At 72.2% G+C, this 165,435-nt stretch carries 162 protein-coding genes (1 of these 162 running past the window's edge); 82 read left to right on the top strand and 80 right to left on the bottom strand.

All coding sequences use genetic code 11. The features are described 5' to 3' along the window. Together AB0J55_RS29650 and AB0J55_RS29645 are read right to left on the bottom strand one after the other, a co-directional pair. A partial coding sequence (locus tag AB0J55_RS29650; RefSeq protein ID WP_364255549.1) for an aspartate/glutamate racemase family protein occupies positions 1–331 on the bottom strand: 331 nt, incomplete at its 3' end. After that, on the bottom strand, positions 328–1,749 hold the full coding sequence (locus tag AB0J55_RS29645; protein WP_364255546.1) for an NCS1 family nucleobase:cation symporter-1: 1,422 nt from the start codon (positions 1,747–1,749) through the stop codon (positions 328–330). The genes AB0J55_RS29645 and AB0J55_RS29650, both read right to left, overlap by 4 nt. A 147-nt stretch (positions 1,750–1,896) precedes the next feature. Here AB0J55_RS29645 and AB0J55_RS29640 point away from each other — a divergent pair, with 147 nt between their 5' ends. The 5 genes from AB0J55_RS29640 (at position 1,897) to AB0J55_RS29620 (ending at position 7,726) form a co-directional block, all read left to right on the top strand. After that, on the top strand, positions 1,897–2,565 hold the full coding sequence (locus AB0J55_RS29640) for a GntR family transcriptional regulator (protein WP_364255543.1): 669 nt from the start codon (positions 1,897–1,899) through the stop codon (positions 2,563–2,565). A gap of 162 nt (positions 2,566–2,727) precedes the next feature. Beyond that, positions 2,728–3,918, top strand: a complete 1,191-nt coding sequence (locus AB0J55_RS29635) for a peptidase S8 (protein ID WP_364255541.1) — start codon at positions 2,728–2,730, stop codon at positions 3,916–3,918. Positions 3,919–4,152: 234 nt separating this feature from the next. Continuing rightward, a complete protein-coding gene (locus AB0J55_RS29630; protein WP_364255538.1) occupies positions 4,153–5,310 on the top strand; it encodes an acyltransferase in 1,158 nt (385 codons plus the stop codon). A gap of 89 nt (positions 5,311–5,399) precedes the next feature. Beyond that, entirely contained in the window at positions 5,400–7,100 is a 1,701-nt protein-coding gene (locus AB0J55_RS29625; protein ID WP_364255535.1) for a CTP synthase, read from the top strand. Continuing rightward, complete coding sequence (locus AB0J55_RS29620; RefSeq protein ID WP_364255532.1) at positions 7,097–7,726, top strand: NUDIX hydrolase; 630 nt, start codon at positions 7,097–7,099, stop codon at positions 7,724–7,726. Before AB0J55_RS29625 ends, AB0J55_RS29620 begins: the two co-directional genes overlap by 4 nt. 25 nt (positions 7,727–7,751) lie before the next feature. On the opposite strand, the gene AB0J55_RS29615 is transcribed toward AB0J55_RS29620, so the two are convergent. Beyond that, positions 7,752–8,258, bottom strand: a complete 507-nt coding sequence (locus AB0J55_RS29615) for a DUF1707 domain-containing protein (protein WP_364255529.1) — start codon at positions 8,256–8,258, stop codon at positions 7,752–7,754. Positions 8,259–8,362: 104 nt separating this feature from the next. On the opposite strand from AB0J55_RS29615, the gene xerD reads away from it, so the two are divergent. The 6 genes from xerD (at position 8,363) to AB0J55_RS29585 (ending at position 13,337) form a co-directional block, all read left to right on the top strand. Further along, on the top strand, positions 8,363–9,265 hold the full coding sequence (gene xerD / locus AB0J55_RS29610; protein ID WP_364255582.1) for a site-specific tyrosine recombinase XerD: 903 nt from the start codon (positions 8,363–8,365) through the stop codon (positions 9,263–9,265). Positions 9,266–9,412: 147 nt separating this feature from the next. Beyond that, positions 9,413–10,384, top strand: coding sequence for a ParA family protein (locus AB0J55_RS29605; RefSeq protein WP_364255526.1), 972 nt, complete (start codon positions 9,413–9,415; stop codon positions 10,382–10,384). Beyond that, positions 10,381–10,791: a cobyrinic acid a,c-diamide synthase gene (locus AB0J55_RS29600; RefSeq protein WP_364255523.1), complete on the top strand. Its 411-nt coding sequence runs from the start codon at positions 10,381–10,383 to the stop codon at positions 10,789–10,791. The genes AB0J55_RS29605 and AB0J55_RS29600 overlap by 4 nt, the downstream gene beginning before the upstream one ends. Further along, positions 10,791–11,687, top strand: a complete 897-nt coding sequence (locus AB0J55_RS29595; protein WP_364255520.1) for a segregation/condensation protein A — start codon at positions 10,791–10,793, stop codon at positions 11,685–11,687. The genes AB0J55_RS29600 and AB0J55_RS29595 overlap by 1 nt, the downstream gene beginning before the upstream one ends. Continuing rightward, a complete protein-coding gene (gene scpB, locus AB0J55_RS29590) occupies positions 11,684–12,598 on the top strand; it encodes an SMC-Scp complex subunit ScpB (protein WP_364255517.1) in 915 nt (304 codons plus the stop codon). The genes AB0J55_RS29595 and scpB overlap by 4 nt, the downstream gene beginning before the upstream one ends. Continuing rightward, positions 12,585–13,337 (top strand): pseudouridine synthase, encoded by a 753-nt coding sequence (locus AB0J55_RS29585; protein ID WP_285450088.1) that lies wholly within the window; start codon positions 12,585–12,587, stop codon positions 13,335–13,337. Before scpB ends, AB0J55_RS29585 begins: the two co-directional genes overlap by 14 nt. A gap of 12 nt (positions 13,338–13,349) precedes the next feature. Here AB0J55_RS29585 and AB0J55_RS29580 read toward each other — a convergent pair whose 3' ends face one another. Beyond that, a complete protein-coding gene (locus AB0J55_RS29580) occupies positions 13,350–14,168 on the bottom strand; it encodes an SAM-dependent methyltransferase (RefSeq protein WP_364255514.1) in 819 nt (272 codons plus the stop codon). 66 nt (positions 14,169–14,234) lie between these two features. Between AB0J55_RS29580 and AB0J55_RS29575 the strand changes: the two genes are divergently transcribed. Next, positions 14,235–16,076: a Xaa-Pro dipeptidyl-peptidase gene (locus AB0J55_RS29575; protein WP_364255511.1), complete on the top strand. Its 1,842-nt coding sequence runs from the start codon at positions 14,235–14,237 to the stop codon at positions 16,074–16,076. Here the strand turns inward: AB0J55_RS29575 and AB0J55_RS29570 are convergent. From AB0J55_RS29570 to AB0J55_RS29555, 4 genes are read right to left on the bottom strand one after another with little or no spacing between them, the layout of a single operon-like run. Then, positions 16,073–16,798, bottom strand: a complete 726-nt coding sequence (locus tag AB0J55_RS29570; RefSeq protein ID WP_364255508.1) for a hypothetical protein — start codon at positions 16,796–16,798, stop codon at positions 16,073–16,075. The two genes, AB0J55_RS29575 and AB0J55_RS29570, sit on opposite strands and share 4 nt — an antisense overlap. Before the next feature lie 4 nt (positions 16,799–16,802). Then, a complete protein-coding gene (locus tag AB0J55_RS29565) occupies positions 16,803–17,996 on the bottom strand; it encodes a cation:proton antiporter (protein WP_364255505.1) in 1,194 nt (397 codons plus the stop codon). Between the two features lie 7 nt (positions 17,997–18,003). Further along, positions 18,004–18,486: a cation:proton antiporter regulatory subunit gene (locus AB0J55_RS29560; RefSeq protein ID WP_364255502.1), complete on the bottom strand. Its 483-nt coding sequence runs from the start codon at positions 18,484–18,486 to the stop codon at positions 18,004–18,006. Positions 18,487–18,522: 36 nt separating this feature from the next. Further along, the gene (locus AB0J55_RS29555) at positions 18,523–18,891 is read right to left on the bottom strand and encodes a DUF4267 domain-containing protein (protein ID WP_364255499.1); all 369 of its coding nucleotides are present in this window, start codon (positions 18,889–18,891) and stop codon (positions 18,523–18,525) included. Positions 18,892–18,984: 93 nt separating this feature from the next. On the opposite strand from AB0J55_RS29555, the gene AB0J55_RS29550 reads away from it, so the two are divergent. From AB0J55_RS29550 to AB0J55_RS29525, 6 genes are all read left to right on the top strand, one after another. Continuing rightward, the gene (locus AB0J55_RS29550) at positions 18,985–19,551 is read left to right on the top strand and encodes a TetR/AcrR family transcriptional regulator (RefSeq protein WP_364255496.1); all 567 of its coding nucleotides are present in this window, start codon (positions 18,985–18,987) and stop codon (positions 19,549–19,551) included. A 90-nt stretch (positions 19,552–19,641) separates the two neighbouring features. Then, the gene (cmk, locus tag AB0J55_RS29545) at positions 19,642–20,346 is read left to right on the top strand and encodes a (d)CMP kinase (protein WP_364255579.1); all 705 of its coding nucleotides are present in this window, start codon (positions 19,642–19,644) and stop codon (positions 20,344–20,346) included. Beyond that, positions 20,343–21,002: a lysophospholipid acyltransferase family protein gene (locus AB0J55_RS29540; protein ID WP_364255493.1), complete on the top strand. Its 660-nt coding sequence runs from the start codon at positions 20,343–20,345 to the stop codon at positions 21,000–21,002. The genes cmk and AB0J55_RS29540 overlap by 4 nt, the downstream gene beginning before the upstream one ends. Before the next feature lie 16 nt (positions 21,003–21,018). Further along, entirely contained in the window at positions 21,019–22,479 is a 1,461-nt protein-coding gene (gene der, locus AB0J55_RS29535) for a ribosome biogenesis GTPase Der (RefSeq protein WP_364255490.1), read from the top strand. 335 nt (positions 22,480–22,814) lie between these two features. After that, positions 22,815–26,696: a Pls/PosA family non-ribosomal peptide synthetase gene (locus tag AB0J55_RS29530; protein ID WP_364255487.1), complete on the top strand. Its 3,882-nt coding sequence runs from the start codon at positions 22,815–22,817 to the stop codon at positions 26,694–26,696. A gap of 80 nt (positions 26,697–26,776) precedes the next feature. Continuing rightward, positions 26,777–28,192, top strand: coding sequence for a M1 family metallopeptidase (locus tag AB0J55_RS29525; protein ID WP_364255484.1), 1,416 nt, complete (start codon positions 26,777–26,779; stop codon positions 28,190–28,192). A 13-nt stretch (positions 28,193–28,205) separates the two neighbouring features. Here the strand turns inward: AB0J55_RS29525 and AB0J55_RS29520 are convergent, their stop codons facing one another. Beyond that, on the bottom strand, positions 28,206–29,042 hold the full coding sequence (locus AB0J55_RS29520) for a class I SAM-dependent methyltransferase (RefSeq protein WP_364255481.1): 837 nt from the start codon (positions 29,040–29,042) through the stop codon (positions 28,206–28,208). 56 nt (positions 29,043–29,098) lie between these two features. Between AB0J55_RS29520 and AB0J55_RS29515 the strand changes: the two genes are divergently transcribed. The 4 genes from AB0J55_RS29515 (at position 29,099) to AB0J55_RS29500 (ending at position 35,432) form a co-directional block, all read left to right on the top strand. Beyond that, positions 29,099–29,740, top strand: coding sequence for a helix-turn-helix domain-containing protein (locus tag AB0J55_RS29515; RefSeq protein ID WP_364255478.1), 642 nt, complete (start codon positions 29,099–29,101; stop codon positions 29,738–29,740). A 131-nt stretch (positions 29,741–29,871) separates the two neighbouring features. After that, positions 29,872–32,166, top strand: a complete 2,295-nt coding sequence (locus AB0J55_RS29510) for a glycoside hydrolase family 95-like protein (RefSeq protein WP_364255475.1) — start codon at positions 29,872–29,874, stop codon at positions 32,164–32,166. A 25-nt stretch (positions 32,167–32,191) separates the two neighbouring features. Then, complete coding sequence (locus AB0J55_RS29505; RefSeq protein WP_364255472.1) at positions 32,192–34,465, top strand: Tat pathway signal sequence domain protein; 2,274 nt, start codon at positions 32,192–32,194, stop codon at positions 34,463–34,465. 79 nt (positions 34,466–34,544) lie between these two features. Continuing rightward, positions 34,545–35,432 carry a peptidylprolyl isomerase gene (locus tag AB0J55_RS29500; protein WP_364255469.1) on the top strand — a complete coding sequence of 296 codons (888 nt, stop codon included), beginning with the start codon at positions 34,545–34,547 and terminating at the stop codon, positions 35,430–35,432. Between the two features lie 132 nt (positions 35,433–35,564). Here the strand turns inward: AB0J55_RS29500 and AB0J55_RS29495 are convergent, their stop codons facing one another. The 5 genes from AB0J55_RS29495 to AB0J55_RS29475 form a co-directional block, all read right to left on the bottom strand. Continuing rightward, a complete protein-coding gene (locus AB0J55_RS29495) occupies positions 35,565–37,307 on the bottom strand; it encodes an FAD-dependent monooxygenase (RefSeq protein WP_364255466.1) in 1,743 nt (580 codons plus the stop codon). Further along, on the bottom strand, positions 37,304–39,046 hold the full coding sequence (locus AB0J55_RS29490) for a maleylacetate reductase and hydroxyquinol 1,2-dioxygenase domain-containing protein (RefSeq protein ID WP_364255463.1): 1,743 nt from the start codon (positions 39,044–39,046) through the stop codon (positions 37,304–37,306). Before AB0J55_RS29490 ends, AB0J55_RS29495 begins: the two co-directional genes overlap by 4 nt. A gap of 76 nt (positions 39,047–39,122) precedes the next feature. Then, positions 39,123–39,992 carry an AraC family transcriptional regulator gene (locus AB0J55_RS29485; RefSeq protein WP_364255460.1) on the bottom strand — a complete coding sequence of 290 codons (870 nt, stop codon included), beginning with the start codon at positions 39,990–39,992 and terminating at the stop codon, positions 39,123–39,125. A 118-nt stretch (positions 39,993–40,110) separates the two neighbouring features. Next, complete coding sequence (locus AB0J55_RS29480) at positions 40,111–40,977, bottom strand: PDR/VanB family oxidoreductase (protein ID WP_364255457.1); 867 nt, start codon at positions 40,975–40,977, stop codon at positions 40,111–40,113. Position 40,978: 1 nt separating this feature from the next. Continuing rightward, the gene (locus AB0J55_RS29475; RefSeq protein ID WP_364255454.1) at positions 40,979–41,599 is read right to left on the bottom strand and encodes an MSMEG_1061 family FMN-dependent PPOX-type flavoprotein; all 621 of its coding nucleotides are present in this window, start codon (positions 41,597–41,599) and stop codon (positions 40,979–40,981) included. Between the two features lie 56 nt (positions 41,600–41,655). Here AB0J55_RS29475 and AB0J55_RS29470 point away from each other — a divergent pair, with 56 nt between their 5' ends. Continuing rightward, positions 41,656–42,273 carry a TetR/AcrR family transcriptional regulator gene (locus AB0J55_RS29470; protein ID WP_364255451.1) on the top strand — a complete coding sequence of 206 codons (618 nt, stop codon included), beginning with the start codon at positions 41,656–41,658 and terminating at the stop codon, positions 42,271–42,273. A gap of 12 nt (positions 42,274–42,285) precedes the next feature. On the opposite strand, the gene AB0J55_RS29465 is transcribed toward AB0J55_RS29470, so the two are convergent. The 3 genes from AB0J55_RS29465 to AB0J55_RS29455 all read right to left on the bottom strand — a co-directional run bounded on the left by AB0J55_RS29465 (position 42,286) and on the right by AB0J55_RS29455 (position 44,051). Continuing rightward, complete coding sequence (locus AB0J55_RS29465; protein WP_364255448.1) at positions 42,286–42,957, bottom strand: hypothetical protein; 672 nt, start codon at positions 42,955–42,957, stop codon at positions 42,286–42,288. Positions 42,958–43,057: 100 nt separating this feature from the next. Then, on the bottom strand, positions 43,058–43,264 hold the full coding sequence (locus tag AB0J55_RS29460) for a hypothetical protein (RefSeq protein WP_364255445.1): 207 nt from the start codon (positions 43,262–43,264) through the stop codon (positions 43,058–43,060). Between the two features lie 103 nt (positions 43,265–43,367). Continuing rightward, on the bottom strand, positions 43,368–44,051 hold the full coding sequence (locus AB0J55_RS29455; RefSeq protein WP_364255442.1) for a helix-turn-helix domain-containing protein: 684 nt from the start codon (positions 44,049–44,051) through the stop codon (positions 43,368–43,370). 96 nt (positions 44,052–44,147) lie between these two features. On the opposite strand from AB0J55_RS29455, the gene AB0J55_RS29450 reads away from it, so the two are divergent. Further along, positions 44,148–45,251, top strand: a complete 1,104-nt coding sequence (locus AB0J55_RS29450; protein ID WP_364255439.1) for a serine hydrolase domain-containing protein — start codon at positions 44,148–44,150, stop codon at positions 45,249–45,251. A gap of 77 nt (positions 45,252–45,328) precedes the next feature. Here the strand turns inward: AB0J55_RS29450 and AB0J55_RS29445 are convergent, their stop codons facing one another. Beyond that, positions 45,329–46,135 (bottom strand): NAD(P)-dependent oxidoreductase, encoded by an 807-nt coding sequence (locus tag AB0J55_RS29445; RefSeq protein ID WP_364255436.1) that lies wholly within the window; start codon positions 46,133–46,135, stop codon positions 45,329–45,331. A gap of 26 nt (positions 46,136–46,161) precedes the next feature. Then, positions 46,162–46,965, bottom strand: a complete 804-nt coding sequence (locus tag AB0J55_RS29440; protein WP_364255433.1) for an IclR family transcriptional regulator — start codon at positions 46,963–46,965, stop codon at positions 46,162–46,164. A 153-nt stretch (positions 46,966–47,118) separates the two neighbouring features. Between AB0J55_RS29440 and AB0J55_RS29435 the strand changes: the two genes are divergently transcribed. The 7 genes from AB0J55_RS29435 to AB0J55_RS29405 all read left to right on the top strand — a co-directional run bounded on the left by AB0J55_RS29435 (position 47,119) and on the right by AB0J55_RS29405 (position 57,852). Beyond that, on the top strand, positions 47,119–48,624 hold the full coding sequence (locus tag AB0J55_RS29435) for a sodium:solute symporter family protein (RefSeq protein ID WP_364255430.1): 1,506 nt from the start codon (positions 47,119–47,121) through the stop codon (positions 48,622–48,624). A 48-nt stretch (positions 48,625–48,672) separates the two neighbouring features. Next, positions 48,673–49,608 carry a 5-dehydro-4-deoxyglucarate dehydratase gene (locus AB0J55_RS29430; protein ID WP_364255427.1) on the top strand — a complete coding sequence of 312 codons (936 nt, stop codon included), beginning with the start codon at positions 48,673–48,675 and terminating at the stop codon, positions 49,606–49,608. After that, entirely contained in the window at positions 49,608–50,864 is a 1,257-nt protein-coding gene (locus AB0J55_RS29425) for a glucarate dehydratase family protein (protein WP_364255424.1), read from the top strand. Before AB0J55_RS29430 ends, AB0J55_RS29425 begins: the two co-directional genes overlap by 1 nt. Positions 50,865–50,868: 4 nt before the next feature. Then, positions 50,869–51,996 (top strand): hypothetical protein, encoded by a 1,128-nt coding sequence (locus AB0J55_RS29420; RefSeq protein ID WP_364255421.1) that lies wholly within the window; start codon positions 50,869–50,871, stop codon positions 51,994–51,996. A 15-nt stretch (positions 51,997–52,011) separates the two neighbouring features. Beyond that, positions 52,012–53,466, top strand: coding sequence for an aldehyde dehydrogenase (NADP(+)) (locus AB0J55_RS29415; protein WP_364255419.1), 1,455 nt, complete (start codon positions 52,012–52,014; stop codon positions 53,464–53,466). 472 nt (positions 53,467–53,938) lie between these two features. Continuing rightward, positions 53,939–56,311, top strand: a complete 2,373-nt coding sequence (locus AB0J55_RS29410; RefSeq protein ID WP_364255416.1) for a polysaccharide lyase 8 family protein — start codon at positions 53,939–53,941, stop codon at positions 56,309–56,311. A 71-nt stretch (positions 56,312–56,382) separates the two neighbouring features. Then, a complete protein-coding gene (locus AB0J55_RS29405) occupies positions 56,383–57,852 on the top strand; it encodes an NAD(P)/FAD-dependent oxidoreductase (protein ID WP_364255414.1) in 1,470 nt (489 codons plus the stop codon). 8 nt (positions 57,853–57,860) lie between these two features. Here AB0J55_RS29405 and AB0J55_RS29400 read toward each other — a convergent pair whose 3' ends face one another. Beyond that, entirely contained in the window at positions 57,861–58,490 is a 630-nt protein-coding gene (locus AB0J55_RS29400; RefSeq protein WP_364255411.1) for a winged helix-turn-helix transcriptional regulator, read from the bottom strand. 87 nt (positions 58,491–58,577) lie between these two features. On the opposite strand from AB0J55_RS29400, the gene AB0J55_RS29395 reads away from it, so the two are divergent. Continuing rightward, complete coding sequence (locus AB0J55_RS29395; protein WP_364255408.1) at positions 58,578–58,946, top strand: VOC family protein; 369 nt, start codon at positions 58,578–58,580, stop codon at positions 58,944–58,946. Positions 58,947–59,156: 210 nt separating this feature from the next. Here the strand turns inward: AB0J55_RS29395 and rpmJ are convergent, their stop codons facing one another. The 6 genes from rpmJ to AB0J55_RS29365 all read right to left on the bottom strand — a co-directional run bounded on the left by rpmJ (position 59,157) and on the right by AB0J55_RS29365 (position 66,631). Beyond that, on the bottom strand, positions 59,157–59,279 hold the full coding sequence (rpmJ, locus tag AB0J55_RS29390) for a 50S ribosomal protein L36 (RefSeq protein ID WP_043775060.1): 123 nt from the start codon (positions 59,277–59,279) through the stop codon (positions 59,157–59,159). 73 nt (positions 59,280–59,352) lie between these two features. Further along, positions 59,353–60,522: a VWA domain-containing protein gene (locus AB0J55_RS29385; protein WP_364255405.1), complete on the bottom strand. Its 1,170-nt coding sequence runs from the start codon at positions 60,520–60,522 to the stop codon at positions 59,353–59,355. Then, on the bottom strand, positions 60,519–62,702 hold the full coding sequence (locus AB0J55_RS29380) for a DUF5682 family protein (RefSeq protein WP_364255402.1): 2,184 nt from the start codon (positions 62,700–62,702) through the stop codon (positions 60,519–60,521). The genes AB0J55_RS29385 and AB0J55_RS29380 overlap by 4 nt, the downstream gene beginning before the upstream one ends. Beyond that, positions 62,699–63,784: an AAA family ATPase gene (locus AB0J55_RS29375; RefSeq protein WP_364255399.1), complete on the bottom strand. Its 1,086-nt coding sequence runs from the start codon at positions 63,782–63,784 to the stop codon at positions 62,699–62,701. Before AB0J55_RS29375 ends, AB0J55_RS29380 begins: the two co-directional genes overlap by 4 nt. Continuing rightward, positions 63,781–65,166, bottom strand: a complete 1,386-nt coding sequence (locus tag AB0J55_RS29370) for a DUF5691 domain-containing protein (protein WP_364255396.1) — start codon at positions 65,164–65,166, stop codon at positions 63,781–63,783. The genes AB0J55_RS29375 and AB0J55_RS29370 overlap by 4 nt, the downstream gene beginning before the upstream one ends. 157 nt (positions 65,167–65,323) lie before the next feature. After that, positions 65,324–66,631: an SWIM zinc finger family protein gene (locus tag AB0J55_RS29365; protein ID WP_364255576.1), complete on the bottom strand. Its 1,308-nt coding sequence runs from the start codon at positions 66,629–66,631 to the stop codon at positions 65,324–65,326. A 165-nt stretch (positions 66,632–66,796) separates the two neighbouring features. On the opposite strand from AB0J55_RS29365, the gene AB0J55_RS29360 reads away from it, so the two are divergent. Together AB0J55_RS29360 and AB0J55_RS29355 are read left to right on the top strand one after the other, a co-directional pair. Continuing rightward, positions 66,797–67,306 (top strand): PadR family transcriptional regulator, encoded by a 510-nt coding sequence (locus tag AB0J55_RS29360; RefSeq protein ID WP_364255393.1) that lies wholly within the window; start codon positions 66,797–66,799, stop codon positions 67,304–67,306. Beyond that, positions 67,306–67,905 carry a GyrI-like domain-containing protein gene (locus AB0J55_RS29355; RefSeq protein ID WP_364255390.1) on the top strand — a complete coding sequence of 200 codons (600 nt, stop codon included), beginning with the start codon at positions 67,306–67,308 and terminating at the stop codon, positions 67,903–67,905. Before AB0J55_RS29360 ends, AB0J55_RS29355 begins: the two co-directional genes overlap by 1 nt. Here the strand turns inward: AB0J55_RS29355 and AB0J55_RS29350 are convergent. The 3 genes from AB0J55_RS29350 to AB0J55_RS29340 form a co-directional block, all read right to left on the bottom strand. Then, entirely contained in the window at positions 67,890–68,153 is a 264-nt protein-coding gene (locus AB0J55_RS29350) for a hypothetical protein (protein ID WP_364255387.1), read from the bottom strand. The two genes, AB0J55_RS29355 and AB0J55_RS29350, sit on opposite strands and share 16 nt — an antisense overlap. Beyond that, positions 68,153–70,219 carry an AMP-binding protein gene (locus AB0J55_RS29345; protein WP_364255384.1) on the bottom strand — a complete coding sequence of 689 codons (2,067 nt, stop codon included), beginning with the start codon at positions 70,217–70,219 and terminating at the stop codon, positions 68,153–68,155. Before AB0J55_RS29345 ends, AB0J55_RS29350 begins: the two co-directional genes overlap by 1 nt. A 165-nt stretch (positions 70,220–70,384) precedes the next feature. Next, positions 70,385–71,323 carry a WYL domain-containing protein gene (locus AB0J55_RS29340; RefSeq protein WP_364255381.1) on the bottom strand — a complete coding sequence of 313 codons (939 nt, stop codon included), beginning with the start codon at positions 71,321–71,323 and terminating at the stop codon, positions 70,385–70,387. 87 nt (positions 71,324–71,410) lie between these two features. Here AB0J55_RS29340 and AB0J55_RS29335 point away from each other — a divergent pair, with 87 nt between their 5' ends. After that, entirely contained in the window at positions 71,411–71,803 is a 393-nt protein-coding gene (locus AB0J55_RS29335) for a VOC family protein (protein WP_364255378.1), read from the top strand. Here AB0J55_RS29335 and AB0J55_RS29330 read toward each other — a convergent pair. Next, positions 71,757–72,197, bottom strand: a complete 441-nt coding sequence (locus AB0J55_RS29330) for a hypothetical protein (protein WP_364255375.1) — start codon at positions 72,195–72,197, stop codon at positions 71,757–71,759. The two genes, AB0J55_RS29335 and AB0J55_RS29330, sit on opposite strands and share 47 nt — an antisense overlap. Before the next feature lie 87 nt (positions 72,198–72,284). On the opposite strand from AB0J55_RS29330, the gene AB0J55_RS29325 reads away from it, so the two are divergent. From AB0J55_RS29325 to AB0J55_RS29295, 7 genes are all read left to right on the top strand, one after another. After that, positions 72,285–73,139 carry a helix-turn-helix transcriptional regulator gene (locus AB0J55_RS29325; RefSeq protein WP_364255372.1) on the top strand — a complete coding sequence of 285 codons (855 nt, stop codon included), beginning with the start codon at positions 72,285–72,287 and terminating at the stop codon, positions 73,137–73,139. Continuing rightward, positions 73,132–73,320: a DUF397 domain-containing protein gene (locus AB0J55_RS29320; RefSeq protein ID WP_364255369.1), complete on the top strand. Its 189-nt coding sequence runs from the start codon at positions 73,132–73,134 to the stop codon at positions 73,318–73,320. The genes AB0J55_RS29325 and AB0J55_RS29320 overlap by 8 nt, the downstream gene beginning before the upstream one ends. A gap of 49 nt (positions 73,321–73,369) precedes the next feature. Further along, entirely contained in the window at positions 73,370–74,119 is a 750-nt protein-coding gene (locus tag AB0J55_RS29315) for a 3-hydroxybutyrate dehydrogenase (protein WP_364255366.1), read from the top strand. Between the two features lie 34 nt (positions 74,120–74,153). Further along, positions 74,154–75,479: an MFS transporter gene (locus tag AB0J55_RS29310; RefSeq protein WP_364255363.1), complete on the top strand. Its 1,326-nt coding sequence runs from the start codon at positions 74,154–74,156 to the stop codon at positions 75,477–75,479. 1 nt (position 75,480) lies between these two features. Continuing rightward, positions 75,481–77,334: a GAF domain-containing protein gene (locus AB0J55_RS29305; protein ID WP_364255360.1), complete on the top strand. Its 1,854-nt coding sequence runs from the start codon at positions 75,481–75,483 to the stop codon at positions 77,332–77,334. A gap of 145 nt (positions 77,335–77,479) precedes the next feature. Further along, positions 77,480–77,935, top strand: a complete 456-nt coding sequence (locus AB0J55_RS29300) for a hypothetical protein (RefSeq protein ID WP_364255357.1) — start codon at positions 77,480–77,482, stop codon at positions 77,933–77,935. Next, on the top strand, positions 77,932–80,127 hold the full coding sequence (locus tag AB0J55_RS29295; RefSeq protein WP_364255354.1) for a TOMM precursor leader peptide-binding protein: 2,196 nt from the start codon (positions 77,932–77,934) through the stop codon (positions 80,125–80,127). Before AB0J55_RS29300 ends, AB0J55_RS29295 begins: the two co-directional genes overlap by 4 nt. Here the strand turns inward: AB0J55_RS29295 and AB0J55_RS29290 are convergent. Then, on the bottom strand, positions 80,124–81,320 hold the full coding sequence (locus AB0J55_RS29290) for a PHB depolymerase family esterase (protein WP_364255351.1): 1,197 nt from the start codon (positions 81,318–81,320) through the stop codon (positions 80,124–80,126). The genes AB0J55_RS29295 and AB0J55_RS29290 overlap by 4 nt on opposite strands. A gap of 185 nt (positions 81,321–81,505) precedes the next feature. Between AB0J55_RS29290 and AB0J55_RS29285 the strand changes: the two genes are divergently transcribed. Then, a complete protein-coding gene (locus tag AB0J55_RS29285; RefSeq protein ID WP_364255573.1) occupies positions 81,506–82,846 on the top strand; it encodes a tannase/feruloyl esterase family alpha/beta hydrolase in 1,341 nt (446 codons plus the stop codon). Between the two features lie 332 nt (positions 82,847–83,178). Continuing rightward, positions 83,179–83,586: a hypothetical protein gene (locus AB0J55_RS29280; RefSeq protein WP_364255348.1), complete on the top strand. Its 408-nt coding sequence runs from the start codon at positions 83,179–83,181 to the stop codon at positions 83,584–83,586. Positions 83,587–83,588: 2 nt separating this feature from the next. Here the strand turns inward: AB0J55_RS29280 and AB0J55_RS29275 are convergent, their stop codons facing one another. From AB0J55_RS29275 to AB0J55_RS29265, 3 genes are read right to left on the bottom strand one after another with little or no spacing between them, the layout of a single operon-like run. Further along, positions 83,589–84,569: a hypothetical protein gene (locus AB0J55_RS29275; RefSeq protein ID WP_364255345.1), complete on the bottom strand. Its 981-nt coding sequence runs from the start codon at positions 84,567–84,569 to the stop codon at positions 83,589–83,591. Beyond that, positions 84,566–85,777: an MFS transporter gene (locus tag AB0J55_RS29270; protein WP_364255342.1), complete on the bottom strand. Its 1,212-nt coding sequence runs from the start codon at positions 85,775–85,777 to the stop codon at positions 84,566–84,568. The genes AB0J55_RS29275 and AB0J55_RS29270 overlap by 4 nt, the downstream gene beginning before the upstream one ends. A gap of 46 nt (positions 85,778–85,823) precedes the next feature. Beyond that, complete coding sequence (locus AB0J55_RS29265) at positions 85,824–86,699, bottom strand: alkaline phosphatase family protein (protein WP_364255339.1); 876 nt, start codon at positions 86,697–86,699, stop codon at positions 85,824–85,826. Between the two features lie 235 nt (positions 86,700–86,934). On the opposite strand from AB0J55_RS29265, the gene AB0J55_RS29260 reads away from it, so the two are divergent. The 8 genes from AB0J55_RS29260 to AB0J55_RS29225 are packed head-to-tail and all read left to right on the top strand — an operon-like array spanning position 86,935 to position 92,032. Then, positions 86,935–87,189: a hypothetical protein gene (locus AB0J55_RS29260; protein WP_364255336.1), complete on the top strand. Its 255-nt coding sequence runs from the start codon at positions 86,935–86,937 to the stop codon at positions 87,187–87,189. Further along, positions 87,186–88,289: an FAD:protein FMN transferase gene (locus tag AB0J55_RS29255; protein ID WP_364255334.1), complete on the top strand. Its 1,104-nt coding sequence runs from the start codon at positions 87,186–87,188 to the stop codon at positions 88,287–88,289. The genes AB0J55_RS29260 and AB0J55_RS29255 overlap by 4 nt, the downstream gene beginning before the upstream one ends. After that, positions 88,286–88,837, top strand: coding sequence for a ferric reductase-like transmembrane domain-containing protein (locus AB0J55_RS29250; protein WP_364255331.1), 552 nt, complete (start codon positions 88,286–88,288; stop codon positions 88,835–88,837). Before AB0J55_RS29255 ends, AB0J55_RS29250 begins: the two co-directional genes overlap by 4 nt. Then, a complete protein-coding gene (locus AB0J55_RS29245) occupies positions 88,834–89,964 on the top strand; it encodes an NADH-ubiquinone oxidoreductase-F iron-sulfur binding region domain-containing protein (RefSeq protein WP_364255328.1) in 1,131 nt (376 codons plus the stop codon). Before AB0J55_RS29250 ends, AB0J55_RS29245 begins: the two co-directional genes overlap by 4 nt. Then, positions 89,961–90,155 (top strand): ferredoxin, encoded by a 195-nt coding sequence (locus tag AB0J55_RS29240; protein WP_364255325.1) that lies wholly within the window; start codon positions 89,961–89,963, stop codon positions 90,153–90,155. Before AB0J55_RS29245 ends, AB0J55_RS29240 begins: the two co-directional genes overlap by 4 nt. Before the next feature lie 16 nt (positions 90,156–90,171). Next, entirely contained in the window at positions 90,172–90,753 is a 582-nt protein-coding gene (locus AB0J55_RS29235) for a suppressor of fused domain protein (RefSeq protein WP_364255322.1), read from the top strand. Between the two features lie 41 nt (positions 90,754–90,794). Continuing rightward, the gene (locus AB0J55_RS29230; protein WP_364255319.1) at positions 90,795–91,550 is read left to right on the top strand and encodes a Sir2 family NAD-dependent protein deacetylase; all 756 of its coding nucleotides are present in this window, start codon (positions 90,795–90,797) and stop codon (positions 91,548–91,550) included. Further along, entirely contained in the window at positions 91,547–92,032 is a 486-nt protein-coding gene (locus AB0J55_RS29225) for a GNAT family N-acetyltransferase (RefSeq protein ID WP_364255317.1), read from the top strand. Before AB0J55_RS29230 ends, AB0J55_RS29225 begins: the two co-directional genes overlap by 4 nt. A 7-nt stretch (positions 92,033–92,039) precedes the next feature. Here AB0J55_RS29225 and AB0J55_RS29220 read toward each other — a convergent pair whose 3' ends face one another. The 4 genes from AB0J55_RS29220 to AB0J55_RS29205 all read right to left on the bottom strand — a co-directional run bounded on the left by AB0J55_RS29220 (position 92,040) and on the right by AB0J55_RS29205 (position 96,026). Continuing rightward, a complete protein-coding gene (locus tag AB0J55_RS29220; protein ID WP_364255314.1) occupies positions 92,040–92,573 on the bottom strand; it encodes a YciI family protein in 534 nt (177 codons plus the stop codon). Positions 92,574–92,591: 18 nt separating this feature from the next. Beyond that, on the bottom strand, positions 92,592–92,858 hold the full coding sequence (locus AB0J55_RS29215; protein WP_364255311.1) for a hypothetical protein: 267 nt from the start codon (positions 92,856–92,858) through the stop codon (positions 92,592–92,594). 212 nt (positions 92,859–93,070) lie between these two features. After that, entirely contained in the window at positions 93,071–95,023 is a 1,953-nt protein-coding gene (locus AB0J55_RS29210) for a protein kinase (protein WP_364255308.1), read from the bottom strand. Positions 95,024–95,060: 37 nt separating this feature from the next. After that, the gene (locus tag AB0J55_RS29205; RefSeq protein WP_364255305.1) at positions 95,061–96,026 is read right to left on the bottom strand and encodes an SDR family NAD(P)-dependent oxidoreductase; all 966 of its coding nucleotides are present in this window, start codon (positions 96,024–96,026) and stop codon (positions 95,061–95,063) included. A gap of 104 nt (positions 96,027–96,130) precedes the next feature. Between AB0J55_RS29205 and AB0J55_RS29200 the strand changes: the two genes are divergently transcribed. From AB0J55_RS29200 to AB0J55_RS29190, 3 genes are read left to right on the top strand one after another with little or no spacing between them, the layout of a single operon-like run. Next, positions 96,131–96,673: a DUF6069 family protein gene (locus AB0J55_RS29200; RefSeq protein ID WP_364255302.1), complete on the top strand. Its 543-nt coding sequence runs from the start codon at positions 96,131–96,133 to the stop codon at positions 96,671–96,673. A 29-nt stretch (positions 96,674–96,702) separates the two neighbouring features. Then, positions 96,703–97,092, top strand: a complete 390-nt coding sequence (locus AB0J55_RS29195; RefSeq protein ID WP_364255299.1) for a nitroreductase/quinone reductase family protein — start codon at positions 96,703–96,705, stop codon at positions 97,090–97,092. Between the two features lie 40 nt (positions 97,093–97,132). Next, positions 97,133–98,659, top strand: a complete 1,527-nt coding sequence (locus tag AB0J55_RS29190) for a hypothetical protein (RefSeq protein ID WP_364255296.1) — start codon at positions 97,133–97,135, stop codon at positions 98,657–98,659. Positions 98,660–98,679: 20 nt separating this feature from the next. On the opposite strand, the gene AB0J55_RS29185 is transcribed toward AB0J55_RS29190, so the two are convergent. The 5 genes from AB0J55_RS29185 to msrA form a co-directional block, all read right to left on the bottom strand. Beyond that, positions 98,680–99,483, bottom strand: a complete 804-nt coding sequence (locus tag AB0J55_RS29185) for an ABC transporter permease (protein WP_364255293.1) — start codon at positions 99,481–99,483, stop codon at positions 98,680–98,682. Continuing rightward, a complete protein-coding gene (locus AB0J55_RS29180) occupies positions 99,480–100,457 on the bottom strand; it encodes an ATP-binding cassette domain-containing protein (RefSeq protein ID WP_364255290.1) in 978 nt (325 codons plus the stop codon). The genes AB0J55_RS29185 and AB0J55_RS29180 overlap by 4 nt, the downstream gene beginning before the upstream one ends. A gap of 64 nt (positions 100,458–100,521) precedes the next feature. Then, the gene (locus AB0J55_RS29175; RefSeq protein WP_364255287.1) at positions 100,522–101,037 is read right to left on the bottom strand and encodes an OsmC family protein; all 516 of its coding nucleotides are present in this window, start codon (positions 101,035–101,037) and stop codon (positions 100,522–100,524) included. Positions 101,038–101,111: 74 nt separating this feature from the next. Beyond that, positions 101,112–103,388 (bottom strand): M4 family metallopeptidase, encoded by a 2,277-nt coding sequence (locus AB0J55_RS29170; RefSeq protein WP_364255285.1) that lies wholly within the window; start codon positions 103,386–103,388, stop codon positions 101,112–101,114. 319 nt (positions 103,389–103,707) lie between these two features. Further along, entirely contained in the window at positions 103,708–104,223 is a 516-nt protein-coding gene (msrA, locus tag AB0J55_RS29165) for a peptide-methionine (S)-S-oxide reductase MsrA (RefSeq protein ID WP_364255283.1), read from the bottom strand. 138 nt (positions 104,224–104,361) lie between these two features. Here msrA and AB0J55_RS29160 point away from each other — a divergent pair, with 138 nt between their 5' ends. Further along, positions 104,362–104,739 (top strand): STAS domain-containing protein, encoded by a 378-nt coding sequence (locus AB0J55_RS29160; protein WP_364255280.1) that lies wholly within the window; start codon positions 104,362–104,364, stop codon positions 104,737–104,739. Positions 104,740–104,841: 102 nt separating this feature from the next. Here AB0J55_RS29160 and AB0J55_RS29155 read toward each other — a convergent pair whose 3' ends face one another. Then, positions 104,842–105,141 carry a hypothetical protein gene (locus AB0J55_RS29155; RefSeq protein WP_364255277.1) on the bottom strand — a complete coding sequence of 100 codons (300 nt, stop codon included), beginning with the start codon at positions 105,139–105,141 and terminating at the stop codon, positions 104,842–104,844. Positions 105,142–105,263: 122 nt separating this feature from the next. Between AB0J55_RS29155 and AB0J55_RS29150 the strand changes: the two genes are divergently transcribed. Together AB0J55_RS29150 and AB0J55_RS29145 are read left to right on the top strand one after the other, a co-directional pair. Further along, entirely contained in the window at positions 105,264–106,172 is a 909-nt protein-coding gene (locus AB0J55_RS29150) for a hypothetical protein (RefSeq protein ID WP_364255274.1), read from the top strand. Between the two features lie 77 nt (positions 106,173–106,249). Then, on the top strand, positions 106,250–106,687 hold the full coding sequence (locus AB0J55_RS29145) for a L,D-transpeptidase (RefSeq protein ID WP_364255271.1): 438 nt from the start codon (positions 106,250–106,252) through the stop codon (positions 106,685–106,687). Here AB0J55_RS29145 and AB0J55_RS29140 read toward each other — a convergent pair. Continuing rightward, the gene (locus AB0J55_RS29140; protein WP_364255269.1) at positions 106,642–107,085 is read right to left on the bottom strand and encodes a hypothetical protein; all 444 of its coding nucleotides are present in this window, start codon (positions 107,083–107,085) and stop codon (positions 106,642–106,644) included. The two genes, AB0J55_RS29145 and AB0J55_RS29140, sit on opposite strands and share 46 nt — an antisense overlap. Next, positions 107,082–107,507, bottom strand: coding sequence for a hypothetical protein (locus AB0J55_RS29135; protein WP_364255266.1), 426 nt, complete (start codon positions 107,505–107,507; stop codon positions 107,082–107,084). Before AB0J55_RS29135 ends, AB0J55_RS29140 begins: the two co-directional genes overlap by 4 nt. Positions 107,508–107,612: 105 nt before the next feature. On the opposite strand from AB0J55_RS29135, the gene AB0J55_RS29130 reads away from it, so the two are divergent. After that, positions 107,613–108,974 carry an NAD-dependent succinate-semialdehyde dehydrogenase gene (locus AB0J55_RS29130; RefSeq protein ID WP_364255263.1) on the top strand — a complete coding sequence of 454 codons (1,362 nt, stop codon included), beginning with the start codon at positions 107,613–107,615 and terminating at the stop codon, positions 108,972–108,974. Between the two features lie 9 nt (positions 108,975–108,983). On the opposite strand, the gene AB0J55_RS29125 is transcribed toward AB0J55_RS29130, so the two are convergent. Then, complete coding sequence (locus AB0J55_RS29125; protein WP_364255260.1) at positions 108,984–111,752, bottom strand: BTAD domain-containing putative transcriptional regulator; 2,769 nt, start codon at positions 111,750–111,752, stop codon at positions 108,984–108,986. 120 nt (positions 111,753–111,872) lie between these two features. Between AB0J55_RS29125 and AB0J55_RS29120 the strand changes: the two genes are divergently transcribed. Together AB0J55_RS29120 and AB0J55_RS29115 are read left to right on the top strand one after the other, a co-directional pair. Next, positions 111,873–112,016, top strand: a complete 144-nt coding sequence (locus AB0J55_RS29120; protein WP_364255257.1) for a hypothetical protein — start codon at positions 111,873–111,875, stop codon at positions 112,014–112,016. Positions 112,017–112,177: 161 nt separating this feature from the next. Next, positions 112,178–112,549, top strand: coding sequence for a DUF742 domain-containing protein (locus AB0J55_RS29115; RefSeq protein ID WP_364255254.1), 372 nt, complete (start codon positions 112,178–112,180; stop codon positions 112,547–112,549). On the opposite strand, the gene AB0J55_RS29110 is transcribed toward AB0J55_RS29115, so the two are convergent. The 7 genes from AB0J55_RS29110 to AB0J55_RS29080 all read right to left on the bottom strand — a co-directional run bounded on the left by AB0J55_RS29110 (position 112,536) and on the right by AB0J55_RS29080 (position 120,710). After that, positions 112,536–113,366, bottom strand: a complete 831-nt coding sequence (locus AB0J55_RS29110; protein WP_364255251.1) for an alpha/beta hydrolase — start codon at positions 113,364–113,366, stop codon at positions 112,536–112,538. The genes AB0J55_RS29115 and AB0J55_RS29110 overlap by 14 nt on opposite strands. Before the next feature lie 62 nt (positions 113,367–113,428). After that, a complete protein-coding gene (locus AB0J55_RS29105; RefSeq protein ID WP_364255248.1) occupies positions 113,429–114,052 on the bottom strand; it encodes a TetR/AcrR family transcriptional regulator in 624 nt (207 codons plus the stop codon). A gap of 397 nt (positions 114,053–114,449) precedes the next feature. Then, on the bottom strand, positions 114,450–115,916 hold the full coding sequence (locus AB0J55_RS29100; RefSeq protein WP_364255245.1) for a hypothetical protein: 1,467 nt from the start codon (positions 115,914–115,916) through the stop codon (positions 114,450–114,452). After that, positions 115,916–116,227 (bottom strand): hypothetical protein, encoded by a 312-nt coding sequence (locus AB0J55_RS29095; RefSeq protein WP_364255242.1) that lies wholly within the window; start codon positions 116,225–116,227, stop codon positions 115,916–115,918. The genes AB0J55_RS29100 and AB0J55_RS29095 overlap by 1 nt, the downstream gene beginning before the upstream one ends. Next, positions 116,224–116,658, bottom strand: coding sequence for a YbaB/EbfC family nucleoid-associated protein (locus tag AB0J55_RS29090; protein WP_364255239.1), 435 nt, complete (start codon positions 116,656–116,658; stop codon positions 116,224–116,226). Before AB0J55_RS29090 ends, AB0J55_RS29095 begins: the two co-directional genes overlap by 4 nt. A gap of 206 nt (positions 116,659–116,864) precedes the next feature. Beyond that, complete coding sequence (locus AB0J55_RS29085) at positions 116,865–117,437, bottom strand: DinB family protein (RefSeq protein ID WP_364255237.1); 573 nt, start codon at positions 117,435–117,437, stop codon at positions 116,865–116,867. Positions 117,438–117,449: 12 nt separating this feature from the next. After that, the gene (locus tag AB0J55_RS29080; RefSeq protein WP_364255235.1) at positions 117,450–120,710 is read right to left on the bottom strand and encodes a glucodextranase DOMON-like domain-containing protein; all 3,261 of its coding nucleotides are present in this window, start codon (positions 120,708–120,710) and stop codon (positions 117,450–117,452) included. Positions 120,711–120,834: 124 nt separating this feature from the next. Between AB0J55_RS29080 and AB0J55_RS29075 the strand changes: the two genes are divergently transcribed. After that, entirely contained in the window at positions 120,835–121,245 is a 411-nt protein-coding gene (locus tag AB0J55_RS29075; protein WP_354815439.1) for an ATP-binding protein, read from the top strand. Between the two features lie 5 nt (positions 121,246–121,250). On the opposite strand, the gene AB0J55_RS29070 is transcribed toward AB0J55_RS29075, so the two are convergent. From AB0J55_RS29070 to AB0J55_RS29045, 6 genes are all read right to left on the bottom strand, one after another. Next, positions 121,251–121,985 carry a GAF and ANTAR domain-containing protein gene (locus AB0J55_RS29070; RefSeq protein WP_364255232.1) on the bottom strand — a complete coding sequence of 245 codons (735 nt, stop codon included), beginning with the start codon at positions 121,983–121,985 and terminating at the stop codon, positions 121,251–121,253. Between the two features lie 255 nt (positions 121,986–122,240). Then, positions 122,241–122,543, bottom strand: a complete 303-nt coding sequence (locus AB0J55_RS29065) for an STAS domain-containing protein (RefSeq protein ID WP_364255229.1) — start codon at positions 122,541–122,543, stop codon at positions 122,241–122,243. Further along, positions 122,540–126,619, bottom strand: a complete 4,080-nt coding sequence (locus tag AB0J55_RS29060; protein WP_364255226.1) for a SpoIIE family protein phosphatase — start codon at positions 126,617–126,619, stop codon at positions 122,540–122,542. Before AB0J55_RS29060 ends, AB0J55_RS29065 begins: the two co-directional genes overlap by 4 nt. An 87-nt stretch (positions 126,620–126,706) precedes the next feature. Beyond that, positions 126,707–127,138, bottom strand: coding sequence for an ATP-binding protein (locus AB0J55_RS29055; RefSeq protein ID WP_364255223.1), 432 nt, complete (start codon positions 127,136–127,138; stop codon positions 126,707–126,709). Beyond that, positions 127,135–128,715 carry a GAF domain-containing SpoIIE family protein phosphatase gene (locus tag AB0J55_RS29050; protein ID WP_364255220.1) on the bottom strand — a complete coding sequence of 527 codons (1,581 nt, stop codon included), beginning with the start codon at positions 128,713–128,715 and terminating at the stop codon, positions 127,135–127,137. Before AB0J55_RS29050 ends, AB0J55_RS29055 begins: the two co-directional genes overlap by 4 nt. Continuing rightward, positions 128,715–129,095: an STAS domain-containing protein gene (locus tag AB0J55_RS29045; protein WP_364255217.1), complete on the bottom strand. Its 381-nt coding sequence runs from the start codon at positions 129,093–129,095 to the stop codon at positions 128,715–128,717. The genes AB0J55_RS29050 and AB0J55_RS29045 overlap by 1 nt, the downstream gene beginning before the upstream one ends. Before the next feature lie 168 nt (positions 129,096–129,263). On the opposite strand from AB0J55_RS29045, the gene AB0J55_RS29040 reads away from it, so the two are divergent. Continuing rightward, on the top strand, positions 129,264–129,647 hold the full coding sequence (locus AB0J55_RS29040; protein ID WP_364255214.1) for an STAS domain-containing protein: 384 nt from the start codon (positions 129,264–129,266) through the stop codon (positions 129,645–129,647). Positions 129,648–129,666: 19 nt separating this feature from the next. Here AB0J55_RS29040 and AB0J55_RS29035 read toward each other — a convergent pair whose 3' ends face one another. Next, entirely contained in the window at positions 129,667–130,890 is a 1,224-nt protein-coding gene (locus tag AB0J55_RS29035; protein ID WP_364255211.1) for a GAF domain-containing SpoIIE family protein phosphatase, read from the bottom strand. A gap of 82 nt (positions 130,891–130,972) precedes the next feature. On the opposite strand from AB0J55_RS29035, the gene AB0J55_RS29030 reads away from it, so the two are divergent. Together AB0J55_RS29030 and AB0J55_RS29025 are read left to right on the top strand one after the other, a co-directional pair. After that, positions 130,973–131,692, top strand: a complete 720-nt coding sequence (locus tag AB0J55_RS29030) for a histidine phosphatase family protein (protein WP_364255208.1) — start codon at positions 130,973–130,975, stop codon at positions 131,690–131,692. Then, on the top strand, positions 131,670–132,533 hold the full coding sequence (locus AB0J55_RS29025; RefSeq protein WP_364255205.1) for an NAD(P)H-hydrate dehydratase: 864 nt from the start codon (positions 131,670–131,672) through the stop codon (positions 132,531–132,533). The genes AB0J55_RS29030 and AB0J55_RS29025 overlap by 23 nt, the downstream gene beginning before the upstream one ends. Before the next feature lie 4 nt (positions 132,534–132,537). Here the strand turns inward: AB0J55_RS29025 and AB0J55_RS29020 are convergent, their stop codons facing one another. From AB0J55_RS29020 to AB0J55_RS29005, 4 genes are read right to left on the bottom strand one after another with little or no spacing between them, the layout of a single operon-like run. Continuing rightward, complete coding sequence (locus AB0J55_RS29020; protein ID WP_364255202.1) at positions 132,538–133,257, bottom strand: SDR family oxidoreductase; 720 nt, start codon at positions 133,255–133,257, stop codon at positions 132,538–132,540. Next, positions 133,254–134,105: an oxidoreductase gene (locus AB0J55_RS29015; protein WP_364255199.1), complete on the bottom strand. Its 852-nt coding sequence runs from the start codon at positions 134,103–134,105 to the stop codon at positions 133,254–133,256. Before AB0J55_RS29015 ends, AB0J55_RS29020 begins: the two co-directional genes overlap by 4 nt. Positions 134,106–134,143: 38 nt before the next feature. Beyond that, positions 134,144–134,965, bottom strand: coding sequence for a helix-turn-helix transcriptional regulator (locus AB0J55_RS29010; protein WP_364255196.1), 822 nt, complete (start codon positions 134,963–134,965; stop codon positions 134,144–134,146). A 54-nt stretch (positions 134,966–135,019) separates the two neighbouring features. Further along, entirely contained in the window at positions 135,020–136,591 is a 1,572-nt protein-coding gene (locus AB0J55_RS29005) for an alkaline phosphatase D family protein (RefSeq protein WP_364255193.1), read from the bottom strand. Between the two features lie 148 nt (positions 136,592–136,739). Between AB0J55_RS29005 and AB0J55_RS29000 the strand changes: the two genes are divergently transcribed. Together AB0J55_RS29000 and AB0J55_RS28995 are read left to right on the top strand one after the other, a co-directional pair. Continuing rightward, a complete protein-coding gene (locus tag AB0J55_RS29000; RefSeq protein ID WP_364255190.1) occupies positions 136,740–138,962 on the top strand; it encodes a PHB depolymerase family esterase in 2,223 nt (740 codons plus the stop codon). 54 nt (positions 138,963–139,016) lie between these two features. Continuing rightward, complete coding sequence (locus tag AB0J55_RS28995; protein ID WP_364255187.1) at positions 139,017–139,229, top strand: hypothetical protein; 213 nt, start codon at positions 139,017–139,019, stop codon at positions 139,227–139,229. A 342-nt stretch (positions 139,230–139,571) separates the two neighbouring features. On the opposite strand, the gene AB0J55_RS28990 is transcribed toward AB0J55_RS28995, so the two are convergent. Beyond that, positions 139,572–140,093 carry an ATP-binding protein gene (locus AB0J55_RS28990; protein ID WP_364255184.1) on the bottom strand — a complete coding sequence of 174 codons (522 nt, stop codon included), beginning with the start codon at positions 140,091–140,093 and terminating at the stop codon, positions 139,572–139,574. 247 nt (positions 140,094–140,340) lie between these two features. Here AB0J55_RS28990 and rho point away from each other — a divergent pair, with 247 nt between their 5' ends. Next, complete coding sequence (rho, locus tag AB0J55_RS28985) at positions 140,341–141,402, top strand: transcription termination factor Rho (RefSeq protein WP_364255181.1); 1,062 nt, start codon at positions 140,341–140,343, stop codon at positions 141,400–141,402. Positions 141,403–141,406: 4 nt separating this feature from the next. Here rho and AB0J55_RS28980 read toward each other — a convergent pair whose 3' ends face one another. From AB0J55_RS28980 to AB0J55_RS28960, 5 genes are all read right to left on the bottom strand, one after another. Then, the gene (locus AB0J55_RS28980) at positions 141,407–141,583 is read right to left on the bottom strand and encodes a hypothetical protein (protein ID WP_364255178.1); all 177 of its coding nucleotides are present in this window, start codon (positions 141,581–141,583) and stop codon (positions 141,407–141,409) included. A gap of 11 nt (positions 141,584–141,594) precedes the next feature. Beyond that, positions 141,595–141,873 (bottom strand): hypothetical protein, encoded by a 279-nt coding sequence (locus tag AB0J55_RS28975; RefSeq protein WP_364255175.1) that lies wholly within the window; start codon positions 141,871–141,873, stop codon positions 141,595–141,597. Positions 141,874–142,087: 214 nt separating this feature from the next. After that, on the bottom strand, positions 142,088–142,288 hold the full coding sequence (locus AB0J55_RS28970) for a DUF3072 domain-containing protein (RefSeq protein WP_310971519.1): 201 nt from the start codon (positions 142,286–142,288) through the stop codon (positions 142,088–142,090). A gap of 81 nt (positions 142,289–142,369) precedes the next feature. Further along, positions 142,370–142,792, bottom strand: coding sequence for a hypothetical protein (locus AB0J55_RS28965; RefSeq protein WP_364255172.1), 423 nt, complete (start codon positions 142,790–142,792; stop codon positions 142,370–142,372). A 61-nt stretch (positions 142,793–142,853) separates the two neighbouring features. Further along, positions 142,854–143,903 (bottom strand): C40 family peptidase, encoded by a 1,050-nt coding sequence (locus AB0J55_RS28960; RefSeq protein ID WP_364255169.1) that lies wholly within the window; start codon positions 143,901–143,903, stop codon positions 142,854–142,856. A 414-nt stretch (positions 143,904–144,317) separates the two neighbouring features. Between AB0J55_RS28960 and AB0J55_RS28955 the strand changes: the two genes are divergently transcribed. Beyond that, complete coding sequence (locus AB0J55_RS28955; RefSeq protein ID WP_364255166.1) at positions 144,318–145,148, top strand: peptidoglycan-binding protein; 831 nt, start codon at positions 144,318–144,320, stop codon at positions 145,146–145,148. An 83-nt stretch (positions 145,149–145,231) separates the two neighbouring features. Then, positions 145,232–146,050, top strand: coding sequence for an LLM class flavin-dependent oxidoreductase (locus tag AB0J55_RS28950; protein ID WP_364255163.1), 819 nt, complete (start codon positions 145,232–145,234; stop codon positions 146,048–146,050). Here AB0J55_RS28950 and AB0J55_RS28945 read toward each other — a convergent pair. Continuing rightward, positions 145,992–146,942: a threonine/serine dehydratase gene (locus AB0J55_RS28945; RefSeq protein WP_364255160.1), complete on the bottom strand. Its 951-nt coding sequence runs from the start codon at positions 146,940–146,942 to the stop codon at positions 145,992–145,994. The two genes, AB0J55_RS28950 and AB0J55_RS28945, sit on opposite strands and share 59 nt — an antisense overlap. 84 nt (positions 146,943–147,026) lie before the next feature. Here AB0J55_RS28945 and AB0J55_RS28940 point away from each other — a divergent pair, with 84 nt between their 5' ends. Then, on the top strand, positions 147,027–147,908 hold the full coding sequence (locus tag AB0J55_RS28940) for a LysR substrate-binding domain-containing protein (protein ID WP_364255157.1): 882 nt from the start codon (positions 147,027–147,029) through the stop codon (positions 147,906–147,908). On the opposite strand, the gene AB0J55_RS28935 is transcribed toward AB0J55_RS28940, so the two are convergent. Further along, on the bottom strand, positions 147,892–148,437 hold the full coding sequence (locus tag AB0J55_RS28935) for a helix-turn-helix domain-containing protein (protein ID WP_364255154.1): 546 nt from the start codon (positions 148,435–148,437) through the stop codon (positions 147,892–147,894). The genes AB0J55_RS28940 and AB0J55_RS28935 overlap by 17 nt on opposite strands. A gap of 61 nt (positions 148,438–148,498) precedes the next feature. Here AB0J55_RS28935 and AB0J55_RS28930 point away from each other — a divergent pair, with 61 nt between their 5' ends. Further along, a complete protein-coding gene (locus tag AB0J55_RS28930; protein WP_364255151.1) occupies positions 148,499–149,377 on the top strand; it encodes an alpha/beta hydrolase in 879 nt (292 codons plus the stop codon). Here AB0J55_RS28930 and AB0J55_RS28925 read toward each other — a convergent pair. Beyond that, positions 149,370–150,290 carry a LysR family transcriptional regulator gene (locus AB0J55_RS28925; RefSeq protein WP_364255148.1) on the bottom strand — a complete coding sequence of 307 codons (921 nt, stop codon included), beginning with the start codon at positions 150,288–150,290 and terminating at the stop codon, positions 149,370–149,372. The genes AB0J55_RS28930 and AB0J55_RS28925 overlap by 8 nt on opposite strands. A 73-nt stretch (positions 150,291–150,363) precedes the next feature. Between AB0J55_RS28925 and AB0J55_RS28920 the strand changes: the two genes are divergently transcribed. The 3 genes from AB0J55_RS28920 to AB0J55_RS28910 are packed head-to-tail and all read left to right on the top strand — an operon-like array spanning position 150,364 to position 152,772. Beyond that, positions 150,364–151,287: a DMT family transporter gene (locus AB0J55_RS28920; RefSeq protein ID WP_364255145.1), complete on the top strand. Its 924-nt coding sequence runs from the start codon at positions 150,364–150,366 to the stop codon at positions 151,285–151,287. A gap of 10 nt (positions 151,288–151,297) precedes the next feature. Next, entirely contained in the window at positions 151,298–152,194 is an 897-nt protein-coding gene (locus AB0J55_RS28915) for an NAD(P)H-binding protein (RefSeq protein ID WP_364255142.1), read from the top strand. Next, positions 152,191–152,772 carry a CPBP family intramembrane glutamic endopeptidase gene (locus AB0J55_RS28910; RefSeq protein ID WP_364255139.1) on the top strand — a complete coding sequence of 194 codons (582 nt, stop codon included), beginning with the start codon at positions 152,191–152,193 and terminating at the stop codon, positions 152,770–152,772. The genes AB0J55_RS28915 and AB0J55_RS28910 overlap by 4 nt, the downstream gene beginning before the upstream one ends. Before the next feature lie 13 nt (positions 152,773–152,785). Here the strand turns inward: AB0J55_RS28910 and AB0J55_RS28905 are convergent, their stop codons facing one another. Then, the gene (locus tag AB0J55_RS28905) at positions 152,786–152,947 is read right to left on the bottom strand and encodes a hypothetical protein (protein ID WP_364255136.1); all 162 of its coding nucleotides are present in this window, start codon (positions 152,945–152,947) and stop codon (positions 152,786–152,788) included. Positions 152,948–153,234: 287 nt separating this feature from the next. On the opposite strand from AB0J55_RS28905, the gene AB0J55_RS28900 reads away from it, so the two are divergent. Further along, the gene (locus AB0J55_RS28900; protein WP_364255133.1) at positions 153,235–154,035 is read left to right on the top strand and encodes a helix-turn-helix domain-containing protein; all 801 of its coding nucleotides are present in this window, start codon (positions 153,235–153,237) and stop codon (positions 154,033–154,035) included. A gap of 108 nt (positions 154,036–154,143) precedes the next feature. Continuing rightward, a complete protein-coding gene (locus AB0J55_RS28895; RefSeq protein ID WP_364255130.1) occupies positions 154,144–155,895 on the top strand; it encodes a glycoside hydrolase family 76 protein in 1,752 nt (583 codons plus the stop codon). Here AB0J55_RS28895 and AB0J55_RS28890 read toward each other — a convergent pair. Further along, a complete protein-coding gene (locus AB0J55_RS28890; RefSeq protein WP_364255127.1) occupies positions 155,892–156,362 on the bottom strand; it encodes a MarR family winged helix-turn-helix transcriptional regulator in 471 nt (156 codons plus the stop codon). The genes AB0J55_RS28895 and AB0J55_RS28890 overlap by 4 nt on opposite strands. Positions 156,363–156,444: 82 nt before the next feature. On the opposite strand from AB0J55_RS28890, the gene AB0J55_RS28885 reads away from it, so the two are divergent. Beyond that, complete coding sequence (locus AB0J55_RS28885; RefSeq protein WP_364255124.1) at positions 156,445–157,086, top strand: NAD(P)H-dependent oxidoreductase; 642 nt, start codon at positions 156,445–156,447, stop codon at positions 157,084–157,086. Between the two features lie 4 nt (positions 157,087–157,090). On the opposite strand, the gene AB0J55_RS28880 is transcribed toward AB0J55_RS28885, so the two are convergent. Further along, positions 157,091–157,807: a M24 family metallopeptidase gene (locus AB0J55_RS28880; RefSeq protein WP_364255121.1), complete on the bottom strand. Its 717-nt coding sequence runs from the start codon at positions 157,805–157,807 to the stop codon at positions 157,091–157,093. A 100-nt stretch (positions 157,808–157,907) separates the two neighbouring features. Between AB0J55_RS28880 and AB0J55_RS28875 the strand changes: the two genes are divergently transcribed. Both AB0J55_RS28875 and AB0J55_RS28870 read left to right on the top strand, forming a co-directional pair. Further along, entirely contained in the window at positions 157,908–158,414 is a 507-nt protein-coding gene (locus tag AB0J55_RS28875; RefSeq protein ID WP_364255118.1) for an ATP-binding protein, read from the top strand. 65 nt (positions 158,415–158,479) lie between these two features. Further along, on the top strand, positions 158,480–159,100 hold the full coding sequence (locus AB0J55_RS28870; RefSeq protein WP_364255115.1) for a response regulator: 621 nt from the start codon (positions 158,480–158,482) through the stop codon (positions 159,098–159,100). Here the strand turns inward: AB0J55_RS28870 and AB0J55_RS28865 are convergent. Next, the gene (locus AB0J55_RS28865; protein WP_364255112.1) at positions 159,081–162,437 is read right to left on the bottom strand and encodes an indolepyruvate ferredoxin oxidoreductase family protein; all 3,357 of its coding nucleotides are present in this window, start codon (positions 162,435–162,437) and stop codon (positions 159,081–159,083) included. The genes AB0J55_RS28870 and AB0J55_RS28865 overlap by 20 nt on opposite strands. A gap of 152 nt (positions 162,438–162,589) precedes the next feature. Here AB0J55_RS28865 and AB0J55_RS28860 point away from each other — a divergent pair, with 152 nt between their 5' ends. Beyond that, the gene (locus tag AB0J55_RS28860) at positions 162,590–163,030 is read left to right on the top strand and encodes an Lrp/AsnC family transcriptional regulator (RefSeq protein ID WP_364255109.1); all 441 of its coding nucleotides are present in this window, start codon (positions 162,590–162,592) and stop codon (positions 163,028–163,030) included. An 11-nt stretch (positions 163,031–163,041) separates the two neighbouring features. Next, on the top strand, positions 163,042–163,764 hold the full coding sequence (locus AB0J55_RS28855; RefSeq protein ID WP_364255106.1) for a hypothetical protein: 723 nt from the start codon (positions 163,042–163,044) through the stop codon (positions 163,762–163,764). Here AB0J55_RS28855 and AB0J55_RS28850 read toward each other — a convergent pair. Then, positions 163,761–164,747, bottom strand: a complete 987-nt coding sequence (locus AB0J55_RS28850; protein WP_364255103.1) for a hypothetical protein — start codon at positions 164,745–164,747, stop codon at positions 163,761–163,763. The genes AB0J55_RS28855 and AB0J55_RS28850 overlap by 4 nt on opposite strands. An 81-nt stretch (positions 164,748–164,828) precedes the next feature. Then, positions 164,829–165,435, bottom strand: the 3' end of a protein-coding gene (locus AB0J55_RS28845) for a thiamine pyrophosphate-binding protein (protein ID WP_364255100.1). Its footprint extends 1,013 nt past the window's final position; only the last 607 of its 1,620 coding nucleotides appear in the window; the start codon falls outside the window, past its right edge — the gene reads right to left on this strand; the stop codon is at positions 164,829–164,831.

Genomic DNA, 165,435 nt, shown 5'->3' with positions numbered 1-165,435 from the left:
GTTTGGGGCGCCGGCGGCGCCACGCGTGGGGCGCGCCCGCCTGGTTTTTCCCCCCGCCGGGCCCCCCCCGCCGCCCCCCCGCCCCCCCGCCCCCCCCCCCCCCCCCCCCCCCCCCCACGACGGCGTCGAACGGTTCGTCCAGGCCCCGCAACAGGTCCAGCACCGCCGCGGCGGAGAGGAAACTGTCCAGCCAGCCCTCGGCGGACTCGGGTCCCCAGCGGGGCGTCCGCGCCAGGATCTCCGTGCCGGGGCTCGCGGCCGCGCGGGCCCCGGCTTCGATCTCCTTCGTCATCGCCTCGGTGGTGTTGCAGTTGGTGACGACGATCCTCATCGGTGCTTCCTCGACACCACGTAGTAGAGGGCGGCGGACGACGCCGTCCCGATGAACCACGAGTACGGCGCGGCCGGCGCGAAGAACGGCACCAGCGCGATGACGGCGGACAACGCGGCGGTCGGGAAGAACGTCACCAGCGCACGGGGGTTCACGCGCGGGTAGATGCCGCCGTCGACGAACAGCTGCGCGACGTCGACCTTGCCGCGCCGGATCAGGTAGTAGTCGACGATCATGATCCCGAACAGCGGGCCGAGGAACGCGCCGAGCCCGCCGAGGAAGTAGTTGACCACCGCGGGCGAGGAGTACAGCTTCCACGGCAGCACGCACAGCGCGGCGACCGCGCTGATCATCCCGCCGATGGTGAACGTGATCCGCTTCGGCCAGATGTTGGCCAGGTCGTAGGCGGGGGAGACGAAGTTGGCGACGATGTTGACGCCCATGGTCGCGATCGCGAAGGTGAGCGCGCCGATGACGAGCACCGGCGTGTTGTGCACCTTGGCCAGCAGCTCGGCCGGGTCGGTGATGGCCTCGCCGAACACCTGCATGCTGCCCGCGGTGACGATCACCGACAGCAGCGCGAACGCCGTCGAGTTGATCGGCAGGCCCCAGAAGTTGCCGCGCTTCACCGTCTTCTGGTCCGGGGCGAACCGCGAGAAGTCGCAGAAGTTGAGCATGAGCGTGCCGTAGGTGGCCAGGATGAGCCCGGCCGCGCCGAACCACTGCCGGATCTGCTCCCCGGTGGACAGCTGCTTCGGGCTGCTGGTGAAGGAGATGTTCCAGTGCCCGGCGGCGAGGATCCAGACGGCGAGCGCGATCATCACGACCCAGATCGCCGGGCCGCACCAGTCCTGGAACTTGCGCACCGACTCCATGCCGCGGGTCAGGATCAGCGCCTGGACCGCCCACAGCGCGACGAAGCAGATCCAGCCGAGCGCGTGCAGGCCGAGGAACCCGTGTTCGGTCAGCGGTTTCAGGCCCGGGTCGATGGCGAGCACGAGCAGCGTGATGGCGACGCTGGCGAGGTAGGTCTGGATGCCGTACCAGAAGATCGCGATGATCGCGCGGATCAGCGCGGGCAGGTTGGCGCCGAAGGTGCCGAAGCTGATCCGCGCCACGACCGGGAACGGCACGCCGGTGCGCTGGCCGATCCGGCCCATCAGGTTCATGCCGGCGTAGATGATGATGAACCCGAACAGCAGGGCGGTGAACACCTGCCACGCCGACAGCCCGAGCACGAACAGGCCGGCCGCGAAGGTGTAGTTGCCGAGGTTGTGCACGTCGGACATCCACAGCGCGAAGATGTCGTAGACCTTCCACCGGCGTTCCTTCGCGGGGGCGAGGTCTTCGTTCCACAGCCGGGGATCGGGTGGCGTGGTCGTCTCCGGGGAAGGTTCGGTGAGCGGGGCGGCGGTCATGGGGCCCTCCGATCGACGTGCGAGGACGACGATTTGGGATACCAAACTTTGGAATCCCAAATATCACCCCGGGGTCCCCGCGAGTCAACCCTCCGGCCGATAAACTCGTGTAACGGCCGGTTACGGCGGTGTTGAAGGAGGGGCGCGGTGAACGAGCGGCAACCCCTCGCGGCCACCCGGCAGCGGGTGCGCGAGGAGCTGCGCGAACGGATCCTGACCGGGCGGCTCCGCCCGGGCGACCGGCTGGTCGAGCGCGAGCTGGCCGAGGACCTCGGCGTCTCGCGGGTGCCGGTCCGCGAGGCCATCCGCAGTCTGGAGGCCGAGGGGTTCCTCGTCGTCCAGTCGCCGCGCCGGGTCGTCGTCCGGCAGCTCGCGCGGGTCGACGTCGAGGAGCTGTTCGACGTCCGGGAGGCCCTGGAAGGCCTGGCCGCCGGGCTGGCGGCGGCCCGCGCGGGAGCGGCGGAGCTCAAGCGCCTCGAGCGCGTGCTGGCCGACGCCGCCCGCGCCACGGCCCGCGGCGACGCGGCCCGGATCACCGTGCTGAACTCGCGCTTCCACGACGAGATCGTCGCCATCGCGGGCAACGCGCTGCTCTCCACCATGCTCCAGCCCCTCGAAGGCCGGCTCCGCTGGCTCACGAGCCAGAACGAGCACTGGGCCGAACTGCTCGACGAGCACCGGCGGCTCCACGAGGCGATCGCGTCGGGGGACGCGGACCGGGCGAAGGCCTCGGCGGTCGAACACGTGCGCGTCAACCGGGAAGTCACGCTGCGTTCCCTGTTCGGCGAAGAACCCGGTGAGCGGCCCGCGGGCTGAGACCCGCCGCTTTGGTGCGGATTGCGGCCGAACGCCCGCTTTTTCAGCCATTGGCACCAGCGGTGACGCGACTTTGGTCTGTGTCACACGGCCGAACGGCGGCTTACGGTCTTCGCTCACCGGTCTCACCGACCGGTGTCCCCGCCGTTCCGGAGGTTCACTGTGCGTAGTGCGACAGTCTTCGCCGCCGCCTTCACCCTCGCTCTCACCGTCACCGGCGTCGCCGAGGCCGCCCCCGCCGGCCACGGCCACGCCCAGCGCGTCTGCTCGGTCGCACCCGCCGGGTTCGCGGCCTGCAACGCCTGGATCGACACCGACACCACCGCCACCCTGGCGGCCACGCCGTCCGGGCTGGGCCCGGCCGACCTGCTCTCCGCGTACAACCTCGGCTCGCTCGCGGGCAGCGCCGGGGCGGGCCGCACGATCGCCATCGTCGACGCCTACGACGCCCCGACCGCCTTCGCCGACGTCAACGTGTACCGCGCCCAGTACGGCATCCCCGCGCTGGCGTCCTGCACGCCGTCGTCGGTCGACGCCAGCACCACCCCGTGCTTCGCCAAGGCCGACCAGAGCGGCGGGACCAGCTACCCGCGCAAGGACGGCGGCTGGGCCCAGGAGATCTCCCTCGACCTGGACATGGCGTCGGCGATCTGCCCGAAGTGCAACATCCTGCTGGTCGAGGGCACCTCGTCGAGCTTCGCCAACCTCGGCACGGCCGTGAACACCGCCGTGCGGCTGGGCGCCGAAGTGGTCAGCAACAGCTACGGCGGCAGCGAGTTCTCCGGCGAGGCGAGCTCCGAAGGCCAGTACTTCAACCACCCCGGCGTCGCGATCACGGTCAGTTCCGGTGACTCCGGGTACGGCGTCGAGTTCCCGGCCGCGTCGCGGTACGTCACCGCGGTCGGCGGCACCAGCCTGAAGAAGGCGTCGAACACCCGCGGCTGGAGCGAGACGGCCTGGAGCGGCGCGGGCAGCGGCTGCTCGGCGTACATCACCAAGCCGTCCTGGCAGACCGACAGCGGCTGCGGCAAGCGGTCGGTGGCCGACGTCAGCGCCGTCGCCGACCCGGCCACCGGGGTCGCCGTCTACGACAGCACGGCCTACCAGGGCCGGTCCGGCTGGATGGTGTTCGGCGGCACGAGCGTCGCGGCCCCGGTCGTCGGCGGGGTCTACGCGCTCGGCGGTGTCAGCGGCGTCACGGGGGCGAACACGGTGTACTCGCACACAGGTTCGCTCTACGACGTGAGCGGCGGCAGCAACGGCTCGTGCGGCGGCAGCTACCTCTGCACCGCGGTCACCGGTTATGACGGCCCGACCGGCCTCGGTACCCCGAACGGGGCCGCTGCCTTCTGATTTCCGTTACCAGGGGCCACCACCCGCGCGTCGACACGCCCGGGTGGTGGCCCCTCACGCTGAGCATTAACATGATCACCGTAGTCGTGCATCCCCAGCGGGAGTGGCATATCCGACAGGCCCCGGTAGCCCGGCCAACAGGCGCTTCCCAGTGGCTTCATGGGAAATTCACAGAATGGGTGGCAAGTCTGAGAACGTGAACCACGCCGACGACGGTGCCGGACCGGCGGCACGATGACGACTGCCCAGGCCACGCTCGAAGCCCCCGCCCGCACGAGACCGGGCGGCAAAGCACCCTACCTGCACCAGATCGACCTGTTCCGGTTGGTCACGTTCGCCTGCGTCATCCTCATCCACGTGGTGGGCGCGACGAACTTCGCGCAGGACGTCGGCGCCAACGCGGTGGAGACGCCGCTGCACTTCACCCGGGAGGCGTTCTTCGCGCTCACCGGGTTCGTGCTGGTGTTCCAGAACCGCCGCCGCGAGTTCACCGCGGGCGACTTCTGGCGACGGCGGCTCTCGCTGGTCGCGACGCCCTACCTGGCCTGGTCGATGTTCTTCTGGGCCTACGGCCTGGTGACCGGGGAGCAGCAGCCGGGCTCGCTCGAAGCGTCGATGCGCCTGCTGCTCAAGGACCTCGTCACCGGCGGCGCCTGGTACCACCTGTACTTCCTGCTCGTGACGATGCAGGTCTACCTGCTCTTCCCGGTGCTGATGAAGGTGCTGCGCGCGACCGAGGGCAAGCACCGGTGGCTGCTGCTCGGCAGCGGCCTGGTGCAGGTCGGCGTCACGCTGTTCATGACCTACCAGCCGCTGGGCGTGAGCTACGAGACGATCACCCACCTGTACGGCACGATCCTGCCGTACCAGTTCTACACGCTGTTCGGTGCCGTGGTGGCCATGCACTTCGAGACCGTGCACGCCTGGGCGGGCCGGCACCGGCTGCTGCTCGGCGGCGCGCTCGTCGCCGTGCTGGCCGGCACCGAGTGGTACTACCTCCGTACTGTCCACAGTGGAACGTTCCCGCAGGTGGCCAGCGACCCGTTCCAGCCGTACCTGATCCCGTGGTTCCTCACCGTCATCGCGGCGATCTACGCCTTCAGCACGTGGTGGGCGGCGCGCCGGCGGGAAGGCAGCCGCGGGGCCCGGCTGGTTTCGTGGGCGGCGAACCGGTCGTTCAGCATCTTCCTCGTGCACCCGCTCGCCTTGGCCCTGCTCGGCCCGGCGATCCCGCACGTGGCGGAGCGGTTCGGCGCGCCGTGGCTGAGCGTGATCATCTACCTGGCGACGATCCTGTTGACCGTCCTGATCGTCGAGGTCCTGCGGCGGCTGCCCGGCAGCCGGGCGCTCACCGGCCGGCCGCGGCTGGCGTCGGCGAAGGGTGCGGCTTAGGTCACCCGGGTGGGTGGCGGGCGTCATATCCGGAGGCTCGGGCATGTCACAGCGCGCGGATCCGCAGGAGTGGGATATGCTGGCGGCCCGTGGGACTTCAGTCACGGGCAACCAAGTACGTCTTTGTCACCGGAGGCGTCGCCTCCTCTCTGGGTAAGGGACTCACGGCTTCCAGCCTGGGTCAGCTCCTTACCGCGCGCGGGCTTCGCGTCACGATGCAGAAGCTCGACCCCTACCTCAACGTCGACCCCGGGACGATGAACCCGTTCCAGCACGGCGAGGTGTTCGTCACCGACGACGGCGCCGAGACCGACCTCGACATCGGCCACTACGAGCGGTTCCTCGACCGCGACCTCGACGGCAAGGCCAACGTCACCACCGGCCAGGTCTACTCCGAGGTGATCGCCAAGGAGCGCCGCGGCGAGTACCTCGGCGACACCGTGCAGGTCATCCCGCACATCACCGACGAGATCAAGGCCCGGATCACCGCGGCCGCCGGGCCCGACGAGACCGGCCAGTCGCCGGACGTCGTGATCACCGAGGTCGGCGGCACGGTCGGCGACATCGAGTCCCTGCCGTTCCTGGAGGCCTGCCGCCAGGTCCGCCACGACGTCGGCCGCGACCACTGCTTCTTCCTGCACGTCTCGCTGGTGCCGTACCTGGCGCCGTCGGGCGAGCTGAAGACCAAGCCGACCCAGCACTCGGTCGCCGCGCTGCGCAACATCGGTATCCAGCCGGACGCGCTGGTCTGCCGGGCCGACCGGGAGATCCCGGAGGACCTCAAGCGCAAGATCGGCCTGATGTGCGACGTCGACACCGAGGCCGTCATCGCCTGCCCGGACGCGCGGTCCATCTACGACATCCCGAAGGTGCTGCACGGCGAGGCGCTCGACGCCTACGTCGTCCGCCGCCTCGGCCTGCCGTTCCGCGACGTCGACTGGACGGTGTGGGGCGACCTGCTCGACCGCGTGCACAACCCCAGCGAGATCGTCCGGATCGCCGTCGTCGGCAAGTACATCGACCTGCCGGACGCCTACCTCTCGGTCACCGAGGCCCTGCGGGCGGGCGGGTTCGCCCACCGCGCCAAGGTCGAGATCGTCTGGGTGGCCTCCGACGACGCGCAGACCGCGTCCGGCGCGGCCTCCGTGCTGTCCGATGTGGACGGTGTGCTGATCCCGGGCGGGTTCGGCATCCGCGGCATCGAGGGCAAGGTCGGCGCGATCGAGTACGCCCGCACCCGCGGCGTCCCGCTGCTCGGCCTGTGCCTCGGCCTGCAGTGCATGGTCATCGAGGCCGCCCGGCACCTGGCCGGCATCGAGGACGCGGGCTCGTCGGAGTTCGACGAGAACACCAAGCACCCGGTGATCTCGACCATGGCCGACCAGCGCGACGTCGTCGCGGGGGAGCGGGACATGGGCGGCACCATGCGCCTGGGCGCGTACCCGGCGAAGCTGAAGGCGGGTTCGCAGGTCGCGAAGGCGTACGGCACCACCGAGGTGTCCGAGCGGCACCGGCACCGCTACGAGGTCAACAACGCCTACCGCAAGCAGCTCACCGACGCCGGCCTGGTGTTCTCCGGCACCTCGCCGGACGACCACCTGGTCGAGTTCGTCGAGCTGCCCGCCGACAAGCACCCGTTCTTCGTCGGCACCCAGGCCCACCCCGAGCTCAAGAGCCGCCCGACCCGGCCGCACCCGCTGTTCAGCGCGTTCGTCAAGGCCGTCGTGGACCGCAAGGTCGCCGAGCGGCTGCCGGTCGAGCTGCCCGAGGCCCCGGTGGCGGCCCGATGACCGCGCCGGGCGAGCACGAGTTCAGCGTCGCGTCCAGCCGGGACGTCCACATCGGACGCGTCGTCGGCCTCCGGATCGACGAGGTCGTGATGCCGGGCGGCGACACCGCGACCCGCGAGGTGATCGAGCACCTGGGCGCGGTCGCGATCGTCGCGCTGGACGACGAGCAGCAGGTCACGCTGATCCACCAGTACCGGCACCCGATCGGGCACCGGCTGTGGGAGCTGCCCGCCGGCCTGATCGACCACCTCGGCGAGGACCCGGTGGCCACGGCCAAGCGCGAGCTCGTCGAAGAGGTCGGCCTGGCCGCGGACGACTGGGTGACCCTGGTCGACGTGGCCGCGTCGCCCGGGTTCACCGACGAGGTCGTGCGGGTCTTCCTGGCCCGCGGACTGTCCGAAGTGGACCGCGAGGTGCTCGGCGAGGAGGAGGCGGACCTGGTCATCCGCAAGTTCCCGCTCGCCGAGGCGGTCCGGATGGCCCTGGCGGGCGAGCTGCTCAACGGCGCCACGGTGTCGGGGGTGCTGGCCACCCACGCGGTCCTCACCGGCGCCGGGTCGGCCCGCCCGGCGGACGCGCCGTGGGACGACCGCCCCACGGCGTTCGCCAAGCGCAAGGAAGCGTGAGCCGCTCCGCTGCGCCCCGGCTCGGTCAGGGGCGCAGCGGGCGGCCTTCGGCGTCGAGGCCGCCGTTGGCCAGCAGGACGATGCCGTCGATGATCGGCCAGATCGCGCCGGCGCCGACGGTGATCACGCAGACGAACAGCTGCAGCAGGCCGAGGCCGATCTGGCCGGTGTAGAACCGGCCGACGCCGAAGGGCAGCACGATCTGCAGCACCCCGGCCACCGTCTTCGACCGGTACGAGTACGGCACCGGCAGTTGCGGCGCGTACGGCATCGGCGCGGGCATCGGCGGCGGTGCGTACAGCGGCATCGGCATGGTCATCGGCGCCGGCGGCGCCCCGAAGAAGCCCGGGTGCGGCTGGGGCAGGTCGCAGAACAGCGGCCGCAGGTCGCCCAGGGTGGCCGCCGCGTAGGCGTCCGTCACCCGGGTCTCGTACTCGTCCGGGGTGATGCGGCCCATGCCGAAGTGGTCGGCGAGCAGTCTCGCCGCTTCCTCGCGCTCGGCGGTGCCGATGCGGAGCTCGTCGGACTCCATGAATCCACGGTAACCGCGTGGAGCTGAGAACGGGGTTTCTGCCGGGTCACGAGCCCCGGGCGGCCTAAGGTGGCGGCGTGGCAGCCGGGGGCAGCACCGACGGCGTGATCGCCGCGTACCTCGACCACCTGGTCGTCGAACGCGGGACCGCGCGTAACACCTTGGACAGCTATGCCCGCGACCTGCGCCGGTACGCCGCGCACCTGGACGGCCTGGGTGTCGCGAAGGTCGCCGACGTCACGTCCGCGCACGTCACGGCGTTCGGCGCCGCGCTGCGGGAGGGCGACGACGAGCACCAGCCGCTCGCCGCGTCCTCGGCCGCCCGCGCGCTGGTGGCCGTGCGGGGCCTGCACAAGTTCGCGCACGCCGAGGGCCTCACCGAACACAACCCGGCCCGCGAAGTCCGGCCGCCGACACCGGCAAAGCGGCTGCCCAAGGCCCTGCCGGTCGACGACGTGCTGCGGCTGCTGGAGACCCCGCCCCCGGACGGCGAGCGCGCGCTGCGCGACCGGGCCCTGCTGGAGGTGCTCTACTCCACCGGGGCCCGGATCTCCGAGGCCGTCGGCCTGGACGTCGACGACGTCGACGCCACCGAGCGCACGGTGCTGCTCGACGGCAAGGGCGGCAAGCAGCGCCTGGTGCCGATCGGCCGTCCGGCGCTCGCCGCGCTGCACGCCTACACCGTCCGCGCCCGGCCTGCGCTCGCCGCGCACGGCCGGGGCACGGCGGCGCTGTTCCTCAACGCCCGCGGCAGCCGGCTGTCGCGGCAGAGCGCGTGGCAGGTCCTCAAGGACACCGCCGGCCGGGCGGGGATTTCCGCCGCCGTGTCGCCGCACACGCTCCGCCACTCCTTCGCCACGCACCTGCTGGAAGGCGGCGCGGATGTCCGCGTCGTCCAAGAACTGCTCGGGCACGCCTCGGTGACGACGACCCAGGTGTACACGCTGGTCACGGTCAACACGCTTCGCGAGGTGTACGCGACGGCGCACCCGCGCGCACTGGGCTAGACGGCCCTATAAAGCGTCAACAGCCTTGCCAGCCTGCACCGACGGTCGAGTGACATTGCCCCGTCGAGTCCGGCGCGTTGCTTTGCCGGGGCTCCGACTCCGGACATAGGCTGCGGCGGACGCTGACGAACAAGGAGCTTTCGCGCCATGTCGACACCGAACCAGCCGGCCGTACCGGCCGAGTCCGCCGGGTCGGCGGCGGCGAACCTCAGCCAGGTCACCATCGCGACGCCGATCGACCACGACGGTGACGATTCAGCCGAGCGCAACGGCAAGAAGGTGAAGCTCGAGGGCATCGGGCCGACCGGCCGCCCGATCCGCGAGCACCCCGATCCGGCGCCGCTGGACAAGCACGGCCCGGCCAAGATCATGGCGATGTGCAACCAGAAGGGCGGCGTCGGCAAGACGACGTCGACCATCAACCTGGGTGCCGCCCTCGCCGAGTACGGCCGCAAGGTGCTGCTGGTCGACTTCGACCCGCAGGGCGCGCTCGCCGTCGGCCTCGGCATCCAGCCGCACGAGCTGGACCAGACGGTCTACAACGCCATCATGGAGCGGTCGGTCAGCGCCACCGACGTGCTGATGAAGACCCGCGTCGACGGCGTTGACCTGCTGCCGAGCAACATCGACCTGTCCGCGGCGGAGGTCCAGCTCGTCGCCGAGGTAGGGCGCGAGCACACGTTGTTACGGGTCCTTCGTCCGGTCATGAACGACTACGACTATGTTCTTGTCGACTGCCAGCCCTCGCTCGGCCTGCTCACGGTGAACGCGCTGACCGCCGCGGACGGCGTGATCATCCCGCTGGAGTGCGAGTTCTTCAGTCTGCGAGGCGTCGCCCTCCTGATCGACACCATCGAGAAGGTCCAGGAACGCCTCAACCCCAAACTGGACATAGTCGGGATTCTCGCCACCATGTACGACCCGAGAACCCTGCATTCGAAGGAGGTCATGGCTCGCGTGGTGGAGGCATTCGGCGAGACCGTGTTCGACACGGTCATCAACCGCACCGTGCGGTTCCCCGAGACGACGGTCGCGGGTGAGCCGATCACGACCTGGGCGCCCAAGTCGGCCGGCGCGGCGGCGTACCGCCAGCTGGCCCGTGAGGTGATCGCTCGGTGAGCAGGCGCGCTTCCCTGCCCGGAGCGTCGGAACTCTTCAGGATCACCTCCAGTCCCGCCCTCGATCTCCCTCCTCAGGCCCCGCCCGAGCCCGTCGAAGAACGGCAGCCGAAGCCCGAAGGCAACGGCCGCTCCGACCAGCTCGCCCGCAGCGCGGCCCCGCACGGGTCCGGCCGGACGAAGCACGACGCGAAGATCACGGTGTACGTCTCCGGCGACGAGCTCCTGGCCATGGAGCAGGCCCGGCTGACGCTGCGCGCGAAGCACGACCTGGTCGTCGACCGCGGCCGGCTGGTCCGCGAGGCGGTGGCGGTGCTGCTGGCCGACTTCGACCAGCACGGCGACGAATCGGTGCTGGTCCAGCGGCTGCGGGTGGTCGGATCAGACGGCGGCGAAACCGAGGGCTGATGGACGAGCCGGAACCGGCTCCGGAGGTCCCCGAAGAGCACCAGACCGTGCACGGCGGGATGATCCCCGAAGGCGTCAACACCGAAGAACTGAGCACGTCGAAGTTCAAGGTGCGGCTGGCCAACTTCGAGGGGCCGTTCGACCTGCTGCTGCAGCTGATCTCGCAGCACCAGCTCGACGTCACCGAGGTGGCGTTGCACCGGGTCACCGACGACTTCATCGCCTACACGCGCGCGCTGGGCACCGACTGGAACCTCGACGAGACGACGGAGTTCCTGGTCATCGCGGCGACCCTGCTGGACCTCAAGGCGGCGCGGCTGCTGCCGTCGGCCGAGGTCGAGAGCGAAGACGACCTCGCGCTGCTCGAGGCCCGCGACCTGCTGTTCGCGCGGATCCTGCAGTACCGCGCGTACAAGCAGGTGGCGGCGCTGTTCGGCGAGCTGGAACAGAACGCGCTGCGGCGCTACCCGCGGTCGGTGGCGCTGGAGGAGCGGTTCGTCGGGCTGCTGCCCGAGGTGATGCTGGGCGTGACGCCGGAGCGGTTCGCCGACATCGCGGTGGCGGTGTTCCGCCCGAAGCCGCCGCCGACGGTGTCGATCGCGCACATCCACATGGGCCGCATCTCGGTCCGCGAACACGCGGCGGTGCTGCGGGTGATGCTGGCCGAACGCGGCCAGGCGACGTTCGGCGAGCTGGTCGACGACTGCGAGCACACGGTGGAGATCGTGGCGCGCTTCCTGGCGCTGCTGGAGCTCTACCGCGAGGCGACGGTCCAGTTCGAGCAGAGCGAGGCACTGGCCGAGCTGCACGTCCGCTGGACGGGCGGCTCGAAGGAAGAAGCCTCCGCGGCGGCCGAGCTGGACCGCGCCGCCGGAGACGAAGAGGAGTACGGGTGAGCCCGGAGAACAACGAAGTCGCCGAGGCCCCGGTGCCGCCGGCGGGCGAACCGGAGGAGGCCGCGGCGGAGCTGGCGCTGGACGAGGCGCTGTCCGGCGAGCCGGTGACCGAGGACGGCGAGCCGGTCGAGCCGCTGGCCGAGGAGGCCGCTGCCGGCGAGCCGGAAGCGCCGGCCGGGGACGCGGCCGCCCCACCCGAGGCCGCCGAGCCCGAGCAGGCCGAGGCTGCCGAGCCCGAGCCGGTCGAAGCCGCCGAATCCGAGCCCGAGCTGGAACCCGAGCCGGCCGAACCCGAACCCGAGCCCGGCCCCGAGGATCCCGAGTCCGACCTCGTCGCCGCCGGTGACGCCGACTCCATGCCGGACGTCACCTCCGATGAAACCCTCGAAGCCGCCCTCGAGGCGCTTCTCCTCATCGTCGACTCCCCGGCCGGCGAAGAACTCCTCGCCGACACCCTCGGCCAACCCAAGGCGCGGATCGTCGTCGCCCTCCGCACCATGGCGCAGAAGTTCACCGACCGGGCCTCCGGGATCGACCTGCGGCGCGTCGGCGAAGGGTGGCGGTTCTACACTAGGGACGTCTATGCCCCGTTCGTGGAGAAGCTCCTGCTGGACGGCCAGCGGTCGAAGCTGACCAGGGCCGCGCTGGAGAGCCTCGCCGTGATCGCGTACCGGCAGCCGGTGACCCGTGCGCGGGTCGCCGCGGTGCGCGGCGTGAACGTGGACGGCGTGATCCGGACGCTGCTCGCGCGCGGCCTCATCGAAGAGATGGGGACCGATCCCGAGACGACCGGCACGCTGTACGTGACGACCGAGCTGTTCCTGGAGCGACTGGGGCTTTCGTCACTGAACGACCTGCCGCCCATCGCTCCGTTGCTACCCGAAGTGGACACCATCGATGACATCCAGTGAACACCCCGACGGCGTCCGGCTGCAGAAGGTGCTGTCGCAGGCCGGGGTCGCCTCCCGGCGCGCGGCGGAGGACCTGATCGTCGCCGGCCGGGTCGAGGTGGACGGCGAGGTCGTCACCGAGCTGGGCCGCCGCGTCGACCCGGACAACGCGATCATCCACGTCGACGGCACCCGGGTGAACCTGCGCGACGACCTCATCTACCTCGCCCTGAACAAGCCCAAGGGCGTGCACTCGACGATGTCGGACGACCGCGGCCGCCCCTGCGTCGGCGACTACCTGCGCGGCCGCTACGAGGAGACGCCCGGCGTCGTGCACGTCGGCCGGCTCGACGAGAACACCGAGGGCCTGCTGCTGCTGACCAACGACGGCGACCTCGGGCACCGCCTGATGCACCCGTCGTACCGGGTGCTCAAGACCTACCTCGCCGAGGTCGATGGCCTGGTGCCGCGCGGGCTCGGCAAGGAGCTGCGCAAGGGCTGGGAGCTGCCGGACGGGATCGTCAAGGTCGACCAGTTCCGGGTCAAGGACATGCACTCCGGCAAGTCGCTGGTCGAGCTGGTGATCCACGAGGGCAAGAAGCACATCGTGCGCCGCCTGCTCAAGGACACCGGCCACCCGGTGCTCAAGCTGGTCCGCACCGCGGTCGGCGACGTCCAGCTCGGCAACCAGCGCGTCGGCTCGATCCGGCGGCTCACGAAGACCGAGGTCGGTGCGCTCTACCGCAACGTCGAGCTCTGAGTCCTTCCGGGGTCATCGCACGGCGGTGACGAAGCCGCCGGCGGCCGCGTCGTCTTCCGACGGCCGGCCGTAGCCGGCGGCGACGTCCGCGCGGGTGACCGTCGACGGCTGCCAGCCGTGGGCGGCCAGCCACTCCGGCCCGGTGTCCCGGAGGCCGCCGAGCCACAGGCCGGTGACGTGCTCACCGCCTTCGGTTTCGCGGGCGCGGGAGAAAAGGCTGCTCGCGGAGTCTGCCGGGCGGTGCTCGAACGACACCCGGCTGCCCGGCGCCGACAGCTCGCCGACGGTGGTCAGGAGCCGTTCGGCGTCCTCGTACGACAAGTAGATCAGCAGGCCTTCGGCCAGCCACGCGGTCGGCGCGGCCGGGTCGAACCCCGCGCCGCGCAGCGCGGTGGCCCAGTCCTCCCGCAGGTCCGCGCGCACGACGGCCCGTTCGCACGCCGGTGTCGCGCGCTGTTCGGCGAGAACGCCGTCCTTGAACGCCAGGACTTCCGGCAGGTCGAGCTCGAACAGCCGGGTGCCCGGCGGCCAGGCGAGCCGGAACGCCCGCGTGTCGAGCCCGGCCGCGAGCAGCACGACCTGCCCGCAGCCGGCGCCGAGCAGGTAGTCGTCGAAGAACCGGGTGCGGATCACGATCTGCGCGTAGAAGAGCGAGCCGAGCCCGGCCTGCGCGCCGCCGCGGCCCGCGTCGGGCAGCACCGACCGGCCCGCTTCGACGAACGCGGCCGCGTACGGGTCGTCGAACAGGCGGTCCGGGCGGGAACTCTCGTAGGCGCGCAGTGCAGCGACACCGACGGCGGTGCGGCTCACCGCGGGCAGGGACTCGGTCACGATCCCAACGTACGCCCGACTTTCCGCCGTAGTGGGCGCGATCCCCGGCTCGCTAGCGTGACGGGCATGCGACTCGGAGTGGTGAGCGGGATCCTCGCGGTGCTCCTGTCCGCTGCGGTGGCCCCGGCCGCCGCGGCGCCCACGGGAAGCGAACCGGTCTACGACTACGCGAAGGCGGTCCGCGAAACCGTCTGGGTCGACATCGGCCGCGACGGCGACGGCGACGGCCGCCCCGACCGCGTCGCCGCCGACATCGTGCGACCGGCCGAAGCCACCTCGGGCGTGCCGGTGATCATGGACGCCAGCCCGTACTACTCGTGCTGCGGACGCGGCAACGAAAGCGAGCTCAAGACCTACGACAGTGCCGGGAAACCGGTGAAGTTCCCGCTGTTCTACGACAACTACTTCGTGCCGCGCGGCTACGCCGTGGTGCAGGTCGACCTGGCCGGGACGAACCGCTCGGCCGGCTGCGCGGACGTCGGCGGCCCGTCGGACGTCGACTCGGCCCGCAAGGTGATCGACTGGCTGAACGGCCGCGCGGCCGGCTACAGCGCCAAGACCGGCGGCAGCGCGGTGGCCGCGAGCTGGACCAGCGGCAACGTCGGGATGATCGGCAAGTCCTACGACGGCACGATCGCCAACGGCGTCGCGGCGACCGGGGTCGCCGGGTTGAAGACTATCGTGCCGATCTCGGCCATCAGCTCCTGGTACGACTACTACCGCTCCGACGGCGCGACCTTCGGCTTCAACCCGGACGGGCTCGCGCGCACGGTCGAAGCGCGCAACAGCGGCCAGAACTGCTCGGCGCAGAACCAGGTCCTGGCTTCCGGCGCGACGGCGAACGGCGACTACGGGCCGCTGTGGGCGGCGCGGGACTACGTCACGAACGCGCGGAACGTGCGCGCCAGCGTGCTGCTGTCCCACGGCGTCAACGACCTGAACGTCAAGACCATCCACTTCGGACAGTGGTGGGACGCGCTGAACGTCGAGAAGAAGATCTGGCTGTCGCAGACCGGGCACGTCGACCCGTTCGACTACCGGCGCGCGGACTGGGTCGACCTGCTGCACCGGTGGTTCGACCACTACCTGCTCGGCGTCGACAACGGCGTCCAGAACGGCCCGCAGGCCAGCGTCGAACGGCAGCCGGACCAGTGGGCCGACCAGGCCCGCTACCCGGCGGCGAACGCGGTCGCGACGACGCTGCGCCCGCACCCCGGCGGCTCACTCGGCACCGCGGCGGCCGCCGGGACGGCGTCGTTCACCGACAACCCGAACGTCGGCGAAGACACCTGGGTGACCAGCCCGGGCAGCGCCGCGCTGACCTACTCGACCGGGGCCCTGACGTCCGACCTGCAGGTCTCGGGGACTTCGTCGATCACGGTGACGGCGACGCCGAGCACGTCGTCGGCCCGGCTCTCGGCCCTGCTGGTGGACCTGGGCGCGGCGACGATCCGCAACTTCGCCGGCAGCGGCGAGGGGATCAAGACCGGCATCACGGAGACCTGCTGGGGTTCGTCGACGTCCGGCGACGACGCTTGTTACCGCGTGGCGACGGCGGACGTGCAGAAGGTGAACTACACGATCATCAGCCGCGGCTGGGCGGACCTGGCCAACTACGCGTCCCTCTCGCAGGAACGCCCGTTGACCCCGGGGACGGCGTACACGATGACGTTCCGGCTGGCGTCGACCGACCACATCGTGCCGCGCGGCCACGCGCTGGCGCTGATCGTCGGCGGCACGGACGGCAGCTTCATCCGCGGGCCCGCCCAGCCGGGCCGGGTGACGCTGGACCTGGCCCGGACGTCGCTGTCGGTGCCGCTGCTGGGCATCCCGCCCGCGGCGACGACCCACCCGGCGGCCGCCGGCGGCGAGCACGTGCCGTCGGCGGGCCGGACCGGCCTGGGTTAGCCGTACTCGCGGGAGAGCACGTCGACGCGGCCGGAGGCGTGGTCGGCCCGCACGGTGTCCAGGCCCATCCCGTCGAGCTCGGTGATGGTGGCCGCGTGTTCCTTCGTGTTCAGCGCGAGCAGGCCCACCTGGGGGCGGTCCTCGTCCGGGAGCATGGCCGCCATCAGCCGGTCCGCCGACGCCGACGGCAGTTCCTCGTCGACCGCCATGTGCACCATCAGGTGTTCCACGCCGGTGTCGAGCCACCGCGCCTGCGAGACCCACACCGTGCGGACCGCCGGGAACTCCCGGATCCGCCCGGCCGCCGCGTCGCGCAACGCGACGGCCGCCGGGTGGCGGGACCAGGTCAGCTTCATCCGTTCGCCGGCGGCGTCGCGGCCGCGCTCCTGCAGCGCCCGCCGCAGCAGCGGGACCGGGACGCGGGCCCAGCCGCCCGCCGAGAACAGCGCCAGGACCTCCACACCCGTCTGCGCGGCGATGTCCAGCAGCCGCAGCACGTCGCACTGCACGGCGCCGTCGGCCGAGGGCAGCAGTTCCGCGCAGCACTCCTCGCTGACGTAGCCCGGCAGGGCGGGACTGCCGTCTTCGCTCCGCAGGAACACCACCGAGCCGTTCGCGGCCACCGGGACGTGCACGCCGTGATCGGCCAGGGCCGCGAGCAGGGCGTCGTGGTCCGAGGAGGAGCCGTCCAGCAGTTCGGCCAGGGCCGCGTTCGTGGTCACCGCGTCAGTTTGCCTCGACCGGGGCCGTCTTGGTGGCGGATTTCCGGTGCAGCGCGCGGGCGATCGGCTCCACCACCCGGGCCGCCGTCGGGCCGAGGATCGCCATCAGCAGCACGTACGCCGTGGCCAAGGCCGCCAGCTCGCCGGTCACCGCGCCCGCCGTCACCGCCAGGCCCGCGATGACGATCGAGAACTCGCCCCGGGCCACCAGCGCGGCCCCGGCCCGGGCCCGGCCCAGTTTCCCGATGCCCTGGCGGCGAGCCGCCCACCAGCCCGTGCCGACCTTGGTCAGGGTCGTCACGACCGCGAGCACCACGGCCCAGCCGAGGACCGGCGGGATCGAGGCCGGGTTCGTGTTGAGCCCGAAGACCACGAAGAACACCGCCGCGAACAGGTCCCGCAGCGGCTCCAGCAGGTGCGTCGCGTTCTCCGCCGTCGAGCCCGAGATCGCGATGCCGAGCAGGAACGCCCCGACCGCCGCCGACACCTGCATCGCCGAGGCCAGCCCGGCCACCAGCAGGGCCGCGCCGAGGACCTTGAGCAGGAACACCTCGCGGTCCGGGCTGTCCACCGCCGCGGAGACGTACCGGCCGAACTTCAGCGCCACCACCAGCACCACGGTGATCACCAGCAGCGAGATGCCGACGGCTTCCAGGCCGCCGAGCAGGGAGACGCCACCCAGCACCGCGGTGAGGATCGGCAGGTAGAGCGCCATCGCGAGGTCTTCGAACACGAGGATCGACAGCACCACCGGCGTCTCGCGGTTGCCGAGCCGGCCCAGGTCGCCGAGGACCTTCGCGACGATCCCGGACGACGAGATGTACGTGACGCCCGCCATCACCATCGCGCCGACCGGGCCCCAGCCCAGCAGCAGCGCGACGGCCGCGCCGGGGGCGGCGTTGAGGACGATGTCGAGCAGGCCGGCCGTCCACGAGCGGCGCAGCCCAGTGAACAGCTCGGCCGCGGAGTACTCGAGGCCGAGCAGGAGGAGCAGCAGCACGACGCCGATCTCGCCGGCCAGGTGCGTGAAGCCGCCGATGTCGGTCAGCGGGATGAGGCCACCGGAGCCGAAGCAGAGGCCGCCGAGCAGGTAGAGCGGGATGGGGGAGAGGCCGATCTTGCCGGCCAGGCGCCCGAGCACGCCCAGCCCGAAGAAGACCGCCCCCAGTTCGATCAGGGACAGCGCGGTGTGGTCCATCGGTCGCTCAGCCGTACTTGAGGATCTTGGCGGCGGCTTCGAGGCCCTCGCTCGTGCCGACCGCGACCAGCAGATCGCCCCCGGTGAGCGTGAAGTCCGGCGCCGGCGACGGGTGCACCTGCCCGGCCCGGGCCACCGCGACCACCGAGACGCCGGTGCGGGTGCGCATCGCGGTGTCGCCGAGCGTCCGGCCGTCGAACGGGCCGGACGGCTTGATCGGCAGCTGCCGGGTGCTGATCCCCGGCAGGTCGCGGTGCTCCTCCGTCAGCTGCGCGACCAGCTGCGGGGCGCCGAGCAGGTTGGCCAGTGCGCCCGCCTCGTCCGCGGTGAGCGGGATCGAGGCGGCGCAGGCATCGGGATCGTCCGATTTGGACACGATGAGTTCGATGTGGCCGTCCCGCTGCGTGACGACGCCGATGCGGCGGCCGGTTCGGGTGGCGAAGTCCTTGCGGACCCCGATGCCGGGCAGGGGAGTTACTTCGACGTTCACCCAGCCACCGTAACCCACGTGTCCGTTTCGCGACGTTCAGCCGAGCAGCAGGAGCAGGGCCGCGACGACCATCACGGCGGCGGTCACGCCGTGGACGCCGAAGGCGATGGCCTTCTTCCCGCGGTGGCGCAGGATGAGCAGCATGTCGAAGACCGGCCAGACGGCCGCGGTGAGCATCACCCAGCCGAGGGCGTGCGCGTCGCCGTAGATCATCAGGGCCAGCGGGATCAGGCCGGCTCCGATGTCGCGGCCGCCCTTGACGTTGAGGAAGGTCTCGGCGTTCTCGGGAACGTCGTTGAAGCCGAAGCCCGCGGCGATCTTCTTGGGCGCGAAGAGGTAGTTGAGGCCGATGTAGATGATCCCGAGCGCGACGATCGCGGTGAGGACGTAACCGGTGATGACCATGATGTTCCCTCCAGTGGTTTCTAGCATCGCTAGGATTGCTAGCAACGCTAATCTAGCGGCGCTAGTTTGTCTAGCAGTGCTAGCATGTGACGTATGACCCAGCGACAGCGGCGAGTGCGCGACCGGACCGAGCGAGCGCGGCGGATCGTCTCCGCGGCCCGCGAACTGGCCGAGGCGGAAGGCTGGGACGCGGTCACGACCCGGAAGCTCGCGGCGCTGATCGAGTACAGCCAGCCGGTGCTCTACAGCCACTTCCCGGGCGGCAAGGACGCGATCATGGCCGCGGCCGCGCTGGAGGGCTTCGCCGAGCTGGCCTCGGTGCTGGAGACCGCCCGCGCGGGCGGCCTGGCGGGGGTCGCGGAGGCGTACGTGACGTTCGCCGAGGCGAAGCCGGCGTTGTACGACGCCATGTTCACGCTGGCTTCGGAGCTCCCGTTCGCCCAGGACGACACCCCGGAGGTGATGAAGGCGAACTTCGCCGAGCTCCTGGCGGTCATCGAGCCGGTGGCCGGGAAGCAGAACGCCGGGCCGCTGACCGAGGTGTTCTGGAGCACCCTGCACGGCCTGGTGACGCTGGATCGCGGCCACCGACTGTCCCGGGCCCACCGTGACGAGCGCCTCAAGCTCGTGGTGGCGCGCTTCGGGGCGCGGGCCGACTGATCTCCTCCGCACCCCGACCGGCAGAATGGACACCGGACAGGACGGGACGAGAACGCGAGGAGAGTGCCGGTGACGGGAGCCCTACGTGGTGTGGTCGCGCTGGACGGCCCGTCGGGGACCGGGAAGACCACCGTCGCCCGCAAGCTCGCCCAGCGCCTCGGCGCCGGGTACCTCGACACCGGGGCGATGTACCGGATGGTCACCCTCGCCGTGCTGCGCGCCGGCGTCGACCCGGCCGACGCGGCCGCGGTCGCCGAGGTCGCGGACCGCGCCGAGTTCACCATCGGCACCAGCCCCGACCGGCCGGAGATCCGCCTGGCCGGCGACGACGTGGCCGCCCACATCCGCGGGCCCGAGGTCACCAAGGCGGTTTCGCCGGTCTCGGCCGTGCCGCACGTGCGTGAGCTGCTGGTCGCGCGGCAGCGGCGGATCATCGAGGACGTCGTCTCCCACCGCGGCGGGATCGTCGTCGAGGGCCGGGACATCGGCACGGTCGTCGCGCCGGACTCGCCGCTCAAGGTCTACCTGACCGCTTCGGCCGACGTCCGCGCGTCGCGCCGCAGCACCCAGGACACCGCGGCCGGGCGGCAGTCGTCGGTCGCCGACGCGCTGGCTTCGGTCGAGCGCCGCGATCGGCTCGACTCCACCCGTGCCGCCTCGCCGCTGCGCGCGGCCGACGACGCCGTGCACGTCGACACCTCGGAACTGTCGATCGACCAGGTGATCGTCGCCCTCAGCGAGCTGGCCAGCCACCGCGGCATCCTCGAAGGCTGCAACGCCGAGGTCGCGCGATGAAAGCTGACGGACTCCCCGAGGGATCCGTCGGCAGGCTCCACGACGCCGGGCGGGTCTTCGCCCGGTACTATCTGCGCTCGGCCTTCCGCATCCGGGTGCACGGCCGCGAGCGCGTCCCCGCCACCGGGCCGCTGCTCGTGATCGCCAACCACAGCTCCATGATCGAGCCGCAGCTGATCTTCGGAATGCTTCCGCGGCGTTCGGCGTTCCTGGTCAAAGCCGAGATGTTCGGCGGGATCGTCGGCAGGTTCCTGCTGGCGATCGGGCAGATCCCGCTCAAGCGCGGCGAGATCGACCGCAAGCCGCTGATGACCGCCGTCGGCGTCTTGAAGGACGGGGGAGTCGTCGGGATCTTCCCCGAGGGCACCCGCGGTGCCGGGGACGTCGGCGCGGCCGAACGCGGCGCGGCCTGGCTGGTCCGGGCCTCCGGCGCGACCGTGCTCCCGGTCGCGACGCGGGGCACGCTCAAGCCGGCCGACGGCAGGCGGCGGTTCCGGCCGCGGGTGGACATCCTCGTGGGCGAGCCGTTTTCGCCGAAGGTGGGGCCCGGGAAGACCGGGCTCGACCAGGGCACCGAAGAGCTGCGCGGTGAGCTCGCAGCGCTCGTGAAGACTTTGGACGACTGGCGTGCCGAACACGGATTCGGCGCGGTATAAGGGAAATTGGGTAGTAATGGAAGAGTTTGACGGCGTCGGCGAAGTCGACGGCACCTGGTCGGAAGAGACCGAGTTCGCCGCGCTCGACGCGCAGATCGAGGCGGCGGAAGCGGCCGAGGAGGCTGCGCTCGCGCAGCCGGTGCTCGCCGTCGTCGGCCGGCCCAACGTGGGCAAGTCGACGCTGGTCAACCGCATCCTCGGCCGGCGCGAAGCCGTCGTGCAGGACGTCCCCGGCGTGACTCGCGACCGCGTCGCCTACGACGCCTACTGGGGCGGGCGCAAGTTCACCCTGGTCGACACCGGCGGCTGGGAGCCGGACGCGACCGGGCTGCAGGCCTCCGTCGCCGCCCAGGCCGAGCTGGCCATGCAGACCGCGGACGCGGTGCTGCTGGTCATCGACGCCACCGTCGGCGCGACGGCGACCGACGAAGCCGTCTCGAAGGTGCTGCGCCGGTCGAAGAAGCCGGTGCTGCTGGCCGCGAACAAGGTCGACGACGACCGGCTGCTCGCCGACACCGCGTCGCTCTGGTCGCTCGGCCTCGGCGAGCCGCACCCGGTCAGCGCGCTGCACGGCCGCAGCTCCGGCGACCTGCTCGACGCGATCCTCAAGGCCCTGCCCGAGTCGCCGCGCGAGGGCGGCCCGGTGACGTCGGGTCCGCGGCGCGTCGCGCTGGTCGGGAAGCCGAACGTCGGCAAGTCGAGCCTGCTGAACAAGCTGTCGGGCGAGGAGCGCTCGGTCGTCGACTCGGTCGCCGGCACCACGGTCGACCCGGTCGACTCGCTGGTCGAGCTGGACGGCGAGACCTGGCGGTTCGTGGACACGGCGGGCCTGCGCAAGCGCGTCAACTTCGCCGCCGGCGCCGAGTACTACGCCTCGCTGCGCACCAAGACCGCGATCGACGCGGCCGAGGTCGCGATCGTGCTGCTGGACGCGGCCGAGCCGCTGTCGGAGCAGGACCTGCGGGTGCTGACCATGGTCGTCGAGGCCGGGCGCGCCTGCGTGCTGGCGTTCAACAAGTGGGACCTGGTCGACGAGGACCGCCGGCACGCGATGGTCCGCGAGCTCGACCGCGGCCTGGTCCGCGTGCCGTGGGCGGAGAAGGTCAACATCTCCGCGCTGACCGGCCGCTCGGTGCGCAAGCTGGCGCCGGCCCTGCGGACCGCGCTGAAGTCGTGGGACCAGCGGGTGCCGACCGGCCAGCTCAACGCGTGGCTGTCCGACCTGATCGCGGCCACCCCGCCGCCGGTCCGCTCGGGCAAGCAGCCGAAGGTCCTGTTCGCGACCCAGGCCGGCATCCGCCCGCCGACGCTGGTGCTGTTCACCACCGGCTTCCTCGAGGCGGGCTACCGCCGCTTCATCGAACGCAAGTTCCGTGAGCAGTTCGGCTTCACCGGCAGCCCCGTCCGGGTGAATGTCCGCGTCCGCGAAAAGAAGGCGAAGCCGAAGGTCGGCGGAAAAGCCGCCCGAACCCGGTGATTTCCTGACCCGTTTCGGTCGACACGCGTGACTGGAGGGTCGACACGCGTGATCAAAGGGTCGACACGGCAGCTGTCCGGCCGGACGCCGTGTCGACCTTCCAATCACGCGTGTCGCCCCTTCAGTCACGGTGGTTCGTCCGGTGCGGGGTGAGGTCCGACACTCCGTCGTGATCCTGTGGACACCTTTTCTTCATCCGCGGGTATGGTGAAAGGTCGTTGCGGGCGCCTCAATGGGAGAGCAAGCCCGGTTGAGGCTCCCGGAAGGTGAGTGGTGGGCTTGCGCGCCCATGGTTTGTCCCTGCACGTCTGCGTCACGGTCGAGGTGCACGCCCGATGACCGTCACGATCGAACCCGCCGAATCCGCCGAAGCGACCTTCGCCCCGGTCGCCGACCGGGCGCTCTTCTGGTCCGGCCTCGGTGCCGGTGAGCGCACCCTGCTCGACGTCCTCGCCGCCACGGCCGAGCGGCACCCGAACGCCGCCGCGATCGACGACGGCACCACCACCCTGACCTACCGCCGGCTCCTCGACGAGATCGACGCCTACGGGCGCCGCCTCAAGGGATACGGCGTCGGCCTCGGCGACCGCGTCGGCATCCGGATCTCCTCCGGCACCGCCGAGCTGTACATCGCCATCCTCGCCACCCTGTCCGTCGGCGCCGCCTACGTGCCGGTCGACGCGGACGACCCGGACGAGCGCGCCGAGCTGGTCTTCGAGGAAGCTCAGGTCGCCGCGGTCGCCACCGACGGCAAGATCAACGTTCACAGCACCCCGGGTGGCCGCGAAGGCCGTCCCGGTCCCGCCGACGACGCGTGGATCATCTTCACCTCCGGCTCCACCGGCAAGCCCAAGGGTGTGGCGGTCACCCACGCGAGTGCCGCCGCCTTCGTCGACGCCGAGGCCGAGCTCTTCCTCACCGACGAGCCGATCGGCCCCGGCGACCGCGTCCTGGCCGGCCTGAGCGTCGCCTTCGACGCCTCCTGCGAAGAGATGTGGCTGGCCTGGCGGCACGGCGCCTGCCTGGTCCCGGCGCCCCGCGCGCTGGTCCGCACCGGTGTCGACCTCGGCCCGTGGCTGGTCGCGCAGCGGATCACCGTCGTCTCGACCGTGCCGACGCTGGCCGCCCTGTGGCCCGCGGACGCGCTCGAGGACGTCCGCCTGCTCATCTTCGGCGGCGAGGCGTGCCCGCCGGAGCTGGCCGAACGCGTCGCCGTCGAAGGCCGCGAAGTCTGGAACACCTACGGCCCGACCGAGGCCACCGTCGTCGCCTGCGCCGCGCAGCTGACCGGCGAAGGCCCGGTCCGCATCGGCCTGCCGCTCGCCGGCTGGCAGCTCGCCGTCGTGAACGAAGAGGGTGAGCCGGTCGCCATGGGCGAGACCGGTGAGCTCGTCATCGGCGGCGTCGGCCTGGCCCGCTACCTCGACGCGGCCAAGGACGCCGAGAAGTTCGCGCCGCTGCCGTCCCTGGGCTGGCAGCGTGCGTACCGCTCCGGCGACATGGTCCGCGCCGAAGAGGAGGGCCTGCTGTTCCTCGGCCGGCTCGACGAGCAGGTCAAGCTCGGCGGCCGCCGCATCGAGCTGGGCGAGGTCGACGCCGCGCTGCAGGCCCTGCCGGGTGTGCAGGGCGCGGCCGCCGCGATCCGCCGCACCAAGGCCGGCAACCAGGTCCTCGTCGGGTACGTCGTCCCCGCCGGCGAGACCTTCGACCACGACCAGGCCGCCACGCGCCTGCGTGAGCACCTGCCCGCCGCGCTGGTCCCGCTGCTCGCCGTCGTCGACGACCTGCCGACCCGCACCTCCGGCAAGGTCGACCGCAACGCCCTCCCGTGGCCGCTGTCCACTGTGGAGGCTTCCGGGCTGACCCCGACCGAGACGTGGCTCGCCGAAGGCTGGGCCGAGATCCTCGGCGTGTCGGTCGACAGCCCGAAGGCGGACTTCTTCACCCACGGCGGCGGCAGCCTGACCGCCGCGCAGGTGGTCGCGCGCATCCGCACCCGGCACCCGCAGGTGTCGGTCGCCGACATCTACGCCCACCCCAAGCTGGGCGCGCTGGCCGCGATGCTGGACGCGCTGAGCGGCCAGGCCACCGAACGCCGGGACATCGCGCCGACGAAACGCCGTGCCGGGGTCATCCAGACGCTGCTGATGGTCCCGCTGATGGGCCTGGTCGGGCTGCGCTGGGCGACGCTGGCCGCCGCGCTGTCGAACGTCCTGTACCTGCTCGGGTTCGCCTGGGCGCCGACGCTCGGCTGGGCGTGGATCGGCCTGGCGTGGGTCGTGCTGTTCAGCCCCGCGGGCCGGATCGCCATCGCCGCGGGCGGCGCGCGCGTGCTGCTGTCGGGCGTGCAGCCCGGCACGTACCCGCGCGGCGGCAGTGTCCACTTGCGACTGTGGACGGCCGAGAAGCTGGCCGAGTTCTCCGGTGCCGACAGCGTCGCGGGCGCGTCCTGGATGACGACGTACGCGAAGGCGCTCGGCGCGCGGATCGGCAAGGACGTCGACCTGCACTCGCCGCCGCCGGTCACCGGCTTCCTCAAGCTGGGCCGCGGCGCCGCGATCGAGCCTGAGGTCGACCTCACCGGCCACTGGGTCGACGGCGACGTCGTGCACATCGGCAAGGTCCGCGTGGGCGCCGAAGCCCGCGTCGGCGCGCGCAGCACGCTGTTCCCCGGCGTCCGGATCGGCAAGGGCGCGGAGATCGCGGCCGGCTCGACCGTCCGCGGCGCCGTCCCGGCCGGGCAGCGCTGGGCCGGTTCGCCCGCGGCCCGCGTCGCCAAGGACGAGCGCGACGCGCTGAAGTGGCCGTCCAGCCGCCCGCCGCGCTCGTACTTCTGGGCCGCCGTCTACGGCGCGACCTCGCTGCTCCTCGGCTTCCTGCCCGGCATCGCCGCGCTCGCGGGCGTCGCCGTGCTCGGCTACGGCATCGCCGGTGCCCCGACACTGCTGGACGCCTTCACCCGCGCGATGATCTTCGTGCCGGTCGCGACCGTGGCCTACTTCGGCGCGTACATGCTGCTGGTGCTGATCGGCGTCCGGGCGCTGAGCATCGGCATGGTCGAGGGCTACCACCCGGTGCACGGCCGCGTCGCCTGGCAGGTCTGGGCCACCGAACGGCTGATGAGCATGGCCCGCGAAGGCCTGTTCCCGCTGTACGCCAGCCTGTTCACGCCGGTGTGGCTGCGGCTGCTCGGCGCGAAGGTCGGCCGCAACGTCGAGGCGTCGACCGTCCTCGCCCTGCCGAAGATGACCAAGGTCGACAGCGGCGCGTTCCTGGCCGACGACACCATGGTCGCCACCTACGAGCTCGGCCACGGCTGGCTGCACGTCGCCCCGGCCCGGATCGGCAAGCAGGCGTTCCTGGGCAACTCGGGGATGACCGCGCCAGGCCGCTCGGTGCCGAAGCGCGGCCTGGTCGGCGTCCTGTCCTCGACGCCGCTGAAGGCCAAGAAGGGCTCGTCGTACCTCGGCATGCCGCCGCTGCCGGTGCGCCGCGCGGTCGGCGAGGCCGACACCAGCCGCACCTACACCCCGGCGCTGCACCTCAAGGCCGCGCGGGCGCTGGTCGAGCTGTGCCGGATCGTCCCGGTCATGTGCGGGGTCGCGCTGACCGTCGTGGTCGCCTTCGGCCTGCTGTGGACGGCGTCGGCGTTCGGCTTCGGCGTCGCCGCGCTGCTGGCCGGGCCCGCCCTGCTGGCCGCCGGGATCGTCGCCGCGCTGACCGCGACGGTGATGAAGTGGCTGCTCGTCGGCAAGTTCCGCGAGATCGACCACCCGCTGTGGAGCTCCTTCGTCTGGCGCAACGAGCTGGCCGACACCTTCGTCGAGGCCCTCGCGGTGCCGTGGCTGATCGGCTCGGTCGGCGGCACCCCGCTACTGGCCGCGTGGCTGCGCACGATGGGCGTCAAGATCGGCCGCGGTGTCTGGCTGGAGACGTACTGGCTGCCCGAGGCCGACCTCGTCGAGCTGGGTGACGGCGCGACGATCAACCGCGGCTGCGTCGTCCAGACGCACCTGTTCCACGACCGGATCATGAGCATGTCCCGGGTGACCCTCGGCGAGGGCGCGACGCTCGGCCCGCACGGCATCGTGCTGCCGGGCGCGGGCATCGGCGCCCGCACCACGGTGGGCCCGGGCTCGCTGGTGACCCGCGGCGACGAGGTGCCCGCCGACACCCGCTGGCTGGGCAACCCGATCTCCGCCTGGCCGGGTAAGTAACGAATGCAGGACCGGGCGCGCCGGACTCACCCCTCCGTGCGAGCCTGGTTCCAGCACGCACGAAGAAAGGTTCGCCACGGGTGATTTCGAAGGCTCCCGCTCCCGGCGCGGACACCTCCGGCGACCCCTACCTGCCCGCGCACGGCAACGGCGGCTACCGGACCCGGCACTACGACCTGAACCTCGACTACAAGGTCGCGCCGAACCGGCTGTCGGCGTCCGCGGTGATCACCGCGGAGGCGACGCAGGCGCTGTCCCGCGTCAGCTTCGACTTCGGCGAGTTCCGGATCAACCGGGTCCTCGTCGACGGGAAGGCCGCGAAGTACCTCAAGCGCGGCGCGAAGCTGCACGTCAAGCCGGCGAGGTCGATCCCGGCGGGTACCGCGTTCACCGTCGAGGTCCACTACGTCGGCAACCCGCGGCCGGTGCGCAGCCGCTGGGGTGACGTCGGCTGGGACGAGCTGACCGACGGCGCGCTGGTGGCGAGCCAGCCGGTCGGGGCGCCGTCGTGGTTCCCGTGCAACGACCACCCGTCGGACAAGGCGAGCTACCGGGTGAGCGTGACGACGGCGTCGCCGTACCTGGTCGCGGTCACCGGCACCCTGGTCGAGCGGACGACGTTGGCGAGCACGACGAAGTGGGTCTACGAGCGGCGCGAGCCGACGGCGACCTACCTGATGAGCGTGCAGATCGGCCGGTACGACGAGGTCGAGCTGACCGGCCGCAACTGGTTCCCCCACTCGGGGGTCGGGCTGCGCCGGCTGAGCCTCGGCATCGGGCGCGCGACCGGCCAGGTGGAGTCGATCTTCGAGACGGTGCCGCAGCGGGCCGCCGTGCCCCCGCGGCTGCGCCGCGCGTTCGACCGCGACTTCGGGCGCCAGGGCCGGATGATGGAGTTCCTGCAGCGGCTGTTCGGCGCGTACCCGTTCGCCGAGTACGTCATCGTGATCACCGACGACGCCCTCGACGACCCGATCGAGGCCCAGGGCATGGCGATCTTCGGCGCCAACCACGTCGACGGCCGCCGCACCCACGAGCGGCTCGTGCTGCACGAGCTGGCCCACCAGTGGTTCGGCAACAGCCTGACGGTGGCCGACTGGCGCCACATCTGGCTGAACGAGGGCTTCGCGACGTACGCGGAGTGGCTGTGGTCGGAGGAGTCCGGCGGCCCGTCGGCGGCGGCGCTGGCCCGCGACTGGCACACGCGGATCAAGGTGAAGCCGGCGGACGTCCGCATCGCCGACCCGGGTGTGGCGCGGATGTTCGACGAGCGGGTGTACAAGCGCGGCGGGTTGACGCTGCACGCCCTGCGGGCGGAGATCGGGGATCCGGCGTTCTTCGCGTTGCTGAAGTCTTGGGCCGAGGAGCACCGGCACGGCCTGGTCACGACCGAGGCCTTCGTGGCCGCGGCGGAGACGCACGCGGGCCGCTCGCTGAGCGCGTTCTTCACCCGCTGGCTGTTCACGCCGGCGTTGCCGCCGCTGCCGGGAGCCTGAAGGGTCCCGCCGATCAGCGCCGGGTCGCGCTGACCACCCACACCGCGCCGGGAATGCGGACGCCTTCGGGGGTTTCGTACGCTTCGAGCCCTTCTCGCAGCTGTCCGCGCGTCCGTTCGACGACGTCCGGGGCGAGGCCGGCCAGGTTCACGCGCACCGGACCCTGGCCGAGGATGAACTCGGCCGCGTCGGCGGCGTCCCGCCCGTAGTCCATCGGTGCGGTGACCGGTTCGACCTCGACCTCGCCGAACCCGGCCGCTGCCAGCACCTCGCGGATCCGCCCCGGGTCGACCAGGGAGCCCATACCTCGTGATGCGGGCGACGGTGTGCGCAGCAGCGGCTTGAGCGCCGCGGTGGCGCGGGCGTAGTCGCTGTCGGGGCCGCCGCCCTGCGGGCCCAGGAACACCAGCCGGCCGCCGGGCCGCAGCGCCCGCCGGATGTTGGCGAACGCGGCCACCGGGTCGCCGAAGAACATCACCCCGCCCCGGCTGATCGCGACGTCGAAGCCGGCGTCGGGGAAGGGGTGGACCTGCGCGTCACCCTGGTCGAACCGGACGTTGCCGATGCCCGCGGCGGCCGCGTCGGCGCGGGCGCGTTCCAGCATCGGAGCCGAGAGGTCGACACCGGCGACGTGCCCGCGGGCGGCCCGCCGCGCCGCCAGCAGCGTGACGTGGCCCGTACCGCAGCCGACGTCGAGGACGTGGTCGTCCGGGGCGATCGCGGCGGTGCGGAAGAGGCTGTCGTTGAAGGCGCCGACCACGGCGTTGTACCGGGCGCGGTGGCGTGCCCAATGCACGCCTTCCCAGCCGTTCCAGGCTTCGGCGGCTTCGGCGTTGGCTACGGCGTGCATGAGCGCCTCCCGGGATCGACGTTACTAGAGTCAAGCTCTAGAGTTACACTCTAGCCATGGAACAGCGCAAGGACGGGCCGAAACGGACGCGCAACGCCACGCAGACCCGGGCGCGGATGCTGGCCGCGGCGCGCGAGCTGTTCGTGCGCCAGGGCTACGGCGCGACGACGCTCAAAGAGATCGCCGAACGGGCCGGCGTGGCCGTGCAGACGATCTATTTCACCTTCGGCAACAAGCGGGTCCTGCTCAAGGAACTGGTCGATGTGGCGATCGCCGGCGATGCCGAGCCGGTGGCGACGATGGACCGGCCGTGGTTCCGGGACGCACTCGCCGCGCCACTCGCCGAATCCCAGCTGCGGCTGCACGTCCGGGGCACGCGGGAGATCCTCGAGCGCGTCGCCTCGATCGTCGAGATGCTGCGCGCCGCCGCGGCGGCCGACCCGGCGCTCGCCGGGCAGTGGGACGACGGCGACCCGCGCTTCACGGTGCACCTCGAGGCCGCGCGGGCACTGGTCGCCAAGCCCGGTGCGCGCGCCGGGGTGACCGCCGAGCAGGCGGCCGACCTCCTGTTCGGGCTGCTCAGCCCGGAGCTCTACCAGGTGTTCGTCCGCGACCGCGGCTGGTCTCCCGACCGGTGGGAGAAGTGGGCGGGCGACACCCTGGTGGCCCAGCTCTGCCACCGGGACGGCGAGAACTGACCGTCATTCATCGGATGTATCTGCCGCTTTCCGAGTGAACTCCTCTGGCCTTTTGGGCACCTCTCTGTAAGTATGGCCGGACGCCGCCGCATGATCTCGCCGAAACGTAGTATGAATTCGGAGGATGCTTCATGGACTCTGTGTCCAGGCGGACGGTGCTCCGGTCGGCCTCGGTCCTCGCCGGGGCGGCGGCCTTCGGGGGTCTGTGGGCCCGCGCGGCCCCGCCCGCGCTCGCCGCCGGAGGGAACCCCCACCGGGACGTCGCCGAAGATGCGCGGATGATCTGGCGGCGGCTGCCGAAGAACTGGCAGGAAGGCCCCTTCCTCGCCAACGGCTACCTCGGCGTCCAGGTCTACGCCGGGAAGACGCCGCAGGTCCTCAAGTTCATGCTCAGCCACACCCAGGTGCAGGACCAGCGCATCCAGTGGGAAGCCGGGATCGGGCTCTCGCGGCTGCCCATCGGCTACCTCACGCTCACCCTGACCGGCGCGATCACCGCCGTCGACTGGACGCTCGACCTCTACAACGCCGAGCTCGGCGGCACCATCACCACCACGCAGGGCTCGATCGCGTTCTCCGCCGTCGTGCACAACGACCTGAGCGTGCTGCTCGTTTCGCTGACCCCGAGCGCGGGGGAGGCGAACGCCGCCTGGGCGTTCCAGCCCCTCGAATCCGCGACCACCCGGACCGTCCGCAAGCCACCCGAGTACGTCGCCAACCCGGCGCCCGAGCAGGCTGACGGCTACTGCGCCCAGCCCCTGCTCGCCGGCGGCGGGTACACCACGGCGTGGCAGGAACGCGCGATCGGCACGCGACGGCTGCTCGCCGCCGCCGTCGCCTACAGCTTCCCGGGCACGACACACACCGCGGACGCCCGCAACGCCGTCCGGAAAGCGCTTGCCGACCGGCCGGACGTCCTGCTCGCCCGCCACCGCCGCTGGTGGAACGACTACCACCGGCGCAGCTTCGTTTCGGTGCCCGACAAGCAGGTGCAGCGGTTCTACTGGATCCAGCTGTACAAGATCGCGGCCGCCACCCGCGCGGACGGCCCGGTCGTCTCCGAATGGGGGCCGTGGTTCCCCGAAGTCGGCAACAGCTGGACCGCCGTCTGGTGGAACCTCAACGTCCAGGTCACCTACCCGATCGTCAACAGCACCAACCACCCCGAGCTCGACGCCGTCACCGAGACGTTCCGGCGCGACCACGCCAACCTCGAGGTGTCCGTCCCGCCCGCGTACCGCGACGGCGACACCTACGCCCTCTCGCACCCCGGTGACTGGCGGCTGCGGCCCGGCGGCACGCGCTCGGTGGGCGTCCCCGGCACGACGTCCAAGACCGACCAGACCGGGAACCTGCTGTGGGGCCTGCACAACGTCTGGCTGGCCTACCGGCACCACATGGACAAGCGCGTGCTGCGAGACGTCCTGTACCCGACGCTGGCGAAGGCGCTGAACTTCTACCGCCACTTCCTGTTCACCGGCCCGGACGGGTCGCTGCACCTGCCGCTGACCCGGTCGCCGGAGTACGCCGACGCACCCGACTGCACCTACGACCTGTCGCTGATCCGGTGGGCGGCCCGCACCCTCGTCGACGCCGCGCGGATCCTGTGCCTGGACGAGCCGCGGGTGCCGATCTGGCGGGAAATCAGTGCGAAACTCGTGCCCTACCAAGAAGATCCCGCCACCGGCGTGCTGATCGGCGACGGTGTTCCGCTGGCTGCGTCGCACCGGCACTTCTCGCACCTGCTGTGGCTGTACCCGCTGCGGGAGAAGGTCTGGGAGACCCCGGGCGACCGGGACGTCATGACGCGGACCTTCGACCACTGGGCCGCCGACCAGTCCGCCTGGCACGGCTACAGCTACGCGGCCGCGTCGTCGATGAAGTCGGTGATGGACGCCCCCGAAGAAGCGTTGCGGTACCTGAAGTTCTTCCTGGACCGCAACATCGTGGCCGACACCGAGCTGACCGCGAACACGATGTACCGCGAGGGCTCCAACTTCGCCATCGAGAGCCCGATCATCGCCGCGCAGTCCGTTGTGGACATGGTGATGCAGGGATCCGGTGGGGTGCTCAAGGTCTTCCCGTCGGTGTCGGCGACCTGGCGCGACGCCTCGATCGCCGGGCTGCGCGCGGAAGGCGCGTTCCTGGTGGACGCCTCCCGTCGCGACGGCAAGACGGAATACGTCCGCGTGCACAGCGAAGCCGGCGAGCCCCTGGTGCTGCAGCACAGTGTGCTCGGCGACGTCGACGTCCGCGACGAGCACGGCAGGCGGCTGCCGTGGCGCCCGGCGGGCCCCGGGCGGATCGCGATCGGGCTGCGCCGCGGCGGCACCGCCGTCGTCACCCCGCGGGGCGGGCGGCCGGACTTCGCGCCCCGGGACGTCCCCGCGCTCGGCCCGGCGCCGGCGTGGGGCCTGCCGAGCTGAACTGTGTTTTCGACGAGGAGGTCGAATGGACATCACCCGCAGAACCGTGCTCGGCGGCGCGCTCGCCGGGCTGGCCGTCGCCGGCTTGGCCCCCGGAACCGCCGAGGCGGCACCCGGCACTGACGACTTCGGCTGGGCCGGGTTCCTGGGCACCGCCGACCTGTACTGGCGGCGGCTGCCCAAGACGTGGTACGAAGGCCCGTTCCTGGGCAACGGGTTCCTCGGGTCCGGCATCTACGCCGAGCCCGGGCAGAACGCGATCCGGTTCAACGTCCAGCACAGCCAGGTGCAGGACCACCGCCCGGAGTTCGGCTCGCTCTTCGGCCTGGCCCGGCTCCCGATCGGGTACTTCACCCTCGAACCGGTCGGCGCGATCACCGCGATCGACTGGCGGATGGACCTGTGGAACGCCGAACTGACCGGCGCGATCACGACGGCCGCGGGCAGCCTGAGCCTGCGCGCGATCGTCCACACCGGACAGTCCTTGCTCGCCGTCGAAATCCGGCCGTCCGCAGGGGAACGCGGGTTCAGGTGGGTGTTCCACCCGGCGGTGGCCGTCAGCCCCCGTGCCGACCCGGTGTGGAACAAGCCGCCGCCCGCCGGGTACACCGCGAACCCGCCGGTGCAGCTGTCGGCCGGCGGTGACGCGCAGCTGGCCGTCCAGCCGCTGCTGGCCGGCGGCGAGCACGTGACGGCCTGGCGCGAGGTCTCGCGCGGCGGCGCCCGGACGCTGTACACGTCGGTGGCCTGGTCACACCCCGAGAAGACGTCGGTGGCACGGGCGCTGGGCACGGTCCGCCGGGCGGGGGAGTTCGGCGCGCTGACCCAGGACCACCGGCGCTGGTGGCACGACTACTACCGGCGGAGCTTCCTGTCCATTCCGGACACCCGGTTGCAGAGCTTCTACTGGATCCAGCTGTACAAGGTCGCCTCGGCCGCCCGCCGCGAGGCGCCGGTGATGGCGACCTCCGGGCCGTGGCTGGAGAACACGCCGTGGCCGGCGACCTGGTGGAACCTCAACGTCCAGCTCGAGTACTGGCTGATCCACGGCTCGAACCACCTGGAGCTGGACGCCGTCAGCCACGCGCTGGACAAGTACCGCGCGAATCTGTCCAGCCAGGTCGCTTCGCCCTACCAGGCCGACTCTGCGGGCATCCCGCGGACGACCGACATGACGCTGCTCAACGGCGTCTCGAACACGACCAGCGGGTTCCCCGTCGGGATCCCGGGGCAGGACACGCCGACGCCGGAGGTCGGCAACCTGACCTGGGCCCTGCACAACGTGTGGCTGTCCTACCGGCACACGATGGACCGCGCACTGCTGCGGAACACGCTGTTCCCGTTGCTGCGCAAGGCGATCAACTACTACCTGCACTTCCTCGCGCCGGGGGCGGACGGGAAGCTGCACCTGCCGCCGACGTTCTCACCCGAGTACGGCGTCAACGCGCCCGACTGCAACTACGACCTGTCGCTGATCCGGTGGGGCTGCAAGACTCTGCTGCAGACGTCGCCCGGCGATCCGCTGGCGCCTCGCTGGCAGGACGTGCTCGCGAACCTCGTCGACTACCCCGCCGACGTCAACGGCTACATGATCGGTGCCGGGGTGCCGTTCGCGAAGTCGCACCGGCACTACTCGCACCTGCTGCAGATCTACCCCCTCTACGACGTCACCTGGGAGCAGCCGGAGCACCGGGCGATCATCGAGACGTCGCTGAACCACTGGGTCGGCTTCGAAGGCGCCCTGCAGGGCTACACCTTCACCGGGGCCGCGTCGATCTCGGCGCAGATGCTCCGCGGTGACCAGGCCGCGTTCTACCTCGGCGAACTGCAGCGGCGGTACATCCAGCCGAACACGATGTACAAGGAGTCCGGGCCGGTCATCGAGACGCCGCTCTCGGCGGCGAAGTCCCTGCAGGACATGCTGGTGCAGAGCTGGGGCGGCGTCGTCCGGCTGTTCCCGGCGGTGCCCGCGGCCTGGGGTGACGTCGCGCTGCGGGACTTCCGCACCGAAGGCGCGTTCCTGCTCAGCGCGTCCCGCGCCGGCGGGAAGACGCGCTGGCTGAAAGTGCACAGCGAGGCCGGGGCGCCGTGCGTGCTGCGGCCGGGCATCGACGGCGACCTCGCGGTGACCGACGCGCGCGGGCGGGCGCGCCGCTGGCGGCGGCTGGCCAACGGGGACGTCCAGGTGGACCTCGGCTGCGGTGAGGACGCGTTCGTGTACCGGAAGGGCGATCGGCCGGACTTCGGCGTCCGGCCGGTGGCGCCGGGCGGCCCGAGCGCGCCCTGGGGCCTGCCGTGAGCTGAGCCGGCTTCCCGGGTTCGGGCCCGGGAAGCCGGCTCGCACGGCAGAATGGTGCTCTCCGACGAGGGGAGCGTTGATGAGCCAGCCGGACGGCAGACCTGGCCGGTACCCGCCGTGGCAGCCGCCCGTGCCGCCGAAGCAGTCGTCGACGACGGCGATCGTGCTGGTCACCGGGTCGGTCGCGGTCGTCGTGGCGATGGTGCTGGCGTTTCTGGCCTGGGGTTCCCCGGGGTTCCTGCGCAAACCGGACGCGGAGGCCGACGGCGCCTTCCGGTCGCCGCCGACGTCGTCGAGCCCGGCGTCGATCCCGCCCGGCACCCTGGCCGGGATCCCCGGCGAGCGGGCGCCGATGCCGAAGCGGCCGAGGCCGCTGGCCGACCCGGTGACGTGCGCGTTCACCCCCGACCCGAGCTCACCGGCGCCGAAGAAGGTCGCGTTGCCGCCCGACGGCCCGACGCCGTCTACCGGAACGGCCGGCGTGCGGCTCGCGACGACGGCGGGGGACATCGGGCTGACGCTCGACCGGGCGCTGGCGCCGTGCACCGTGGTCAACTTCCTGAGCCTGGCCCGGCAGGGTTTCTACGACGGCACGTCGTGCCACCGGCTGTCGGTGATCAGCGGGCTGCAGATGCTCCAGTGCGGCGACCCCGCCGGCGACGGCACCGGCGGCCCGGGCTACACGATCCGCGACGAGGTGTTCCCCGAGCTGACGTACGGCCGCGGCATCCTCGCGATGGCGAAGACGACCGCCCCGGACTCCGGCGGCTCCCAGTTCTTCCTGGTCTTCGGCGAGACGAACATCCCACCGGAGTACACGGTCTTCGGCAGCATCGACGACCCGGGCCTGGCGACCCTCGACGCGATCGCCCGCCGCGGAATCGACCCGTCGAAACCCGGCATCGGCGACGGCAGCGGCCCCCCTGAGGTCCCAGTGGTCATCACCCACGTCACCGCCACCCCGTGACGGAACCGCCGACACGCGTGATTGGGAGGTCGACACGCGTGATTGGAGGGTCGACACGAGCTGCCGCGGCCGGTTCGCCGTGTCGACCCTCCAATCACGTGAGTTGACCCTCTGATCACGCGTGTCGGCCGTTCAGGCACGGTCCAGGAGGGACCGCAGGGCGGTAAGGAGGGTTGCGGCGGGGGTGGGGGAGAGGGTGACTTGGCGGAAAGCGACGTAGGCGTCGGGGCGGATGAGGAGGCAGCCGTCCTCGGCGATGCCGCTGAGGCGGGACCAGTCGCCGTAGGCGTCGCGGGCGGCCGGGTCGCCGATGCAGACCGTTCTCAGGTCCAGGCCCAGCTCGGCGCCCACCTTGGCCGCCGCGTCGCGCCACGGGGTGCCGGTCAGGCCGGTCAGGAGCGTCCAGCGGCCGCCTCCCACCAGGTCCAAAGTGGACACGCGGCGGCCGTGCGGCCCGACCAGCCACGCGTGCGGCAGCTTCGCCCCGGGCTCGGTGCTCGGCCGGTGGAACAGCTCGGGATCGCGCTCCGGAGGAGCCGGTACGCCGTCGGGCAGCACCGCCCCGGAGACGTACCGCTGGTCCAGTTCGACGCCGTGGGCGTTGAACTCGTAGTGCTTGAGCGCGATCGCCTGCTCCAGTTCACGCCGCTTCCGCGCCCCCTCGGCCGTCGGCGCGAGGCAGGTTTCCAGCCCGGCCGTGATGCCGTCGGCGTCGGTGTCGCCGTCGATGCCGAGGGCGGCGAAGATCGGCCCGAACTGGTCGCGGCTGAGGTTCGCGCGGTCGACGATCTGCTTGCCCACCGGCGCCCGTTCGGCCGAGTAGCTGTCCAGCAGCCCCTCGCCCGCCTCGCCGCGCAGCACCATCGCGAGCTTCCACGCCAGGTTGTACGAGTCCTGAATGGACGTGTTCGAGCCGAGCCCGTTCGACGGCGGGTGCCGGTGCACGGCGTCCCCGGCGCAGAACACCCGGCCGCTGCGGTACTCCGTCGCGTAGTTGTGGTTCACCGTCCACAGCGACGTCGACGTGATCTCGACGTCCAGCGCCGGATCCCCGACGAGGTCGCGCACCAGCCGCGTCGCTTCCGCGGCGTCCACCGACGGTGGCGGCTGGGCGATGTCGTACCCCCAGGTGAGCAGCCATTCGTTCCACGGCCGCACCATCCGGACCAGGCCCATCCCGATGCCGCCCAGGTGCGCGCCCGGCCGCATCACCCAGTACAGCACGCTCGGCCGGTGCGCCACGTACCGCGCGAGGTCGGCGGTGAACGTGATGTTCATGCTGCCCGCCTTGCCGGTCTGCCCGGCGATGGGCAGCCCGGCCTGCTCGGCGACGCGGCTGCGGGCGCCGTCCGCGCCGACGAGGTACTTGGCGCGCAACGTGAACTCGTCGCCGCGCACCCGGTCGCGGAACCGCGCGGTGACACCGGCATCGTCCTGGGCGAAGGACAGGAACTCCGTGTCCAGCCGCAGTTTCGCGCCGCGCGCGGCCGCTTCGCTCACCAGGATCGGCTCCAGGTACGTCTGCGGCAGGTCGATCATGTGGCACGGGCTGGCGGCCGCGTACTCCGACGCCGACCGGTCGCCGGTGCCCCAGCTGGCGATCCGGCCGATCTCCGGCCCGGTCAGCGACGTGCAGAGCACGGTGTCGCCCATCAGCTCCGGCGGGGTCCCGGCGGCGAGGGCCTTGTCCTCGACGCCGAGGTCGCGCAGCACCTCCATGGTCCGCTGGTTCGTGATGTGGGCGCGGGGCGTGTTCGCCGTCCAGCCGTACTTGGTGGCCAGCACGGTCGGCACGCCGTAGGTGGCCAGCAGCAGCGCCGCGGAGCCGCCGGCCGGGCCGCTGCCGACCACGATGACGTCGGTGTCGTAACTCATGCGCCGCTCCCTGAGATCCGGAAGGTGAAGTCGAGCCCGCCGGTGAAATCGACGATCAGGCCGTCCTTGACACCGAACACGGTGTCCGAGCCGAGGTAGTCGCCGCCGGCGACGAACAGCTGCGTGATCAGCGTCCGGTAGCCCGGCTTGGCGATCATGAAGTGCACGTGCGGCGCCCGGTAGGGGTGTCGCCCGACGGCGTCCAGCATCTGCCCGACCGGGCCGTCGGCGGGGATGGGGTACGCGCTCGGCACGATCGTCCGGAAGCGCAGCCGCCCGTCGGCGTCGGTGCGGAAGCGGGCGCGCAGCACCGGACCGTCCACTTCGGGCAGCTGGACGTCGTAGAAGCCGTCCTCATTGGACTGCCAGACGTCCACGACCGCGTCCGCGACCGGCCGGTCGCCGGTGTCCACCACCCGGATGTCCACCGGCAGCGGAGTTCCGGGCAGACCTTCCGCGAGATCGGCGCCCTGCGGGGTTTCCGGCGGGCCGTCGACGTAGAACGGCCCGAGGACGGCCGACGGGGTCGTGTCCGGCGTCCGCGAATTGGTCAGGACGTCGACGACGCTCGACACGCCGAGAGTGTCCGACAGCAGGATGAACTCCTGCCGCGTGTCGGTGGTGATGTGCCCGGCGCGGGTCAGGAAATCGATTGCGTACTCCCACTCGGCCTGCGTGAGATCGGTGCGGATCACGTAGCCGTGCAGGGTCTCGACGAGGTCGGCCAGCAGGAACCGCACCCGCTCCGGTGCCCCGGCGAAGCTGTCGACGACCTGCTTGGTGAGCGCCGTCAGGCTCGGGCGCGCGGCCGGGCGGGTGCCGTGCAACGCGGCGCGCAGCAAGTCCGGCTCGCCGTCGAGGTCGGCTTCGGTGAGGCCCAGCTCGGCCAGCGAATGCGGGACCGGGAGCGACGCGGCCAGCTCGAACACCTCCGAAGCGTCGTCGAGACCCTGGTGCGCCATGACGTACGGGAGGAGGACGGCGTGGGTTTCGGCGTGCGGCAGGCCGAACTTGCCGCCGAGGTGGTGGCAGAGCCGGTGGTGCAGGCCCATCTGCACGGCGTCGAGGCACGTGCCCGCGAGCCAGGCGCCGCGCAGGGCGTCGGTGCGGGCGTCCACATCGGACGGATCCGCCGCGATCCGCGGCAGGGCACTCGTGAGCAGCCTGATCGCTTCGGCGGCGAGCAGGTCGGTCATCGGGTTGGCGTCCGGGGCGTAGCGCGCTTCGACGGCGTGGGCGAGCGCGTTCAGCCCGCTCGCCGCCGACACGGGGACCGGTAACGAGAGCGTGAGCGACACGTCGTAGAGGACCGTCTCGGGCCGGACCGCCGGGTTCCGCCGGGTGGTTTTGCGGCCGTCGGCCGTCTCGCCGAGGACGGACGTCAGTTCGGAACCCGCGTACGTCGTCGGGACGATCAGCTGCGGCAGGCCCGTCCGCAGGGCAAGCGCCTTCGTCAGCCCGGTCGCCGAGCCGCCGCCGATCGCGACGACGCCGTCGGCGTCGTGCTCGGCGACGACCTTGAGCGCGCGCTCGGTGACGTCGGCGGGCGTGTGCATGGCGGCGTCTTCGAACCGTGCCGCCAGCCGGTCGCCGAGTGCGGCCGCGGCCCGGTCGCCGTGGCGCGGGCGGCCGATCAGCAGGACGCGGCCGAGCCCGAGGCGGTCAGCCTCCGCACCCAGCGTGTCGAGCGAGCCGAAGACCACCCGGACGGGGTTCGCGGCGTAGCTGAACGAGGTCATGGCAGGCAGTATCGAGCCGCAGAACCAGCCCGGTCCTGCACGTTCGTGCTGCCCGGCAGCACGAAACGCGCGTTGTTCAGCCCGAGCGGCGCAGCGCGGCCGGCGTGGTGCCGAGCTGGGCGCGCAGCACGCGCGTCAGGTGCTCCTGGTGGGAAAACCCGCAGCGGACGGCGATCTCGGCGATCGGGTCCTCGCCCGTGCGCAGCAGCAGCCCGGCCTGTTCGACGCGCAGCCGCAGCAGGTACCGGTGGGGCGGCAGGCCGGTGCGGGCCTTGAACCGGCGGGAGAACTGGCTGACGCTCAGCCCGGCGAGCGCGGCCAGATCCGCCAGCGGCACCGGCTCGGCCAGCCGCTCGGCCATCAGGTCGCGGACCCGCGCGAACTGGCGGTCGGACAGGCCGCGGGCCGGCTCCGGGCCGGGGACGTGCCCGGCCCGGTGGTGGCGCACGAGCTGGGCGGCCACGAGCGCGCCGAGCTGGTCGGCGTAGGTGCGGGCGCCCGGTTCCCAGTCGCGGACGAGCCGGTCGAGGCCGAGCACGAGCTGTTCGAGCAGGGGATCGCGGCTGCCGAGCTCCTCGGCGAGCCGCACGGGCCCGCCGGCGGCGTCCTGCACGGCGTCGTCGGCGAGGTAGACGTGCACGGTGTCGAGCACCCCGCCGAGCTCCACGGACAGCTCGGCGTGCGACGGCTGCAGGAAGAGCCCGCCGGCGGGCATCCGCCGGCTCTGCTCGCGGGCGGTCCCGACGCCGCGCCGGACGGTGACCGGGCCGTCGAGGTGCAGGATCAGCTGGTGGCTGCGGGCGGCGCCGAACTCGGCGCGGTAGGGCCGTTCCCGCTGGCGGGAGACGTAGACCCGGTCCCAGCCGAGGCCGGCGCTGGTCCGGTCCGGGCGGACCCAGGGCAGCGCCAGGATGCCGTTGGTGTCGGCCAGCCCGAGTTCGCCCACGCTGCCTCCTCGCCGTCGAGGCTGACCGCGATGGTACGCGTACCCGGACGGTCGGCCTGCGTACCTGGAGGGTCGGTTCGCGAGCCGACCCTCGGGGTACGCGAGCCGGCCGTTCCGGTCAGAGGTCCAGCACCAGCCGGGGCGACCGGGCGCGGGAGACGCACGGGTACATGCGGCCGGGGGCCGCGCCGATGTCGTCGCGGTGCTCGGGTTCGCCGTCCACGACCAGCACCTCGCAACTGCCGCACACGCCTTCGCGGCACGCCGACGGCACCGGGCGTCCCGCGTGGTTCAGCGCGTCCAGCAGGGACTCGTCCGCCGGGACCTGGATCGTGTCACCCGAGCGGGCGCAGACCACCTCGAACGGGGTGTCCGGCCCGAAGGTCCGGCGGGTGGGCTCGAAGCGTTCGGTGTGCACCGCGGGGAACGCCGCTTCGGCCGCGTCCACCATGGACGCCGGGCCGCAGCAGTAGACCTCCGCCGCCGGGAACTCCCGCGCCAGCGCCGTGCAGTCCGGCCGTCCGAGCCGCACGCGTTCTCCGTACTCCGCAGCGAGTTCCGCGGCGAACGGACGGCCCGCGTACACCAGCGTCACCGCCGCACCGGCCGCGACGGCGGCACGCAGCATCGGCATGATCGGCGTGATCCCGATCCCGCCCGCCACGAACAGGTACTCCGGCGCCGGGAGCAGCGGGAAGTGGTTGCGGGGCAGCGAAACCGGCAACGTCCGGCCCGGCTGCAGGAACAGGTGGACGTACTCGGAGCCGCCGCGGCTCAGCGGGTCGTGGCGGACCGCGATCCGGTAGGCCGAGAGGTCGCCGGGGTCGCCGCACAGCGAATACTGCCGCGTCAGCCAGTTCGGCAGCTCCAGGTCGATGTGCGCGCCCGGCTCCCACGGCGCGAGCGGGCCTTCGTCGCCGCGCAGGACCAGCGAGACGACGTCGTCGGTCACCCGGTCGATGCGCTCCAGGATCGTCTTCTGCATGTCAGTACAGCTTCCGGTAGCCGGCTTCGAGGAGCTGGTCGAGCAGAGCCGGGTCGAGGTTCATCTTTTCGGCGGCGATCTCGCCGGGCGACGGCAGTTCGGCGGCCAGCGCCTGGCTCGCCGGGTCCCACAGGCGCGACCGGATCAGCGCCCGGCCGCAGTGGAAGAACACCTGCTCGACGTCGACGACGATGGCGAACATCGGCGCCTTCGCCTCGGTGCGCATCCGGGCGAGCACGTCCGGGTCGTCGGTGACGTACGCGCTTCCGTTGACCCGCAGGGTTTCCCGCATGCCGGGGACGAAGAACAGCAGGCCCACGCCGTCGTTCTCGGCGATGTTGCGGAAGGAGTCGGCGAGCTTGTTGCCGGGCCGGTCGGGCAGGGCGAGGGTGCGCTCGTCGAGGACCTTGACGAAGCCGGGGTAGTCCCCGCGGGGCGAGCAGTCGGCGCGGCCGGCCGCGTCCGCCGTCGCGAGCGTGAGGAACGGCGAATGCGCGATGAAGCGGCGGGCATGGGGGTCGATGCGGTCGCCGATCTTGGCCTCGATCATCGCCTCGGGCTCGCCCACCCGCGCCCGCACCTCGGCCGCGGAGACGCGGCGCAGCGTGTTTGTGCTGGTCATGGCACAATTATGAGCAAATACTCAGATCTTGACTACTCGCTTTCCCGGAGGGTTCCGTGTCGTCGGACCAGCGCCGCATCCAGCCACGTAAACAGCCGCGGCAGGTACGCGCCGAGCTGACCCGGCAGCGGATCCTGACTGCGGCTGCTCACGTTTTCGCCGACCACGGCTACGCCGCCGGCACCACCAACCGCATCGCCGAACGCGCCGGGATCTCGATCGGCTCGCTGTACCAGTACTTCCCGAACAAGGACGCGATCCTCGCCGAACTGCTGACCCGCCACCTCGACGACGGCACGGCGGCCGCGGCGAAGCTCCTGGCCGGCCCACTGCCCGAGTCGATCGAGGAGCTCCTCCGCGTCTTCGTCCGGCTCGCCGTCGAAGCCCACCTCGACGACCCCCACCTGCTGCGCATGCTGCTGGAGCAGGCCCCGCGGTCGGACGAGCTGCTGGAGCGGATCGGCCGGGTGAAGCGGGACATGGTCGGCCACACCCGCGACCTCCTGGCCGGCCACCCCGAGGTCCGCGTCGCCGACCTCGACACCGCGGCCCGCCTGGTCATCGCGACGGTCGAGCTGGCGGTGCACGACCTGCTGGCCGAACCCGACCCGATCGACGCCCGGCGGCTCGAGGACGAGATGGTCGCGATGCTGACCCGGTACGTCAAGGGGTGAACGGGCCGCCGGTCAGCCGAGCCGGTTCATGATCGCTTCCGCTTCGGCCGGGCTCAAGGCGAGCTCGTTGTCGTAGCTGCGGCCACGCCAGATGTCGTCCAGGTCGCGGGTTTCTTCCCACCGGCCTTGCCCGGCGTAGCGCTCGCCGAACCAGGAATCGCCCACCCCGGTCCTGACGAGCAGGCGCGTGGCGGCGAGGTCGAACGTCTCGCGGTACGTGCCGTAGATGCCGAAGTACCAGGCATTGCCGTCCCATTCGTGGCGTTGCTTGAACCGGCGGATCTGCCGCGCCAGGTGGTAGGCCTGGATGAGTTCCTGATCCGGGGCGGCCGCCTTGACGGTCCGGTGCGGGTAGCCCGCCACCTCCTCGCGGACACTGCCCGTCCGCCACTCGAGGTCGCGCCCGAAGATCCGCTCGGTTTCGCCGTCGAGGTGCACCACCGCGCGCGGGGTGCTCCGCCCGTCTTCCACGAGGAAGCAGCGCGAGCGGGGGAGCCGCGCGATGACCTGCCCGGCCTCCTCGGCGCTGAGCGGCAGGCAGTGGTCGAAGTCTTGGAGGAGCCGATCCGACCGGGCCCACAACCCGTCGCGCACGAAGATCTCTTCGACGCCGTTCTCGCGCCGGATCACCGAGCCGACGGTTCCGGACATGAAATCCTGCACGCCGAAGTACTCGGTGCTCACCGGCCGACCGCCCGGCCAGCCGCCCGTCTCGAGCTTCCGGAGCCGTCGCGGATGACGGAACAGGTCATAGCGGATCCCTCCCCGTCCCGAGGTTAGCCGATCAGGCGCCCGCCCGGTGGAGCCGTTCGGCGGCTTGCTCGCGGACCGCGCCACCGTAGACCGGTCGGTCGCCGGGCAAGGCTTTCCAGCGGGCGTTGTGCAGCGCCGGCCACAGGCTCGCCGCCCACGCGATTTCCCGCTCCTCCTCGGTGAACCGGCGGCCCCGAAGGTCCTGATAGGACGTTAGGAGCGCCGCCGCGTACCGCACGGTGACGTCCGGGGAGCCGCCGCGCAGCAGCGGCCGGGCTCGCGGAGCAGGCCGCGGCGGCCGGGGAGCGGTGACACACGGCCGGCGGGACGGCGAGTGGTGGTCAGCCTCGCGCTGCCGGGCGTGCGGGTCTCGTCCTGATCGCGGCCTCCACGTCGGCGAGCTGGGCGGCGATGAGTTCCTCGAACGCCGCCCGGCGGTCCGCCCCGAGCGGCCGGACCTCGCGGGCGAAGTGGGCCAGGGCGGGGAAGCGTTCGGGATCGGCGCCCAGCACCGCGACGCGGAACAGCTCCATGCCCTGCTCGTGTTCCTCGGGGGTGACGGTGCTGACGCCGGCCTCGGAAGCGATCAGCGCGGCGAAGAGGATCGCGATCCGGTGGTAGCGCGCCGGGATTTCCTCCTCCGCCAGGCCTGACGCACGCAGGGCCTGCAGCACCTCCTCCATCACCAGCCGGGATCCCGCGCCGCTGGAGGCGTAGCGCCCCCAGACCACGGCGATCTGCGGCTGCTCGCCGAACGCCTCCCGCAGGCGCAGGGCCAGCGCCGTCAGCCGCTGCTTCCAGTCGCCTTCGGGGCGGTAGCCCTCCATCGCGCCCACGAGGATCCGGTCGGCGAGGGCGCGCAGCAGCTCGGTCTTGGTGCGGAAGTGCCGGTAGAGGCTCGAGGAGTCGGTCCCCAGCTCCGCGGCGAGCTTGCGCACGCTGAACGACTCGGCGTCGCTCCGGCGCAGCAGATCCGCCGCCGTGTCCAGGATTTCTTCGGTCGTCCAACGCCTTCGGTTCGCCATCTCGTCCCTTCGCCGACCGTCAGCATAGCTTATGCACTTGCTGTTGCACGCAGTGCGTGCATAATGAGGACACTTCCCTTCCCGAAAGGAGTCCCCATGGATCACGCGCAGCTGGACGCCACTCTCGACGCCGTGCACCGGGCCGGCGTCCCGGGCGTGTTCGCCGAGGTGCGGGCCGGCGAGGAGGTCTGGCGCGGCGCGGCGGGGGTTGCCGACACCGGCACCGGCCGGCCCGCCGACGCCGGGATGCGGCACCGCGTCGGCAGCGTCACGAAGACGTTCACCGCCGCCGCGGTGCTGCGGCAGGTCGAGCAGGGCCGGATCGGGCTGGACACCCCGATCGGCCACTACCTGCCGAAGCTGGTGCCCGGCGAGCGCGGGCGGGCGATCACCGTCCGGATGCTGATCGACCACACGAGCGGGCTCGCCGAATACCTCCCGTACGCCTACCCGAGCCTCAAGGCGTTCCCGGACCTGGCGAACACCCGGCCGGACAGCCTCGACGACCACCGGTGCACGCGGTTCGACCCGGCCGAGCTGATCGCGATGGGGGTCGGCGCGCCGCCGGTCGGCCCGCCCGGGGTGTACTCGAACACCAATTACCTGCTGCTCGGCCAGCTCTTGGAGCATGTGAGCGGTGGCAGCGCGGAGGAGTGCATCACCCGCGACGTCATCGACCGCGCCGGGCTCCGCGACACCGCCTTCCCGGCCGGGACGCACGTCGAGGGGCCGCACTCGAAGCTGTACGAATCGTGGTTCGGGATGATCGACCCGCCGCGCGACTACAGCGTCTTCGACATGTCGTGGGTGGGGCCGTCGGCTTCGCTGATCTCGACGGTCTCGGACCTCAACCGCTTCTACGGGCTGTTGCTGGCGGGCGAGATCGTCTCACCGGCTTCGCTGGCGGAAATGCGGCGGACGGTCCGGATCGTTTCCCAGGAGGGCAAGCTGATCGACTACGGCCTCGGCGTGCATCCGGTCGAGTCGACGGAGTTCTGGGGCCACGGCGGCACGGTCTGGGGTGGCGGAACCCTGGCGGCGGCCCGTCCGGACGGCACGCGGCAGTTCGCGATAGCGGTGAACGCGCAGCGCTGGAACCGGCTCGACGAGTCGGGCCGCCCCCAGCCGCACCCGATCGACGGCGCGCTCGCCGCGCTTTACCGGGTGGCGATGAGCTGTGACACGGTCGCGAACCGGTAGCCCCGCTCCTCGAACCGAGGACCCGGGAACGGCGGAAGCCGCGAAGGTACCAGTACCTCCGCGGCTTCCGGGAACCGTCAGAGGGGGTTGAACACGCCCAGCGGAGCGGTGCAGAACGGCCCCCCGACGTACTCGGCCGCCGCCCCCGTCGGGGCGGGCTTCGAAGCCAGCTGGTCCGCGTACACCTCCGCGTCGTCCAGCGACTTGTAGCCCAGCGCCTCCGCCTCTTCCAGCGAGTAGATCCGGCGCGTGTTGTCCGAGACGCCCCAGATCAGCCGGTACCCCGGCGAAGGCGCCGACAGGCACGCCTCGAACAGCCGGGCGCCGTCGTCGGGGGAGAGCCACGTCGTCAGGCCGCGGGGGCCCAGCGGCAACGGTGTCTCGAAGCACGAGCCGATGCGGATCACGATGACGTCCATTCCGAAGCGGGAGTGGTACAGGCTCCCCAGCGCCTCGATCGCCGCCTTCGAGACGCCGTAGTAGGTGTCCGGGCGCGGGGACGAGTCCGCCGGCAGGTCGGAATCGACCCGGCGGAAGCCCACCGCGTGGTTGCTCGACGCCAGGATCACCCGCCGGATCCCCGCGGCCTGCGCCGCCTCCAGGACCGTCTGCGTCCCGTTGATGTTGACGTCGAGGGTCGCCTCCCACGAGTTCTCGCGGCTGTGCCCGCCCAGGTGGATCAGCGCGTCGACGCCTTCGCACGCCGCCGCCATCGCCGCCCGGTCGGTCACCGACGCGGTCACGATCTCTTCGGAGGCGTCCGACGCCGTCTGCGGGGCGACGTCGAGCAGGCGCAGCACCCGGCCTTCGCGCTTCAGGCGGGGGCGCATCAGGGTGCCGACGACACCCGCCGACCCGGTGATGAGCACACGCTGGTCCGTCATGGGGTTCCTTTCACTGGGGGCGGCGGCTAGCGGATGCCGGCCCGGCGCAGCTGCTGCCCGAGCTCGGCGGTGGTTTCGGCGAGCAGCTCGCCGACGCGGCGGGCGTCGTCGTCGCTCACCTGGGCGATCGGCATCGAGCAGCTGATCGCGTCGGTGCCCGGGATGCGGTACGGGATCACCGCGGCGACGCACCGGACGCCGAGCGTGCCTTCCTCGATCTCCGCGGCGTACCCGCGCTCGCGCGTCGCGGCGCACTCGGCGTGCAGGCCTTCGAGGGTGGTGATGGTGTTCGGCGTCAGCGCGGTCAGCGACGCCGGCATCAGCGCCTCGATCTCGTCGTGCGTCAGCTCGGCCAGCAGCGCCTTGCCCAGCGCCGTCGCGTGCGCGGGCAGCGTGCGCCCGACGCGGGAGACGAGGTGTGTCGAACGCTGCGACTCCCGGGTCTCCAGGTAGACGACCTCGGTGCCGTTGCGGCGCGCGAAGTGCGCGGTGAAGCCGGTCTTCTCCCGGATGCGTTCGAGGGCTTCGGTGGCGAACGGGACGACGGCGTCGCGGTCGAGGTACGCCGTGCCGCAGATCAGCGCGCGGACGCCGAGGCGGTAGCGGGCGGTGTTGGTGTCCGCCTCCAGCCAGCCAGCCTCCAGCAGCGTCCGCAGCAAGCCGTGCAGCGAGGAGCGCGGGAAGCCGGTGCGCGCGTGCAGGTCGGACAGCGAGAGCCAGACGTCGTTCGCCGCGAAGGTTTCGATGAGGTCGACGGCCCGCCGCGCGGACTTGACGCCCGAGGACTCGGCCGGGGCGCTCTCGGCCGCGTTGTCCACCTTTTGCGGCATTTGTGTGCCTCCGTCCGGCCGTTGACTTGTGACTCCGGCCATATTAGCGTCCCGAACAACGTTCTTATGGATGAACATAATCACTATAACAGACTCCGTTCATAGATGTGAACAGCTGGACCGCATCGACGTGGACGCGGAAAGGAGCCTGCGGTGCACGCACTCGACTGGACGATGGTCTGCGCGTACTTCGCGCTGATGATCGTGATCGGCTGGTGGTCGCACAAACGGGTGAGCGACGTGAAGGACTTCTTCACGGCCGGTGGCAAGATGCCGTGGTGGCTGGCCGGCATCTCGCACCACATGTCCGGTTACAGCGCCGTGCTCTTCGTCGCGTACGCGGGCGTGGCCTACACCTCCGGCGTCACCGTGTACTTCTGGGGCTTCGCCAGCATCGGCATCGGCGTGGGCATCGGCAGCTGGCTGTTCGCCGCCCGCTGGAACCGGTTGCGCTCGAAGCTCGGCGTCGCCTCGCCGCTGGAGTACCTGGCCAAGCGGTACAACGTGCCGACGCAGCAGGCGCTGGCCTGGAGCGGCAGCCTGCTGAAGATCTTCGACATCGCGGCCAAGTGGTTCGCCGTCGCCACCCTGCTGCACGTCTTCGCCGGCCTGGACTACAACCTCGGCATCCTCATCACCGGCGCGGTCACCCTGGTCTACTGCACCATCGGCGGCCTGTGGGCCGACGCGCTCACCGACTTCGGCCAGTTCGTCATCCAGGCCATCGCCGCGATCGTGATGATCGTCGTGGTGCTGGGCAAGCTGGGCGGGATCTCCGCGCTCTGGACGATGTGGGACAAGCTGCCCGAAGGGCACGTGAACCCGGTGACGTCCAAGTACACCACCATCTTCCTGCTCGTCTACGTGCTGGTGAAGACGCTGGAGTACAACGGAGGCATGTGGAACCTGGCGCAGCGGTACATGGCCGCGCCGAACACCCACGAGGCGAAGCGGGGTGCCCGGCTTTCCTCGGCGCTGTACCTGTTGTGGCCCCTGGTGCTGATGTTCCCGATGTTCGCGGCGCCACTGCTGATCCCCGGCGTCAAGGACCCGACGCAGTCCTACGCGATCATGACGACGACGTTCCTGCCGCCGGGCCTGATCGGCCTGGTGCTGGCCGGCATCTTCTCGCACACGATGGCGATGGTTTCCTCCGACGCCAACGCGATCTCCGCGGTGATCACCCGCGACATGATCCCGGCGATGTTCCGCCGCACCCGGCAGTGGACCGACGTCCAGGGCCTCAAGGCCGCGCGGATCACCACGGTGATCTTCGTCGCGCTCACCATGCTGGTGGCCACCCAGGCGCAGAACCTCGGCGGCGTGCTGCAGATCGTCGTCAACTGGGTCGCGGCGCTGATGGGCCCGATCTCGATCCCGCTGCTGCTGGGCATGCTGCCGTGGTTCCGCAAGTGCGGCCCGCGCGCGGCGCTGATCTCCTGGGCGGGCGGCCTGATCGACTACGCACTGGTGTACTACGTGTTCAAGGCGAACCAGACCGTCCTGATCGCGACGCCGATCCTGGTGTCGCTCGCGCTCTACGTCGGCCTCGGGCTGCTCGCCCCCGAGCGCAGCGCGGCCGCCGATGAGATCGTCGACACCGTGAACGCCGACGACGACGTCGACCGCACGCAGGAAGGCACGACCGTGCCCGCCTGACCCGGCCACACCGGCCGCAACCGAAGAAGGACGAGAGAGCGGAAACTGATGGCACAGAACGAGATCGAGCTGGACGGCCTGCTGGCGTTCCCCCTCACCCCGTTCACCGAGGACCTCGAGGTCAACCTCGACGCGCTCGCGGAGAACGTGGAGAGCCACATCGCGGCGGGCGCCGGTGCGCTGTTCGTCGCGTGCGGCACCGGCGAGTTCAGCTCGCTCTCGCCTGCCGAGGTCGCCTCGGTGCTCGCCCGGGCCCGGGAGGTGGCCGCCGGCCGCGTCCCGGTCTGGGTGGGCGCCGGGGGCGGCGCGGCGGCCGCGCGGGCCGGGATCGCGGCGGCCGGGGAGGGGGGCGCGGACGGCGTCCTGCTGCTGCCGCCGTACCTGGTCACCGGGCCGTCGGCGGGGCTGGTGGACTTCGTCCGGTACGCCGTCGGCGACTCGTCGGTGCCGGTGATCGTCTACCACCGCGGCACCGGGGTGTTCACCGCGCCGGCCGCGGCTTCGCTGCTGGACATCCCGTCGGTCGTCGGGCTCAAGGACGGCTACGGCGACGTCGAATGCATGACCCGGATCGTCACCACGATCCGGTCGCTGGACACCGAGCGGGCGCGGAACTTCCTGTTCTTCAACGGCTTGCCGACCGCGGAGGTCTCGGCCAAGGCGTACGCGGCGATCGGCGTCGCCCGGTACTCCTCGGCGGTGCACTGCTTCGCGCCGGAGATCGCCCACCGGTTCCACCGCGCGCTCGGCGAAGGCGACACCCGCGTGATGGACGCGCTGCTGAACGGCTTCTACCTGCCTCTGGTGGCGCTGCGCGACGAGACGCCCGGGTTCGCCGTGTCCCTGGTGAAGGCCGCCGCGCGGCTGCGCGGGGACAAGGTCGGCCCGGTCCGGCCGCCGCTGATCGAGCCGACGCCGGAGCAGATCCGCCGGCTGGAGAAGGTCGTGGAGGACGGCTTCGTGACGCTGAAGGCGCTGGGCTGATGAAGATCCTCGATGTGGTGCTGACCCCGGTCGCGTTCGCCGACCCGCCGCTGCTCAACGTCATGGGCGTGCACGAGCCGTTCGCGCTCCGGAGCATCGTGCAGGTCAGGTGCGAGGACGGGATCGTCGGGCTCGGCGAGTCCTACGGCGATTCCGCGTTCCTCGGCGAGGTGCGCAAGGTGCTGCCGCAGCTGCGCGGCCACGACGTGTTCGACCTGCCGGGCCTGCAGCGGCTGGTCGCGCAGGCGCTGTCGGACACCGTGCTGACCGACGCGCACGGCCTGATCGGCGGGTTCTCCATCCGCAAGACCGTGGCCAGCGTGTACTCGCTGTTCGAGGTGGCCTGCCTGGACGCGCAGGGACACTACCTGGGCCGTCCGGTGACCGACCTGCTCGGCGGCAAGGCCCGCGACGCCGTCGAGTTCTCCGCCTACCTGTTCTACAAGTACGGCAAGCACGTCGACGGCCGGGAGGACTCCTGGGGCGAGATCACCACGCCGGAAACCCTGGTGGGGTCGGCGAAGCGGATGATCGACGAGTACGGCTTCCGCTCGATCAAGCTCAAGGGCGGCGTCTACGAGCCGGCGCAGGAGGTCGACGGCGTCCGCGCGCTGGCCGAGGCGTTCCCCGGGCACCCGCTGCGGATCGACCCGAACGGCGCGTGGACGGTGGAAACCGGCATCCGGGTGGCCGGCGAGCTCGACGGCGTCCTGGAGTACCTCGAAGACCCGACACCGGGCATCGAGGGCATGGCGCAGGTCGCCGCCGAAGCGTCGATGCCGCTGGCCACCAACATGTGCGTGGTGAACTTCGGCGACGTCGAGCCGGGCTTCCGGGCGCGGGCGATCGGCGTGCTGCTGTCGGACCACCACTTCTGGGGCGGCCTGCGCGCGACGCAGGCGCTGTCGGTGACGTGTGAAAGCTTCGGCGTCGGGCTGTCGATGCACTCCAACAGCCACCTCGGGATCAGCCTGGCCGCGATGGTGCAGGTCGCGGCGGCGACGCCGCACCTGACCTACGCGTGCGACACGCACTGGCCGTGGAAGGTCGAGGACGTCATCGAGCCCGGGGTGCTGGAATTCCGGGAGGGTGCCGTCGCGGTGCCCACGACGCCGGGGCTCGGCATCACGCTCGACGAGGACGCGCTGGGCCGCCTGCACGAGAACTACGTCCGATGTGGACTGACCAAACGGGACGATGTGACGTACATGCGCCAGTACGTCTCCGGGTTCGAGCCGAACACGGCGAGGTGGTGATCCGGTGAAGGTGACGGGATACGCCTACCCCTGGGACGTCCTGGAATCCGGGTTCGCCTCGCGGGTCCAGGCGCTCGGCGTCGACGAGGTGGCCGTGGCGCTGTCCTACCACAGCGCCCGCGCGGCGACGCCGTGGTCGCCGTCGCGGACGGCCGTCGTGGCGCGGCACGCGGCGTTCTACCGGCCGGTTTCCGGCGAGTGGGGCGAACTGCGGCCGTCCACTCCGGACTGGGTGCCTTCGGCGGACTCCGGCGGGGACGCCGTCCGGCTGCTCAACGAGGCCGGGATTCCCGCCGCCGCCTGGATTGTGCTGACCCACAACTCACAGCTGGGTTACGAGCACCCGGACGTCGTGGTGCGCAACTGCTTCGGGGAGAGCTACCCGTGGGCGTTGTGCCCGTCGCGGCCTGAGGTGCGCGAGTATGCGGCGAAGGTGACCGCGAATTCCGTCGCCGGGCTCGAACTGTCGTCGGTGATCCTCGAAGCGTGCGGCCCGCTCGGCGCGGTGCACCAGCACCAGCACGAAAAGACCGACGGCGTGTGGGCACCCGCGGTGGCCCGCCTGCTGTCCATCTGCTGCTGCGATGCCTGCGCCGCGGCGTGGGACGTCGACGCGGACACCGTTCGGGCCCAGCTCGTCGAGGAGGTCCGGCGGCTGATCGCCACCGGCGACCTCGGCGTCACCGGCGACCGGCTGCCGCCGGAGGTGACCCAGATGCTGCTCCGAGGCCGGCAGCAGGCCACCGACGAGCTGCGGGCCGCGGTGCTGGCGACGCTGCCTTCGGGGGTGCGGGTCGTGCTGCACGGCGCGCTCGACCCGTGGGTCACCGGCGCGCTGCCCGGGCTGACGCCGTCCGCGCCGGACGACGTCGACGCGGTCGTATTGTTCGGGTGGGTCCCCGCCACGGGCGCCGAGGCCGTCGCGGCGGCCCGGGAGGCCCTGCCCGAACGCGTGGCGATCGCCAGTTACATCACCGCGGTGGCCGCCGCGCCGGTGCCGGACATCGCCGCGTACGTCGGCGAGCTGGCCAAGGCGGGGGCCGCCGAACTGCACCTGTACCACCTCGGACTGGCCGGTCCGGGTCGCTGGGGCGACCTGGGCACGGCCACCGCCGCCGCCCACGAGAACTGAGGAGCTGTACCCCCCATGAGCCAGGCCACCGACGCCGCCACGCTCGAGAAGATCCTTGCCGGAGCAGCCTCGGCCGCCCGTCCCGCCGCCGAGGCCACCCCGGCCGAACGCGCCCGCTGGCTGACCGCGGCCGCCGACGCGCTCGACGCCGCCGCGGGCGAACTGGTCCCGCAGGCGCACGCCGAGACGCACCTGCCGGAGACCCCGCGGCTGGCGGGCGAGCTGAAGCGCACGACGTTCCAGCTGCGCCTGTTCGGCGAGGTCCTCGCCGACGGCGAGTACCTCGGCGCCACCGTCGACCACGCCGACCCGGAGTGGCCGATGGGCCCGCGGCCGGACATCCGCCGGGTGAAGACCGCGATCGGGCCGGTGCTGGTGTTCGCGGCCAGCAACTTCCCGTTCGCGTTCAGCGTCGCCGGCGGCGACACGGCGTCCGCGCTGGCCGCGGGCTGCCCGGTGATCGTCAAGGCGCACTCCGGGCACCCGGAGCTGTCCGCGCTGACCGGCCGGATCGTGCGGGAGGCCCTGATCGGCGCCGGTGCGCCCGAGGGCATCTTCGACGTCGTCTTCGGCCAGGACCAGGGGGTCACGGCCCTGAAGGACCCGCGGATCGCGGCGGCGTCCTTCACCGGATCGATCCCGGGCGGCCGGGCCCTGTTCGACATCGCGAACGCCCGGCCGCGGCCGATCCCGTTCTACGGCGAGCTCGGCAGCGTCAACCCGGTCGTGGTCACCGAGGCCGCGATCGCCGCGCGCGGCGAGGCGGTGGCCAAGGGGTACGCCGGGTCGTTCACCCTGGGGGCCGGCCAGTTCTGCACCAAGCCGGGCCTGCTGTTCCTGCCGGAGGACCACGGCCTGACCGACGTGCTGCGCGCGGCCCTGGACGGCGCCGCGGCCCAGCCGATGCTCAACGACCGGATCGCGTCCGGGTACGCCTCCCGGCTGTCGGAGCTGCGGGAGGCCCCGGGTGTCGAGGTCGTGTCGTCGTCGGATTCTTCCTCGCCCGCGTTCACCCCGACGCTGCTGGCCACGACCGGCAAGCAGTTCCTCGAGGGCGGCGACACCGTGCACGAGGAGTGCTTCGGGCCGGCGTCGCTGATCGTGACGTACGCCGACCAGGCCGAGCTGCTGCGCCTGCTCGACGTGCTCGAACCGGGGCTCACCGCCACGATCCACGGCGAGGAGTCCGATGTGGACTGGCTCCGGCCGGTGCTGCCCCCGCTGGCCCGCATCGCCGGCCGCCTGCTGTGGAACGACTGGCCCACCGGAGTGACGGTGAGCTGGGCCCAGCAGCACGGCGGCCCGTACCCGGCCACGACGGCCCCGACGACGACCTCGGTGGGGACGGCGGCGATCGAGCGGTTCCTGCGCCCGATCGCCTGGCAGGGCTTCCCGGACGCGCTGCTGCCGGAACCGCTGAAGGAGGACAACCCGTGGCAGCTGCCCCGCCGCACCGACGGCTCCCGCTGATCCGCTGACCCCGCGGGGGCGCCCCCCGGTTTCCACGCTACCGGTTGGCACCGACAGTTTCGGGGCCACCGACCCGGTCCGACCGACAGACGCCACCGGCCCCGGCCCGGCTGGCAGATGCCACCGGCCCCGGCCCGGCTGGCAGATGCCACCGGCCCGGCCCGATTGGCAGACGTCACCGGCCCGGCCCGACTGGCAGATGCCACCGGCCCGCGGGGGCGCCCCCCGTTTCCACTCTATCGCCCGGCACCGACAGTTTCCGGCGCCGAGCCCGCTGAACCGGCGCTTCCGAGCGCCACCCCGGCCCGGCGCTTGCCGCGGCCGCCGACCAACCGAAAACCGGCGCTTCCCCCGGGAAACGCCACCCCGGCCCGGTGCCTTTCCCGCAAGGCGCCGGGCCGGGACCTCCGCCGCCGCACAACCGAATCCCCGTTCCCCGTAAGCCGAGGATGTCTTCCTGGGAGGCATTGCCATGCCCGTGAACCGGAGAAATGCCCTGCGCGGCGGTGCCCTGGCGGCCGCTTCCACCGTGCTCCTGACCCGGCCCGCCTTCGCGAGCGCCGCGGCCGGGCGCGTGGCGAAAGCCGCGAGCCCGGTGCCCGCCGCGACCGCGCCGATCGTCGCCGCCTACCGGCAGCTGCAGACCGGAATCAACCGGCCGTCGCCCGAACGCACCGAGGCCCTCGCCAACCTCGGCCGCGTCGCCAAGGCCTACAACGCCAGCCTGTCCGTCGCCGGCGGTGGCGCTCCACTGTGGACAGACTTGCCGCTCGGCCCCGGCAGCGACTACACCACGTCGATGTACGCGCGGCTGCGCGCGATCGCCGTCGACTGGGGCACCCCGGGCGGCGCGCTGTCCGGTGACCCCGTCGTGCTCGACCGCATCAAGGCCGCGCTCGAACTGATCTACGCCAGCCAGTACAACGAGAACGTCGGCGAGATCGGCAACTGGTACACCTACGAAATCGGCATCCCGTACTACCTGCTGCACACCCTGTCGGTGGTCGCCGACCAGCTCACCGCCGAGCAGCTCGCGCGCTACCTCAAGCCGGTCAAGCGGTTCGTCGGCAATCCGAACCTGCGCGCGAACAACGCGTCGGTGATCGAAACCGGCGCCAACCGCGCCGACAAGGGGCTCATCTCGATCGTGGCCGGCGCGATGCTCGGCGACACCGCGTGGATCAGGACCGGCATCGACGCGCTCACCGACGTGGCCGGCGGTGGCGCGGCGAGCGTCGTCGCGAAGCTGGACCGCGCGGCCGGCGACGGCTTCCACGTCGACGGCTCGTTCATCCAGCACGACACCATCCCGTACCCCGGCCACTACGGCATCGTGCTGCTGACCGCGCTCGCCGGCGCCATCCACGTCACGCAGGGCACCGAGTACGCGCTGCCGCAGGCGTTGAAGGACAAGATCTACGCGCTCGTCGCGGACAGTTTCGCGCCCTTCGTCTACGCAGGCGCGCTGATGGAGCCGGTGCGCGGGCGGATGCTGTCGCGGCAGGGGGAGACCGGGCACGACATCGGCCACCAGCTGACCGTCGCGACGCTCGTGCTGGCCCGGACGGCGTCCGGCAAGACGAAGACCGACCTCAACTCACTCGCCGCCAAGTGGATCAAGGAAGGCACGTACGCGCCGTTCCTGAAGATCCCGGACCCGGAGCGGTTCGCGCCCGGCCCGGACCTGGTGGCCACGCCGGGCATCGAGTTCGCGCAGGACATGCTGGCGTCGGGGGCGCGCCCGGCGCGGGTCGTGGCGACGCACCGGACCTTCGGCCAGCAGGACCGGCTGGTGCACGTCACCGACGACTGGTCGGCGTCGCTGGGCGTCAGCTCGACGCGGATCTCGCGCTACGAGGCCATCAACGGCCAGAACCTCAAGGGCTACCACGTCGGCGACGGCGTGCTGTACACCTTCCTGCCGAACGCCAAGGGCCACTACACCGACGCCTACTGGCCGACGGTCGACCCGCTGCTGCTGCCGGGCACCACCGAGCACGACGGCCCGGTCGACCCCAAGTTCGGCGGCGTGCCGGTGGGTCCGAACCCGCACACCGGCGGCGTCCGCTGGGACGCGCGGCACGGCGCGTACGCGTTCGACTTCAAGAACTGGGACGGGTCGCTGGTCGCGAAGAAGTCGTGGTTCTTCACCCCGGCCGGGATCGTCTGCCTCGGCGCCGGGATCACCAGCACGTCCGCCTACGCCGTGCGCACGACGATCGAGAACCGCAACCTCGGCGAAGGCGGCCGCGGCTCCCTGCTGGCCGACGGCCGGCGAGTGGCCACCGACCTCGGCAAGGCGGCGGCGCTGCGGCGTCCGCGCTGGCTGCACCTGGAGAACGTCGGCGGGTACGTGCTGCTCGACGACGGCTCGGTGACCGCGCTGCGCGAAGACCGGACGGGCGCGTGGCGCGACATCGACACCGGCGCCAACACGAAGGGCACCACGACACCGAACACCCGCCGGTACCAGAAGCTGGTCCTGGAGCACGGCATCAAGCCGACGGACGCGAAGTACGCGTACGCGGTGCTGCCGGGCGCTTCGGTGATCGGCACGCTCACGGCGCCGCTGGGGTGGCGGGTGCTGGCGAACACGCCGGTGGCGCAGGCGATCCGCACGGCCGACGGCGCGGTGCTGGCGAACTTCTTCGCCGCGGGTTCGGCCGGCGACGTCAGCGTCTCCGGACCGGCGTCGGTGGCGGTCGGGCGGTGCGGGTTCCGGACCCAGCTCGCGGTGTCGGACCCGACGCAGCGGCAGGACAGCGTCACGGTGACGGTGCGTGGCCGGTCCGTCGAGGTGCCGCTGAAGGGCACCTTCGGCGCCACGAAGGTCGTCGCGTTGTAGGCAGGCTTCCCCGCCGGGCCGGTGCCCCGACCCGGTCCGGCGGGGACCCCACCTCGGTTAGGCTGCCGGGCATGACCGAGCACGTGGACGTCCTGATCGTGGGCGCCGGCCTGTCCGGCGTCGGCGCGGCCTGCCGCCTGCAGGAGCGGTTGCCGGGCAAGACGTACGCCGTGCTGGAAGCGCGTGACACGATCGGCGGAACCTGGGACCTCTTCCGGTACCCGGGCATCCGGTCCGACTCCGACATGTTCACCCTCGGTTACCCGTTCCGGCCGTGGAAGGACCCGAAGGCCATCGCCGACGGGCCCTCGATCTTGAGCTACATCCGGTCGACGGCCGAGGCCTTCGGGGTGACCGCTCACATCCGCTTCGGTCACCGGGTCGAGCGGGCGTCCTGGTCGTCTTCCGACGCGAGGTGGACGGTTTCGACGGCGCACGGCGCCACGTTCACCTGCCGCTTCCTGTACCTGTGCAGTGGTTACTACTCCTACGAATCCGGGCACGTGGTCGACTTCCCGGGGCAGGAGGAGTTCGCGGGGGAGATCGTGCACCCGCAACACTGGCCCTCGTCGCTGGACCACACCGGCAAGCGGGTCGTGGTGATCGGCAGCGGCGCGACGGCGGTGACGCTCGTCCCGGCGCTGGCGTCGAGCGCGTCGCGGGTGACGATGCTGCAGCGGTCGCCGTCGTACATCGTGGCGCGGCCCGGGCACGACGCGCTGGCCGACCGGATCCGCGCGCTCCTGCCGGAGAAACTCGCCCACCGGGTGGTCCGCGGCAAGAACGTGGTGCTGGGGACGCTGTACTTCCAGCTGATGCGGCGGTTGCCCAGCCGGGCGTCGGCGGCGCTGCGCAAGCGCGTGGCCGCCCAGCTGCCGGCGTCGATCCCGGTGGACCCGCACTTCGTGCCGTCGTACGACCCGTGGGACCAGCGGCTGTGCCTGGTGCCGGACGCGGACCTGTTCCGGGCGCTGCGGTCGGGCAAGGCGGACATCGTGACGGACCGGATCGTGCGGTTCACGGCGTCCGGCGTGGAGCTGGAGTCGGGCCGCTCCCTTCCGGCGGACATCATCGTCACGGCGACCGGTCTCCGGCTGGTGGCCTTCGGCGGGATCGCGCTTTCGGTCGACGGGCGCGCGATCGAGCCGGGGGAGCAGCGCGCGTACAAGGGCACGATGTTCGGCGGCGTGCCGAACCTGGCGTGGTGTGTCGGGTACACGAACAGCTCGTGGACGCTGCGGGCGGACCTGGCGTCGCAGTTCGTGTGCCGCCTGCTGGGATATCTGGACCGGAACGGGTACGCGTACTGCGTTCCGGACGCGGCCTCGGCGGCGGGCGCGGGCCGGCCGCGGCCGATCGTGGACCTGCAGTCGGGCTACATCAAGCGGGCCGCGCCGGGCCTGCCGAAGCAGGGCGGCCGGCGGCCGTGGATGATGCGGCAGAACTACCTGCTGGACCTGGCCGACATGCGGCTCGGCCGCGTGGACGACGGCGTGCTGCGGTTCGGCCGCGCGGCGGACCGGGCGACCGCGGCGCGCTGATTTCCGGCTCAGCCTTCGCGTTCGCGCAGCAGCCGGTGGACGGCGTCCCGGTCGCCCTCGATCGTCACCCGGCCGTCGTCGATGGTTTCCTCGAGGTGGGAAGGCCGTTCGAGCAGGGCGTTCAGCGTCGGGGGATCGGCCCGGATCGTCGCGTCCGGGGCCTCGGGTTCGCCCGGCTCGACCGTCAGGCGGCCCGGCTCGGTGCGGACCGTCCACACGCGAGCGTCCAGCTCGACGCGGTAGCACGCGGTGCCGCGCGGGCGGGCGGACCCGCGGAGGTAAAGCAGCACCGAGGTGACGCCGAGGGCCGCGGGCCGGGGGAGCGGGATGCGCGTGCCCCACGCGCCCAAGGCCAGCACGACCGGCTCCAGTTCGCGGCCCCACTCGGTGAGTTCGTAGACCGTCGACGCGGCCGGGGGCGGCAGCGGCCGGCGCGTCACGACGCCGTGGCGCTCGAGCTCGCGGAGCCGGTCGGTGACCAGGTTCGAGCTGGCGCCCGGCAGGGCGCGGCGGACGTCGGAGAACCGCTGCGGCCCGAGGAGCAGCTCGCGCACCACGAGCAGGGCCCAGCGTTCCCCGACGACGTCGAGGGCTCGGGCGATCGTGCAGGCGTCCCCGTAACTGCGGCTCGTCGGCATGGTTCGAATGTACAACTGGGTGGTTGTTTTTAACAACTGGATTGGCGTACGGTCGCTGGGTCCGGATGTCGGCGGAAGGAACGGGCCATGGGCCGGCCAGTCGTGCACTTCGAGATCATCGGCACCGACCCGGCGCGGCTGCGCGGGTACTACGGCGAACTGTTCGGCTGGGACTTCGACACGTCCGGCCCGGTATCGGACCAGGTGTCGGAACCGGGCGGCTACGGATTCGTGGAGACGGACGGCATCCCGGGCGGCGTCGGCGGTGGCGCGGGGTACGAGAGTCACGTGGTGTTCTACGTGGGTGTCCCGGACGTCGCGGCGGCACTGGCGGAGGCGGAACGCCTCGGCGGCACCCGCCGGATGGGCCCGGACCGCGCCCCGGGCCGGGACCTGGTGGTCGCCCACTTCACCGACCCCGAGGGCAACCTCATCGGCCTCGCCGGCCCCGCCTGAGTACCGCTGCCGAGGCGTGCGCCAAGGGTCATCACCCGTGATTGGAGGGTCATCATGCGTGATTGAAGGGTCGACACGGCGATACCCGCTGGGCCAGGGGTGTCGACCCTCCAATCACGAGAGATGACCCTCCAATCACGCGTGTTGACCTCTTGCGCACGGCCAAGGCCCCGGAACTGGGGAGTTCCGGGGCCTTGGTGGGGTGCTGCGTCAGCCTTGGCGGGCCTTGGAGCGGGGGTTGTCCTTGTTGATCACGAACACGCGGTTGCCGCGGCGGATGACCTGGGCACCCGGCTGGCGGGCGAGTGAACGGATCGAGCTGCGGACCTTCATGGCGAGCCGTCCTTCCTGCGGGAGCTGTCCCGCACCCCGCATAACCGCTCCGGGGTCGGTTTGATTCCGCAACTCAGCTGGTCTCGCGGGCTGCCCACCCTTGCAGGTCGTCGCCGCGGATGGCGGCGGCCATCAGGTCCGGGAACTGGTCCGGGGTGCACGCGAACGCCGGGATGCCCAGCTCGGCCAGGGCCGCCGCGTTCTCGTGGTCGTACGAGGGTGCGCCCGAGTCCGACAGGGCCAGCAGCGTCACCACCTGGACCCCCGCGCCGGCCAGCTCCGCCATCCGGTGCAGCAGCTCCTCCTCGTCGCCGCCTTCGTAGAGGTCGCTGATCAGGACCAGCAGCGTCCGCTCGGGGCGCTCGACCAGGCCCTGGCAGTACGCGATCGCGCGGTTGATGTCCGTGCCGCCGCCCAGCTGGGTGCCGAACAGGACGTCGACCGGGTCGGCGAGGTGCTCGGTGAGGTCCGCGACCTCCGTGTCGAACGCCACGAACGACGTCTTCAACGCCCGCATCGACGCCAGGACCGCGCCGAACAACCCCGAGTACACCACCGATTCCGCCATCGACCCCGACTGGTCGACGGCCAGGATCACGTCCCGCTGCACCGCCTGCTGCCGCCGTCCGAAGCCGATCAGCTTCTCCGGGACGATCGTGCGCAGGTCGGGGGAGTAGTGCTTGAGGTTCGCGTGGATCGTGCGCGCCCAGTCGACGTCGCCCGGCCGCGGCCGGTGCGTGCGCGACGCCTTGTCCAGCGCGCCCCGGATCGCCGCGCGGGTGCGTTCCGCCAGCCGCTCCTCCAGCTCCGTGACGACCTTGCGGACCACCTCGCGCGCGGTCTCCTTGGTCTCCTCCGGCAGCACGCCGTTCAGCGACAGCAGTGTCCCGACCAGGTGGACGTCCGGCTCGACCGCCGACAGCAGCTCCTTCTCCAGCAGCATCCGGGTCAACCCGAGCCGGTCGACGGCGTCGCGCTGCATGACCTGCACGACGGTGCTGGGGAAGTACCGCCGGATGTCGCCCAGCCAGCGCGCGACCCGCGGCGCCGACGCGCCCAGGTTCGCGCTGCGCGGCCCGCCCGCGGCTTCCTCGTCCGGCTTGTCGTAGAGGGCGGCCAGGACCGCGTCGACCCCACTGTCCTCATCGGACAGCTGAGCGTCCTCCAGTCCGGACCCCGGCCCGGCGCCGTCGCCGCCCAGCACCAGCCGCCAGCGCCGCACCCGGTCGGTCTCCGGGCTCATGCTCCCACCCCCAAGAGCGTCGCCAGGACCGGCAGCACGCGCTCGGCCCGGTCTTCGTCCAGTTCCTCGGCCACCGGCACGGCCCGCGCGGTGCCGCCGAGCCCGGCCGCGCGCTGCCCGATCGCCCGTTTCTCGGGCCCGCTGAACGCCCCGAAAGTGCGGCGCAGCAGCGGAAGAACCTCGGTGAAGACGTCGGCGGGGATCGCCGACAGCCACCCGTCGATCACCCGCAGCAGGCCCTCGTCGTGCACCAGCAGCAGCGCGCCGCCGTCGAAGAAGCCTTCGACGTACGCCGCGCCCGCCGACGGGACGACCCCCGGCGTGAGCGCCCGGCCCAGCCTCAGTTCGATGTCGAGCGCGTCGAACAACCCCGCGTCGTGCAGGATGCGGGTGAGCCGGCCGGCCAGCAGCGGGGGCAGCGAAGGCTTTTCCGCCAGCCGGGCCAGTGCCGCCAGCCAGCGCTCCTTCGGGTCTTCGCCCAGCAAGGACGTGGCGTCGTGGACGCCGTCGACCAGCTTGGCCAGCCGGGCCGCGGCGTCGTCGTCGATCCCGTGCGCCGCCGGCGGCAGGCCGGCGCAGATCCGGTCCAGCATCCGGTCGGCGACCGCGCGCAGCGCGGCGGTGTCCGTGCCGCGGACGTTGCCGTACCGGGTGGCCCGGGCCAGCGCGGGCAGGGCCGACATCAGGCGGGCCACGTCCGCGTCCGCCGCCGCCCGGGCGTCGAGGGCCGCGAGCGCTTCGGGCAGCGCCTCCGGCAGGTCCGCGAGCAGGCAGTTTTCGACGGCTGTGGTGACTTCGTCCAGCGGGGGCGTGCCCTCGACGGTGCCGCGCACCGCGGCGGTGGCCGCCGACGGCACGGTCGTCCCGTACACCGCCGCCGCGACCAGGTCGACCTCGAACGACGGTTCCCAGGCCAGCGCCCAGGTTTCGCGGAACGTGCCCTTGTTCCGCCGCGCCGACGCCTCCCGGCTGCCCCACTCGATGCCGAGGATGCGCAGCCGGTGCAGCAGCTTCGACCGGTCGAGCCCGCCCGGTGTCCGCAGGTCCAGGTCGAGTTCCTTGACGACCGGGTCCTTCTTGAGCCGCAGGCGCTTCGCGGTCGCCGTCAGATCCGCGGCCAGCGGCGGCTGCGGGACGCTCTCCGGCACCTCGCCGAGCCGCTCGCCGACCACCAGCCGCCGCGTGACGAGCTCGACCTGCACCTCGTCGCCGCCGCACAGCACGGACCGGGTGGCTTCGGTGACCTCGGCGAGCCCGGCCGACGAGCGGCCCCGCAGCGTCGCCAGGGTGCCGGCGAGGCGGACCGCCTCGATGACGTGCGCGGTGGAGACGGGCAGGTCCTCCTCCCGCAGCACCGCGGCGACGCCGGCCAGCCAGCGCGCGGTGACGTCGCCGGATGTCGTGAACAGGTGGTGGTACCAGCCCGGCGAGCGGACGCCGGCGCCGTAGCCGCTGGCCGTGGCGAGGCGCCCGTGCGTCCACGGCACCCAGGTGCACGCGACCTTGCGCTTCGGCAGTCCTTTGAGGACGGCCTGGTCGTGCGACGCCGGCGGCAGCGGGTCGGCCAGCGCGGGCACGTGCCACGCACCGCAGACGACGGCGATGTTCTCGAAACCGTCCTTGCGGGTGCGGCGCAGCACCGAGCGCATGTACGCCTCGCGGCGGGCTTCGTTGCCCTGCGGGGGTTTTTCCTCTTCCCGCACCGCGGTCATCGCCTCGGCGATCACCTCGAACGGGCTTTCGGTGTCCTGCCGCGACTCGACGACGTCGTCCCACCAGCGTTCCGGGTCGTCGTACCCGCCGGCCGAGGCCAGCAGGGCGAGCGGGTCGACCGGCGGGCCGGTGTGCTCGTCCGGCGGTGCGGCGAAGGTGTGCGCGGCCGGGAGGTCGCAGAACCGCACCGGGATCCCGGCCTCGCGGGCGTAGGTGAGGGCCTGCCACTCCGGGCTGAAGACGGCGAACGGCCAGAACGCGGCGCGCGAGACGTCGTCGGTCGCGTACGCCAGCAGCGCGACCGGCGGCTGCATGGCCGGGTCTTCGGCGAGCTCGACCAGCGCGTCGGCTTCGGGCGGGCCTTCGATGAGGACGACGTCGGGTTCGAGTTCGGCGAGCCGCGCCGCCACGGCCCGGGCGGATCCCGGGCCGTGGTGGCGGATGCCGAGCAGGTGGGTCGAGGTCAAGAGATCTCCTGACCGGCCCGGTAGAAGTCGGCCCAGCCGTCGCGCTCGCGGACGACGGTCTCCAGGTACTCGATCCAGATCGCGCGGTCGGCCACCGGGTCCTTGACCACCGCGCCGTGGATGCCCGCGGCGATGTCGTGCGGGCGCAGCACACCGTCGCCGAAGTGGGCGGCCAGGGCGAGCCCGCCGGTGAGCACGCTGATCGCTTCCGCGGTCGACAGCGTGCCGGACGGCGACTTCACCGCCGTGCGGCCGTCTTCGGTGCGTCCCGAGCGCAGCTCGCGGAACACCGTGACCACCCGGCGGATCTCCGCCAGCTCGGCGGCCTCCGCGGGCAGCTGCAGCGAGGTGCCCAGCTCGGCGACCCGCCGGCTGACGATCTCGACCTCGGCCTCGGCGCTGTCCGGCAGCGGCAGCACGACCGTGTTGAACCGCCGCCGCAGCGCGCTGGACAGCTCGTTGACGCCCTTGTCGCGGTTGTTCGCGGTCGCGATCAGGTTGAAGCCCGGCCGCGCCTGCACCTCGGTGCCGAGTTCCGGGATCGGCAGCGTCTTTTCGGACAGGATGGTGATCAGCGAGTCCTGGACGTCGGCCGGGATGCGCGTCAGCTCTTCGAGACGGGCGAGCTTGCCGTCCCGCATCGCGCGCAGCACCGGGCTTTCGACGAGCGCGGCGGCGCTCGGGCCCTCGGCGATCAGGCGCGCGTAGTTCCAGCCGTAGCGGATCGACTCCTCGGACGTGCCCGCGGTGCCCTGCACCAGCAGCGTCGAGTCCCCGCTGATGGCGGCGGAGAGGTGCTCGGACACCCACGTCTTCGCCGTGCCGGGCACGCCGAGCAGCAGCAGCGCGCGGTCGGTGGCCAGGGTGGCGACGGCGACCTCGATCAGCCGCCGCGGGCCGACGTACTTCGGGGTGATCACGGTGCCGTCCGGCAGGGTGCCGCCGAGCAGGTACTCGACGACGGCCCAGGGGGAGAGGTTCCAGTTCGGCGGCTTGGCCCGGTCGTCGGCGGCGGCCAGCGCGGCCAGCTCGGCGGCGTGGTCCTGTTCGGCGTGCGGCCGGAGGACGGTGGGGGCGGTCATGCGAGCTCCTCGTACATTTCGCGGCGGAAGTTCAGGGTTTCGGTGAGCGCCCGGCGCCACGGACCGGCGTCCATGGTCAGCCGGGTGGTGGCGAGCGGGTGACGCAGGCATTCGGCCGGGACCGCGCGGGCGATCACGACGGCGGCGTGCGAGACCAGGCGGTGGTCGTCCTGGCGGGCGATCCAGTCGAGCAGGGCGGTGCCGAGCTCCTTCGTCCACGGCCGGGGCAGCTCGTGCACCAGCCGGGCGAACGATTCGACGGGCAGCCGGCCGATCAGGTGCCCGACGGTGGCGGCCTGGGCCGCGGGGCTCAGCACGCCGAGCAGCGGCGGCGTGGTGCGCCCGCCGGGGTCGGCGCCGATCAGCGCCTGCGCCCAGGTTTCGTCGCGCTGGCGCAGGGCGGCGGTGGCCCAGGAGTCGCGCAGCACCCCGGCCGGGCAGCCTTCGACGGTCATCCGCACGACCTCGGCCGGCGGGCCGAACTCGGACCAGAAGGACAGCGGGGCGGCGGCGACGAGCGTGCGCAGCCGGACGGTGCCGTCGCCGCGTTCGCCCTGGGGCAGGGCGACGGTGAGCACCCGGTTCCGGCGGTGGACGAGGGGTCGCAGCCGCTGCGCCATGCCCTGGCCGTAGCGCGTGCCGGGAATCCGCCCGAGCAGGTCGGCGGCCTGTTCCCGGACGGCGGCGGCGCGATCGGTGAGCGCGGTTTCGAGGAAGGCTTCGTCCTGGGGCCGCACGTGCCCGGCGAGCACGCCGAGGAAGTCGGCCCGCACATCGGCGGGCTCGCTCTTCCAGGAGGAGGCGAGGGCTTCCCGGGCGGCCTCGGGGTCTTCGGCGAGCTTGGCGGCGAGCCAGCGCCGCCGCTGGGCGAGGCTGCCGTACTGCCAGACGTCGGCTTGTTCTTCCGAGGGCGCGGCCAGGAAGGACCAGTCGGGGTTCCGCTGCCCGAGCCAGGCCCCGACCGGCCCGGCCACGGCGACCAGCGGTGCACGCAGGGCGGCCTTGGTCCGGGCGGCTTCGGCGAGCAGCGGCAGGGTTTCGGGCGGGACACGGTAGGCGGTGCCGGCGACGATGCCGAGCCATTCGAGCAGCAGGTCGGGATGGCTGGCGGCGAGCAGCCGGCCGAGCCGTTCCCGGGCGAGCGGCGGCACGTGCGGCCGGTCGTCCGGGGCGGCGACGGGGAGCGGCCGGACGTCGTGCAGCGCGTGCCGGCCGGCCCGCCGGTAGGTGGTGAGCACGGCCGCGGCGGCGAGCAGCTGTTCGGCGGGGTCGGATTTGCCGTCGACGAGGTGCTGGACCGCCGGTGGCTGGGCGGCGGGATCGAGGGTGCGCCGCCGGGTGCCGAGGAGGGCGGTGCCGACGAGGTCTTCCCAGGCCTTCACGGGCGGACCTCCGGTTCCTGGTTGCGGTGAGGGGCGAGGGACATGGCCGCGCTGCGCGGTTCTGGTTGGCCGGGCGCGGGTTGGTGGTGCGTGACCGGGTGGCTCGTTTCCGGATGGCCGGGCGCGGGTCGGCGGCCGAGGTGGTTCGAGGCGTCGTTCACAGCCGCACCGCCCGGTTCTCGTGCCAGCACATCAGGGGCCGCAGCCCCGCCGGGCTCCACTCGCCCGCCACCGTCAGCGGGTTGCCCGCCGACAAGGCCAGCAGCGACCACGGGAACGCATACGGCACCAGCGGTAGCGCCGTTCCGTCCTTTTCGGACAGACACCAGCCGCCGCCGTGCTCGGCCGGGGTCACGTTCGACAGCAACACCGGCCAGCGCTCCAGCCACGGGTCCGCCGCCATCGCACGCGCGTACGCCGCGAGCGCCTCCGCGATCGAACCGCCCTCCGCCGCCGGGGCCGCGAGGGGGATTCCGCGCTCTGCCACCAGGGCCCGCAGCGGGGCCGCGCCCGGGTAGTACGCCAGCTCGGCCGTCAGCCGGTGGCCGGGTGGGAGGGACGTGTCCAGCGGGCGGCCCGGTGGTGCGAACGACAGCACCAGCGCGTCCCGGCCCGTGCCGAGGCCGCGCAGCCACGTGCGGCGGGTGAGCAGCCGGTCGTTCTCCTCGTCGGCCGCGCCGGTGATCAGCCAGTCGTCCTTGACGCGCTCGCCCTCCTCCAGCACCCGGGCCGTCTCCACGGAAAACCCCAGCCGGGTGCGGACCGTCTCCGCCAGCGCCGGTGGCAACGACTCCAGCCGCGTGGCCGAGTCCGCCAGCAGGTACAGCAGCGACAGCTCGGCCAGCAGCGCCTCCGGCCAGTCGCGGCGGCCGACGATGCCGGCCGCCCGGCGCAGGCCGCCCGCCAGGCCGCCGGCCTGGGCGTCGACCATCCGGGCCGCGACCGTGCGCAGCTCTTCGCCGCCGTTGCGTTCGAAGCCCGCGAACCCCGCGCCGATCCGGTCGGTGAGCCACACCTTCAGCTCCGCGACGCCGCCTTCGACGCGCGCCGCCCGTTCGGAAGCGCGGCGCGCGGCCGCCTCCTCGTCCTTCGGGCCCGCCGCTTCGGCGCGTTTTTCCGCCCGCCGGGCGCGGTCGGCCCGCTCGGCCAGCCACGCGTGCACCCAGTCCGGCGCCTCGGCCGTGTCGACCCGTCCGGCCGACCACAACAGAAGCAGGCCCAGCGCGTGCTTGCACGGGAACTTCCGGCTCGGACAGGAACACCGGAACGCGGGCTCGGCCAGCTCGACGCACGTCTGGTACGGCTTCTTGCCACTGCCCTGGCAGAAGCCCCACACGGCGTCTTCGGACGCGCCCGCGCCCGTCCACTTCGCCGGCGTGGCCAGCGCCCGGCCCGCCTTCTCCGATGCGGGATCCGGCGCCAGCCCGGCCACGCGTTCCGCGGTCCACGGCACCGCCGTCACCACCTGTCCCCCCACTGTTCTCCCTCGGTTTCGGGTACCGCTGAAGCATGCCAGCACCCACCGACATTTTTTCGGGGGTTCGGGTGGCGGAGCCCCCGACCTGGGGCGGAGCCCCGGATGGCACCGACAATTTCCGGAACGCGGCTATTCTAGTGCTAGAGTACGAGCGTGCTGACCGACGCGGAACTCACGGTGCTCGGCCTGGTGGTCGAGCGGCCGAGGCACGGCTACGAGCTGGACGAGGTCGTCTCCGAACGCGGCATGCGCGACTGGACGGCGCTGGGCTTCAGCTCGATCTACTACGTCCTGGGCAAACTCCGCGACCGCGGCCTGGTGGCCGAGGTCGAGGCCGAACGCGCGCACCCCAAGGCCAAGAAGACGTTCACCGCCACCGAAGCGGGCCGGAAAGCGTGCGCGGCGGCGGCCGAAGCGGCCATCGCGGAGCTACGCCCGATGCACCAGCCCGTGCTGGTCGGGCTGGCCAACAGCCCGGCGGTCCCGCCCGAACGGGTCGCGGCCGCGCTGGCCCGGCGCGCGGAAGCGGTCGGCGAACGGCTGGCGGAAGTGCGGCAGGCAGCGGACGCGCAGAAACACGCCCCGCCGTTCGTGCGGGCGATCTTCGACTACTCCATCGCGCAGCTCGAGGCGGAAGCTCGCTGGCTGGAAGGGATGACCTGATGCCGTACGACATCAAGAAGGAACTCAAGCAGCTCTACGCCCCCAAGAACCGGGACTGGGCGCTGCTCGACGTGCCCGAGCAGCGGTTCCTCGCCATCGACGGCCGCGGCAACCCGAACACGGCCGAGAGCTACAAACAGGCCGTCGAGGCGCTGTACGCCTTCGCGTACACGATCAAGTTCGCGGCGAAGGAACGCGGCGAGGACTTCGTCGTCGGGCCACTGGAAGGTCTGTGGTGGGCCGAGGACTACGAGGCTTTCACCGTGCGCGCCAAGGATTCCTGGCAGTGGACGATGCTCATCGCACAGCCGCCGTGGATCGGTGAGGAGGCCGTCGAGCAGGCGCGGGAAACCGTGCAGAACAAGAAGAAGATCGACGCGCCGGTCCGGTTCGAGAAGCTCCACGAGGGCCGGTGCGCGCAGGTGCTCCACATCGGCTCGTACGACGACGAGGGACCGATCATGGCCCGCCTGCACGACGAATTCCTGGCGGAGCAAGGGCTGAAGGAGGCCGGGCTGCACCACGAGGTCTACCTCGGCGACCCGAGGCGCGTCGAACCCGCGAAACTCAAGACGGTGATCCGTCAGCCCGTCGGCTGATCGAGGGCGGCGAGGCCGCTTTCCCACCGCGCCCGGCGCTGGGCGGACGTCTGCTCCCACCACGGCTCACCGCGCTCGCCCAGCGCCACCTTCGCCAGCTGGACACGCGGGCGGTCCTGGACCCGCCGGGCCGCCATCAGGTGCTTCTGCAGGCGGTCGCGGACGTCGTCGGGGATCTCGGGGTCGGTCGCGCGCCAGCGGCGGCCGTCGACGACGATGTACCGGCCGTCCGGCGTGTACTCGGGCATCAGTATTCGCTGGTCGCGGGCCAGGTGTCGTCGTGCAGGAGGCGCTTGAGGATCTTGCCTGTGGCGTTGCGCGGCAGGTCCGGCACGAAGTACACGTCCCGCGGCACCGCGAACCGCGCCAGGCGGTGGTGGATGTACTGCCGGATGTCCTCCGCGTGCAGGGACGCGCCCCGCCGCGGGACGACGTACGCCGCCAGGCGCTGGCCCCACTCGGGGTCCGCCACGCCGACCACCGCCGCGTCGTGCACGCCCGGAAGCGCCACCAGCGCCTCCTCCACCGGGCGGGGGAACACGTTCTCGCCGCCCGAGACGATCATCTCGTCCGCGCGGCCGGTGACGAACAGGCGGCCCGCCGCGTCCAGGTAGCCGACGTCGCCGCTGGCCATCATGTCCGCCGCGCGGGCCGGGTCCGTGCCGCTCGTGTAGCCCTCGAACAGCATGTCGTTGCCGACGAAGATCTGGCCCTCGCCGCCCGGCGGCACCGGCTTGCGGTCCTCGTCGAGGATCGCCAGGCGGGTGCCCAGCGGGCAGCGGCCGGCCGTCGTCGGGGCCGCGCGCAGGTCGGCCGGGTCGGCGATGCTCGCCCAGGACACCTCGGTCGAGCCGTAGAAGTTGTAGAGGACGTCGCCGAAGGTGTCCATGAACTGCGTGACGAACGACCCCGACATCGCCGAGCCGCTGCTGGCCACGATCCGCAGCGACGACAGGTCGTAGCGCGCGCGGACCCGCTCGGGCAGGTCCATGATCCGCTGCAGCATGATCGGCACGGCGAACAGCGCGTCGCACTTCTGCTCGGCGATCGTCCGCAGCGTCTCTTCGGCGTCGAACTTGCGGATCAGCGCGAGCGACGCCCGCAGCGCCATGCCGATCTGCATCGCGGCGAGGCCCCAGGTGTGGAACAGCGGCGCGGCCACGAGCAGCCGGTCGCCGGCGCGCAGCGGGATGCGGTCGAGGATCGCCGCCGCGGTGCCCAGCCCCTTCGGGGTGGGACGGCGGGCGCCCTTCGGCGTCCCGGTGGTGCCGGAGGTCAGCACGATCAGCCGGCCGGGCCGCTCGACCGGCTTCGGGCGGTCGGCGGGCGCGGCGTGGATCAGCTCGTCGACGGTCGGGTAGCCGGCGTCGGCGTCCGGCCAGGTGCTGATCCGCGCGAAGTCGCCCGGCACGTTCGCGATGGTCTGCGCGAACTCGTCGTCGGCCAGCACGGCGGAGGGCTGGTGCTCGGCGAGCACGTCCTTCACCGACGCCGCGGACAGGCCGGTGTTCAGCAGGATGACGTCGGCGCCGAGCTTGCTGGCGGCGACGAACGACTCGATCATCGCCGAGTGGTTGCGGCACATCAGCGCGATCCGGTCGCGTTCGGCGACGCCGAGTTCGCTCAGCGCGTTGGCGAGCCGGTCGCTGCGCTCCTGGACCTGGCGGAAGGTGCGCAGACTGCGTTCGTCGTGCAGCGCGGGCTCGTCCGGCACGCGGGCCGCCGCGGCCTGGTAGCCGCCCGCGACCGTGGCGCCCCACTGCGCGAGGGAGTTCAGCTGCCGCGCGAGCTTGTCGGGCCGCCCGGCGCTGAGCACGCCGGCGCGCAGCAGGATGCTCGTGGTGCGCAGCTTGGTGGCCTTGTTGGTCTCGCCGTCGGTGGCGGGGTCGGGCGCCCCGGCCAGGTGCAGGTCGAGGCGCCGCGCGAGGGCCCGGACGTCCTTCTTGATCGACGAAACGAGTTCCAGGTGCGCCGGCGGCAGCATCATCCGCACGAACAGTTCGGTCTTCCCGCCGGCCAGCGGTCTGAGCTCCAGGGAGACCCAGGTGCCTTCGTCGGGGACCCCGCACCACACGACGTGCTCGCCCGGCCGGTACACGACGGCCTGCATCTGCGTCTGGAGCATCGGCCCCCGCTCGGGGACGATCCGGATCGCGCCCTTCGGGCCACGCCCGCGCGCGGCCGGCTCCTGGATCTCGCACCAGCTGATCTCCGGCACGAACCGCGAGTACCACTCCGGCGATCCGACGATCTGCCACACCACGTCCGGCGTGTGCCCGACCACGGCACTCGCCTCGACCACATCGTCACGCATCGCTCGTCCCTCACGTAAGTGTCACCGAACGCACGTTCAGGTCACGGAGGCGTCACATTAGCAGCAAACGGGTGATCGCGGATACTCCGAACGGCCAGATACCGGCGGGTAACGGACACTCGTAGTGGGTCCTCCGGGTGTCCATTGTAGAGGGATTAACGCCGTTCACCGAGCATAGCGGGCCAGCAGCTCCGAACCCAGGCGTGCCAGCTCGGCCCGGACCGATTCCGGATCTTCGACGTCGACCAGCGCGCCCCAGCCCGCGAGCTCCTGCGCGATCATGATGGGCGCCGGTGCGGCCACCCGCGCCCGGACGCGGTTCCCGGGCAGCTCGGCGACCAGTTCGCAGTGCCGCCCGAACCGCCCCCGGAGCACCCCGAAGTACCGGCGGTCGAGGACCACGTGCGCGCTGAGCAGGGACCGCCGCTGCTCCACCTCCTCGACGACCTCCCGCCACACCTGCGCCAGCTCCAGGTCCGAGGGGCGGTCGGCGGCCTCGTCGGTCGGGGTGGCGGCGATGATCCGGTCGACGCGGAACGTGCGGCGGCCCTTCGCGGTGCCGGCGACCAGGTACCAGACGTCGTCCTTGTCGACCAGGCCCCACGGGTCCACCAGCCGCTCGGAACGTTCGCGCCCGGCGTAGGTCAGCAGGACCCGGCGGCGGGCGATGACGGCGTCGCGCAGCAGGGTGACCATCGGCGGCCGGTCCTTCGGGCGCTCGCCCCAGCCCGTCTGGTCGACGACGACCGCGTCCGCGGCGGCCTCCGCCTCCGCGCGGAACGTGCCCGGCAGGGCGCCCATCAGCTTCCGCAGCGCGGACTTGACCTCCGGGGAGCCGGCCGCCGCCGGGCCCGCCAGCAGGAAGAGGGCCTGTGCTTCGCGGGCGCTCAGGCCCGAGAGGTCGGTGCGGGCGCCGCCGACGAGCTGCCAGCCGCCGCCCCGGCCCGGCTGCGGGTACACCGGCACCCCGGCCGCCGAGAGCGCTTCGAGGTCACGGCGGGCCGTCGCGACCGAGACTTCGAGCTCGGCGGCCAGTTCGGCGGCCGTGACGCGGCCCCGGGTCTGCATCAGCAGGAGGGTGGCCACGAGGCGGTCGGCGCGCACGGGGGAAGTCTCGCAGGAAAAGTGCGCACTCGGTGAGCACTTTGACTCCGCATGCTGGCGCCACACCGAACGGAACAGGAGCAGGACATGCTGCGAGGAATGGCCACCGTCACGTACTACGCCGACGACCACGAGGCCGCGAAAGCCTGGTACACGGAGTTCCTGGGGATCGAGCCGTACTTCGAAGTCCCCGGGTACTTCGAGTTCCGGATCGGCGACTACCGGCACGAACTCGGCGTCATCGACGGCCGGTACGCCCCCGGCAACCAGGCCGAGCCCGGCGGGGAGATCGTCCGCTGGCACGTCGACGACCTCGAAGCGACGTTCGGCCGCCTGCTCGAGCTCGGCGCGAAGGAGTACGAGCCGATCACCGAGCGGGGGCCCGGGTTCGTGACGGCCTCGGTCGTCGACCCGTTCGGCAACGTCCTCGGGATCATGACGAACGTGCACTACCTTGCGGTGCTGGCGGAACGCTCATGAGCCGGTACGCCTCCTTCACGCACTTTTCGCACCGCTGGTGCCGGGCGGTCTTGTCCCAAGGGTCCTTGCTGTAGAAGGGGAAGCAGCCCGCGCCGCAGCTGGCGAAGTAGATCAGGCCGAGCCGTACTTCGCCGCGCCCGACGTAGTGGACGGCCCGGCGGCGCGGTTCCGGACCGCACTCGGGGATCCAGCCGTGGGCGGGCAGGCGGGCGGCCGCGATCTCGTCGAGCTCGCCGGCCCGCGTGATCAGGTCCGCGCCGAGGCAGGCGAGCCGCTCGCCGAGATCGCGCATGCCGTCGGCGCGCAGGGGCGGGCCGGTCAGCCAGGTGATGTCGCCGGGCAGCGTTTCGGCGAGGTCGCGCAGACGGGTCAGAAGTGCGTGGTCTGGGTCCATGAGCTGCAGGGAAACCGACGCGGATCCGCGACACCAGCGGACGGGCGGGCGAGCGGAAATGTCGGACCCCGGTGACACTATGTGCTCATGGCGACACCCTTCGCGACACCCCGGGCGAGAGCGCTCGGGTTCGGGTTGCGCACCTGCCGGGAGGCGCGGAACCTGGGCGTGCGGCAGCTGGCCCGGAAGATCGGCGTGCATGCGCAGGAACTGTCCAACTGGGAGTACGGGAAGCGGATCCCGAAGATCGAGCAGGTGGCGCTGCTGATGGGGGCGCTGGTCGTGGAGCCGGGGGAGCGGGCGAGGTTGCTGGAGCTCGCCCGCACCGCGACCGAACTGAGCTGGCTCGAGAAAGTGATGCCCGGGTTCTCGCTGAAGCCGGGCACCTATGTGCAGTACGAGCGCGAGGCGAGTGCGCTGTTCGGATGGGAACCGGCGCTGATTCCCGGGCTGCTGCAGACCGCCGGCTATGCGCGGGTCGTGCTGGCTGGTTTCGGGGTCGTCGGCGAGCAGAACGAGAAGCTGGCCAACGCCCGGCAGGCTCGGCGGAGCGTGCTGGCGGGAGCGCGGCCGACCCCGTTCCGGGCGATCATCGGCGAGGCGGCGCTGCGGCCCGATTTCATTGAGCCGCCGGTCATGGTCGAGCAGCTCCGCTTCCTGCGCGATCTGTCCCGGCGGAGCAACATTTCCCTGCAGGTGCTCCGCCGCAGCCCGAGCTTCCATCCCGGGCTGTGCGGGCCGTTCGTGATCCTCGACTTCTGGCAGCTGCCGCCGATCGTGTTCATCGAGCAGTACCGGTCCAGCGCCTACCTCTACGCTGACGATCAGGTGGCGGATTATCGCTCCGCCGCCAAGACCTTGGCGGCGCTTGCCCTGAGCGAGCAGGAGAGCTGCGCGTTCATCGGGGAGGTGATCGCCGAACTCGGAGGCTCGGATGGGTGAGTGGCGGACCTCCCGCTTCTCAGGCGAGGACAACTGCGTCGAAGTGGCGCTGGGACCTGCGGCAAAAATCCGCGACACCAAGGACCGTTCCGGCGGCACCCTCGAAATCTCCACCCGATCGTGGGAAGCCTTACTCTCCGCACTGTGTCGCCCAGCCACACTGGATCTTCCCCAGGTGTAGTCCCCGCACACATAGCTAGCGACCGGCGTCACGCTTACCGTTCCCGTCCATGACCAGCGATCTGGACGGGCGCACCGCCCTCGTCACCGGCGGTGCGAGCGGCATCGGCCTCGCCTGCGTCCGCGCCCTCGCCGCGGCCGGGGCCAAGGTGCACGTCGTCGACTTGGACGCCGACCGCGCCGAAGCCGCCGCCACCGAGGTCGGCGGGTGGGCGCACGCCGCCGACCTCACCGACCCCGCCTCCATCGACGCCCTGCCCGCCGAAGCCGACATCCTGGTCAACAACGCCGGCGTGCAGCACATCGCGCCGATCCAGGACTTCCCGCCCGACCGGTTCACCCACATCCAGTCCCTGATGGTGACCGCCCCCTTCCTGCTCATCCGGCACACGCTGCCCTCGATGTACGCCCGGGGCTGGGGGCGGATCGTGAACATGTCGAGCGTCCACGGCCTGCGTGCCTCCGCCTTCAAAGCCGCCTACGTCGCCGCCAAGCACGGCCTCGAAGGGCTCTCGAAGGTCGCCGCCCTGGAAGGGGCCGAACACGGCGTCACGAGCAACTGCGTCAACCCGGGTTACGTGCGTACGCCGCTCGTCGACGGGCAGATCGACGCCCAGGCCGCCGAGCACGACATCCCGCGCGAGGACGTCGTCGCGGACGTCCTGCTCAAGCGGGCCGCGATCAAGAAGCTGATCGAACCCGAAGACGTCGCTTCCCTGGTGGTGTGGCTGTGCTCGCCGCACGCCGGTCACATCACCGGGGCCTCGATTCCCCTCGATGGCGGTTGGACCGCCGCCTAACCGCCCGCACAACCACAAGGAAGTGGAGCCCGCAGTGAGCCAACCCCACCGGTCGGCGATCGCCAAGATCGTCGGCGCGAGCCTGATCGGCACCACCATCGAGTGGTACGACTTCTTCCTCTACACCTCGGCCGCCGCCCTCGTCTTCAACAAGCTGTTCTTCCCGACGGCGAACCCGCTCACCGGCACGCTGCTGGCGTTCCTGACCTACGCCGTCGGGTTCCTCGCCCGCCCGATCGGCGGCCTGGTCTTCGGCCACTTCGGCGACCGGCTCGGCCGGAAGAAACTGCTGGTCGTCAGCCTCGTCCTGATGGGCGGCTCGACGTGCCTGATGGGCGTCCTGCCGACGTACGCGAGCGCGGGTGTCGCGGCACCCCTCCTGCTCACGCTGCTTCGCCTGATCCAGGGCTTCGCACTCGGCGGCGAATGGGGTGGCGCCGTGCTGATCGTCTCCGAACACGGTGACGACCGCCGCCGCGGCTTCTGGGCGAGCTGGCCGCAGTGCGGCGCGCCCGGCGGCAACCTCCTCGCCACCGCCGTCCTGGCCATCCTCTCGGCCACCCAGTCCGACGCGACCTTCATGTCCTGGGGCTGGCGCGTCCCGTTCCTGCTCTCCGGCGTCCTGCTGCTGATCGGGCTGTGGATCCGGCTGGCCGTCGCGGAGTCGCCGGTGTTCCTCGCCGCTCAGCGCCAAGCCGAGGCGCGCGCCGAAAAGCACGTTCCCGTTGTCGACGTCTTCCGCCACAGCTGGCGGCAGGTGCTCGTCACGATCGGCGCGCGGATGGCCGAGAACGTCTCGTACTACGTGATCACCGCGTTCATCCTGGTGTACGTCACGACCGGGCTGCACCTGCCCAAGGGCGTCGGCCTGACCGCGGTGCTGATCGGCTCGGCCGTGCACTTCGTGACGATCCCGGTGTGGGGCGCGCTGTCCGACCGCGTCGGGCGGCGTCCGGTGTACCTGTTCGGCGCGATCGGGATGGCCGTGTGGGGCTTCGCGTTCTTCGCCCTGCTGGACACGAAGTCGCCGGCGGTGATCGTGCTGGCCACGATCGTCGGGCTGGTGCTGCACGGCGCGATGTACGGGCCGCAGGCCGCGTTCTTCGCCGAGCAGTTCCCGACCCGGGTGCGCTACACCGGGCTCTCCGTCGGCGGGCAGCTGTCGTCCATCGCCGCCGGGGCCGTCGCGCCGCTGATCGCCGTCGCGCTGTTCTCGAGCTGGGGCAGCACGGTGCCGGTGTCGCTGTACGTCGCGGCGATGTGCCTGATCACGGTGATCGCGCTGCTCGCCGCCCGCGAAACCCACGGCGAATCGCTGCACGACGACGTTTCGGCGGAAAAGGAAGCCGTTTCGCCCTAGCATGACCGCCGTGACCGCACCCTCGGACGCGTTGCGCCGGCTGCTCGACCTGCTCGCCTCCGGGGCGAGCACCGAGCAGCTGGCGCACGTCGTCGTGGCCGCCCGGGCCGAAGGCGCCCTCGACGCGGCGGACCTGGCGGCGCTGGCCAGCGCGGGCGAGCTGGCGCTGCGGATCCGCGAGACCCTGGCCGAACACCGGCGGCGCGAAGCCCAGCTCACGGCGTTGTTCGAGACCGCGAGCGAGCTCGCCGCGCTGTCCGACCCGGACACCGTGCTGCGCTCGATCGTCCGGCGGGCGCGGGCGCTGCTCGGCGTCGACGTCTCCTACCTGTCGCTCAACAACGAAGCCGAAGGCAAGACCTACATCCGGGTCAGCGACGGCTCGGTGTCGGCGGAGTTCCAGCAGATCGTGCTCGGCATGGGGGAGGGCCTGGGCGGGCTGGTCGCGCAGACCGCGCGGCCGTACGCGACCTCGGACTACTTCAACGACGACCGGTTCAAGCACACCCGGCCCATCGACTCCGGCGTCCAGGACGAGGGCCTGACCGCGATCCTCGGCGTCCCGCTGGCCATCGGCCCGAAGGTCCTCGGGGTGCTGTTCGCGTCCGACCGGGCCACGCGGGAGTTCTCCGCCGACGAGGTGGCGCTGCTGTCGTCGCTCGCCGACCACGCGGCGATCGCCCTCGACAGCGCCAACCTGCTCGACCAGACCCGCCAGGCGGTCGCGGAACTTAACGAAGCCAACGCGACGATGGAACGCGCCGAGGACGCGCACGACCGGCTCACCGACCTGGTGCTGCGCGGGGGCGACCTGCCGGACGTGGCCGACGCCGTCGCGGGCGTGCTGCACGGCGATCTCACGGTGTACGACGCCGACGGCACGCTCCTGGCGAGCTCGTCGGCGCCGGTGGCGCTCGACGCCGATGCGCTCGCCGCGGCCCGCACCGCCGGGCGAGCGGTGTCCACAAAGGACAACTGGGTGTGCGCGGTGCAGGCCGGCCCGGAACTGCTCGGCAGCCTGGTATTGGCGGGCCGCGCCGGGCTCAGCGACCCCGACCGGCGGCTGTTCGAACGCGCCGGCGTCGTGACGGCGTTGCTGCTGATGCTGCGGCGGTCGGTGGTGCGCGCGGAGGACGAGGTCCGCGGCGAGCTGCTGACCGACCTGCTCACCGCCCCCGGCCGCAACCCGCGCGCGCTGCTGGCCCGGGGCCGCCGGCTGGGCATCGACCTGTCAGCGCCGCACGCGGTGCTGGTCGCGCACGCGGACGGCGGCTCGCGGCGGCGCGTGGCGAGCGCGGCCGCCCGGCACGCGACGCTGGTCGGGGTGCACGCGGAGGAGGTCGTGCTGCTCGCCGCGGGCGACCCGGACGAGCTGGCCCGCCGCGTCGCGGCCGACCTCGGTTCGGCGACCGGCCGCCCGGTCACGGTGGGCGCGGCGGGGCCGGCGAGCGGCCCGTCGGCGATCGCGGACGCCCACGCGGAGGCGGCGCGCTGCGTCCGCGCGCTGCTGGCGCTCGGCCGGACCGGCGAAGGCGCGGCGATGGCCGGACTGGGTTTTTTGGGACAGCTCCTCGGCGACCGCGCGGACCTGGACGCGTTCGTCCGCCAGACCCTCGGACCGGTTCTCGACTACGACGAGCGCCGCGGCACCGAGCTGGTCGCGACGCTGCGGGCGTACTTCGCGAACGGTGCGCAGCTGGCGCGGACGAAGGACGTGCTGCACGTCCACGTGAACACGGTGGTGCAGCGGCTGGAGCGGGTGGCGTCGCTGCTGGGGGAGGACTGGCAGGCGCCGGACCGGGCGCTGGAGATCCAGCTGGCGCTGCGGCTGCACCGGCTCGGTTCGCCGCGGTGACTCCGGTTTTTGTCGGTGCTCTCCGGTAGCGTGGAAAACGGGGGGCGCCCCCGCGGGCTCGGAAAGTACCCCCGCCCGGCCCTAGCGGAACCCCCGCCGGTTCGGCACGGTGGGAGTTGACGAATACCGATATCGAGGGGGTCTCGTGAAGGAATTCGAAAACGCGCTCGCGGCTGCGTTCGGCGCGCGCCCGGCCGAAGTACCGGGGCTGGCGATCGACCAGCTCGACGGCCGCGCGCCCGGGTCCGGCGCGGCGCCGTTGTGCTACACGTGGGCGGCGGAGCCGGTTCGCGGGTCGGTCAGCCCGTGCCTGGACGGTGAGCCGGTCCGGGCGTGCGGCACCTGCCAGGCGGAGCACGCCGATCCGGTGCGGCCGTCGGTGTGCCGGGTGGAGCAGGCCGATCCGGTGCGGCCGACGGTCTGCCGGGTCGAGCACGTCGACCCCGTGCGGCCGACGGTGTGCCGGGTGGAGGCGGTGCCCGCTTCCTACTGCGCGGCCGAGCCGGTGCCCGCTTCCTACTGCCAGGCCGAGCCGCAGCAGGTCCAGGTCTGCTTCTGCCAGGCCGAGGTGCCCGAGCCGGTGGCCGCGACCGCCGGGTGACCGAACCGTCCCCGCCGGTCGTCGGGTTCAAGCGGCACCTCAGCACCGCCGTGGTGCCCGGCGACGCGGTCTACGTCCTCTCCGAAGACGGTGCGACGGCGCTGAGCGGGCCGCACCTGGAGTCCCTGGTCCCGTTGCTGGACGGCACCAGGGACTTCGCGGCCCTCCGCCGTGACCTCCCCGCCGATGTCCCCGCCGACGAGGCGTCCGGCGTGCTGACCCGGCTCGCCGAAGCCGGACTGATCGGCCTGCGCCCGGCCGCGTCCACCCCCGAACTGGCCTATTGGGACGCCGTCGGCGGCGAGCCCGCGCGCGGCCGGGTCGCGCTGCTCGGCGGCGATGCCGCGGCGGCGGACACCCTGCGCGCAGCCGGGCTCACCGTGGCCGACGACGCCGACCTCTCCATCGTGCTGTGCCACGACTATCTCGACGAAAGACTGTCCGAAGTGGACGCCGAGCACCGCGCGTCCGGGCGGCCGTGGCTGCTCGCCAAGCCACTCGGCGCGCGGGTGTGGCTCGGCCCGTTCTTCACCCCCGGTGACGGCCCGTGCCGGCACTGCCTGGCCACGCGGCTGTGGGGCAACCGCCCCGCCGAGGCCCACGTCCGAGACGCACTGGGCCTGCTCGGTCCGGTGCCACGCCCGCAGGCCGCGTTCACGCCGCTGACCGCCGTCGCGCTCAACCTGATCGCCCTCGAAGCCGCCAAGTGGCTGGCCGGGCAGCGATATCCGGGGCAGCGTGCACTGTGGACGTTCGACAGCCGCGACCTGACCGGCGAACGCCACGAGGTCCGGGCCCGGCCGCAGTGCCCCTCCTGCGGAAACCCGGATCTGGTGCGGGAGCGGGCGCGCCGGCCCGTGGTGTTCGAATCGCGGCCCAAGTCCCACACCGGCGGCGGCGGGCACCGCGCGTGGCCGCCGGAGCAGGTGCTCGCCACCTACCGGCACCTGGTCAGCCCGCTGACCGGGGTCGTCAAGGAACTTCGCCGCGACGCGCGCGGGCCGGCCCTGTTCAGCTCGTTCCGCTCCGGCCCGAACATCGCGCTGGGCCGGCGCGGCGCCGACCGGCTGCGCACGGCGCTGCGGAGCGAGAACGGCGGCAAGGGTGTCACGCCGCTGCAGGCCGAGGTCGGCGCGCTGTGCGAAGCCCTCGAACGGCACAGCGGGCACCACGACGGCGACGAAGAGCGGGTGCGGGCCAGTTTCCGTTCCCTGGGCGGCAAAGCCGTGCACCCGGACACGTGCCAGCTCTACCACGAACGCCAGTTCGCCGACCGGGCGCGCAGCAACGCCGAGCACGGCCCGTTCCAGTTCGTCTGCGACCCGTTCGACGACGACGCCGTGCGCGACTGGACGCCGGTGTGGTCGCTCACCCGCGGCGAACACCGGCTGTTCCCGACCGGCATGCTCTACTTCGGCGTGCCCGCCGAGCCGGGTCCGGTGTCGTTGTTCGCCGACTCCAACGGCAACGCCGCGGGCTCCACTCTGGAGGACGCCACGCTCCAGGGCATGCTGGAGGTCGTCGAACGCGACGCCGTCGCGCTGTGGTGGTACAACCGCACCCGGCACCCGGCCGTCGACCTGGACGCCTCCGGCGACCCCTGGATCGCCGAGCTGCGGCAGGTGTACGCGGACCTGGGCCGCGAAGTCTGGGCGCTCGACATCACCTCCGACCTCGGCGTGCCGGTGGTGGTGGCGCTGTCCCGGCAGACCGGCGGCCCCCGCGAGGCGATCATGCTGGGGTTCGGCGCCCACCTGGACCCGGCCGTCGCGCTGCGGCGCGCGTTGACCGAGCTGAACCAGATGATGCCCGCCGTCCTCGACGGCTGGGACGGCGGCGACGACCCGGACGCGGTGCGGTGGCTGCGGGACGCGACCGTGGCGTCCGAGCCGTACCTGGTGCCGGACCCGGCCCTCGGCGCGGCCCGGTTCGAGGACCTGTCCGCACCCGACCTGCTGACCGACGTCAAACTGGTCCAGGCCGAGCTCGAAGCCGCCGGGCTGGAGGTGTTCGTGCTCGACCAGACGCGGCCCGACATCGGCCTGCCGGTGGTGAAGGTGATCGTGCCGGGCCTGCGCGGGTTCTGGGGGCGGTTCGCGCCCGGCCGGCTCTACGACGTGCCGGTGCGGCTCGGCCGCCTGGCCGAGCCGACCGCGTACGAAGACCTCAACCCGAGGCGGATCTTCCTCTAACACTGCCCGTCGGCGAGCACCCAATAGCCGGGGGACGTCTCCCTCAGCGCGTGCACGGTGAAGGTGTTCCACAGTCCCATCGCCTGGTTCGAACCGTTCGCGTACGTCTGCCCGCCGCTCTGGTGCGCGCGGCCCGCCTGCGTGTGGGCGTAGTTGCTGGCGCTCACGCACGTTCCGGCCGGAGTGGTAGTGGTGGTGGTCGTCGTCGGTGGGGGTGGGGTGGTGGTGCCCGATCCGTTGTCCAGCCCGAAGAACACGCCCGTGTAGTAGCTGGAGCAGATGCCGGCGAGGAAGTACGCGCCGGTGCTGCCGCACTGCGCCGGGCCGGTGCCCGGGTCGACCGCGGTGCCGTGGCCCATGCCCGCGACCGAGTACAGCTGCACCTTGCCGCCGTAGTTCGTCAAGGTCGTGCCGCCCGGCAGGGACTGCGTGCTCGTCGGCGTCTGGGACACGCCGTGCACCGCGGTCCACTGGTCGCGCAGCTCGGTGCCGTTGACCGGGTAGACCGTGTAGTCGGCGGTGCCCTGCCAGATCGCCACCCGCGGCCACGGCCCGCCGTAACCGGGGTACTGCGCCTTGGCCTTCGACGCCCACTGCGCCGGCGTCAGGTGCTGGTCGTTCTGCTGGCAGTTCGTCGCTTCGGTGACGCTGGTGGCGCACTGGGCGGGCAGCCCGGCGTCGATCCCGCCGGCGGCGAAGACGTCCGGGTAGGCGGCCAGCAGGTCGGCGGTCATGCCGCCGCCGGCCGACAGACCGGTGACGAACACCCGCGAGCGGTCCGAACCGTGGTCGGCGATCGCCTTGTCCACCATGGACTTCACGGACGCGGCTTCGCCGTTGCCACGGGTGTCGTCGGCGGTGGAGAACCAGTTGAAGCACTTCAGCGAGTTGTTCGCGGTCGGCTGCTGGGGGAACACGACCTCGAACCGCCAGCGGTCGGCCAGTTCCGGCCAGCCCGAATGGGCGTAGTAGTCCGCGGCGCTCTGCGTGCAGCCGTGCAGGGCGACGACCACCGGACGGCCGGTCTCCAGCCCGGCCGGGGTATAGCTGAACATGGCCAGTGCCCCGGGATTCGCGCCGAACGACGTGGTCTGCACGAGGGACGACGGCGGCGGATCGGCGGCGGCCACCCCGACGGTGGTGAGCACGGCGGCGGTGATCGCGGCGAGGCCGGCGAACGCGAGTTTGCGCATGGTGAGTTCCTTCTCGTCGTTGAGAGGGTCCCCAGCGACGCTAAATCGGCGTCGCCGCCGCGACCATGTGGCTGCCCACCACATCGGCCCGGCGATTAGTGGTGGCCGGCGGGATGGCATCCGGCTCGTGCACGCGCTTGGGTTCGGACCATCGGAAGAGGCGGAGGTGAACCGTGCGGGGTTGGCTGGCTTGGGTTCTGGCGGGAGCACTCACGGCGGCGCTGCCCGCGTCGGCTTCGGCGTCGGCTTCGGCCGGACGCTGCAGCGTGGGCGTGCCCGGCGCCGAAATGTCGGTGGCCGCGTGCCTCGACGACCTGACGACGACCGGGACCGTCGCGTCCGGGCACACCGTCGAGGCCGACTGGGCGGGCCTGACGTCGGCGGGGCTGCCCACCTACGGCGCCGTGCCCGGCGTGCAGGTCGACGGGTATTTCCCGGACACGTCGACGGCGAACACCAACCACGGCTGGAACCACGACGCCCAGTTCGTGCTGCGCCTGCCGGACCGGTGGAACGGCGGCCTGGTCGTCTCCGGCTCGCCCGGCGTCCGGCGCCAGTACGCGAACGACCGCGCGATCGGCGACCAGGCGCTCGCGGAGGGCTACGCGTTCGCCGCGACCGACAAGGGCAACACCGGCGCGGCCTTCTACACCGACGGCGTCCGGCCGGGCGACGCGCTGGCGGAGTGGAACTCCCGCGTCACGCAGCTGACGCTGGCCGCCCGCGCGGCCGCGGCCCGGCACTACGGCCGTCCGGTCGCGAAGACCCTGGCGGCCGGGCTGTCCAACGGCGGGTACCTCGTGCGGTGGCAGCTGGAGAACCGGCCGTGGCTCTACAACGGCGGGGTCGACTGGGAGGGGACGCTCTGGCGGGCCGACGGGCCGAACCTGCTCACGTTCCTGCCACCGGCGCTGCGTGCGTACCCGGCGTACGCGGCGGGTTCTCCGTCGGCACACCAGTCCATTCTGGACGCCGGGTTCGCGCCGGGGTCGGAGTTCCTGTGGGACTACCACTACCGCGTCTACTGGGACCTGACCCAGCGGATCTACCGCGAGGAGGTCGATCCCTCGTTCGACGGATCGCTGGCGGCCGGAACCCCGTTCTGCGCTTCGGGAACGCCGTCCTGCGACGCGGACTACGAGTATTCCGCGCGGCCGGCGCCGGTGGCGCGGGCGGTGGAGCGGATTTCGCTGACCGGGCGGATCGGCAAGCCGCTGCTGACGCTCCACGGCACGCTCGACACGCTGCTGCCGATCAGCCGCGACTCCGACGTCTACGACCGGATGATCACGGCCGCGGGCCGCGGCGCGCTGCACCGGTACTACCGCGTCGAAGGCGGCAACCACGTGGACGGCCTGGCCGACGCCTACCCGGACCGGCTGCGGCCGCTGGGCCCGTGCTTCCGGACGGCATTCGACGCCCTCGGCGGCTGGCTGCGGGGAGCCCGCCCGCCGGCCTCGGCGACGATCGCCCGCCCCGCCGGGGCGACTCCGGCGGAGCTGGCCCGCACCTGCTCGCTGGACTGACCTCAAGCGCCCCAATTGGGGCGCTTCCGGCGGGGCCGCGGCGGGGCACGCGAATCGTCCGGAAATGCGGGTGAACCGGATCGAACCGCGGGCCGTACTACTCAGTGACGGGCCCGGTCCACCCTGCGGCCAAACCCGTGCTGACCTGCCGTTTTGCCGTCCGGATGGTCGACCCCTTTCGGCCGCTTGCGGGAGCGTTGCCCGTCATTCATGATGGGCGGCGGGGTCCGCAAAATTCGTTAAACCCGAATAACCAGGTGTCGGCCATGCTGCGGAACAACCGTCCGTCCGGAAGTGAACGTCATGCTCCTACCCGCGCCCGGGGCCCCCTGATGGCCGCCGACCTGCCGGGCCTCGCCATCGTGGCCGGCCTGCTGCTGCCCGTTCTCGCCGCCGCCGCGTGGGCGATCGCCTTGGAACGGCGGCCGCGCCGCCGCCGGCCCGCCGCCGAACCCGATCCGGAACCGGACTTCACCGTGGCCGGCATCCAGACGCGCCTCCGCCAGGAGAAGGCCGCGAGGCAGCTGGCCGAAGCGGGCACGGTCGCGCTGCCGACCCTGCCGATCCCGGCGCAGACCCGGCGCAGGCCCGTCCTGGACAGCCTGCCGTTGCGCGTGGTCGGCTCGCTCCCGCCACCGCGCCCGGCCACGGCGGGGGCCCCGGCGCCGCGGTTCGCCTTCGCGCCCCCGGACACGGACCTGATGCGCCGCATCCTCGACGGCCTGCGCCGGCTGGACTGACCTCACGAGCCCAGCGCGGCGGGGGATTCGGCCTCCGGGATCAGCAGCCGGGGCGCGCCCGAGCCGTCGGCCGGGACCGACCAGACGTCCGCGTGGCCGGGCCCGCGGGGGACGCCGTAGCCGATCGTGTGGTCGTCCAGCCAGGCCGGCTGGTCGTCGACGCTGCGCGTCTCCGCCAGCGGCGTCACCCTCGACGTCGCCAGGTCCAGGACGGCAGGCCGCCACCCGCGCGCCGGGTCACCGTCCACGGCGGACTTGAACGCCACCCGCGTCCCGTCCGGGGACAGCGACGGGCACTCGACGTTCTCGTGCAGCGTGCGCACGGTGTGGGCGGCGAAGTCGCCCGCGACCAGGTAGCGGTGGCCGGCCGTCGACATCGTGGCGTAGAAGTGGCGGTCGTCGCGGGTGAACGTCACGCCCCAGAAGTTGAGGTCGGCGGCCTGGTACGGCCGGCCGTCCCGGGTCACCACGTAGTCCTCCAGCGTGCCCGCGAGTTCGCCGGTGGCCGTGTCGAGGATGCCGGCGCGGGTGGAGAACAGGCCGCCGTTGTACGAATCGCCGGTGACGAACACCGTCCACGCGAGCATCCGGCCGCTCGCCGACACCCGCGCCCGGTTCGGCAGCCCGACCAGCGGGATCTCCCGCTGCACGGCCAGCCCGCGGTCGAGCACCGCCAGCTGGTAGGTGGTCAGGTCGCCGTCCTGGCGCAGGCAGAGCCCGGTGCCGCCGGCGGCGTACACCCGCGTGCACGACAGCGGCGACACCGTCCGCGGGCCGCCGGGATCGCCGGTGGACACCGTGGCGACGTGCCCGCGATCGGCGTCGGCGGTGCTGCGGAACAGCAGCCGCGGGCCGGGGGCGAGGCTGACCGTGCCGGATGCGGCGACGCCGTGGCCGCGCGCGCTGGCGAACCCGACGTAGGCGACGGCCGCTCCGGCCAGCACGAGCACCCCGGCGACGGCGATGAGGATCCGGATCTTCACGCCGCCACCTTCCGCGGGGCCAGCACCGCGAACGTCACGGCGATCGCGACCACGGCGCCGCCCGCCGCGACGACGATCGCGCGGTCCGCGCCCCAGAACTGCCACGCCAGTCCGAAAAGGACGGACGAGGTGAAGTAGGAAAGCGCCTGCGCGGTCTGGACGAGCGAGATTCCCGTGGTGCGCAACGACTCCGGCAGCAGCGGACCGGCCAGGGCCATCAGGACGCCGTCGGTCGCCGCGTAGAACGCACCGTACAACGCCAGGGCCGCCGCGATCAGCGGCCAGCCGGCCACCGGGCCGGCCAGCAGGAGATAGACCAGCGCCAGCGCGCCGTAGCCGCCGAGCACCACCGGCAGCCGGCCGACCCGGTCCGCCAGCGCGCCCAGCGGTGCGGCGAGCAGCAGGTAGCTGAGGTTCGTGCCCACCGCGAGCAGCGGGAACCAGCCCGTGGCGATGTCCTCCCTGTGCTGCAGCAACAGGTAGACGAAGCCGTCGCCGACCGTGGCCAGGCCGAGCACACAGGCGGCCACCAGCAGCCGCCGGACGCCGCTGCCGCGCAGCAACGCGGCGGCCGCGCGGGGCGAAACCGGGGTCGCGGCCGCTTCCGGCGTCCGGCGGTCGCGGACGAACAGCACCAGCAGCAGGACGCCGATCGCGGCGATGCAGAAGCTGACGACGAACACCGCGTCGAACGCCTCGGGGTCGGCGGCCCCGACGGCGGCCAGCACGGCGAGCGCGACCAGCGGCCCGGCGAACGCGCCCATGCTGTCCATCGCGCGGTGCACGCCGAACGCCCGCCCGAGCAGCGGTTCGGGAGCCGACAGCGTGATGAGCGCGTCCCGCGGTGCCGTCCGGAGGCCCTTGCCGGTGCGGTCGAGCGTGATCACCGCGCCGATCGCGGCGGCGGACGCTCCGGCGGCGAGCAGGCCGAGCTTGGCCACCGCGGACAGCGCGTAGCCCACGCCGGCCACGACCTTGCGCCGCCGGATCCGGTCGGCGACGTACCCGCCGACGATCCGCAGCAACGCCGTCGCGCCGGTGTACAGGCCGTCGACCAGCCCGTACGCGGCCGGGCTGAGGTGCAGCCCGAGGACCAGGTACACCGGCAGGATCGCGGTGACCATCTCCGAGGAGACGTCGGTGACCAGGCTGACGGCGCCGAGCGCGAAGACGTTCGCGCCGACCGCCGAGAGCCTGCGCCGGGACACCGTCCCAGCATGCTCTCGGCGGCCGATGGTGGACAGGTACACGCGGTTACTGCCAGACGTCGAGGATCGGCGACTTGCTCGCGGCGTTGCCGATGCCGGGCAGGCCGTAGGACGCCTCGATGGTGCGCAGCACGGTGTAGTGGTTGATCGACTCGCTGTAGCTGCCGACCTTGACGTTCGCGCCGGTGAACGTGGTGAAGATCTGGTTGACCGAGGTGCCGCTGTCCTCGTCGAAGGTGGTGATCAGCAGGCTGTTGTGCGTCTTGGCCCACTGGGCGTAGGCGTCGAGGTGGTTCTTCAGCCAGGTGTCGCCGGTGCCGATGCTGCAGTCGTGCATGTCGTTGCACATGTCGGGCGTCACGAAGGCGACGGTCGGCAGCTGGGTGAAGTCGCTGGGGAAGCTCGAGAACCGGACGTTGCTGGCGGCCGGGACGTTCGAGAAGTCGACCCAGCTGTTGTGCTTGCGCCGGTAGGTGCCGCTGGAGCAGCCGGTGTAGCCGTCCGAGGGCATCGCTTCGGAGTAGCCCTTGAACGTCTTGCCCGCGCCGATCAGCTGCTGGCCGAGGTTCGCCTTCGCGCCGAGGTTGGCCGGGCAGGTGTCGTCGGTGACGCCCTGCGTCGCGCCGGAGAAGAGGGCGACGTAGTTGGGCTGGCTCGGGTGGGTGATGGCGAAGGAGTTCGTGAACTTCGCGCTCTGCGAGGCGAGGGTGTTGAAGTAGGGCGCGCTGGAACTGCCGTTGATCGAGGAGTACTTCTTGTTCTCGAACATCACCAGGACGATGTGGTCGAACGCGGGCACGGCCGACGCGGTCGGCTTGATCGCGGCGGGCTCGTCCGTTCCGGTGACGACGGCCGCGGTGACGACACCGGCTGTGACCAGGGTGGCGGCGGCGAACGCGGCGAAGATCCGCTTGCGGATCATGGGTCCTCCAACGGTGGCGGGTGAGGGCGCCTCATGATGCCCACGGCAGGGGGCCGGCACGTGGGCTGCCGCTGTCCGGCTCGTGAACACCAGGAAACCTCCGGCGGACAACGGAAAGAGTGGGTTAATGGCTTTCCGGTGTCAACCTCCTTTGGTAGGTGTCCACAATGGCCGGTCAGGGAGCTGACAGGTCGCTCCCAGCTCGTTCAAAGGAACGAAGCCGACACTCGGTCCCATGGAACCCTTCGGCACAGGCGGCCCGGCCCGCCGAGAGCACGGCCGCCACAAGGCCGCACTGGCCACGGCGGCCGCGGCGGTGCTGGCGGCGGCCGCGGCCGGCGCGATCGGCTTCGGCCTTTCGTCGGCTTCGGCGGACACCTCCACGCCCACGTCTTCGGATTCTTCCGGCTTGGGTGACCAGCTGCAGGCCCCGGACAGCGGCTTGAGCTCCGGGTCCGGCAGCGCGCACACCGGCTCGGGTGCATCGTGACCACGGCGTTCCCGGCACTGGGCACGACGGCGGAGCTCGTGGTGACCGACCCGGCGTGGCTGGAGCCGGCGGCAGCCCTGCTGCGGGAGGAGCTGGCGGCGATCGACGCGGCCTGCAGCCGGTTCCGCGCGGACTCGGAGATTTCCCGCCTGCACGCGGCGGCGGGGCGGCAGGTCCGGGTGGGGCCGTTGCTGGCGGAGGCACTGGGGGTGGCGTTCCGCGCGGCGCGGTTGACGGGCGGACTGGTGGATCCGACGGTCGGGGCGGCGGTGCGGGACCTGGGGTACGACCGGGATTTCGCTTTGGTGACCGGTGATCGGGATACGGCTTCCGGCACGGACGGCTCGCCTGGCGCGCGCCGGCGCGGCGAGCGGAATGTGGCTGGACCGGCCGCCGCCGGCGCTGGCGCGCATGATGTTGCTGCGATTGCCGGCGGCGATCCGGGTTCGGCCGCCGCGGCCGAGAGTGCGCTCGATGTCGCCGGGATTGCCGGTGACGAGCCCGGTCTTGCCGGTGATCGGGACACCGCCACCACCGGCGAGCCCGCACCCGGCTGGCACCGGGTGCTCTTCGATCCCGTCCATCGGCTCGTCGTCCTCCCGCGCGGTGTCCACCTCGACCTCGGCGCGACCGCGAAAGCCCTCGCCGCCGACCGGGCCGCCCGCCGGATCCACGCCGCACTCGGGTGCGGGGTGCTCGTCAACCTCGGTGGTGATCTCCGTGCCGCCGGGCCTCCACCCGCCGGGGGCTGGCAGGTCGCGCTCGCCGATGACCACGCCGAGGCCGTGGCCCGGCCCGACACCTCCGTGGCGCTGACCCGCGACGGTGCCCTCGCCACCTCCGGGACCACCCGGCGGCGGTGGCGCCGCGGCGGCCGGACCGTGCACCACATCGTCGATCCGCGCACCGGCGACCTGCCCGCCCCGCGCTGGCGCACCGTCACCGTCGCCGCCAAGTCCACTGTGGACGCCAACACCGCGAGCACCGCGGCGATCGTCCTCGGTGCCGGCGCACCGGACTGGCTCGCGCGAAGACACCTGCCCGCGCGGCTCGTCGGCGTCGGCGGCGACGTCGTCACCACGCCCGGGTGGCCGTCATGAGCTCCGCCGTGTGGTACTTCAGCCGCGCCACCGGGCTCGTTTCGCTGGTGCTCTTCACCGGCGTCGTCGTCCTCGGCGCCCTCGGTGCCGGCCGGTTCGCCACGCGCGGGTGGCCGCGGTTCACCGTCGCCGCCGTGCACCGGAACCTCGCGCTCACCAGCCTCGCGTTCCTCGCCGCGCACATCGCGTCGGCGATCCTCGACGGGTACGTCTCGCTGAGCTGGCTCGACGTCGTCGTCCCGTTCGGCGCCGGCTACCGGCCCCTTTGGGTCGGCCTCGGTGCCGTCGCGATCGACCTGCTGCTCGCGATCGTCGTCACCAGCCTCGTGCGCACCCGCATCCCGCCGCGGGCGTGGCGCGCCGTGCACTGGCTGGCCTACCTGTGCTGGCCCGTGGCGCTGGTGCACGGCTTCGGCATGGCCGAAGACGACGCCGCGTACGGCTGGATCGTCGCCCTCGACGCGCTGTGCGTGCTGGCGGTGGCCGCCGTCGTCGCCCACCGCGCCACCTCCGCCCGCAAGTTCGCTGCCCTGGGAGGCTCCCGATGACCATCCTGCCCCCGCACCGGCTCGACCTGGCCGGTCACCGGCGCCGCAACGGTGTCCTGCCGTGGGTCGCCTACCACGGCGACGACGGCCGCGACCGGCTGATCGAGGCCGTCGAAGCGGCGAACCTGCGCGGCCGCGGCGGCGCCGGTTTCCCCCTTGCGGTGAAGCTGCGCGCGGCCCGGGCGAAGCGCTCGATCGTCGTCGCGAACGGGTGCGAAGGCGACCCGCTCAGCCAGAAGGACGTTGCGCTCCTGAGCCTTTCGCCGCACCTCGTGCTCGACGGCCTGCAGCTCGCCGCGCACGCCATCGGCGCCGCCGAAGCCGTCCTCTGCGTGCACGCGGGCAGCCCGGTGCTGCCGGGTGTCGCCGCGGCGCTGGCCGAGCGCGACGACCGCGTGCCGGTCCGGGTCACGGAAATCCCGCGCCGGTACGTCGCCAGCGAGGAAACGGCGCTCGTCCGCTACCTGACGTCAGGGGACGCGCGGCCGCGCGGCAAACTCCCGCGGCCCGCCGACCGCGGAGTGCGCGGCCGTCCGACCCTGGTGTCCAATGTGGACACATTGGCGCAGCTGGCTTCGGTGGTGCTCCTCGGCCCGCACCACTACCGCGCGGCCCGCACCGACCTGATCACGGTGACCGGTGCGGTCCGGCGGCCCGGCGTCGTCGAGGTGCCCGCGGGAACGTCACTGGCCGGGATGCTGGCGGCGGCGGGCGGCGAAGCGGAGCCGGTCCAGGCCGTGCTCGCCGGCGGCTACGGCGGGTCATGGACGACGAGCCTGACCGGGGCGCTGACCGGCATTTCCGCGGTCTTCGCGCTCCCGGCGCGGGCGTGCGGGCTGGAGTACACCGCGAAGGTGCTGGCGTTCCTGGCGGCGGAATCGGCCCGGCAGTGCGGGCCGTGCACGTTCGGCCTCCCCGCGATCGCGGCGGACTTCGCGGAGCTGGTCCGCGGCGGCCCGGCGACCGCCCGGCTGGCCCGCCGCCTCCCGCTGCTCACCGGCCGCGGCGCGTGCGCCCACCCGGACGGCGCGGCCCGCCTCGCGGCGAGCGCGTTGCGGGTCTTCGACGCGGACGTCCACACGCACCAGGCCGGTGGCCGGTGCCGGGTCCCGGCGGGTGTGGCGTGAAGGTGACGGTGGACCCGATCGGCTGCCGCGCCCACGGCCTGTGCGCGGACCTGCTCCCGGAACTGGTGCGGCTCGACGAGTGGGGCTACCCGGTGGTGGCACGGGACCCGGTGCCGCCGGAGCTGGCCGCGGAAGCCCGCCGCGCGGCCTCGGCGTGCCCGGCACTGGCGTTGCGGCTGCGGAAGGAGTGAGGGGTAGCCTGCGGCGGTGGACGAGGAGAGTGCACCGGGATGGGACGCGATCGAAGCCGCGGTGGCGCCACACGTCCCGGCGCAGGAGCCGCTGCACTGGGGGACGGGCACGGTGCCCGGCCAGGACGGCATTTACGGGATCAGCGCCTACCGCGGTGACGGGCACTGGCTGCTGGTCACCTTCGGCCTCACCGAGCTGTTCGGCAAGGAGAGCGACGACCCCGGCACCAGCGGGTTCGGCTTCGAGCTCACCCTGCGCGTCCCCGTCGCCGGGGAGCAGCCCGCGCCCTGGTCGCTGACGCTCCTCCAAAGGCTCGGCGAGTACGTGTTCTCCACCGGCCGGGGGTTCGAGCCGGGGCACCGGCTGAGCCCGGGCGGCCCGATCACCGGCTCGGCGGACACGCGGCTCACCGCGATCGCGTTCGACGCCGACCCGGTGCTCGGCCCGATCGGCACCCCGCACGGCGCGGCCCGGTTCCTGACGGTGTTCGGCATCACCGACGACGAGCTGCGCACCGCGAAGGAGACGAGCACCGCCGACGTGCTGGCCTCGCACCGGCGTGGCAATCCCTTGCTGGTCACCGATCCCGCGCGATAAACCGGTCGTGCCACCGCGGGCCGGCCGTTACCCTCCGCAGCATGGACGGCAAGCTCATCGACCGGATCCGCGGCGCCCGGCGGATCGCCGCGCTGACCGGCGCGGGCATCTCCACCGCGTCCGGGATCCCCGACTACCGCGGCCCCGAAGGCGTCTGGACGCGCAGCCCGGGCGCCGTGAATGCCTTCACCCACGAGAACTTCATGGCCGACGCCGCGGTGCGCCGGGAGTTCTGGCGCGCCTACGCGGGGCACGCCGCGTGGCGGGCCGAACCGAACGCCGCCCACCGGGCGCTCGCCGCGCTGGACGATGCGGGGGTTGCCGTGCGGGTGCTCACCCAGAACGTCGACGGCCTGCACCAGCGGGCCGGTCTCGCCGCGCGGAAGGTCCTCGAACTGCACGGCACGATGCACACCACGCGGTGCACCTCGTGCCCGGCGCGGTTCCCGACCACGGAGATCCTCGCGGCGGCCGATGACGATCCGCCGTGCCCGCGCTGCGGGGGCATCCTCCAGCCCGACATCGTCCTTTTCGGACAGATGCTGGACGCCGAAGTCCTCGGCCACGCGCGGAACATCGCCGCGGCGAGCGGGCTCTTCCTGGCCATCGGCAGCTCACTGCAAGTGGAACCGGCCGCGTCGCTGTGCACGGTGGCGGTCCAGGCGGGAGCGACGCTGGTGATCGTCAACCGAGACCCGACGCCGTACGACGACGATGCCGCGTTCGTGCTGCGGGACGACATCGAGGCCGTCGTGCCCGAGCTCTGCGCCGCCGTGACGGGGGCCGGGCACTGGTGATCCGCGAAGCCCGTGACGAGGACTGGCCGGGGATCTGGCCGATCATTCACGACGTCATCACCGAGCAGCGGACGTTCCCCTACGACCCGGCGATGAGCGAGCGCGACGCGCGGCGGATGTGGCTGCTCGATCCGCCCGCCCGCGTGGTCGTCGCCCTCGACGGCGGCCGGGTGACGGGTACGGCGAACATGTACGCCAACCGCCCGGGCCCCGGCAGCCACGTCGCCTCCGGCAGCCTCATGGTGGCGAGGGAGGCGCGCGGCACGGGCGTGGGGCGCGCCCTCGCGACCGACCTGATCGGGTGGGCGCGGCGGAGCGGGTTCGCGGCGATCCAGTTCAACGCCGTCGTCGAGGTGAACGTGGCCGCGGTCCGGCTCTACGAGAGCCTGGGATTCGTGATCCTCGGGACGGCGCCGGGCGCGTTCCGCCACCCGTCCGCGGGGGACGTCGGGCTGCACATCATGTGGCTCGACCTGCGGTGAACGGGTCTCAGCGGCGGCCGCCGAACTGCCAGGCGCGGACTTCGACGACGGCGTACCGATCCCGGGCCAGCACCGTGCGCGCCGCGTCCGGGTCCGCCGCCCGCACCAGGGCGGCCGTGCCGAGCCAGGTGCCGCCGTCGTCGGACAGCAGCGGCCCGTAGGCGATGAGGTCGTGCCCGTCCGGGCGTTCGACGTCGGCGGGCGCGCCTTCGCCGAGGCCGAGGACCAGGAAGCCGGACGGTTCGCCGGGGGAGTCCCACATCGTGGTCCCGAGGATGTTGCGCCACCGTCGCAGCAGGACGTCCCGGTACCCGCCGGCCTGGTAGGTGGGTTCGTCGAAGGCGAACGCCCGGGCCGCGGCCGGATCCGGCAGGTCGAGGACGTGCACGCTGCCGGTGGGGGTGCCGTCGCCGTCGAGGGTCGGGCCACGGGCGATCATCCGGGTCGCGTACCGGTCGATGTACGACCAGTGCGCTTCCAGCGTTTCCTGCCGCAGCGCCGACGAGCCGGCGCGGTCGCGGTGGAAGCAGAAGAACTCCATGGGCGCGAGTATGCCCGATCAGTTGCCGGACAGTTCTTCGGCGAAGATGGTGTCGATCTTCCGGCTCGCGGACCGCAATTTCCGCACGCTCGAAACCAGCAGCAGGAACGCGGCGGCGGGCACCACCAGCAGGACGGGCGGCCACCCGGTGGCACCCGCGAAGATCAAGGCGGACACCAGGAAGACTGCCCGGCCGGCGACCCGCGGCCACGCGGGGCGGGGCTTGGCGTGCCGGCCGCGAGGGGTGCGCATGACCGGCCGCTCGAGGGCAGCGTGGACACTCATCCAGACCTCCGGGAATGTTCGTCGAACCGGCCGGGAGGGGATTCCCGGTGGCGGTACCGTGGTGTGTGTCGGGCCGGACCCGGTTCCGGTTACCCGTCGTTATCGGTTCGAGTCCCCATTCACTGAATCGAATTACCTGCGGTTTCCGCGTGTTTCCGGCACCAGGGCCATTGGACCCGGATCCGCGCGCCGGAGGTCCCGCGCCGCGCGGCTCAGGAATCGTGGCCGGGACCCTTCCCCTTGGGCTTGCCGGGCGGATCGACCTTCGGAGGCTTGCCCTGTTTCGGCGGCTGGCCGGCGGACGGCGGGGCCTCGTGGGTCACGGCGGCGGGCTCGAGCGATGCGGCTTCGCTGGTGCCGGGCTGCGCACCGGAGCCGCCGGGGCCGGGGCGCGGCGCGGAGCTGCCGGACTCGGCCAGGGGCGTGGCCGTCGAAGGAGTGGAGGCGGCGGTCGTCGAGTGCGCGGCGGGCGGCTGCTGCTGGGCGGGCGAGCCGGTGCCGGCTTCCTGCTGGGTCAGCAGGAACGCGGAGACGGCAACCACGGCGGCAGCGGTGAGCCCGGCGGCCGCGGCCAGCCGCCGGCGCCGTGGGCTATCGGCCGGGACGGCGACGGCGGTGACGTCGTGGTGGTGCGGCGGGGTATCGGAGAGCGGTTCGCGGCGGGTGGGGCTGGGAACAGGGGTGGGGCCGTGGGCCACGGCGCCCGCGATCGAGGTGGCGGCGGCTGCGTCGGTTGCGTGCCAGTCGCGGCGAGGGGGGTAGGGGGCCGAGGTGGCTGCTTGGTCGCCGTGTGTGGTGCGGAGGTCGGGGGCGTCGGCCGTGTGTGAGTCGCGGCGTGTGGTGTCGGGGGCCGAGGTGGTTGCTTGGTCGCTTCGGGCGGTGCCGAGGTCGGGGGCGTCCGCCGTGTGTGAGTCGCGGCGAGCGGGGTAGGGGGCCGAGGTGGCGGCTTGGTCGCCTCGGGCGGTGCCGAGGTCGGGGGCGTCGGCCGTGTGTGAGTCGCGGCGTGTGGTGCCGGGGGCCGAGGTGGCCCGGTCGCCGCGTGCGGTGCCGTCGTGGATCGCCCCGGCCGCGTCCAGCTCGCTTCGGGCGGGGCTGAAAGCCGCTGTCGTGTCCTCGTGCACCGCGCCGCCGGCGAGGTCGCCTTGCTGTGCCGGGCTCACCGCCGCCGGGCGGCGGCGCCAGCGCGGGCTGCGGGTCCTGCTCCACGGCAGCGTCGGCGGCGGACGGTGCAGCATGTCCAGCACCTTCGCCGCCGTCGGCCGGTCGGCGGGGTCGCGCTGCGTCATCCGGCGGAGCGTGTACCGCAGGGCCGGCGGTACCTCCTCCGGGATCCGGGGCGGGCGGGTCAGCCGGGCCATCGCCGCCTCGACCATCGTTCCCGGGTACTCCCGTTGGCCCGTCAGGCATTCCAGCAGGATCAAGCCCAGCGCGTACACGTCCGCCGGCGGGCCCGCCGGCTCGCCCGACACCTGCTCCGGGGCCAGGTACGCCGCGGTGCCCGGGATCAGGCCCGTGCCCGTGATGTGGGTCGTGTCGAGCGCGTGGGCGATGCCGAAGTCGCCGATCAGCGGGCCGTCCGCGGACAGGAACACGTTGGCCGGCTTCAGGTCGCGGTGCACGATCCGGCGCGCGTGGACGTGGGCCAGTGCCTCCGCCAGCCCGTCGGCCAGCGCCGTCACCTCCGCCACCGGCATCGGGCCGCCCAGCAGGCGCTCCGCCAGGTTCTCGCCCTCGACCAGCTGCATCACCAGGAACGTCCGGCCGCCCTCGGTGCCGCTGTCCAGCAGCGCCACCACCCCCGGATGGCTGATGCTGCCCTGGATCGTCATCTCGCGCAGCCGGCGGCGCTGGTCCAGGGCCACCGCGTCGCGGTCGTAGATCTTGACGGCGACCTCGCGGCCCAGCCGCACGTCGTAGGCGCGGTAGACCCGCGCGGTGCCGCCGCTGCCGATCAGCCTGCCGACCTCGTACCGCCCGCCCAGAAGTTCCGGCGGCCGTTCGTCCTCCAGGGCGCTGCGCGGGGTGATGGTGAATTCACCGAGTGCGTAACGACCACAGGTGAGGTCATCGCCGTCGCTCGTCGGCGGGCGCCCCTGTCTCCCGGCTTCGTCGGCCACGGGCCGGGTGTACCCCGGGTTCGTGGCCGGCAAACGTCGGAAGATCACGGAGAAAGTATCGTCCGGGAGCCCGCCGACGTGACAGTCAGGGCCGCGCGAACGCGTCCACGCCGGTGAGCTGCGCCGACAGCGTCCACAGGCGCGCGGCCTCCTCGCGGTCGACGGCGTAGCGGCGGACGCCCGATTCGGCGAGGCCCTCGGTGCCGGACGGCGCGAGCTCCGCCACGTCGCAGTCCTCCAGGTACAGCCCGCCGAGCCCGGCCAGCTGCGGCGACGTCGCGGCCCAGACCGTGGTGGCGGCGCCCTGCTCGGGCGTCTTGAACTCGACCAGGTAGTTCCCGGCCTCGTCGATCCAGCCGCGTTCGATCATCTCCTCGCGGGGCAGGTGCCGCTGCAGCGGCGTCATGATGCCGCCGGGGTGCAGCGCGAACGCGTGGACACCCTTTTCCGCGCCCAGCTGGTCGAGCTGCACGGCGAACAGCACGTTCGCGGTCTTGGCCTGACCGTAGGCCTGCCACTTCTCGTAGCCGTGCTCGAACTGGACGTCGTCCCAGCGGATCGGCGAGTAGTGGTGGCCGCGCGAGGACAGCGACACCACGCGGGCGCCGTCGGCGACCGCCGGCCACAGGCGGTTGACCAGCGCGAAGTGGCCGAGGTGGTTGGTGGCGAACTGGGCTTCCCAGCCCGGGCCGACGCGGGTCTCGGGGCAGGCCATGATGCCCGCGTTGGCGATGAGCAGGTCGATCCGCCGTCCGGTCGCCAGGAACCGGTCGGCGAACGCGCGGACGCTCTCGAGGTCGCCCAGGTCCAGCTCGTCGACCTCGACGTTTCCGAGGCCGGAGAGCGCCTCCTCGGCGGTGGCGCGGCGGCGGGCCGGGACGACGACGTGGGCGCCGGCGCCGGTGAGCGCCCGGGTGGTTTCGAGGCCGATCCCGGAGTACCCGCCGGTGACGACGGCGAGCTTCCCGGTGAGGTCGACGCCTGCGACGGCTTCGGCGGCCGTGGTGGTGGCGCCGAAGCCCGAACCGATCTTGTGCTGTGCGGTGGTCATGTCCCCGACGCTACGAGCTGGAGTGCGCTCCAGCGCAAATCGCGTTCGGGGCCGAAACGGGGGACAATCGGGGGGAGAGGCGCAGCCGACCCAGGAAGGCTCTGATGTCCGACTACTACGGGAACCAGCCCCAGGACGTCCGCCCGGGGATCGACGCGCGCCGCCTGTGGGCGGGCGGCGTCGCGACGGCGGTGGTCGCAGCCCTGCTCGCCGTCGTCGGGCTGCTGATCGCACGGGGGATCTTCGAGGTCGAAGTGCTCGCCCCAAAAGGCGAGGGCGTCTGGGGCAACGCGAGCACCACGACGTACGCGCTGGTCGCCGCCGCGGTGGCCCTGCTCGCCACCGGGCTGATGCACCTGCTGAGCGTGGCGACGCCGGCGCCGTCCCAGTTCTTCGGCTGGATCATGGTGCTCGTCACGCTCATCGCGGTGGTGCTGCCGCTGACGCTCACGGTGGCGCCGAGCGCGAAGATCGCCACGGCGGTGATCAACCTGGTGATCGGCCTGGTCATCGCGGCGGTGGTCAACAGCATGGCGGCCAGCGCCCGCACGCTGCACCGCCGCCGCAGCCAGCAGAACGCGGCACCGCCGCCGACCCGGCAGCAGTGGACCCAGCAGGACCCGCCGACCCGCTACTACGACCGCTGACCATGGACGTCCAGGAGACCAACCGCCGCGTGATCGAGCAGTTCCGGGCGGGCGGCGAAGTCGACGGCATGCACCGCGAGCGGCTGATCCTGCTCACGACGACGGGCCGGAGGTCGGGCGAGCCCAGAACAGTCCCGATGATGGTCCACCGCGACGGCTCCCGGTGGCTGGTGGTGGCGTCGAACATCGGCGCGCCGCGGCATCCGGACTGGTATCTGAACCTGGATGCCGATCCGCGGGTGCACGTGGAGGTGGACGGCCGAGAGTTCGACGCGGAGGCGTTGCCGCTGCTCGGGGCGGATTATGTGCGGACGTGGACCGAGCTGGAGAAGGAGTATCCGTTTTTGGCTGATCACCAGGCGAAGGCGCGGCAGGCGAAGCGGGTGATCCCGATCGTGGAACTGTCCGAAGAGGACTGAGCGGCGTAGCACCTTCGTGTGGTCGAGCGACTGAGCCGGTGTGACTGAGGATTTCACGAACCGGCTGAACGACCTCGAACGCGCGTTGGTGGAGGCAGCGCGGACCGGCGAAGAGCTGGTTTGTGACGGCGAGGCGATTCGGGCGCGGCTGATACGCGAGCTGCTGCTCGGCAGGTACGGTCCGGTGGATCCGCGGGGAATCCGAGTTGCCGGCGCCCGGATCACCGGTGTGCTCGATCTCGACCATGTGACTGCCTGCGCGGGGGCGGCGCTGACCGGATGTTTGTTCGCCGAACCGGTCAGCGCGTGGAACGCTCGGCTGCCGTGGCTGGACCTTTCCCGCTCGTGGCTTCCGGGATTTCATGGGGATCTGGTCGAGGTAGAAGCGGGACTGTGGCTGACCGGAGCCGTGATCGTCGGCTCCGGCAATGGCGGCGCGGTCGCACTCCCGGGTGCTCGTATCACGGGGTCGCTCGACCTCGACGAAGCGCAAGTCATCAACGGCAGCGGCGCTGCACTCCGGGCCCACGGGCTCGAAGTGAGCGGAAGCGTGCTGATGTCCGGTGCCGACCTGACCGGAGCGGGCCGCTGCGCCGTGCAGCTTTTCGGGGCGCACGTCGGCGGCAATCTGCTGCTAAGAGCCACGAAGATCACCAATGGCAGCGGCGCGGCCATCCGGGCCAGTCAGCTGAGGGTCGAGGGAGTTCTCGATTGCAAAGGGGTCAAAGCCTCCGGTGACAACTTCGGTGGAGCGATTTCTCTTCTCGGTGCCCATGTCGGCGGTGATGCGATGTTCTTGGGTGCCGAAGTCGCCAACCGGTCCGGCCTGGCTCTGGACCTCGAGCATGCCCAGGTGGTGGGGAAGGTTTTCCTGGTCCGCTCGACCGTGTGCGCGAATGTGGGAGCCGGATCGGTTTGCGGGGATCCGGTGTTGATCGACCTGAACGGATTCAAATTCGGCGCCCTGGAGGCTTCACCCGGGCAACCTGTGTCGTGGCGCGACTGGCTTCACCTCATCCGTCATCACACGAAGTCCTATCGACCTGGGCCGTATCAGGCCCTCGCCAGTGCCGAACGGGATGCAGGGCACGACGGCAATGTCAGAAGGATCCTCATCGCCCAGCAGAAGGACCTCCGCCAGCGCGCACCGGAAGCTCTGGGTAGCTGGCCGACCCGGTGCTTCCACTGGCTTTGGGGAGTGCTGGCGGGATACGGCTACCTCACCCGGCGGACCGCTTTTGCGCTGCTTCTCGCGATGATGGCGGCAGGCGTGCTCGGTGTGTGGGCCGGACACGTCACCGACGGCGGACATCACGTCGGAGAGCGAGTGAGCTCCTTCAGTTCGCCGTATGGACAGGAATGCACCGCGGTGGAACTCGTGGGTCTCGGCCTCGACCGAGGGCTTCCCCTGGCCCCGACCGGCGTCCGCGCCCGCTGCGACCTCAATCCCGACACAACCTGGGCGGCGGCCTTCACCATCGCGATCTGGATCCTGCAAGCCGCGATCTGGGGCCTCGCGACCCTCGCCCTCGCCGGCTACACGGGGTTGATCAGAAAGTCCACCTAGACCAACCCCAAGAGAAGCCTCTACTTGCTCGCCACCCGCCGGTACTTCGCCGTCGCCAGCGGGGCGAACACCGCGATGATCGCCACGCAGCACAAGATCGCATACAACGCCGCATGTTCCGCCGGCCACCCCGTCTGCACCGGCCCGAACCGATTGCCGAACAAATCGCGCGTCGCGTTGATCACCGCCGTGAACGGGTTCCAGTCCGCGATCGCCTTCAGGAACGGCGGGAGCGTGCCCGTCGGGACGAACGCCGAAGAAATGAAGCTCAACGGGAACATCCAAATCAGCCCCGCGCTCTGCGCCACCTCCACACTCCGCGCCGCCAGGCCGATCAGCGCGCCGACCCACGACAGGGCCCACGCGAACATCAGCATCACCAGGTAACCGAGCAGCGCGTCCCAGAAACTGCCGCGGATCCGCCAGCCCACCAGCAGCCCGCACAGCGACATCACGACCAGCGCGACCACGCTGACGACCAGATCCGACGTCGTGCGGCCCAGCACCACCGCGATGCGGGACATCGGCAGGGAACGGAACCGGTCGATGATGCCCTTCTGCAGGTCGTTCGCGAAGCCGATGACCGTGAACGCCGAATTGAACGCCACCGTCTGGGCGAAGATCCCCGCGATCAGGAACTCGCGGTACGCCGCGCCGCCCGCTTCGCCGCCGATTGCGTTGCCGAACACGTACGCGAACAACAACACGAACATGATCGGCTGCAGGGTGGCCGCCATCAGCCAGTCGGGGTTGCGGCGGACGTTCATCAGGTTGCGCCACGTGACGATGCCGCCGTCGGAAATGCCTTTCGCGAGCGCGTTCACTTCGCAGCCCCCTCGGTAGCAGAAGCGCCGTGGCCGGTCAGGGACAGGAAGACGTCGTCCAGGGTCGGCCGGTGCAACGCCACGTCCTGGACCGCGATGCCCTGGGCGTCGAGCCGGCGCAGGGCCTCGATGAGCGCCTTCGGCCCGGTGTCGACCAGGATCTCGGCCCGCCGCGTGTGGTCGTCGCCGGCCGGCTCGCCGGTGCCGACCTCGCGCAGCACGTCCAGGGTCTTCGGCAGGTCCGCGGCCGAGGCGACGACCAGCTCCAGGCGTTCGCCGCCGATCTGGGCCTTCAGCTCGTCCGCCGTGCCGCGGGCGATCACCCGGCCGTGGTCGATCACCACGATCGAGTCGGCGAGCTGGTCGGCCTCTTCGAGGTACTGGGTGGTCAGCAGCACGGTCGTGCCGTCGGCGACGAGCTCCTTGATGACCGCCCACGTGTCGAGGCGCCCGCCCGGGTCGAGACCCGTGGTGGGCTCGTCCAGCACCACCACGGTCGGCTCGGCGACCAGCGCGCCGGCCAGGTCGAGCCGGCGGCGCATCCCGCCGGAATACCCCTTCGCCGGCCGGTCCGCGGCCTCCTCCAGGCGGAACCGCGCGAGCAGCTCCCGGGCGCGCGAGCGGGCCGCGGCCTTCTTCCGGCCGTAGAGCCGCCCGACCATGTACAGGTTCTCGAACCCGGTGAGGTTCTCGTCGACCGCCGCGTACTGGCCGGACAGGCCGATCCGGCGCCGGACCTCGTCCGGCTCGGCCAGCACGTCGTACCCCGCCACGTGCGCCTCGCCCGAGTCGGGCCGCAGCAGCGTGGTCAGGATGCGGACGGTCGTGGTCTTCCCGGCGCCGTTCGGCCCGAGCAGGCCGAGCACGCGCCCGGCCGGGATGTCGAGGTCGACGCCGTCGAGCGCACGGGTCGACCCGTAGGTCTTCACGAGCCCGCGCACCCGGACGGCGACGTCCGGTTCCGGCTCTGGCATGTCGGCTCCCCCTTCCGGTGACCCCGACAAGCTAGGCCAAGGGAGTCCGGTTTGTCCTCCGGGTTTATCCCTGGTTCGCCGAGAGCGTGACGGCGAACTCCGGCGGCGTCCGCAGGGACTGGAACACGACGCAGTAGCGCTCTGTCAGCTTCTTCAGCGTGGCGAGCTGCTCGCCGGAAGCGTCGGTGTCCAGGTCGAAGGACAGCCGGATGGCGCGGAACCCCACCGGAGCGTCCTTCGCCACGGCGAGGGTGCCGCGGAAGTCGAGGTCGCCCTCGGCCCGGACGCGCCCGCCGCGGACCTCGAGACCCAGCGACGTCGCCACGGCCCGCAGCGTCACGCCCGCGCACGCGACGAGCGCTTCGAGCAGCATGTCCCCCGAACAGGCGAGGGTGCCGTCGCCGCCGGTCGCCGGGTGCAGGCCGGCCTCCACCACCGCGCGCCCGGTCTCGACCTTGCAGGAGATACCGAGGCCGTCGAGCTCGGCGTCGGCGTGCAGCGTGACGAGTGCGCTCTCCGGTCGTTCGCGGTACTTGTCCTTCAGCGGCGCCTGGGTCGCACGCAGTTCCTCGGTGTCCATGCGCCGATTCTGCTCCGGAAAACGCAGAAGCGGGGAGGCCGGTTTCCCGGCCTCCCCGCCTCAATCCGCTAGCGTCAGCTCAGGGTGACGGCCACGTCGTCGATGACGAACGAGGTCTGCAGCGAGCTGTCTTCGGTGCCGCTGAACTTCAGCGCCAGGGTGGCGCCGGCGGCCGACGAGACGTCGATCGTCTTGAGCGTGTACCCGGTGCCCTTGTTCAGGTTGGAGTAGCTGCCCAGCGTCGCGCTGCCGTTGGTGACGGTCAGCTTGTCGTAGGCGACCGTGGTGGTGGTCTCCGCGGTGTCGATGTGCAGGTAGAACGTCAGGCTGGCGTGGCAGCCCGCCGGAATGCTCACCGACTGGGCGACGGCCTCGGTGTGGGTCGAGCCGTAGCCGTCGAGGTAGGCGCTGTACGTGCCGCCGTGCGCCGCCTCACCGGAGGACGCCCACTGGCCGATGGAGCCGGTGTCGCCGGTCCAGCTCGCCGCACCCGACTCGAAGCCGCCGTTGGCGATCTTCTGGCCGGAGCAGCCGCCGGTGGTGCCGACGGTCCAGGTGAACGACGCCGTACCGGTCTTGCCGGCCGCGTCCTTCGCCGTCACCGTGACGTTCGAGGTGCCCGCGGTGGTCGCGGTGCCCGAGATCGTGCCGGTGGAGGCGTTGATCGACAGGCCGGCCGGGAGGCCGGTGGCCGACCAGGTGTACGGCGCGGTGCCGCCGGAAGCCGACAGCGGCAGGTTGACCGAAGCGCCGGTCACGGTCGACTGGTTGCCCGGGTTCGACACGGTGACCGTGCCGGTCGCCGAGCAGGTCGGGTCGGCCGACTGGGCCGGCACGCTGATCGCGTCCCACGCCGCCTTGACGGTGTTGAACTCGGTGCAGCTGCCCGGGAACAGGTTCTTCGCCGCGGTCAGCGTCCAGGTGCGGTACTTCAGGTACGAGCTGCTGGTGGTCTTGAGCAGCATCGCGTTGTAGAAGATCTTCACCGCGGTCTGGACACCGAGGCCGGTGATGGTGGTGTTGTTGCACGTGGTGCTGGTCGGCTGGCCGTTGGTCGGGTTGGTGCCTTCGGCCAGCAGGTAGAACCAGTGGTTGCCGGGGCCGGCGGCCGCGTGCACCTCACCGTTGGGGACGCTGCTGTCGTAGCAGTTCTTGTCTCCCAGCGCCGACGGGTTGTACATGTTGCGGATCGGGCCGGAGCCGACCAGGTTCACCTGCTCGCCGACGAGGAAGTCCGGCTGGTCGTAGGGAGCGGGCTCGTTCGCGAACCACTCGGTCGAGGCGCCGAAGACGTCCGCGACGAACTCCTGGGTGCCCGCACCCGAGATGCCGCCCGGGGTGTGGTCGTCGATGCCGTGGCCGTGCTCGTGCGCCACGACGTCGATCGAGCCGATCCAGCCGCCGGCGGTGTTCTTGCCGATCTGGACCTGGCTGCCGTCGTAGTAGGCGTTCTGGTCGTTCAGGCCGACGCGGATCGGCCAGCCGCCGCCGTTGCCGTCGAAGCCGTTGCGGCCCAGCCACTGCGAGAGCATCTTGTTCTCGGTCTGGGCGGCGAACAGCGCGTCGACGCAGCCGGTTTCGCGGTTGCTGGCGGTGCCGTTGCCCCAGAGGTCGTCCGGCCCGCTGAAGGTCGTGTTGTTGGCCGCGTCCTGGCAGGACGTGTTGGTGATGGTGGGGTCCTTCAGCGAGTACGTGCTGCCCGAGTGGGTGGTGTCGAGGTGCACCGGGTTCGGGCCGTTCCACGCGCTGGTGCCGTCACCGTTGAGGACGTGCTCCTGGGTCTTGAGCACCTTGCCGGTGGTGGCGTCGACGATGACGTCGAGCCGGCTCGGGCCTTCGGCGTCGCGGCCGACGACGGTGCTCTTCCACGCCAGCGTCGGGGTGCCGAGCGCGTAGACGACCTGCTGCGCCGGGCTCACGCTGTCCACGGCGGACAGCTGCTGCCGCGCGGTCGCCTCGGCCGCGGCCTTCGTGACCTTCGCGGTGGTCGTGGCGAGGTCGATCGTCTGGTCCTGGGCGACGGAGGTGCCGAGCACCTGGCCCGTCGAGTTCGTCGCCACGACGAAGTCGCCGCCCACCACGGGCAGGCCCTTGTAGCTGCGCTCGTAGGGGATGTACTTCAGCCCGTTGGTCGAGGAAATCGCCTTCTGGGCCTGGAAAACGTCGTCCGCGCTGGCGTGCAGCGCGGCGGGCCTGCTCGCCACGAGACCGGCCGCCGCCGACACGGCCATGGTCTGGGCGTCCGGCACGGCGTTCGGGGTGGTGGGCTGGGCCTGGGCGGTGGTGGTCGTGCACACCGCGGCGATCAGCGCGCCGCTCGCGGCCAAGACGAATGGACGTCTCAGTTGCATCGAAGGATCTCCTCCGGGCAGGGCGAACCGGCCCGGGGTCGAGCCGGGCCGAGAACGGGGACGGTGGGGAAAAATGGTGCGGCTTAGCGGAAATCAGGATCCGGCGCCGAAGCCCCGTGAACAAGCGACGAACGTACGGTCTTATTTGGAAGTAGCAATACATCCCAAACAGGACAATTGACACTATTGGGATCTCGGCCGTTGAATGTCCACTGAGGACTTGGCCGCCCTCACCGCCGTTCGGGTGATCTTTCCTGCGTCTGAGACGACGAAGGCCCTTTCGCCTCGCTCGGCGAAAGGGCCTTCGGTGGTGCAGGGGTCAGGCGGTCTTCTCACGCTTCGGGAGCTTCCACCCCGGGCGCACGAAGTGGCAGGTGTACCCGTTGGGGATCCGCTGCAGGTAGTCCTGGTGCTCCGGCTCGGCCTCCCAGAAGTCACCCACCGGGGCGACCTCGGTGACGACCTTGCCCGGCCACAGCCCGGACGCGTCGACATCCGCGATCGTGTCCTCGGCGACGCGCTTCTGCTCGTCGTTCTCGAAGAAGATCGCCGAGCGGTAGCTCAGGCCGATGTCGTTGCCCTGGCGGTTCTTCGTCGTCGGGTCGTGCACCTGGAAGAAGAACTCGAGCAGATCGCGGAACGTGGTCCGAGAGGGGTCGTAGATCACCTCGATGGCCTCGGCGTGCGTGCCGTGGTTGCGGTACGTGGCGTTCGGGACGTCGCCGCCGCTGTAACCGACCCGGGTCGAGATCACCCCGGGCTGACGGCGGAACAGCTCCTGCATGCCCCAGAAGCAGCCGCCGGCCAGGACGGCCCTTTCGGTTGACGTGGTCACGGCGTCTCTCCTTCTCCTCGTGCGGGGTTACGGTCTGTACAACTTCCCGGCACCTCCGATGATTCCACGCCGGTATTACGGAAGCCTGACGTGACGTGCGACGATGGGCGGGGAGGGGATTCCCTCCCGGGAGGCGCGATGCGCGACGACACCGCCCCGGAACGGCCCGGCGGCGTGCTGGTCGTCGAAGTGCGCGCCGAACCGGACATCGACCCGGTGCTGCGGTGGACGACGGTGTTCGAAGCCGCGATCTGCGAGCTGCCGGGGCCGCACCTGCTGGTGCTCGACCTCGGCATGCTGGACTTCCTCTCGGCCCGCGGGGCCCGCGGCGTGCTGGGCGCGTTCGCCCGGTGCCGGGACCACGGGATCGCGGGCTGCCTGATCGCACCGGCCGGGAGCAATGTCGAGCGGATGGTCCGGTTCACCGGGCTGGCGGCCCGGGTGCCGGTGTTCGCCCACCGCCTGCTCGCCATCGCCGCCTACCAGCCGGTCGCGGTGCGGTGGCTGCCGCGGTGAACCCCGCCGCCGGGCGGCGGCGACCTGCTGGCGCGCACCTCCTCCGGGGCAGCGGCGCGCCGGAGTGCGGGACGAGCCCCGCGCGCCGGACGTGACGCCGCGTCACTCTCCGCGCATCGAGCGGCGGATCTCGGCGAGCCGGTCCTTGGCCGCCTGGTCGCGGTCGGCGATCTGCTTGTCGAGGGCCTCGGCGGTGTGCTCGGTCCCGAGCCCGGCGACGTCGGTGGCCCCGAGCGATGTGGTGTACCGGTTCTCGATCTTGTCGCGCACGAAATCGAAGCTGGGGACCCCGCCCTGGCTGTAGTCCGGATCCGGCAGCGGCGGCGACGGGATCGCGATCGCCGCGGTCGGGGTGTCGTCGACGATTTCGCCCTCGACCACGTTCCGGTCGTCGTTGTTCATCTCTCGACTCTAGCGCCGTTGTGGGCAGTCCTGCCGCAGTCAGTGGGTAATTCGGCCGTGGGCCGGGCGGGGCCGGTGGGGAATTCTCGACGCGCACAGCCGGTGTCCGGAGGGAGCAGACCATGAGTGCCGGGGCCTACCGCGCCGAAACCGCGGAAATGGGTGCGGTCGTCAGGGCGGTCGAAGACGTCGGGTCGTCGTTCCTCTCGGCGACGCGCGACCTGGAAGGTCTGGTGCTGGACGCGTTGTCCTTCGCCGGCATCGGCAGCGGGGTCGCCGCCGCGAACACCGCGTTGCACTCGACGCTCGGCAGCGCGCTCCAGAAGCTGCTCAGCCTCCTGACGAACGTGAACCAGAACGTCCAGACCGCCGCGGACGGCTACCGCGCCGCCGACTCCGACGTCGCCCAGGCCTACGGTGGCGGGCAGGGTGGTGGGGGTGGTGCCGCGGCCGCCGCCGCGCCGCCGCAGCTCGACCCGCGGGTCGTCGACTCGATCATGCGGTCCGAAGGCGCGACCGGCGAGCAGGGCGGGGTGCCCGAGGCCTACGGCTTCCGGCAGAACATGCACAACGGCTACGACCGGATCATCGCCGCGCGCGAGCAGTACGGGATCGGCAGCGCCGAAGAACGGGCCGTCGTCGCCGACCTGATGACCGCGAACGCGCGCACGGCGGGCGCGCTCAACTTCACCGATCCCGGCACCCAGGCCGCGATCATGTCCGGGGCGCACATGCGCGGCGCCGGCGGCGTCCGGGCCATCCTCAACCACATGGCGGGCGAGGACATCGTGCGCAGTTCGCGCACGCTCGGTGACGCGACGATCCGGCACGTCCAGGGCCTGACGCCGGAACAGTTCCAGCAGGAGTTCCGCGACGCGCGCGTGGAATACGACCGTCGGATCTACGGCGGGACGACGACCACCCAGGGCGGCCACACGCAGAACTGGTGGGACCGCTACGGCACCGGCCTGACCCGCCGCTACGACCGTGAGCAGGCCGAATTCCTCGGGCTTTCGCAACCGCAGAACTGAGGCACGATCCGCCCGGTTCGAAGATCGCGCGAATGGGCACTCTCTCCGTGTAGCCGAACGACAACGGGAGGCACACGATGAACCGGAGGATGATCGCACTACTGGGCGGGGTCGCCGCGATGGCGGGGACCGTGGCGTTCGCGGGAACGGCCGAAGCGGCGTCGACGCCGTGCAGTGCCGAAGCGAAGGCCTGCGTCCAGCGCAGTTCGAATACCGCGTGGCTGACCGACGGCGCCGGGAACGTCACCTACGGCGGCGTCCCGATCACCGTGGGGCTGCCGAAGTACCCGACCCCGCTGGGGAAGTTCCACGTGCAGTACAAGGACATCGACCACTACAGCAAGCAGTTCAACGGGCCGATGCCGTACTCGGTGTTCTTCACCACCACCGGGGTCGCGTTCCACCAGGGCAGCCTGAAGGTCAAGTCCCACGGGTGCGTGCACCTTTCGCACGCCGCCGCGGTGACGTTCTACAACTCGCTGCACCCGGGTGACGTCGTCGAGGTCGTGTCCTGATCCGTCCGTTGTGGACGGTCCAGCAGCGCGCCGGTGACGGCGCCGAACACGAGGTGGTCCAGGATCTGCGGCCCGCGCGGTAATGCCCGCACGTAGGGGTAACCGCGGGCCGCGATCCCGAGGTCCAGTGCCGCGATGACGAGCCCGGCGACCGCACCACCGCCGGCGCCCAGCCGGTGCCGGCGGGCGGCCGCGGCCAGCACACTGGTCCAGACCGCCGAAACGACGGCGTGCGCGACCAGCCCGGCGGCGACGCCGGGCCGGTCACGCCGGCCCGGCAGCAGAGTGCCCGCCGCGCGGGTGGCGGCGAGGATGTCACGATCAGTGACGAGCGCGTGGACAGTCGACGGTATCCCGCTGACCACGGCGGCGACAGCGCCCGCCCGCGTGGCCTTCATCCGGCCAGGTACGCGGCCACCCGGATGCGCAGGCCGCGGACGTGGGGGAGCGCGATCGTGAACGCCTGCGCCGGCCGGTAGCCGGGCCATGGGTGGCCGTGTGCGCACGGACCGGCGAAGTAGACGAAGCCGTCTTCGTCGTCGTAACGACCGGGCGTCCAGACCTTCGCGTCGCCTTCTCTCGGGTTCCGGGCCGCCCAGTAGGCGTTGTGCTTCATGACGCGGCGCAGCTGCCCGGCGAACTCCGCCAGCTCGGCCTCCGGCAGGCCGAGGCCGCGGCCGCTCCACACCCGCGGCATGCGTTCGGGCGTGCGCGCGGGGCTGCCGAACGTGATCGCGCCATCGGCGTACCGCCGGGTCCAACGCGCGTTTTCCGGTGCTGTGACGGCGAAATCCGGTCCGCCGGCGAGTTCCAGCGTCATGGGGGAACGATAGTCGATCAAGCGGGAAGGGGTACCGCCGCGCGGGTGCCGATCATTGCCTCAATAGTGTATACAGTATCCAGTAGCCTGGCAAAGGAGGCCGTCTTGTACACAGTCACCAACCCGGCGACGGGCGAGCTGGTGGACGAGATCCCGAACGCGGCCGACGAGGAGGTCCGCGCGGCGATCAACCGGGTGCACCGCGGGTACGGCGCCTGGCGCGCCCGGCCGGTCGCCGAGCGCGCCGCGGTCGTGCTGCGCGCGGCGGAGCTGTTCGCCGAGCGCGCCGGCGAGCTGGCCGCGATCATGACCCTGGAGATGGGCAAGCGGATCAACGAAGGCCGCGGCGAGATCGGCGTCGTCGTCGACATCTTCCGGTACTACGGCTCGCGGGGCCCGGAGTTGCTGGCGGACGAGCCGCTGCCGATCCGCGGCGGCGAGGCGGTGCTGACGAAGGAGCCGATCGGGGCGCTGCTGGGCGTGATGCCGTGGAACTTCCCGTGCTACCAGGTCGCCCGGTTCGTGGCGCCGAACCTGGTGCTGGGCAACACGATCCTGCTGAAGCACGCCTCGATCTGCCCCCGTTCGGCGGCGGCGATCGAAGCGGTGCTGCACGACGCCGGCGTGCCCGCGGACGCGTACGTGAACGTGTTCGCGTCGAGCCGGCAGGTCCCGTGGATGCTCGCGGACCCGCGCCTGGCCGGGGTGTCGCTGACGGGCAGCGAGCAGGCGGGCATCGCGGTGGCGGCCGAAGCCGGCCGCAACCTCAAGAGGTGCGTGCTGGAACTGGGCGGTTCGGACCCGCTGATCGTACTGGACACCGACGACCTGGACGAGACGGTCAGGACGACGGCCACGGCCCGGATGCGCAACTGCGGCCAGTCGTGCAACGCACCGAAGCGCATCATCGTGCTCGGCGAGCTGTACGAGGAATTCGCGGACCGGTTCGCCAAGCGCGTGGCGGAGTACTACGTCCCGGGAGACCCGGCGGACCCGGCGACAACGCTGCCCCCACTGGCCTCGGCGTCGGCGGCGGACGAGGTGGCAGCGCAGATCCAGGCGGCGCTTGCTGCGGGCGCGACGTTGCGCGCGGGCGGCCATCGGGTGCCGGGGCCGGGGGCGTATGTGGAGGCGACGGTGCTGACCGATGTGACTGCTGGGATGGCGGCGTATTACGAGGAGATCTTCGGGCCGGTGGCGTTGTTGTTCCGGGCGGAGAGCGAGGAGGAGGCGATCGCGCTGGCGAACGACACACCGTTCGGGTTGGGGGCGAGTGTGTTCGGGACGGACCGTGCGCGCGCGGCCCGGGTGGCGCGGGGGATCGAGGCGGGGATGGTTTATGTGAACAAGTCGGGTGGGTCGGAGGCAGATCTGCCGTTCGGCGGGATCAAGCGCTCGGGGATGGGGCGGGAGCTGGGGGCGTTGGGGATCGAGGAGTTCATGAACAAGAAGCCCATCCGCCTCTGACCCAGAGGCCTACTGCTCAAAAGTCCCGAGCAACTCCCGCACCGCTTCGGCCTCCGGCGCCCGCAACTCGCCATACGCAGCCATCGCCGCCTCCAAATGACATCGGGCCTCAGCACCCTCGCCGACGGCGAGATGAGCCACACCCAACCCATGGTGCGCCACCGCACACTCACGCAGGTCACCGGATGCCCCAGCGAGCTCCAATGCCTTCCCGTACAACGAGATCGCCTCAAAACCCTCCTTGGTAGCCGCCAGGTCGTTGAGGACCGTCACCTCCAGGTTCGTGTTGCCGCCCAATCGAGCGAACTCCAGCGCCCGGCGGAACTGCTCCTCCGCCTCCTCCGCCCGGCCCAACCCCGCATACGCACTCCCCAACGCCGACAACACCGGCCCACCCAAACCCGCCGAACCCAATTCCTCCGCTATCCGGCCGCTGCGGTGCAAGTACTCCACCGCCTTCGCATGGTCGCCGCACCAGCGGTAGTGCTCTCCGATGTTGCACAGCGCTATTCCTTCCAGCAGCGCATGGCCCGTCCGGCGGGCTGCCGCCAGCGCCAGGTCGTACTGCTTGCGGGCCGCCGGGCGGTGGCCGCGGATGTCCTCGATCGTGGCGATGCTGTTGCGGGTCATGCTCTCCAGCAGGTCGTTCTGCTGCTCCGCCGCCAGGGCGAGCGCCTCGTCGAGGTGCGGGGCCGCCTCGTCGAAACGGCCGAGGAAAATCAACGCCTTGCCGACGGCGTGGCCGGCGAACCCCCGTTCGCGCGTGCCGGGGCCGGCCGCGGCCAGCGCGGCCGTGTGGAGCGCCAGCGCCTCGTGATGGTGCGCCGCTACGTACAGGTAGCGCCACAGCGTTGCCGACAAGCGGACCACGTGCCCGGCCAAGGGCTCCGGTGCGCTCGTGGCCAGCGCCAGCATCGTCGCCCGCTCGGCGTCCAGCCACGCCCGCGCCGCCTGGCCGTCCGCGAACGGCGGGTGCGGGCCCGGTGGGGGCGGCCTCAGGTAGGGCTCGTGCGGTGAGAACAGGTCCATCGCCGCCGCCGCGCCGCACAGGTAGTGGTCGAACAGGCGGGTCGTCGCCGCCAGGCCGGTGGCCGGGTCGACCAGCTCCGCCGCGTACAGCCGGACCAGGTCGTGCATCCGGAACCGGCCCGGCAGGTGCTCCTCCAAGAGGCTGGCCGCGCACAGCACGCGTACGGCCCGGGCGTCCCCGAGCAGCGCCGTCGCCGCCGCGCGCCCGATGTCGTTCGCCGGCATCAGCCCCAGCAGGCGGAACGCCGAGGCCGCCTCCGGGGGCAGCGAGCGGTAGGAAGCGTCGAACACCGCGCGCAGGCTCGCCGTCAGCTCCCCGGTGTCCAGCGCGTCCAGCCGGCTCTCGCGCAGTTCCGCAGCCAGCGCGGACAGCCGCCGCCCCGGCTGGACCGCCACGCGGGCGGCGACGATCGCCAGCGCCAGCGCCATTCCGCCGCACCGGTCCAGGATTTCCCGGGCCGCCTCCGGTTCCGCGGCCAGCCGGGCCGCGCCCAGCTTGTGCGCCAGCAGTTCCCGCGCCTGGTCTTCGTCGAGCGTCCGCAGCGGCAGCGCGCTCGCGCCGTGCGTGGTGAGCAGGCCGCCGAGCTCGTGGCGGCTGGTCACGAGAACCGAACACGAGGACCCGCCGGGCAGCAACGGCGTCACGTGCCGCGTGTCGCGGGCGTTGTCGAGGACCACCAGCAGCCGGCGCCGGGCCGTGAGACTCCGGTACAGCGCCACCTGCCCGTCCGCTTCCGGCGGGATCGACGCCGCGGCGACCCCCAGCGCGCCGAGGAACCCGCGGACCGCGCGCTCGGCGGGCACCGGTTCGCGGACCGGGTCGAAACCGCGGAGGTCGACGTAGAGCTGGCCGTCGGGGAAGCGGCTCGCGTGGTCGGTCGCCCACCGGACCGCCAGCCACGTCTTCCCGAGCCCGCCCGCGCCGGAAACCACCGCGACCGCGCCGTCCGCGGCCAGCATCCGGTCGAGCTCCGCCAGCTCGCCGGTGCGCCCGGAGAACGCCGACGGCGCGGCCGGCAGCTGCCGCGGTTCCGGGCCGCTGCCGGTCAGGATCCGCTCGTGGAGGCCGCGCAGCCGCGGGCCCGGGTCGGCACCGAGCTCGTCCGCCAGGCGGGACCGGACCGCTTCGTACTCCCGCAGCGCGTCGGCCGGGCGCCCGTCGAGGAACAGCGCCTCGATCCGCTGCGCCGCCGCCCGCTCGCCGACGTCCGGAGCCGGCCGGGCGAGGACGGCGGTGTGGGCGCCGGTGCGCAACCGGAGGTCGTCGCGGTCCAGCACGGCCGTGTCGTGCTTGCGCTCCAGCTCGCTGCGGACGCCGTCCACCCACGGCGACTCCAACTCGCTGAGCGGCGTCCCCCGCCACAGGGACAGGGCTTCGTCGTACAGCGCGAGCGCGGCGTGGTCGTCCGACGTCGTCTTCGCCTGCCGGACGAGGTGCTCGAACCGGTGGACGTCCACCCGCAGCGGATCGGTGACGAGGACATAGCCGTCACGCTCGCGCTCGATCGTGACGCCGTCGAGCGCGCCCAGCAGCGCCCGCAGCCGCGAGACGTACGCGTACAGCGAGTTCCGCGGCTGCCGGGGCGGCCGTTCGCCCCACACGCGGTCGACGAGCCGATCGGCGGGGACCGCCCGGCCGGCGTCGAGGAGCAGCACCGCCAGCACGTCACGCTGGCGCGCGTGCCCGATGTCCAGCCGGGTGCCGCCGGCCACGACCTCGACGGCGCCCAGCACCCGCAGCTCCACCACGACCGCCCCTCCCTGCCCTCAGGCGTAGCGGATCGGCGCCGCCTCGACAAGGTCTGTTCAAGGTTTTCCCAACGGCCCCGGCCCAGCCTGGCGGCACACACGACCAGGGCAGGAGCCGAGATGATTTCCGACGCCTACCTCCGCGCACGCATCGCCGAGGTCCAGCAGGAGTTCGCCGCCGCCAGGGGGTGGTCCCGCCGGCTGACGCGCCTGGTGGCCTGCGCCCGCAAGGCACGCCGGCGGAGGGAGTTGTCAGACCGCTGATAATCCAGCCGGATGACTTTCCTCCCCCTGGGTGGTGTCGTTCAACGGCGCCATCCTGACCAGCAGTTTACCGTCCGTTAGCCTGTTCGGTCGATTGCGGAGGAGTCGATCACGGTGTCGAATAATCGCCGACAAGGATTAATCGCCGTGAGGAGCTGGCTGTGCACTGGGGGACCGCGCTCGAAGACGGAGGGGCGGCGGGACTCGTCCGTCCGTACTTCCGCACCCACGGCCGGACCCGGCCGACGCGTGACCTTCCGGTCGAGACGCTGGTCTCGACCACCGCGCGCGGGCGGGCCATGACGCGGGGCAGCACCCCGGAAGAGTCGGAAATCTGCGTGCTGTGCCGCACCTCGCAGTCGGTGGCCGAGGTCGCCGCCCGCCGGCGCCTTCCGCTGGGCGTCGCGCGCGTGCTGCTTTCCGACCTCGCCGATCGCGGCCTCGTCGCCGTGCACACGGCGAAGCGCGGCAACGGCAACCGGCCGAACATGGATTTGATGAAGCGCATCCTGCACGGCCTCAGCCGGCTGTGAACTCCCGGATCAGCCGGGCGAACTCGGCCGGCTGGTCCAGCGGCAGCAGCGTGTAGCTGCCGGCCACCTCGGCGAGCTCGCCCTTGGGCAGCAAGGCGGCCAGGCGCCGGCCGTGCTCGAGAGGCATCACGCGGTCCTCGGTGGCCCAGACGACCAGCGCCGGGCGGTCGAAGCCCGGCAGCCGCTCGGCTGCCTCCACCAGGATTCCCGGGGCGGCGGCCGCCGCCCGGAGCACGCGGATCGTGTCGCGACGGATGCCGGGCCGGCTCAGCAGCGGACGGATCCAGCGGGCCGTGGCGGCGTCACCGCGTTTCGTCAGCCAGCCGAACGCGATCGGGAGGCGCCGCACCGCGCGCAGCCGCAGCTGCTGCACGAACAACCCGAACAGGCGCGGCGAGAGCTTGCCCGCCAGGAACAGCGTCTTGCCGGTGAGGCCGGGCGGGAAGTTGTCGAACGCGTCGCACGACGCCAGCACCACCCGGCTCACCCGGGGCGCGCCGTCCGCCATGAGCAGCTGCACCAGCGCTCCGCCCGTGTCGACGCCGGCCAGGGTGACGTCCCGCAGGCCGAGCCGCTCCAGGAACTCCGCGAGCAGCCGCGCGATGCCGGGCATGGACAGGTCGGCGTCGTCGCGCATCGGGTGGCGGTGCGCGCCCAGCGGCAGCGTCGGGACCACGCAGCGAACGCCGTCGAGGTCCGCCACGGGGACGTCCCAGAGCGAGCCGTCCATCAGCAGGCCGTGGACGAAGACGACGACCGGGCCCGCCCCGCCCGTGTCGGTGTACTCGACGGTGCCCGCGGACAGCTCGACCTGCATTGCAGCCTCCCGGAGAAGTCCCCCCGGGGAAGTGAACCACGTGGTTCGCAAACTGTCGAGGCTCAGGGCGTGGCTTCCTCCCGTTCGACCGCCCGCAGCAACGCCGCGAAGCCGGCCGCCGCGCCGTCGCCGTCCGGGCTGGTCAGCAGGTCCACGAGGAACCCGCGCAGGGTCGCGAGGATCATCTCGGCGACCTCGAGCTTGCGCTGCTCCGGCCAGTGCGCCGGGCAGAACGACACCAGCGTCGGCAGGTACTGCTGGGACGCGCCCCGGCCGAGCGCGGCGTACCGGCCCGGGTCGTACATCGCCAGGCCCATCGCCTGGTCGAGCACGCGCCGCAGCTGCGTTTCCTCGTCGCGGAGGCTGGACCAGGCGGCCCGGACGCGGCCGGCGAGCGTCGGCGACTCCGCGGCGACGGCTGTCAGCGCGTTGCCGATCCGCCGTTCCCGCAGCGCGAAAACCACCTGCCGCAGCAGGTCTTCGGCGCCTTCGAAGTGGTAGAGCAGCACCTTGTGCGTGGTGCCGGCCGCCCGGGCGGCCCGCCGCAGCGAGAAGTCGACGAGCCCGTTTTCGGCGACGTCGTCGGTGATCTTCGCCAGCAGTTCCCGGCGCCGCGCCTCCCCGCGGGGCGACCCGGCCGACCGCCGGTAAGCCGCCCGGGCCGGTTCGTCGGTAGCGTTGTCCACGGAGGACAGCTTGGCACGCGATGCGGGTCCTGGTGACCGGCGGCAACGCGGGATCGGGTACTTCGCCGCCGAGCAGCCGGCTTCGGCGGGCGCGGAAGTGGTCATCGCGCGGCTGATGCCGGCCACCGGCAGCTTCGCGGCTCAGCGTGCTCGCGCACCCCGGTGGCGCGCTCGACTCGCTGACGCCTTCACCGCCTCCGGTGCACACGCACACGGCTGGCGCGTGGTTGCGCGGGCTTGCTGCACGGCAAGGACGCCGGCGCTCGCCCCCGCGGTGCGCGCGGTGCTCGGCCCGGACGTCGAGGGCCGGCTGTGGGGTCGGCGCGTGTTCGGCCTGCGCGGCCGCCGCGCGGCTGTGGACCGAAAGCGTGGCGCTGACCGGGGTGGACCCGCTCGGCTAGTCGTCGTCCCCGCCGGTGACGTTGCCGATGCTGGCGGGCACGCCCTTGATCATGTCGACGACGGTCTTGCCCGCCAGGCCCGACTTGCCGAACCAGGGGTCGGTCATCACCTTGATGGCCGACTCGAACTTTTCCGCGCCCTCCTTGCCGAAGAGCTTGCCGAGCTCGTGCACGGAGAAGTTGCTGATCTTGTCGAACTTCTGCATGATCTCGGGCGTCACACCGTCTACTTGGGACAGCTTGGTCTTGATGACGTCGGTCATCTGGTCGGTGAACGGCTTGTGCGGCTTGGGTTCCGGGGTCGCCGAAGGAGGGGCGGGCTCGGGTTTGGGTTCGGGTGCCGGGTCCGGTTTGGGCTCGGGTTTCGGTTCCGGGGTGGCCGAGGAGGACGAAGGCGCGGGTTCGGGCTTGGGCTCCGGGGTGGCCGACGAGGGTTCCGGCTTCGGCTCGGGCTTGGGCTCGGGAGCCGGTTCCGGCTTCGGTTCGGGTTTCGGTTCCGGGGTGGCCGAGGAGGACGAAGGCGCCGGTTCCGGCTTCGGCTCGGGCTTGGGCTCCGGTGCTGGTTCCGGTTTGGGCTCGGGCTTCGGTTCCGGAGCCGCCGACGAAGGTGTCGTGTCCGGCTTCGGGGCCGGTGTGCTGTCCGGCTTGGGGAGGGGTGCCGGGGCCGGGGTCAGGCTGCTCGCCGGGGGCTTGGCCGCCGCCAGGTCGTCGCCCGCCTTGCCCAGCTTCGTCAAGGCCTGCAGCAGGTCGCCCAGCTTCTTGGCCAGCTGGGCCAGCTTCGCGCCGATCTTGCCCAGTGCCGTCGCCACCGTGCCGATCGTCGTGCCGATGAAGATCGCGATCGAGGCCCCGAACGTCACCGGGGCCAGTGCCGCCGCGATCAGGGCGCCCTTGACGATCGTCGCCAGGAGCATCGCGATCAGGTCGCGGAGGATGCCGCGGAAGGCGCCGACGATGCCGCCGGCGATCTTCATGTTCTTGCCCGCCTCGTCGAGGTAGCCGCCCAGGGAAGCCAGCTGCTCGGTGACCGCGTCCATGTCCTTCTTGAACTGGTCCGCGGCCTGCCCGCTCCAGTCCTTCATGAGCACGTCGAGCGCCTGCTGGTGGTCGGCCGACCACTGCTCCAGCTTCTTCTTCTCGGCCGTGAGCGCCTCGCTGGCCGCCGCGATGCCGATCGGGTCGCCCATCAGGATGTCCAGCGGCCACCGCAGGATCGTGATGTGCTCGATCAGCCAGCCGATCCCGGCCGTGAGCAGGCTGCCGATCGGATCCAGCACCAGCCCGATCGTCTCCAGCGCCATGCCCGCCGAGCCGATGCCGATCGCGACCTTGTCGTGCTCCTTGACGGCCTTGTCCAGACCGATCGCCGCCTCGAAGAAGCCCGCGCCGGCCGACGCGTTGTCGCTGTCGAACAGTTCCTTGCCGTGGAGGCTGACGTCCTTGCTCTGGTAGTCGTCGCCCACTATTTGAACCTCACGATCGAGTTCACGGCGTCCTCTTCGCCCGACTGGTAGCGCTTCGCCGCCTCGGTGACTTTGTCGGCGAACTCGCCGACGGTCTTCGCGTACTCGCCGAACTGGTGGTGGGCCTTGTCGGTCCAGGCGCTCGCGCCCGCGGCCATCAGCTGGCACGCCGGGTTGATGCCGAACATGCCCGGGTCGCAGACCATCCCGCCGACCAGGTCCGCGGTGCTCTGCAGGTTGCGCTGCAGCTCGTCGAGGTGCTTGCCGAAGTTCGCCAGGGGCTCCGAGTGGACCCGGAAGCCGCCGCTCACCAGGGGTTCGATTCGTCGTCGGGACGGTCTTCGGCCGTGGGACGGTGCCGGGGTGCGGGCTCGGTGTTTTCCGGGGGTGGGTCCGGGGGGAGGAAGGAACGGACCATTGCCGTCGATTCGGTGTCGCCGTTGATGGTGGCGAAGGAGTCCGCGACGGCTCGGGCCGTCTGCCGCTGGGCGTCGCGGACCGCGCCCATGATCGCCGCGGTCAGGCGGGCCGGGCCCAGTTCGCAGGCTCGGTGGCCCAGTTCGAGGTTGGTCAGGGCGCCGTTCGGGGCGAGGGTCACCGTGACCGCTCCGTCGCGGGTGCGGACCGTTGCGCCTGCTGTGGACAGCGCTTCGTTCAGGGCTGCCGCTTTTGACTGCATCTCGCGGACCTGCCGTTCCAGCAGGAGCTGGAAGTCTTCACCCGGGGACAGGTTCGGTTGCACGGCATTCGCTCCTCGACGCGCCGGCGCGGGCGGCCGGGTCCATGATCGGGGAGGTTACCGGACATTCATCCGGAGTTGGTCCGGAGTGTGCCTGGTTTTCTCCTTGATGGTGCCTATGGGTGCCCTTCCGGGGGCGCAACGCGGCTTCCTGCGGGGTGGGGCCGGCTGCTGGTCCCTTGCGCTGGGTGGCCTGCCGCCGCCTTTGTCTACTGTGGATTTCCTGCTGCTGCCCTTGCTGCTCGTTCCACCTCCGTGTGCCTGGCCGTCCAGAACTCCTTGGTGCGGCTGCTCGCCGTTGCCGTTGCTCCGTCCAGTTGCTCGCGGAGGATGTCCGCGTGGCCTGCGTGGCGGCTTGTCTCCGTCAGCACGTGGACCAGGATGTTGAACAGCATCACGTCCGGGCGGGGCCACCAGGGCACGTGGCCCGGTGCGGTGATCGGGAGCTCGGTGATCGTTGCGTCGGCGTGCTGCCATGCCCGGCGGTAGGCGTCGGTGATCTCCGCTCGTGACTCGTGCTCGGTGGCCCACATGTCCCTGCCGCGGGCCTCCGGGTCGTCCCAGCGGGGGAGCGGCTCCGGGTACGGGCGGTCGAAGATCTCGCCGAAGTACCTCGCCTCGGTCAGGGTCAGGTGCTTGACCAGGCCGAGGAGGTTCGTGCCCGTTGCCGTCAGGGGACGGCGGATGTCGTACTCGCCGAGACCGTCCAGTTTGGCGAGCAGCTCTTCGCGGACTTCGCGCAGGTCGCCGTGCAGGTAGTTCTTCGCGAACTCGTCGATCATGCCGCCAGCTTGTCAGCCCACCGGCACCCCGCGCACGGCTACCGGGCCGCGGGTCGGATCCAGCTCCGCCTTCTGGTCCACGCCGGACGGCGTCAGCACGTCGAACGCCTTCGGGGCCGTTGCCGGGTCGGCTGCGCAGATCGGGGCCGTTCCGCCCGGTGCGCACAGGCCGAACGTGTACTGGCCCGCCGTCGGGGTGAACGGCCTGGCCTGGTCCGGGGAGTTGCCGTCCTGGCCGGTCAGGACCACGGCGAACGTCCAGCCCGGACCCGGTGTCCCGAAGGCCGACTTCGCCACGCTCACCGTGATATACCGCGTTGCCTGCGAAGCCTGCACCGACGGCGTTGCCAGCGAAGCACCCGAAGCATCGACGAGAGCCGGTTCCGCGAAGCCCTGGATTTCGATGCGGCGGCTCCACGCGTCCTGTGCCGCGATCGTGTACGCGCGGCTCGGGAACGGCGCTGCCGTCGACGTCGCCGTTGCCGCCGGGTCGTGGGCGTGGATCGTCAGCAGCTGGGCGCCCAGCGGTGAGCCGAACGTCGGGGTCAGGTCGCGGATCTGGGCCCGGAACACCAGGGTGGTGCCCGAGTCGATGACCTGGAACCGCTGCAGGTCGAACGCGCCCGCGTGGAAGTCGCCCGCGGTCGGGTAGGTGTACGTGCCCGGGCCGTTGTCGTCGCCGTCCGGGTCCGTCGTGTCCAGCAGGACCGTGCCGGTGACGAAGTCCGAGCTGATCGTCTTCTGCGCGTAGCCCGTTCCGGTGCCGGTCGCGGTGGCCGTGACGACGTTCGCGCCCAGCGGCGTCGGCACCGAAGCGGTGAACGTCCCCGCCGCCGACGCCCGGGTCGACAGCACCGTCGTCGTGCCCGCGTCGGTGGCCGAAACCGCGATGTCGACGCGGCGGCCCGCCGGTGCGGTGCCGGTGACCACGGCGGTCGCGCTGGACACCGACGTCGGCGCGTCCAGCGTGACCGCCAACGCAGGCGGGGCCGAGGCGTACCGCGAGCGGACTTCGGCGGGCTGCTCGGGGAGCCGGCCGTCCTCCAGGGCCCTGGCCAGGCGCACCGACTGCGACTGCGCCCAGCTCAGCGGGGCCACCGACCCGACCGGCTGGCCCGGTGTGAAGCCGATCGACGCCGTCTTCGGGTCCGACCCGTACGGCGACGGCGGCAGCGCCGGGTTCTCCCAGATCTGCTCGGGGATCAGGCCGGTCCCGTTCGTCTGCGCCCGCATCGCGCGCAGCAGCGCCGCCGCGCCCGCCCGGTCGCCGGTCTGCACGGCCTGCTCGCCGCGTTCGCCGGCGAGGACCGGCCACAGGTGCCCGGACCCGGTGTTCGTCGACGGCCAGGGCGCGCCCGTCGGGCCGCAGTTCGTCGGGTCGGGCTCGTAGCAGTCGCCGTAGCCGTCCTCGCTGCCCGGCGCCGACGTCCCGTAGCGGTACCAGCCCGGGCCGGCCGGGGTGTCGCGCTTGATCACGCGGTCCACGACGGCGAGCGACGCGGCGACGTCCGGGTCGTTCGCGGGCAGCACGCCCAGGCGCGTCAGCTCGAGGAACCCGGCGTCGACGACGGCGCGCTGGTCGGCGTCGACCGAGCCGTTGCCCAGGTTGTAGATCCACTCCGAGTCCGGATCGCCGTTCTTCGTCAGCCGCAGGAAGTACCGGCCGCCGTACGGCCCGTTCTGCGTCACCGTCCAGCCCTTGATGCTGCGCTGGAAGTGGTCCGCGGTGGCGCGGTAGACGTTCGCGCGCGCGGGGTCGCCGTTGCGGTCGGCGATCACGCCCGCGGCGACGAGCCCGGCGATCTCCGCCGCGATCGTCGAGGGGGAGTAACCGCCCTGTTCCTCCCAGCGCTCCGAGCCGAACGCCGGCCCGTGCGCGACGACGAAGTCCGCGGCCGCGCGGATGTGGCCGGTGTAGAGCGTGCGGTCGCGGTCGAGCCCGGCCTGCAGGGCCATCAGGATCGGGTACGCGCTCTCGTCGAGCTGGTCACCGCCGGAGTCGGGCGCCTTCTTGCCGTTGAGCAGGGAGTTGCGCGGGAACCGGCCGTCCGGCTGCTGCTGCCGAGTGAACAGCCACCGGACGCTCGCCCGCGCCGTCTCGCGGTCGCCGGCCGCCAGCAGGCCCGAGAAGCTTTCGTAGAGGTCGCGGGCGAAGATTTCGCGGTAGGACCCGAAGTAGACCGGCTTGCCGCCGGGCGCGTCGCCCGCGGACACCGCCTGGCCCCACGGGCTGCCGAGCGAGGCGACGACCGCGCCCGGGAACGTCTTGTCCTCACTGGCCTTCAGCACGTTGACGGACTGGTAGTAGGCGTCGGAGTCCTTGCCGCGCACCGGGATCAGGCCGTTGTCGTAGTCACGCCACTCGCGCGCGTACTCGCGGTAGCTCTGCTCGAACGGCGTGCGCAGGCTCGCGCCGGCCGTGGCGACGGCGGCCCGCGCGTCCGTGCCGAACCCCAGCGCCAGCACGGCCGGTCGCCGCGGCTGCAGATCCAGCTGCGCGGTCTGGACGACGTTGCCGTTCGCCGCCGCCGGCGTGGTGTCGGTGAGCCGGTGGTCGCGGTCGAGCTGGGCCAGGCCGTCGCCCGCGGTGCCCGCGAACCCGCTGCTGGTGGCCAGGAACCGGTGGTCGGCACGCAGGGCCGCGGCCAGCGGGGTGCCGTAGTCGCGGGCCGGTGCGCTGGACACCGTGTTCGGGTCGGCGCTGACCAGCGCGGACGTGGCTGCGTCGACCGTGGCGGTGTCGCCGCCGCCGTTGGCCGGGCCACCGCCGCCGTTGCCGTTGACGCTCGCGTCGAACCGCACGTAGACCTTGAGGTCCCGGCCGGAGTCCCGCAGTGGTTCCAGCCGGGTGCGGATGAGCACGCCGGTCCGGGCCGGGTCGGCCAGGTATTCGGTGACCAGCCGGTACCGCCCGCTGCGCGGGGTCGACGTCACCTCGCACGCCATCCCGCCCGCGCTCGTGCGGACCGTGTAGGTCATGTCGCGGGCCTGCAGGTCGGTGAAGCTGCGGCCGTCGGTGACGGCGAATTGCAGCGTTTCGACGTTCGTGTTGTCGATCACCGGCGCGTAGACGTCGGACAGCACGCCGCCGGCCACGGTGAACCACGCCTTGCTCGTGGTGTTCCCCGCGGTGCCCAGGCAGTCCTTGCGGGCCAGGCCGAAGTGGGAGACCGCGCCCGGCCCGGGCGCCGGTGCCGCGGTGGCCACCGGGGCGGGCAGGAGGGTCGCGGCCAGCACCGCGCTCAGCACCACGGACGACGTCGACCGAATCATCCGCCCATCCGATCACGACCGTCCCGGCCCGCACCAGGTCCGAACGGCGCCTGAGAGCTCTTTACCGGTGATTGAGAATCCGAACCGGTGGGTAGCAAACCTGAAGTCCCCCGAGGAGGTGAACGTGGAAGAGCCGGGATCGGACGGATGGCGGTACCGCGGCACGATTTCGCCACGCACGCTGCCCAGCCTGCGCCGGCACCTGGTGTCGTGGCTGCGGCGGCGCGCCGGTGACGAGGTCGGGCGGCAGGCCGACGACGTCGTCCTCGCCTGCTGGGAGGCGATGGCCAACGTGCTCGACCACGCCTACCACGGGCAGCCGGGGCTGATCGACGTCCGCGCCCGGATCGACCAGGACGTGCTGATCGTCACCGTCGCCGACCAGGGCCGGTGGGCGACGCTGGCCGAGCGCGCGGACGACGGGCGCGGCCTGCGCCTGATCCAGGCCCTGGTGGACGGGCTCGACCTGCGCTCGACCGAGAACGGCACCGTCTTCACGCTCACCTGGCCGTTCCCGGCCCGCCGCAGCGCCTGAGCGGCTCAGCCGGGTGACTCGGCCGAGGACAGGTCTTCGACGAACCGGGTCGCGATGTCCCGGAGCTTCACGTTGGTGTGCTGCGATTCGGTGACCAGCAGCTTCATCGCGTCGTCCGCGCTGATCCGGTGCACGGCCATCAGGATGCCCTTCGCCTGCTCGATCACCGCCCGCGACCGCATCGCCGCCTCGAGCTCGGTGGCCCGCTGCCGGGCCCGGTGGTAGCGCCGCGTCGTCCGCAGCCCGAACGAGACGACCGTCGTGTAGAGCTCCAGCAGCCGCGAGTCGGTCTCCGCGAAGCCGTGGTCGCCGTAGCCGAAGAGGTTGAGCGCACCGGAAAGGTGCTCGTCGACGCGCAGCGGCGCGGCGAGGTAGCTGCCGACACCGAGTTCGACGGCACGCGCGGTGAACGCGGGCCACTGCGCCCCGGCCGTGGCGAGCGGGACGCGGACGATTTTCCCGGTCTCCGCGGCCTGCAGGCAGGGGCCCGCGCCCGCGTCGTACTGGGCCCGGTCGATCGTCACGGCACGCTCGTCCGTGCAGGCCGCCGTCGTCGGATCGCCGTCGCGGATCGCGGTGATGCTCGCCATGTCGGCGCCGGGGATGGCCCGGACCGCTTCGGCGCAGACGGCGTCGAGGATTTCCGCTTCGGCGGGTTCGGTTTCCAGCGCGCCCGTGAGGTCCGCCATCGCGGCGGTCAGCTCGTCGAGGTGCTCGGGCAGGATCGGCTCACCGGTCACTCGATCATCTCCGTCCCGGATGGCTGCGGCAGGCGCCGGACCGCTGCTGCTTCAACGGAACGGCAAAACCTTACTCGCGTCCGGTGCGTCTTCCGCAACACCGGGACGGGGAGGGGGCGGTGACTCCGGCCCGGCGCTCACTGCTGAACGTCGTGGGTTGGGGCGCCGGGGTCACCTGGCGACGGACGGCAGCACCAACCCACCCGACCCGCCGTCGCTGCCGCCTGCTTACCCCGTGGAGCGGCGGTCAACCGTTCAGCGGATCATCACCTTCGCCACCTGGGTGAGGCCGGACACGCGCAGCACGCGATCGAGCAGCCGCGGCGCGAGCAGCCGCAGGTCGTTTTCGCCCGCCCGGTCGAACAGCACCGCGACGCCCGCGCTGTCGAGGTAGGTCACCCCGGTGAGGTCCACCGTCACCGCGGGGCCGGCCGCCAGCTCGCGGTCCAGGGCCGCACCGAACTCCGCGGCGTTGCTCATGTCGATCTCGCCCCTGACGGCCAGCACCCGGTCGCCGTCGTCGTCCGGGCCGCTGACCAGCGTGAGTCCCGTCGTCACGAACCGATCCTCCATTCCAGCGTGACGGTGGTCCCGGCGGCGTCGTGCCGGAAGGCGACCGTGTCGGCCAGCGCCTCCATCATCGGCACGCCGCGGCCGCGCAGCACGTGGTTGTCCGGCGGCGGCTGCTTCCAGCGGCCCCGGTCGGTCACCGTGACGACCAGGTGCCCGCCGGTGAGCCGGGCCGTCAGGCGGGCGGTCGCCCCGGCACCGCCGAGGTAGGCGTGCTCGACGGCGTTGGCGCAGGCTTCGCCGGCCGCGACGAGCACGTCCTGCGTGAGGTCCGGCTCGATCGCCGCGTTCTCCAGCCACGCGCGCAGCCAGTGGCGGGTCGAGGCGAGGTGGTCCGGGTCCGCCGCGAACTCGAAGTCCAGCGCGGGCACCGACCGGCGGTAGAGCAGCACCGCGACGTCGTCCTCGTAGCCGTCCGCCGGGCGCAGCCGGTCCATCAGGGTGGCCGCCAGGTCGCCGAGCTCCGCGTCCCGCGTGTCGTGGGCGACCGTGGTGGCCCGGTCCATGCCGTCGTCGAGTGCCTCGCGGCGGCGCTCGACCAGCCCGTCGGTGTAGAGCATGAGCAGGGAGCCGATCGGCACGACCGCCTTGGCTTCCGGACGCGGCGCCGCGATGCGGACGGCGAGCGGCACGCTCCCGGCGTCGTCCAGCAGCTGCGCCGAGCCGTCGCGGTGCACGAGGGTGGCGGGCAGGTGCCCGGCGCTGCTGTAGGTGAGCGTCCCGGCCGCCGGGTCGAGCACCCCGCAGAAGACGGTGGTGCACAGCGCTCCCGGCAGCCGCCAGGCGAACCGGTCGAGCGCGGCCAGGGCCTGCGCCGGGCTGCTGGCCTCCAGCAGCAGGGCCCGGCAGGCGCTGCGCAGCTGGCCCATCACCGCGGCCGCGGCCAGGCCCCGGCCGACGCAGTCGCCGACGACGATGCCGATCCGGGCGCCGGCCAGCGGGACGACGTCGTACCAGTCGCCACCGACTTCCAGGGGCGGGTTCGCCGGCTCGTAGCGCACCGCGAAGCCGTCGGGCAGCTCGGCCGGGCCGAGGATCGAACGCTGCAGGGCGAGCGCGACCTCCCGCTGCCGGTCGTCGCGGTGGGTGCGGCGCAGGGCGTGCGCGAGCGTCCCGGCCAGCAGCGAGAGCAACGTCCGGTCCTCGGTGCCGAGCGGGCGGCCCGGCGCCGGTTCGATCCACAGCGTCAGCCGGCCGCCGGGGTGGTCGAGGGTGGTGCCCGCGCCGCCGTCCGCCGGGGTCGCGTGCAACGCCGGGAGGGCGCGGACCTCGTCGAGCGTCGCCCGCAGCGGGGCGGCGAGGTCCGCCCAGCGCCGGTCGCCCGGATCGGTGGAGGCGAGTTCCGGTTCGCCGTCGCGCGGCCAGGTCACCGCGAGGACGCGCTGCGCGGCCCACAGTTCGCGCAGCAGCTCCAAAGCCGTGCGGAGGACCTCCGGGGTCCCGCTGATCCCGGCCAGCCGCTGGTTCATCGAGGCGAGCGCGCTTTCGCGCTGGATGGCGTAGCGCTCGGCCGTGACGTCGCGGATCGTGCCGACCACCCGGCGGCGGCCCTCGTCGTCGTGCAGCTGGTTGTAGGAGATCGCGATCCACACCCGGTGCCCGGCCTGGTGCCGCATCGGCAGGACCAGGCTGCCGGCGGGCTCGCTCCACGCGCGTTCGGACGCGTCGGCGACCTGGCGGTGGGCGGCGGGGTCGGTGTCCGGGTCCGGCCACCACGGGAACGGCGGGTCGTAGGGCAGGCCGGCGGTGCCGAACCCGAGCAGCTCGGTGAACGCCGTGTTGATCTCCACGACCCGGCCGTCGGCGTCGCAGACGAAGAAACCCTCCTGCAGCGACTCGATCATCGCCGCCCGCCACCGGGTGTGCTGCGACCGCAGCCGGGCCAGCTGGACGGTCGTGCGGACGCGGGCGAGCAGCTCCTGCGCGGAGAACGGCTTCACGAGGTAGTCGTCGGCGCCGGCGGCCAGGCCGTCGACGGCGGCTTCCTGGCCGGCCCGCGCGGACAGCAGCAGCACGGGCACCGCGGCGGTGCGCGGGTCGCCGCGCAGCTCGGCGAGCAGGCCGAGGCCGTCCAGCCGCGGCATCATGACGTCGCTGATGATCAGCTCGGGCGGCTCGGCGCGCGCGGCGGCGAACGCCTCGACGCCGTCGCGCACCGCCGTCACCGCGTAGTCGTCGCGCAGCAGCCGGACGAGGTAGTCGCGCATGTCGGCGTTGTCGTCGGCGACCAGCACGCGGGCGCCCGCGGCCACGGCGGGCACGGGCCGTTCGGCCTGGCCGGCGTCGGGCAGCCAGCGCAGCGCCTCCTGCACGTACGGTTCCGCGGTCTCCGCGGTGGGGCCGCCGGGGGAGGGTTCGTCGACGACGTGCTCGGCGGGCAGGTGCCGGGTGCCCAGCGGGATCCGGACCCGGAACGTCGTCCCGGCGCCCGGCGTGCTCTCCACGGCGACGCGGCCGCCGTGCATGCCCACGAGCTCGCGCACCAGCGCGAGGCCGATCCCGCTGCCCTCGTTCGACCGCGCCCGCGCCGACGGGATCCGGTGGAACCGCTCGAACAGGCGTGGCAGCTCGGCGGCGTCGATCCCGGTGCCGGTGTCGGACACGGCGACCACGGCGTGCCCGCCCTCGAGGCCGGCGCTCACCCGGATCGCGCCCTCGAAGGTGAACTTGACCGCGTTGGACAGCAGGTTGAAGACGACCTTCTCCCACATCCCGCGGTCGACGTGCACCGGCTCGCGCAGCGGGCCGCAGTCGACCTCGAAGGCCAGCCCGGCCCGCTCGACCGCGGCGCGGAAGACGCTCGCCAGCTCCGCGGTGAACGTCCCGAGGTCGACCGGCTCGAAGCGCGCCTGCATCCGGCCCGCCTCGATCCGGGAGAAGTCGAGCAGGTTGTTCACCAGCCGCCCCAGCCGCAGCGCGTTGCGGTGGATGACGTCGACCTCCTCCCGCACGCGGTCGCCGGCGTCGCCGAGGGTGTCCCGCAGCTCGGCCGCGGGGCCCAGGATGAGGGTGAGCGGGGTCCGGAACTCGTGGCTGATGTTGGCGAAGAACGTGGTCTTCGCCGCGTCCAGCGCGGCCAGCTCCTCGGCGCGCCGCTGCTGGACCTGGTAGGCGATCGCGCCGTTGACCAGCGCCGTCGTCTGCTGGGCGACCAGCCCCAGGAAGGTCCGGTAGGACTCGTCGAGCGCCCGCCCGGCGCTGGCCGCCAGCACGATGACGCCGGTGGCCGCGTCGCCGGCGTCCCCGGGCAGCGGCAGCACCATCGCCTCGGCGGGTGGCGTCGACCAGCTGCCCGCGGGCAGTTCGCCGAACACCCCGTCCGACACCGTCCGCGGAACCCCGTCGGCGAGCACGTCCTTCAGCGGCCACGCGGCCTCGTCGCCCGCGCCGGCCCCGCCGGGGGTGACGGCCGCGAGCGCCAGCTCGCCGTCGTCGCCGCGGATGTGGATCGCGGCGTAGGGGACGTCGGCCTCGGCGCGGCCCAGCACGCCGGCGACCAGCTCGCAGGCTTCGTCCACGGTGCGGGCGACCCCGGCCTGGGCGCCGAGCTCGCGCAGCGTCGCCAGCCGGCGGGCGCCGATCACGCGCTCGGTCGTGTCCGAGACCGCGGTGAACACCGCCCGCACGGCGCCGCGGTCGTCGTGCACCGGGCTGTAGGAATACGTCCAGTAGGTCTCTTCCCAGTAGCCGTGCCGGTTCATCGGCAGCAGCAGGTCCTCCGACCAGGTCGCCTCGCCGGTGGTCATCACGCTGTCCAGCATCGGGCCGATGATGTGCCAGATCTCGGCCCAGACCTCCGACCCCGGCTTGTCCAGCGCCGGGTGCTTGGTGCCCAGCAGCGGCAGGTACGCGTCGTTGTAGAGGAACCGCAGCTCGGGTCCCCACCAGACGATCATCGGGAAGCGGGAGGTGAGGCAGATCCGGACGGCCGTCGTCAGGCTCGGTGGCCAGTCCCGCGGCGGCCCGAGCGGGGACGACGTCCAGTCGAAGTCCCGCATCCGGGCGGCCATCCGGCTGGTCCCGGGAAACACGGCACGGTGGCCGGCCTCTTCCCCGACGCTCATCTCACTCCCGGCTCAAGCGACCCCGGCCGAGCCTACCCGGCCCCCGGCGGAGCCGCCGGGCGTGCGTGCCCCCCGCGCGGCGGGGTATCAGTCCAGCGGGGTTTCGCCGGTCAGCCACGTCATGGTGACCGTGGTGCCGTCTTCCCGGTGCACCTGGGCGCTGTGGTCGGCGAGGGTGTCGATGAGCAGCAGGCCGCGGCCGCGCAGCCCGTTCGTCGGCGCCGGCGGCCGCCAGGTGCCGTAGTCGGTGACCGTCACGGTGATCCGTCCGGGCAGCGCTTCGGCCCGGACGTCGACCGGGCCCGCTTCGCCTTCGGGATAGGCGTGCTCGGCGGTGTTCGCCATCGCCTCGTAGCCGGCGAGGATGATGTCCTCCCGCCGTTCGACGTCGACGTGCAATGCGGTGAGCCAGCGGCCGAGGGCTTCGCGCAGGCCCGGCAGGTGGTCGGCCACCGCGGCCGTGCGCCGGTGGAACGAGGCGGGGGGAGCGGGCGCGCCCGGCGGGCGGGGATCCGTCATGGGGCGTCCTCTCCGCGGTGGCGCACGTGGATCAGGGCGATGTCGTCGTCGTGCCGTCCGCTCGTCAGCTCCTCGACGAGCTTGTCCCACGCCGTGCCGAGGTCGGCGGCGGTCAGCAGGCCCGGGATACCCGCCAGGAGCCATTCGACGCCCAGGGTGAGGTCCCGGGTGCGGCTTTCGACCAGCCCGTCGGTGTAGAGCACCAGGTCCGCGCCGGGCGGGAACCCGGTCGTCCGCTGGGGGAACACCGAGCCGACGCCCAGCGGCTGCGCCAGCGCCTCGCCGATCTGCTCGGGGGGCTCGCCCGGGCGGACCATGATCGCCGGCAGGTGACCGGCGTTCGCGTAGCGCAGCGTGCCGTCGGACGGCTGGTGGACCGCGTAGAAGCAGGTCACGAAGCTTTCGCCGAACAGGCCGGTGATCAGCTCGGAGACGTTGCGCAGCACTTCCGACGGCGGCAGCTCCAGCAGGGCGTAGCTGCGGATCGCCGTCCGGACCTGGCCCATCACCGTCGCGGCGGTGACGCCGTGGCCGACGACGTCGCCGATGACGAACGCGGTGCCGCCCGAGGGCAGCCGGATGACGTCGAACCAGTCGCCGCCGACCTTGCTGCCGGTGGCCGCGGGCAGGTACCGGGTGACCACGTCGAGGCCCGGGGTGGGCGGGGCGACCGGCAGCATGCTGCGGGACAGCTCGGTGGCGAGCGTGCGCTCGCGTTCGTAGAGCCGGGCGTTGTCCAGCGCGATGGCCGTGTAGCCGGCGATGCCCTCGGCGAGGTACTCGTGGCGCGCGGTGAACCGGTCCGGCTCCGGGTGGCCGAAGAAGAACCCGCCCAGCACCTCGCCGGAGGTCGGACTGAGCACCGAGACGGCCAGGTAGCTGCACACCGGCAGGTGCCCTTCCGGCATCCCGTGGTGGGGCGCGTTCCGGCCGAACCGCGGGTCCTTCGTGATGTCGGGGCTGCGGACGGTGCCGTCGCCGTCGAAGGTCGGCGCGAACACGTCGGTGTTGCGCGGCATCGGGAACCGGGCGAACGCCTCCTTCGGCACCCCGGAAATCGTGTACAGCGTGTACGACTCGCCGAACTCGTCGACCAGGTTGTAGAAGAAGGCGCCGAAGCCGGCGCCGGTCGCCTTCGTGGCCGCGTCGGTCGCGTCCTGGACGATCCGGTCGATGTCGAGCTGGGCGGTCAGCTTGCGGCCGGTGGAGTGCAGCGCGTCGAGGACCACGGCTTCACTGCGCAGCCGCCGGACCGTGCCGGCCAGGTCCGCGGTGGCGGCGTCGATGGCGGCGGCGACGGCCGCGGGCGGTGTCCCGGTGTCGCCAGTGGTATAGACCAGTGCGCCGTGCCGGCCACCCTCGGCGGCGACCGCGATCGCGCCGGTGATCTCCCGGCCCGGCACCAGGTCCGCGAGGACGCCCGAGTCGGTCACTGCGAGCGCGACGTGGTCGCCGAGCACCGCGGCCACCTCGGCCGGCGCGAGCGGGCGGACCTCGGTGGCCGCCGGAGTGCCGTCACCGGAGACGAAGGCGCGGCGCACCGCGTCGAGCACGGCGTCGAACCCCGGCGGGGTCATCAGGTCGCCAGCGCGTCGGACAGGGACGGGTAGATGGCGAGCTCGTCGACGAGCCGGGTCAGTTCCAGCGGGCGCAGGGTGATCCGGCCGCTGGCCACCACCCGCAGCCCGGCCTCGGCGGTGGTTCCGCGGTGCGCGCGGACCAGTTCGGCCATGCCCGCCGAGGCGAGGAACGTGACACCGGTGAGGTCGATGACGAGCAGCGGGGCGCCCAGCCGGGCGGCGCGTTCGGCCAGTTGGCGCAGTTTCGGTGCGAGCGCGAGGTCGAGCGCGCCCTCGACACGCAGGACTGCCACACCGTCACGGCTTTCCAACGCCACCGATCCCGCGGAGCTGGCGGCGTCGCCGAGTGCGTCCTCGGTCACGTCCCTTTCGCTCATGGTGCTCATCCTGCCTGTTCGGAGGCGTGGCGAAAAGCGGGAGGGGTGCTGACACGGCGGCGTGTCGCCCGGGCAGGCATGATTGACAGCGGTTGAGCAGACAGCCTTCGTGATCACGCGCGCCCACCGGATCTCCCGGTGGTCCTGCCGAAGGCGAGGAGAAATCACATGACCGAGCACACCCACACTGAAAGCTCGGCCACCGCTGTGCCGTTCGGGGAGTTCAGGATAGCCCGAACGGAGCAAGGGGAGGCGGTCGTCGTCGAGGTCGCCGGGGACGTGGACACCACCACCGCGCCGGCCCTCGTGGAGGCCGCGGACGCCGCACTGGCCGGGCAGCCGCCGGTGCTGGTGGTCGACCTGAGCCGGGTCGAGTTCCTCGCTTCACCCGGCCTGACCGCCCTGCTGACCATCCACCGCAACGCCGGCACCGGCACCGCGGTCCGGATCGTCGCGTCCGGCCGGGCCACCCTGCGCCCGATCCAGCTGACCGGCCTCGAGGACAGCCTTTCGCTGTTCCCGACCCGGGAAGCGGCTTTGGCCGGGTCCTGACCCTGTCGTCCCGGCCGCTTCAGCTGCCGGCCGGGACGCTCCGGCGCCGGATGGCCAGCAGGGCGACGTCGTCCTGGGCCGCCCGGTTGCCGATCATCGCGGCCATGATCTGCGCGCACACCCGGTCCGGTTCGCCGGCGCGCACGGTCGCCGCCAGCTGCGCCATCCCGACGTCCACCGGCCGGTCCCGGCGCTCCACCAGGCCGTCGGTGTAGAAGGCCAGCACCGCGTCCACCGGCAGCTCCAGGACGGTCGTCCGCCGCTCCGGCACCCCGATGGTCAACCCGATGGGGGGATCCGCGGGTGCGTCGACCAGCCGGCCGGCTTCACCGGGCAGGGCCAGCACCGGCGGCAGGTGCCCGGCGAGGGACAGCGTCAGCGCCTCGCGGTCGGGCCCGATGATCCCGTAGGCCACCGTGGCCATCGCCCCGTGCTCGAAGTGGTTGGCCTTGCGGTCGAGCTTGGCGAGCACCTCGGCGGGGCTTTCGGAGTCGAGGGCGTAGGCGCGCAGGGCGCTGCGCAGCCGTCCCATGATCACCGCCGCGTCGAGGCCGTGGCCGGAGACGTCGCCCATCACCACGCCGAGCCGGTCACCCGGCAGTGTGAACAGGTCGTACCAGTCGCCGCCGAGGCCGGTTTCCGCGCCGGGCACGTACCGGGCGCCGAAGGCCAGGCCGGGCACCTCCGGCAGGGTGCTCGGCAGCAGGCTGCGCTGCAGCGCCATGGTGGCGGTGCGGTTCTCCTCCAGGGCCTCCACCTGGATCACCAGCGCCAGGCGTTCGGCGAGCAGCTGCATGGTGGCCACGTCGGCCTCGCCGAACTGCCGCGGCGCGACCGAACCGACGTGCAGCACCCCGACGAGCTCGCTGCCGGCGATCATCGGCACACCGAGCATGGAGTGCAGCCCGCGTTCCCAGAGCAGGGAGTTGACGACGGTGGTCTCGTCGACGTGGTCCAGGATCACCGGCGCCCGCCGCAGCGCCACCGTGCCGGCGAAGCCGCTGCCCACCGGTACCCGGACGCCCTGGTGGACCTCCTCTTCGATGCCCGCCGCCGCGAAGGCCACCAGCTGGCGGCCGCTGGCCTGGTACCGGAGCACGGTCGCGGTGTCGACCGCCATGACCTCGCGCAGGCGCTGGAGGGTTCCGGCGAGCACCTCGGCCAGCCCCAGGTGCGTGGCCGGAGTACCGATGATCGCCTCCAGCTGCTGCAGCCGGTTCTGGGCGTCGAGACTTCGCGACATGGAACGACCCTAGCCGCCGGTGGTTTGCGGGCCTAACCATCCCGGGTTTCGACGGCGGGTCCCGCGGGGTAACCAGGCCGGCGTGAACGTCGACTTGGACTGGGTGGGCGTGCTGCGGCACGGTCAGAGCACCGGGAACATGGCCAGGGAAGAGGCGGAGTCGGCGGGGGCGGATGTGATCGACATCGCCGAGCGCGACGCCGACGTGCCGCTGACCGACCTGGGGCGGGAACAGGCGTCGGCCGCGGGGAAGTTCCTGGCCGAGCGGCCGCCGGACCTCGTCGTCACCTCGACCTACCGCCGGGCCTGGGACACCGCCCGGCTGGCCGCGCCCGACGGCGTGCCGATCGTGCCCGACGAGCGGCTGCGCGACCGCGAGCTCGGTGTGCTGGACCTGCTGACCTCCCACGGCGTCCGCGAACGGTGGCCCGACGAGCTGCGGCGCAAGCGGCGGCTGGGCAAGTTCTACTACCGGCCGCCGGGCGGGGAATCCTGGGCCGACGTCGTGCTGCGGCTGCGGTCCCTGCTCGCCGAGCTGAGCGCGGAGCACGCGGGAAAGCGCGTTCTGCTGGCCGCGCACGAGATGACCGTCTTCGCCCTGCGCTACCTCCTCGAAGGACTGCCGGAACCCGACCTGCTGCGCGCGGCCGACGCCACCGAGGTCCCGAACGGGTCGGTGACGGCCTGGGAACGCGACCACGACGGCGGGTTCACCATGGTGCTGGCCCAGGAGGTCGGCCACCTGCACGCCACCGACACCCCGCCGACGGCGGACGACGATGCCGCGCAGCAGCTCTCCTGAGCCGGTCAGCCCCGCCCTGTTGCGGGACTGGCGGATCGGCGCCGAAGACCGCGGAACCGTGCTCGTCGTCGGCGGCGCCCGGACGGTGCCGGGCGCACCGGCGCTGTCCGGGACCGCCGCCCTGCGCGCTGGGGCCGGCACCCTGCAGCTGGCGGTCGCCGACCGGCACGCGACGCCGATCGGCGTCTCGGTGCCCGAGTCGTCGGTCTTCGGGCTGCCGGAAACCGCTTCCGGCGCGATCGCCGCGGACGCGGTGGACCGGCTGGCCGACGTGCTGCCCGACGCCGGCACCGTCGTGGCCGGCCCCGGCCTCACCGGCGTTTCGGAGACCGAAGAGCTGCTGCGGCGACTGGTCCCGGCCATCGCCCCGGACGCGAAGGTGGTGCTCGACGCGTTCGCGCTCGGGGCGCTGAGCCGGGACCCCTCGCTCGCGGAACCCCTGGCCGGCCGGCTGCTTCTCACCCCGAACCGCGTCGAGGCCGCTTACCTCGACGGCTGCGAGGAGAAGGACGTCGACGACCTGGAGACGGCGGTCCGGATCGCCGGCCGCTACGGCGGTGTGGTCCTGCTGATGGGCGTGGTCGCGGCACCGGACGGCCGCACCTGGCGCGACGGCAGCGGCCACGTCGGGCTGGCGACGTCGGGCAGCGGCGACGTCCTGGCCGGCCTGACGGGCGGCTTCCTCGCCCGCGGCGCGGCCGTCGACCAGGCGGCCTGCTGGGCGACGCACGTCCACGCGGTGGCCGGCCAGCGGCTGATCCCGGACACCGGCAGCACCGGCCTGCTGGCGCGCGAGCTGGTGGCCGAGATCCCGCGGGTCATCGCCGAACTGGAACGCTGAACCGCTAGCGCTGCGCGGTCGGCCGCACGATGATCTCGTTGACGTCCACGTCGTCCGGCTGCGCGAGCGCGTACGCGATGGCTCCGGCGATGGCGTCCGCCGGCAGGGTGACCGCGCGGTAGGCCCGCATCGCCTCCTGCGCGCCCGGTTCGGTGATCGTGTCGGCCAGTTCGGACTCGGTGACGCCGGGGGAGACCGTCGTCACGCGGATGCCGGGCTCGGCTTCCCGGCGCAGGCCCTCGGTGATCGCCCGGGCCGCGTACTTGGTTCCGCAGTAGACCGCGGCCGTCGGGACCACCTCGTGCGCGCCGGTGGAGGCGATCGTCACGAAGTGCCCGCCGCCCTGACGGCGGAAGTGCGGCAGGGCCGCGGCGATCCCGTGGAGCAGGCCGCGGACGTTGACGTCGATCATCCGGTCCCACTCGTCGACGTGCAGGGAATCCAGGCGGGACAACGGCATCACGCCGGCGTTGGCGACGAAGACGTCGATCCGCCCGTGGGCTTCGACGGCGGCGTCGGCGAACGCGGCGACGTCCGCGCGGTCGGTGACATCGAGGCGGTGGACGTCGGCGGTGCCCCCGGCGTCGTGGATTTCCTTGGCCAGCGCGGTCAGCCGGTCTTCACGCCGGGCGCCGAGCACGACGTGGTGGCCTTCGCGGGCCAGCCGCAGCGCGGTGGCGCGGCCGATGCCGCTGCTGGCGCCGGTGATGAGGACGGTCTTCACGGGGTTTCCTCCTGGGGGTAGTCGGCGCCGAGGGTGGTCTCGCGCCAGGCGTCGAAAGTGGAGCGAAGGGTGTCCAGCCGGGCGGTGGCGATGTCGTAGGCGGCCCGGCCGAGGAGCAGGCGCAGCGGCGGTTCCTCGCTGCCGACCGCGGCGATGATCGCTTCGGCGGCGCGCGCCGGGTCGCCCGGCTGGTGGCCGTAGGTCGCGAGGGTCGCTTCACGGCGTGCGCCCGCGGTTTCGGCGTAGTCGTCGATGCGGATCGCCGACTGCCGCATCGAGGGACCGGACCAGCCGGTGCGGAAGGCGGCGGGCTCGACGATGGTCACCTTGATGCCCAGCGGCGCCACCTCCGCGGCCAGGGACTCCGACAGCCCTTCGACGGCGAACTTCGTCGCGTGGTAGTAGCCGGTGGCGCCGAAGGCGGCCAAGCCGCCGAGGGACGACACGGTGACGACGTGCCCGCTGCGGCGGGCCCGCATACCCGGCAGCACGGCCCGGGTGACGTCGGCGAGGCCGAACACGTTGGTGTCGAACAGTTTCCGGATCTCCTCGTCCTCGCCCTCTTCGACCGCGGCGAGGTAGCCGTAGCCGGCGTTGCCGACCAGGACGTCGATCCGGCCGAACGCGGCTTCGGCGCGCTTGACGGCGTCGACGACCTGGGCGTGGTCGGTGACGTCGAGCGGCAGCGCCAGCGCGCGGTCGCCGTGGGCGGCGACGAGGTCGGCCACCCGCCCCGGATCGCGGGCGGTGACGACCGCGCGCAGGCCGCGGCCGAGCACGGCTTCGGCCAGCGCGCGGCCGAGGCCGCTGGAGCAGCCGGTGATGAACCAGACAGCGTTTTCGGGCATGACGAACTACTCCGTCCATTGTGGAAGGAAAGGGGATTTCAGGACGCGGCGAGGCTGCCCAGCAGCGCCAGCGCCGCTTCCGACGGGCTTCCCGGCTCGGCCTGGTAGACGATCAGCTGCTGGCCGGGCGCGCTGTTCACGGTCAGCGCCTCGTAACTCAGCTCCAGCTCGCCGACCAGCCGGTGCCGGAACCGCTTGGTCTCCCGCGTCTTCTGCCGGATGTCGTGGCGCGCCCACAACCGGCGGAAGTCCGCGCTCTTCACCGACAGCTCGCCGACCGTCTCGATCAGCCGCGGGTCGTCCGGGTCGATCCCGGCGGCCACGCGGAGACCGCCGACCGTGTTGACCGCCACGCGCTCCCAGTCCGGGTAGAACTCGCGGGCGTCCGGGTCGAGGAACACCAGGCGGACCAGGTCACCGCTGTGGGTGTGCCCGGCGAACAACGCCTCGCCCAGCGCGTTGTGCGCGAGCACCTCGAGGCAGGGGCCGAGGACCAGGGCGGGCGTGTCCGGCCAGCCGTCCATCAGGCGCAGCAGGTTCGGGCTGACCCGCTCCGGCCGCCGGGCGCGCCGGCGGCGCGGGGGCACCGGCTGGGCGAGCCGGTGCAGGTGGGCCGTCGCCTCCTCGTCCAGCGCCAGCCCGCGGGCGAGCGCGTCGACGACCTGCGCCGACGGGTTCCGCTCGCGGCCCTGCTCCAGCCGGACGTAGTAGTCGGTGCTCACCCCGGCCAGGACCGCCACCTCTTCGCGGCGCAGCCCCGCGACCCGGCGCGGCCCGCCCGCGGGCAGGCCGAGCTCCTCCGGGCCCACCTGTTCACGGCGGGCCCGGAGGAACTCCCCGAGCGAGTTTTCCGCGGCCATGATCCGAGGCTAACCCGGATCACGTGCCGGAGGGTGGCCGCGGCACACCCACCCTCAGGCCAGCCGGATCGGCTCGCCGTCCTCCTCCGGCCGCACCAGCTTCGCCGTGGCCGTGCGCCCGTCGACGTCCAGCTCCATCACCGCGTTCCCGAAGTGCGGCCCGGACACGCAGTGCCACGACAGCGGCGCGGGCGGGACCCCGGTGCGGCGCGCCAGCCACTCGCTCACCCGCGTCAACCGCCGCGACCAGCCGGCACGGAACAGCCGGGTCATGAACCACGGCACGGTGTTGTGCACCGGTGAGCAGGTCAGCTGGTGGACCGGCGCGGTGGTGCCGCCGGGGAACTCGGCCTGCGCGACGTAGGCGTGGTGCACGTCGCCGGAAAGCACGTTGACCGAGGCCGGTCCGTCGTCGGCGACCCGGGCGACCAGCTTCGCCAGCCGTTCGAACGACGTCCGGAACGCCGGCCAGTGCTCCAGGTCCAGCAGCTGACGCACCCATTCCCCGGCCTTCCCGACGACCCCGGGCCGGGCGCAGAGCCGCTCGTTCACCGACTGGGCGGCCGACAGGGCGGTGGGCAGCAGCCACGGCAGCGACGTGCCGATCAGCAGGTGGTCGAACGGGCCGGACGCCTGCTCCTCGATCCAGCGGAACTCCTCGTCGCCGATCATCGCCCGCTGCCCGCCGGCCAGGATCCGGCCCGCCCGCGAGTCGACGACCAGCAGCCGGACCGGCCCGAAGTCGCGCCGGTAGGACCACCGGGTGCCCTTGGCGCCGTCCGCCTCCCGGTCGGCGCGGTCGGCGAACTCGCGCAGCAGCTCGGCGTTGTCCTCGCCGGACCGGCTCACCCGCTGGTAGAGGTCGTCTTCGGCGAGCTCGCCGGGCCCGAGGTTGCCGAGGTGCTGGTACACCCAGTACGAGACCAGCGCGCCGCGGATCCGCTCCCGCCACCAGGGCGTCCGGGCCATCTGCTCGCGCCAGGCGTGGGAGGTGTTCCAGTCGTCGCGGACGTCGTGGTCGTCGAAGATCATCGACGTCGGCACGGTGGAGAGCAGCCAGCGCACCGCCGGGTCGCACCAGGCTTCGGCGTACAGGTGGCAGTACTCCTCGAAGTCGGCGACCTCGTTGCCGGGCGGTTTCTTCGTGTCGCGCCGGGTGGCGAGCCAGTCCTGCGTCGCGTCGGTGGTCTCGTCGGCGTAGACCTGGTCGCCGAGCAGGAGCAGCGATTCCGGCCATGCGGTTTCGTCGAGCCCGGCCATCCGGTGGGCGTACGCGGCGAGCGCGTCCGGGCCCAGCGCGTCCTGCTCCCGTGGCTTGCGGCAGGACCCGAAGACCAGCCGGAACCGCGGATCGCCGGGCTCGAGCGTCCGGATCCGGCTCGGCGGCAGCGGGCTGTCCGGCTCCGGCCAGACCAGGGTGCCGTCGAGGCGGACTTCGTACGGCGTGCTGCGCCCCGGCTCGAGGCCGGTCAGCACGACGAGGGCGTAGTGGTGGCCGGCGACCTCGAACGTCCGGGCGGCCGCGCCGGCGACGGCGACTTCGCAGGGACCGGCGGTCTCCACCCAGATCGTCGCCGAATCGGCGTTCACGTGCCGCAGCAGCGGGCCCAGCAGCAGCTCGGTCATCCCGGAATCCTGCCAGACCCCCGGCCTCGCGGCCGGGCGGTGAGCCGTTCGGAAGGTGGCGAAACATCGCGATAATCGTTGACCGGCCGGAACCGGGGACGAACCATCATCGCAGTTCCTCTCCCTTTCCCGGAAAGGATTTCCTCCCGTGCGAAGACTCCTCACGGCCCTCTCCGCCGCCGTGCTGGCGATCGCCGCCGCGATCGTGCTGGTCGTGGCGGCGCAGCCGGCGTCCGCGGCCGCGCTGACCCGGGTCACCGACTTCGGCAGCAATCCCAGCAACCTCAACATGTACACCTACGTCCCGGACCGGGTCGCCGCGCGCCCCGCGCTGCTGGTGGCGATCCACTACTGCACCGGTTCGGCGTCGGCAGTGTTCAACGGCTACGCCCGCGACTACGTCACCGCGGCCGACCAGTACGGGTACGTCATCGTGTTCCCGGAAGCCACGCGCAGCGGGCAGTGCTTCGACGTCTCTTCGCCGCAGGCCCTGACCCGCGGCGGCGGCAGCGACCCGGTCGGCATCCTGTCGATGGTCAACTGGGCCAAGCAGCGCTACAACGTCGACTCGTCCCGCGTGTACGTCACCGGGTTCTCCTCGGGCGCGATGATGACGAACGTGCTCGCCGCGGAGTACCCGGACGTGTTCGCGGCCGGCTCGGCGTTCATGGGCGTGCCCGCGGGCTGTTTCGGCACCACGGACGGGTCCGGCTGGAACAGCCAGTGCGCGAACGGCCAGATCATCAAGACCGCGCAGCAGTGGGGCGACCAGGCGCGGCAGATGAGCGGCGGGCGCAGCGGCCCGTACCCGCGGATGCAGCTGTGGCACGGCACCGCCGACGACACGCTGCGCTACCCGAACTTCGGGGAGGAGATCAAGCAGTGGACCAACCTGCAGGGGGTGAGCCAGACACCGTCGTCGAGTGACGCCCCGCAGTCCGGCTGGACGCGCACCCGCTACGGCGGCACCGGCGTGCAAGCGCCGGTCGAGGGCATCAGCGTCCAGGGCGCCGGCCATGCGTTGCCGCAGAACGGGATGGTGGCGTACGCGATCGCGTTCCTCGGCCTGAACAGCGGTGGCCCGGCCACGACGACGCCGACCACGCCCACCACGACCACGTCGTCCACGCCGCCGGCGGGAACCACGCTCGGCAGCGCGGCGGCCCGGACCGGGCGGTACTTCGGCACGGCGGTGTCGGCGAGCAAGCTGTCCGACAGCGTCTACACCGGCATCCTGAGCCGCGAGTTCTCCATGATCACGCCGGAGAACGAGATGAAGATCGACGCGACCGAGCCGTCGCAGGGCCAGTTCTCCTACGCCAACGCGGACCGGATCGTGAGCCAGGCGGCGAGCCAGGGTGCCCGGATGCGCGGGCACACGCTGGCCTGGTACGCGCAGCAGCCGGGCTGGATGCAGAGCATGGAGGGTTCGGCGCTGCGGCAGGCGATGCTCAACCACATCACGCAGGTGGCGTCCCACTACCGGGGCAAGATCTACGCGTGGGACGTGGTGAACGAGGCGTTCGCCGACGGCGGATCGGGGGCCCGGCGCGACTCGAACCTGCAGCGCACGGGCGACGACTGGATCGAGGCGGCGTTCCGCGCCGCACGTTCGGCCGACCCGGACGCGAAGCTCTGCTACAACGACTACAACACCGACGACTGGAACCAGGCGAAGACCCAGGCGGTGTACCGCATGGTGCAGGACTTCAAGGCCCGCGGCGTCCCGATCGACTGCGTCGGCTTCCAGTCCCATTTCAACAGCAACAGCCCGGTGCCGTCGAACTACCGCACGACGCTGCAGAACTTCGCCGACCTCGGCGTGGACGTGCAGATCACCGAACTGGACGTCGAGGGCTCGGGAACGGCCCAGGCGAACAACTACCGCACGGTGACGCAGGCGTGCATGGCGGTCGCCCGCTGCACCGGCATGACGACGTGGGGCATCCGTGACACGGACTCGTGGCGGGCGTCGGCAACGCCGTTGCTGTTCGACGGGAACGGCCAGAAGAAGGAGGCGTACACGGCGGTGCTGGACGCGCTGAACGGCGGCGCACCCCCGGACGGCGGCACCACCACTCCGACCACGACTCCGACGTCGTCGCCCTGTTCGGCCGCCTACCTCAAGACGGCGGAGTGGAACGTGGGCTTCAACGGCCAGGTGACGGTGACGGGGACGAACACCTGGGTTCTCACGATCACGTTCCACGCACCGCAGAAGGTGATCGGCAGCTGGAACTACACGGGAACGTGGGACAGCACGGGCTACGTGCTGACGGCGCGGCCCAACGGAAGCGGCAACGTCATCGGCTTCACGGTCCAGCACGGCGGGAACCTGACCCCGCCGACGGTGACCTGCGCGGTGGGGTAGCCGCGGTGGCGAGGCCGTGCGGAAACTGTCGGTGGTGACGGATAGCCTCGGCACATGAAAACGGACGACGCGACGGTCCCGGCGCACCAGCTCACCAAGGGCCAGTGGTTCTGGCACGAGCCGGCGCCGGGGCTGCCCGCGTGGCAGCTGCAGGTGAATTCGGCGGAGTTGGTGGAAGATTCCGTCGAGATCTTCACCACGGACGAGGAGAGGGAGCTGGTTTCGTACCCGCGGAACCGGTTGGTGCGGTTGGCCGAGGTGGCTTGAGGGGGAGAGGACGGTGGGGTGGTGAGGTGGCCGCGCCCGTGAGGGTGGGGCGCGGCCACCTGGGTGCGACAGGGGTTTGCCGGAAGAAGTGGCAGGGTTGCCGGGCCAGGTAGGCCGGCGGCGAGGGCTGGCGTATCTGCGTGAGCTCGGTGGGCTTGCTCCTGCACGATCCGCCGGTGGGGCAGCCCGCATTGCCCGAGTCGCTGGGCATTCACCCTTGTTGTCTGTCGCTTGTGGTCTTTGCCCTGCCGGTGTGAGCCGGACGACAAGGGCCGTTCGTTCGCCCGCGTGGGGCTCGATGCCCGCCGGCCGCTTCTTCGTGAGCCGGCGGGTAGCCCTTCCTCAGGCCGGGGTGGCTTCCCGGAGTGCTGCCGGGCGCCAGGTCATGCGGACCGTTGTTCCCTTGGTGCTGCTGTCGACGTCGGACTGGTCCGTCACCTGGTCGATCAGCAGCAGGCCGCGGCCGCCCGAGGTGCGCAGCGCCGCCGGGCGGGGGCGGGTGGCCGGGATTCCGCAGCCCGTGTCCGTCACCGTGACGGTGATCGCGTCGCCGGCCCGGCCGGCCTGGAGGCGGGCCCAGCCGTGGCCGTCCGGGTAGGCGTGGGCCGCCACGTTCGCCAGGGCTTCGTACGTCGCCAAGGTGATGTCGTGCTTGCTGTCCGGGTCGAGCGGGAGCTCGTTCAGCCAGTGGATCAGCTTGCGGCGCAGACCGGCCATCTCGTTGGGCAGGGCGGGCGCCAGCTCTTCGAAGGTCGAGGCGACCACGGGTCCGGCGGCGACGCGCTCGGGTGCCGTGGTCCCGGCTTGGTCGGCGTCGGTCTTGTCGCCCGTATCGACGCCAGTTTCCGGGGTATGTCGATACACGATCAGCTCCCATCGGTCAGCCGCGGTTCCCCCGTTTCGGCGGGCTTCTCCTGTGGACTACCCACCGCCACGGAGTCTTACCCGTTGTGCTTCGTGAGATGGCTCGCTACAGTGGAGGCGCTCCTCGCGGATGCCGGCCCCTCGGCCGCCCGGAGGCAGCTCCCCGGATCCAGGCCGCTCGGCCTCTTTCCTTCACTCACGGTCACGCCGTCTTCGCGCGGGCCGATCACCTCATCTGGAGACACCCATGTCCTTCCACGGAATCCTCGACCTGTCCGGCAAGACCCCCTACGTCCGGCCGGGCTACCGGGCGGCGCCCGACGACGTCGCCATCCCGCTCGCCCTCGTCCGCCGGCACGATCTGCGGCCGGGCGACGAAATCACCGGCACCACCGAGCAGATCACCAGCGTCAACGGCACCGACCCGGCCGAACCCCGGCCCCGTTTCGCCGACCTCGTCCCGGTGCACCCGGACCGCCGGCTGCTGCTCGAAACCACGCCGGCGCGGCTGCTGCCCCGCGTCATCGACCTCGTCACCCCGCTCGGCCGGGGCCAGCGCGCCCTGGTCGTTTCGCCGCCGAAAGCCGGGAAAACCACGGTGCTGAGCGAAATCGGCCACGGCCTGTCGGTCAACCACCCGGACTGCCGGCTGTTGGTCCTGCTGGCCGACGAACGGCCCGAGGAGGTCACCGAGCTGCGCCGGACGGTGCGCGGCGAGGTGATCGCGTCCACCTTCGACCGTCCGCCCGCCGAGCACGTCGCGGTGGCGGAACTCACCGTCGAGCGCGCGAAACGCTTGGTGGAGAAGGGCGAAGACGTCGTCCTCCTGCTCGACTCGCTGACCCGCCTCGGCCGCGCGTACAACCTTTCGACGCGCCCGTCCGGCCGCACGCTCTCCGGCGGCGTCGACGCGGCCGCGTTGCAGCCGATGAAGCGGATCGTCGGCGCCGCCCGGAACGTCGAGGGCGGCGGGTCCCTCACGATCATCGCGTCGGCCCTGGTGGAGACGGGGTCCCTGGCCGATACGGTGTTCTTCGAGGAGCTGAAGAGCACCGGCAACGCCGAACTCAAGCTGGACCGCAAAACGGCCGAGCGCCGCGTCTTCCCGGCGGTCGACGTGGCCGCCTCCGGCACCCGGCGGGAAGAACTGCTGGTGACCCCGGGCGAGCTCGCCGCGATGCGGGAGGTCCGGCGGGCGTTGCCGGGGCCGCACGCGATCGAGCAGCTGCTGGACCAGCTCCGCAAGACCGGTTCCAACGCCGAGTTCCTCCTCCGCGTGACGGGCGCGGCCCTGCCTGACGCGGCTTGAACGGTCAGCTGCGGCGACGCTCCCGCAGTTCGCCGATCACCTGCTGCCCGGCGCCCTCGGCATCCTCGACACCGGCCGGGGGTTCGCCCTGGCCGGGACGATAAAGATCATCCTCGGCCCGCCCGGGATCCGGAGTCCCGGGGCGCGCGATCTCGGGCTGCTGTTCGTCCGGCTGCGACATCCCGGCTCCTTTCATCGAGGCGGCTGGTAGGGGGTGGCCTGCGGGTAGGACGGCCGTTCGGGCCCCCGGTTCAGGGTGGCGACGAGAAACCCGAACCCGACGACGATCACGACGAGCGCACCGGCCCCGGGAGCCGCCACCCACCAGCCGAACCCACCGGCAGCCACGACCCAGGCCACGGCGAGGGTGCGCTTCGCGGTGAGCGGATACGGTTTCGGCAGTTCCCGCACGGCGGTGGCGCCGAGAACAAGCAGCCCGGCGAGGGTGACGAGCAGCACGGTCAGGTACACGGGATGTCCTCCTTCGGGGAGTCGGCCATCTGCCCGCCGACTACCCCGAACGGGCGGGCGACAAGCCGTGGCGTCGGGCACAGGGACGGCTCACCGGGCGCCGGACTTGCCCGGTTGCGCACCTGCGCGCCTCCGGCCCCGGCCTGGCTCCGGCGCGCCCGCCCGGACCGGCTTCACCCGGCCAGCCACCCGCAACCCCCACCGCGGCAAACCCTCAGGTCCCCCGGCCCGTCGCCTTCTGCAGCGCGTCGATCCGCTCGGACGCCTCCGCCTTCGTCAGACCTTCCGGCACCTCCTCGCCGGCTTCCTGCGCCAGGGTCTGCAGGTACGACTTCTGCGGCCCGGTCATCGGCTCGTCGCCGGTGGTCCAGTCGCTCGGGTCCTTCTCCGGGTTCGGTTCCACCTGGTCAGTCATCACCACTCCCATCGAGCATCGAGGAATCGAACATCTGTTCGCCTGCGACCGACTCTAGCGCAGGGGTCCGACATCCGCCGCTCACGAGCCGGCCGGGGGTGTGCTCGGGACGCCTGCCTCGTGGCCCGGGCGGCCGTGGGTGCGGCGGTCGTCCTTCATCTGCTGTTCGTGCAGGTGGCGGCGGCCTCCCGTCAACGACGTGAGCAGCTCACGCTCAAGGTCGCGGCAGGCCTTGTAGTACCCGTCGTCGTACTCCTCGACGACCTGGAACGTCCACCGATCGGGTAACACGTTGAGCCCGATCAGCTCCTCGGAGATGCGCCGCGCCCAGTCGCCGTGGCCGGCCTTCTCGAGCTGTTCCACGGCGTCGCCGAGGGCCAGGTCCGCGCTCCCGGTCAGCTGGTGGAACGAGTACAGGTGCCCGCGGGCGCGCTCGATCGTCTCGAGCGCCTCGGTGACCTTGCCGACGGCTTCGACGGTGGCGGCGTCAGGGTTCTCGTCCATGCGCGGAAAGTGCCCCGTTCCGCGATTTCTACACCTCGCGGAACGGGGCACCGGCCGGACCTCACGCCGTGGGCCGCGTGGCTCCCGCGTACTGGCTCAGCAGGGGCGAGATCTTGACGACGTCGCCGCTCGTCGGCGCGTGCACCATCTTGCCGTCGCCGATGTACATGCCGATGTGGGACACGGGGGAGTAGTAGGCGACCAGGTCGCCCGGCTGCAGCTGGTCCCGCGACACCGGGGTGCCGAAGCCGGCCTGCGCCGAGGACGTCCGCGGCAGGCTGATGCCCGCCTGCTTGTACGCCCACTGCATGAGGCCCGAGCAGTCGAACGTGCTCGGCCCGGTGGCGCCCCAGACGTAGGCGCTGCCGAGCTTGCTCAGCGCCGCGTTGACCGCGGCCTGTGCGGCCGCGGTGGGCGCCTTGACGTTCGGTGCCGCGCCGCCGGTGTCCTTCTGCGCGGCCTTGTCCGCGCTGCTGAGGTTCCGGCTCTGCGCCTCGATCTGGTCGATCTGCGCCTGGAGGTTCTTCTTCTTGCCCTCGATGTCCGCCGCCAGCTTCGCCGCCGCGTCGCGCGCGTCCTGCGCCCGATTCGCCGCGTCGGCCGCCGCCTTCTCCGCCGCCGTGGCCTTGTCCGCGGCTCCGGTGAGGTTGTCCATCGCGGCGTTCTTGTCGGTCGCGATCACCTCGAGCGCCGCCGACCGGTCCAGGAACTCCTGAGTGGACGTTCCGGCCAGCAGCGCCGACAGCTTGTTCATCTGGACGCCGCCGGTGAACGACGCGCCGGCGAACTTGTCCACTTCGGACTGGTACTTCCGCTTCGCGTCGATCGCCTGGGCACCGGCGTTCTTCGCGGCGGTCAGGTCGGCGTCGGCCTTGTCGAGCTGGCCCTGCTTGGCGGTCAGGTCGTCCTGCGCGCGCAGCAGGTCTTCGTTGAGCTTTTCCGCCTGTGCTGCGAGATCGCGGTACCTGGCGAGGGCGTCCGACCCGGTGGGCGGGGCCTGGAGGACGGGGACGGGGGCGGCGGTGGCCGGCTGGGCCATGGTGACGACGGTGATCACCGAGGCCGCGGCGAGGGCACCTGACACCACGCGCTTGACGGGATGCGAACGCATTCTCGCGCGGGTCTCCTTTGCTGATCGGCCGCCGGCGGGTACCGGGACGGCGAGTCGGGGGCCTCGCCCGTCCCCGGGGCGCGCTCGACCGCAACAGGAAGAGCCCGCGGTGGGGTCCGGTACCCGACAGGGGGTATCGGCGGCGATCTCGCGTCGCCGTCGGGGGGACGACCGGGGGCCGCGAGATCTCGAACAGGTTACGAAACGAGCACGGCAGCGTCCAGAGGGGGGCGGTCGAAACTCTCTGTGACGCTCGATCACACGCCTGGACCAGGAGGAACCCTGACTTGTTGTGGCTGGAATTACATGCCGTCACGGCCGAATAAGGTGCGTGAATCCAGTTTGTACGTCCCTTGTATCCGGTTCGGTGATGCTCCCGGCCACACCGATTCCGATCCATGGAGGACGAGGAAGATGTTCACGAAGGCCGCCGTGCTCACGGCGCTCACCGCCGCGACGTTCGCCGTGGCCGCACCGGCCCAGGCCGAGACCGCGGCCACGACGGCGCTGCCCACGGCCAATATGGAGGCCGTGCTGAAGGCGGCCCAGATCGACCCGCGCCGCGCCGACGACACCCAGACCCCGGGTGCCCACGACAGCGTGCTGCTCGTCGAGCAGGCGTTGCAGGCGAAGGGGCTGCTCGACAGCCAGTACGTCGACGGGTACTTCGGCACCACCACGATCTCGGCGTACTCGCAGTACCAGAAGTCCCTGGGCTACAGCGGACTCGACGCGTCCGGCCTGCCGGGCAAGACGTCGCTGGAGAAGCTGGGCGAAGGCCGGTACACGGTCACCAACGCGGTTTCCGCCGGCAGCCAGGTGACCTACCACGGCAAGACCCTCAACACCCGCACCAAGGCGATGCTCGTTGCGGCGGAAGGAAAAGTGGGCTTCCAGGTCACCCTGACGCAGGGTTCGTACAACCCCGGTGGCGTCGACGCCTCGGCCGGGACGCACGACGGCGGCGGCGCGATGGACATCTCGGTGTCCGGCATGTCCTCGACCAACCGCACCAACCTGCTGAAGGCGCTGCGCAACGTCGGGTTCGCGGCCTGGTACCGCACGCCGGCGCAGGGTTTCGAGTACCACATCCACGCCATGGCCATCTCCGACCCGGACCTGTCCTCGGGGGCCCAGCACCAGACCGGCGACTACTACCTGGGCATGAACGGCCTGGCCGGCCGCGGCGCCGACGACGGCCCGCAGGTCGCGAAGGTGACGTGGGAGGAGTACCAGCGCGGCTGATGCCGGGCGCGCGCCCGGCCGTGGTGGCACGGCCGGGCGCACCGGTGGTTTGATCGAAGGACCAACGACTTGGGGGTGCTTCGATGCCGCAGAAGGCGTTCCGGTTCGGCGTGGTCGCGGGCGCGACCGAAGGTGGCGCGAAATGGCTCGCCACCGCCCGCCGGGCCGAGGAACTCGGCTATTCGACGCTGCTGTGCCCGGACAACCTGAACATGCCGACGCCGACCGCCGCCCTCGCGGCCGCCGCGGCGGCGACGACCGGCCTGCGCGTCGGCTCGTTCGTCCTGGCCAGCCCGTTGCGCACGGCGCGGGCGGCGGCCTGGGAGGCGCACAGCCTGAGCGTCGTCACGGACGGCCGGTTCGAGCTCGGCCTGGGCACCGGGCGGCCGGAAATGCGGCAGCAGGCCGGGGAACTCGGCCTGCCCTACGGTTCCGGGCAGGAGCGGCTCGACGCGATTTCCGAGACGATCGACCACGTCCGCCGGCTCGACGGCGACGGGCACACGCCGGTGATGATCGCCGCGGGCGGGCCGAAGGTGCGCCGCCTGGCCGGGCTGAAGGCCGACATCGTCACCCTCGCCGGCGGCGTGCTGACCACCCGGGAGGAAATGTCCGGCCACGTCGAAGAAATCCGGTCGGCCGCCGGTGACCGCGAGATCGAGCTCGCGATGAACATCTGGGTCGTCGGCGAGCGGGTGCCGCCGTGGATCCGCGGTTTCATCGGCGTCGACGCCGAAACGCTGATCGAGCACGACTCCCTCGGCCTGCTCCGCGGCAGCGTCGACGACATGGTGGCGGAGCTGGAACGGCGCCGCGAGGAACAGGGCGTGTCCTACTTCAGCGTCAACGGCGCTTTCCTTGAGGAATTCGCTCCGGTGGTGGAGCGGCTGTCGGGGAAGTGAGCGTCGAGGGGTCGGTGTTGGCGCCGCAGAGCACGACGGCGACCCGTTCGCCCGGCGCGGGCCGGTAGGCGCCGGAGAGCAGGGCGGCGAACGCCGTCGCGCCACCGGGTTCGACGGCGAGGCGGTAGCGGTCCCACAGCGCCGTCCTCGCCTCGAGGATCGCGGTGTCGTCCACCAGCACCGAACCCGCGTTCGTGCGGGTGGCGACGGCGAAGGCGATGTCGCCGAGCCGGGAGGCGCCCAGCGAGTCGGCGGCGACGCCCGAGACCTCGACCGTCGCCGGCGCGCCCGCGGCCAGCGCCGAATGCAGCGTCGGGATCGTGCGCGGCTCGACGCCGACCACCCGCGCCCGGCCCTCGACCGCGGCGGCGACGCCGGCCAGCAGCCCGCCGCCGCCGACCGCGACGAGCACGGTGTCCAGGCCGCCGGCCTGGTCCAGCAGCTCGAGGCCGAGGGTGCCCTGCCCGGCGCAGATGTCCGGCTGGTCGTAGGCGTGGCAGAACAGGGCGCCGGAGTCCGCGGCGGCCTTCACGGCCGCGTCGTAGGCATCGGCGTACTTCTCGCCCACCAGCTCCACCGCCGCGCCGAGCTGCCGCAGCTTCGCGACTTTCACGGCGGGCGCGGTCGCCGGGACGTAGACGTGCGCCGGGAGGCCGAATTCGCGGGCGGCGTGGGCGACGGCGAGCCCGGCGTTGCCGCCCGAAGCGGTCACGACGCCGGTCTGCTCGCCGGCGGCGAGGATCCGGTTGAAGGCGCCCCGGGCCTTGAACGACCCGGTGTGCTGCAGGTGCTCGAGCTTGAACCACAGGCCGTCGTCGGCGAACACCGGCGTCCGGCGGACCCGGCCCTCGATGCGCGCGGCCGCCCGGGCCACGTCCGCAGTGCTGATCATGGCTCCAGCATGCGCGCGGGCCGCCGTAAGCACCAGCGACGTCTCCTATGCTGGCATTAGCGACGCTTACGGCTGGAGGTCCCCGTGCTCGACGCCCACCGGCTGGCCGTGCTGGCCGAGGTCGCGCACGCGGGCTCGATCGCCGCGGCCGCCCAGCGGCTTTCCTTCACGCCGTCCGCCGTTTCGCAGCAGCTGGCCAAGCTGGAGCGGGACGCCGGCGCCCGGCTGCTGCACCGCCACCCGCGCGGGGTCACCCTCACCACGGCCGGGGAGGAGCTGCTCGTCCACGCCGAGGCGATCGTCGGCGAGCTGCGGGCGGCCGAGCGGACGGTCCGTGCCCTGCTCGAGGAGGAACTCACCGTCGGCACGTTCGCGAGCGCGGGCATGACCCTGGTGCCCGCCGCGCTCGCCGGTTTCCGCCGCGACCACCCCGGCGTGGCGCTGCGGCTGCTGGACCTGGAGCCGCCCGACGGCTACGGCCTGGTCAGCTCGCGCGACCTCGACCTGCTGATCACCCACCGCTATCCCGGCGCCCCGCTGCCCGAGCCGCGCGGCCTGGAGCGGACGCTGTTGCGTTCGGAGCGGTTCCGGCTGATCCTGCCGAAGGGGCACGCGAAGGCGGGCGCCCGCCGGCTCACCCTGAGTGCCCTGGCCGGGGAGGACTGGATCTCCGGCAGCCCGGGCGTGCCCAACCGAGCCTGCCTGGAGCAGCTGGCCGACGCCGCCGGCGTCCGGCTGCGGGTGGCCTACGAGACGCGGGACTACCAGGTGATCCTGGCGCTGGTGGAGGCCGGGCTGGGCGTCGCGTTCGTGCCGGAGGGCGTGCTCGAGCGGGTGGCGCCGGACCGCGTCGAGGTGCGTGACGCGGCGGACGCGCGGCCGGCGCGGGAGATCTTCGTGGTGCACTACCGGCGGCCGGGGAAGCTGGTGACGGAGATGGTGGCCCGGCTCAGCCGTCCGCAGTAGCTCCGCCGGCGGCCGGGAACTGGATGGGGCTCAGCAGGTAGCGGACGCGGTCCGCGGTGGGCTCGTGGCCCATCCGGCGCACGATCACCTCCCGCAGCTCGCCGATCATCTCGGCCAGTTCGGCGCGGCTGAGCCACAGCGCGTGCTGCCGGTAGCCGACGAGGTCGGCGGCCGGGTCGGCGTCCTCGCGGTCGAGGTAGGCGTTGAACTCCGCGATGAGCGCGGCCATCGCGGTCGCGAACACGTGCCGGTGGTCCTCTTTGGACACCGACGCCGCGGTGGCTTCATCGACCACCGCGCGTTCCCGGCGCAGGCGGTAGCGCCGCTCGACGGCGCCGTGCACCCGCTGCTCGCCCTCGACCTCGAGGATCCCGCCGTCGGCGAGCACGCCGACGTGCCGGTACACGGTCGCCTTCGAGACGTCCGGCAGGCGTTCGCACAGCTCGGACGTGGTGCGGGTCTGGCCGCCCGCCATCGCGTGCACGATCCGCAGCCGCACCGGGTGCACCAGCAGGTTCAGGGAATCCACCCCGCGATGTTCTCACGTGTGATACCGTTCTCAAAATTGAGAACGCAAACGGAGGGGAACCATGCCCGTCACCGAACCGCCGCGCGGCCGGACCTACGACGTCGCCGGGCGCAAGCTGCTGCTGGACCGCGCGGGCACCGGCGGTCCGCCCGTCGTGCTGCTGCCGGGAGCCGGGCTCGTCGGACTGGACTACCTGAACGTCCACACCGCGGCCGCGGAGTTCACGACGAGCGTGCTCTACGACCGCGCCGGCACGGGCTGGAGCGACCCGGTCGCGTTGCCGCGCACGGCGGCCGAAGTGGCGACGGAACTGCGGGATCTCCTGCGTGCCGCCGGCGTCGAAGGGCCCTACGTGCTCGCCGCGCACTCCCTCGGCGCGGCCTACGCCCGGCGGTTCACCCAGCTGTTCCCGGCCGACGTCGCCGGCTTGCTCCTGCTGGATCCGGGACACGAAGACCTCTTCGCCCACCTGCCGGCGGAAGCGGCCGAGCTGAACGAACGGATGAAGCAGGGCGCGGCCGAAATGCCGGACCTGACCGGGGACCAGCTCCGGACCGCGCGGGCGCAGTACGCGGAGCTGTTCGCGAAGTGGCCCTCCGACGTGCGGGAACCGCTGGTCGAGCACCACCTGGCCACCTGGCGGACGGCGCTCGGCGAGACGAAGAACGAGGACGACGTCCACGCCGAACTGCGGGCCGGCGGCGGGCTCCCGGACGTGCCGCTGATCGTGCTCACCGCGATGGGCCGCAACCCGTACTGGTCCCAGTTCGGCTCCGAGGAGCTCATCGCGGCGGCGCAGCGCGGGATCCGCGACCTGCACGCGTCGATCGCGGCCGCCGTGCCGCGGGGTGAGCACCGCGTGCTCGACGACGCCGCGCACCAGTTCCTGCACATCCAGCGCGAAGACGCGGTCGTGCAGGCGATCCGCGACCTCAGCTGACCGGCCGGCCGCCTTCGAACCGGGTCGAGGCCGTGCGCAGCGCGTCCAGGCACGCCCGCACCGCGCCGGTCTCCTCCTCGCCCGCCCGGCAGATCGCGTGGATCGTCCGGGTCAGCGCAGGGCGCGTGGTCAGGATGCGGACTCCGTCGGGGATGCGGTCGCGGGCCAGGCGCGGCACCAGCGCCGCGCCGACGTTGCCCGCCACCAGGGCCAGCTGGGTCGGGTAGCCGCCGACCGCGCAGCTGATCCGGGGCTCCAGGCCCTGCTTGCGCAGCACCTGCACCAGCCACTCGTGGCAGCCGGACCCGGCGGTCCAGCCGATCCACGGCAGGTCGTCCACTTCGGACAGATCGACGGTCCGGCGGCGGGCCAGCCGGTGCCCGGCGGGCAGGGCGAGGTCGGCGACGTCGGCGAACAGCGCGGTGGCCGTGGCCGACGGCGGGATCGCGGTGGGGCGGTCGGCCCAGCTCTCCACGACGGCGACGTCGAGGTCGCCGGACACGACCCGGGGGATCGTCTGCTCCGCCTCGCCCTCGTGCAGGGTCACCGCCAGCCGCGGGTGCTGCGCGGCCAGGGTGGCCAGCGCGGGCGGCAGCAGCGCGTGCACCGTCGTCGGGATCGCGCCGACCCGCAGCGGCCCGATGACGTCCTCGCGCAGCAGCTCCAGGTCCGCCTTCGCCTCGGCGACCTGCGCGAGGATCCGCTCGGCGTGCCCGGCCAGCACCTGGCCCGCCTTCGTCAGCCGGACGCCGCGGCCGCGCGGCTCCAGCAGCGGCTGACCTGCTTCGCGTTCCAGTTTCGCCAGCTGCTGCGACACGCCGGACGGTGTCACGTGGAGGGACGCGGCCGCCGCGGCGACCGAGCCCTGGGTGGCGACGGCGTGCAGCGCCCGCATCCGCTCGAGTCCGAACACGGTAGCGATCCTACCGAAATCCGCGCAGAAACATTCGCTTGTCCTTGACAGTTGCCGCGCGCACGCTGGAGCCGTGACCACGACCGCCTCCCGGCCCGCCCGGACGTTCACCGGCCGCCTCGACCCGCGGCTGCTCGCCGCGCTCGGCAGTTTCTGCATCGCGCTGTCGTCGGTCTTCATCAAGTTCTCGCACGCCAGCGGCAGCACGAGCGCGTTCTGGCGCTGCCTGCTCGCCCTGCCGGTGCTGCTCCTGCTGGCCCGGCGGGAACGGCGGCAGGCCGGCCCGGCGCCGCGCCGCCGGGTGCTGCTCCCGCTGCTGGCCGGGACCGGCCTCGGGCTGGACTTCGTGCTGTGGGGCGAGGCGATCCCGCGGGTCGGCGCCGGCATCGCGACGGTGCTGCTCGCCGTGCAGGTGGTGATCGTGCCGCTGCTGGCGTTCGCGTTCCTGGGCGAGCGGCCGGCCAGGCGGTTCCTCGCCGCGGCGCCCGTGCTCATCGGCGGCATCGTGCTGGCCGGCGGGTTCGCCGGCACCGGCTCGTTCGGCCCGGATCCGGTGACCGGAGCCGTCGCCGCACTGCTCGCGGGCGCCGGGTACGCCCTCTACCTGTTCCTGATCCGGCTCACCGGCGGCACCGGCACGCAGGCGCACTCGCTGGTGCTGGCGACGGTGTCCGCGGGCGCGGTCGCCGTGGTGCTCGGCCTCCCGACCGGCACGCTCGACCTGACGCCCGGCTGGCCGGCGTTCGGCTGGCTGGTCGCGCTCGCCGGGATCGGCCAGCTGGCGGGCTGGCTGCTCATCTCCGCCGCGCTGCCGCGGATGTCGGCCACCACCGGGGCGACGCTGATGCTGCTGCAGCCGGTCGGCGCGGTGCTGCTGGGCATCGTCCTGCTCGGCGAGACGCCCGGGTGGGCGCAGCTGATCGGCTGCGCCGGGGTGGTCGCGGCGGTCTGCTTCGCCGGCGGCGGAAGATCTGCGCGCGAAGGCCGTCCCGGCTAACGTCGCGGGCATGCGGGTGCTGGTGGCCGGGGCGTCGGGGTTCGTCGGCGGCCGGTTGTGCCCGGCGCTGGAAGCCGCCGGCCACGAGGTCCTCGCGATGACCCGCCACCCCGCGAAGTACCGCGGCGCCGGGAAGGCCGTCCGCGGCGACGTCGCCGACGTCGGTTCCCTGCGTGACGCGCTCAAGGGCGCCGAAGCCGCGTACTACCTCGTGCATTCACTCGACAGTGCGGACTTCAAGCGCCGGGACGCCGACGCCGCGCGGGGGTTCGCCCGGGCCGCGGCCGGCGCGGGCCTGCGCCGGATCGTCTACCTCGGCGGCCTCGGGGACGACGACGATGCCCTGTCGGAACACCTGGCCAGCCGCCGCGAGGTGGAGGGGCTGCTGGGGGAGACCGGCGTGCCGGTGACGGTGCTGCGCGCCGGGATCGTGATCGGGCACGGCGGCACGTCGTGGGAGCTGACGCGCCAGCTGGTGGAGCACCTGCCGGCGATGGTCACCCCGCGCTGGGTCGGCACCCGGACGCAGCCGATCGCGGTCGCCGACGTCGTCCGCTACCTGGTCGGCGTGCTCGACCACCCGGAGGCCGCCGGTCGGACGTTCGACATCGGCGGGCCGGAGGTGCTGGCGTACCGGGACATGCTGCAGCGGGTCGCGGCGATCGAGGGCCGTCCGCTGCTGATCCTGCCGGTGCCGCTGCTGTCCCCGCGCCTGTCGTCGTACTGGCTGTCGCTCGTCACGGACATCGACGCCACGACCGGCCGCGCGCTGATCGACTCGATGACCAACGAGGTCGTCGTCCGCGACGACGCGATCCGCCGGATCGTCGAGTTCGAGCCGATGGGCTACGACGAAGCCGTCCTGCAGGCCCTGGGCGAGCGGGCCAAGAGCCGGCGGACAGGGTGAAGCCGGTCCTCGCCGCGGTGACGGCCGCCGGGTCCGGGCTTCTCGGTGCCTCGCTGGCCAGCCGCCCCGGATCCCGCCGGTTCCACCTCCTGACGGCCTCGGTGGCGGCGACCTGGCTCACCGGAGCGCGGGCGGGCGGCGGGGTGCCCCGTGGCCGCCGGGACGTCGTCCAGCCGGTGGCGGTGGGCGCGGGCGCGTTCGCGGCGTTCTACGGGTGCGCGCTGGTGGCCCGCCGCATCCCGGTGCTGCGCCGGGCGATCACCGGCGTCCTCGACCACGCCCACCGTGGCCCGACGGCTTCGGTGGCGGTGACGGCCCTGGTCACGGGCGTGGCGGAGGAGGTGTTCTTCCGCGGGACGCTGTACGACGCCCTCGGCCCGGGCAAAGCCACGGCGGCGTACGTGCTGTCGACGACGGCGACCCGGAACCCGGCGCTGGTCCTGGCGTCGGCGGTGATGGGGACGCTGTTCGCCTGGCAGCGCGGGCGGTCGGGTGGGGTGCAGGCGCCGGTGCTGACGCACGTGGTGTGGTCGGCGTTGATGCTGGCCTTCATGCCGCGGTTGTTCCCACCGGACTGACACCGGATCGACATCAGTCCCGGCGGACCCGCCGGGCTCGGTATCCGTAGCCGGCCGCGGCTCCGGAGACCACGCCGGCCGCGGCGGAGGACAACCCGGAAGCGGCCAGCCCCACGACGAGCACGCCGATGAGCAAGGCCGCGATGCCTCCGGCGACGCACAGCAGCCTGCGCATGTCCTTCGATCGTGCCCGGGAGCTCATCACCCACTTCAGGAAGGCGAACAGGTCGGCGGAACCGGTAGGGGTGCTCGGTCTGCTTTTCGACGGCTTCATGCCTCCAGAAGACTCTTCCCGGCGCGTGTTCCATAGCCGGCGGAACGAAGCCGAACGACTGCGGACTGACTCGAACGCGAGGGAACGTGCCGGAACGAACCACGTAACGTGACGGCCGGCCGGCGCGACCGGTTGGTGTGGTCGTATCCCAGACATCCACCCTGTTCGGCGATCTGGACCCGGAGCGGGTGAGCAGCGTCGCCGACTTCGCCGTCCTGCTGCGGCAGGTCCGGTCGCGCTCGGGGAAGACGTACGACGAGCTCGCCAGGTCGTCGTCGAACCGGCCGAAGTCGCTGGCCAAGTCGACCATGACCGACCTGTTCAACGGGGCCCGGCTGCCGCGGGAGCACCAGCTGGTCACCATCCTGCTCGCCTGCGGGGTGCCCCGGGAGGCACTCGGGCCGTGGCAGCGGGCCAGGGCGCGGCTGGAAACGAGTACCGTCCCGCAGGAGCTGGGGCTGGATCTGGTCGTCGTCAAGAACGATCTCGACGACTTCTCGCGCGACCTGAGCGACCGCCTCGCCGAGGCGCGCCAAGAAGTGTCGGACCTGCGACGCCGGGAGCAGGACCTCGCGGCGCGGCTGGCTCGCGAGGAGACCAAGTGCCGGCAGCTGGAAGCCGACCTGGAGCGGCTGCGCTCCGGCCGGGCCGCCTCGGGCGCAGTGGTCTCCCCCAGTGACGTCCGGCGCGAACAGGAACTGCACCTGTTGCACGACCGCGAGCGCGAACACATCGAGAACATGAAGAGCGAACTGGCGGAGATCAACCAGGCGAGACGACAGGCCGAAGAGCACGTCGAGCTCGTCGCCGCCGAGTCCAAGGACAGCGAGCACCAGCTGGGCCGTGTCGTCGACTTCATGGAACTGCACTTCACCCGGGCCGAATTCGAGCACCGCAAACGGGAGGAGCTCGAGCAGCAGCTGGAGGAGGCCCGGCGGCGGATCGCCCAGCTGCAGCGCGTCCTGGCCATGTACCAGGAACCCCTCTGACCGCGGGCCAGCCATTGTCCGGAAAGCGCGGCAACCGGACAGAATCCTTCGAAACCCGGCCGGCTCTTCCTATCCTGGAACGAACCCCGTGCGTGGAGAGGGATGTCGATGCGGACATTGCTCGTACTGCTGCTCGTGCTCGGCATCCCGGCCCCCGCGGCCGCCGCGGCCGTCTGCGTCACCTATTGCGACACCCGGGATCCGTCGCAAGCCGCGCGGGAAAGCTTTCCGCTGCCCGACAAAGTGATCAACGGCCGCGTCCTCAGGCTCCACGCCGACGACCCCGACGGGATGGCCTGGGCCAGCATCGACCAGGGCGTCCCCGGCGACGCCGTCTGGCTGGACCGCTCCTGGGACGGCGGCGCCACCTGGGACGGGCTGCTCGGCAAGGCGAGCATCCCCGGCACCTGGACCGGCACCCGCACGCTCATGTACAACCTCACCGATCCCGCCCACCACCGCCGCGGGCTGGTGCGGGCCTGCGGGGACGCGCAGGCCGTCGGCTGCACCGCCTGGATCTACCCCGACGTCTGCGACACCGCCTGCGACCGCAGCGCCCCGGCGGCCGGGGACAGCCAGCCGGTTCCGCCCACCACGCTCTTCGGCCGCACCATCCGGCTGCACTTCGACGGCCGCGGCCTGGCCTGGGCCGGCATCGAGGGTGGCGGGGCCGGGGACGAGGTCTGGCTCGACCGGTCATGGGACGCCGGCGCGAGCTGGCCCGACGGCTCGTCGCTGGGCCGGACCACCGGCACCCGCACGACAGCGTTCGCCACCCGCGACCCCCGTGGACGGCTCTACGGCGGCGCAGTGCGGGCGTGCGGGCGCGAAGCCACCCACGCCCAGGGCAGCTGCACCGCCTGGGCGCGCCCGGCGCCGACCCGCGCCGCCGGGGCGCTCGACGCCCTGATGTGGTCCTACGAGCCCTACACCGCCTGGTGGCCGTCGAGCTGGTGGAACTCCGCCGTCGCCGTCACCGCGGTCGCCGACGCCGGCGGATTCGACGCCGCCCTGGCCCGCACCTTCGACGTCAACCGCGTTGCTTTCCCCGCGGGGGCACGGAGTTCCGACCCGATCGACGGGCACTTCGTCAGCCGCGCCATCGACGACAGCGCCTGGTGGGGCCTGGCCTGGATCGCCGTCTACGACCGCACCGGCGACCCGCGCTACCTCACCGAGGCGACGACGATCGCGGACTACGTCCACGGCTTCTGGGACACCGGCACCTGCGGCGGCGGGGTCTGGTGGGACCGCGAGCGGACGTACAAGAACGCCGTCACCGCCGGGCTGTACCTGCGGCTGACCGCGTCCCTGCACCGGCGGATCGCCGGCGACACGGTCTGGGGCGCGCGAGCCCGCACGGCAGGCGACTGGTACCTCAACAGCGGCTTGGTCAACGCCGCCGGTCTGGTGAACGACGGCCTGACGGCGTCGTGCGCGAACAACGGCCAGACCGTCTGGACCTACAACCAGGGGCTCGGGATCGGCGGGCTGCTGGAACTCTGGCGCGCCACCGGCGTGCAGTCCTATTTGGACGGATCGAGGCGCCTCGCGGACGCGGCGATGGCCCGGCTCACCTCGAACGGCGTGCTCGTCGAGTCCTGCGACACCGGCACGGGTTCCTGCGACGACAACCAGAAGCAGTTCAAGGGCATCTTCATGCGGTACTTCGGCGACCTCGCCGCCGCGACGGGCTCGGCGGCCTACCGCGCGTTCGCGCAGAAGCAGGCCGACGCGCTGTGGGCGGGCGACCGGGACGGGCTCAACCGGATCGGCCAGCGCTGGACCGGCACCACGCCGAACGTGGCGGACTGGCGCACGCAGGCGTCCGGGCTCGAGGCGATCCTCGCGGCCGGCTAGCAGGGATCGGCTTCGCGGCAGGCTTCCGGTCCCGTCCTGCGGGTCGCCTGCTGCAGGAGTTCGTAGAGCGTCTCGCGCTGGTCGTCGCTGAGGGCGCTGAACACCTCGTCCTCGACCGCGGCGAGTGCGAACTCGGCCCGCGCGAGCAGCTTCGCGCCCACGTCGGTCAGTTCGACGACGTGGCGCCGCCGGTCGGCCGTCGAGCGGCGGCGTTCGACGAGGTTCTCCGCTTCCAGGTCGTTCAGCAGGCCGACGACGTTCGTGCCGTCCATCTCGAGGATCTTCGCCAGGTCCTGCTGCGAGCTTTCGCCGCGGTCGCGCAGCACCGTCAGGGCGATGAGGTGCCGCGGCCGGATGCCGAGCGGCGCCAGCACCGACTCGCTGCGCAGCCGCAGCCGGCGGGCGACGTGGTCGATCAGCGCGCCGCACCGGTGGGGCGGCTGGTTGACGACCGGCAGCGAGGGCATGTGCCCAGTATATGGGCCGAGCAATGGTCGGTGTGCTATTAATGGTTTGTCCTACACCAACGATCTATGGACGGCTAAGAACATGGCGCATCTCCTCCACATCGACTCGAGCATCCAGGGCGAGCGCTCGGTGAGCCGCCGCCTGACCGCGCGGGCCGCCGCCGCGTGGCGGGCCGCCCACCCCGAGGGCACCGTCACCTACCGCGACCTGGGCGCGGACCCGCTCCCGCACGTCGACACGGCCGGCGGTCAGGCCGGCATGGTCCCGCCCGACCAGCACACGCCGGAGCAGGCGGCGGCCTGGGCGCGGACCGTCGCGGTCGTCGAAGAGGTGAAGGCGGCCGACACCGTGCTGCTGGGCCTGCCGCTGTACAACTTCGGCGCGCCGAGCAGCGTCAAGACGTGGGTCGACCACCTCATCGCCCCGGGCCTGTCGATCGACCCCGAGACCTCCGCCGGCCTGCTCGGCGGCCGCGAGTTCGTCGTGCTGGCCAGCCGCGGGGGCGGCTACGGCGAAGGCACGCCCCGCGAAGGCTGGGACCACGCCCAGCAGTGGCTGCCCCACGGCGTCGCGCTGACCGGCCTGGAGCCGCGGTTCATCACCGCGGAACTCACCCTGGCCCCGGTCCGCCCGGCGCTGGCCGAGCTCATCCCGCTCGCCGAGGAGAGCCTCGCGGCGGCCGAACGCGCCATCGACGAGCTGTGGGTGCCCGCCCGCGTCTGACCGGTCAGGAGCCGGCGGGCGGCCCGAGGGTCAGCAGCTGCTCCAGGAACCCGCCGATGCCCCGCTCGCGGTCCACGAGGTGCACCTCGAGGATCCAGTGCGACGTCTGCCCGTTGCGGTCCGGCCGCCGCATCGGGTAGTCGCTCCCCGGCGCGATGTAGGACTCGAGGCGGTCGCCGTCGATCGTCTCGTGCGGGAACTGGCCGACCAGGTGGCCCGCGATGGTGCCGCCGAACTCCCAGCCCGCCTCCCGCGCCAGCTCCACCATGTGCGCGTACAGCTCGGCACCCGTGATGTCCGGCCGCGCGGCGAAGTACGCGCGGCCGGCGTCGAACACCACCGGCAGGGTGTCGCGCAGCCGGTGCTTGACCGGGTCGTCGCCGAGCACGTACGTCCGGCCGAAGTCCGCCTCGAACTCCTCGAAGATCGGGCCGAAGTCGGCGAACACGATGTCGTCCTCGGCGAGGACCCGGTCCGGCGGGTTCTCGCGGTACGGCTGCAGCGTGTTGACCCCCGCCCGGACGATCCGCTTGTGCCAGTACCGGCGGATGCCGAGCAGCTCACCGGCCAGGTCGCGGATCGCGTCGCTCGCCTCGGACTCCCGGACGCCGGGGGCCAGGATGCCGCGCTCGACGACCGCCGCGAACAGCTCGACGGCCTTCTCCTGCGCGTCCAGCAGCCGTGCGGCGCGTACCGTCTCGTCTTCGACCAGCTCGCCCATGGCCCCGACGGTAGCAACGCCCGGCGCGGGCGGTACCGTGCCGCGGCGGGCGGACTGGCAGACTGCGGCACGGGCCGCACCTGGGCGAGGAAGGTCAGGTTTGAGCGCGCACACCTCCCAGATGGACGACATCCGGCTCGTCGCGCAGCCCAGCGCGCTGCCGGTCACCGAGCTGTTCGTCCGCCTGATTCTCACCGACTGGTCCCTGCTGCCGATGCTGGAGCAGGTGACCGCCACCGCGAAACGCCTGGTCGGCGCCGTGGTCGACGCCAGTGACCCCAAGGCGCCGGCCTTCGTCACGCTGCGGCTGCGGCTGCGCGCCGAAGTGCTCTCGATCGAGGTCGACGACGACGTCCCCGGCCGGCCCGACACGCCGGCCCGTCCCGGCGAGCGGCTGGGCGTGTCACCCGCCGACGGCGGCGGCCGCACCACCTGGTGCGAACTGCCGCTGCCGGGCGGGATGACCGCGCGCCAGGTGCGCCTGCCGCGGCGCCAGGATCGCCGGACGCTCGTCGACGAGCCCGTTTCCGGCGACCCGGTGGCCGCCGACCCCGAGGTCCTGGAGCGCCTCCTGACCCGGCTGAGCGGCTGGTCCGGCCAGGGCTGAACCGCCTGCCCCGCGCGTCCGTGCCTCCAGGCAGGGGATGAACCGGAGGCGAGGAGGCGGCCGCCGTGCGGATCGTGATCGCGGAAGACGACGCCCTGCTGCGGGAGGGGCTGGTGCTGCTCCTGCGCAGCGAGGGCTTCGAGGTCGCCGCCGCCGTCGACCACCCCGACGACCTCGTGGCGTCGGTCGAAACCGAGGCGCCGGACCTGGCCGTCGTCGACGTCCGGATGCCGCCGACGTTCACCGACGAAGGGCTCCGCGCCGCCCTCGAAGCCCGCCGCCGCGCACCGGGGCTGGCGATCCTCGCGCTTTCGGCGTTCGTCGAAGACGGCTACGCGGGCGACCTGCTGGCCGCCGCCGGTGGCGGGGCCGGCTACCTGCTCAAGGAGCGGGTCGGCAAGCCCGGCGAGTTCCTCGACGCCCTCCGGCGCGTCGCCGCCGGCGGCACGGTCCTGGACCGGGACGTCGTGGCGGTCCAGCTGGCCCGGCCCCGGCCGGGCGACCCGGTGGCGACGTTGACCGCGCGGGAGCGCGAGGTCGTGGCGTTGCTGGCCGAAGGCCACTCGGTGCCCACGATCGGGCGGCTGCTCGGCATCGGCACCGCCGCGGCCCGGCAGCACGCCGGGGACGTCAGCACGAAGCTGCGCGTCCCCGACGGCGCGATGCTCAGCTACCTGCGGGCGTGAGGACCTCGGCCTGCCGCTCCCGGTACCGGGCCACGTTGGCCAGCTTGACGTCCTCGTAGCCGCGGACGAGGTCGGGCAGCTCGGCCAAGGCCCGCGCCCGGCCGGCGTCCCCGGCCTCCAAGGCCTGCAGGACCACCTGGCGATAGTCCTCGATCAGCTCGCGCTCGACCCGGCGCACCTCGGCACGGCCGAACGGGTCGAACCGGGTGCCGCGCAGCCGCCGCAGCGTGTGCAGCAGCCGGAACGCCGGGCGGAACCACGGGCCGAGGGCGATCTTGCGCTTCATGCCGAGCGCCCGCAGCACCGGCGGGTGCAGCCGGTAGGCGTACCGGGTGCCCACCCCGAACTGCTCCTCGAGACCGTCGGTGAACGCGGGGTCCAGCGACAGCCGGGCGACCTCGTACTCGTCCTTGTACGCCATCAGCTTGTACAGGTGCTTCGCGACGGCCTCGGTGATCTCGGTCGGCCCGTTCTCCAGCACCCGCACCCGCTCGACGAACTCCGCGTACGCGCGGGCGTAGGCCTTGTCCTGGTAGGCGACCAGGTCGGGCACCCGGATGTCGAGGAGCCGCGCCAGCTCGGAGCCGGGCTCGGCGTGCACCAGCTTCCGCGCCGCCGCAGGCTTCGCGACGGTCACGGGCACCGGGGCGGCCGCCGGGGGCTCGGCGACGAGCCGGCGGCCGTGGCGGAACGCCTGCAGGTTCGCCGCCACCCGGGTGCCGTTCAGTTCGATGGCTCGTTCGATCACCGGCGCGGGCAGCGGGATCGCGCCGGCCTGGAACGCCGCGCCGAGCTGCAGCACGTTCGCGAACTGGTCGTCGTCGAACAGCTCCTCGGCCAGGCCGCGGGCGTCCAGCGACACCGTCCGCGCCACCGCTGCCTCCAGCGGCGCGAGGACACTGCCCGGGTCCGGGAAGGACACCGTCGTGTCGACGACCATCCGGCCGGTCGGCACCTCGGTCGTGGAGACGACGGCGGTCGTGCGGGCCGGGTCGGCGACACGAAGGTTCGCCGCGTCCGCGCCGACGAGCGCGTCGCAGGCCAGGTAGAGGTCGCATTCGCCGGCGGCGAGCTTCGGCGCCTGTTCGACCGGCTCCGCCGTCACCTTGAGGTCGGAGACGACCGCGCCGCCCTTCTGGGCGAGCCCGGTCTGGTCGAGGGTGCGGACGTGCCGCCCGTCGAGCACCGCCGCCGTGGCGAGGATCTGCGTCACGGTGACGACGCCGGTCCCGCCGATCCCGGTGATCCGCACGGTGAAGTCCTTCTCCGCCGCTGTCTCCGGCGCTTCGACCGCGTCGGTGGTCAGCTCGGCGAGCTTCCGGCGGCGCTTGCGGCCGGTCGGCACCACGGTGACGAACGACGGGCAGTCGCCGGCCAGGCAGGAATAGTCGACGTTGCACGACGACTGGTGGATCGCGGTCTTGCGGCCGAACTCGGTCGCCACCGGCTGCACGGACAGGCAGTTCGACTTGGTGCCGCAGTCGCCGCAGCCTTCGCAGACGCGCTCGTTGACGACCACCCGCGTGGCGGGCGCGGTTTGCTTGCCGCGACGGCGTTTCCGGCGCTTCTCGGCCGCGCACTCCTGCTCGTGGATCAGTACGGTGACGCCCTTGATCGCGGCCAGTTCCTCCTGCGTGCGCAGGATTTCCGCGCGGTCGCGAACCTCGACACCGGGCGGCAGCTTCCGGTGCTTCGCCGGGGCGTCGCTGGTGATCACGACCCGCTTCGCGCCTTCGACGAGCAGCAGCTGGGCGACCTTTTCGACCGGCAGCCCGCCGACGGCGTCCTGGCCGCCGGTCATCGCCACGGCGGAGTTGTAGAGCAGCTTGTAGGTGATGTTGACCCCGGCGGCGACCGCCGCGCGCACGGCGAGGCTGCCGGAGTGGGTGAACGTGCCGTCGCCGATGTTCTGGACGAAGTGGTCGGCCTCGACGAACGGCGCCATGCCGATCCACTGGGTGCCTTCGCCGCCCATCTGCGTCACGCCGAGCACGGTGCCGACCTGGTCGGGCTCCATGAACAGCGCCATGGTGTGGCAGCCGATGCCGCCGCCGACGAGCGTCCCTTCCGGCACCTTCGTGGAGGAGTTGTGCGGACAGCCCGAGCAGAAGTACGGCGTCCGCGCGAGCAGCGGGACGGCGATGCGCTCGCGACGGCGCCGTCCCCGGTAGGCGTCGACCGACGGGATGCCTTCGGGCAGGACCCTGGCCAGCCCGGCGGCGATGCCGTCCGGGTCCAGCTCGCCGAGCTCGGTGAACAGCGTCCTGCCTTGGTGGTCCTTCTTGCCGATGATCCGCGGCGCGTTGCTCACGCCGTAGAGGATCTCCTTCAGCGCGGTTTCGACGAACGCGCGTTTCTCCTCGACGACGATGATGTCGTCGAGGCCGTCGGCGAACTCGCGGACGATCGCGGGTTCGAGGGGGTGGATCGCGCCGAGCTTGAGCACGCGGACGTTGTCCAGGCCCAGCGTGCGCATGGCCTGCCGGAGGTCCAGGTAGGACTTGCCGGCGGCGACGATGCCGATCCGGTCGGCCGGGCCGCGGGCGGTGATCCGGTTGATGCCGCTCGCGCGCAGGTACTCGAGGACGAGCGGGAGCCGGACGGTGAAGAGGCTGCGTTCCAGCTCGGCGAGGCTCGCGCCGAGCAGCCGTGATGTCGGCTGGTGGCGGTAGGCCCCGGCCGGTTCGGGTGGAGTCCACTGTGGACTGACGGTCGCGGTGCCGGAGGCGTCGGCGACGTTGGCGACGATCTTCAGCGACGTCCACAGCCCGCTGGCCCGCGACAGCTCGACGGCGTGCATCCCGAGGTCGAGTACGTCCTGGGCGTCGGCGGGGAAGAGCACCGGGATGGCGAGGTCGGCGAGCGCGAGCTCGGACGCGCAGGGGACGGTGGAGGACTTGGCGTTGGGATCGTCGCCGACGAGGGCGACGGCGCCGCCGCGCGGATCGGTGCCGGCCAGGTTGGCGTGCCGGAGGGCGTCGGAGGCGCGGTCGAGGCCGGGCGCCTTGCCGTACCAGAACCCGGTGACCCCCCGTTGCCCGCCGGCGGTCGCCACGAGCTGGCTGCCCATGACCGAAGTCGCGGCGAGCTCCTCGTTCAGCCCGGGCCGGTGCACGACGTCGTGCTTCTCGAGCAGGGTCGCACGGCGGCCGAGTTCGAGGTCGTAGCCGGCCAGCGGCGAGCCCTCGTAGCCGGAGACGAAGACGGCGGGATCGCCCCCGCGGGCCCGGTCGTGGCGGACGCGGTCGAACAGCAGCCGGACGAGGGCCTGCACCCCGGTCAGGTGCACGGTCCCGGCCTCCCGCAGGTAGCGGTCCTCCAGCGTGAACGTCTCCACGGCGCGGCTCCCTTCGCGTCGGTGTGCTTCGGGGGAGGGTGCGATGTGGGCCACACCGACGCAATAGGATCCGCCGTTTTGCTCCCTTCGGCGCAAACTTCGGTGCGTTGCGGCGAAATTTGCTGCCAAATTTTGCGTGTACGCTCGCGGACATGCCCGAAGAGCTGCTGGACGCGACCGACCACGAGATCCTCGCCCTCCTGCGCGAGGACGCCCGCCGGACGCTGTCCGACATAGCGGACCGGGTCACCCTGTCCACGGCGGCGGTCAAGCGCCGCATCGACCGGCTGCGCGAGACCGGGGTGATCACGGGGTTCACGGTCCAGGTCGACCACGCGAAGCTGGGCTGGGGGATCGAGGCGTTCACGGAACTGCGGTTCGTGGGCAACACGAAGGTGGCGGAGATCCTCCGGACGACAACGCGGATGCCGGAGGCCCAGGCGGTGTTCACGATCGCGGGCGACCCGGACGCGCTGGTGTGGTTGCGGGTCCGCGACATGGCCCACCTGCAGAAGACGATCGACGAGATCCGGCGGCAGCACCAGGTGACGGGGACGAAGACGTTGATCGCGCTGGAATCCTGGTCGCGTTAGCCGTGGAGGTCGTGACCCTGGCGGAGCGTCCCGATCTGGGTTCGGCGGTGTACGCCATCCCGTACCCGGCGGATTCGCCGCGGTTCATGGCGGGCAGCTTGACCAGCCTGCTCGTCCGGGGGCGGCGGGTGGCCCGGCGGTGGCCGGAGCTGGTTGTTGCCTTGCTGGATCGTGGGGTGCCGGTTGCCCGGGGCATCATGGTTCCCTTCCGCGGGCGGGAGCCTTTTCCCGCCCGCGGCTGGGACGAGGTGGCCGTCTGGGCTGCTGAGGATGCTCTTGACGGGGTTGCTCCCGATGCCGCTTGTGCGCTGGAGATCGCGGTTCATCCTGGGTATCAGCAGCGTGGCCTTTCCTCCGTGGTTCTGGCCGCGATGCGGGATGCTGTTGCTGCTGCCGGTCTTTCTTCGCTGGTAATTCCCGTTCGGCCGCCGGGCAAGGCTGCCGTTCCTCTTCTGCCGATGGCCGAGTACGCCTTCGCGGTTCGTCGGGACGGGCTGCCCGCCGATCCTTGGCTGAGGACTCATGTCCGGGCCGGTGGGCGGATCGAAGGTGTGGCTTCCTGCTCGGCCACCGTGCAGGCGCCGTTGGCTTCTTGGCGGGAGTGGACCGGGCTGGGGTTCGATCGTGAGGGTGTGGCCGTGGTTCCCGGCGCTCTTGCTCCGGTTCTTGTTTCCGTTGTGCACGACTATGCTGTTTATGTCGAAGCCAACGTCTGGGTTTCGCATCGGGTCTAGTCCCGGAGCAGAACTCCGGAAGCCCGCTCCCGCGCAAAGAACGTCTCCGGCCATTCGATCGAGTCCGGCGGCGCCTCGATCGCCGTTGCCCTTCGGCGCAGCTCCGTCAGATAGTCCGTGTCCAGCACCGCCCGGGCCGACAACGGCTCCCGCAGCAGCAGATCCGCCGGACCCTCGTACAGGTACGCATCCACCCCCGGATGCCCCCGCGTCCCCGGCGGGTACTCGCGGTTCACCGGGAAATACGTCGTCTCCAGCGCGCCGAGCCATGACCCCTGAAGCGGCACCAAGGCAGGCCACGCCCCCAGCTTCCGCTCCAGCCGCGCATTGTCCGCAGTGAACCCGCGGTGGTCCGCGATGACGTACGCCGCCCCCGGGTACTCGCGCTCGAGCTGGGCCACCGCTCCGCTGCCGCCGTCGTGGGTCAGGTGGCCCAAGCCGAACAGCATCAACGCCCTGCGCCCCTTCTGCAGCACTTGCGTCTTCACCACGGACGCGATCGAGGCGTCGCGGTCCAGGAACGGCTCCAGGTCCGCCGGTGTGTGCACCCGGCTCCAGTCGATCGGCGGGTCGGCCGCCAGCACCCGGAGCTTCCGTGCCGCCGGCAGCGTCGTGTTCACCCGGCGCACCAAAGCGAACAACTGCTCGTAGAACGTCGAAAACCCGCAGCTCGGCTGCGTCGTGTCGCGCCAGACGCGGCTGATGTCCGGCACGTCGCCGCCCCCGGTGTACGCGTCCAGCAAAGGCTGCAGACGCGCGTTGCCGCACTCCACCACGATGTCGTTCACCCGCCCTGGAAATCGCGGGTCGCGGACGAGGTCGAACACGAACGGCCCGACGTCCGGGCTGGACTTGGCCACGATCGGGTGGGTGTCGAACGCCGCGAGCAGAGCACCCGCCGGGTCCGGGCGGGCGGGTGGCTGGCCGGTGGCCGGGGCCGCGAACAACGTGAGAGCCGCGATCACGGCCAAGAAGAGTCGCATCAGCTTGTTTCCCCATTGTCTTAAGACAGTAAGACAGCGAGGGCAGCATCCCGGGCGGGCCCCGGCATTGTCAAGGGCGGGTCAGTGGCGGAACGCCTCCGCCAGCCACCACGATCCGCCGTCGTCCGCGATCTTCGCGTCGATCACCAGCGGTTCCGCCCGCGGCCCGGCCAGCCAGTCCCGGACCGGCGTCAGGTCGGAACGGCTGCGCACCGTGACACCCGTGCAGCCGAAGCCGCGGGCGAGCGCCGCCAGGTCCGTGTCCGGGAAGCGGACCGTAGTCATGTCGGCGGCGCCGAAGTGGTGGACCTCGGCGCCGTACGCCGCGTCGTTGTACACGATCACCACCAGGGGCAGGCGCAGGCGGACCGCCGTGTCCAGTTCGGACAGTGCCATGTGGAATCCGCCGTCGCCGGTGCCCAGGACCGGGAGGCGGTCCGGGCGGGCCAGGGCCGCTCCGATCGCCGTGGCCAGGCCCAGGCCGATGCTCTGGAACGCCTGGGTGAAACAGAATCCCCGCTCGTCGGGCACCGACAGGTACGCGCTCGGGTAACCCATGAAGTTGCCCGAGTCGATCGAGACGATCCGGTCGGCCGGCAGCAGGTCGTCCAGGAGCTGGGACAACGTCCGGGGGTCAATGCGGCCGTCACCGGGCCGTTCGTCGTGCTCCACGTCGTTCCAGCGGCCG

The organism is Amycolatopsis sp. NPDC049688 (genome assembly GCF_040674975.1).
Taxonomy (GTDB): Bacteria; Actinomycetota; Actinomycetes; order Mycobacteriales; family Pseudonocardiaceae; genus Amycolatopsis.
Note: the sequence above shows the minus strand (reverse complement) of the source record. Positions and strands in the feature narration are given on the sequence as shown.

Excerpts from the sequence above, each read along its gene's own strand:
- AB0J55_RS29645 (WP_364255546.1), bottom strand. The coding sequence starts at position 1,749 with ATGACCGCCGCCCCGCTCACCGAACCTTCCCCGGAGACGACCACGCCA.
- AB0J55_RS29630 (WP_364255538.1), top strand. The coding sequence starts at position 4,153 with ATGACGACTGCCCAGGCCACGCTCGAAGCCCCCGCCCGCACGAGACCG.
- AB0J55_RS29620 (WP_364255532.1), top strand. The coding sequence starts at position 7,097 with ATGACCGCGCCGGGCGAGCACGAGTTCAGCGTCGCGTCCAGCCGGGAC.
- AB0J55_RS29615 (WP_364255529.1), bottom strand. The coding sequence starts at position 8,258 with ATGGAGTCCGACGAGCTCCGCATCGGCACCGCCGAGCGCGAGGAAGCG.
- AB0J55_RS29605 (WP_364255526.1), top strand. The coding sequence starts at position 9,413 with ATGTCGACACCGAACCAGCCGGCCGTACCGGCCGAGTCCGCCGGGTCG.
- AB0J55_RS29595 (WP_364255520.1), top strand. The coding sequence starts at position 10,791 with ATGGACGAGCCGGAACCGGCTCCGGAGGTCCCCGAAGAGCACCAGACC.
- AB0J55_RS29585 (WP_285450088.1), top strand. The coding sequence starts at position 12,585 with ATGACATCCAGTGAACACCCCGACGGCGTCCGGCTGCAGAAGGTGCTG.
- AB0J55_RS29575 (WP_364255511.1), top strand. The coding sequence starts at position 14,235 with ATGCGACTCGGAGTGGTGAGCGGGATCCTCGCGGTGCTCCTGTCCGCT.
- AB0J55_RS29565 (WP_364255505.1), bottom strand. The coding sequence starts at position 17,996 with ATGGACCACACCGCGCTGTCCCTGATCGAACTGGGGGCGGTCTTCTTC.
- AB0J55_RS29555 (WP_364255499.1), bottom strand. The coding sequence starts at position 18,891 with ATGGTCATCACCGGTTACGTCCTCACCGCGATCGTCGCGCTCGGGATC.
- AB0J55_RS29550 (WP_364255496.1), top strand. The coding sequence starts at position 18,985 with ATGACCCAGCGACAGCGGCGAGTGCGCGACCGGACCGAGCGAGCGCGG.
- AB0J55_RS29540 (WP_364255493.1), top strand. The coding sequence starts at position 20,343 with ATGAAAGCTGACGGACTCCCCGAGGGATCCGTCGGCAGGCTCCACGAC.
- der (WP_364255490.1), top strand. The coding sequence starts at position 21,019 with ATGGAAGAGTTTGACGGCGTCGGCGAAGTCGACGGCACCTGGTCGGAA.
- AB0J55_RS29530 (WP_364255487.1), top strand. The coding sequence starts at position 22,815 with ATGACCGTCACGATCGAACCCGCCGAATCCGCCGAAGCGACCTTCGCC.
- AB0J55_RS29520 (WP_364255481.1), bottom strand. The coding sequence starts at position 29,042 with ATGCACGCCGTAGCCAACGCCGAAGCCGCCGAAGCCTGGAACGGCTGG.
- AB0J55_RS29515 (WP_364255478.1), top strand. The coding sequence starts at position 29,099 with ATGGAACAGCGCAAGGACGGGCCGAAACGGACGCGCAACGCCACGCAG.
- AB0J55_RS29510 (WP_364255475.1), top strand. The coding sequence starts at position 29,872 with ATGGACTCTGTGTCCAGGCGGACGGTGCTCCGGTCGGCCTCGGTCCTC.
- AB0J55_RS29505 (WP_364255472.1), top strand. The coding sequence starts at position 32,192 with ATGGACATCACCCGCAGAACCGTGCTCGGCGGCGCGCTCGCCGGGCTG.
- AB0J55_RS29500 (WP_364255469.1), top strand. The coding sequence starts at position 34,545 with ATGAGCCAGCCGGACGGCAGACCTGGCCGGTACCCGCCGTGGCAGCCG.
- AB0J55_RS29495 (WP_364255466.1), bottom strand. The coding sequence starts at position 37,307 with ATGAGTTACGACACCGACGTCATCGTGGTCGGCAGCGGCCCGGCCGGC.
- AB0J55_RS29490 (WP_364255463.1), bottom strand. The coding sequence starts at position 39,046 with ATGACCTCGTTCAGCTACGCCGCGAACCCCGTCCGGGTGGTCTTCGGC.
- AB0J55_RS29480 (WP_364255457.1), bottom strand. The coding sequence starts at position 40,977 with ATGCAGAAGACGATCCTGGAGCGCATCGACCGGGTGACCGACGACGTC.
- AB0J55_RS29475 (WP_364255454.1), bottom strand. The coding sequence starts at position 41,599 with ATGACCAGCACAAACACGCTGCGCCGCGTCTCCGCGGCCGAGGTGCGG.
- AB0J55_RS29455 (WP_364255442.1), bottom strand. The coding sequence starts at position 44,051 with ATGGCGAACCGAAGGCGTTGGACGACCGAAGAAATCCTGGACACGGCG.
- AB0J55_RS29450 (WP_364255439.1), top strand. The coding sequence starts at position 44,148 with ATGGATCACGCGCAGCTGGACGCCACTCTCGACGCCGTGCACCGGGCC.
- AB0J55_RS29445 (WP_364255436.1), bottom strand. The coding sequence starts at position 46,135 with ATGACGGACCAGCGTGTGCTCATCACCGGGTCGGCGGGTGTCGTCGGC.
- AB0J55_RS29440 (WP_364255433.1), bottom strand. The coding sequence starts at position 46,965 with ATGCCGCAAAAGGTGGACAACGCGGCCGAGAGCGCCCCGGCCGAGTCC.
- AB0J55_RS29430 (WP_364255427.1), top strand. The coding sequence starts at position 48,673 with ATGGCACAGAACGAGATCGAGCTGGACGGCCTGCTGGCGTTCCCCCTC.
- AB0J55_RS29425 (WP_364255424.1), top strand. The coding sequence starts at position 49,608 with ATGAAGATCCTCGATGTGGTGCTGACCCCGGTCGCGTTCGCCGACCCG.
- AB0J55_RS29415 (WP_364255419.1), top strand. The coding sequence starts at position 52,012 with ATGAGCCAGGCCACCGACGCCGCCACGCTCGAGAAGATCCTTGCCGGA.
- AB0J55_RS29410 (WP_364255416.1), top strand. The coding sequence starts at position 53,939 with ATGCCCGTGAACCGGAGAAATGCCCTGCGCGGCGGTGCCCTGGCGGCC.
- AB0J55_RS29405 (WP_364255414.1), top strand. The coding sequence starts at position 56,383 with ATGACCGAGCACGTGGACGTCCTGATCGTGGGCGCCGGCCTGTCCGGC.
- AB0J55_RS29400 (WP_364255411.1), bottom strand. The coding sequence starts at position 58,490 with ATGCCGACGAGCCGCAGTTACGGGGACGCCTGCACGATCGCCCGAGCC.
- AB0J55_RS29395 (WP_364255408.1), top strand. The coding sequence starts at position 58,578 with ATGGGCCGGCCAGTCGTGCACTTCGAGATCATCGGCACCGACCCGGCG.
- rpmJ (WP_043775060.1), bottom strand. The coding sequence starts at position 59,279 with ATGAAGGTCCGCAGCTCGATCCGTTCACTCGCCCGCCAGCCGGGTGCC.
- AB0J55_RS29385 (WP_364255405.1), bottom strand. The coding sequence starts at position 60,522 with ATGAGCCCGGAGACCGACCGGGTGCGGCGCTGGCGGCTGGTGCTGGGC.
- AB0J55_RS29375 (WP_364255399.1), bottom strand. The coding sequence starts at position 63,784 with ATGACCGCCCCCACCGTCCTCCGGCCGCACGCCGAACAGGACCACGCC.
- AB0J55_RS29355 (WP_364255390.1), top strand. The coding sequence starts at position 67,306 with ATGCCGTACGACATCAAGAAGGAACTCAAGCAGCTCTACGCCCCCAAG.
- AB0J55_RS29350 (WP_364255387.1), bottom strand. The coding sequence starts at position 68,153 with ATGCCCGAGTACACGCCGGACGGCCGGTACATCGTCGTCGACGGCCGC.
- AB0J55_RS29345 (WP_364255384.1), bottom strand. The coding sequence starts at position 70,219 with ATGCGTGACGATGTGGTCGAGGCGAGTGCCGTGGTCGGGCACACGCCG.
- AB0J55_RS29335 (WP_364255378.1), top strand. The coding sequence starts at position 71,411 with ATGCTGCGAGGAATGGCCACCGTCACGTACTACGCCGACGACCACGAG.
- AB0J55_RS29330 (WP_364255375.1), bottom strand. The coding sequence starts at position 72,197 with ATGGACCCAGACCACGCACTTCTGACCCGTCTGCGCGACCTCGCCGAA.
- AB0J55_RS29325 (WP_364255372.1), top strand. The coding sequence starts at position 72,285 with ATGGCGACACCCTTCGCGACACCCCGGGCGAGAGCGCTCGGGTTCGGG.
- AB0J55_RS29320 (WP_364255369.1), top strand. The coding sequence starts at position 73,132 with ATGGGTGAGTGGCGGACCTCCCGCTTCTCAGGCGAGGACAACTGCGTC.
- AB0J55_RS29315 (WP_364255366.1), top strand. The coding sequence starts at position 73,370 with ATGACCAGCGATCTGGACGGGCGCACCGCCCTCGTCACCGGCGGTGCG.
- AB0J55_RS29305 (WP_364255360.1), top strand. The coding sequence starts at position 75,481 with ATGACCGCCGTGACCGCACCCTCGGACGCGTTGCGCCGGCTGCTCGAC.
- AB0J55_RS29290 (WP_364255351.1), bottom strand. The coding sequence starts at position 81,320 with ATGCGCAAACTCGCGTTCGCCGGCCTCGCCGCGATCACCGCCGCCGTG.
- AB0J55_RS29280 (WP_364255348.1), top strand. The coding sequence starts at position 83,179 with ATGGCCGCCGACCTGCCGGGCCTCGCCATCGTGGCCGGCCTGCTGCTG.
- AB0J55_RS29265 (WP_364255339.1), bottom strand. The coding sequence starts at position 86,699 with ATGATCCGCAAGCGGATCTTCGCCGCGTTCGCCGCCGCCACCCTGGTC.
- AB0J55_RS29260 (WP_364255336.1), top strand. The coding sequence starts at position 86,935 with ATGGAACCCTTCGGCACAGGCGGCCCGGCCCGCCGAGAGCACGGCCGC.
- AB0J55_RS29250 (WP_364255331.1), top strand. The coding sequence starts at position 88,286 with ATGAGCTCCGCCGTGTGGTACTTCAGCCGCGCCACCGGGCTCGTTTCG.
- AB0J55_RS29245 (WP_364255328.1), top strand. The coding sequence starts at position 88,834 with ATGACCATCCTGCCCCCGCACCGGCTCGACCTGGCCGGTCACCGGCGC.
- AB0J55_RS29230 (WP_364255319.1), top strand. The coding sequence starts at position 90,795 with ATGGACGGCAAGCTCATCGACCGGATCCGCGGCGCCCGGCGGATCGCC.
- AB0J55_RS29220 (WP_364255314.1), bottom strand. The coding sequence starts at position 92,573 with ATGGAGTTCTTCTGCTTCCACCGCGACCGCGCCGGCTCGTCGGCGCTG.
- AB0J55_RS29215 (WP_364255311.1), bottom strand. The coding sequence starts at position 92,858 with ATGAGTGTCCACGCTGCCCTCGAGCGGCCGGTCATGCGCACCCCTCGC.
- AB0J55_RS29205 (WP_364255305.1), bottom strand. The coding sequence starts at position 96,026 with ATGACCACCGCACAGCACAAGATCGGTTCGGGCTTCGGCGCCACCACC.
- AB0J55_RS29200 (WP_364255302.1), top strand. The coding sequence starts at position 96,131 with ATGTCCGACTACTACGGGAACCAGCCCCAGGACGTCCGCCCGGGGATC.
- AB0J55_RS29180 (WP_364255290.1), bottom strand. The coding sequence starts at position 100,457 with ATGCCAGAGCCGGAACCGGACGTCGCCGTCCGGGTGCGCGGGCTCGTG.
- AB0J55_RS29175 (WP_364255287.1), bottom strand. The coding sequence starts at position 101,037 with ATGGACACCGAGGAACTGCGTGCGACCCAGGCGCCGCTGAAGGACAAG.
- AB0J55_RS29170 (WP_364255285.1), bottom strand. The coding sequence starts at position 103,388 with ATGCAACTGAGACGTCCATTCGTCTTGGCCGCGAGCGGCGCGCTGATC.
- AB0J55_RS29160 (WP_364255280.1), top strand. The coding sequence starts at position 104,362 with ATGCGCGACGACACCGCCCCGGAACGGCCCGGCGGCGTGCTGGTCGTC.
- AB0J55_RS29155 (WP_364255277.1), bottom strand. The coding sequence starts at position 105,141 with ATGAACAACGACGACCGGAACGTGGTCGAGGGCGAAATCGTCGACGAC.
- AB0J55_RS29150 (WP_364255274.1), top strand. The coding sequence starts at position 105,264 with ATGAGTGCCGGGGCCTACCGCGCCGAAACCGCGGAAATGGGTGCGGTC.
- AB0J55_RS29145 (WP_364255271.1), top strand. The coding sequence starts at position 106,250 with ATGAACCGGAGGATGATCGCACTACTGGGCGGGGTCGCCGCGATGGCG.
- AB0J55_RS29140 (WP_364255269.1), bottom strand. The coding sequence starts at position 107,085 with ATGAAGGCCACGCGGGCGGGCGCTGTCGCCGCCGTGGTCAGCGGGATA.
- AB0J55_RS29135 (WP_364255266.1), bottom strand. The coding sequence starts at position 107,507 with ATGACGCTGGAACTCGCCGGCGGACCGGATTTCGCCGTCACAGCACCG.
- AB0J55_RS29120 (WP_364255257.1), top strand. The coding sequence starts at position 111,873 with ATGATTTCCGACGCCTACCTCCGCGCACGCATCGCCGAGGTCCAGCAG.
- AB0J55_RS29110 (WP_364255251.1), bottom strand. The coding sequence starts at position 113,366 with ATGCAGGTCGAGCTGTCCGCGGGCACCGTCGAGTACACCGACACGGGC.
- AB0J55_RS29085 (WP_364255237.1), bottom strand. The coding sequence starts at position 117,437 with ATGATCGACGAGTTCGCGAAGAACTACCTGCACGGCGACCTGCGCGAA.
- AB0J55_RS29080 (WP_364255235.1), bottom strand. The coding sequence starts at position 120,710 with ATGATTCGGTCGACGTCGTCCGTGGTGCTGAGCGCGGTGCTGGCCGCG.
- AB0J55_RS29060 (WP_364255226.1), bottom strand. The coding sequence starts at position 126,619 with ATGAGCGTCGGGGAAGAGGCCGGCCACCGTGCCGTGTTTCCCGGGACC.
- AB0J55_RS29055 (WP_364255223.1), bottom strand. The coding sequence starts at position 127,138 with ATGACGGATCCCCGCCCGCCGGGCGCGCCCGCTCCCCCCGCCTCGTTC.
- AB0J55_RS29050 (WP_364255220.1), bottom strand. The coding sequence starts at position 128,715 with ATGACCCCGCCGGGGTTCGACGCCGTGCTCGACGCGGTGCGCCGCGCC.
- AB0J55_RS29045 (WP_364255217.1), bottom strand. The coding sequence starts at position 129,095 with ATGAGCGAAAGGGACGTGACCGAGGACGCACTCGGCGACGCCGCCAGC.
- AB0J55_RS29040 (WP_364255214.1), top strand. The coding sequence starts at position 129,264 with ATGACCGAGCACACCCACACTGAAAGCTCGGCCACCGCTGTGCCGTTC.
- AB0J55_RS29035 (WP_364255211.1), bottom strand. The coding sequence starts at position 130,890 with ATGTCGCGAAGTCTCGACGCCCAGAACCGGCTGCAGCAGCTGGAGGCG.
- AB0J55_RS29025 (WP_364255205.1), top strand. The coding sequence starts at position 131,670 with ATGCCGCGCAGCAGCTCTCCTGAGCCGGTCAGCCCCGCCCTGTTGCGG.
- AB0J55_RS29015 (WP_364255199.1), bottom strand. The coding sequence starts at position 134,105 with ATGCCCGAAAACGCTGTCTGGTTCATCACCGGCTGCTCCAGCGGCCTC.
- AB0J55_RS29010 (WP_364255196.1), bottom strand. The coding sequence starts at position 134,965 with ATGGCCGCGGAAAACTCGCTCGGGGAGTTCCTCCGGGCCCGCCGTGAA.
- AB0J55_RS29005 (WP_364255193.1), bottom strand. The coding sequence starts at position 136,591 with ATGACCGAGCTGCTGCTGGGCCCGCTGCTGCGGCACGTGAACGCCGAT.
- AB0J55_RS28995 (WP_364255187.1), top strand. The coding sequence starts at position 139,017 with ATGAAAACGGACGACGCGACGGTCCCGGCGCACCAGCTCACCAAGGGC.
- rho (WP_364255181.1), top strand. The coding sequence starts at position 140,341 with ATGTCCTTCCACGGAATCCTCGACCTGTCCGGCAAGACCCCCTACGTC.
- AB0J55_RS28980 (WP_364255178.1), bottom strand. The coding sequence starts at position 141,583 with ATGTCGCAGCCGGACGAACAGCAGCCCGAGATCGCGCGCCCCGGGACT.
- AB0J55_RS28970 (WP_310971519.1), bottom strand. The coding sequence starts at position 142,288 with ATGACTGACCAGGTGGAACCGAACCCGGAGAAGGACCCGAGCGACTGG.
- AB0J55_RS28965 (WP_364255172.1), bottom strand. The coding sequence starts at position 142,792 with ATGGACGAGAACCCTGACGCCGCCACCGTCGAAGCCGTCGGCAAGGTC.
- AB0J55_RS28960 (WP_364255169.1), bottom strand. The coding sequence starts at position 143,903 with ATGCGTTCGCATCCCGTCAAGCGCGTGGTGTCAGGTGCCCTCGCCGCG.
- AB0J55_RS28955 (WP_364255166.1), top strand. The coding sequence starts at position 144,318 with ATGTTCACGAAGGCCGCCGTGCTCACGGCGCTCACCGCCGCGACGTTC.
- AB0J55_RS28950 (WP_364255163.1), top strand. The coding sequence starts at position 145,232 with ATGCCGCAGAAGGCGTTCCGGTTCGGCGTGGTCGCGGGCGCGACCGAA.
- AB0J55_RS28945 (WP_364255160.1), bottom strand. The coding sequence starts at position 146,942 with ATGATCAGCACTGCGGACGTGGCCCGGGCGGCCGCGCGCATCGAGGGC.
- AB0J55_RS28930 (WP_364255151.1), top strand. The coding sequence starts at position 148,499 with ATGCCCGTCACCGAACCGCCGCGCGGCCGGACCTACGACGTCGCCGGG.
- AB0J55_RS28915 (WP_364255142.1), top strand. The coding sequence starts at position 151,298 with ATGCGGGTGCTGGTGGCCGGGGCGTCGGGGTTCGTCGGCGGCCGGTTG.
- AB0J55_RS28905 (WP_364255136.1), bottom strand. The coding sequence starts at position 152,947 with ATGCGCAGGCTGCTGTGCGTCGCCGGAGGCATCGCGGCCTTGCTCATC.
- AB0J55_RS28895 (WP_364255130.1), top strand. The coding sequence starts at position 154,144 with ATGCGGACATTGCTCGTACTGCTGCTCGTGCTCGGCATCCCGGCCCCC.
- AB0J55_RS28890 (WP_364255127.1), bottom strand. The coding sequence starts at position 156,362 with ATGCCCTCGCTGCCGGTCGTCAACCAGCCGCCCCACCGGTGCGGCGCG.
- AB0J55_RS28885 (WP_364255124.1), top strand. The coding sequence starts at position 156,445 with ATGGCGCATCTCCTCCACATCGACTCGAGCATCCAGGGCGAGCGCTCG.
- AB0J55_RS28880 (WP_364255121.1), bottom strand. The coding sequence starts at position 157,807 with ATGGGCGAGCTGGTCGAAGACGAGACGGTACGCGCCGCACGGCTGCTG.
- AB0J55_RS28860 (WP_364255109.1), top strand. The coding sequence starts at position 162,590 with ATGCCCGAAGAGCTGCTGGACGCGACCGACCACGAGATCCTCGCCCTC.
- AB0J55_RS28850 (WP_364255103.1), bottom strand. The coding sequence starts at position 164,747 with ATGCGACTCTTCTTGGCCGTGATCGCGGCTCTCACGTTGTTCGCGGCC.